Annotated in this window: 208 protein-coding genes (2 of these 208 cut by a window edge); 110 read left to right on the top strand and 98 right to left on the bottom strand. The window is 32.8% G+C overall.

The genetic code is table 11. From position 1 onward, the window contains the following. Positions 1-419, top strand: partial view of a 5'-nucleotidase C-terminal domain-containing protein gene (locus ACHRV0_RS10050; protein ID WP_129024326.1) — the 3' portion only. The gene continues 361 nt to the left of window position 1, outside the view; the window shows 419 of its 780 coding nt (coding positions 362-780); its start codon lies off the left edge, out of view; it ends in the stop codon at positions 417-419. A gap of 124 nt (positions 420-543) precedes the next feature. Then, positions 544-1,455 carry a bifunctional UDP-sugar hydrolase/5'-nucleotidase gene (locus tag ACHRV0_RS10045; protein WP_129024327.1) on the top strand — a complete coding sequence of 304 codons (912 nt, stop codon included), beginning with the start codon at positions 544-546 and terminating at the stop codon, positions 1,453-1,455. Here the strand turns inward: ACHRV0_RS10045 and ACHRV0_RS10040 are convergent. The 9 genes from ACHRV0_RS10040 to rpsF all read right to left on the bottom strand — a co-directional run bounded on the left by ACHRV0_RS10040 (position 1,441) and on the right by rpsF (position 20,719). Continuing rightward, positions 1,441-2,136 carry a hypothetical protein gene (locus tag ACHRV0_RS10040; protein ID WP_089056055.1) on the bottom strand — a complete coding sequence of 232 codons (696 nt, stop codon included), beginning with the start codon at positions 2,134-2,136 and terminating at the stop codon, positions 1,441-1,443. The genes ACHRV0_RS10045 and ACHRV0_RS10040 overlap by 15 nt on opposite strands. After that, positions 2,123-4,129, bottom strand: a complete 2,007-nt coding sequence (ligA, locus tag ACHRV0_RS10035; protein ID WP_395440755.1) for an NAD-dependent DNA ligase LigA — start codon at positions 4,127-4,129, stop codon at positions 2,123-2,125. The genes ACHRV0_RS10040 and ligA overlap by 14 nt, the downstream gene beginning before the upstream one ends. Before the next feature lie 245 nt (positions 4,130-4,374). After that, a complete protein-coding gene (locus ACHRV0_RS10030) occupies positions 4,375-6,309 on the bottom strand; it encodes an OmpA family protein (protein WP_395440754.1) in 1,935 nt (644 codons plus the stop codon). Between the two features lie 12 nt (positions 6,310-6,321). Next, positions 6,322-7,254: a type IX secretion system membrane protein PorP/SprF gene (locus ACHRV0_RS10025; RefSeq protein ID WP_395440753.1), complete on the bottom strand. Its 933-nt coding sequence runs from the start codon at positions 7,252-7,254 to the stop codon at positions 6,322-6,324. Positions 7,255-7,300: 46 nt separating this feature from the next. Further along, on the bottom strand, positions 7,301-17,752 hold the full coding sequence (locus tag ACHRV0_RS10020; protein WP_395440752.1) for a gliding motility-associated C-terminal domain-containing protein: 10,452 nt from the start codon (positions 17,750-17,752) through the stop codon (positions 7,301-7,303). A 1,203-nt stretch (positions 17,753-18,955) separates the two neighbouring features. Next, a complete protein-coding gene (locus ACHRV0_RS10015) occupies positions 18,956-19,429 on the bottom strand; it encodes a DUF6495 family protein (protein WP_089058072.1) in 474 nt (157 codons plus the stop codon). A gap of 137 nt (positions 19,430-19,566) precedes the next feature. Next, complete coding sequence (gene rplI / locus ACHRV0_RS10010) at positions 19,567-20,007, bottom strand: 50S ribosomal protein L9 (RefSeq protein ID WP_089052249.1); 441 nt, start codon at positions 20,005-20,007, stop codon at positions 19,567-19,569. Between the two features lie 68 nt (positions 20,008-20,075). After that, entirely contained in the window at positions 20,076-20,372 is a 297-nt protein-coding gene (rpsR, locus tag ACHRV0_RS10005; RefSeq protein WP_002987043.1) for a 30S ribosomal protein S18, read from the bottom strand. A gap of 5 nt (positions 20,373-20,377) precedes the next feature. Beyond that, positions 20,378-20,719 (bottom strand): 30S ribosomal protein S6, encoded by a 342-nt coding sequence (gene rpsF, locus ACHRV0_RS10000; RefSeq protein ID WP_007810575.1) that lies wholly within the window; start codon positions 20,717-20,719, stop codon positions 20,378-20,380. Between the two features lie 176 nt (positions 20,720-20,895). On the opposite strand from rpsF, the gene ACHRV0_RS09995 reads away from it, so the two are divergent. Continuing rightward, positions 20,896-21,591: a LytTR family DNA-binding domain-containing protein gene (locus ACHRV0_RS09995; protein WP_071637338.1), complete on the top strand. Its 696-nt coding sequence runs from the start codon at positions 20,896-20,898 to the stop codon at positions 21,589-21,591. 3 nt (positions 21,592-21,594) lie between these two features. On the opposite strand, the gene priA is transcribed toward ACHRV0_RS09995, so the two are convergent. The 5 genes from priA to nadC form a co-directional block, all read right to left on the bottom strand. After that, positions 21,595-24,045, bottom strand: coding sequence for a primosomal protein N' (priA, locus tag ACHRV0_RS09990; RefSeq protein WP_395440751.1), 2,451 nt, complete (start codon positions 24,043-24,045; stop codon positions 21,595-21,597). A 29-nt stretch (positions 24,046-24,074) separates the two neighbouring features. Beyond that, a complete protein-coding gene (bla-B1-FLAV, locus tag ACHRV0_RS09985) occupies positions 24,075-24,815 on the bottom strand; it encodes a subclass B1 metallo-beta-lactamase (protein WP_395440750.1) in 741 nt (246 codons plus the stop codon). A 10-nt stretch (positions 24,816-24,825) separates the two neighbouring features. Next, a complete protein-coding gene (locus tag ACHRV0_RS09980; RefSeq protein ID WP_089052252.1) occupies positions 24,826-25,257 on the bottom strand; it encodes a DUF2147 domain-containing protein in 432 nt (143 codons plus the stop codon). A 2-nt stretch (positions 25,258-25,259) separates the two neighbouring features. Continuing rightward, complete coding sequence (locus tag ACHRV0_RS09975) at positions 25,260-26,183, bottom strand: YihY/virulence factor BrkB family protein (protein WP_370431668.1); 924 nt, start codon at positions 26,181-26,183, stop codon at positions 25,260-25,262. A 72-nt stretch (positions 26,184-26,255) separates the two neighbouring features. Beyond that, positions 26,256-27,113 carry a carboxylating nicotinate-nucleotide diphosphorylase gene (gene nadC / locus ACHRV0_RS09970; RefSeq protein ID WP_129025749.1) on the bottom strand — a complete coding sequence of 286 codons (858 nt, stop codon included), beginning with the start codon at positions 27,111-27,113 and terminating at the stop codon, positions 26,256-26,258. Between the two features lie 263 nt (positions 27,114-27,376). Here nadC and ACHRV0_RS09965 point away from each other — a divergent pair, with 263 nt between their 5' ends. From ACHRV0_RS09965 to rlmH, 6 genes are all read left to right on the top strand, one after another. Next, the gene (locus tag ACHRV0_RS09965) at positions 27,377-28,477 is read left to right on the top strand and encodes a DNA alkylation repair protein (RefSeq protein ID WP_395440749.1); all 1,101 of its coding nucleotides are present in this window, start codon (positions 27,377-27,379) and stop codon (positions 28,475-28,477) included. Positions 28,478-28,757: 280 nt separating this feature from the next. Further along, positions 28,758-29,639, top strand: a complete 882-nt coding sequence (locus ACHRV0_RS09960; protein ID WP_129025745.1) for a pirin family protein — start codon at positions 28,758-28,760, stop codon at positions 29,637-29,639. Between the two features lie 3 nt (positions 29,640-29,642). Then, positions 29,643-30,038, top strand: a complete 396-nt coding sequence (locus ACHRV0_RS09955) for an OsmC family protein (RefSeq protein WP_395440748.1) — start codon at positions 29,643-29,645, stop codon at positions 30,036-30,038. 5 nt (positions 30,039-30,043) lie between these two features. Beyond that, a complete protein-coding gene (locus ACHRV0_RS09950) occupies positions 30,044-30,328 on the top strand; it encodes a GNAT family N-acetyltransferase (protein WP_395440747.1) in 285 nt (94 codons plus the stop codon). A gap of 196 nt (positions 30,329-30,524) precedes the next feature. Next, positions 30,525-31,940 carry an adenosine deaminase gene (locus ACHRV0_RS09945; RefSeq protein WP_395440746.1) on the top strand — a complete coding sequence of 472 codons (1,416 nt, stop codon included), beginning with the start codon at positions 30,525-30,527 and terminating at the stop codon, positions 31,938-31,940. Positions 31,941-32,166: 226 nt separating this feature from the next. After that, complete coding sequence (gene rlmH / locus ACHRV0_RS09940) at positions 32,167-32,640, top strand: 23S rRNA (pseudouridine(1915)-N(3))-methyltransferase RlmH (RefSeq protein ID WP_071637326.1); 474 nt, start codon at positions 32,167-32,169, stop codon at positions 32,638-32,640. 40 nt (positions 32,641-32,680) lie between these two features. Here the strand turns inward: rlmH and ACHRV0_RS09935 are convergent, their stop codons facing one another. Together ACHRV0_RS09935 and folP are read right to left on the bottom strand one after the other, a co-directional pair. Continuing rightward, a complete protein-coding gene (locus ACHRV0_RS09935) occupies positions 32,681-33,328 on the bottom strand; it encodes a hypothetical protein (protein WP_395440745.1) in 648 nt (215 codons plus the stop codon). A gap of 146 nt (positions 33,329-33,474) precedes the next feature. Beyond that, the gene (gene folP / locus ACHRV0_RS09930; protein ID WP_395440744.1) at positions 33,475-34,299 is read right to left on the bottom strand and encodes a dihydropteroate synthase; all 825 of its coding nucleotides are present in this window, start codon (positions 34,297-34,299) and stop codon (positions 33,475-33,477) included. A gap of 147 nt (positions 34,300-34,446) precedes the next feature. Here folP and ACHRV0_RS09925 point away from each other — a divergent pair, with 147 nt between their 5' ends. From ACHRV0_RS09925 to tpiA, 5 genes are all read left to right on the top strand, one after another. Beyond that, a complete protein-coding gene (locus ACHRV0_RS09925; protein ID WP_129025734.1) occupies positions 34,447-34,986 on the top strand; it encodes a DUF1599 domain-containing protein in 540 nt (179 codons plus the stop codon). Positions 34,987-35,083: 97 nt separating this feature from the next. Beyond that, positions 35,084-36,184, top strand: a complete 1,101-nt coding sequence (locus ACHRV0_RS09920) for a BT_3928 family protein (RefSeq protein WP_395440743.1) — start codon at positions 35,084-35,086, stop codon at positions 36,182-36,184. A gap of 151 nt (positions 36,185-36,335) precedes the next feature. Next, the gene (locus ACHRV0_RS09915; protein ID WP_395440742.1) at positions 36,336-36,998 is read left to right on the top strand and encodes an alpha/beta hydrolase; all 663 of its coding nucleotides are present in this window, start codon (positions 36,336-36,338) and stop codon (positions 36,996-36,998) included. A 369-nt stretch (positions 36,999-37,367) separates the two neighbouring features. Continuing rightward, entirely contained in the window at positions 37,368-37,862 is a 495-nt protein-coding gene (locus tag ACHRV0_RS09910) for a TlpA family protein disulfide reductase (protein ID WP_395440741.1), read from the top strand. A gap of 92 nt (positions 37,863-37,954) precedes the next feature. Further along, positions 37,955-38,707 (top strand): triose-phosphate isomerase, encoded by a 753-nt coding sequence (gene tpiA / locus ACHRV0_RS09905; RefSeq protein WP_089058093.1) that lies wholly within the window; start codon positions 37,955-37,957, stop codon positions 38,705-38,707. A gap of 133 nt (positions 38,708-38,840) precedes the next feature. On the opposite strand, the gene ACHRV0_RS09900 is transcribed toward tpiA, so the two are convergent. Both ACHRV0_RS09900 and ACHRV0_RS09895 read right to left on the bottom strand, forming a co-directional pair. Further along, the gene (locus ACHRV0_RS09900) at positions 38,841-41,150 is read right to left on the bottom strand and encodes a hypothetical protein (protein ID WP_395440740.1); all 2,310 of its coding nucleotides are present in this window, start codon (positions 41,148-41,150) and stop codon (positions 38,841-38,843) included. Continuing rightward, complete coding sequence (locus ACHRV0_RS09895; RefSeq protein WP_395440739.1) at positions 41,137-42,273, bottom strand: hypothetical protein; 1,137 nt, start codon at positions 42,271-42,273, stop codon at positions 41,137-41,139. The genes ACHRV0_RS09900 and ACHRV0_RS09895 overlap by 14 nt, the downstream gene beginning before the upstream one ends. Positions 42,274-42,387: 114 nt before the next feature. On the opposite strand from ACHRV0_RS09895, the gene prmA reads away from it, so the two are divergent. The 11 genes from prmA to ACHRV0_RS09840 all read left to right on the top strand — a co-directional run bounded on the left by prmA (position 42,388) and on the right by ACHRV0_RS09840 (position 50,133). After that, positions 42,388-43,221, top strand: a complete 834-nt coding sequence (gene prmA / locus ACHRV0_RS09890) for a 50S ribosomal protein L11 methyltransferase (RefSeq protein ID WP_395440738.1) — start codon at positions 42,388-42,390, stop codon at positions 43,219-43,221. A gap of 30 nt (positions 43,222-43,251) precedes the next feature. Further along, a complete protein-coding gene (locus tag ACHRV0_RS09885; protein ID WP_395440737.1) occupies positions 43,252-43,527 on the top strand; it encodes an ATP-dependent Clp protease adaptor ClpS in 276 nt (91 codons plus the stop codon). Positions 43,528-43,591: 64 nt separating this feature from the next. Then, positions 43,592-44,875 (top strand): sterol desaturase family protein, encoded by a 1,284-nt coding sequence (locus ACHRV0_RS09880; protein ID WP_395440736.1) that lies wholly within the window; start codon positions 43,592-43,594, stop codon positions 44,873-44,875. Further along, positions 44,872-45,549, top strand: coding sequence for a lysoplasmalogenase (locus tag ACHRV0_RS09875; protein WP_395440735.1), 678 nt, complete (start codon positions 44,872-44,874; stop codon positions 45,547-45,549). The genes ACHRV0_RS09880 and ACHRV0_RS09875 overlap by 4 nt, the downstream gene beginning before the upstream one ends. An 88-nt stretch (positions 45,550-45,637) precedes the next feature. Further along, positions 45,638-46,090 carry a 2-dehydro-3-deoxyphosphooctonate aldolase gene (locus ACHRV0_RS09870; protein WP_395440734.1) on the top strand — a complete coding sequence of 151 codons (453 nt, stop codon included), beginning with the start codon at positions 45,638-45,640 and terminating at the stop codon, positions 46,088-46,090. A 29-nt stretch (positions 46,091-46,119) separates the two neighbouring features. Next, the gene (locus ACHRV0_RS09865) at positions 46,120-46,467 is read left to right on the top strand and encodes a hypothetical protein (protein ID WP_395440733.1); all 348 of its coding nucleotides are present in this window, start codon (positions 46,120-46,122) and stop codon (positions 46,465-46,467) included. Between the two features lie 230 nt (positions 46,468-46,697). Then, entirely contained in the window at positions 46,698-47,516 is an 819-nt protein-coding gene (kdsA, locus tag ACHRV0_RS09860; RefSeq protein WP_129024589.1) for a 3-deoxy-8-phosphooctulonate synthase, read from the top strand. A 19-nt stretch (positions 47,517-47,535) separates the two neighbouring features. Beyond that, positions 47,536-48,441 carry a hypothetical protein gene (locus tag ACHRV0_RS09855; RefSeq protein ID WP_129024590.1) on the top strand — a complete coding sequence of 302 codons (906 nt, stop codon included), beginning with the start codon at positions 47,536-47,538 and terminating at the stop codon, positions 48,439-48,441. Between the two features lie 164 nt (positions 48,442-48,605). Next, complete coding sequence (locus ACHRV0_RS09850; RefSeq protein ID WP_395440732.1) at positions 48,606-49,283, top strand: YiiX family permuted papain-like enzyme; 678 nt, start codon at positions 48,606-48,608, stop codon at positions 49,281-49,283. Positions 49,284-49,371: 88 nt separating this feature from the next. After that, positions 49,372-49,824: a hypothetical protein gene (locus ACHRV0_RS09845; protein ID WP_395440731.1), complete on the top strand. Its 453-nt coding sequence runs from the start codon at positions 49,372-49,374 to the stop codon at positions 49,822-49,824. A 3-nt stretch (positions 49,825-49,827) separates the two neighbouring features. Beyond that, positions 49,828-50,133, top strand: a complete 306-nt coding sequence (locus tag ACHRV0_RS09840; RefSeq protein ID WP_395440730.1) for a hypothetical protein — start codon at positions 49,828-49,830, stop codon at positions 50,131-50,133. A 362-nt stretch (positions 50,134-50,495) separates the two neighbouring features. Here ACHRV0_RS09840 and ACHRV0_RS09835 read toward each other — a convergent pair whose 3' ends face one another. The 13 genes from ACHRV0_RS09835 to dnaK form a co-directional block, all read right to left on the bottom strand. Then, complete coding sequence (locus ACHRV0_RS09835) at positions 50,496-51,887, bottom strand: M20/M25/M40 family metallo-hydrolase (protein ID WP_395440729.1); 1,392 nt, start codon at positions 51,885-51,887, stop codon at positions 50,496-50,498. Positions 51,888-52,058: 171 nt separating this feature from the next. Continuing rightward, a complete protein-coding gene (locus tag ACHRV0_RS09830) occupies positions 52,059-53,987 on the bottom strand; it encodes a family 43 glycosylhydrolase (protein ID WP_395440728.1) in 1,929 nt (642 codons plus the stop codon). A 61-nt stretch (positions 53,988-54,048) separates the two neighbouring features. Then, a complete protein-coding gene (locus ACHRV0_RS09825; RefSeq protein ID WP_395440727.1) occupies positions 54,049-54,834 on the bottom strand; it encodes a glycerophosphodiester phosphodiesterase family protein in 786 nt (261 codons plus the stop codon). Between the two features lie 92 nt (positions 54,835-54,926). After that, a complete protein-coding gene (gene bglX / locus ACHRV0_RS09820; protein WP_395440726.1) occupies positions 54,927-57,227 on the bottom strand; it encodes a beta-glucosidase BglX in 2,301 nt (766 codons plus the stop codon). A gap of 10 nt (positions 57,228-57,237) precedes the next feature. Further along, a complete protein-coding gene (locus tag ACHRV0_RS09815) occupies positions 57,238-57,951 on the bottom strand; it encodes a prolyl oligopeptidase family serine peptidase (RefSeq protein WP_395440725.1) in 714 nt (237 codons plus the stop codon). 12 nt (positions 57,952-57,963) lie between these two features. Continuing rightward, positions 57,964-59,337: a glucoamylase family protein gene (locus tag ACHRV0_RS09810; protein WP_395440724.1), complete on the bottom strand. Its 1,374-nt coding sequence runs from the start codon at positions 59,335-59,337 to the stop codon at positions 57,964-57,966. A gap of 73 nt (positions 59,338-59,410) precedes the next feature. After that, positions 59,411-60,874, bottom strand: a complete 1,464-nt coding sequence (locus ACHRV0_RS09805; RefSeq protein ID WP_395440723.1) for a RagB/SusD family nutrient uptake outer membrane protein — start codon at positions 60,872-60,874, stop codon at positions 59,411-59,413. A gap of 4 nt (positions 60,875-60,878) precedes the next feature. Further along, positions 60,879-63,884 (bottom strand): SusC/RagA family TonB-linked outer membrane protein, encoded by a 3,006-nt coding sequence (locus tag ACHRV0_RS09800; RefSeq protein WP_129024600.1) that lies wholly within the window; start codon positions 63,882-63,884, stop codon positions 60,879-60,881. Between the two features lie 244 nt (positions 63,885-64,128). Further along, positions 64,129-66,873, bottom strand: a complete 2,745-nt coding sequence (locus ACHRV0_RS09795; protein ID WP_395440722.1) for a histidine kinase — start codon at positions 66,871-66,873, stop codon at positions 64,129-64,131. A 103-nt stretch (positions 66,874-66,976) separates the two neighbouring features. Beyond that, positions 66,977-68,161: an acetate/propionate family kinase gene (locus ACHRV0_RS09790; RefSeq protein WP_395440721.1), complete on the bottom strand. Its 1,185-nt coding sequence runs from the start codon at positions 68,159-68,161 to the stop codon at positions 66,977-66,979. Positions 68,162-68,327: 166 nt separating this feature from the next. Next, positions 68,328-70,421 carry a phosphate acetyltransferase gene (pta, locus tag ACHRV0_RS09785; protein ID WP_395440720.1) on the bottom strand — a complete coding sequence of 698 codons (2,094 nt, stop codon included), beginning with the start codon at positions 70,419-70,421 and terminating at the stop codon, positions 68,328-68,330. 57 nt (positions 70,422-70,478) lie between these two features. After that, a complete protein-coding gene (gene corA, locus ACHRV0_RS09780; protein WP_129024601.1) occupies positions 70,479-71,549 on the bottom strand; it encodes a magnesium/cobalt transporter CorA in 1,071 nt (356 codons plus the stop codon). A 201-nt stretch (positions 71,550-71,750) separates the two neighbouring features. Further along, the gene (gene dnaK, locus ACHRV0_RS09775; protein ID WP_099719694.1) at positions 71,751-73,634 is read right to left on the bottom strand and encodes a molecular chaperone DnaK; all 1,884 of its coding nucleotides are present in this window, start codon (positions 73,632-73,634) and stop codon (positions 71,751-71,753) included. 415 nt (positions 73,635-74,049) lie between these two features. On the opposite strand from dnaK, the gene ACHRV0_RS09770 reads away from it, so the two are divergent. Together ACHRV0_RS09770 and ACHRV0_RS09765 are read left to right on the top strand one after the other, a co-directional pair. Beyond that, positions 74,050-74,448, top strand: coding sequence for an NUDIX domain-containing protein (locus tag ACHRV0_RS09770; protein ID WP_395440719.1), 399 nt, complete (start codon positions 74,050-74,052; stop codon positions 74,446-74,448). A 141-nt stretch (positions 74,449-74,589) separates the two neighbouring features. Further along, complete coding sequence (locus ACHRV0_RS09765) at positions 74,590-75,027, top strand: thioesterase family protein (protein ID WP_089052291.1); 438 nt, start codon at positions 74,590-74,592, stop codon at positions 75,025-75,027. An 81-nt stretch (positions 75,028-75,108) separates the two neighbouring features. Here ACHRV0_RS09765 and ACHRV0_RS09760 read toward each other — a convergent pair whose 3' ends face one another. After that, positions 75,109-75,801: a hypothetical protein gene (locus ACHRV0_RS09760; RefSeq protein ID WP_089058179.1), complete on the bottom strand. Its 693-nt coding sequence runs from the start codon at positions 75,799-75,801 to the stop codon at positions 75,109-75,111. Positions 75,802-76,160: 359 nt separating this feature from the next. On the opposite strand from ACHRV0_RS09760, the gene ACHRV0_RS09755 reads away from it, so the two are divergent. The 4 genes from ACHRV0_RS09755 to ACHRV0_RS09740 all read left to right on the top strand — a co-directional run bounded on the left by ACHRV0_RS09755 (position 76,161) and on the right by ACHRV0_RS09740 (position 79,556). Beyond that, positions 76,161-76,550: a DUF1398 domain-containing protein gene (locus ACHRV0_RS09755; protein ID WP_395440718.1), complete on the top strand. Its 390-nt coding sequence runs from the start codon at positions 76,161-76,163 to the stop codon at positions 76,548-76,550. A gap of 205 nt (positions 76,551-76,755) precedes the next feature. Further along, positions 76,756-77,610, top strand: a complete 855-nt coding sequence (locus tag ACHRV0_RS09750; RefSeq protein WP_395440717.1) for a sulfurtransferase — start codon at positions 76,756-76,758, stop codon at positions 77,608-77,610. An 84-nt stretch (positions 77,611-77,694) separates the two neighbouring features. Continuing rightward, positions 77,695-78,936 (top strand): ATP-binding cassette domain-containing protein, encoded by a 1,242-nt coding sequence (locus tag ACHRV0_RS09745; protein WP_395440716.1) that lies wholly within the window; start codon positions 77,695-77,697, stop codon positions 78,934-78,936. A gap of 8 nt (positions 78,937-78,944) precedes the next feature. Continuing rightward, on the top strand, positions 78,945-79,556 hold the full coding sequence (locus ACHRV0_RS09740) for a hypothetical protein (protein ID WP_395440715.1): 612 nt from the start codon (positions 78,945-78,947) through the stop codon (positions 79,554-79,556). 93 nt (positions 79,557-79,649) lie between these two features. On the opposite strand, the gene ACHRV0_RS09735 is transcribed toward ACHRV0_RS09740, so the two are convergent. Next, positions 79,650-80,693, bottom strand: a complete 1,044-nt coding sequence (locus tag ACHRV0_RS09735) for an RluA family pseudouridine synthase (RefSeq protein WP_395440714.1) — start codon at positions 80,691-80,693, stop codon at positions 79,650-79,652. Continuing rightward, complete coding sequence (locus ACHRV0_RS09730) at positions 80,683-81,306, bottom strand: PASTA domain-containing protein (RefSeq protein ID WP_089052298.1); 624 nt, start codon at positions 81,304-81,306, stop codon at positions 80,683-80,685. The genes ACHRV0_RS09735 and ACHRV0_RS09730 overlap by 11 nt, the downstream gene beginning before the upstream one ends. 419 nt (positions 81,307-81,725) lie before the next feature. Here ACHRV0_RS09730 and ACHRV0_RS09725 point away from each other — a divergent pair, with 419 nt between their 5' ends. From ACHRV0_RS09725 to ACHRV0_RS09710, 4 genes are all read left to right on the top strand, one after another. Next, on the top strand, positions 81,726-82,697 hold the full coding sequence (locus tag ACHRV0_RS09725; protein WP_089058125.1) for a D-alanine--D-alanine ligase: 972 nt from the start codon (positions 81,726-81,728) through the stop codon (positions 82,695-82,697). 150 nt (positions 82,698-82,847) lie between these two features. After that, entirely contained in the window at positions 82,848-83,306 is a 459-nt protein-coding gene (coaD, locus tag ACHRV0_RS09720; RefSeq protein WP_089052301.1) for a pantetheine-phosphate adenylyltransferase, read from the top strand. A 45-nt stretch (positions 83,307-83,351) separates the two neighbouring features. Beyond that, entirely contained in the window at positions 83,352-84,695 is a 1,344-nt protein-coding gene (locus tag ACHRV0_RS09715; protein WP_395440713.1) for a WG repeat-containing protein, read from the top strand. Between the two features lie 87 nt (positions 84,696-84,782). After that, positions 84,783-85,361 carry a PhnA domain-containing protein gene (locus tag ACHRV0_RS09710; protein WP_395440712.1) on the top strand — a complete coding sequence of 193 codons (579 nt, stop codon included), beginning with the start codon at positions 84,783-84,785 and terminating at the stop codon, positions 85,359-85,361. Between the two features lie 175 nt (positions 85,362-85,536). Here the strand turns inward: ACHRV0_RS09710 and ACHRV0_RS09705 are convergent, their stop codons facing one another. Together ACHRV0_RS09705 and ACHRV0_RS09700 are read right to left on the bottom strand one after the other, a co-directional pair. After that, complete coding sequence (locus ACHRV0_RS09705; protein ID WP_089052446.1) at positions 85,537-85,986, bottom strand: hypothetical protein; 450 nt, start codon at positions 85,984-85,986, stop codon at positions 85,537-85,539. A gap of 180 nt (positions 85,987-86,166) precedes the next feature. Continuing rightward, the gene (locus ACHRV0_RS09700; RefSeq protein ID WP_395440711.1) at positions 86,167-87,528 is read right to left on the bottom strand and encodes a DEAD/DEAH box helicase; all 1,362 of its coding nucleotides are present in this window, start codon (positions 87,526-87,528) and stop codon (positions 86,167-86,169) included. Between the two features lie 246 nt (positions 87,529-87,774). On the opposite strand from ACHRV0_RS09700, the gene ACHRV0_RS09695 reads away from it, so the two are divergent. Then, entirely contained in the window at positions 87,775-89,502 is a 1,728-nt protein-coding gene (locus tag ACHRV0_RS09695; RefSeq protein WP_395440710.1) for a M14 family metallopeptidase, read from the top strand. Positions 89,503-89,937: 435 nt separating this feature from the next. On the opposite strand, the gene ACHRV0_RS09690 is transcribed toward ACHRV0_RS09695, so the two are convergent. Then, on the bottom strand, positions 89,938-90,168 hold the full coding sequence (locus ACHRV0_RS09690; RefSeq protein ID WP_395440709.1) for a DUF4287 domain-containing protein: 231 nt from the start codon (positions 90,166-90,168) through the stop codon (positions 89,938-89,940). A 121-nt stretch (positions 90,169-90,289) separates the two neighbouring features. Then, positions 90,290-90,898 carry an NUDIX hydrolase gene (locus tag ACHRV0_RS09685; protein ID WP_395440708.1) on the bottom strand — a complete coding sequence of 203 codons (609 nt, stop codon included), beginning with the start codon at positions 90,896-90,898 and terminating at the stop codon, positions 90,290-90,292. Between the two features lie 7 nt (positions 90,899-90,905). Between ACHRV0_RS09685 and pyrE the strand changes: the two genes are divergently transcribed. The 3 genes from pyrE to ACHRV0_RS09670 all read left to right on the top strand — a co-directional run bounded on the left by pyrE (position 90,906) and on the right by ACHRV0_RS09670 (position 93,057). Next, on the top strand, positions 90,906-91,553 hold the full coding sequence (gene pyrE, locus ACHRV0_RS09680; RefSeq protein WP_089052308.1) for an orotate phosphoribosyltransferase: 648 nt from the start codon (positions 90,906-90,908) through the stop codon (positions 91,551-91,553). 217 nt (positions 91,554-91,770) lie between these two features. Continuing rightward, positions 91,771-92,163: an orotate phosphoribosyltransferase gene (locus ACHRV0_RS09675; RefSeq protein WP_089052309.1), complete on the top strand. Its 393-nt coding sequence runs from the start codon at positions 91,771-91,773 to the stop codon at positions 92,161-92,163. Positions 92,164-92,400: 237 nt separating this feature from the next. Beyond that, positions 92,401-93,057, top strand: a complete 657-nt coding sequence (locus ACHRV0_RS09670; RefSeq protein ID WP_395440707.1) for a hypothetical protein — start codon at positions 92,401-92,403, stop codon at positions 93,055-93,057. A 68-nt stretch (positions 93,058-93,125) separates the two neighbouring features. Here the strand turns inward: ACHRV0_RS09670 and ACHRV0_RS09665 are convergent, their stop codons facing one another. Then, positions 93,126-93,866 (bottom strand): biotin--[acetyl-CoA-carboxylase] ligase, encoded by a 741-nt coding sequence (locus tag ACHRV0_RS09665; RefSeq protein ID WP_395440706.1) that lies wholly within the window; start codon positions 93,864-93,866, stop codon positions 93,126-93,128. Between the two features lie 93 nt (positions 93,867-93,959). On the opposite strand from ACHRV0_RS09665, the gene rsfS reads away from it, so the two are divergent. From rsfS to ACHRV0_RS09625, 8 genes are all read left to right on the top strand, one after another. Further along, complete coding sequence (rsfS, locus tag ACHRV0_RS09660) at positions 93,960-94,331, top strand: ribosome silencing factor (RefSeq protein WP_026729351.1); 372 nt, start codon at positions 93,960-93,962, stop codon at positions 94,329-94,331. 15 nt (positions 94,332-94,346) lie between these two features. After that, positions 94,347-96,272: an ATP-dependent zinc metalloprotease FtsH gene (ftsH, locus tag ACHRV0_RS09655; RefSeq protein WP_089052312.1), complete on the top strand. Its 1,926-nt coding sequence runs from the start codon at positions 94,347-94,349 to the stop codon at positions 96,270-96,272. A gap of 115 nt (positions 96,273-96,387) precedes the next feature. After that, positions 96,388-96,993: a lactate utilization protein B/C gene (locus tag ACHRV0_RS09650; protein WP_395440705.1), complete on the top strand. Its 606-nt coding sequence runs from the start codon at positions 96,388-96,390 to the stop codon at positions 96,991-96,993. A gap of 1 nt (position 96,994) precedes the next feature. After that, entirely contained in the window at positions 96,995-97,885 is an 891-nt protein-coding gene (locus ACHRV0_RS09645) for a phosphatidate cytidylyltransferase (protein WP_129024446.1), read from the top strand. Then, on the top strand, positions 97,875-98,528 hold the full coding sequence (locus ACHRV0_RS09640) for a phosphatidylserine decarboxylase family protein (protein WP_089052315.1): 654 nt from the start codon (positions 97,875-97,877) through the stop codon (positions 98,526-98,528). Before ACHRV0_RS09645 ends, ACHRV0_RS09640 begins: the two co-directional genes overlap by 11 nt. Then, positions 98,529-98,798, top strand: a complete 270-nt coding sequence (locus ACHRV0_RS09635) for an acyl-CoA-binding protein (protein WP_089052316.1) — start codon at positions 98,529-98,531, stop codon at positions 98,796-98,798. It abuts the gene before it with no gap. 9 nt (positions 98,799-98,807) lie between these two features. Further along, entirely contained in the window at positions 98,808-99,587 is a 780-nt protein-coding gene (locus ACHRV0_RS09630) for a superoxide dismutase (protein ID WP_089058143.1), read from the top strand. A gap of 65 nt (positions 99,588-99,652) precedes the next feature. Further along, positions 99,653-100,711 (top strand): glycoside hydrolase family 130 protein, encoded by a 1,059-nt coding sequence (locus tag ACHRV0_RS09625; protein WP_395440704.1) that lies wholly within the window; start codon positions 99,653-99,655, stop codon positions 100,709-100,711. Between the two features lie 52 nt (positions 100,712-100,763). On the opposite strand, the gene ACHRV0_RS09620 is transcribed toward ACHRV0_RS09625, so the two are convergent. Further along, entirely contained in the window at positions 100,764-102,635 is a 1,872-nt protein-coding gene (locus tag ACHRV0_RS09620; protein ID WP_395440703.1) for an alpha-amylase family glycosyl hydrolase, read from the bottom strand. A 375-nt stretch (positions 102,636-103,010) separates the two neighbouring features. Here ACHRV0_RS09620 and ACHRV0_RS09615 point away from each other — a divergent pair, with 375 nt between their 5' ends. The 7 genes from ACHRV0_RS09615 (at position 103,011) to ACHRV0_RS09585 (ending at position 112,386) form a co-directional block, all read left to right on the top strand. Continuing rightward, positions 103,011-104,696 (top strand): OstA-like protein, encoded by a 1,686-nt coding sequence (locus ACHRV0_RS09615; protein ID WP_395440702.1) that lies wholly within the window; start codon positions 103,011-103,013, stop codon positions 104,694-104,696. 232 nt (positions 104,697-104,928) lie between these two features. Beyond that, a complete protein-coding gene (locus tag ACHRV0_RS09610; protein WP_395440701.1) occupies positions 104,929-106,122 on the top strand; it encodes an aspartate aminotransferase family protein in 1,194 nt (397 codons plus the stop codon). A 226-nt stretch (positions 106,123-106,348) separates the two neighbouring features. Then, entirely contained in the window at positions 106,349-107,746 is a 1,398-nt protein-coding gene (locus ACHRV0_RS09605; RefSeq protein WP_395440700.1) for a tetratricopeptide repeat protein, read from the top strand. Further along, a complete protein-coding gene (locus tag ACHRV0_RS09600; protein ID WP_395440699.1) occupies positions 107,746-108,495 on the top strand; it encodes a shikimate dehydrogenase family protein in 750 nt (249 codons plus the stop codon). Before ACHRV0_RS09605 ends, ACHRV0_RS09600 begins: the two co-directional genes overlap by 1 nt. Before the next feature lie 65 nt (positions 108,496-108,560). After that, positions 108,561-109,322, top strand: coding sequence for a lipid A phosphoethanolamine transferase (locus ACHRV0_RS09595; protein WP_395440698.1), 762 nt, complete (start codon positions 108,561-108,563; stop codon positions 109,320-109,322). A 292-nt stretch (positions 109,323-109,614) separates the two neighbouring features. Continuing rightward, the gene (locus ACHRV0_RS09590) at positions 109,615-111,606 is read left to right on the top strand and encodes a DUF349 domain-containing protein (RefSeq protein ID WP_129024438.1); all 1,992 of its coding nucleotides are present in this window, start codon (positions 109,615-109,617) and stop codon (positions 111,604-111,606) included. Positions 111,607-111,966: 360 nt separating this feature from the next. Then, a complete protein-coding gene (locus tag ACHRV0_RS09585) occupies positions 111,967-112,386 on the top strand; it encodes an OsmC family protein (protein ID WP_129024437.1) in 420 nt (139 codons plus the stop codon). Between the two features lie 71 nt (positions 112,387-112,457). Here ACHRV0_RS09585 and ACHRV0_RS09580 read toward each other — a convergent pair whose 3' ends face one another. Next, a complete protein-coding gene (locus tag ACHRV0_RS09580) occupies positions 112,458-113,729 on the bottom strand; it encodes a tetratricopeptide repeat protein (RefSeq protein ID WP_395440697.1) in 1,272 nt (423 codons plus the stop codon). Between the two features lie 43 nt (positions 113,730-113,772). Beyond that, positions 113,773-116,415 carry a DNA gyrase subunit A gene (gene gyrA / locus ACHRV0_RS09575; RefSeq protein ID WP_129056063.1) on the bottom strand — a complete coding sequence of 881 codons (2,643 nt, stop codon included), beginning with the start codon at positions 116,413-116,415 and terminating at the stop codon, positions 113,773-113,775. Between the two features lie 258 nt (positions 116,416-116,673). Between gyrA and ACHRV0_RS09570 the strand changes: the two genes are divergently transcribed. From ACHRV0_RS09570 to ACHRV0_RS09560, 3 genes are all read left to right on the top strand, one after another. Next, on the top strand, positions 116,674-119,220 hold the full coding sequence (locus ACHRV0_RS09570) for an ATP-dependent Clp protease ATP-binding subunit (RefSeq protein WP_395440696.1): 2,547 nt from the start codon (positions 116,674-116,676) through the stop codon (positions 119,218-119,220). A 140-nt stretch (positions 119,221-119,360) separates the two neighbouring features. Further along, a complete protein-coding gene (rimK, locus tag ACHRV0_RS09565; protein WP_089052330.1) occupies positions 119,361-120,728 on the top strand; it encodes a 30S ribosomal protein S6--L-glutamate ligase in 1,368 nt (455 codons plus the stop codon). A 110-nt stretch (positions 120,729-120,838) separates the two neighbouring features. After that, positions 120,839-121,360 carry a DUF421 domain-containing protein gene (locus tag ACHRV0_RS09560; protein WP_395440695.1) on the top strand — a complete coding sequence of 174 codons (522 nt, stop codon included), beginning with the start codon at positions 120,839-120,841 and terminating at the stop codon, positions 121,358-121,360. 39 nt (positions 121,361-121,399) lie between these two features. Here the strand turns inward: ACHRV0_RS09560 and ACHRV0_RS09555 are convergent, their stop codons facing one another. The 4 genes from ACHRV0_RS09555 to hutH form a co-directional block, all read right to left on the bottom strand. Continuing rightward, entirely contained in the window at positions 121,400-122,767 is a 1,368-nt protein-coding gene (locus ACHRV0_RS09555) for an SMI1/KNR4 family protein (RefSeq protein WP_395440694.1), read from the bottom strand. 303 nt (positions 122,768-123,070) lie between these two features. Continuing rightward, the gene (locus ACHRV0_RS09550) at positions 123,071-124,402 is read right to left on the bottom strand and encodes an anion permease (protein ID WP_395440693.1); all 1,332 of its coding nucleotides are present in this window, start codon (positions 124,400-124,402) and stop codon (positions 123,071-123,073) included. A 30-nt stretch (positions 124,403-124,432) separates the two neighbouring features. Then, a complete protein-coding gene (locus ACHRV0_RS09545) occupies positions 124,433-125,077 on the bottom strand; it encodes a DUF47 domain-containing protein (protein ID WP_089052333.1) in 645 nt (214 codons plus the stop codon). A gap of 48 nt (positions 125,078-125,125) precedes the next feature. Then, entirely contained in the window at positions 125,126-126,640 is a 1,515-nt protein-coding gene (gene hutH, locus ACHRV0_RS09540; protein WP_395440692.1) for a histidine ammonia-lyase, read from the bottom strand. A 559-nt stretch (positions 126,641-127,199) separates the two neighbouring features. On the opposite strand from hutH, the gene thrA reads away from it, so the two are divergent. The 6 genes from thrA to ACHRV0_RS09510 all read left to right on the top strand — a co-directional run bounded on the left by thrA (position 127,200) and on the right by ACHRV0_RS09510 (position 135,618). Then, positions 127,200-129,647, top strand: a complete 2,448-nt coding sequence (gene thrA / locus ACHRV0_RS09535; protein ID WP_395440691.1) for a bifunctional aspartate kinase/homoserine dehydrogenase I — start codon at positions 127,200-127,202, stop codon at positions 129,645-129,647. A gap of 152 nt (positions 129,648-129,799) precedes the next feature. Beyond that, positions 129,800-130,720, top strand: coding sequence for a homoserine kinase (locus ACHRV0_RS09530; protein ID WP_395440690.1), 921 nt, complete (start codon positions 129,800-129,802; stop codon positions 130,718-130,720). Between the two features lie 149 nt (positions 130,721-130,869). Beyond that, on the top strand, positions 130,870-132,159 hold the full coding sequence (gene thrC / locus ACHRV0_RS09525; RefSeq protein WP_395440689.1) for a threonine synthase: 1,290 nt from the start codon (positions 130,870-130,872) through the stop codon (positions 132,157-132,159). 171 nt (positions 132,160-132,330) lie between these two features. After that, positions 132,331-134,139, top strand: a complete 1,809-nt coding sequence (locus ACHRV0_RS09520; RefSeq protein WP_395440688.1) for an ATP-dependent nuclease — start codon at positions 132,331-132,333, stop codon at positions 134,137-134,139. Positions 134,140-134,339: 200 nt separating this feature from the next. Beyond that, positions 134,340-134,843 carry a hypothetical protein gene (locus ACHRV0_RS09515; protein WP_395440687.1) on the top strand — a complete coding sequence of 168 codons (504 nt, stop codon included), beginning with the start codon at positions 134,340-134,342 and terminating at the stop codon, positions 134,841-134,843. Positions 134,844-135,057: 214 nt separating this feature from the next. Beyond that, a complete protein-coding gene (locus ACHRV0_RS09510) occupies positions 135,058-135,618 on the top strand; it encodes a hypothetical protein (RefSeq protein ID WP_395440686.1) in 561 nt (186 codons plus the stop codon). 360 nt (positions 135,619-135,978) lie between these two features. On the opposite strand, the gene ACHRV0_RS09505 is transcribed toward ACHRV0_RS09510, so the two are convergent. After that, positions 135,979-137,043: an endonuclease/exonuclease/phosphatase family protein gene (locus tag ACHRV0_RS09505; protein ID WP_395440685.1), complete on the bottom strand. Its 1,065-nt coding sequence runs from the start codon at positions 137,041-137,043 to the stop codon at positions 135,979-135,981. Positions 137,044-137,284: 241 nt separating this feature from the next. On the opposite strand from ACHRV0_RS09505, the gene ACHRV0_RS09500 reads away from it, so the two are divergent. Both ACHRV0_RS09500 and ACHRV0_RS09495 read left to right on the top strand, forming a co-directional pair. Continuing rightward, on the top strand, positions 137,285-137,872 hold the full coding sequence (locus tag ACHRV0_RS09500; RefSeq protein WP_395440684.1) for a hypothetical protein: 588 nt from the start codon (positions 137,285-137,287) through the stop codon (positions 137,870-137,872). A gap of 22 nt (positions 137,873-137,894) precedes the next feature. Further along, on the top strand, positions 137,895-138,401 hold the full coding sequence (locus tag ACHRV0_RS09495) for a GNAT family N-acetyltransferase (protein WP_395440683.1): 507 nt from the start codon (positions 137,895-137,897) through the stop codon (positions 138,399-138,401). Between the two features lie 130 nt (positions 138,402-138,531). On the opposite strand, the gene ACHRV0_RS09490 is transcribed toward ACHRV0_RS09495, so the two are convergent. After that, on the bottom strand, positions 138,532-139,428 hold the full coding sequence (locus tag ACHRV0_RS09490) for a hypothetical protein (protein ID WP_395440682.1): 897 nt from the start codon (positions 139,426-139,428) through the stop codon (positions 138,532-138,534). 368 nt (positions 139,429-139,796) lie between these two features. On the opposite strand from ACHRV0_RS09490, the gene ACHRV0_RS09485 reads away from it, so the two are divergent. Continuing rightward, a complete protein-coding gene (locus tag ACHRV0_RS09485; RefSeq protein ID WP_395440681.1) occupies positions 139,797-140,345 on the top strand; it encodes a HutD family protein in 549 nt (182 codons plus the stop codon). A gap of 599 nt (positions 140,346-140,944) precedes the next feature. Here the strand turns inward: ACHRV0_RS09485 and ACHRV0_RS09480 are convergent. The 3 genes from ACHRV0_RS09480 to ACHRV0_RS09470 form a co-directional block, all read right to left on the bottom strand. Then, a complete protein-coding gene (locus tag ACHRV0_RS09480; RefSeq protein WP_395440680.1) occupies positions 140,945-141,328 on the bottom strand; it encodes a DUF3037 domain-containing protein in 384 nt (127 codons plus the stop codon). Further along, complete coding sequence (locus ACHRV0_RS09475) at positions 141,318-142,100, bottom strand: HipA family kinase (protein WP_089052344.1); 783 nt, start codon at positions 142,098-142,100, stop codon at positions 141,318-141,320. Before ACHRV0_RS09475 ends, ACHRV0_RS09480 begins: the two co-directional genes overlap by 11 nt. Before the next feature lie 279 nt (positions 142,101-142,379). Then, entirely contained in the window at positions 142,380-143,237 is an 858-nt protein-coding gene (locus tag ACHRV0_RS09470; protein WP_395440679.1) for an NAD(P)H-hydrate dehydratase, read from the bottom strand. A gap of 344 nt (positions 143,238-143,581) precedes the next feature. Here ACHRV0_RS09470 and gcvT point away from each other — a divergent pair, with 344 nt between their 5' ends. The 6 genes from gcvT (at position 143,582) to ACHRV0_RS09440 (ending at position 149,573) form a co-directional block, all read left to right on the top strand. Next, positions 143,582-144,664, top strand: coding sequence for a glycine cleavage system aminomethyltransferase GcvT (gene gcvT, locus ACHRV0_RS09465; protein WP_089058171.1), 1,083 nt, complete (start codon positions 143,582-143,584; stop codon positions 144,662-144,664). A 219-nt stretch (positions 144,665-144,883) separates the two neighbouring features. Then, complete coding sequence (locus ACHRV0_RS09460; RefSeq protein ID WP_129026184.1) at positions 144,884-146,914, top strand: S41 family peptidase; 2,031 nt, start codon at positions 144,884-144,886, stop codon at positions 146,912-146,914. 194 nt (positions 146,915-147,108) lie between these two features. Then, complete coding sequence (locus ACHRV0_RS09455; RefSeq protein WP_026729302.1) at positions 147,109-147,822, top strand: YebC/PmpR family DNA-binding transcriptional regulator; 714 nt, start codon at positions 147,109-147,111, stop codon at positions 147,820-147,822. A 172-nt stretch (positions 147,823-147,994) separates the two neighbouring features. Next, complete coding sequence (locus tag ACHRV0_RS09450; protein WP_129026186.1) at positions 147,995-148,441, top strand: hypothetical protein; 447 nt, start codon at positions 147,995-147,997, stop codon at positions 148,439-148,441. Positions 148,442-148,541: 100 nt separating this feature from the next. Continuing rightward, positions 148,542-149,018: a hypothetical protein gene (locus ACHRV0_RS09445; protein WP_395440678.1), complete on the top strand. Its 477-nt coding sequence runs from the start codon at positions 148,542-148,544 to the stop codon at positions 149,016-149,018. Positions 149,019-149,369: 351 nt separating this feature from the next. Next, a complete protein-coding gene (locus ACHRV0_RS09440) occupies positions 149,370-149,573 on the top strand; it encodes a hypothetical protein (protein WP_395440677.1) in 204 nt (67 codons plus the stop codon). Between the two features lie 115 nt (positions 149,574-149,688). On the opposite strand, the gene ACHRV0_RS09435 is transcribed toward ACHRV0_RS09440, so the two are convergent. The 3 genes from ACHRV0_RS09435 to ACHRV0_RS09425 all read right to left on the bottom strand — a co-directional run bounded on the left by ACHRV0_RS09435 (position 149,689) and on the right by ACHRV0_RS09425 (position 154,143). After that, positions 149,689-150,597: a LamG-like jellyroll fold domain-containing protein gene (locus tag ACHRV0_RS09435; RefSeq protein WP_395440676.1), complete on the bottom strand. Its 909-nt coding sequence runs from the start codon at positions 150,595-150,597 to the stop codon at positions 149,689-149,691. Positions 150,598-150,969: 372 nt separating this feature from the next. After that, a complete protein-coding gene (locus ACHRV0_RS09430; protein WP_089052352.1) occupies positions 150,970-152,010 on the bottom strand; it encodes a PLP-dependent cysteine synthase family protein in 1,041 nt (346 codons plus the stop codon). Positions 152,011-152,082: 72 nt separating this feature from the next. Beyond that, positions 152,083-154,143 (bottom strand): S9 family peptidase, encoded by a 2,061-nt coding sequence (locus ACHRV0_RS09425; protein WP_395440675.1) that lies wholly within the window; start codon positions 154,141-154,143, stop codon positions 152,083-152,085. 149 nt (positions 154,144-154,292) lie between these two features. On the opposite strand from ACHRV0_RS09425, the gene ACHRV0_RS09420 reads away from it, so the two are divergent. Continuing rightward, positions 154,293-154,613: a YbaB/EbfC family nucleoid-associated protein gene (locus tag ACHRV0_RS09420; protein ID WP_395440674.1), complete on the top strand. Its 321-nt coding sequence runs from the start codon at positions 154,293-154,295 to the stop codon at positions 154,611-154,613. 176 nt (positions 154,614-154,789) lie between these two features. Here the strand turns inward: ACHRV0_RS09420 and ACHRV0_RS09415 are convergent, their stop codons facing one another. Next, complete coding sequence (locus ACHRV0_RS09415; protein WP_395440673.1) at positions 154,790-155,809, bottom strand: threonine aldolase family protein; 1,020 nt, start codon at positions 155,807-155,809, stop codon at positions 154,790-154,792. 381 nt (positions 155,810-156,190) lie between these two features. On the opposite strand from ACHRV0_RS09415, the gene prfB reads away from it, so the two are divergent. The 8 genes from prfB to hemN all read left to right on the top strand — a co-directional run bounded on the left by prfB (position 156,191) and on the right by hemN (position 164,025). After that, positions 156,191-157,289, top strand: a protein-coding gene (gene prfB, locus ACHRV0_RS09410) for a peptide chain release factor 2 (protein ID WP_395440672.1) whose coding sequence is annotated in 2 segments (ribosomal slippage) — positions 156,191-156,253 and positions 156,255-157,289 — 1,098 coding nt in all. Because the reading frame shifts where the segments join, the coding sequence is not laid out codon by codon here. A 70-nt stretch (positions 157,290-157,359) separates the two neighbouring features. Next, a complete protein-coding gene (gene msrB, locus ACHRV0_RS09405) occupies positions 157,360-157,806 on the top strand; it encodes a peptide-methionine (R)-S-oxide reductase MsrB (RefSeq protein WP_089052357.1) in 447 nt (148 codons plus the stop codon). 346 nt (positions 157,807-158,152) lie between these two features. Then, the gene (lpxD, locus tag ACHRV0_RS09400; protein ID WP_395440671.1) at positions 158,153-159,151 is read left to right on the top strand and encodes a UDP-3-O-(3-hydroxymyristoyl)glucosamine N-acyltransferase; all 999 of its coding nucleotides are present in this window, start codon (positions 158,153-158,155) and stop codon (positions 159,149-159,151) included. Positions 159,152-159,317: 166 nt separating this feature from the next. Then, the gene (locus tag ACHRV0_RS09395; protein ID WP_395440670.1) at positions 159,318-160,946 is read left to right on the top strand and encodes an acyl-CoA carboxylase subunit beta; all 1,629 of its coding nucleotides are present in this window, start codon (positions 159,318-159,320) and stop codon (positions 160,944-160,946) included. 120 nt (positions 160,947-161,066) lie between these two features. Then, positions 161,067-161,489, top strand: coding sequence for a DoxX family protein (locus tag ACHRV0_RS09390; RefSeq protein WP_089058980.1), 423 nt, complete (start codon positions 161,067-161,069; stop codon positions 161,487-161,489). 119 nt (positions 161,490-161,608) lie between these two features. Next, a complete protein-coding gene (locus tag ACHRV0_RS09385) occupies positions 161,609-161,956 on the top strand; it encodes a hypothetical protein (RefSeq protein WP_395440669.1) in 348 nt (115 codons plus the stop codon). Positions 161,957-162,063: 107 nt separating this feature from the next. Beyond that, on the top strand, positions 162,064-162,534 hold the full coding sequence (locus ACHRV0_RS09380; protein ID WP_129025272.1) for a hypothetical protein: 471 nt from the start codon (positions 162,064-162,066) through the stop codon (positions 162,532-162,534). Positions 162,535-162,660: 126 nt separating this feature from the next. Further along, complete coding sequence (gene hemN, locus ACHRV0_RS09375) at positions 162,661-164,025, top strand: oxygen-independent coproporphyrinogen III oxidase (RefSeq protein ID WP_395440668.1); 1,365 nt, start codon at positions 162,661-162,663, stop codon at positions 164,023-164,025. 38 nt (positions 164,026-164,063) lie between these two features. Here hemN and ACHRV0_RS09370 read toward each other — a convergent pair whose 3' ends face one another. From ACHRV0_RS09370 to ACHRV0_RS09335, 8 genes are all read right to left on the bottom strand, one after another. After that, complete coding sequence (locus tag ACHRV0_RS09370) at positions 164,064-164,765, bottom strand: sulfite exporter TauE/SafE family protein (protein ID WP_395440667.1); 702 nt, start codon at positions 164,763-164,765, stop codon at positions 164,064-164,066. A gap of 7 nt (positions 164,766-164,772) precedes the next feature. Continuing rightward, positions 164,773-165,222 (bottom strand): FixH family protein, encoded by a 450-nt coding sequence (locus ACHRV0_RS09365; protein WP_395440666.1) that lies wholly within the window; start codon positions 165,220-165,222, stop codon positions 164,773-164,775. Between the two features lie 15 nt (positions 165,223-165,237). Then, positions 165,238-166,656, bottom strand: coding sequence for a cytochrome c oxidase accessory protein CcoG (gene ccoG / locus ACHRV0_RS09360; RefSeq protein ID WP_129025280.1), 1,419 nt, complete (start codon positions 166,654-166,656; stop codon positions 165,238-165,240). A gap of 11 nt (positions 166,657-166,667) precedes the next feature. Beyond that, positions 166,668-167,606, bottom strand: a complete 939-nt coding sequence (locus tag ACHRV0_RS09355; RefSeq protein WP_129025282.1) for a cbb3-type cytochrome c oxidase N-terminal domain-containing protein — start codon at positions 167,604-167,606, stop codon at positions 166,668-166,670. Position 167,607: 1 nt separating this feature from the next. Next, positions 167,608-167,796, bottom strand: a complete 189-nt coding sequence (locus ACHRV0_RS09350) for a CcoQ/FixQ family Cbb3-type cytochrome c oxidase assembly chaperone (RefSeq protein ID WP_089052368.1) — start codon at positions 167,794-167,796, stop codon at positions 167,608-167,610. Positions 167,797-167,803: 7 nt separating this feature from the next. Further along, positions 167,804-169,990 carry a cytochrome-c oxidase, cbb3-type subunit I gene (gene ccoN / locus ACHRV0_RS09345; RefSeq protein WP_395440665.1) on the bottom strand — a complete coding sequence of 729 codons (2,187 nt, stop codon included), beginning with the start codon at positions 169,988-169,990 and terminating at the stop codon, positions 167,804-167,806. 2 nt (positions 169,991-169,992) lie between these two features. Further along, entirely contained in the window at positions 169,993-170,184 is a 192-nt protein-coding gene (gene ccoS / locus ACHRV0_RS09340) for a cbb3-type cytochrome oxidase assembly protein CcoS (protein ID WP_089052370.1), read from the bottom strand. Between the two features lie 114 nt (positions 170,185-170,298). Further along, positions 170,299-172,686, bottom strand: coding sequence for a heavy metal translocating P-type ATPase (locus ACHRV0_RS09335; protein ID WP_395440663.1), 2,388 nt, complete (start codon positions 172,684-172,686; stop codon positions 170,299-170,301). Between the two features lie 203 nt (positions 172,687-172,889). Here ACHRV0_RS09335 and ACHRV0_RS09330 point away from each other — a divergent pair, with 203 nt between their 5' ends. Beyond that, positions 172,890-173,570 (top strand): Crp/Fnr family transcriptional regulator, encoded by a 681-nt coding sequence (locus tag ACHRV0_RS09330; RefSeq protein ID WP_089052372.1) that lies wholly within the window; start codon positions 172,890-172,892, stop codon positions 173,568-173,570. A gap of 1 nt (position 173,571) precedes the next feature. On the opposite strand, the gene mazG is transcribed toward ACHRV0_RS09330, so the two are convergent. The 3 genes from mazG to def all read right to left on the bottom strand — a co-directional run bounded on the left by mazG (position 173,572) and on the right by def (position 175,585). Continuing rightward, positions 173,572-174,342, bottom strand: a complete 771-nt coding sequence (gene mazG, locus ACHRV0_RS09325) for a nucleoside triphosphate pyrophosphohydrolase (protein WP_129025286.1) — start codon at positions 174,340-174,342, stop codon at positions 173,572-173,574. A 102-nt stretch (positions 174,343-174,444) separates the two neighbouring features. Continuing rightward, the gene (locus ACHRV0_RS09320; RefSeq protein ID WP_089052374.1) at positions 174,445-174,930 is read right to left on the bottom strand and encodes a DUF5606 domain-containing protein; all 486 of its coding nucleotides are present in this window, start codon (positions 174,928-174,930) and stop codon (positions 174,445-174,447) included. 64 nt (positions 174,931-174,994) lie between these two features. Next, complete coding sequence (def, locus tag ACHRV0_RS09315; RefSeq protein ID WP_089052375.1) at positions 174,995-175,585, bottom strand: peptide deformylase; 591 nt, start codon at positions 175,583-175,585, stop codon at positions 174,995-174,997. A gap of 198 nt (positions 175,586-175,783) precedes the next feature. Here def and ACHRV0_RS09310 point away from each other — a divergent pair, with 198 nt between their 5' ends. After that, complete coding sequence (locus tag ACHRV0_RS09310) at positions 175,784-178,006, top strand: FUSC family membrane protein (RefSeq protein WP_395440660.1); 2,223 nt, start codon at positions 175,784-175,786, stop codon at positions 178,004-178,006. Between the two features lie 38 nt (positions 178,007-178,044). On the opposite strand, the gene ACHRV0_RS09305 is transcribed toward ACHRV0_RS09310, so the two are convergent. The 3 genes from ACHRV0_RS09305 to ACHRV0_RS09295 form a co-directional block, all read right to left on the bottom strand. Continuing rightward, a complete protein-coding gene (locus ACHRV0_RS09305; protein ID WP_395440658.1) occupies positions 178,045-179,541 on the bottom strand; it encodes a malate:quinone oxidoreductase in 1,497 nt (498 codons plus the stop codon). A gap of 125 nt (positions 179,542-179,666) precedes the next feature. Further along, on the bottom strand, positions 179,667-180,083 hold the full coding sequence (gene ruvX, locus ACHRV0_RS09300; protein WP_089052378.1) for a Holliday junction resolvase RuvX: 417 nt from the start codon (positions 180,081-180,083) through the stop codon (positions 179,667-179,669). A gap of 176 nt (positions 180,084-180,259) precedes the next feature. Further along, entirely contained in the window at positions 180,260-180,898 is a 639-nt protein-coding gene (locus ACHRV0_RS09295; protein WP_089052449.1) for a PAS domain-containing protein, read from the bottom strand. 287 nt (positions 180,899-181,185) lie between these two features. On the opposite strand from ACHRV0_RS09295, the gene ACHRV0_RS09290 reads away from it, so the two are divergent. Next, positions 181,186-182,001 (top strand): 2,3,4,5-tetrahydropyridine-2,6-dicarboxylate N-succinyltransferase, encoded by an 816-nt coding sequence (locus tag ACHRV0_RS09290; RefSeq protein WP_099719754.1) that lies wholly within the window; start codon positions 181,186-181,188, stop codon positions 181,999-182,001. Positions 182,002-182,062: 61 nt separating this feature from the next. Here the strand turns inward: ACHRV0_RS09290 and ACHRV0_RS09285 are convergent, their stop codons facing one another. From ACHRV0_RS09285 to ACHRV0_RS09275, 3 genes are all read right to left on the bottom strand, one after another. Further along, positions 182,063-182,821, bottom strand: coding sequence for a glycosyltransferase family 2 protein (locus tag ACHRV0_RS09285; RefSeq protein WP_129025296.1), 759 nt, complete (start codon positions 182,819-182,821; stop codon positions 182,063-182,065). A gap of 5 nt (positions 182,822-182,826) precedes the next feature. After that, complete coding sequence (locus ACHRV0_RS09280) at positions 182,827-183,540, bottom strand: polysaccharide deacetylase family protein (protein WP_395440657.1); 714 nt, start codon at positions 183,538-183,540, stop codon at positions 182,827-182,829. A gap of 276 nt (positions 183,541-183,816) precedes the next feature. Beyond that, positions 183,817-184,563 carry a glycosyltransferase family 2 protein gene (locus ACHRV0_RS09275; RefSeq protein ID WP_129025812.1) on the bottom strand — a complete coding sequence of 249 codons (747 nt, stop codon included), beginning with the start codon at positions 184,561-184,563 and terminating at the stop codon, positions 183,817-183,819. Between the two features lie 126 nt (positions 184,564-184,689). Between ACHRV0_RS09275 and ACHRV0_RS09270 the strand changes: the two genes are divergently transcribed. Together ACHRV0_RS09270 and ACHRV0_RS09265 are read left to right on the top strand one after the other, a co-directional pair. Beyond that, a complete protein-coding gene (locus ACHRV0_RS09270; protein ID WP_395440656.1) occupies positions 184,690-185,754 on the top strand; it encodes a glycosyltransferase family 9 protein in 1,065 nt (354 codons plus the stop codon). A gap of 20 nt (positions 185,755-185,774) precedes the next feature. Then, on the top strand, positions 185,775-186,548 hold the full coding sequence (locus ACHRV0_RS09265; RefSeq protein ID WP_395440655.1) for a glycosyltransferase family 2 protein: 774 nt from the start codon (positions 185,775-185,777) through the stop codon (positions 186,546-186,548). Here ACHRV0_RS09265 and ACHRV0_RS09260 read toward each other — a convergent pair. Next, on the bottom strand, positions 186,529-187,266 hold the full coding sequence (locus tag ACHRV0_RS09260; RefSeq protein ID WP_395440779.1) for a lipopolysaccharide kinase InaA family protein: 738 nt from the start codon (positions 187,264-187,266) through the stop codon (positions 186,529-186,531). The two genes, ACHRV0_RS09265 and ACHRV0_RS09260, sit on opposite strands and share 20 nt — an antisense overlap. A gap of 68 nt (positions 187,267-187,334) precedes the next feature. Then, on the bottom strand, positions 187,335-188,201 hold the full coding sequence (locus tag ACHRV0_RS09255; protein WP_395440653.1) for a hypothetical protein: 867 nt from the start codon (positions 188,199-188,201) through the stop codon (positions 187,335-187,337). 54 nt (positions 188,202-188,255) lie between these two features. On the opposite strand from ACHRV0_RS09255, the gene glf reads away from it, so the two are divergent. From glf to ACHRV0_RS09240, 3 genes are read left to right on the top strand one after another with little or no spacing between them, the layout of a single operon-like run. Further along, positions 188,256-189,368, top strand: coding sequence for a UDP-galactopyranose mutase (glf, locus tag ACHRV0_RS09250; protein ID WP_395440651.1), 1,113 nt, complete (start codon positions 188,256-188,258; stop codon positions 189,366-189,368). Further along, positions 189,361-190,125, top strand: coding sequence for a DUF4422 domain-containing protein (locus ACHRV0_RS09245; protein WP_395440649.1), 765 nt, complete (start codon positions 189,361-189,363; stop codon positions 190,123-190,125). The genes glf and ACHRV0_RS09245 overlap by 8 nt, the downstream gene beginning before the upstream one ends. A 1-nt stretch (position 190,126) precedes the next feature. Beyond that, positions 190,127-190,687, top strand: coding sequence for an L-threonylcarbamoyladenylate synthase (locus ACHRV0_RS09240; RefSeq protein WP_129055373.1), 561 nt, complete (start codon positions 190,127-190,129; stop codon positions 190,685-190,687). A gap of 90 nt (positions 190,688-190,777) precedes the next feature. On the opposite strand, the gene ACHRV0_RS09235 is transcribed toward ACHRV0_RS09240, so the two are convergent. After that, positions 190,778-191,902 (bottom strand): cysteine desulfurase family protein, encoded by a 1,125-nt coding sequence (locus tag ACHRV0_RS09235; protein ID WP_395440647.1) that lies wholly within the window; start codon positions 191,900-191,902, stop codon positions 190,778-190,780. Between the two features lie 87 nt (positions 191,903-191,989). Between ACHRV0_RS09235 and ACHRV0_RS09230 the strand changes: the two genes are divergently transcribed. Continuing rightward, the gene (locus tag ACHRV0_RS09230; protein WP_395440646.1) at positions 191,990-192,964 is read left to right on the top strand and encodes a hypothetical protein; all 975 of its coding nucleotides are present in this window, start codon (positions 191,990-191,992) and stop codon (positions 192,962-192,964) included. Between the two features lie 107 nt (positions 192,965-193,071). On the opposite strand, the gene ACHRV0_RS09225 is transcribed toward ACHRV0_RS09230, so the two are convergent. Both ACHRV0_RS09225 and ACHRV0_RS09220 read right to left on the bottom strand, forming a co-directional pair. Then, positions 193,072-193,623, bottom strand: coding sequence for a Smr/MutS family protein (locus ACHRV0_RS09225; RefSeq protein ID WP_395440644.1), 552 nt, complete (start codon positions 193,621-193,623; stop codon positions 193,072-193,074). Next, positions 193,613-193,798, bottom strand: coding sequence for a hypothetical protein (locus ACHRV0_RS09220; protein WP_129025795.1), 186 nt, complete (start codon positions 193,796-193,798; stop codon positions 193,613-193,615). The genes ACHRV0_RS09225 and ACHRV0_RS09220 overlap by 11 nt, the downstream gene beginning before the upstream one ends. Positions 193,799-193,922: 124 nt before the next feature. Here ACHRV0_RS09220 and ACHRV0_RS09215 point away from each other — a divergent pair, with 124 nt between their 5' ends. Then, positions 193,923-194,189, top strand: coding sequence for a DUF2752 domain-containing protein (locus ACHRV0_RS09215; protein ID WP_395412179.1), 267 nt, complete (start codon positions 193,923-193,925; stop codon positions 194,187-194,189). Between the two features lie 16 nt (positions 194,190-194,205). Here the strand turns inward: ACHRV0_RS09215 and ACHRV0_RS09210 are convergent, their stop codons facing one another. Further along, positions 194,206-194,907 (bottom strand): DUF1003 domain-containing protein, encoded by a 702-nt coding sequence (locus tag ACHRV0_RS09210; protein ID WP_129025791.1) that lies wholly within the window; start codon positions 194,905-194,907, stop codon positions 194,206-194,208. 190 nt (positions 194,908-195,097) lie between these two features. Between ACHRV0_RS09210 and epsC the strand changes: the two genes are divergently transcribed. From epsC to ACHRV0_RS09195, 3 genes are all read left to right on the top strand, one after another. Beyond that, on the top strand, positions 195,098-195,889 hold the full coding sequence (gene epsC / locus ACHRV0_RS09205; RefSeq protein WP_129025789.1) for a serine O-acetyltransferase EpsC: 792 nt from the start codon (positions 195,098-195,100) through the stop codon (positions 195,887-195,889). 1 nt (position 195,890) lies between these two features. Continuing rightward, positions 195,891-196,778, top strand: coding sequence for a cysteine synthase CysM (gene cysM, locus ACHRV0_RS09200; protein ID WP_395440641.1), 888 nt, complete (start codon positions 195,891-195,893; stop codon positions 196,776-196,778). Between the two features lie 111 nt (positions 196,779-196,889). After that, a complete protein-coding gene (locus ACHRV0_RS09195; RefSeq protein ID WP_395440639.1) occupies positions 196,890-197,876 on the top strand; it encodes an aldo/keto reductase in 987 nt (328 codons plus the stop codon). A gap of 103 nt (positions 197,877-197,979) precedes the next feature. Here the strand turns inward: ACHRV0_RS09195 and ACHRV0_RS09190 are convergent, their stop codons facing one another. Next, the gene (locus ACHRV0_RS09190; RefSeq protein ID WP_241686613.1) at positions 197,980-198,993 is read right to left on the bottom strand and encodes a sensor histidine kinase KdpD; all 1,014 of its coding nucleotides are present in this window, start codon (positions 198,991-198,993) and stop codon (positions 197,980-197,982) included. A 193-nt stretch (positions 198,994-199,186) separates the two neighbouring features. Between ACHRV0_RS09190 and rlmD the strand changes: the two genes are divergently transcribed. Genes rlmD through ACHRV0_RS09175 form a run of 3 tightly spaced genes read left to right on the top strand, consistent with a single transcriptional unit; the run spans position 199,187 to position 201,952 of the window. Further along, positions 199,187-200,599: a 23S rRNA (uracil(1939)-C(5))-methyltransferase RlmD gene (rlmD, locus tag ACHRV0_RS09185; RefSeq protein ID WP_089052398.1), complete on the top strand. Its 1,413-nt coding sequence runs from the start codon at positions 199,187-199,189 to the stop codon at positions 200,597-200,599. A gap of 14 nt (positions 200,600-200,613) precedes the next feature. After that, on the top strand, positions 200,614-201,171 hold the full coding sequence (locus ACHRV0_RS09180; protein WP_129025779.1) for a DUF6452 family protein: 558 nt from the start codon (positions 200,614-200,616) through the stop codon (positions 201,169-201,171). Beyond that, complete coding sequence (locus ACHRV0_RS09175) at positions 201,143-201,952, top strand: DUF6048 family protein (protein ID WP_129025777.1); 810 nt, start codon at positions 201,143-201,145, stop codon at positions 201,950-201,952. Before ACHRV0_RS09180 ends, ACHRV0_RS09175 begins: the two co-directional genes overlap by 29 nt. 120 nt (positions 201,953-202,072) lie before the next feature. On the opposite strand, the gene ACHRV0_RS09170 is transcribed toward ACHRV0_RS09175, so the two are convergent. Then, positions 202,073-202,309, bottom strand: a complete 237-nt coding sequence (locus ACHRV0_RS09170; protein WP_129025098.1) for a hypothetical protein — start codon at positions 202,307-202,309, stop codon at positions 202,073-202,075. A 143-nt stretch (positions 202,310-202,452) separates the two neighbouring features. Further along, positions 202,453-203,610 (bottom strand): class I SAM-dependent RNA methyltransferase, encoded by a 1,158-nt coding sequence (locus tag ACHRV0_RS09165; RefSeq protein ID WP_129025100.1) that lies wholly within the window; start codon positions 203,608-203,610, stop codon positions 202,453-202,455. 154 nt (positions 203,611-203,764) lie between these two features. On the opposite strand from ACHRV0_RS09165, the gene ACHRV0_RS09160 reads away from it, so the two are divergent. From ACHRV0_RS09160 to ACHRV0_RS09140, 5 genes are all read left to right on the top strand, one after another. Further along, complete coding sequence (locus tag ACHRV0_RS09160) at positions 203,765-204,529, top strand: bifunctional 2-polyprenyl-6-hydroxyphenol methylase/3-demethylubiquinol 3-O-methyltransferase UbiG (RefSeq protein WP_129025102.1); 765 nt, start codon at positions 203,765-203,767, stop codon at positions 204,527-204,529. 95 nt (positions 204,530-204,624) lie between these two features. After that, positions 204,625-205,293, top strand: a complete 669-nt coding sequence (locus ACHRV0_RS09155; RefSeq protein ID WP_089052451.1) for a ZIP family metal transporter — start codon at positions 204,625-204,627, stop codon at positions 205,291-205,293. Positions 205,294-205,721: 428 nt separating this feature from the next. Continuing rightward, the gene (murQ, locus tag ACHRV0_RS09150; protein WP_395440635.1) at positions 205,722-206,534 is read left to right on the top strand and encodes an N-acetylmuramic acid 6-phosphate etherase; all 813 of its coding nucleotides are present in this window, start codon (positions 205,722-205,724) and stop codon (positions 206,532-206,534) included. A 72-nt stretch (positions 206,535-206,606) separates the two neighbouring features. Next, positions 206,607-206,828: a DUF6095 family protein gene (locus tag ACHRV0_RS09145; protein WP_089052405.1), complete on the top strand. Its 222-nt coding sequence runs from the start codon at positions 206,607-206,609 to the stop codon at positions 206,826-206,828. A gap of 79 nt (positions 206,829-206,907) precedes the next feature. Next, positions 206,908-207,480, top strand: a complete 573-nt coding sequence (locus ACHRV0_RS09140; RefSeq protein WP_395440633.1) for a pentapeptide repeat-containing protein — start codon at positions 206,908-206,910, stop codon at positions 207,478-207,480. Positions 207,481-207,495: 15 nt separating this feature from the next. On the opposite strand, the gene ACHRV0_RS09135 is transcribed toward ACHRV0_RS09140, so the two are convergent. After that, a complete protein-coding gene (locus ACHRV0_RS09135) occupies positions 207,496-208,332 on the bottom strand; it encodes a DNA alkylation repair protein (protein ID WP_395440631.1) in 837 nt (278 codons plus the stop codon). Between the two features lie 99 nt (positions 208,333-208,431). On the opposite strand from ACHRV0_RS09135, the gene ACHRV0_RS09130 reads away from it, so the two are divergent. The 8 genes from ACHRV0_RS09130 (at position 208,432) to ACHRV0_RS09095 (ending at position 216,852) form a co-directional block, all read left to right on the top strand. Next, positions 208,432-208,782, top strand: a complete 351-nt coding sequence (locus ACHRV0_RS09130) for a helix-turn-helix domain-containing protein (protein ID WP_089052407.1) — start codon at positions 208,432-208,434, stop codon at positions 208,780-208,782. Positions 208,783-208,794: 12 nt separating this feature from the next. Then, positions 208,795-209,373: a DUF1572 family protein gene (locus ACHRV0_RS09125; RefSeq protein ID WP_395440629.1), complete on the top strand. Its 579-nt coding sequence runs from the start codon at positions 208,795-208,797 to the stop codon at positions 209,371-209,373. 85 nt (positions 209,374-209,458) lie between these two features. Further along, entirely contained in the window at positions 209,459-209,830 is a 372-nt protein-coding gene (locus ACHRV0_RS09120; protein ID WP_099719771.1) for a DNA topoisomerase IV, read from the top strand. Between the two features lie 24 nt (positions 209,831-209,854). Beyond that, positions 209,855-210,628, top strand: a complete 774-nt coding sequence (locus ACHRV0_RS09115) for a TerC family protein (protein ID WP_395440627.1) — start codon at positions 209,855-209,857, stop codon at positions 210,626-210,628. 174 nt (positions 210,629-210,802) lie between these two features. Beyond that, positions 210,803-212,725 (top strand): DUF294 nucleotidyltransferase-like domain-containing protein, encoded by a 1,923-nt coding sequence (locus tag ACHRV0_RS09110; protein WP_395440625.1) that lies wholly within the window; start codon positions 210,803-210,805, stop codon positions 212,723-212,725. A 2-nt stretch (positions 212,726-212,727) separates the two neighbouring features. Then, positions 212,728-213,354, top strand: coding sequence for a PolC-type DNA polymerase III (locus tag ACHRV0_RS09105; RefSeq protein ID WP_395440623.1), 627 nt, complete (start codon positions 212,728-212,730; stop codon positions 213,352-213,354). 162 nt (positions 213,355-213,516) lie between these two features. Further along, positions 213,517-214,998: a hypothetical protein gene (locus ACHRV0_RS09100; RefSeq protein ID WP_129025120.1), complete on the top strand. Its 1,482-nt coding sequence runs from the start codon at positions 213,517-213,519 to the stop codon at positions 214,996-214,998. Between the two features lie 69 nt (positions 214,999-215,067). Then, entirely contained in the window at positions 215,068-216,852 is a 1,785-nt protein-coding gene (locus tag ACHRV0_RS09095) for a cytochrome-c peroxidase (RefSeq protein WP_395440621.1), read from the top strand. 59 nt (positions 216,853-216,911) lie between these two features. Here the strand turns inward: ACHRV0_RS09095 and ACHRV0_RS09090 are convergent, their stop codons facing one another. The 16 genes from ACHRV0_RS09090 to ACHRV0_RS09015 form a co-directional block, all read right to left on the bottom strand. Further along, the gene (locus ACHRV0_RS09090; protein WP_395440619.1) at positions 216,912-218,747 is read right to left on the bottom strand and encodes a type VI secretion system baseplate subunit TssF; all 1,836 of its coding nucleotides are present in this window, start codon (positions 218,745-218,747) and stop codon (positions 216,912-216,914) included. 587 nt (positions 218,748-219,334) lie between these two features. Next, a complete protein-coding gene (locus ACHRV0_RS09085) occupies positions 219,335-219,778 on the bottom strand; it encodes a hypothetical protein (protein ID WP_395440617.1) in 444 nt (147 codons plus the stop codon). Positions 219,779-220,130: 352 nt separating this feature from the next. After that, on the bottom strand, positions 220,131-220,592 hold the full coding sequence (locus ACHRV0_RS09080) for a hypothetical protein (protein WP_395440615.1): 462 nt from the start codon (positions 220,590-220,592) through the stop codon (positions 220,131-220,133). A 112-nt stretch (positions 220,593-220,704) separates the two neighbouring features. Further along, positions 220,705-221,289: a hypothetical protein gene (locus ACHRV0_RS09075; RefSeq protein WP_395440613.1), complete on the bottom strand. Its 585-nt coding sequence runs from the start codon at positions 221,287-221,289 to the stop codon at positions 220,705-220,707. An 81-nt stretch (positions 221,290-221,370) separates the two neighbouring features. Further along, the gene (locus tag ACHRV0_RS09070; protein ID WP_395440612.1) at positions 221,371-221,958 is read right to left on the bottom strand and encodes a hypothetical protein; all 588 of its coding nucleotides are present in this window, start codon (positions 221,956-221,958) and stop codon (positions 221,371-221,373) included. A 5-nt stretch (positions 221,959-221,963) separates the two neighbouring features. Then, positions 221,964-223,481, bottom strand: a complete 1,518-nt coding sequence (locus ACHRV0_RS09065; RefSeq protein ID WP_395440610.1) for a hypothetical protein — start codon at positions 223,479-223,481, stop codon at positions 221,964-221,966. 2 nt (positions 223,482-223,483) lie between these two features. Next, positions 223,484-225,292, bottom strand: coding sequence for a type VI secretion system Vgr family protein (locus ACHRV0_RS09060; RefSeq protein WP_395440608.1), 1,809 nt, complete (start codon positions 225,290-225,292; stop codon positions 223,484-223,486). A 31-nt stretch (positions 225,293-225,323) separates the two neighbouring features. Then, positions 225,324-225,719, bottom strand: a complete 396-nt coding sequence (tssD, locus tag ACHRV0_RS09055) for a type VI secretion system tube protein TssD (protein ID WP_395440606.1) — start codon at positions 225,717-225,719, stop codon at positions 225,324-225,326. Between the two features lie 113 nt (positions 225,720-225,832). Beyond that, on the bottom strand, positions 225,833-226,219 hold the full coding sequence (tssD, locus tag ACHRV0_RS09050) for a type VI secretion system tube protein TssD (RefSeq protein WP_012025247.1): 387 nt from the start codon (positions 226,217-226,219) through the stop codon (positions 225,833-225,835). Positions 226,220-226,366: 147 nt separating this feature from the next. Continuing rightward, positions 226,367-226,798, bottom strand: coding sequence for a GPW/gp25 family protein (locus ACHRV0_RS09045; protein ID WP_395411737.1), 432 nt, complete (start codon positions 226,796-226,798; stop codon positions 226,367-226,369). A gap of 13 nt (positions 226,799-226,811) precedes the next feature. Beyond that, the gene (locus ACHRV0_RS09040; protein WP_395440605.1) at positions 226,812-227,525 is read right to left on the bottom strand and encodes a hypothetical protein; all 714 of its coding nucleotides are present in this window, start codon (positions 227,523-227,525) and stop codon (positions 226,812-226,814) included. Positions 227,526-227,562: 37 nt separating this feature from the next. Beyond that, positions 227,563-228,087 (bottom strand): hypothetical protein, encoded by a 525-nt coding sequence (locus ACHRV0_RS09035; protein ID WP_395440603.1) that lies wholly within the window; start codon positions 228,085-228,087, stop codon positions 227,563-227,565. A gap of 85 nt (positions 228,088-228,172) precedes the next feature. Beyond that, positions 228,173-229,540 (bottom strand): DUF5458 family protein, encoded by a 1,368-nt coding sequence (locus ACHRV0_RS09030; RefSeq protein ID WP_395440601.1) that lies wholly within the window; start codon positions 229,538-229,540, stop codon positions 228,173-228,175. A 17-nt stretch (positions 229,541-229,557) separates the two neighbouring features. Continuing rightward, complete coding sequence (locus tag ACHRV0_RS09025; protein ID WP_395440600.1) at positions 229,558-230,007, bottom strand: hypothetical protein; 450 nt, start codon at positions 230,005-230,007, stop codon at positions 229,558-229,560. A 42-nt stretch (positions 230,008-230,049) separates the two neighbouring features. After that, positions 230,050-230,562, bottom strand: a complete 513-nt coding sequence (gene tssO / locus ACHRV0_RS09020) for a type VI secretion system TssO (protein WP_395440598.1) — start codon at positions 230,560-230,562, stop codon at positions 230,050-230,052. Positions 230,563-230,582: 20 nt separating this feature from the next. Beyond that, positions 230,583-230,686, bottom strand: the end of a protein-coding gene (locus tag ACHRV0_RS09015) for a hypothetical protein (protein WP_395440596.1). The gene runs 1,066 nt beyond the window's last position; 104 of the gene's 1,170 nt are visible here — the last part of the coding sequence; its start codon lies beyond the right edge, outside the window; its stop codon occupies positions 230,583-230,585.

The following is a 230,686-nucleotide window of genomic DNA, read 5'->3' as shown; positions in this document are numbered from 1 at the left end:
ATGGCGGTATTCGCGCTATTTTACCAAAGGGTAATGTCACTACAAGATCGGCTTTTGAAATTATGCCTTTTGAAAATAATCTTGTTGTTCTGGCTTTAAAAGGACAGCAGGTTTTAGAAATGACTGCTTATATTATTAAGGAGAAAAAACCTCATCCTTTATCTGGAATGACGTTTACGATTGCAAAGGATCAAACTGCTAAAAATATACTTATTCAGGGTAAACCTCTTGATCTCGATAAGGTTTATTATGTTGCTACTAATGATTATTTGGCTAATGGCGGAGACAGTATGAATTTTTTTCTAAAAAATGTTCAGAAATTTGATTTGAATTATAAGCTTCGAAATGTACTTATTGATTATTTCAAACAAGTTGACACTATTCCAGTACCTAAAAACATTAGAATTACTGAAGAGTAAAAAGTTCGCCACGAATTTTAAAATGCTAAAAAAGCAATTTGTATTAATTCGTGAAATCAGCGGTCAAAAAAATAGAATTACTAAAAAATAAAAATACGAGCGTTCCCGCAAAAATATATATACAATGAAAAGAAGAGAATTTATCGAAAAAACCGCTGCAAGTACTGCTTTATTAAGCTTAGGGTTATCATTAAGCAGTTTTGGAAGTAACGATGTTAAACATTTAACGATTCTTCACACGAACGATGTTCATAGTCATATAGATCCTTTCCCAGCTGATGATCCTCGTAATCCAAACAAGGGCGGTGTATCTCGCAGGGCGGCGCTTATTGAATCTATTCGTCAGGAAAATCCAAATGTTCTTTTATTAGATGCGGGCGATATTTTTCAAGGAACTCCTTATTTTAATTATTATGGGGGCGAACTTGAATTTAAGTTAATGAGTATGATGAAATATGATGCTTCGACTATAGGTAATCATGATTTTGATAATGGTTTGGATGGTTTGTATGCGCAAATGCCTCACGCTTCTTTTGATTTTATTTGTTCTAATTATGACTTTAAAAATACGGTCATGAACGGGCTTGTAAAACCTTATAAGATTTTTAATAAAAATGGTATTAAGGTTGGTGTTTTTGGTCTTGGTATAGAAATGGCAGGATTAGTTGACAAACAACTTTATAAGGAAACTGTTTATAATGATCCTGTTGAAATTGCTCAGGATATGACTCAATTATTGAAGAAAGAGAAAAAATGTGATTTAGTTGTTTGTCTTTCGCATTTAGGCTATAAGTATAGAGATGATTCTGCTAAAATCTGCGATTTAAAATTGGCTGAACTTACTCAGGATATTGATTTAATAATTGGTGGTCATACGCATACTTTTCTTGACAAACCTACTATTGTTAAAAATAAGGCGGGAGAAAATGTATTGGTAAATCAAGTTGGCTGCTATGGAATAAATTTAGGCCGAATTGATTTTTACTTTGATAAAGATAAAGCACACAGCAATCAGGCTAGATCAATTGTTGTATAACGCTTTTCTATTATTTTTCTCTTTTTCAAGGAAATATTCAACCATAAAATAGTAAGCCAGAATTTGTGTTACGTCTCGAATTAAGACTAATACAATTGAGTACGAAAAGTATTCATTGAAAATATAGAATATATCCGAAAAAATATAACTTATTGCCATCAGGGACATTAATAAAGCCAAAAATGTTCCTTTTGTGATGTAACTTACAAATGAAAAATAACTTACTACACTAAGTACTATACCGTAAATGGTATAGACTGCATTAAATCTTTTCATTTTATCAAATTGCAGACTAAGGACTGAGATTAAAAGGTATACAATAAATATTACTACGATAGATATTGGCAGAATGTCCTTTTTTTTCAGTATTATTTTTTCGTGCTCGAAAATGAAAAGTTTCATGATTAACAGATATACAATCAAGAAACTTATCACTCCTCCTATTTCAGAAATTTCGATGTCCATAAGATCGAAAACCTGTCCTATAAAACAAAATAGAAAAATAAATCCTTCGGTTTTTCTAATCTTGAAATCGTTGCTTATCAAAAAATAAATAAAAATTGCAGGAAGCACGATTGCTTTAGCATAGATTGCTAAAAAATCCTGCCCTGTCCAATCAAAAATGACTGTAAACAGCAGTGCTGAAAAAAATAAAATCAACGATGGTTTATTCGCTTTCATTCAATTTGTTTATAAAATCTTCCTCTGACAATATTGGAATATTCAGCTTGTTTGCTTTTTCTAATTTAGCTGGTCCCATATTATCTCCTGCTACTACAAAATCGGTTTTTGCAGAAATAGAACTTCCTACTTTCCCGCCGTTATCTTCTATTGTTTTCTTTAATTCATCTCTAGAAAATGTGGTAAAGACTCCAGAAACAACAAAAGTTTTTCCTATAAATTTCTCAGTAGCATTTGGGTTGATTTTCTCAATTATTTCAAATTGAACTCCATAACTTTTTAAACGTTCTATGATGCGTTTGTTTTCTTCATTCTCAAAAAACTCTATAACACTTTTGGCAATTCTTTCTCCAATTTCATCTACTAAAATTAGATCCATTAGTGAGGCTTGACTAAGTGCTTCAATGTTTTTATAATGTTTGGCTAATTTTTTTGCAACGGTTTCTCCAACAAAACGAATTCCAAGAGCAAACAAAACACTCTCAAATGGAATTTCTTTTGATTTTTGAACTCCTTTAACTAAGTTTTCAGCAGATTTTTGCGCCATTCTTTCTAATGGAAGAATGTCTTCTACTTTCAATTCATAAAGGTCTGCATAATTATGTACTAAACCATTATTGAATAGCAGTGCAACTGTTTCGCCTCCCAATCCTTCAATATCCATCGCTTTTCTTGAGATAAAATGCTGAATTCGTCCAATAATCTGCGGCGGACAGCCGTAAAAATTAGGACAGTAATGATTGGCTTCGCCTTCATTTCTTACCAATTCGGTTTGACATTCAGGGCAATGCGTAATATAATTTGTTTTTTCTGAGTTTTCTGGGCGTTTATCTAAATCTACTGCTATAATTTTAGGGATAATTTCGCCTCCTTTCTCAACAAAAACGGTGTCGTTTATTCTAATATCAAGTTTCTCAATCTGATCTGCATTATGCAATGAGGCTCTTTTTACGATGGTTCCTGCTAATTGCACTGGTTCTAAATTTGCAACTGGTGTAATAGCGCCGGTACGCCCCACTTGATAAGATATTGATTTTAATTTTGTTGAAACTTGTTCTGATTTGAATTTATATGCTATTGCCCAACGCGGCGACTTAGCGGTATATCCTAATTCTTCCTGCGAATGAATACTATTTACTTTGATTACTACACCATCTGTTTCATAAGGTAATTCGTGACGGTGCACATCCCAATAATCAATAAATTCAAACACTTCTTGCATGTTATTGACTAATTTGGCTTCTTTTGGCACTTTAAATCCCCAATTTCTTGCCGCTTCTAATCCTTCGTATTGGGTTGTAAACGGAAGATCGTTTCCAGTTACAAAATACAGCAAACATTCTAACGGGCGTTTTGCCACTTCGGCACTGTCTTGCAATTTTAAACTTCCTGAAGCTGTATTTCTTGGGTTTGAATACGGTGTTTCGCCAATCTCTATTAATTCTTGATTCATTTTTTCGAAACCTGCAAACGGGAGAATGATTTCTCCACGAATATCAAATTTTTCAGGATAGTTTCCTTTTAACTGCAAAGGAACTGACTTGATTGTTTTAATATTATTGGTTACCTCATCTCCTTGAAAACCATCTCCACGGGTTAATGCTTGCACTAGTTTTCCGTTTTCATAAGTTATACTGATTGAAGCTCCGTCGTATTTTAATTCACAGGTATACTGTAAATCTACATTACCCAAAACACGTTGAATACGGTTTTCCCAATCAATTAAATCTTCTTTTGAATAGGAATTATCAAGCGAGTACATTCTGTACTGATGTGCAATAGTTTTAAAATTCTTTGTTATGGTTCCTCCAACACGTTGTGTAGGTGAATTTTCGTCAAAATACTCAGGATATTTACTTTCTAAATCTTGTAATTCTTTTAATTTAAGATCAAAATCATAATCTGAAATTGTGGCATTATCCAGCACATAATAGTTGTAATTGTGCTGATTTAGTTCGTTTCTTAAAGATTGAATGTTTTCTTGGATACTCATAAATAATAAAATGATGCTGATTTTGATCGAGAATAATTGAATATCAAAATTAGGATTATTTTTTGTTCAAAAAGCATAAGAATTGAAAGTTTTTAAAATCAAAAATCAAGCTACAAAATCATGCAGCCTGATTTTCTTCTTGTCCATTATTCTTAAAAAAGAATTAAACAAAACCAACTTCCAAATGGTTTCTACTTTTATATTTTCAATGCTGACTATCAAGTAATTAGATTGCAAATATAACGCTATTTTTGGATAATAATAAAGTCTGAACGTCTATTTAATAAATGCTCTTCTTCGGTACATTTTACACCGTTTTTACATTTATTAATTAATCTGCTTTCGCCGTAACCAATGGCGCTTTCGATTCTTGAAGGATCTACGTCCTGCGAAATGATGTAATCGCGTGTCGATTTGGCTCTGTTATCGGATAGTTTCATGTTGTAAGCGTCTTTTCCTCGCGAATCTGTATGTGACTCAATTTTGATACGGATATTTGGGAATTTCTTCATAACAAATACTACTTTCGAGAGTTCTTCGATGGCTAGAGGTGTAATGTCGTATTTGTCATAATCAAAATAAATTGGTTTTACATCTACTTTTTCAACTCCTTGCTTTTTCACTACTAAATCATCATAATTGCTTAGTTCGAAGTTGACATCTTTAATTTCACCTTCGTTTTCATTTGTGGTTTCTACGGTTTTTTCATCACTGCTGTAGTTTGGTTTTGCTGCAATCATTTTTACTACTTTTCCACAGGGAACTGTTATAGCGTATTTACCTTCGAAATTTGTTTTTGTTTCGCCAAGTACTTCGCTAAATGAGTTATATGCCATTACGGTAACATCTGTTAAGGGAAGTCTGGATTTTCTATCAATCGCAATGCCTGATATGCTTTGATTGCAAATAGGTTTTCCTTTTGTAAACGAATAAATATCATCGTCTCCTTTTCCTCCAGCTCTATTTGATGAAACGTATCCGAAGCTTTCGGTTTTATCAATAATAAATGCAAAGTCATCTTTATTACTATTAATAGGTGCTCCGAGGTTTCGCGGTATTGAAAAACTTCCGTCGTCTAATAATGTGCTTTCATAAACATCTAAATCTCCCCATCCGTAATGTCCATCGGAAGAAAAATACAATGTTCCGTTTCTGAAAAATGGAAAAAGATCATTACCAAGAGTGTTAATATTCGGCCCTAGATTTTTAGGTGAATTCATTGTGCCATCGGTTGCAATTTTTACCACATATAAATCTGTTCCGCCAAATCCGCCCGGCATATCTGATGCAAAGAAAAGTAATTGACCGTCTTCGCTTAAAGAAGGATGTCCTACGGAGTAATCGTCACTGTCAAAGAAGACTTTTTCAGAATTTTCTAGTTTATTATTGACTATTGAACCTTTAATAATCTGAAAGTTATTCGTTTTACTTTCGTCAATTACTAATTTCTTTTTCTTTACAATATTTGTCGAATAATAAATGGTTTTTCCGCTGCTGTCAAATGTTGCTGTAGCTTCATGATACTTAGTCATTACGTTTGGAAGGAATAATTCTGCATTGAGCAAATTTCCATCAGCAGCGTTTCTTTCAGCAATATATAAGTTTAGAAATGGCTGATTGTTCCAGTTGTATAATTTTTGACTAAATTTTGTTGTATCTCTTGCAGATGTAAATACGATTTTATCTTGAAAAAAAGTAGCTCCAAAATCAGATTTATTGGTGTTTATATCCAAGTTTTTAATCTGATACAGCGATTTTGTTTTCGCTAAACTGTCCATTTGTTTTTTCTGAGTCACATAGCGATTAATCTCTTTTTGATCTCCTTTTTTATTAAGATACTCTTTCGTAATTCTATCAGCATCATCATAATCCATAACTGCTTTCATTGTTTGGATGTATCGTAGATAATAAACGTCTGTCATATTATTATCCTGAGCTTCATATAGTTTTTTATACCATTTAAGCGCATTTCGAGCATCGGATATAAAATAATAGGAATCGGCGGCGTTCTTTAGCGTTTGCGTCGATGGTTTTTTAATGTTTTGCAAACATTCTTCATAGGCTTTTGAAGCATCGAGATAAGAATAATTTCTAAACAAGGCATCGGCTTTTTTTAAATTAGTTTGAGCAAAACCAAATGTCAAACTCAATACTAAACTAAGGATATATAGTTTTTTCATAGGTTTTTAATTTTAGAAGAATCGAGGAGATTTAATTTTACTTTGACCTTTGTTGAACTGGTAACGCAAAATGATTTCATGTGTTCCATCGTTATATTTATTTAACTGGCTCACTGTGTAATCGAAAGCATATCCTAAATAAAAACTCTTAGATATTTGAAAACCCGCTAAAATACTTACAGAATCATCTGTTCTATACGATGCACCGATGACAAATTTCTCGGCAATCATAAAATTTGCCGAAATATCAGCAGTAAGTGGTGCTCCACTCACTGCTTTTACTAAAAATGCGGGCTTGAATTTTAAGTTTGGATTTAAGTCAAAAACATAACCTCCCATTAAATAATAATGTAAACGGTCATAATCAACGGATTCCTGAACATCATCGTAATAAGTGCTTTGAATAAAACTAGGAACTGATAAACCTACATACCATTTATCTGTATAGTAATACACTCCTGCTCCAACAGCCAATTTTGCCTGATTGTTAATGTTTTGATTGAGTAAAACATCGTTTGAATCATAATATCTCCCTTTTGACCAGTCTATATTTAACATTCGCATACCCGCTTTTAATCCGAATGCTAATCTTTGTTCGTAACCTAAAGGAATCGAATAAGAGAAGTTTCCATCTAGATACAATTCATCTGACGGGCCGATTTTATCATTTACAATACTTAATCCTAAACCAATCTTTTCGTTGCGAAGTGGTGTCTGAAGAGAAAATGACTGTGTTTCTGGTGCTCCAGGAATTCCAATCCATTGCGAACGATATAAAAGAGCTGCTTCTAAACTGCTGGTAGACCCAGCATAAGCTGGATTTACCGCCATTGTGTTGTACATATATTGTGTGTACTCTGGATCTTGCTGCGCAGTTGCACAAAATGTGATTAAAGAACATATTATTACAAAATACGTTTCTAATGATTTTATATATAGTTTCATAACGATACTTATTTAGTTTAATTAATTAGATGATTAATCAAAACGCTTATCTCATAATAGATAACCATCCTTTTTTAACCGTTCCATCTCCAATGGTAATCACATAAAAATAAGTACCTGTTGGCAGCATATCTCCTCTATTAATTACTCCCGACACATTGGCCGTTCCGTTCCAATCATTTTCGTAATGCTGTTTACTGTATACCAATGCTCCATATCTGTTATAAACTTTCAGCTCATTATTTGGATATGATTCGATACAATCGATTCTGAAAAGATCGTTTGCTCCATCGTTATTTGGCGTGAATTCATTGTAAACTGTTAAACAAATTGGAGTAACCGAAACTGAAGCTGAATTATTTGAAGCATCAACATCTAGTGGCGTTGAAATTTCTATTGTAGCCACATTCAAATAATTTCCGCTTGGCAATACCTCAGCCACAATTGTAAGTATAGCACTTTGACCAGAATTCAACGTTGGAATCGTCCAAAGCTGTGTCTTTGGGTCATAAACTCCTATTGTTGTACTTGAACTTACCAAATCATAACCGCTAGGCAGTAATTCGCTGACGATGGTATTTATAAAACTACCTTGTCCTACATTATTTACAGTCACTGTAAAGGTTACATGATCGCCAAAATTAGGTGTTGGATTATCGACTGTGTTTGTAATTGTTATATCTGAACAAGTCGCAACTGTTACACCCAAAGTCTTGGTGGTAGTTTCATTACAAGTATTGGTATAGGTAACTTGAACTTTACCCGGCCCAATATCTGACCATGAAATTGTAACATCATCATCTGATGTTCCGCCGCCATTAATAATGGTTCCGTTAGTTACAGACCAAACGTAATTTGATTTTCCATTTGCTATTGAATAAGTCACACCTTGAAAAACACATGGTGTATCATCATTGGTTGTAATTGGAACTAAAGCATCATTTTCAAAACTAACTGTTACACCTAATCTTGAAGCTCCTCCACAACCATTTGTAAGATTGACAAGCGCATCTGCATAATATGTAGTTGCGGTTAGCAATGTACTTGCAGTCAACGGAACTCCTCCTGTTGGTGTTGAATACCAAACCACATTTGCTTCATTAACCTGAATATTAGCTAATGTTGGTGACGCTGCTAAACAGAATATTTGCGCTGTTCTTGGTGTTGTAATTCTTCCAGGCGTATTTACTGTTACTGCAACTGCTAATCTATTAGGATTCTCGCAGTTTGTACTGCTTGCTACTACTCCATAATAAGTTCCAGTCGCTAAAGCTGTAGAAGCAGGAATAGCGGTACCTCCGGTTTGGGTATTATACCAAATTACATTTGCTTCATTTACTTGTATACTTGCAACAGTAGACGAAGCAGTTGAACAGAAATCTTGTGTTGTATCTGTTGTAGTTGGCGTTGGACTCGGATTTGTTACTGTAATTGTAACTTTTAATCGAGCTGAGCTTTTACATCCTGTTGTAGTCTCTGTGATTTCTCCGTAATATATACCAGAAGTTAATGCAGTGGCTGCAGAAATTGCAGTTCCTCCAGAAGGAACATTAAACCATGACACATTGCTTTCATTTACGTTAATACTAGCAATGGTTGGCGCTGTTGTTGAACAAAACTCCTGTACTGCATTATTAGTTGTAGGTGTTGTTGAATTACCAACAGTAACGGTCACTTTTAATCTATTACTACTCTCACAACCTGTTACAGCATCTTTTAATGCTGCAAAATAATCTCCATTTGTTAATGGTGCAGTTGAAGCAACCATTGTTCCTCCAGTCGCTGCATTATACCAAATCACATTACTTTCATTTACTTGGATGCTGGCTACTGTTGGATTATTTCCTGAACAGAAAACCTGAGTTCCAGAAGTTGTTGTTGGTGTAACTGGGTCTGTAACACTTACAGCGACAGCTTGTCGTACTTTGCTTTCGCAAGTTGTTGCAGCATCTTTTAAGGCCGCATAATACGTTCTTGTAGTTAATGCTGTTGCTGCTGTTACTACATTTCCTCCTGTTAAGGCATCATACCAAACTACATTTCCTGTTACCGGGCTTACATTAATACTTGCAATTGTCGGTGCATTTACCAAACAGAAATCTTGATCAGTATCCGCAATGTTTGGTGTGCCTGGATCTGTAACATTTACCACTACTGCCAACCTTACATTACTTTCGCAAGTTGTTACGGCATCTTTTAGAGCAGCATAGTACGTTCTTGTAGTCAACGCTGTTGTTGCTGTTACTACATTTCCTCCTATTGAGGCATCATACCAAACAATATTACCTGTTTCCGGACTTTTATTAATACTTGCAATTGTTGGTGTATTTATTAAACAGAAGTCTTGATCTTTATCTGCAATATTTGGCGTACCCGGATCTGATACATTTATCGCAACTGCTAATCTTACATTACTTTCGCAAGTTGTTGTAGCATCTTTAAGAGCAGCATAGTAAGTTTTTGTAGTTAATGCTGTTGCTGATGTTACTACATTTCCTCCTGTTGAGGCATCATACCAAACTATATTTCCTGTTTCTGGACTTATATTTATGCTTGCAATTGTTGGTGCATTTATCAAACAGAAGTCTTGATATTTATCTGTTATGTTTGGCGTACCTGGATCTGTAACATTTACAACTACAGCTTGTCGTACTTTGCTTTCACAAGTTGTTGTCCCATCTTTTAAGGCTGCATAGTATGTTCTTGTAGTTAATGCTGTTGCTGCTTTTACTACATTTCCTCCTGTTAAGGCATCGTACCAAACTATATTTCCTGTTACTGGACTTATATTAATACTTGCAATTGTTGGTGCATTTACCAAACAGAAGTCTTGATCTGTATCTGCAATATTTGGTGTGCCCGGATCTGTAACATTTACCGCTACTGCCAACCTTACATTACTTTCACAAGTTGTTACAGCATCTTTTAGAGCAGCATAGTACGTTCTTGTCGTTAATGCTGTTGTTGATGGTACTACATTTCCTCCTGTTGAGGCATCATACCAAACAATATTTCCTGTTTCTGGACTTACATTTATACTTGCAATTGTTGGAGCATCAATCAAACAGAAGTCTTGATCTTTATCTGTTATATTTGGCGTACCTGGATCTGATACATTTACTGCAACAGCTAATCTTACATTGCTTTCACAAGTTGTTGTGGCATCTTTTAAAGCCGCATAATACGTTCTTGTTGTCAATGCTGTTGCTACAGTTACTACATTTCCTCCTGTTGAGGCATCATACCAAACTATATTTCCTGTTTCTGGACTTATATTTATGCTTGCAATTGTTGGTGCATTTATTAAACAGAAGTCTTGATCTTTATCTGTTATGTTTGGCGTACCCGGATCTGTAACATTTACAACTACAGCTTGTCTTACTTTGCTTTCACAAGTTGTTGTCCCATCTTTTAAGGCTGCATAGTACGTTCTTGTAGTTAATGCTGTTGCTGCTGTTACTACATTTCCTCCTGTTAAAGCATCATACCAAACTATATCTCCTGTTACTGGACTTACATTTATACTTGCAATTGTAGGTGCATTTACCAAACAGAAGTCTTGATCGGTATCTGCAATATTTGGTGTACCTGGATCTGATACATTTATTGCAACTGCTAATCTTACATTGCTTTCACAAGTTGTTGTGGCATCTTTTAAAGCTGCGTAGTAAGTTCTTGTGGTCAACGCTGTTGTTGATGTTACTACATTTCCGCCTGTTGAGGCGTCATACCAAACAATATTACCCGTTTCTGGACTTACATTTATACTTGCAATTGTTGGAGCATCAATCAAACAGAAGTCTTGATCTTTATCTGTGATGTTTGGTGTACCTGGATCTGATACATTTACTACAACAGCTAATCTTACATTGCTTTCACAAGTTGTGCTGACATCTTTTAAAGCCGCATAATACGTTCTTGTTGTCAATGCTGTTGTAGCTGTTACTAGATTTCCTCCTGTTGAGGCATCATACCAAACAATATTACCTGTCTCTGGACTTACATTTATACTTGCAATTGTTGGTGCATTTATCAAACAGAAGTCTTGATCTTTATCTGTTATATTTGGCGTACCCGGATCTGTAACACTTACAACTACCGCTTGTCTTACATTACTTTCGCAAGTTGTTGTAGCATTTTTCAAAGCTGCATAGTAAGTTTTTGTAGTTAATGCTGTTGTTGGTGTTACTACATTTCCTCCTGTTAAGGCATCATACCAAACTATATTTCCTGTCTCTGGGCTTACATTAATGCTTGCAATAGTCGGCGCATTTACTAAACAGAAGTCTTGATCTTTATCTGCAATATTTGGTGTGCCTGGATCTGTAACGGTAACTGTAATTGCTAATCTATTTTTACTTTCGCAATAAACCGTTGGGTTCAATTTTATAGGAACAGAAAGTACTCCATAATAAATTTTACTAGTCAATGGATCACTTGCTAATAGTGGAGTTGTACTTGTCGGTGAATCGTACCAAACAACATCAGCTTCATTAGTTTTAAGATCTGAAACTTTTGGACTGTTTATTACACAAAAATCTTGAGTATTATCATCAGTTGTTGGTGTTGCTGGATCAGTAACTGTTACCGTTACTTCTTTAAGCTCGCCAGCTTTATTTGGACAAGTATTATCACTTTTAACTGCTGCATAATAGGTCATAGGACTCATTGCTGCTGTTAAACCAGAGGCTGTTAAAACTCCTGTTGCATTATCTACTGTGTAAGTTACACCATCAATTACACCAGTTAAAATTGGCTTCGTTTTATTAGCATCCAAATACCAAAAGAATACAGGATTTACTAAAGAACTTGAAGGCGTTAAAGTCGCTGTTGTATTGTGACAAACTGAATCATTATCAACTGAAATATCCGTTGGAAGAGAAGTTGGTAAAATAGTAAATGTTACTTGTTTTCTATCGCCTGGAGCAGTTTCGCAATATTCATCAGAACTAAGTCCTACATAATAAGTATAAGTTCCAGGAGCTAATCCTGTTACGTTTAATATTGAAGCTGTTTCTCCGGCGATTAAATTACTTGTTGTTCCATCAAAACTATACCAATGATAAACGGGATTTGTAAGTGTTGGTACAGGTGTAACTAAAACTGCTTCTAAGCTTACATCTCCATTTTCAGAACAAATCACGGTACTAGATCCATTATTTATTTTTACACTAGCTATAGTTGCAGCTGGCGTGGTTGCTCTAACCACAACTGTTACGACACCTCTTGTTAAAGCGGGACAACCATAACGAATAGGTTGAATATAATATTTATAAGTACCCGCTGTCATTGCAGCTGGAAGTGTATAAGATTGACCATTAGCCAATACATTACCGCCAGTTGGAGAATCATACCAAGCGTAAGTTGAACAATTCTTAGGAGCAACCTCCAATTTTAGTTCAGAACCTGGACAGACCGTGAGCGTATTATTAATATCACTGCCTATAACCTTCGTATTGGTTACTCGATCTATACTATGAACTCTAAGCTGATCAAATACAGTTGCTACACCGCCTAAACTAATTTTAACTCTATCGTAAGGCTGGGTTTGAGGTGCAAGAATTGTCATAGCCATAGTATCGCCTGAAAGTAATTTTAAACTCAATAAATTACTGTCGTTCTTAATAGGTGCTCCAACCTCAATATTTCCTGAATAAAGTTGGATAACAAACCCTGTAAGCAAGTTAAGATTTAAAATTGTACCAGGTTTAGAAATCACTATTCTAAGACTATCACCAACCATTGATGGTGTTCTAAAAGCCGCTGTAAGTTCGGCTGCAGCCAAAACTCCTGCTCCGCTAAACATTGTAGCATAGGTACCCACATCACCATCAGCAGCATTCCATGGTTGAGAAACCCCTACTGTAGTAGTCAAAGCTCCTACTCCTAAATCTCTTACACCAGAAAAAATATCTTCGATATCGCCCTGACCACATGTAATTTGTGTTACTTGTTTTTTGTAATGAGCATCATAAACATTAATACTTTGTCCCACACTTAAAACTGATCCTAATTGTACTCTGATACCATCATAATCTTTAGTACCAGAAACATCAGAAGGAACAAAGGTGTATTCGAATGAATTTTGACCTGATAATAAATTCACTAATGATCCCGATACAGATTGCAGAGTTCCAATATCAATTGGATTTCCAAGTCCATCACGTTTCGTACCTACTACTGTAATACTTTGTCCTACCGCAATTAAACTGTTTTCTAAACCAAGTTTCACAGTTACAGGAGTTCCTTTAGAAATAGTTGTTGGCCATTGCAAATTTTGCCATGTCGTTCCGATACCCAAAAGTCCTAAACCTGTAGTTATTGTCGAATATGTACTTGGATTACCATCTACTGCTAAAGCCTCATTTGAAACACCTCCGGTAAGAATTGATCCGGAAGATTGTGCATTAGCATAAACTCTTTCTAATAAAGTATCACAATCCAAAGGATCAATAACACTAATTGTTACCGTTTGACTATTGGTACACGTTCCGTTATTAGCAATTGCAGTATAGGTATAAACACCAACAGTGTTAAGTGCTCCTGTACTATTTGATGGTAATGCATTTCCTTGCGGATCATACCAAGTTATTGGTGCGTTTGACGTTGCAGTTAATGTCACAATTTCTCCTTTGTTAACGACTCTATTAGTGATTACATTTGTTAAAGTTGGAACAGGATTAATTGTAACGGTTACTTTCTGTTTCGCAGACAAACAACTATTACCTGTTGTTTGAGCTTGAATCCAGTAATCTCCTCCTGTAGTAATATTTGCAGCTACTTCGTCTGTAATTTGAGTATTTATTGGACTGTAGAAAGTGTAAGTTGTATTTCCTGTGTTGTCAAAATTTGTAATCGCATCTTTTAAATTTACTTTCGCACAACCTGATAAAGCTGCTAAAACTGTCAAAGTTGGAGTAGCTGAATAATTTACTACCACTTCTTTTCGGTCTCCAGCTGCATTTTCGCAAGAACCTTGATTAAACACTGAAATATAATAGTTTTTAGAAGCTGTTAATCCAGTAATCGTTAAAGCACCTGTTACACCATCTTTTGAATATGTTATACCTCCTATTGTCCCATTTGCAATTGGTGTAATGTCACTCTGATTTTCATAATAGTTAAATATCACTCCTGTTAAAGAAGATGTCGGAGATAGTACAATTCCTCCTGCACAAGAAGCTGTCAAAGGACTACTTATTAAAATATCCGCAGCTGTTGGAACTGGTACAACATTTACTGTCACTGCCTGACGAGTAGAATTTACACAAGTTCCACGCGTTTCTTCTAAATAATAAGTAGTACTTGTACTTAATGCTGGTGTAGTATAAGTTGAAAGTGCAGAAAGCTCAGTCCCTCCTGTAGGCAGATTATACCATTTATATGTTTTTCCTGTAGTATCAGAAGTAACTGCCAAATTTGTTGATTTCCCAACACAAACAGTAGTTCCTGAAACAGTTGCTTCTTTATATCTATATGAAGCGCCATAAATATCTAAACTAGTTGCTACAGTTGCTAATCCTCCTAATGCAACTTGAATGGCTGAAAATGATCCTCCCGCAACAAAACTTGCTTTAAATCTATTTCCTCCCAACAACTGAACATTTACGAGAGCTCCAATAGTGGTCAAATCATTATTTGGAGTTACACCGTTAAAACTTCTTAATGTAACATTAGAAACAAGTCCAAGATCAACAATTCCTCCTGGCAATCCTAACTCTACATCTATAATATCTCCCGCTTGACCCGTTGTTGTAAAAATTAACTTTTGTTCTAAGGTTGATAAAATACCAAGTCCTAAAAAAAGTTTTGCTGCAGTAGTATTATCTCCATCTACTGAAAAATCTGGATCTGTTACACCACAAAAAAGAGTACACACAGCACCATTCAAACTCGTTTGTTGCGTAGTTGGTCTCAAACAAACATCAACACTGTTAATTACAGATACATTGATTGCGGCTCTTGAACTGCTTACACAATCTGAGGCTGTAGCACGGGCTTCAACATAAAATGTTTTACTCGCGGTTAAAGCAGGGACAGGTGTATAAGTGCTAGCTCCATCACTTAGATTTAAAGGAGTTCCTCCTGTTGGTGTATCAAACCATTTATAAGAAACACCAGCGACAGGATTTAAAACCTCTAAAGTAATACTTTGTCCAGACTGAATAACCACGTTCGAATTTGCAGGAACAGGTACTGAAGGTCGGGGACTTACATTAAGAGTTACCGATGAACGCGGACTTACACAATCTCCAATCACAGCTTCAACATGATAAGAAGTAGTAGTCGATAGATTTTGAGTTGTATAAGACGTTCCTGTAAAAACTAAATTTCCTCCAGTTAATGCATCATACCATTTATAAGTTGTACCCACAACCGGCGAATCGACTGTTATCGTACTTGATTGTCCTGCACAAAGATTTGACGGAGATGCCGTGATAGTAGATGTAACAGGATTATTTACAGTAACAAGAACAGCCGACCTTTCACTATTAACACATCCATTGCGAGTTACCTCGACATAATAAGTTGTATTTGCTGTTAAAGTAGGAGTTGTAAAAGCAGCTGTACTTGTTAATAAATTTCCTGCTGTTGCAGCATCATACCATTTGATCAATTCACCTAAAGCGACATCGGCTGTTAATGTTGTTGTTTGTCCACTGCAAATCGTTTTATTTCCAGTTATAGTTCTTTCCTTAAACTTATAAGAGGCTCCATAAATGTCAAGACTAGTTAATAATAAAGCCAATCCTCCCAATCTAACCTCTACTCGATCAAAAGCTGATTTTGCAGTTAAAGTAACTCTAAAGCGTTCTCCTCCTAATAACTGGACATTCAAAAGAGAGTTTACAGCCGTGCGATCGTTATTAAATGTAGCGCCATTGTAAGTTGCAAGAGAGATATAACTTAATAAACCAACATCTGCTAAGCCGCCTGGGATTCCTAATTCAACTGTAATAACATCTCCCGCCTGACCTGCATTATTAAATTGCAAAATCTGCTGCACCCAATCATTAATGAGTCCAACAGGTACAGACAGCCTTGCTGCAGAATTATTATCGCCATCAACCGACTTATTCTGATCTGATGAACCACAAAGTAAACAAAGCCCGCTCTGAGAAGTCTGCTGGCTATTTGCCTGCAAGCAGCTGCCTTGCGCAGCTGCAACCGTAACTGTTATAGGAACTCTTAAAGCACTAACACAACCACCAGCACTATTACGAGCCTCGACATAAAAAGTTTTTGTCGCAATTAAAATAGGTGTAGTAAAAGTATCTGAGTCTCCTAATAATTTAGTTCCTCCAGTATTTACATCGTACCAATCAAAAGTAACCCCTGATTCATTTGTAAAAGCACTTAAAGTTGCATTTTGTCCTGATAGTATCGACACACTCTGAGTCAATACCGTTGGATTTGCAGGAACTGCCGTTGATGTAACAGTTACCGTAGTTCTTGTTGTTTTACAGCTTCCAATTGCCGCCTCAACATAAAATTTTGTAACACCTATTGGAACTGTAGGAGCGTAAGTATTTCCTGTTGTCAAAAGAGTTCCTCCTGTTTCTGCATCATACCATCTGTAATCAGTACCAAGTACAGGATTAATTACAGATAATGTAGTTGACTTTGTTGCACCAGAGGAGCAAATTGCCGTACCTGCAGTACTAATTGTTGGTAAAACCGGCTCAATTACATTGACCGTTACAGGAGTACGTTGATCACTTTCACATCCTCCAACTCTTGAAGTGCTGACATAATAAGTTTTAGATGCTGTTAAAGCAGGAGTCGTAAAACTACTGACATTTGAAAGAACAGTTGTTGATGTTGGAGAATCATACCAAGCAATAGTCGTACCAGCAGCAGCAGTTGCAGAAAGAGCAATTGATTGACCTGTACACACAGATTGGGTCTCCCCGCCAACAATTGTTGGTTTAGCAAATTGTAAGCGTGCATCATAAATACGCAGAGTATTTAGAACACCAAGTAAACCACCTCCAAGCTTAATTACAACTTTGTTGGCATCTTGAGTCAAAGTGTATCGCACTACCCCAATTTTATCACCCGAAAGCAAGGATAAATTCAAAATAGAACTGCCTAAAGCAACTCTATTACCAGCACTTGTTGTGCCCAAAAAGGGCTCAATTGTTGCAGTTGAAAATAACCCCAAGTCAAGTATATCATCACCGCTGCCAATGTATAAGACAATTTGATCTCCGGCTTTTGCAGATTGACTAAAATTTAAGGTATACTCAAGAGTGCAGGCGACTCCTACAACAGTACTTAACGTTGCTCCTGTCTGTGGTATTGCACTTGACTCTGCATCGTAAGCAAATGTAGGATTGGTTACACCAGAACCAACGCAGATTCCAACATTATTAACACTATGCGAAGTGGGTCTACAAAAAGTTTGCGCGAAATTTATATTACTGAGCAGCAGTAAAAACACCAAACCAAATAATCTCTCCTTTAAGATGAGATCATAAAAAGTAATTTTTTTCATAATTTGGAAGATTAGAAAATGGACAATAAAATACCTGTTGCGGTAAGCACGTATGCTTAGGCAATTTTAAAACTGTTAATAATCAAACACTTATAATGAAATTTTAATTTTTAGTGATCAAAAATTAAAACTGCACTTTAATAAAAATTATGTTGTATTGTGTATACCAAAGTATACTAAAGAGCACTTTTTGCTCACTTTGAACAAAAACTGTCTTAAAACTTTTTGGAAATACTGATCTAAACCAGACTTCCTCGAGGAGTGATTTGTTAGAGGGATAATTTTCATAAAAGAAAATTTAAGTTTAAGTAGAACTGGGGGTAATTCTATTAAAAATACTATCATTCAATATTTATAGAAAGTTGATTACTCTTTCTGTAAACTTTGTTTCATTAGAATAAATTCTAAAATTGAATGCCAATACCCTTAATAAATAATAATACTGTTTTTAAAAAACAGAAAAACACCTTTCATCAACAAAACCGCCGATTGGATTTTGAAAACGAAAAAATAATATAATTGTAAAATTTGAATAATAAGTTTGAAGTGGAACTAAAATTAAATTTGAAAATCAATTTAATTTTATACAAACTCATAAAATATAAAGCTAAAATAATACCTAATGAAAAAATGATAAAGAAAGTAATGATTAATTCCATATGCAGCTTAATTAAGTTATTATAAAAAACTTCAACTCTCAATATTATAGAAGTAAACAATTAAGTATTAAAAAACACTTTATTAGGATGTCATTTCCAAAAACAGAAAAAACAACTTTGTTTAACTTTTCTAAACTAAAATTAGAAAAAAGAAAAACATTAAACAAACGTAAAATTCTTATTTTTTGATTCAGAAAAACCTAAAAACATCAGAACATCAGAAAAACCTATAGTTAAACTGCATCTTTTTGTCGTCAAACATCAATCAAAATTCTTTGTTATTTTGTGTTAAACTTTTTATTGTAGTACATATACTACAATAAAAAGAGAAAATCAATCAAAAAAAACACCAAAATCAATCAAACAAGGAACAAATCTTACATTTACACCTGAAACTTTCAATTTATTGCAGTATTAAGAAAAAAAGCGTAGAAATACGGGGTAAAAAAAACAACAAAGCTTAAACAAAAGTTAAAAAATTAAAAAAAGGTAAACAATTGCAATAAGCAACCATTTACCTTTTACTTCCTTTTTAATTTAAAAACTAAGATTCAATTATTGAATTAATCTGAGAGAATAATTGTCCATCACTTAAAAAAGCACCTTGCTGAATCAACTCAAATATAGATGCATTTCTATCTTCAGTAAATACTTTCTTTCCAACCTTCATTTCAATGTTTTCAGTAAACATATTATCAGATAACCATTGTAAACCTTCTGTAGTTAAAAAATCAGTTTCTTCAACTAGTGATTTCAAAACTATTGATTGTACATGCGTTTCAAAACACTGAAACAAGAAAATATGATTTCGAGAGAAATGTTCTAAAAATTCAGCTCTTGACAATACCCCTTCCCAAATTAAATCCGAGAAAACATCTAATTCCTGCTCAGCAACTTCAGGTTTGTTTACTTTTAGAGCATCCCACTCTGCTTTATCAATAGCTTGCGTCGCTAAAAAACTAGCAAATTCTGCATGCAGTTCATCAAATTGCTCTTTTGTTAATCTTGCGTATTTCATTTTATTTTAGGCTTTATGCTTTACGCTGTAAGCTAAATACTCTAGCCACCAACATTAAGTCTAATTAATATTAATTAATTTCATTAAACAAAAAAATCCCGATTCGCATCGGGATTTTTATATAATCTTTAAAACTATTACTTTTCAGCAACAATTTCGTAAGCTAACTCAACGATTACATCTCTGTGTAGACGAACTGAAGCATTGTATTTTCCAGTACGTTTAACGATACCACTAGTGATGAATTTTCTATCGATAGCATTTCCAGATTTCTCTAAAGCTTCAGCAATATCGATGTTAGTGATAGAACCAAAAAGTTTCTCTCCACCAGCTTTTGCAGTAAGTTTAATTTCAAGAGCTTTTAAAGTTTCAGCTAATGCTTTAGCATCAGCAACAACTTTAGCTTCTTTATGTGCTCTTTGTTTTAGGTTTTCAGCTAAAACTTTTTTAGCAGAAGGAGTTGCTAAAGTAGCAAAACCTTGAGGAATTAAAAAGTTACGACCGTAACCAGGTTTTACAGATACTACATCATCTTTAAATCCTAAGTTTTGTACGTCTTGTTTTAAAATAATTTCCATGTTGTTGTCCTTATTTTTAGAAGTTAGGTTCTGATCTAACAGAAACCAGCGACTAGATTTTTTTTATACTATTTTAATAAATCGGCCACGTATGGCATTAAAGCTAAGTGACGAGCTCTTTTTACAGCTACAGAAACTTTTCTTTGGTATTTTAATGAAGTTCCAGTTAAACGACGAGGAAGAATTTTTCCTTGCTCATTTACGAATTTCAATAAGAAATCAGCATCTTTATAATCGATGTATTTGATTCCTGATTTTTTGAAACGACAATACTTTTTAGTTTTGTTAGTTTCAATGTTTAAAGGCGTTAAATATCTGATATCTCCGTCTTTTTTTCCTTTTGCAGATTGCTCGATTGTAGACATAATAATTACGCTTTAGTAGATTTTAATTTTGCTCTTCTTCTTTCCGCCCATGAAATAGCATGTTTGTCTAAACTTACAGTTAAGAAACGCATAACTCTTTCGTCACGTCTGAATTCAGTTTCAAAAGCAATTAGAACTTCTCCAGCTACTTTGAATTCGAATAAATGGTAAAAACCACTTTTTTTGTTTTGGATTTCGTAAGCCATTTTTTTAAGACCCCAATCCTCTTTCGATACCATTTCAGCTCCTCTACTAGTAAGAAATTCTTCAAATTTCGTTACTGTTTCCTTCACCTGAACCTCAGATAAAACGGGATTTAAAATGAAAACAGTTTCATAATGATTCATAAATACAATATTTATTTGTTAAAATTGGGTGCAAAAGTAACCATAATTTTTAAATATACAACACTTTTTTACTTTTATTCGTTGTAATGTAAAAAACAGAGCTTAACTTTAGTTTTTTTTACAAAAAAATAATACATTTACTATTGCTATCCTGAATTTATTCTAAATTTATTGTTATGAAACTAAACTGTGTTGTTGTAGATGATAGTTCTATACAAAGGACAATTATTGCAAAATTAGTCAATAATCACCCAGGTTTGCATTTAATCGGTGATTTTTCTAATGCAATTGAAGCGAAGAGTTGTATCTCTTTAAATAATATCGACCTAATATTTCTTGATATAGAAATGCCTGTTATAAACGGCTTTGACTTCCTTGATGGGCTAAAGTCTAAACCGCAGATTATATTCATTACTTCTAAAGCTGAATACGCTTTAAAAGCTTTTGATTATGATGCAACTGATTATTTGCAAAAACCTATTGCCGTTGACCGTTTTAATGCTTCTGTAAAAAGAGCTATCGATATGCATTTGCTTAAAAAAGAAGTTAAAGAAGAAGAAGGCGAACATATCTTTATCAAAAGCAACCTTAAAAAACTTAAAATCTTCACAGCAAAAATCAAATGGATTGAAGCTTTTGGAGATTATGTAAGAGTGGTTACTGAGGACGACAGTAATTTGGTACTTTCAACTATGAAGTCTTTTGAAAATGACTTATCAAAAGATAAATTTATTCGTGTACACAAATCGTACATCATTAATATAGATAAAGTAGAACGTTTTAACAGCAAGTTTGCTGAAATCGGGATTACTAAAATTCCGCTTAGCCGCAACAAAAAAGAAGACTTAGTAAAAGCATTGTCAACGTCGTAATTTTTAATAAAAATCGACATTAACAACAACCTTTACTGCTCTATACTGAGCAACAGCCTCAAAACTATTCAATATTTTTTGAATAGTTTTTTTTGTACTCCCTAATGGAATTTCCTGTGGAATTTTAATCAAAATAGTTCGAATATACTCGTTTCGGATTCTATTTATTGCAGGCTCTTCAGGACCCAGAACCGGCATTTTTAAGTTCTGACTTAAAACCTGATACAACCACATAGAACCTTCTTTTAGCTTTTCAAACTCGCGATGTTTTAAAGTAAGTTTTATAATTCTGAAATAAGGCGGATATTTATAAATCATCCTATCATACAATTGCTCCTTATACATACCTATATAATTATGGTTTGTAACTTGTTGAATTGTATTGTGATTTGGATTATAGGTCTGAATCACCACTTTGCCCTGTTTTTCAGATCTCCCTGCTCTTCCTGCAACCTGTGTCATCATTTGAAAACTTCGTTCAAAAGCTCTAAAATCTGGATGATGCAGCATATTATCAGCATTCATAATTCCAACCAAACTCACATTATCAAAATCAAGACCTTTAGCCAGCATTTGTGTTCCAACCAAAATATCTACTTCTCTATTTTTGAAAGTATCGATAATTTTTTCGAAACCAAATTTACCTCTCGTTGTATCCTGATCCATTCTTGCTGTTTTTGCTTTTGGAAAAAGAGAAATCAATTCCTGTTCAATTTGCTCCGTCCCAAAACCTTTAGTCGTCAAATCTATGCTCGAACAGCTATGACAATGTGTTGGCTTCGCAATTGAATAACCACAATAATGACAACGCAATTGATTTTTAAATTTATGAAATGTCAAACTTACATCACATTGCTGGCAATGCGGTACATGACCACAAGTCATACATTCTATTACAGGAGAATAACCTCTTCTGTTTTGAAACAAAATTACCTGTTCACCTAAAGACAAAGCTTCGGCAATTTCTTCAATTAAAAGATCACTAAAATGCCCTGTCATTCTTTTCCTAAAATGTTTGTCTTTTAAATCAACCAAAACCACTTCAGGCATTCGAACATTTTTGTAGCGCTCAGTTAAAGTTACCAAGCCATATTTATCTGTTTGAGTATTAAAATAAGTTTCAATACTCGGGGTCGCAGATCCTAATAGTACTTTGGCATTATGAAAATTTGCCAAAACAATTGCAGAATCGCGCGCATGATATCTTGGTGCAGGATCCGTTTGCTTAAAAGTCTGTTCGTGTTCTTCATCAACAATAAGTAACCCCAAACTATTAAAAGGCAAAAATAAAGCAGACCTCGCTCCTATTACAATCTGTGCTTTTTCAGAGTTCTCAAGTGTTTGTTTCCAAACCTCAACTCTTTCATTGTTACTATATTTTGAATGAAATACGGCAACTTTATCTCCAAAATGAAGCCTCAATCGAGAAACTAACTGTGTTGTAAGTGCAATTTCCGGCAGTAAATACAAGATTTGTTTGCCCGTTTCTAAATATTCTTCAATCAACTTAATATAAATCTCTGTCTTTCCACTTGATGTAACACCATGCAGAAGACAAACTTCTTTTTCTAAAAAACTATTTTTAATTGCAGTAAAAGCATTTTCCTGAGCTTCGCTTAATTGAAGTTCTTTTTCTGTTTTTTCTCCATTAAATGAAACACGATCGTGCTGTAAATAATACTCCTTAAAAATTTCTTTTTCGATTAAAGCCTTTACAACAGCCGAAGTAGAATTTGAAACCTCAATCAATTTCTTTACCGTAATTGGTTTCTTCTCTGAAGCGCTTATCTGAAAATAAGCCAGCACAATTTCTTTTTGCTTATTAGCGCTTTTCAATACCTCAAGCAGTTCTCCTAAACCATTATCCGATTCATATTGCGAATGTAATTTTACATAACGAATCAGCTTTGGCTTGTAGCTTTCTTTTATTTCTTCCTCTAAAACAATAATATCCTTTGCAATTAATTTTTGAAGAATTGGCAGAATATTTTTCCTGTTTAAAATCGAGACAATCTCCTGAACTTTAAGTGAACTTTGATGCTGCAATGCTTCATAAACTAAAAACTCATCATCTGAAAGTTCTGAATCATTTACAACAACTTCTGGTTTGTGCGAAACAATAGTTTCACTTTCTAATAATAATCCAGTTGGAAAAGCACCACGATAAACATCGCCAATACCGCACATATAATAATTGGCGACCCAAAGCCAATGTTTAATCTGCGTTTCGGTCGCAATAGGTTTTTCATCTAAAATCTGATGAATTTCTTTAGCCTCATATAATGTTGGTGCGTTTTCGTGTATGTCGATCACCAGCGCCGTATAAATTTTACTTTTACCAAATGGCACTGCCACCCTCATACCCTTTTTTATAAAATGATATTCAGCTTCAGAAACGCGATAGGTAAAAGTTTTAGCTAAAGAAAGCGGTAAAACAACTTCGATAAAAAACATGTACTAATTTTATATGATTTGGAAATTTATTATTTTCCTGAAGGTTTAGCTAAATAATCATTAACCAATTTCAAAGTATGATTTAGAGATTTTGCAGTAGTTCCATCGTCATGACCCGGAATAACATATACTGGCATCTTGAATTTGGTTTGCACTTTATGCATCGATTTCTGCCATTCTTTTACATCCGCATCTCCTAAATAACCAAGATCAACAGCAGATATACTTTTTACGAAACATCCTCCGTAAAGTACTTTCTCTTTATTAAACCACACCACAACATTATCAGAAGCATGGCCTTTTCCTGGATAATAAACCTCAAAAGTATGCTGACCGACTGTAAATGTGGTATCATTCGGAATTATAAATTCTGCCCTGCCTTCGTTATTCTTTTTAAGAATATCATCTGTTAATTTGATTGTATAGGTTTTAATTCCCTTCTTTCTATAAAAATCCAATCCTCCAGCACGATCTTCGTGAGAATGCGTTGCAAAATGCATTATAACCTTTTTATTATGTCTCGCTTTTATCGTATCCAATAAAGGCTGAAACTGCGTTTTATCCCAAGGGGCATCAAACAAAACCACACCTTTACTTGTAACCAAATACAAAGCATTGGCAGAAATCTTTGTTCCTTTATAATCATGAAATGTTTTATAAACATAAAAGTCACCCGTAAGATGACTTATTTGTAATGGCGAGTTCTTAGATTGTCCAAAACTATTTGAAGCTAAGACTAAGAATAAAACTATCGAAGCTAATTTTCGCATATTTTAAAAGTTAATTTTTCACTCTTGTCCAGTATTGTGTTCTTCCCATTAAAGAAATTCCAACATAACCGCGAAGTTTCAATTTATCTGCAGATTCTAATGAAATATAACATTTGTATTTTTTACCATTTGTAGGATCTAAAATAGTTCCTCCGTTATATTCAGAACCATCTTTTTTAAGACCATTCATAATAACCATTCCTAAAATAGGTTTATTCTTCTCAGCACCATCACATTTAGTACAAACATCCTTTTTATGATCAGCACGAAGAATTTCAACTATTTTACCGTAAATTTTTCCAGATTTTTCATAAACCTCTACTACAGATTTTGCCTCACCCGTTTCATCGTCAATAGTTTTCCATTTTCCGATAACACTTTGAGATTGCATTGTACTTAATGCGAAGAAAAAAACACCAATTGTTAAGATCCAATTTTTCATACCTATTTATTTTTTTTTTGTTTTAATTTTCTGATTGAGGCATTCAGTTCAAAACCCAAAAGCAGAATCATACAGTTTATCCAAATGTAAAACATTAGAATTAATAATGTTCCAATTGAACCATAAAGTTCGTTATATTTTGAGAATTTTATAACCCAAATCCCAAAAAAGAACGAAGATATAACAATTAAGATTGTTGTAAAAACCGATCCTATACTTATAAAAGGCACTTTATTATACTGCTTTGTACCATAACGCAATAATATTGAAGATGTTATCAAAATCATCAGCATAATAAATAAATATCTACTTAAAATGATCAACGGAATACGATCACTCAAAACATCCTGAATAATTGTTTTTTGAATAAAAACCTCAAAAACAACAATAGTAGCCACCGTTACAAACAGTATAATAGTCATAACAAGCGAAATGGCCAATGCAACCAAATATTGTTTTAAAAAACCACGCTTATCAAAAACATGTTTAGAAGACTCGAAGCCGCTTAAAATTCCGTTAATACCATTTGCCATTAAAAAAATCGAAAGTAAAAATCCCGATGATAACAATCCAGAGTGACTATTATTTAAAATATCACTAATAATTTTACTAATAGCATCGTAAGTATTTGGAGGAACTCCCTGCTGTACAAACTGTAAAAAATCGGCCTGAAAACCTTCTATCGGAATAAAAGGAATTAAGTTTAAAATAAATAACGCAAAAGGAAATAAAGCCATAAAAAAGCTAAAAGAAACAGCACTGGCATGATACGAAAATGCACCTTCAATAATTCCTAAGGTATACATTTCAAGCAAATCATACAGCGAAAAACCTTCCAGCCAAGGCAATTTTATCTTCTTAAAAAATCGGGCTATAGAACGTATTACAGGTACTTTTTCAATCCGATCTTCTATTTCTTGAGACATACTATTTTAGATTTTAGATTGTTGAGTTGGATTTTAGATTACAAAAGTTACAATTTAAAACACTTTACTCAATTAAAAAGCTTTTAAACTCAAATCCATATTATAAACAGAATGAGTTAATGCTCCAGACGAAATATAATCTACACCGCAAAGTCCGTATTCACGAATCGTTTTTTCACTGATATTTCCAGAAGATTCTGTCTGACATTTTGAACCAATCAAAGCTACGGCAGTTTTAGTATCTTCATAATTAAAATTATCAATTAAGATTCTGTGAACACCGTCGCTCAACAAAATTTCACGAATTTCATCAAGATTTCTAGCCTCAACAATAATTTTTAAGTCCAGATTATTCTCTTTCAAATACTCTTTCGTTTTTTTTATAGCAAGCGTAATCCCGCCGGCAAAATCAATATGATTATCTTTCAGCATTACCATATCATATAAAGCGTAGCGATGATTTTCTCCACCTCCAATTTTTACTGCCCATTTTTCTGCCGCTCTAAAATTTGGAGTCGTTTTGCGAGTATCTAATATTTTAGCTCCCGTTCCTTCTAAAAGCTGTACACAATGATTTGTTTTTGTTGCAATTGCAGACATTCTTTGCATCGTATTTAAAACTACTCTTTCTGCCTTCAAAATAGATTGAGAACTTCCAGAAACTTCAAAAACAATCTCACCATATTCTACATGCGTTCCATCTTCAATAAAAGTTTTCACCTTTAATTTAGGATCAACATAATCAAATATCATTTTCGCAAGCGCAACACCAGCAATAATTCCTTGATCTTTTACCAATAATCTTGCTTGACCATGAGCAGTGTCAGGAATACAAGCAAGAGAACTATAATCGCCTGATCCTACATCTTCTCTAATCGCATTACGAATCAAAAGTTCTAATTCTGATTGAAATTGAGCTTCACTTATCATTTTTCTATTTTTTATAATAGGCTAAATTATGACTTATTTTATGGAATTAAAAGTTTCCATTGTACGAAAAGTTACTTATTAACTTTTTTTTATCAGCCGCAGATTATTAAAATTAAAATGATTTCAAAAAATCCGGGCTAATCTTTTTAATCTGCCACATAAATCTTTAATGGAAATATTTAAAGTTTATATTTTTTTCAACTAAAATCGGCATCCACAATTAAAAACATTAAATATCTTTGAGGTTCAAGCAAACAAAATTTATGGGATTAATTAAAGATATTTACTCGGTTTCTTTCTACGAAAAATTTAGTCAGGCGGTTGCCGAAGTACATCCAACATTCAACAAACAAAAATTTATTGAAGCAATTTATGAAGGTGATTTTGCTCAAAAAGAATGGAAAGAAAGAATGAAACACACCACAGTTGTTTTTCATGAATTTATGCCCGAAAATTTCCCGGAAGCGGTTACTTTAATTGACAAAATCATTGAAAACTTAAAGAAAAATAACTTCGCAGACAGCAATCTGGCTTTTATCTTCTTTGCTGATTATATCGAAATATATGGTTTAGACGATTTTAAAACTTCAGCGAAAGCCTTTGTTTCTATAACACAATTTATAAGCTGTGAATTTGCTGTTCGTCCTTTTATTTTAAAGTATAAAGAACAGATGATTGCCGAAATGGTAAAATGGTCTCTGCACGAAAATCATCACGTACGTCGTTTAGCCAGCGAAGGTTCGCGCCCTAGATTACCGTGGGCAATGGCAATTCCGTTCTTAAAAAAAGATCCTTCTTCTATCCTTCCAATTTTAGAAAATCTAAAAAACGATCCTTCAGAATACGTCCGAAGAAGCGTTGCTAATAACTTAAATGATATTGCAAAAGACAATCCGCAAATTGTATTAGAAATCGCTTCAAGATGGAAAAATCAAAACAAAGAAACTGATGGAATCATCAAACACGGCTGTAGAACATTATTAAAACAAGGACATCCTGAAATTTTAAGTCATTATGGTTTAGAAAACACGAATATCGAACTTTCGTCATTTGAAGTTAAAACACCAGTTGTAAAAATTGGCGATTATCTGCAATTTCATTTTCACTTAAACAATAAAAACGAAGACCCAAAAACGATTCGTTTAGAATATGCCGTTCATTACAAAAAAGCAAAAGGACATTTGGCTAAAAAAGTATTTAAAATCAGTGAGAAAGTTTACCATCCGAATCAATTAACCAAAATTGAAAGAAACCAATCTTTCAAATTAATTACAACAAGAGTTTTTCATACAGGAACGCATCAATTGTCGATTATTATTAATGGAACGGAAAGTGAAGTTTTAGAATTTGAATTGATTGAATAATTATAACGTATTCTCGCATTTTTGTCATTCCGAGGAACGAGGAATCACACTAGAGATTCGACAAAGATTGGCTCATTATTTTGCGGAGTTTTTTGTGTGATTCCTCGTTCCTCGGAATGACAAACAGAACTGAATAAAAAGAAGCATTTGAATTATTCTACATTTTCCTTACTTTTATAATTCGCAAAAAAAACCAAAACAAACTTTTCTTAATCTAAATTAAGTTACAGACAAGCGTCGTTACTTTAATTTTGTTTTCAAATCAAATAAAAAATACCACATGTCAAATATCAGTTTAATTATCGAAGAACGTGCTGCCAATATTGGCAACTTTATGGTAGGTCGTTTGTTGCCTTTCCGTGAAAAAAGAGCTGTTGGCCCATTTGTATTTATCGATCATATGGGACCTGCGCATTTAAGTGATCATGAAAATATGGATGTTCCTCCACACCCACATATTGGACTTTCGACTTTGACATTCTTGTTTGAAGGAAGCATTATGCATCGTGACAGCTTAGGAACCGAATTAGAAATAAAACCTGGCGCCGTAAACTGGATGACAGCCGGAAAAGGAATTGTTCACTCTGAAAGAACTCCAGAATATTTAAGACATTCAGACAAAATGCTTCACGGATTGCAGATTTGGGTAGCGCTTCCAAAAGAATTGGAACAAATGGATCCTAATTTCACGCATGTTGAAGCAGATGACATTCCAGCTTGGGAAGAAGACGGCGTTTCATACAAATTAATTGCCGGTGAAGCTTTTGGAAAAAAATCTCCAGTTCCTGTTTATAGCCCGCTTTATTTTATTGAGATCAAAAGTAAAGAAGCTAAAAAAATCAATATTGGAAGTCATCTATTTGGCGAAAGTGGTTTGTACATTCTTGAAGGAAGCATCAAAAGCGGAGAACATATTTACGACCCAAAACAAATTTTAATTACAAACGACAGTACACTTTGTGAGTTTGAAATTGCCGAAAATTCAACTGTTTATATCTTTGGCGGACAGCCGTTTCCTGAAGAACATTTTATCTTTTGGAACTTCGTTTCATCAGACAAAAACCTCATCGAAAAAGCCAAACAAGACTGGACAGCACAGACTTTTCCAAAAGTTCCAGGCGAAACAGAATTCGTTCCGTTACCAGAACCAAGAATCAAGTAAATTATGAAAACAATATCAGCACAAATAGATACTCGTTTGTATCGCACCGAAATAACATCATCCAGCGGAAATATTGTAATCGCCGATGAACCTCAAGAAGTTGGAGGAAAAAATCTTGGTTTTAGCCCATCAGAGCTTTTAGCATCTGCATTAGCGTCTTGTACTTTGATTACTTTGCGAATGTATATTAATCGCAAACAATGGGATGTTTCTGAAATCAATGTAAAAGTAGATTTTGAAAGAGACAGTCATCAAAACATTTCTGTATTTACAAGAAAAATTGAAGTTATAGGCGAAGTCGATGAAAAACAACGACAACGATTAGAAACAATTGCAAACAGCTGTCCGATACATAAAACATTAACAAACTCAATCGAAATTAAAACCATTTTAATATAATCATCATGGAAATTCAACAAATAAACGATACAAGAAGAGGCTACTTTGAAGCTGTAGAAGACGGACAAGAAGCTGGAAAAATGACTTATACTTGGGCAGGAGACACAAAATTTATTATCGATCATACCGAAGTAAATCCAGATTTTAACGGAAAAGGTGTTGGCAAAAAACTAGTTATGGCTGCAGTAGAATATGCCAGAACTAATAATTTAAAAATTATTCCGCTTTGTCCTTTTGCAAAAAGTGTTTTCGATAAAGTCGAAGAAATTCGTGATGTACTTTTTTCTTAAAGTGACAAAGAAACATAGGAACATAGTTTCAAAGATTTTATAGAGACGTACTTTTGTACGTCTTTTTTGTTAATACTTAAAAGACATTTTAAAAAAAAACTTTGTCACTTTGTCACTCTGAACCTTTGTCACTTCAAAAGAAATTTTCAAATCTCCGCAGAAACTCGTATATTTGCGCGTAATTTAAACTTAGAGTATGACAAGGATAATTACGCTTTTCTGTATTTTTATAGCACAAATCGGCTTTTCTCAAACAGCTGAAAGTTATTTAGAAAAAATCAGAAATAATGAAGCTCTCTTAACAGCTTTCTTTCAACAAATGCCAAAAGGAGGCGATTTACACCACCATTTTTCAGGATCAATTTATGCAGAACCTCTTTTAGAAAGAGCGATTGCAGAAAACTTTTATTTGAATTTAGAAACTATGGAAGTTTCTAAAACCAAACCTGCAAAAGGAAACTGGGAAAGCTTCTCTTCTCTTAAAGAAAAAGGAAAACTAGACTATTACGAACAGCAAATTATACAGACTTGGTCTATTAAGGATTATAATGGTTCTGTACCGTCTGACGATCAGTTTTTTGATTCTTTTATGAAATTCGAACCAACTATCGCGGGTCATTTTGCAGAAGGAATGCTTGAATTAAAAAAACGTGCTATTGCAGAAAATGTAAGTTATATTGAAACGCAATTATCAACGATTCCGTGCGATATGAATATTTCTGATCTAAACGATTTCAATACAAAACTTCGCCTTGCCGCAAATGCAAAAGATGAAAAAGCGGTTTTAAAACTTTTAGATGAATTGTATAAATCGCTTCAGCAAAAAGATGCCAAAAAATATGCTTTAGATTTCAACAACAATTTTATCGCAAAACTGCATAAAGACTTAAAAATGGATGACGAAAAATTCACAATGCGTTATCAAAACTTTGTGCTGCGTTTTATGGATCCGGTAGACTTGTTTAAAAACTTAGTTATTGCTTTTATTTCTTCTAATGAAAGCAAACTGACTGCGGGTGTAAACATCGTTTCTCCAGAACACGGACAAAATTCTATGAAAGATTACTGGCTTCACATGGTGATGTTTAAATATTGTCATTCAAAATTTCCAGAAGTAAAATATACACTTCACGCAGGCGAATTGACTTTAGGTTTGGTTCAGCCAGAAGATTTAACTTGGCATATAAACGATGCCATTTATATCGCTGGTGCTAACAGAATTGGTCACGGAGTTGATATTGCTTACGAAGCAAATTCATACGACTTATTGAAATATATGTCTAAAAACAATATTCCTATTGAGATCAATTTAGCCAGCAATGAGTTTATTTTGAAAGTAAAAGAAAACAGACATCCATTTACTCTTTATAAAGAATTTAATGTCCCTATCGTAATCAGTACAGATGATGCAGGGATCTTAAGAACTAATATGACAGAACAATATGTTTTATTAGCCAAAAGATATTCTGACGTGAATTACGAAACGATTAAAAAATACGTTTACAACAGCATCAATTACAGTTTTATTCAAGATGCAGCAGTAAAAAAACAATTAATAAAAGATTTAGATACTCGTTTTAAAACTTTTGAAGCTAAGTTTTCTAAAAACTAATCTGTGGAAAATTTCACGCAGATTTAAGCTGATAAACGCAGATTTTTTCAAACCAAAATATTAAAAATTAAATCAGCCAAATCTGTTAAATCTGCGAGAGGATATTTTTTTTTCTCGCAGATCAAGCAGATTAAAATTTAATAAAAAATCCTTTTAATCTGTGAAATCTGTGACTAAAAAATAAATTCGCGACAATTACTGTAATTCATGGCAAAAAAAAGAACTAATGAACATCAAACTAATCGCAATAGGCAAAACAGACAATAAATCGCTTCAAACTTTGATTGACGATTACACCAAACGTTTGTCATTTTACATCAAATTTGATTTGGAGATTATTCCAGACATCAAAAACGTAAAAAACTTATCTGAAAGTCAGCAAAAAGAAAAAGAAGGCGAATTGATTTTGTCGAAACTTTCCCCAACAGATCAATTAATTTTATTGGATGAAAACGGAAAAAACTTCTCCAGTGTTGGTTTTTCTGAAGAATTGCAAAAGAAAATGAATTCTGGCGTAAAAACACTAGTTTTCGTAATTGGAGGTCCTTACGGATTCTCGGAAACGGTTTATAAAAAAGCACAAGGAAAAGTTTCACTTTCGCTAATGACGTTTTCACACCAAATGGTTCGGTTGTTTTTTATCGAGCAATTGTACCGCGGATTTACGATTTTACGTAACGAACCTTATCATCATCAATAACGGTTAATCGTTGATTTGTTTAATGGTTTAATCGCAGTTTCTAGAAAACAAACTCTTCATCTTCGTTTATAAAAACAAACGGAATCTTTTTATCAATAATTGTTTTTACAAGAATTTTAGATTGAATATAATCTCCATAACTCATGTTTTTATCATATGAAAATGTAATTTGAGCTTTTGGATTTATAACCAAACTATCCAAAAATGGCTTTAAATTACTTTTAGGAAAATCATACGTTTTTCTTCCGCTGTATTGTATCATTCCGTTCTTTTTAAAATACAGCTGACTTCTATTATTCGCAATTTCCATTTTATAATACACTTTCGTGAAAGGCAGAAAAGCTAAATTCTTTCCGATTGAATCTGCGTATGAATAGTAGTTTTCAGCATTTTCATTTTTGTGAGCGCTGTCCGCTCTTTTCTTTTCCTGCATTTTCATAACCTGCGGAATTACCATTTTCAAAGGCAAACGCTTATCGATATTGAAAATCCAATTGGTCGAAATAATAGCACTTTTTCTATTTAAATCAGCAATCGTATCCTTTCCTTCAGTTTTAAAAAAAATATAAATCGGCGAATGATCTTGTACATCTTTTACAATTGAAACATTTGATTTTGGAAGTAAAACGTTTTCTTTTTTTCCGCAGGAGAAAAGCAACAGAGCTATAATTATAGTAAAGTATTTCATATTTGTTTGTTTTTAAACTCAAAGTATGTCATTTCGATGAAGGAGAAATCACACTAGTATTTCCTGAGAGAAATTCACCAATCTTTGTTGATCTAGCAACGAAGATTTCTCCTTCGTCGAAATGACAAACTCGGTGATTATTTCAATTATAAATCAAATTTATTAAACAAAGTAACACATTCCACTGCCTCTTTAACATCATGCACACGCAAAATTTTTGCTCCTTTTGTTAAAGCAATCGTATTTAAAAACGTGGTTCCGTTTAAAGCTTCTTGCGGTGTAATATCAAGTGTTTTATAAATCATTGACTTTCTTGAAATTCCTGCTAAAACAGGTAATTCTAAAAGATTAAAAAGTTCCATTTTTTGCATCACCTCATAATTCTGATCGGTTGTTTTGGCAAAACCAAATCCTGGATCTAGAATCAAATCATTAATTCCTAAACTTCTTGCTTTTTGTACTTTTTCTGAAAAATAAAAAAGCATTTCTTTTACAATGTCTTCATATTGCGTCAAACTCTGCATCGTCTGCGGATTGCCGCGCATATGCATCATAATGTATGGAACGTTATATTTTGCAATTACATCAAACATTTTATCATCTAGTTCTCCAGCGGCAATATCATTTATAATTGCAGCACCGCTTTCTATACTTGCTTTTGCCACTTCGGCTCTAAAAGTATCTATTGATAATAATGCCTTTGGAAAATGTTTTAAAATTAATTCTATAGCTGGAACGATTCTATCGATTTCTTCTTGTTCCGAAACAAATTCGGCACTAGGTTTACTTGAATAAGCGCCAATATCAATAAACGCAGCACCATCAGAAAGCATTTTGTCAACCTGCGAAATAATATCGTCTTCATTTTTATATTTTCCGCCATCAAAGAAAGAATTCGGCGTAACATTCAAAATTCCCATTACTTTAGTAATCATTAAATCTATAAGTTCGCCTTTGCAGTTAATCGTCATTGTTTGTTTTGTTTCAAGTTTCAGGTTTCAAGTTATCACCGTTAACACTTTGTTTAGAAAAAACTTGAAACAAAGAAAACACTAAACTTGAAACTCTTTAATTTAATCCTTATTTTTGGAAAAATTTTAGCAAATATACAGCAATAAATGAAGAATACTTCTCAAGAATTTGATAATGTAATCACGGTTTGCCGAACCTTGTTTATCAATAAAATGAAAGATTACGGCAGTGCGTGGCGAATTTTAAGATTGCCTTCGCTAACGGATCAAATTTTCATAAAAGCGCAAAGAATCAGAAGCTTACAAGAAAACGATGTTCGCAAAGTTGATGAAGATGAAAAAGGAGAATTTATCGGAATCATCAATTATTCTATTATGGCTTTAATTCAGTTAGAATTAGGAGTTGTTGACCAGCCTGATCTTGATGTTGAAAAAGCAACTGAATTGTATGATGCTAAAGTAAAACTTACGAAAGATTTAATGGAAGCCAAAAATCATGATTATGGAGAAGCATGGCGCGATATGCGTGTAAGCTCTTTAACTGATTTAATTCTTCAGAAACTGCTTCGCGTAAAACAAATTGAAGATAACAAAGGTGCAACTTTAGTTTCTGAAGGCATTGACGCTAATTATCAGGATATGATTAATTATGCCGTTTTTGCTTTAATCTTAAACCCAATCAAGTAAATCAAATTACAAAAAAATAAAATCCCAAATTCCAATCTTTGACTTGGTATTTGGTCCCGATAATCATCGGGAGGAATTTAAATTTTAAATATTTGCCATGAAAAACATTATTACTCAGTTCTCCCGCATATTTGTAGGTGTATTATTTATCATTTCGGGATTAATAAAACTAAATGACCCAGTTGGCTTCTCATACAAACTGGCCGAATATTTTAGCGAACCTGTTTTCAACATGCCATTCTTAGAGCCTTTTGCTTTAGGTTTAGCTATTTTTCTAGTGATTTTAGAAGTAGTTTTAGGTGTAATGTTATTAGTTGGCTATAGAGCAACATTGACGATTTGGGCATTACTGCTTCTAATTGTATTCTTTACATTCCTTACCTTCTACTCTGCCTATTTTGATGTAGTAAAAGATTGCGGTTGTTTTGGTGATGCTTTGCATTTAACGCCTTGGCAATCCTTTACAAAAGACGTTGTTTTATTATTCTTTATTTTGATTTTATTCATCAATCAAAAATTAATAAAACCATTATTTTCAACTCCAAAAACCAATTTTGCAGTTTACGTAAGTGTGCTTTTATGTTCGTTAATGGCTGTTTGGGTTTTAAACCACAATCCTATAAAAGATTTCCGTCCGTACAAAGTGGGAACTAACATCGAAAAAGGAATGGAAATTCCAGAAGGAGCTCCAAAATCTGTAGTTGAAATGATTTTTATCTACAAAGTAAACGGAGTTGACAAAGAATTTACAGAGAAAGATTTAATGAATATTCCCGAAGGTGCAACATTTGTTGACCGTAAAGACAAAGTAATTTCTGAAGGTTATGTACCGCCAATTCACGATTTTACAATGACAAAAGACGATTCTGATTATAAAGATGAATTCTTAAAAGAACCGAAATTAGTAATTTTTGTAACTTATGATTTGACTTTATCTGAACCGTCTGGGATGAAAAAATTAGCAAAAGTAACCGCAGATGCTAAAGCAAAAGGTTACAAAGTAATTGCCATGACAGCCTCTGGAGCTGATGAAATTGCAAAAGCCAAAAAGCAATACAACTTAGATGTTGATTTCTATTTCTGTGATGCTACTGCTTTAAAAACGGTTGAAAGAGCAAATCCAAGTATTGTAATTTTACAAAACGGTACAATTATTCAAAAAGTACATTATAATGATGTTGATGATTTGAAATTGTAATACTTTCAATCAAAATAAATCTTAAAACGCCAATTTTCTATTAAGTCAATTGGCGTTTTTCTTTATTAAGATAGTACATACTAAAAAGAATAAATCTGCCGTTTTGTTTTCTATATTTGTTCAAAGACTCATCAAAAAAACAAACCAATCTATGAAACCATTACCAAAGTTCCTACTTACTTTTTTATTAACTTTTCTTTCCAGCATTACAAGTTTCAGCCAAACTGAGACATCAAAAAAAGACCAACGGTACATTTTCTTCTTACACAATAAATTTGTTGAAGAAAATGATTTAACTACAGCCCATCCTGAATATGGAAAAGCGGAATACAATGAAATTTTAGCATCTTTTAGAAAAGATAACTTTATTGTTTTCAGTGAAAAAAGAAAGAAAAACACAAATGCTGCCGATTATGCAGAAAAAATCGTAAAACAAATTAAAGCACTTATAAAAAAAGGAATTTCTCCAAGTAAAATAACAGTTATTGGGACTTCAAAAGGCGGTTATATTGCACAATACGTTTCAACTTATCTCGCAAATCCTAATGTGAATTTTGTTTTTATTGGGTGTTTTAAAGATTCTGACATAGAACAAATTCCAGATATTAATTTCTGCGGCAACATTTTAACGATTTATGAAAAATCAGATATTTATGGCGTTTCAGCAATTAAACGAAAAGAAACTTCTAAGCTTAAAATAAATCACTTTAAGGAAATCGAACTGAATACTAATTTAAAACATGGCTTTTTATACAAAGCTTCAGATAACTGGATTGCTCCAAGTAAAAAATGGGCAACCGGAGATTATAATTAACCAATCAAAAAAACAGTATTAAAGCCTTCAATAATTCATTTTTATTGAAGGCTTTTTGATTGAAATCTGACGTTTTTTTACTTCAAAAATTATTCTACAAAATAAAGTTTTAACAATTCTATGATCTTTTGAAAAGGCTTTTCAAAAAAATAGTGAATTTTGGAGCCAACTATTACGATTTCATTCGCATTTTTTTAACCTAAAATTGTCGTTTTGTTACAAAATAAGCGAGTATTCAAAATTTGTTAATCTGCATTTGGCTTTCAAATTGTTTGTTTAACTTTGTTCGGAAACATTAATTTATGAAATTATCGAAATTCAAAGTTTGAACAACGATATGTCAATTACATTAAAAAATATAAATCTTATATGAAACAATTAGCTCTTGTCGTTATTGCATTTATTACGTTCTCTTGCTCGCAAGCACAAAAAACAAGTTTTTCTAAAGAAGCTTTATCTGAAAAATTATTAACTACTGATGGAGGTCAAGCTGCTTTTAAAAGCATTTTAAAAAAATATAAAGGAAAAACTTTAGTTATCGAAGTTTGGGCTTCATGGTGCGGTGACTGTGTAAAAGCGATGCCAAAAGTAAAAGAGCTGCAAACTAATAATCCAGATGTTTCTTATTTATTCCTTTCTGCTGACAAAACTGCTGAGAAATGGAAAGCTGGAATCGAAAAACACGAAATAAAAGGAGATCATTATATGATGAATGACGGTATGAAAGGTGTTTTTGGAAAAGCTATCGATCTAGATTGGATTCCGAGATACATTATCGTTGACAAAACAGGAAAAATTGTTTTATACCGCGCAATTGAAACTGATTTTGATAAAATTAACGAAACTTTAAAAGGTTTAAAATAACCTACTTTAAAATATCAATTTCAAAAATCGAAATTGATTTAATAAAACTTCAATAAAAACAAAAAATTAAAAGAATAATAAAAACTACCACAATGAGAAAAAAAATTGTTGCAGGAAACTGGAAAATGCATAAAAATGCAGAGCAAACTGAAGAATTATTGAATGAATTAATTGCAAAAATACCAGCACAAACAACTGCACAAGTAATTGTTGCACCAACATTTGTAAACTTACAAGCTGCTGCTGCAAAATTAAAAAATACAACTATTGGCGTTTCTGCTCAAAATGTTCACCAAGCTGAAGGCGGTGCTTTTACAGGAGAAATTTCTGCAGATATGCTAACAAGCGTTGGAGTTAACACTGTGATTTTAGGTCACTCTGAGCGTAGAGCTATTTTTCACGAAACTGACGCTTTAATTGCAAATAAAGTTGATACAGCACTAAAACACGACATGACAGTAATTTTCTGTTTTGGAGAAGAATTAAAAGATCGTCAAACTGGAAATCACTTTAATATTGTTGAAAATCAATTGCGTGACGGATTATTCCACATTGCAAAAGAATCTTGGGCAAAAGTTGTTTTAGCTTATGAGCCAGTTTGGGCTATCGGAACTGGAGAAACTGCTTCGCCAGAACAAGCTCAAGAAATGCACGAATTTATTAGAGAAACTATCCGTAAAGCTTTTGGAGCTGAAATAGCTGATGAAGTTTCTATTTTATACGGTGGTTCTGTAAAACCAGACAACGCAAAAGAAATCTTCTCTAAACCAGACGTAGATGGTGGTTTAATTGGAGGTGCAGCTTTAAAAGCTGATGATTTCTTAGCTATCGTTACAGCAATCTAATTTTAGATTTTAGATTTCGAAATCTGCTATATAAAAAAAGCGTTCGCACAGCGAACGCTTTTTTTTATTCTCTCACTCTCGTCTTTTGACTTTTGACTTTCGCCTTTTTGACTTTTTGACTTTTTGACTAAATCTAATTAATAAACGATTTCAAAAGCGGGCAATTGTATTTTTTAAATATCGGCGTAGTTTTATAAATAGAATAAAAATTAACCAGCTCCTTCCCTGCCTTAAATGGATTTTTCTCCTCGTCTTCTGCAGAAACTAAATCAGCGTAATGATTGTAATAATTACATTCAAAAATCATTAGACTTGCCATTGCTTTTTCGTTAGTATTTTTAGACATCTTTAAGGCTTTTTCATAATACATTTTGGCCATTTTTAAATTATGATAATTGCCATTTTGGTATTTCTTCTCATTCTCAGTATTATCGCCATAAACATAGTCTACGTACGATTCTCCTGAAGTCCAATCATAAGCTGTCATCATCCAGGAATTACCTAAATACGATACATTAAAATAAGCGTGCGCGAGTTGTAAATTACTGCTTGCCGTATTTTGCTTTTTTAACTGAATCAGTTTTGCAATAAAGTCCGTTTTATTAAAACGATAATCAAACTTGCGTTCTTGCTGCTTTTGCAAGATTTTAGGCGTAAAAGGGTTTTCATTTAAATAGTTTTTAAAATCATAATTCTTCTCCCAAAAATCCTGAGGCATACTTGAAAAAGTTTTATAAGCCAATTCCAAGTTATTATTTCTAAAAGCAATGGTTCCTTTTAAATCTTTATAATAATTAATATTTGGAGCGATTGTTCCTGAGCAAATATATTTTTCAAAAGGTGTTTTGTCTCTTTTCTGCTGTAGCGCCATCAAACGATCAACATCTTCAATAGTTGCTTTTCGATCAAAATAACCAATATAACTATAAAAATAGGGATTGTTGTAGGACACATATTCGCCTTCATTTTTAATATCAGCTTTCATAGATAGCAAACCTGCCATAGCTCCATCGCCTTTTTTATAAAACTCATCGCCAGCAATTCTATACAAACTGTATAAATTTTTAAACAATCCATGATCCGTTTCTACCAAATTTTCAACTGAACTAAAATAATTATAAAGCTGATTTTGAACTTTCTCATTCTTTAAATCATCTTGCTTTAAAGAAACCAAAGCGAGCTGAATATTCTTTTGCATTTGTATAGAAGCATTCGCTTTATTAGAAATCATATTGGTGTACTTTTTCCCTTCGTCAATTTGATCATCAATAAAACAAAGCTGAGCAATTGCTGCCGTAACATAATCTTTTTGTTCTCCTGAAGTTTGTTCGCGAATTGAAATCAAGAAATATTCTAATTCTCGCAAGTATAAAATATCTTTATTAAAATTCTCAGCTTTTGCTTTAGCGTAATCTTCATACCAATTTGTATCGCTAAAAGTTACAGATGGACTTCCACCATTAGTATATTGCGGTGTAAAAATCCAATCTTCGAGTTTGTTCACTTCTCTACCAATTAAAAAACTCAAAAACAAGCTGTTCGGACTTAGTTCATAAATTTCTTTAATCGATTTTAAATCAGGAGCTGGAGTTCTAAGACTTTCAATTGCTAGAATTATGCTTCGTTCCTCATCATTTTGTGCCAAAGCCAAAGTTTCGGCAGTAAGTTTCCAATTATAATGTTGTAAAACCGCAAATGCCTTTTCTTCGCAAGTATTAAAAACTTGACTTAATAAATAATTCTGCAAAGCTTTATTCTCTACACACAAAGCCTTATAGTACAAAGCCCACGGCTCTAAAATCGTTTTTTTATTCTGAGCAAAATAAGTATCATACAAACGGATCACTTCTTGTGGATCTGCATTATAAAAGCTATACCTCAAAATCAAAAAAGCATATCGTTGTTTTAAAAAAGGATCTTTAGCCGAATTGATTTTTTTTTCAAAATCAGTTACTTCAGCCAATTTATGGTTTTTACTTTCATAACCAATTTGTCCCCATGATTCCCATTTAACATCAGTATTGCTATTGTATTCCAGTTTTTTAGCAAATAAAATATAGCTTAAAAATTGTTTGTTTTTTGGCTGTAATAAGGCCTTAACAAAAGTATTCTTTTCAAAAACTTTATTCAAAGTTTTATTTTCATAAGCTGTTTCAAATTGTTCCGAATCTGTTTCATAGAGAATCACATAAACATCATTAGGATTAATATTGTTTCCTAATTTATTCTTCCATTCTAAACAATTTAATTGCTGATCAGCGTCAGAAATCGTATTTGTAGCATAATAATTATCTGCTGAATAATAAAACGGTGTGAGCTTAAAGAAACCTTCTCGCTGTGCTTTAAACAAAACCAAACGACTGGTTTCCGGCGATACGCTCCATCCGCAGGCAAAAGAAACCTGAAAGCTTAAAACCAAAAGTAAAGTGCTAAAAACTCTCATAATATTTAGATATATTTTGGGTTCCATAATCGGTTATGTATTTTTTATCAAATGAGAAAAAGGTCACTTTTGTTTGACTATCGATTTGAATTTTACTTTTTACAATCGAAATCATTTTTTCGAGTTCGTTGTCTGAAATTTTTTCGATTCTTATTTCGTCACCGTTTCGCAAATACGTCTGTCCTACCAGCACATCATCTTGCAAAACATATTTGGAATCAGAAACTTTCTTTAATTTGATACTGTCTTTTATTAATTGATCGTAATCTGATAAGATTCCTTTAAACTGATTTCCTCTAAAAGCAACTGCCCAACTGTACAATGGCAATGCAATATCTAATTTGAGTTTGTAATCGCTGTGGGTAATATATTGTGCTAATTCTTCGCTTGTACCAATAGAATTTTTAGTCTGCTGATCATCTGGTTTTGAAATATTGTAACACATCAATAAGCCTTTATCTACTGGTGGAACTCCAGCTTTTGTTGCGTATTTATACTGCCAAAGCCTAATTGTTGCTGCTATTTTTGCTGACGGAAACTGAGTTTTAATTTGTTTCAATAGGTAGAAATAACTTTTCTGTGATTTTTCAGTCCAATCACAATCAATCAGGATTTCTTTAAAATCAACTTTTAGTTTTGCTGCTTCGATTGATTTTACCGAATCATAATTTAAACGTTTGTAATTCTCCTGTTTATAATAGTCTTTTGGATAAACAATATTTGAAGCAAGAGTTTCTGCTTTCCTATCATTCATTTTTTGACCAATTTGTTCTATTCGTTTAGCTATTCTTACCGCCAGACTATCCAACTGTTTTTTATCTGATTTTAAAACAACTTCATTGGTAATAAAAATACTTGGCGTAATTTCAATATTATTTTTTTGAAGTGATATATCTCCAATTGTTGCAACAGGCAGCGGTTCTTTTGAATACGGATTATAATCAACATCAAAAAAACGAACGTACATATGTTTTACATCCAATTTTTTAATTAGAGAATCATCCTCTTCCCAAAAATACATATCTGTTTTCCAATAACAAAAGGAACGAATTACTTCATGCTCTTTTTTGCAGCTGCCAGAGCATAAAACGACAAAAAGTAAGATTAAAACAATATTTTTCATGGTACTAAAAAACTTACAGAATAAAGCTCAAAATTAACATTAATAATTCAAAGAATATGATTTATTTATGAACAAATTCTGCTTTGTATTCTTACCTTTGCAAAAAATTTATTTATGTCAAATATATATTTAGGATATCATTTTACGATTGAACCAAAAGAGCTTGGATCAGAAATTTTAGTAGCTGAATTAGGTGAAAAAGCATTTGAAAGTTTTACAGAAACAGACAACGGAATCTCGGCTTTTGTGAAGAAAGATTTATGGGATTCAACTATTCTGGATGATATTTATATTTTACAATCTGACGAGTTTAAAATTGAATATACTGTTGAGGAAATCGATCAGGTAAACTGGAATGAAGAATGGGAAAAGAATTTTGAAGCGATAGATGTTGACGGAAAATGCCATGTTCGTGCGCCTTTTCACGAAAAAACGGATGCTGAATTTGATATTGTAATTGAACCAAAAATGAGTTTTGGAACTGGTCATCATGAAACTACGCACATGATGATTCAGCATTTACTTGAAATGGATGTAAAAGGATTAAAAACTCTAGACATGGGTTGCGGAACTGCAATTTTAGCTATCCTTGCAGAAATGAAAGGCGCAGAACCTATTGATGCTATTGATATTGACAACTGGTGTTATTTGAATTCAATCGAAAATGCTGAACGCAATAATTGTAAACATATTACCGTTTACGAAGGCGATGCCGCTTTATTAGCAGGTAAAAAATATGATTTGATTATCGCTAATATCAACAGAAATATTCTTCTAAACGATATGCAGACTTATGTAGATAGTTTGAACCCAAAAGGAATTATATTATTCAGCGGTTTTTATGAAGAAGATGTTCCGTTTATCGATGCTTCATGCACTGAAAAAGGGCTGACATATGTTAAAAAATTTCAAAGAAACAACTGGGTTTCATTAAAATACGTAAATTAGTAATTACAACAGTACAAAAACCTAAAAACAATGAGTACTAAAGAAAAAGTAAGAGAAAGAGTCCGTGAGAAGGAAGCAATACATTTTAATAACGAAATTATTGTCTATAATGACGACGTAAACACTTTTGATCATGTAATTGATACTTTAATGCGAGTTTGCAGTCACACGGCAGAGCAGGCCGAACAATGTTCTTTAATTGTACATTATAACGGAAAATGCACAGTAAAAACAGGGCCTATTGACAAATTAAAACCGCAATGCACACAACTTTTAGAAGCAGGATTGAGCGCTGAAATTGTTTAATTGCAAATAATTAAAAAAACATTCTATTTTATTTTATATTTGAAATAAAATAGAATGTTTTTTTATGGAAGAATATGGAAAGATATTGATTATCGCAATGCCTGTTTTTTTAGTTTTAATTGTAATTGAAAAAATATACGGCATTTACAAAAAGGACGATACTGCACCTTTGATAGACAGCGTGTCTAGTATTAGTTCTGGCATTACAAATTCTGTAAAAGACGTTTTAGGCTTAAGCCTGACTTTCATATCCTATGAATGGATGGTTTCTAAAATTGCTCTTTTTCATCAAGAAGCCAATGTTCTCTCTTATATCATCGCCTTTTTTGTTATCGATTTCTATGGTTATTGGAGTCATCGCTGGGCGCATCAAATTAATCTTTTCTGGAACAAACACGCTATTCACCACAGCAGCGAAGAATTCAATCTTGCTTGTGCGCTGCGTCAGCCTATTGCAAGTTTAGCTAACTTGTTTACTTTTTTATTAATTCCCGCTGCGTTATTAGGTGTTCCAGCTTCGGTAATTGCAATTACACTCCCACTTCATTTATTCCTGCAGTTTTGGTACCATACTAAGCACATTAAAAAAATGGGGATTCTTGAACATATTCTCGTTACGCCATCACATCATAGAGTGCATCATGCTATAAATCCAGAATATTTAGATAAAAATCATTCACAAATTTTTATTTTTTGGGATAAACTTTTTGGTACTTTTCAAGCAGAATTAGATGATGTTCCGCCAGTTTTCGGAATCACTAGACCTGCTAATACTTGGAATCCAATAAAAATAAATTTTCAGCATCTTACCTTATTAATTAAAGATGCATGGCGTTCTGAGAGCTGGAAAGATAAATTTACCATTTGGTTTAAACCAACTGGATGGCGTCCAGAAAATTTTGAGCAAAAATATCCTGTAAATAAAATCGAAAATGTTTTTAATTTTGAGAAATACGGCACACAAAACTCTCAAAAACTAATTTATTGGTCTGTTACACAACTTTTAATAACGCTTTTATTTGTGAGTTATTTGTTTGATAATATTGCTAAAATCGGACTTCCAAACATTTTTATCTACGGTTTTTTCATCTTAATAACTATTTATAGTTACTGTGAACTAATGGACAAAAATAGGTACGCTGTTTTTTGGGAAGGTTTGCGTTTGGCCGTCGCAACAGCAATTATTACCTATTATGGCGATTGGTTTGGTTTAAATCAAGTTTTTTATCTAAGTAATTATATTATTCTTGGTTATTTGAGTTTATCGTTTTTAATATCGGTATACTTTATAACAATTGATTTTAAAACGATCCAAAACCAACCCATAAATACAGTACCCACAAAATGAGAAACGCTACTTTATTCAAAATCTATATTGCTTTCAGCGCAGTTTATCTTCTTATTCTATTTTTAGGACACGAAAATTTAAACTTTTTTTTGAAGCCGATATTAATACCAATTTTAATTTTTGGAGTTTATTTCTATAAAAATTTCCCAACTAAAAATATTCTTTTAACTGCCTTGGTGTTCTCATGGATTGGCGATGTAATATTGCTTTTTTCAGATATATCCGAAATCTATTTTATTCTAGGCTTAGTTTCTTTCTTAATTTCTCACATCGTTTACTGCATCCTTTTTAATCGTCAGACTAAAAGAAATTTAAAAAAGAACAGTATTGCAATAGGAATTGGCACCATATTAATTGCTTGTTATTTAATTGGAATGTTATCTGTGTTATTACCTTCACTAGGCGATTTAAAAATACCTGTAATTGTTTATGCCAGCGTAATTTCGATTATGCTTTTGTTTGCTTACAACGGACTTTTAAATTGGAATGAACCAGGCAACAAACTAGTTTTTTCTGGTGCGCTTGTTTTTGTTATTTCTGACAGTATTCTGGCGATTAACAAATTTTATAACCCAATTGAGAAAAGTTCCTTTTTTATCATGCTCACTTATCTTGTGGCACAATATCTGATTGTAATTGGTATATTAAAACTGAATCCAAAGAAGATTGAATAGTATTTGATGCAAATAGTCATTTCTTCTTTAAATGCATTTATACCGCAAAAAAACCTTTTACATTTGTACGACCAAAATAGATCAAACCATGAAAAAAACAGCTCTTTTCATTATTTTACTAATTACTGTATCATCTTGCATCAGTACAAAATCAACATTAAAAAATGTAGATGATAATGCGCCTGATTTGGTATTAGGCAAAAACAATACTTTTGTTATTTCGCTATTCAGCAAAGACAAAAAGTACGGTTATGATCCTGATTATCCTGTAAATATTTTTTTTAGAAATACAAAAGATGAAGCCACAAACGAAGTTCGTTTTTTAAACGCTTTAGCTGGCCCAAACGGTGAAAAAATTACTTATAAACGTTTAGAGACCTGCTGCCCGTTTCCTACCAAAAGAAGCGATATGGGTGCTGGATTTTTAAATGTCTACGAATTGACTTGGGAAGGACAAAAAAAACCGATAACACTGTATTTGAATATTTATGAAAAAGGAATTTTGATGGTTCCGATGGGATTGACTTTGAAAAAAGAGTAAATCTATAATTGATAAATGCATAAGTAACAATGTTTGGATCGATTCCTTTTATTTTAATTATTCTTCCTTTATTATCTCAGCTGCTATTTGGCACATTTGCAATTATTAAACCTGGTTCGTTTAAATTCAAAAAGGTATTCATCCTTAATGTTCTTCTGCAGATTGTTTGTTCTGTTATTTCTTTATATACTGCCACCACAAACTTTTCAAGGTTTCATGATGAGCATCCCGATATAACAAGATGCGGAATGCCTCTTTTAGCAATTGCCGCACTAATTTTGTTGACTTTCTTAATTCTTCTTGTCGTTATTATTATTCAATTTTTGGTAAAAAGATGGAGAGAAAATAAATCGAAAAGAGGTATTAGTCAAAACTAAAAAACAACATTAAACTGTAAAACTTCAGGACATGATAAATGTCATTTATCATGTCCTTTTCATGCTTTAATATTGTCTTGAAAAAAGCATTTAATCATTCTAAAGAAAATTTAAAAATTCCTTAATTCTACTAAGCTTCTAGTCAGTTATTCGAGTTCTTAAAATAATCTTAAATCTTCATCTGCTATTCATAAATCATGACTACCTTTGCAGTGCAAAAAAATAATTTTATGAACTTACAACATATTCCACAAATTAAGCATACTGACAGCGGAAATTTCTTTTTATTGGCGGGACCTTGCGCTATTGAAGGAGAAGAAATGGCTCTTAGAATTGCTGAAAAATTAGTTGGTATTACCGACAATCTTCAAATTCCTTATGTATTTAAAGGATCTTTTAAAAAAGCAAACCGTTCTAGAATTGACAGTTTCTCAGGAATTGGAGACGAAAAAGCTTTAAAAATTTTAAGAAAAGTTTCTGAAACTTTTCACGTTCCAACAGTTACAGACATTCATACTAATGAAGATGCTGACATGGCTGCGCAATACGTAGATGTTTTACAAATTCCAGCTTTCTTAGTTCGTCAAACTGATCTAGTTGTGGCAGCTGCAAATACAGGAAGAACAGTAAACTTGAAAAAAGGACAATTTATGAGTCCGGAAAGCATGAAACACGCTGTACAAAAAGTATTAGATTGTAACAACGAAAATGTTATGGTTACAGATCGCGGTACTATGTTTGGCTACCAAGACATGATTGTTGATTATAGAGGAATCCCTACTATGCAGCAATATGCAACTACTGTTCTAGATGTTACTCACTCATTACAACAGCCAAATCAAACAGCAGGAGTTACAGGCGGAAGACCAGATATGATCGAAACGGTTGCCAAAGCTGGTATTGCCGTAGGTGTTGATGGTATTTTTATCGAAACTCATTTTGATCCTGCTAATGCAAAAAGTGATGGTGCTAATATGCTTCACTTAGACTATTTTGAAGGTTTAATGACAAAATTAGTTGCTATTAGAAAAACAGTTAACTCATTCTAAATTTATAATACTAAGTTCTTTGAAAACAAAATTTTTATTTTTCTTCTTGATTTGTGTTTCTTTAAGCACATTTGCCCAAGAGGAAATTCCGGTACAAAAATACGCTGCTCATAATAAAGGAAAATTCTTTGTGATGTGGGGTGGAAACAGAGAAAGTTATTCTAACTCTGATGTAAATTTCAGAGGTAAAGATTACAACTTTACAGTTGAAAATATGAAGGCTCATGACAAACCAAAAGGCTGGCATGTTGATTATGTCAATCCTGTAAACATGACGATTCCGCAAACCAATTTGAGGTTAGGTTATTTTTTTAGTGATCATTACAGCGTAACAATTGGTGTAGACCACATGAAATATGTGATGGCACAGAACCAAATTGCAAATGTTAACGGATACATCAATTTGCCTTCGGATGATCCTGCATCAATTTACAATGGTAATTACAACAATACTCCTGTCGATATGTCTCAGGGAGGAGCTAAAGAAGGTGGTTATGGCAATGGTGAAATAAATGTAAACGGTCCAGCTTTTTTAATGTACGAACATACAGATGGTTTGAATTACATTAATACTGAGGTTTCAAGATTTGATGATATTTCAAAATGGTTTGGTCTGCCAAATATAGATAAGGTACAAATTAACTTAACTGAAGGTTTAGGTGCTGGACTTTTGTATCCTAAAACAAATACAACTTTACTAGGAAAAGATCGTCACGATGATTTTCACGTTTCTGGTTACGGTGTTTCGGCAAAAGCGGGTATCAATGTTACTTTTTTCAAACACTTCTATATTCAGGGTGAATTAAAAGGCGGTTACATCAATATGCAGGATATTAGAACTACAGTAAGTAGTGAAGATAAGGCTTCGCAAGACTTTTTCTTTTTTCAAAGAATTATTGCTGTTGGCGGTATTTTCAGAATCTAATATTTCGTAAGAAAAGAATTAAAAATAGTTATCATTTATTTGGTAACTATTTTTTTTATTACTTACTTTGTAATTCAAAGTTCTTTTTGATTGTGTTAATTTTTTATCAAAACAAATTTGATATAACATCTAAAAAAGTAATTTTAGCTTTCAAATATAAAAACATGAAAAAACAAAAATATCTATTTCTCGGCATTACATTTCTACTGAGCTTTGGTCTTGCTTTATTTGTAGCAATGTCTGTTTTTCCTAATAATCCCTTTTCTTCTAAAACAAAAACAGAAAATAAGGTTGTGAGTAAAATTCAGGATGGTGATATTATTTTTCAAACGTCGCAATCGCCTCAATGCGAAGCGGTGCGAATTGCCACAAACTCAAAGTTCTCTCATTGTGGAATTATTTATGATATAAACGGAAAATGGTTCGTTTTTGAAGCAGTTCAACCTGTAAAACTAACTCCGTTTGAGGATTGGATTAAGCACGGAAAAGACAATAAATATGTGGTAAAAAGATTAAAAGATACTTCGGTTTTAACTCCTGCTGTTCTTCAAAAAATGAAAGACTACAGCCAGCAGTTTGACGGTAAAGAGTATGATTCTTACTTTGAATGGACAGATAACCGAATCTATTGTTCTGAACTGGTTTGGAAAATTTATAAAAATGCCGCGGACATTGAGCTTTCGAAATTAAGAGAACTAAAAGATTTTAATTTAACTGATGTCAGAGTTCAAAAAATATTAAAAGAACGATATGGTAATGAAATTCCGCTTCAAGAGAAAGTAGTTGCTCCTTCTGATCTTTCAGATTCGAGTTTACTAAAAACTGTAGTTGATAATTATTAAAAAACAGCAAAAAGCTAATTCGAAAATCAATTGGCTTTTTTATTTATTATTTTACTTTGAATTTCAAAGAACTTTTAAATACATATTTATGCGAGATTATCTGATTGAAAAACTTTATGAATGCAGTAAAAAGCCGTATCAAAAATACTTTAAAAAAAATGAACCTTGGGAAATTGATAAAACGCAATTAATGGATTATCCTGAAGGAAGTCTAGGCCGTGAATTAGGAAATTTTCTGTATAAGAATCATTTCGACATACAAGAAAAACTTGAAGATCATGACATTATTCATGTCTTGACAAATACGGGTATTTCTGTATATGAAGAAATTGGAATGCAATATTATCTTTTTGGAAATGGGAAACGAAGTCTGTATTTGTTTATGGTTGTACTCTCTGGAACGGTGTTTTACCCAAACAAACTGCTGTATTTTATCAAGCAGTACAAAAAAGGAAAACGAGCACTGCCATTCCATTATCTTGATTTTTCAAAAATGCTTTTAAAACCAATTCATACTATTCAGCAATCCTTTAAAATTTAATTTATGAAAACAACTCATCACAAACCTTTTGAAGAAAAGCAATCGACTGAATTGGCTGTTGGCACTTTTATTATTAGTACGATCTTGTTTGTGCTTTATATTATTTCGAATGAGAGCCCGAATGTATTAGTTATTGCATGGCCTTTTGCGTCTTCTGCGATAATAGTAAATATTATAATGTTAGTGAATCTAACGGATCGATTTATTCATTTACCGGAATATCGAAAAGAGATTGCATTTAAGATTTTAATACTGCTTTCTAATATTCCAATAACCTTTTTGTATTATTTGATTGTGATGAGGCTTTAAATACAAATTATGAATCATTCGCTTAATTATCCCAAAACATATGTCGCTCCTCTGGAGCTTTCTTAAAAACACGATTCTTCTATTCTATAAATATTTCATCCCTCTGGGATTTTCACTTGGTATTTAAAATTATTTTTGCTTCAGAGAAGCATAATATTTATAGAAAAACAATTACACAAAGTCAAAAAGCTCCAGCGGAGCGACATAATTATTTTCTGTTTATATCCCGATCCACTGGAGGTTTACCATAAAATGACTATTCTTTCTATAAATACATCATCCCTCTGGGATTACTTTTATCAAAAAAAAAAATAGACTGTCAAAAATGACAGTCTATTTTATGTATTATCGACTTTTAAATCTTAATTCGCTTTCGGTAATTCAATTCCGTTTTGATCTAATAAATACATCAACGAAGTCATTGTAGCCGCTCCAAGTTCTAATTCTCTTTTATTGATAGCATCAAATTTATCATTTGCAGCGTGGTGATAATCAAAGTAGCGTTGTGAATCTGGTTTTAAACCTGCTTTAACGATGGCTTTAGACGTTAAATGACCAATATCTGAACCTGCATGCCCAATTGTAAAACTGTGTACTAAATAAGGCTCAAATAAGTCTTTAAATCCTTGTATTTTCTTAAAATTAGCATCATCAGCTTCTATAGAAAATCCTCTTGGAGAAAATCCGCCTGAATCGCTTTCTAATGCAAAAATGTGGTTTTCTTTTTTCTGTTTTGAAACTTCTTCGTATTTCGCTCCGCCTCTTCCGCCGTTTTCTTCATTCATAAAAAGTACAACACGAATTGTATTTTTTGGCTTGTAATTTAAGTTTTTAAGTATACGAACTACTTCCATACTTTGTACTACTCCTGCTCCATCATCATGAGAACCGTCTGCTAAATCCCAAGAATCTAAATGTCCGCCCACAACCATGATATTTTCGGGAGTTACTGTTCCTGTTAATTCTCCAATAACATTATAAGATAATGCATCTGGTAAAGTTTCGCATGATTGTTTAAAATAGAATTTTAAAGCTGGATTTCTTTTTAAAGATTTACTCAACAATTCGGCACCATTTGTACTAATTGCTGCTGTTGGAATATATTCTTCTTTTTTTAAATCGCCATAGCTTTGTGCTCCTGTGTGTGGGAAATCATCTAAACGCAAATTCATCGAACGAACAATTGTTCCTACAGCTCCTAATTTAGCAGCTTCTTTTGCACCAGCATATCTTTGATCTACGCAAGCTCCGTATGAAGTAAATGTTTCGATATTTTCAGGATTCATTGGTCTGTTATAAAAAACAATTTTTCCTTTTACTTTATCAGCCCCCAATTCACTCAATTCTTTAATACCCTGCACTTCTATAATTTCTGCAGTAAGTCCTGTTTTTGCAGTTGCAACAGATCCGCCTAAAGCACAAATTGGAACGGCTGTTTTTATTTTTCCGTCAAGGATATACGCCGTTTCTTTTTCGCCGCGCACCCAATGAGGAACCATAACTTCCTGTAAGTATACTTTATCAAGCCCAATACTTTCTAATTGTCTTTTGGTATATTGAACTGCTTCTTCTGCGGTTGCCGAGCCTGATAAACGTGCTCCAATATCATTAGACAGATATTCTAACCAAGAATAACATTTTGCTTCGGTTAAGGCTTTCTTATAGAATAATTTGATGTTTTTCTCGTCATTTGATTGGGCAAATAATGTCAATCCGTTTAAAACTAAAGCAGTTAAAAGAATCGTTTTTTTCATAGTTTTTATAGCGTTTTGGTCTTTTGTTTGAGTTTTTTTTAGCTTAGATCACAAAGGAACAAAAATCTTTTAAAACTGTACGAGTTTTTCCCTAAACCTTTCTCAAAAAAAACTCCAATTGCAAACTTATTTTGTTTGCAATTGGAGTTCATTTATTTTATTAGAATAAGATTACTTCACTTCTATAAGCTTAGCTTTATCTCCTATTCCATTTTCATTAAAAGCTTCAATTGTAAAATAGTACTTTGTACCTTTATCTAAGCCTCTAAAGTCATATGAATTTTCACCATAAACCATGATACTGTTGTACAATTTATCTGGAGTAATTCCGTAGTAAATATTATATCCTATTGCATCTGTTTGTTTTTTCCACGAAATCATTGCATTACGTGAATCAGCTGCTTTTCTATCTACTTTAAAAGATGAAACAGCTTTAGGTTTTGCCTGTAATCCGTTTCCAAATACTCTGAAATCTGAAACTGCAAATAATCCTGATGCATTATGAATATTAACCATCTTAATATATCTCGCTTTTATTGACTTTGTAAGTTCAACATAATCATGCGGAACGTCTTTTGCATTTTTAGATTTATCGACAACTAATGTCCAGTTTTGAGCATCATCAGACATGAAGATTTTATATTGATAATAAATATCCATTGCCTTATTGTATTGTGTTGCTTTATGATCTGCATAATTAATCTGCAATGCCTTTATCTCCATTGATCTGCCCAAATCCATTTGAAGCCATTCGCCAGAATCACTTGTTTTGGCTGACCAATAGGTTTGGATATTTTCATCGGTTAAATTTTCAGGGCCATAACAGAACTTTTCATATACTTTTTTACCTCCGTTATCCATTCTGTGTGTTTCGACTTCCATACATTCTTCAGATGAAGAAACGGTTACTGGCTTTTTGTACGAAAGCAGCATCCATCCTGATGAAGCTCCTTTTGTTTGATCACGCTGACTTGTTGGAAGTACAATTGGGAAATCTCCATAAGAAGTTATCGAATACATTACATCATCTTTATCAAATCCTGCTGGAAACATATCGATACGACGCTCAAAACGGTCTTTAATAGATATTTTACATGTTCCTGTGTTCCAATAATTCCCATAATTATCTGCAAATGTATTTCCGTGACCTGCACCAATTACAAATCCGCCTGGTTTGTATGACATCGGATTGTGTTTTTGATAGGTAAAAGGTCCTAGCGGATTATCGCCTACATGAACTCCGTTTGCATAACCTTTAAATTCTGTTGCTGGTGCACCATATTGCATATAGTATTTTCCGTTGTGTTTTGTCATCCAAGCGCCTTCAATAAAATTTCCCCAAGGTGCTGGTTCCATATCATTGTTTGGTCCAAAACGCTCCCATCCGTGATTTGCAGGATCTAATATTGCAACTTCTTTTACTTGACCGTACACTTTTTGAATATCTTCTACTTCAGTAGCTTTGTACAATTCTGCATAATCAGCCTGATTTCCTTTTGGAAGCCACGTATCGTAATCTACCTCTACACCTACAAGCGGCAATTTTCCGCTTGAACCATAGTACATATATACTTTTTTGTCATCGTCTTGAAAAATGGCAGGATCCCATGTTGGCAGCATTGCTTTATCAACATGTCGCAGCCATTGACCTGATTTTGGGTCATCGGTTTTCCAGATTGGATGATCTCTTTTCCAAGTAGAACCAACATAAAATAAGGTGTCGTTTACAACCCAAGCTGCTGGTGCACATTGATCATCATCTGCAGGCTTTCTTTGAAAACTTCCGTAGACAAATTTCCAATCAGACATATCTTTACTCCAAAAAAAGCCTGCTTGATTTGTGGCAAACAAATAATATTCGCCTTTAAAAGTAATAATAACAGGATCTGCGCTTGAACGTCGAGATACTGGAATTCCATTATGATTTTCGGTTGTATAGTTGTATCCAATGTTTATAGGATTACAATAAGTTGTTGCGGGTTTATTTGGATCAAACCATTCTGTTTTACCAGGAATATTAGTATTTTGCGCCCAACCGATTGAACTAACTATTAAAAGCAGCGAAAGCACTTTTAAGTGTAGTGTATATCTATTTTTCATTTTTTGATTTTTAAAGTTTAAAAACAAGATGATTTGCTTTGAATTAAGCTTTTCTTGAAAACTACTTTTTCTCTTTTATTCTTTGTGCCAAAAGTTCTGGCTCATTTGTCGTTATATAATTAAACTTACTCTCAATAATCCAATCCATATCTGAAGCTTCGTTAACGGTCCAAGCATTTAGAATAATATTATTTTCTTTTGCTTCTTTAATCCATTCAGGATGTTTTTTGAAAACAGAGTAATGATAATCAATGCCATTAATATTGTCCGCTTTTACTTCTTTCGGCGATTTATTTCCTTCTAAATATTGTAAAACGGTTTTGTGATCAACTGCTCTAATTTGTTTTAATATTTCATAATCAAAACTAATGTAGCAGGTGATTTTATCAGCCTTTAGTTCTTTGATGGTTTCAACGACTTTCAAAGCGGTCTTTTTTCCTCGTTCTTTACTTATTTCTGAAGGTTTTATTTCGCAGACTAAAAGTGTTTGCTTATTGTTTCTTTTGCCTTCTGTAATATATTCATGCAGAGTTGGCAATTTCTCTCCGTTTGAAAGTTTGAACTTTATCAGATCTGCGTAATTTGTTTCTTCAATAAGTAATTTGTTATAATGTGCATCGTGATTGATTACAAGAGAATCATCAGCAGTTCTCCAAACATCAAATTCAGAACCAGCATTTTTCAAATCGATAGCGTGTCTTAAAGCCGCTATAGAATTCTCTGGAAGATTATTCTTTTTCCATGCGCCGCGATGTGCTACAATTCCATTATTTTGTACACTGCAAGAATGGAAAGCTATTATTACTGCGAAAAAAAGAAGGGCTCTAAATATTTTACTAGTATTCATTTTTTTGAAATTATAATTGAATAAAAATGTCCTTTTAGAAAAAAAGCCCTCCGTCAACCAAACGAAGGGCTTTTAACTAACCAATAAACCAACTATTTAGTTAACTCAAAACTAACTTTCTTGTCGGCAGTTGAATTTCCTCCAACGAAAATATCAAACTGTCCAGGTTCTGCTACAAATTGTAAATCAGAATTATAAAATTTTAAATCTTCAACTGTGATATCAAAAGTCACGGTTTGTTTTTCACCTTTTTTAAGTGCTATTTTTTGGAAACCTTTCAATTCTCTAACTGGTCTTGTTACTGAACCAACTAAATCTCTAATGTATAATTGAACTGTTTCTTTTCCGTCATAATTTCCAGTATTTGCTACATCAACTGTAACTTTTAATTTTCCATTGAAATTCATTTTATCTGATGAAATTTTCAAGTTTGAATAATCAAAAGTGGTATAGCTTAGACCAAAACCAAATGGGAATAATGGTTCGTTTCTTTCATCGATATAGTTAGATCTGAATTTTTCAAATTTTCCTTCTGTGTTAGAAAGTGGTCTTCCTGTATTTTTGTGTGCATAGTAAATTGGTAATTGTCCAACGCTTCTTGGGAAAGTTGAAGTCAATTTTCCTGAAGGGTTTACATCTCCAAATAAAACATCAGCAATTGCATAACCTGCTTCTGAACCTGCAAACCAAACATTTAAAATAGCTGGTACAGTTTCGTTTTCTTCTTTAATAACTAACGGACGACCGTCGAATAAAACTAAAACTACTGGTTTTCCAGTTTTTAATAATGCGTTTAATAAATCTTTTTGTGCTTGTGGAACTTCTAAATTCGTACGGCTGCTAGATTCTCCACTCATTTCTGCAGATTCTCCAAGAGCTGCAACAATTACATCTGACTGGTTTGCTACTTTTAAAGCTTCTGCCAATAATTCTTCTTTTGAACGAGAATCACGGTGCAATGTTTTTCCAAACATTGTTGCATTGGTTTCAAAAGTTTCATCGTAATCTAAGTTGCTTCCTTTTGCATATAATACTTTAGTAGATTTTCCTGCTACTTCTTTGATTCCTGCTAATAATGAGATAGCATTTTCCATTTTTGTCGCTACACTCCAAGTTCCCGGCATATTTTCTTTAGCATCTGCCAATGGCCCGATTAAAGCAATTGTTCCCGATTTTTTAAGAGGCAATACTTGGTTTTGATTTTTTAATAAAACCAATGATTGTGCAGAGATTGATCTTGCTTCTTTTCTGCTGCTTGAAGTAAAGATTTCTGTTTTTGCTCTTTTTTCGTCACAATACTTATATGGATCATTAAATAATCCTAAATCGTATTTTGCTTCAAGAATAAGTTTAACAGCATTGTCGATTGTCGCCATTGTAACTTTTTTCTCGTCTAAAGATTTTTTCAAAGTTGTTAAAAAACCTTCTCCAACCATATCCATTTCAACACCAGCATTTAGAGACTGAGCAGAAACTGCTTGTAAATCTCCCATTCCGTGCTCGATCATTTCAGGAATTCCTGTAAAATCTGTTACTACGAAACCTTTAAAACCCCATTGTTTTCTTAAAACATCTGTCATTAACCATTTGTTTCCAGTTGCAGGAATTCCGTCAACTTCATTAAAAGAAGCCATAACTGAACCTACACCAGCGTCAATAGCAGCTTTGTAAGGAGGAAAATAATCGTTGAACATTCTGATATGACTCATATCTACAGTATTGTAATCACGACCACCTTCTGGCGCGCCATATAAAGCGAAGTGCTTTACACATGCCATAATTGAATTGTTTTTAGAAAGATCGTGTTGTTGGTATCCATTAACCATTGCTTTTGCAATTTCGCTTCCTAAATATGGATCTTCACCTGAACCTTCAGAAACTCTTCCCCAACGCGGATCGCGAGAAACATCAACCATTGGTGAGAATGTCCAGTTGATACCGTCTGCACTAGCTTCTTGCGCTGCAATTTGTGCACTTCTTTCGATTAAGCCCATATCCCAAGTACAAGATAATCCTAACGGAATTGGAAATGTTGTTTCATAACCGTGAATAACATCCATACCAAAAATCAATGGAATTTTCAATCGGCTTTCTTCAACTGCAATTCTTTGTACTTCTTTAATTTTTTGAACAGATTTAATATTGAATAAACCTCCAACTTTACCTTCAGCAATTTTTTTAGCCACATCAGAACTGTTTGCTTGTCCTGTTGTAATATCTCCAGAAGTTGGTAAATTAAGCTGACCTAATTTTTCGTCTAATGTCATTTTTGACAATAGCTCAGCTACAAACTCTGACTTTGGTTTAATTTTTACTGTATTTTTAGTATTCTTTTTTTGGGCATAACCCAAAACAGCACATCCTAAAAATAGTAAGACTAATTTGTTTTTCATTCTATTATATTTATTTGTTCGTATTCGTTCTTTTCTGTTTAAACATCCAGTTATAAATTTCAGGATTGTCATAAACTCTTGTCCAGCTGTCATGACCTGCATCATCAAAAATGGTCAATTGAACATCTTTTGCATTGCATTTTTTTAATTCTTTGTAAATCGTAATCGCATAATTTACATTGACCACATCATCTAATAAACCGTGATAAATTCTGGTTGGAATATTGGCTATTTCACAGGCTTTTTCTAACTGAATTAAATCTACAAAACCAGCGACAGGTACGTTTGCGGCAAATAGATCAGCATGTGCAAAAGCCAAATTCCATGAAACCCAGCCTCCTGAGCTTAAACCAGTAACATATATTCTTTCTGAATCAATTTTATTTTCTTTCTGAATTTTCAAAATCAGTTGATAAATTGATTCTGTATCCCAATTTTCGTCTTCTTTACATTGCGGCGCTAAAACATAAGCATCTAGCTGATGGCTTTTTAGATATTTTAAAGGGCCGTTAATTTTGACTTTTTCGAGGTCTGTACCTTTTTCTCCATCTCCTGAAATAAAAACGATTAATGGCTTTTTCTCTTTTGTGTTTAACGGTTTGTGTAAAACATATCCCAATTCATAATTGGTTACAACAACCGTTTTAATTTTTCCTGTAGTTTCACTTTGTGCAAAACCAACTAGAGAAAAAAGGATAAACAATAAGCCTGCTTTATATTTCATAAATACTAAACCTTAAATTCCGTATTTTCCGGATTTAAATCCAAGTTTTGTTAAACCTTGTTTTACTTCTGGAGCATTCATAAATAATTTCCATAATAGTCCTGTGCGATAATTTTCGAGCATTACTACTTCTGGACCTTGATCGATTGCCAAATATCTTTTTGCAACCCAATTATTTCCTAAGCTTAACGCGTCATAAAAACCTGCTTCGCCCCACGTTTCTTTTTTATGGTTTTGATAAAGGTTTCTCATTAAAGCAATAGACTCTTTTGGTGTGTATGCGATTGAACTTATAGCTGCAGTTGGAGAAATTACGCCTTGATCATTACTTGGCATATGTGCATTATAACCAATTGATCCATCAGAATTTCTAGAATATGATGCTGTTAATCCCCAATAATCAGAACCATAACCTTTTATTTTTGCTGGATTTTCAACGCAATATTCATAATTGATTTTTGTTTGATTAACATTTAAATCCCAATAATTAGCGTATTTATCTGTTAATTGATTTGGATCTAAGCCAACGTATGAATAATGTGCCCAAAATAATGGTCCGCCAAACTCCTCAGCTCCATTATGTTTTAGAATTAAAGGAATGTTATACTTTGTTTTTGAAGTAACAATTCCGCCGCTTCTAGCCCAGCCTTCATGATATGCTTTTGCATCGATTGTGTGTGTTGGTGAAGATGCTGCCAAGACATAAGTAATTAAACATTCATTATATCCTTCAAGCGGAAAATTCATCTGCCAGTCGTAATTAGGCGACCAGTGCCAGTATAGAACATTTTTGTTATTGGTATACCATTGCCAGTCAACGCCTTTCCAAAGTGCATCATATTTTGCAGCAACAGCCTTCTCTTTTTCTGAACCTGTTTTAAGATATTCACGAACGGTAATCATTCCTGCAACCAAAAATGAAGTTTCGACTAAATCGCCGCCATTATCCTTGGTTCCAAAAGGTTTTACTTTTCCTGTATTTCCGTCAATCCAATGTGACCATGCCCCGTGAAAACGATCTGCTTTGCCTAAAAAATCAGCAATTTTGTTAAGTCTTTCTACTCCTTGTTCTTTGGTAATATAGCCTTGAGACATTCCTGATACAAGTGCCATTAAACCAAAACCAGAACCTCCTGTTGTAACAATGTTTGAATCATTCTCTGGGTAATTTCCGTCAGGATGATAACGCTCTCGTGCTAATCCAGAATTTGGTTCTGCATAATCCCAGAAATATTTGAAGGTTTGTTTTTGAACCATTTCAATAAGCTGCTCATCTGTCAGGGCAACACTAGAAGTTTTTTCTTCTGTATTTCCTTTAGATTTAACAGCAGAGGATCCACATCCAAAAAAAGTAAAAGCTAAAAATAAAACTGAAATTCTAATCATTATAAAAATTTAAAATATTGAATAAATAATCACTTCCTCTAAACGTTTAGAGGAAGTGATTTTAAGATGTTAATTAATAACCACCTGGATTTTGTTGAGAAAGCCCATTTGCTTCTCTTAAGAATGACGTTGGTATAGGCCATAATTCATGTTTTCCAACAATAAAAGTCTTACCATCTGCTGCCATAGCTGCTTCGGCTTGTCCTGTTCTAACTATATCAAACCATCTGTCATGCTCAAAAGCAAATTCTAATCTTCTTTCTTTATAGATTGCTTTTCTAATATCTGATTGAGAAGTAAAAGGAGTGTTTCCTAAACCTGCTCTTTTACGAATTTGATTTACTAAAGGAATAGCTTCCGAAGTTTGTCCTAATTCGTTTAATGCTTCAGCTTTCATTAATATAACTTCCGCATATCTTAAGTATCTAAGATTTGTATCAGTAAATTCTTGATTGTAAAAAGATGATGAATATGCTTTATAATTATATCTTGGGTTTGCTACAGTTGATGGTACTTCTCTACCATCGTATAAAACTGAACCTCTAAAAATAATTGTAGCATCTCTTCTAACATCTCCAGGCTCATAAGCATCTGCTAAACCTTTAGTTGGCGTATTGAATCCCCAACCCCAGCCTCCAGCTCCACGAGGCGCTTGAGAAACAGTATAATTTCCAATTCCAAATCCTGGGCTAGAAGTAGAACCTACTCCATTGATTTCGAAAATAGATTCTGGACCAAATTCTCCTTCTTTTTTATATTGTAAAGCATAATCAGAAACTAAAGAATAACCTGTTACTTTATCACAATTGTCAATTACTTTTTGCCACTTTTTTTGATACAGATTTACTTTTGCTAATAAAGCATATGCTGCTCCTTTAGAAGCTCTAACAACATCTGCTCCTGTGTAAGCTGATTTTAAAGGCAAAGCTTCGATAGCATCATTTAAATCTTGCTCGATAAAAGCATAAACTTCTGCTACTGACTTACGTGTCAATTGCATTTTTCTGTCTTCTTCAGATATTGGCACTGTAGCTAAATGATCTATAATTGGAACTCCTCCATATCCTTTTACTAAAGTAAAATACATAAATGCTCTCATGAATTTTGTTTCCCCAACTAATCTAGCTTTTAAATCAGGCGATGCTTTATCTAATTTAGGGAACATTTCTAATGCTTGATTACATCTGTTAATTCCAGCATAATTGGCATTCCAAGTTGATTGAAATGAAGCAGTTGAAGCATTATAAGTTAAAGCATCAACAATGTCTTTATCTCCACCTGCATCTCCTGGATCAGAACCTTTATCGGCGTCATCAGTGATGATACTTGAAACTGCATTCCATCCAAAAGATGACATTTCCCATCCTAAAAACTGATTGTAAATAGCTGTTACAAAACCTTTAGCTCCATCATCGCTATTTACCAAATTAGGATCAGCCGGAATAGCTTCTGTTGGTTCAACATCCAAAAAGTCATTTGAACATCCGGATAATAATAATCCAGAAAGAACAAACATTGATATATATAATCTTTTCATAATATTAAAATTTTAAATTAGCACCAATTACAAATGATCTCAATGATGGGTAAGCATCTAACTCAACCCCTTGAGTACCTTCAACTAGTTTACCATCTGATACAACATCTGGTGAGAATCCAGAGAATTTTTGCGTAATAAATGGGTTAATTGCGTTTACATAAATTCGGCAAAAACTAATAAAACTATCTTCTCTAAGTGGTAATTTATATCCTAGAGTAATGTTATTGATTCTAAAAAAGTCTGCAGACTCCAAGTAGTAAGTTGAAGCGTAAGGAGTTAAATTAGAAGGTGCAGGAATTGATGATGTAGTATTTGTAGGTGTCCAAAAACCGTTTGCCATTGATGCTTCTACATTTTCTCCTCCAAATCTTTGCGCTTTCTTTCCGTTATATACTTTTGCTCCTCCTGTTCCGTAACCATCAACAGAAAAATCAAAGTTTTTGTAGTTTAATCCTAAAGTAACACCATAGTTAGAAGTCGGTAAAAGAGATCCAACGTATTTTTTGTCTTTTAGTTCATCTAATCCTGCTTGAGCAACTTTAGAACCATCTGCTTTATAGTACAACATTTGACCATTTGCTGGGTCAACCCCTGCATATTCATACATGTAAAAACTACCTAATGGCTGTCCTACTGAAGTGTTATCAAGGATTTTAGTATTTTGACCATTTCCTAAACTTCCTCCAATAATTGGATTTAACTGAACATTTTTAAGACTTGTAAGTTCATTTTTATTATGAGAAAAATTTCCTCCAACCCAGTAACTTAAATTGTCATTGATTTTATCATCCCAACGTAAAGAGATTTCGTAACCTTTGTTTGATACCTCTCCAACATGTGCAGGCGTAGCAACTGTAATTCCAGAAGTTGAGTATGGTTTAACATTCAAAATTGTATTTGTTGTGTTTTTATCATACACATCAAATGACCCTTTTAATCTGCTGTTCAATACTTCAAAATCGAAACCTCCTGAAAGTTCTTCAACAATCTCCCAAGATAAATTAGGATCTACTTGAGAATTAATTGTAGTACCTCCTAAACCAGAATAATCTAATCCTGAAGTCAATAATTGAGTATTAAGAGGCACATTTTGATTTCCTAATCTACCCCAAGAACCTCTAATTTTTAATAAATTAATTTGCTCAACATTACTTAAAAAGCTTTCTTTTGAAACTACCCACCCTAAACCAACTGATGGAAATGTTCCCCAACGTTTGTCTTCAGCAAATTGAGATGATCCATCACGTCTTACAGTACCTGTAAGCAAATATCTATCTAACAATTTATATTGAAAACGAGCAAAATAAGATGCCAATCTTCTTTGATTTAAAGCCTCATCTTTTAAACCTGTAACAGTACCTGCAACATTAACATCTTTTAAAGACCAATAATTTGAGTTTGCATTTACATTCTTTCTATCGATTGTTAACTTTTCTCTAGTTCCTTGCACATTCGCCTCAATACCAGCTGTAACTTCAACATCATGAATTTCTGCAAAAACTTTATTATACGTTAAATAGTTAGATAAGTTCCAATTAAAATATTGGTCTCTATTTCTTGTCAAAGTGTTCACATTCAAATCACCTGGATATTTTGATACTACACGAGTAGGATCTGCAGAAAGCCAAAGAGCCTGGTTATCAACATAGTTATACTGTTTGTAAGTATAAAACTCTCCATTAAACTGTGAAGTAAATTTTAATGATTTGATAATATCATAATCTAATTTTAATCCTCCTTGCAGCATAACAGTTTGCTGCTGTTCATTAGTATAATCCAATTGAGCTACTGGATTCCCAACATTATTAAATGATGCACCAGTTTCTGATACAACTCCATTTGACACAAATGGAACACCATATTTACCATTTGCATAACGCACAGGAACAAGTGGAGATTGTCTGTAAGCATTAGTAAATGCACTCAAAGGCATTGGTGTATTCTTTATAGTACTTACACTAAAGTTTTGAGTTAATTTAACTTTATCAGAAAGTTTAAACTCATTATTATTTCTAATAGTTGTACGTCCGTAATCTGAACCGTTTAAGATTCCTTTTTCTTCATAATTTCCAACACTAAAAAAGTATTTTACATTTTCTGAAGATCCAGAGATTGCAAGATTGTTTTGAGTATAAGATCCCGTTCTTGTAATCGCATCTAACCAGTCTGTATTGTACGGTTGATTTGCAGAGAATCTGCCTTGAGGGTAATCGTTGATGTAAGCTGCGTTGCTATAACGAACATACTCGTCAGCATTTGCCATTTTTACCGTTTTTAGAGGTGTTCTAAATCCTGTAAAACTTTCAACATCTACAACAAGTTTTCCTTTACCTGCTTTGGTTGTAATCATAATTACACCGTTTGCACCTCTAGTTCCATAAATAGCTAATGAAGAAGCATCTTTTAAGATCTCATAAGATGTAATGTCATTAGTATTAATGTTGTTGATATTATCAGTAGGCATACCGTCTACTACATATAAAGGATTTCTTCCTCCTAATGCAGTACCAGCTCCCCTGATTACAACAGATGGCGTACTTCCAGGCGCATCTGAAGTAGATACCTGAACACCAGCTGCTTTACCTTGGATAGCCTGAGAAGCATTTATTACCTTCATTTTGGTAATTTCCTCAGATTTGATTGAACTTACAGCAGATGTATTATCAATCTTTTTTCTTGTACCGTATCCAATTACAACTACTTCTTTTAATGCAGTATCCTCTGCTTCTTTTAAGGTAATTGTCATTGGTGCGGCAGTTGCCGGTACAGAAACTGAATTAAAACCCAACATAGAGACTTTTAATATATCTCCTGGTTTTGCATTAATAGTAAAGTTTCCGTCGAAATCTGCATCAGCAGTAGCACGAGCATCAGATGAAGCGATTATTGCTCCAGGAATTCCCATTCCGCTGCTGTCTACTACTTTTCCTTTAATTGCTTGCGCTTGCCCCATCATATAAGATGGTAACAATAAGAGCGCTAAAAAGCTAAAAATAAAATTTTTCATACAGTATGTAATCGTTTAAGTTAGTAGAGCCAAATTAAACAATTACAACGTTGTAGTACATCAGATACCACTACAACATAACTACATCATTGTGTTAAATTTTTAAGCTATATAAATGATTATCAAACATATAAATGTTAAATAAAATCTGTTAACATAACGTTATGATGTAGTATTGATGTATTAGAATTATATAAAAAATGAGATGGAAAAATATAAGATCTATAAATTTTAAAACCAAATCTTACAGACTTAATAAAAACTTTGACAGGTTTTCATCTTGGGTAAGACTAAGTTTCTTTCTTAAGCGGTATCTATGTAATTCGACACCTCTAAATGAAATATTCATTAAAGGTGCAATTTCTTTTGACGATAGATTCATTTTAAGATAAACACAGAGTTTTATATCTTTTGGAGTTAGATGGGGATACTTTTTAGAAAGGTTAATAATAAACTCATTGTGAATTTGATTCAAATTTGTTTCAAAAGTCTCCCATTCGTGTTTATTAACCTCATTTATCTTTATTGCCTTTTTGATTTCGCTTTTTAGTTTATTGAAATCTTTTTCAGAATCAAGAATACCTTGAATGTTTTCGATCATTTCGCTTTGTTTAGCAATCGACAAAGATTTACCCGCAACTTCAGATGATTTCGTCTGCAATTCAAGCTCTAGAATATGTTTCTCAAATTCTTGAATATTCAGCTCATTCTCTTTCTTAAGTTCCATTTCAAGAATTTCGCGCTGATGTTTTAATTCTTCTGCCTGCAATTTTAATTTTTGTGTATAACGAAGTTTGTTCCATTTGTAATAGAAAAATAAAACTGCGGCTATTACCAATAAATAAAGCAACACCATCCAAAATGAAAAATACCAAGGCTGCGAAACTTTAAACTCAAAGCTTGAAACTTTATCATAATTAGCACCATCATGTTTAAAAATCACGACAGAATGTGATCCGCTGCTTAAGTTATTTAAAACAACTGCGCCATTTGAAATTGGTACGTATTTCTTGTCATTATTTATCTGATAAAATAAATTTGGCTTACTGGCTCCATAAATTCCAGAAATCACATTTATTCTAAGTTCCGTATTGTGTTTTATTCTACTTTCATCCGGAAGAAGTTCACCATTATTATAAGCTTCAATTCTAACGCCTTTGTTCTGCTTATTTTCATATTCTAATTGAAGCGAAATAAATCCATCATCAAGATTTAATAAATAATGATTGTTACTTCTAAAAATTCTTAGATTTTCATTAATCAACTTTCCTTTATAGTATTTCTCTTGAATAATATTCCAAACAAATTTATTTTCATTTGCATAAATATGATAGAGAACACCCTCTTGTAAAACAATAAAATGATTTTTATCTATGGCAACTACATCAGAGATATTTTTAAAATTGGTATTGAATAATTCGTTCTCTTCTAATTTATTTGTGATCGAATTAAACGTATACCAAACGTTATTAATTAAAAAAAGAATTTCTCCTCTAAATTCAAAAATCTTAACTCCAAAATCATTTTTGATTTTACTTAGCTGCGTAATGTTCTCAACTTTCTTGGTCTTGAAATTATCATCTAAGAAAACTCTATATAAACCACGATAATTATCTGCCGCCCAAATTTCATTTTTTTTATTTTGAGCAACATATTTTATAGGTTTTGATAGTCCGTCAATTTTTTTGCTTTGACTAAGATCCGAAGCATTGTTATATAATAAGATTCCGCTGTAAGTCGATTGAAAATAAGTATCATTAATAATACTTTTTGATAAGTTCCAACCTCCATTTACATTATTAATCTTTGTCAAAGCACCATTTTCATAACAAAATGTACCATCATTATGACCTATAACATATTTACTTCCAATTTTGGTGATATTCCATCCCTGCCCTTGTGTATTGGGCATCATTTTGAAGTTTCCAGAATCAAACTCAAAAATACCATGATTTGAAGCAATTAAATATCCTTTATCAATAGTGGCAACGGAGTAAACAGAGCCCAAGATTCCAGAATTATCATAAAAAAACGAAATTGGAGAATTTACCTCAACATGAGCAATTCCGTTATCTAAACCAAGCCATAGATCTTCTTCTTTATCAAAACCAATGCTTAGCACCGAGTTATTCATCAAAACATTGTTTCGGTCAATATTTTTAGATGTATTGGCATTAAAATCGTAAATAAACACCCCTTTATTACCAGTACCAACAACGAGTTTATTATTCTTAATAAATTTGGCAACATTAATTCCGTTAGATTTTAATGTTTCATTCAATGGGTTATTCCAAGGTTTTAGCCCCTCTTTATCGGCAACAAAAATCCCTCGCTTTTGCGTAAAAATATAAGTTTTGCCGTTATATTTTTCGATTGCATGCACAACGGTATTTTTCAAAACTTCCCAGCCTTTTGGAATTGCGATTTTTGTTCCATTCATTCTAAAAAGACCTTTCTCGACAGAAGCAACATAAAGGTTCTTATCTACGACAAAGCAATAGGATACTAAAAAGGGAAATTTGATTCTTTGAATATGTTTTCCGTCATAAATAAAAACATCATTGAAGGATTGAAAATACAATGATCCATTAAACCTGAATATCTTCCAGATTTCTTCATTGTCTTTTTCATCAAATAAGCGAAGATTTTTGGTAATAGAAACGTAGTGCATTTTACCATCTTTTCTGTACCAATATCCAAATTCTTTATACGATCCTGAATAAATTCGATCGCCTTCAATTAAAATCGAGCGAATTATCGTTTTGTTTGGCAAAGAGTACTTTTCCCAAATGACACCATCATAACGCAGCAGATAATGATTATTTGCAAAATACATTGCCTTATCTTTACCTTGAGCAACGTTCCAGATTTGATTATCACCTTGATAATCTGATTTATTGTAATTTTCAACGAAGGGAAGTAATTCTTGTGCTTGGATTTGAAAAGCAATGAAAAAGAAGAATAGTAATTTAAAAAGTTTCGATTTCAAAATATTCGGATTTATACCTCAAAGATACTCACAAATATTTAATCTGAAGCCATAAAAAAAGCTCCCAACAAGGAGCTTTCTTATAATCTTCAATTTAAAATCTTTAATTATTCAGCAATTGATAAACCTGATTTGCAATTTCATACTCTTCGTCAGTTGGCACTACAAGTATTTTTGCTCTTGAACTTGGCTTGTTGATTTCTCTAATTTCTTTTGAACGAATTTGATTTTTATCATCATCAATTTCAATTCCAAAATAATCCATATCTGTACAAACCAGCTTACGCATATACGATGAGTTTTCGCCAATTCCAGCTGTAAAAATTATAGCATCTAATCCGTTTAAAGAAGCTGCATAAGCTCCAATAGTTTTTCTAATTCTATAAGCATTCATTAACAAAGCCAGCTGACATTCTTTGTTTCCTTTTTCTGCTTCCGATTCAATATCACGCAAATCACTGTAACCTGTAAGACCTAGCATTCCGCTTTGTTTCAATAAAATAGAATTTACTTCATCTGGTGTATATCCTAAATTTTTGATCATATAAAATATTACAGATTGATCAATATCTCCCGCTCTTGTACCCATTATTAGACCATTCGCAGGCGAAAATCCCATTGTTGTGTCAATACTTTTTCCGTCTTTTACAGCAGTCATACTGCATCCGTTTCCTAAATGTATTGTGATAATTTTAGACTTATTCTCTAAGTAGTCTATTGCCTTTTCAGATACGTATTTATGACTTGTTCCATGAAATCCATATACGCGGACTTTATTCTCTGTTAAAAGATAATTTGGAATCGCATATTTATAAGCTTGAACTGGAATTGTCTGGTGAAATGCAGTATCAAAAACAGCCACTTGTTTTGCTTCGGCAAATATTTCTTCTGCAACATTTATTCCTACCAAATGCGCTGGATTATGAAGCGGAGCTAATTCTGAAAGTTCTTTAATTTTTTCTTTTACTTCTTCTGTAATAATTGTTGTATCAGAAAAATAACTTCCTCCGTGTACGACTCTATGCCCTACGGCTGCAATTTCTGAAGTTGTTTTAATTACTCCTTTGTCAGCATCCAAAAGCATATCTGCTACTTTTTGCAATCCTACTTTATGAGTTGGAATCGGCAATATCTCTTCGCGCGAATTTGAAGCTGTTTTAAACATAATATTTGATGTTTCTAGACCAATTCTATCAATCATACCGCTGCAAATTACTTCGTTTGCCGGCATAACCATTAATTGATATTTTATTGATGAACTTCCTGAGTTTATTATTAGTATTTTCATTTTTATTTAAAGGTGCTAAGATGCTAAGTTTCTAAGGTGCTGAGTTTTATAAAAGACTCAAAACTTTTTTTATTTGCTTTGCATATTTTGAATTTACACTACAATAAAAGTAATTATCAAGACAAAGTATAAATTCACAATTTACAATTAACAATTCATAATTATATTACATTCCCTGCGCCTGAATGGCTGTAATTACAACTGTATTGATAATATCGTCTACAGTACAACCACGGCTTAAATCGTTTACTGGTTTATTTAGTCCTTGCAGCATCGGACCAATTGCCAATGCTCCTGTTTCTCTTTGTACTGCTTTATAAGTATTGTTTCCTGTGTTCAAATCTGGAAAAATTAGTACACTCGCCTGTCCTGCTACTTCAGAATCTGGCATTTTACTTTTTCCAACTGCACGGTCAACTGCAGCGTCATACTGAATTGGGCCTTCAATTTTTAAATCAGGACGTTTTTGTTTTACAATTTCGGTTGCGGCTCTCACTTTATCTACTTCATCGCCTTTTCCTGATGATCCAGAAGAATAAGAAAGCATGGCAATTTTTGGTTCAATTCCAAAAGCTGAGCTTGATTCTGCCGATGAAATGGCGATTTCTGCCAATTGTTCGGCAGTTGGGTTTGGATTAATAGCACAATCTCCAAAAACAGAAACTCGATCTTCTAAACACATAAAAAACACAGATGAAACTACAGACGAATTAGGTTTAGTTTTAATGAATTGCAAAGCTGGCAGAATAGTATGCTGTGTAGTATGTGCCGCACCCGAAACCATTCCGTCTGCATGACCTTTATAAACCATCATGGTTCCAAAATACGAAACGTCTTCCATTAAATCTCTTGCCATTGTAATACTTACATTCTTTGCTTTTCTAAGCTCATAATAAGTATTAGCATAATCTTCATACAATTCAGATTCTTTTGGATTGATGATATTCACTTTAGAAAAATCAAATGCAATTCCAAGTTCTGCAATTTTACTTTCAATTTGTTTTCTTTCACCAATAATCGAAATATCCACAACATCCATCGACAAAAGTCTTGAAGCTGCAATAATAATTCTCTCATCATTTCCTTCGGGCAGAACGATATGTTTACGATGCTGTCTGGCTCTTTTAACCATGTTGTATTGAAACATTTTTGGCGTCATGCCTTCAGCTTCAAAAGTGATTAATCTTTCGGATAAAGCTTCGTTATCAACATATTTTTCAAAAGTAGTTATCGATGTTTCAATTTTATGCGTGTTGTTAGCATATATTTCAGACTTAATGGCACCAATTCTGTTGGTAATATGATACGTTCCACCGTCAACTGCTATAATTGGAACAATTGCCGAAAGTCCTTCTATAAGCTTTAAAATGCTTTCTTCTGGAACAATATTACCTGTTAGGATAATTCCTGATATTGTTGGATAATTTGCTGATTCATTAGCTTGCAAAGCTCCTAAAATAATATCCGAACGATCTCCAGGAGTGATTACAAGCGCATTATCATGTAAATGAACTAAATAATTATGCAATTGCATGGCTCCAACGCTAAAGTGACCAATTTCATTATTTAAATAGTTGCCTCCAAACAAAACTTTAGCATCAAGTTCATTAACAATTTCCTGCATCGTTGGATTGTTTAAACTTGAAATTAACGGAATTGTATCGACTAAAACATTCTCCGGTAAACTTTTTTGAAGACTTTTAGTTACTAATTCAATATTTTCTGGCTGCACTTTATTGGCAAAAACAGATAAAACCTCAACCTCTTTTACTTTGAAAGAATCGTAAACTAAATACAAGCTGTCAACCAATTCTTCCAACGTTTTTCCAACTCCTGAACCAATAATTATTGTTGGAATTCCTAAGTTTTTGGCAATTAAAACATTCAAATCTAATTCTATTGAAGTTCCTTCGCCAGTAAAGCTTGTTCCTTCTACCAAAACAAAATCAAAACGTTCTTCGAGTTTTTTATATTTTTCGATAATTAAATCTAAAACCTCACCTATTTTTCCTTTATTCTTTTTCTTAATCAGTTTACTCTTTGTGATGGCATAAGCATCTTCAAACTTAATATCGAGGTTAAAATGCGATAAAACAGTTTCAATGTGATTATCTAATTCGCCATCGACAAAATCTTCTACAATAGGTCTAAAATACCCTACTTTGGCTGTTTTTCCAATCAAAATACTCATCAAACCGAGTGTAATAATCGATTTTCCGCTATTGTGATCGCTCGTTGCTATATATATTGCTTTACTCATAATTTATATTTTGAAACTTAACGTATCTATTTGAATTCTATTTTAATATTTATAAGGTTAAAACCAACGCCTTTTCTTGAAATAAACAATCAAGGCTATTACCAGTAAAACCATTGCCACCATCACGCTATAATAACCATAACGGTATTTTAGCTCTGGCATGTTTTCAAAGTTCATACCGTAAACTCCAACAATAAAAGTAAGGGGTATAAATATGGCCGAAATTATAGTAAGGGTTTTCATAATCTCGTTCATTTTTCGGCTTTGTTCCGAAAAATAAAAGTTAGAAGCACTTTCAAGTGAGCTCATATCTGATTCTATTTGCTCTAAAAGCTCTAAGCTTTTTTGATGCAGTCTGATAAAAAAATTAAAAGTTTCCTTTTGTATCAAACTGTTGGTGTCATCATCTTTAATCGTTTTTAAGTAATAAAGTGAATCTCGAAGAGGAACAATTGAACGCTTTAAAAAATTAAAGTTATCACGGTGATTTTCAATCTTTTCTAAAATAACAGGATCTGCCCCTTTTTTAGTCAAGTTGATCAATTCTTCAATTTTATCTTCTTCATCTTCAATTGTAATGTAGAAGTTTTCGATTACAGCATCTAATAACAAATAAAGCAGATAATCTACTTTTTTAGTTCTTACAATTCCTGAATGCGTTCGAAGGCGTTCGCGAATATGCGTAAAAAAATCACTTCGCTTTTCTTGAAAAGAAATTAAAATTCCGTCTTTTAAAATAAAGCTAAGCTGTTCAACACTTATATTATCTGAATATTCCGAAGGCAAAAGCGATTTTATGTTGAAAAACAAAATATCAGGCTGTTCTTCTAGTTTGGTTCTTTTAGTGGTGTTTAAAATATCAGCCAATAAATAATCATCAAATTTAAAATGCGCTCCTATAGTTTTAAGTAAACCAATGTCATTTAAACCATGAATATTAAGCCAATTATTTTTAGTATAATCAAAACAAGAATTTAGAGCTAGAACGGTAAACTTATCATATTCAACAACATCTGTATCGTTATATACAAAAAGTTGCATCTCGGTTTCATGCTCTTTATGCGAGCCTGTGTACTCTAAAGTAATATGCTGCAGCTTTCTTCCTTTCTTGTATTTGATCTTTCTCATTCAAAAAAATTTACAATAGTAATATTACGAAAAAGAATCCGAATGAGAAATGACAATTATCATTTTATAAAAATCCTAGCAAATAGACACATTCCAGTCGATTCTACATAAATTATAGGCATAAAAAAAACCGAGCCATTTCTGACTCGGTTTTCATATTCAATTGTAAAGATGCACCGCAGTGTGTCTCTACGTAGTAAATTATTTTACCTCTTCGAATTCAACGTCTTCAACGTTATCTCCTTGAGATTGCTCTTGTTGTGGAGCAGCTTGTTGTCCTGCATCACCTTGAGCGTACATTGCTTCTGTAGCTGTTTTCCAAGCTGCATTAACATTGTCTAATCCCTTTTGGATTGCATCAAGATCTTGAGATTGGTGAGCCATTCTCAATTCAGTTAAAGCATATTCAATAGCTGTTTTGTGCTCATCTGTAATTTTATCTCCCAATTCTTTCAATTGACTTTCAGTTTGGAAAATAGTACTATCAGCTTCGTTCAATTTCTCAGCTCTTTCTTTTGCAATTCTGTCAGCATCAGCATTAGCTTCAGCATCTTTTTTCATTTTTTCGATTTCTTCAGCTGTTAATCCAGAAGAAGCTTCGATACGGATATCGTGAGATTTTCCAGTTCCTTTGTCAGTTGCAGAAACTTTGATGATACCATTAGCATCGATATCGAAAGTTACTTCGATTTGAGGAACTCCTCTTGGTGCTGGTGGAATACCATCTAAGTGGAAACGACCGATAGTTTTGTTATCAGCAGCCATAGCTCTTTCTCCTTGCAATACGTGGATTTCAACAGATGGTTGAGAATCAGCAGCAGTAGAGAATACTTGAGATTTTTTAGTTGGAATAGTTGTGTTAGACTCGATTAATTTAGTCAATACACCACCCATAGTTTCGATACCTAAAGAAAGAGGTGTTACGTCAAGTAACAATACATCTTTTACATCTCCAGATAAAACTCCACCTTGAATAGCAGCTCCAATAGCAACAACCTCATCAGGGTTAACACCTTTAGATGCTTTTTTACCGAAGAATTTTTCAACTTCGTCAGCGATTCTTGGCATACGAGTAGAACCTCCTACAAGGATTACTTCGTCGATATCAGATGTAGATAAACCTGCATCTTTTAATGCTTTAGCAACTGGCTCCATAGAACGTTTTACTAAAGTATCAGATAATTGCTCAAATTTAGCTCTAGATAATTTTTTCACTAAGTGTTTTGGTCCAGAAGCAGTAGCAGTTACGTATGGTAAGTTGATTTCTGTTTCAGCAGAAGATGATAATTCAATCTTAGCTTTCTCAGCAGCTTCTTTCAAACGTTGTAATGACATTGGATCTAAACGTAAATCAATACCTTCTTCAGTTTTGAATTCGTCAGCTAACCAGTCAATAATAACTTGGTCAAAATCATCACCACCTAAGTGAGTATCACCATTTGTAGATAATACTTCGAATACACCATCTCCTAATTCAAGAACAGAGATATCAAAAGTACCTCCACCTAAATCGTAAACAGCAATTTTTTGATCAGTTCCTTTTTTATCTAATCCGTAAGCAAGTGCAGCAGCAGTTGGCTCATTGATGATACGCATAACTTTAAGACCAGCAATTTCACCAGCTTCTTTTGTAGCTTGACGTTGTGCATCGTTAAAGTAAGCAGGAACAGTAATAACTGCTTCAGTTACAGTTTGACCTAAATAGTCTTCAGCAGTTTTTTTCATTTTTTGAAGTGTCATTGCAGACAATTCTTGAGCAGTGTATAAACGACCGTCAATATCCACACGTGGAGTATTGTTGTCACCTTTTACAACACTGTAAGGAACTCTTTTTGCCTCTTCTTGAGTTTCAGCAAAAGTGTGTCCCATAAAACGTTTAATAGAAGCAATCGTTTTTGTAGGATTCGTTACTGCTTGTCTTTTTGCAGGATCACCTACTTTAATTTCGCCACCTTCAACAAAAGCGATGATAGATGGAGTTGTTCTTTTTCCTTCTGCGTTAGGAATAACAACTGCTTCGTTACCTTCCATTACAGAAACACAAGAGTTCGTCGTACCTAAGTCAATTCCGATTATTTTACCCATTTTTTATATATTTAATTTTTGATTTAATTTTATAACTCAGGTGGCATAAGTCAATCTTTGTGCCAATATAAAAAACTAAATAAAATTGTCAGTTTTATTATTGGCACGACAATAATCGGCTGACAACATGACATTTTTTAAACCTGACATACATGGCATACTCCAATAATTCATGTCATTATTTTAGCAGACTTCTTTTTATTTTTCCCCAGATTTGCTAAATAAAGCCCTGTCGCAAATCTATTTACATAAAACTTCTAAAACTCAGTCCTATCAAAATCAATTTAGAGAATCCATTATTAAAACGCACTAAAAAAATGATTAATGCTATAAATAATTAATACGAAAACATCTTACATTTGAAAAATAATACGCTCTATAGAAGAGCAAAAAAAATTATAGTTTAAAAACAGTGATGGTCGAAATTGATAAAATTGCATTAATAAAAATTGAAAACGGTCAAATATTAAGCACAAAATCGAAAGGAAAAAACAAATATTATATTCCAGGCGGAAAAAGAGAAAATAATGAAACCGACGAACAAACTCTAATTAGAGAAATTCAAGAAGAATTAAACGTTGACATAATCCCCGAATCTATTGAATACATAGGGACATTCAAAGCTCAATCAGATGGAGATACGAATGGAATCATTGTAAAGATGACATGCTACAAAGCGGATTATATTGGAATACCAAAAGAGAGCAACGAAATAGCCGAAATCAAATGGCTAAACTATACTGACTTAAATATAATATCTGAGGTTGATAAAATTATTTTTAAACACCTAAAAGAAAGTGGATTGCTAGTTTAAGAACAACTATCAAAGCATCTTTATATTTATTCTGCCAACTCAGTTTAAACTTAATCACAACGAAATATTTAACTATTAAGAAAAACTCCTATTTCATATTTATTCGTAATTTCGATTTCTCATTAAAATTACAATTACAAAATGGCATCATTTACAAAAGAAATATCTTTTCGCTGGTCAGATCTAGACCCAAACTTTCACGTTCGTCATAGTGCTTATTACGATTTTGGCGCACAGCATCGTATCGAAATTCTAGAAGAATTAGGTTTAACTTTAAGAGTAATGCAGACACAAGGTTTTGGTCCTGTTTTGTTTAGAGAAGAATGTGTTTTTAGAAAAGAATTAAAACTCTCAGACAAAATATTTATTCATACCAAAACGTCAAAAATGAAAGCCGATGCTTCACGCTGGTCTATCATCCACGAATTTAGACGTGAAGACGATACACTTTGTGCCGTTATTACTGTGGATGGCGCATGGATGGACACTAAACTAAGAAAACTAGCTTCTCCAACACCAGAAATTGCAATTCAGGCATTGAGTATTTTTCCTAAAAGCGATGATTTTGTTGGATTATAAAATTAAATCCAACTGTCTATAAAACACTAAAATCCGAAAAGCGATCACTTTTCGGATTTTTTATTTCCTTTTAAATCAAACCTATTCAAACTTCAATCCAAAATTTACCCTGTCAAAAGTAGTACTGCAAGAAATAGCAAATCGACCAATATTTACAGTCCCAAAAATTCCTTCAACACCATGTCCCGAATAAAATCCACCTGCCGAAAATCGGTTAACCTGATATTTCAAAGCAATATCATTAACCCTGCTGCTTAATTGCCCGAAAACTATAAAATTTGGAACAAACTCGTAACTGGCAAAAACCTTCGGAACCATTTTTTGATAATAATCAAAACTTTCATCCGTTTCATAATCCATACTTACAGAATGTACATTTTCTAAGTTCCCTCCCACATAAGTATTTTCTCCAAAATGATACGAAATACTAAATCCTGTAAATGTTCCTTGATAACCGCTTCGTGAATCAACATAACCTATGCCGATTGTTGCTCTAAACTTATCGCATATTTTACCAATATAACCAATATAAGTCCTGTCAATCTCAGATTTATCAATCCCGGCACCAAAAATAATATCTTCCTGACACATCGCAAGAGCATACTGAAAATAGGCCGAATATTGATCTTTATTTGCCGCAACAACGCTCCTTCCTTTATCAAGATCGATATTGGCAGATATCAAAGTAGAGTTTATAACAGCAAAATCAAATGTGTTGATTTCCTGAGCAAATGCAGAGACGGAAAGCAAGAGTATAAGTATTGTTTTTTTCATAATACCAATTTTAGCTGACAACATTCTTACACTAATTTAAAGACAATTTTCCTGTTAATAAAAGAAGTTCCTCCAAGTACCACATTACTCGTTTAAATACATTATTTTCATAATCAATATCATTTAATCGATAAAAACACAATAAATAATCGATAAATGGCTTCAAAAACAACAAAACAACTTAGAACACCTATTTTCTGATAACTTTATGACACTGTTTTTTGTATTTCAAAATGCATAACAGTAATTTTATATTTTACAATTCTTCAATCTTATCAAGAATACATTCCTTAAATATGATTCATTAATAAAATCAATAATCGTATTTTTGAAAAAGTAATTAATTAAAAACGAAACATATGTTTACTATAGAGCAAATCAAAGAGGCTCACGCCAAAGTACAAAGCGGTGCCGACTTTCCTAATTATATACAAGACCTGATTATTCTGGGCGTAAAAGGCTACGATACATTTGTACACGATGGTCATGTTGAATATTACGGAGTAAACAATTATACTGTTACTTCTGATGAAAAATACAGTCCAATTGCAATTGCTCCAACGGTTAATAAAGAGCTTTTTATTGAATTTTTAGTAAAACATCAACATGGCGAAACAGATTATATTACTTTTTGCAATCATTCTGGTCAATGCGGAATAGCAAAATGGAGAGTTGATATTATAGAAATGACCTGCACTTATTTTGATAGCGCAGAAAACAAAATTCTAATTGAGAAAATTCCAAGTTAAGCTGCCTTAGAAATGCTTGTTTTCAATAACACAAAATATTTTACAACTAAAAAAAGTATCCTTATGATGCTTTTTTTGGTTTGCTTTACAGGATTTTCACAGCAAAAAAAAGAAAAACCTAAATTTAAGGTTATTGCTTTTTATACGGCAAAAAATGATCAAGCACACATTAGCTTTATACATGAAGCTACTAAATTTATCCAAAATGGCTGCTAAACTCTCTCCAATTATAAATGCTGAAGAACTATTAAACCTGAGCAATTTATCTGAAATCATATTGATTGACGCCAGAGCAGGAATTAATGCCGAAGAAAATTTCAAAACCGAACATTTACAAGATGCTCGTTATGTTGATTTAAACAAAGATTTAGCAACAGTCGAAAATCCTGCAAACGGCGGCAGACATCCATTGCCTTCTTTCTCTAAATTTTCTGAAGTACTTTCTAAATTAGGAATTTCACCAACATCGCATATTGTCATTTATGATGATAAAAACGGTTCAAACGCCGCTTCTAGATTTTGGTGGATGCTAAAAGCAATTGGTCACGAACAAGTTCAAGTTTTAAACGGAGGTTTACAAGAAGCCATAAAAACAGGTTTCCCTGTGAGTTCTGAAATCGGATCTTTTGAAGTAGTAGAAAAATATCCTATTTCTGAATGGAAACTAAAAACAGCTGATATTGAAGAAGTAGAAAAAGCCCGAAACAACAGCGAAAATATTGTAATTGATGTAAGAGATAAAAATCGTTTTGACGGACTTACTGAACCTTTGGATTTAATTGCTGGACACATTCCGGGTGCCATAAATATTCCGTTTAGCGAAAACCTAGATGAAAATGGTCTCTTTAAATCTTCAAATACTTTAGCGGAAAAATATACAACAATTTTAAAAGACAAACCATCCGAAAATATAATTGTACATTGCGGATCAGGTGTTACGGCTTGTCACACATTATTAGCAATGGATTATGCCGGAATAGAAATTCCGAAACTTTATGTAGGATCATGGAGCGAATGGTCAAGAAATGATCGTGAAATGGCAGTGAAAAAATCAGAATAAATAGTTTTGCTGCTTTCAATAACTTTCGAGAACAGTAAAAAAGCTCAAAATACAACACAATCAACAATTTTTTAAAATACAGAAATGCAGCATTGGGATATACTTTTATCAAATCAAGTAAATAAAAAAGCTTTTATAGACAGCTTACTTTCAAGTGAAGCAAAAGGAGAATTAGCCGTTTTTAACAATCAAAAAGGGATTTTGTTCTCAGACATTGCAATTGAAAAATTCATTGAAAAAGAATATCAATATGATAGTGTCGAAGCATCTCCAGAATCACACAGACAGCTTCGTACATTTTCATCTGGAGAACGTAAAAAAGAATTTTTAAAATACTGTATCAATCAAAAACCAGATTTTATCATTTTTGATAATCCTTTTGATCATTTAGATCAAGCTTCTCGTGTAGTTTTAGCAGAATCTTTAAAAAGCTTAACAAATGAAATTGCTATTATTCAACTTCTAAATCGTACCGTTGATGTTCTTGATTTTGTTCCGAATAAAGCGCAGATTAACGACAACACCTTTGAACTTCATCCAATTTCAAAAACCGAAAATCATTTTAAAACCCTAAATACAGCCTCAATTCCTAAAGCGATTGAATCGCATTCTTTTCACGAAAGTGTATTAATTAAACTCGAAAATGTTTCTGTAAGTTACGATGAAAGAAAAATTCTCGATACTATTTCGTGGACAATAAAACAAGGTGAATTCTGGCAGTTAATTGGTCCAAATGGATCAGGAAAAAGTACTATTCTATCTTTAATCACAGGCGACAACCCAAAAGGATTTGGTCAGGATTTGTTTTTATTTGGAAGAAAAAAAGGAAGCGGCGAAAGCGTTTGGGACATCAAAAAGCAAATTGGAATCTTTGCAACTTCGATGACCGATTTGTTTCAAAAAAGCCATACACTGGAGGAAATGATTCTTTCTGGATTCTTTGATTCTATTGGACTTTACATTGAGCCAACAACACATCAAAAACAAATTGTTTCGCAATGGCTTGAAGTTATCGAAATGACACATTTAAGAAAAAAACGTTTTATAGATCTTTCGATCGGACAGCAGCGAGTGGCATTAATTGTTCGCGCCGTTTTAAAACATCCACCGTTATTAATTTTAGACGAACCTGTAGAAGGCTTAGACGACGAAAATGTAGATTTAGTAATTCAGCTAATCAACACCATCAAACAAGAAACTAATGTTACTGTATTATATGTTTCTCATCGAATTGAATCTGGACTTGCTCCTACTTCTGTATTTGAGCTTTTGCCAGCGCCAACAGGTTCTATTGGTAAAATAAAATACCATTCAGAATTAAATTAAACAAAAAAATGAGATTTAACTATTATGCAGCTGTACTTACAATACTTCTGCTTACCTCCTGCTCCAATTCAATTTCTACAGTTAGAAAAGAATATAAGCTCGCAGAAGTTTCAAAACTAAAACCAGATTGGAATATTGATTCAAAAGAATGGTTTCTAAAAAAAGATACTTTGATAGGAACTGGAGGCCCGATGCATTGGGGCGTTATACGATCAAAAAGACGTCTTCCAAAAAACTACGAAATTGATTTTAAAGCAAACATGACCAAAGAATCTTTATTTGAAATCATGTTAAACTCTGATAAAGAAAACTACATCAGAACATACTTGTATCAAATTGATCAAAATATAGTTATTGGAAAAGGAGTATACTACAAAGACAATGATGAATATGGCAAACGAGGCGGAAAAAGCCTATTTACCAAACCAATGAAATTAGAGAACAACAAATGGTATTCGATAAAAATCAGAGTCACGAACAATCAGTTGCTCTTTTCTGTAGACAATCAAACCTATTTAGAATGTTTCATAGAAAAAAGCAATCTCAGCCAACAAGGAAAACTAGGTTTCATAACCAACGGAGAAGTCAAAATAACCGATTTAAGTATCAAAACACTATAAGAAAAACTTACAGTTAAAACAAAAAAAGCTCCATCAGGAGCTTTTTTTTACTATAACAAATTGTCTAATTTTCTAATTGACAAATTATCTAATCTAATTCTCTTCGTCTTCCGTATTGTGCGACTTAACATAATTACGCCATTTTTCAATACAATCCTGAAAATCCTGAGGTAATTCCGTATCAAAACGCATCATTTCGCCTGTATTTGGATGCACAAAACCAAGTGTCTTTGCATGCAAAGCCTGACGCGGCAACGCTTTAAAACAATTCTCTATAAACTGTTTGTATTTTGTAAAAGTAGTTCCTTTCAAAATCAAATGTCCGCCATAACGTTCATCATTAAACAACGGATGTCCAATATGTTTCATATGCGCACGAATTTGATGTGTTCTTCCGGTTTCTAATCTACAAGAAATCAACGTAACATATCCAAAACGTTCCAAAACTTTATAATGTGTAATTGCAGGTTTTCCAATTTCTGGATCAGCAAAAACCGCCATTTGCATACGATCTTTTAAATGTCTTGCTAAGTTTCCTTCAATTGTACCCTCTTCTTCCGTAACATTTCCCCAAACAAGAGCAATATATTCACGTTCAGAAGTTTTAGCTTCAAATTGTTTCGCCAAATGAGTCATTGCTGCCTCTGTTTTAGCCACAACCAAAAGTCCTGATGTATCCTTATCAATTCTATGCACCAAACCCGGACGCTCGCTGCTGTTCATTGGCAGATTATCAAAATGATGTGCCAAAGCATTTACCAGCGTTCCCGTATAATTACCGTGACCAGGATGCACAACCATTCCCGGCTCTTTATTAATCAATAAAAGAGCGTCATCTTCATACACAATATTCAACGGAATATCTTCTGGCAGAATATGGTTTTCAAACGGCGGATGCGATAACATAACCGTTACAACATCAAAAGGTTTAACCTTATAATTTGATTTTACTGGAATATCATTTACAAAAATGTTTCCTTCAGTTGCAGCATTTTGAATTTTATTTCGCGTTGCATTCTGAATCAAATTCATTAAATATTTGTCAATACGCAAAAGCGCTTGACCTTTAGGGACTTCAAATCTAAAATGCTCGAATAATTCGTCTTCTAGATCTAAATTTTCAATATTATTGTTCATCTTGTGGGGTTTCAGTAGTTGGTGCAGCCGTACTGTCTGCAGCCTGACCTTCATCTTCATAAGTTGCTTTTCCGTCTCCTAAAACCAAGTCGATTTTTGAAGCCTTCAACACACGATCTCCTACTTTTAAATTTCTTCCTTTATAACGCATCTCCAAAACCATATCTTTTCCAAGATTCGGTATATAAGTAATTGTTCCCGGTTCAAGCCCTAAAGCTTTTAAAGTTGGAACCGCTTCACGATACGTTTTTTCAATTAAATCAGGAATTCTAACAGATGAGAATCCTGATGAATTAATTTTAATATATATTTTTCTTCCCACTTTTACTTTTGTTCCCGGCAATGGATCTTGCTCAACAACACTATATTTTGGAAATTCACTACGATAATCAACACTATCCAAAAGCACATAATCTAAATCCAGTTCATCCAGTTTTTGCTCTACCTGCTCCTCTGTCAGTTTAGCTAAATTTGGAACCGCGATTTCATGACCATGATCCGTGGTAAAAGTCAGCCAATGCATAAACAAATAACCTAAAACGGCAATAATAGCAGCCGCACTTAATACTTGAATAAAAAATACTCGGCTTGTTAAATACTTACGTAAACTCATAAATTTATTTTTATTAGAGGCAAAGATAAAGCTATTTCGTTTCAAAAAAAATGATAATTTTGTTTTAAACGAAATAGCTTTTAATACATGATTAGTATAAGGAGCTGTTTCCTGCTGTCCGCTGTATTCCCGATAAACAAAAACTACGGTTAAAAGCCTTGTTTTTCTAAATCGAGAGATACCGCTCCCATCAGGGCTAGGGCACTTGGTTTCAAAAGTTTAATAATGCAGCCACAATATTGTCAGGCAGAGCGGAGTCGAAACTTCCGCAAAGTGATTCAGCAAACGGTGCTTCAACTCCGCTCAGCCTGACAAACAAAACGAATAAAAAAACAATTCGTGAAAATTTGAGAAATTCGTGGCAGCCAAACAGTTAAACAAATAAACAGTTAAACGATTAAACAAATAAACATCATAAAATGAAAAACATAGCCATCATCATGGGCGGATATTCAAGCGAATATAAAATCTCGCTTATCAGCGGAAACGTTGTTTATCAATATCTTGACAAAACAAAATACAACGGATTCCGTATCCATATTTTTAAAGAAAAATGGGTATATGTAGACGAAAAGGACGCTGAATATGCGATCGATAAAAACGACTTTTCTGTAACTATAAACGATCAGAAAATTACTTTCGACTGTGTTTTCAATGCCATTCACGGAACTCCAGGTGAAGATGGATTAATGCAGGCTTATTTTGAATTATTAGGAATTCCGCAATCTTCTTGCGATTACTATCAATCAGCTTTAACATTCAATAAAAGAGATTTGTTATCTGTTTTAAAACCGTACGGAATCAAAACAGCAATTTCATATTACTTAAACAAAGGTGATGTTATCAATACCGAGGAAATCGTTAAAAAAGTAGGCTTGCCATGTTTTGTTAAACCAAACAAAGCTGGATCTAGTTTTGGAATTTCAAAAGTAAAAACAGAAGCTGAACTTCCAATCGCGATTGAAGTTGCTTACAAAGAAGACAACGAAATCATCATTGAAAGTTTCCTTGACGGAACGGAAGTTTCTGTTGGAGTAATCAATTACAAAGGCGAAATTAAAGTATTGCCAATTACCGAAATCGTATCTGATAATGATTTCTTCGATTATGAAGCCAAATACGAAGGAAAATCACAAGAAATCACACCTGCCAGAATCTCTGATGAGCTAACACAAAAAGTAAGTGATGTAGCCAAACGCGCTTACGAAGTGCTAAAAATGAAAGGATTCTCAAGAAGTGAATTTATCATTGTAGACAACGAACCGTATATGCTCGAAATGAATACAATTCCAGGTTTAACAACCGAAAGTTTGATTCCGCAGCAAGCAAGAGCAGCCGGAATTTCTCTAGAAGATTTGTTTACAAATGCAATTGAACTGGCTCTTTCTTAAAGACGCTAAGGTGCTAAGGTTCTAAGATCTTAGCACTTTATTTTTTAAACACAATATTACCACACTGAGTAAAGTCGAAGTCTTCCAAAGAACCTTTTAACCTAAAAACTCAGAATCTCAGAACCTTAGAACCTTAGAACCTTAAAAAAGATGCGAAAAGCCCTATTCCCAGGATCATTTGACCCAATTACCTTAGGTCACGAAGATATTATCAAAAGAGGAATTTCTTTATTTGATGAAATCGTAATTGCAATTGGTGTAAATGCCGAAAAAAAATACATGTTTTCATTAGAAGAAAGAAAACGTTTTATCGAAGAAACTTTCAAAGACGAACCAAAAGTCTCGGTTATCACTTATGAAGGTCTGACAATAGATCTCGCCAAAAAACAAAAAGCTGATTTCATATTAAGAGGTTTGCGTAACCCTGCCGATTTCGAATTCGAAAAAGCCATTGCACACACCAATAGAAAACTGTCTAAAATTGAAACTGTCTTTTTATTAACTGCTGCAAGCACATCATATATAAGTTCAAGCATTGTTCGTGATGTACTGCGTAATGGCGGCGAATATGAAATGCTCGTTCCAGAAGCGGTTAGAGTTAAAAAATAATTTTAGCTCCCAATATCTAAGTCATCATCAAATTAAATTTAAACAATGAAATTATACATTTCGGTTTTATTTACAATTTTATTTATAAATAGTTCTTATTCTCAAGTTAATTCAGAAATCTCATTAACCACATCACAAAGCCAAGTTTTAATAAGTAAAAAAGGGGAAACATTTCAATTAACAGACGAAGATGGAAAAATAGTAATTTCAGATATAGACAGTCTTTATCAGAAGAAAAAATCAGATTTAATTTTTATTAAGAAAAAAGGACTTTGGGGTGTTGTTTCTAATTATGGCAAGATAATGATTCCTATTAATTTTAATAAAACAGAAAGAATTTACAATGAATTCTGGGCAGTTACCAAAAATCAAAAAAAAGGAGTATTTAGTATCGCCAAAGGAGAGATACTTCCTGTAGAATTTGATAATATCGAATTCTCTCAGTCCTATAACCAAGAATTTATTGTAAAAAAAGACAACAAAAAAGGTGTATTCAATTATTTAGGAAAGGAAATAATTCCAATTGATTATGACGAGATAAAAAAGAAAAATGGCGTTCTGGTTCTTTCTAAAAACAACAAAACAAATTATTTTTTAAATAATAAAATAATTTCAGATTCTTTAGTTTTAGATAAAAGTTTTGAAATCTACGGAGACTATATCTCAGATAAAAAAACTTTCTATGTTTTCTATAAAAACAAAAAACAAGGCATCATAGACAGTGAAAACAATGTTCTTATTCAAGCAAAATATGACAATATCGAATACAAGCGCTTGATTGAAAACCCTAAAAAAGAAAATTTTTTAATAGTTAAAGAAGGAAATCTTTACGGTATGATTGATTTAAGTGAAAAAGAAATAATTCCAATTAAATATCAAAATATCGAGATAATAACTGCAGATTTTGCAGTTTTAACAATCAATAATTTAAAGCATTTTTATAATTTCAGAACTAAAAAATTAAATACCAATTTCGATTTTGAGAAATTTGATATGTACAGCAGACAATTCACAAGAATAAAAAAAGGTGATAAAGAGACATTAGTTTTAAATGACGATTTTTCCAATCTATTGTTTCCATTTATGTATGAAGACGTTTCTCAAAATGATAATCTATTTGTTGTCAAACTAAATTCTAAATATGGGCTTGTTGATAAAAATAATAAGGTAATAATTCCTATTCTTTATGAGCAATTATACATATCTTGTAACAAAGTGATTGCGCAATTAAATAATAAATACGGCATCTTATCATTAGAAAATAAAATAGTAATGCCATTCGACTATCCAAACATTGTTGGGTATTCTGAAAAAATAGAAGTAACCCAAAAAGATTTTAAAACCAAAACCTACGATTGCGACTTATTATGTATTGAAAATTGTAATTAGTCTGCCCCAAAAAACCTGTCCAAAATATAAACTTGCAATGAAACTAAATTATAAGTAATTTCGCATTTTTAAAATAAACAATAAGTAATGAGTATCGAAAGAGAATTAAACAAACGAAGCGGATCTAAATGCGAACTTTGCGGCGCTGAAGAAAACCTAAAAGCATATCAAGTATTACCAACTCAAAAAGGCGGTCTTGACGAAAGTATTTTAGCTTGTACTACCTGTATTGACCAAATTGAAAATCCAGATAACGTCGATTTAAATCACTGGAGATGTCTTAACGACAGCATGTGGAACGAAAATGTCGCTGTACAAGTTGTGGCTTGGAGAATGTTAAGCCGTATGCGTGCTGCAGGATGGCCGCAAGAATTACTTGATATGATGTATTTAGACGAAGATACACTGGCGTGGGCACAAGCTACAGGCGAAGGCGAAGACGACGAAAACAAATTGGTTCACCGTGACAGCAATGGCGTAGTTTTACAACACGGAGATTCAGTTGTTTTAATCAAAGATCTTAAAGTAAAAGGATCAAGTATGGTTGCCAAACAAGGAACCGCAGTAAGAAACATTCGTCTTGACCATGAAAATGCCGAATATATTGAAGGAAAAGTAGATGGTCAACAAATTGTGATTATCACGCAATATGTGAAGAAGATATAATTTTTTTTTAGGTTCATAGTTACAAAGAGGCAAAGTTGCAAAGGCTTTTTTTGCTTGACTTATGAAACTTGAAGCAATAAAAAAAGGCTATTCAAAATACGAATAGCCTTTTTTATTATTTTTCGGTTCTGGAAATAACTTGAAACAAATTAAACCTGAAACCTCAAACTAAAAATTATCGTTGAAATAATTTATTGATTTGCTCTTTGATCAACGGCTCAGAAACATTGTTTGTCGCAGCATCTTTATCTTTGCTTGAAACCATAAACTGAACTGTCGCTTTATCTGGAACAACGTTTCCTGTATAGTGTAACCAAATATAATTGTTTGGTAATTCTAATTTTATATCATACAATGGAGTTGCTGTAAAACCATTTACAATTATGTTGTAAAGATTTACATAATCGTTGTCAACATTTTTGAAGGTAAATTTTCTTAAACTTGATGCATCTTCATCATCGTTTTGAATACTAGTGTAATACACTGTGTATTCATCGCCAATTTTCTGAATGTAATTGTTATTTACTTTTCCTAATTTTTCAACAGGAACTGTTTCAAGAACCTTAATCTGTGCAAACGACACAAGACTAAAGAACAAAACGGCAATGGTAATAGTTCTTTTCATAATAAATTTGGGATTTATAATTTTTACAGCAACAAAAAAACACAGAAATAATGAAAAAACACCTATCAAATCGTTATTTTTTTAACATAAAATCACAAACCACAAACGCAAAATAATTAAAATACTGATATACAATTACATAAAATTAAAACTGGTAAATTACCAGCAATTTTCTGTTATTTAATATTTATTGTTCTTCTCCTCTTCTTTCTTCACCACATTACGAGCCACCTCAATTTTAAACTTTTTCCCTTTCATTTTTTCATCTTTAATATTCTTAAGCAGCTCTTTTACTTTTCCGAATTTTACTGCCGCAAACGAAACAAAATCTTTTACCTCGATAAGTCCTAAATCACCTTTTTCCAATTTCCCTTTTTGAGAAAAGAAACCAACAATATCAAACTTATTCAGTTTTGTTTTTTTACCGCCGCTAATGTAAATCGTTTGAAATTCAGGTGGTTTTGGCAGAGCTGTCGTATTCTTCACATCAAAGATTTCCATATCATAATCGATATAATCCAATTGTTTTTCACTTTCATGAACAATAACATATGCCGTTCCAGTTGCCTGCATACGTGCTGTACGTCCGTTACGATGTGTAAATTCGTCTGCTTTTAAAGGCAAATGATAATGAATAACGTGTTTCATCTCCGGAATATCCAATCCACGCGCGGCAAGATCAGTTGTAACAAGATAACTCACACTTCCATTTCTAAACTGAATCAATGCACGTTCACGCTCATCCTGATCCATTCCGCCATGATAATACGTAGCGTAAATGCCTTTTTCATTCAAAGTGTCGCTGATACGTTCTGCAGCATCACGGTGATTACAAAATATAATAGCCGATTGCGATTTTAAAGAACAAATCAAATTGAACAAACTTTCTAATTTGTCTTTTGAAGGAGACAAAATCATTTTCATAGAAAGATTAGTCTTTTCCTCTTCTTCAGGAATAAAATCTAAAACAGTTGGGTTAACCACTCTTGTATATTTTGGAATCTCAATATCAGATGTTGCCGAAACCAAAACTCTTTTATTCACTTTAGGTAATCTACCAATTATAAAAGACATCTGTTCATGAAACCCTAATTGAAGCGATTTGTCAAACTCATCCAAAATTAAAGTCTGAACCTTATCTGTTCGAAAAGTTTCCCTGTCAATATGATCTGCAATTCTTCCTGGAGTTCCAATTAAAACAGCCGGCGGATTGCTCAAATTTTTAATTTCAGTATCAATCGAGTGTCCTCCGTAACAAATATTTACTTTGTACTGCGTTCCCATTTTTTTCCAAACCTGTTCAATCTGAAGCCCTAATTCGCGCGAAGGCACTAAAATTAAACATTGAACTGAAAGTATCTCAGGCTGTAATAATTCTAAAATAGGAAGCAAAAAAGCCAATGTTTTTCCTGATCCTGTTGGAGAAAGCAATAAAACATTGTTTTCGTGCAAAATGGCATCTTGCGCCATTTCCTGCATTTCGTTTAAGCTTTCAATACCTAAATTCGAAAGTATATTGTTGGAATGGTGTTTTTTATTCATTTTGCAAAAGTAGGTAAAAAATTGTTTTAAGTTTTTTCTTGTTTCAAGTTTCAAGTTTAGATAGAAATCACAAAAAATGTTTCACGCAGATTTTGCAGATTTGAGCAGATTTCTATTTTTATTATTTAAAAAATCCTTTTTGATCAGCTCAAATCTGCAAAATCTGCGTGAAACCAAAACCGCAAAGTGATTAACCTGAAACTTGAAACAAAAAACTTATATTTGATTTTGATTAAAACCACAACCATGAAACTTTTTACCATTCTCTTTTCACTTTTTACAATAACCATTTCCGCTCAAAACAATAAAAAATACGATACCTTTTTCGAAAAAGGAAACGGAAATCAAACCGCTTCTTACCAAGAAACTATTGCCTATTATAAGCTATTGGCTGCTGATTTTCCAACGATTCAAATGAAAGAAATGGGTTTGACTGATTCTGGAGAACCTTTGCACATGATTGTTTATAATCCTGACAAGGAATTTGATTTTGATAAAATTCAGAAAAACAAAGCCGTTCTTTTTATCAATAACGGTATTCATGCCGGTGAACCCGACGGAATCGATGCCACAATGCAATTTTACAGAGATTTGGCAATAGGAAAAATAAAAGCACCAAAAAACACCGTTTTAGTTACCATTCCTGTTTACAATATTGGCGGTGCTTTAAACCGAAACTCGACTACAAGAGCCAATCAAGATGGTCCTGAAATTTATGGTTTTAGAGGAAACGCCAGAAACTATGATTTGAATCGCGATTTGATGAAATCCGACACTCGAAATACAAAAAGCTTTGTCGAAATTTTCCAAAAAATAAATCCTGATATTTTTATCGATAATCACGTAAGCAACGGTTCTGATTATCAATACAAACTAACTTATATTATGACGCAACATAATAAGCTAGGAACCGTTTTGGGTGATTTTATGAATGTCGAAATGATGCCCGCTTTGGTAAAAGATTTACAGAAAAAGAAAATTGAAACAACGCCGTATGTAGATTCTTTTAAAGATACTCCAGACAAAGGTTTTGGGCAATTTGTAGATAATCCAAGATATACAACAGGCTATACGTCGCTATTTAATACAATTGGTTTTGTCGTTGAAACACATATGTTGAAAAAATATGCCGAACGTGTAAAAATGACCTACGAATACACAAAATCGACTTTGGATTTTACCGATGCAAATTATCAAAAGATAAAAGATTTAAGAGTAAAAAATTTAGAGCAATATCAACCCAAAAAATCCTATACTTTAAAATGGGAATTGGATAGCACAAAAGCAACTACATTTTCATTTTTAGGATATGAAGCAGGTTACAAAAAAAGTGAAGCCACAACAGGAAACCGTTTGTATTATGACCGAAATAAGCCGTATAAAAAAGACGTTCCGTATATCAAAGAATTCAAGTCGGTGAAAGAAGTTGTGATTCCAACTGCTTATATTATTCCGCGCGGATATTGGAATATTATTGATCTTTTAAAGAATAACAATATCTCTTATTTTCAGCTTAAAAACGATACCATTATCGAGGTTGAAAGCTATAAAATTGCCGATTTTAAAACGGTTCCAAACGCTTACGAAGGGCATTATTTACACTACAATACCACAATAACTTCTAAAATTATAAAAATGGCTTTCGCCAAAGGGGATTATTTGGTTCCAACAAACCAAAAAGGCGTAAAATATCTCGTAGAAGCTTTTGAACCAGAAGGCGTTGATTCGTTCTTCAACTGGAATTTTTTCGATCCTATTTTGCAGCAAAAAGAACATTATTCAGAATATATTTTTGAAGATACGGCTTCGCAACTTTTAAAAGAAAATCCTTCTTTAAAAGCTGAATTAGAAGCTAAAAAACAAACTGATCGCGAATTTGCAAAAAATGCAGAAGCCCAATTAAACTGGATTTACAAACACTCTGTTTATTATGAAAAGGCACATTTGCAGTATCCTGTTTATCGAGTTTTGTAGAGTTATTTTGATAGCGCAGATTTTTTTACCACAAAGTGCGCTAATATTTTTTCTTTGATTGCTTTAGGCTTGCGATAAAATCGCAAAGCTTTGCGCGTAGAACTTTATCAAAGTTTTCGCATAAAGTTTGTCATTTCGACCAAGGAGAAATCGCACTCGTGAGTCTACAACGAAAATTACCAATCTTTGTCGAGCTTCTAGTGCGATTTCTCCTTCGTCGAAATGACAAGCAAACTCTTTCTCAATAATATTAGAAATATAAATATGGTTTACAAAAAACTAACTAATGCTAATTTTGTTATCGTTAGAAATTCCCAGCTGCGCAAATGTCTGTGACTTTGCGCCCGCAACGATAAGTCGTAAAGAGGGTAAAAAGAAAAAAGCAACTTAGAAATGAGTTGCTTTTTACTTTTAGATCCCAGACCTTTAAAATCGTTATTTGCTGTTTTCGTCTTTAATACCTTTTAGCAAAGCGTAAATTGCCATTGAATGTCCTTGTCCTAAATCAAAATCTTCTTTAAGCCAGTTTACAATTTCGCCGGCTTTTACTTCGGGTTTAAGTTTCCCGTTTAATGTAAAGTTTTTTTGTTCTGCCAAAACTCTAAATTCAGCTGGACCATTGCCCGTTTTTTCTTTAATTGTCTTTAAATACGCTTGAAATGACATAGAATTTACATTTAATAAGTTAATTTACATGTAAACGAAAATACAAATTAAATTTAATTTCTATACTCTAATATTCAGCTTATTACTACAAAAAAAAAGTCTTATATATGAAAAACAAATTTTAATCTGTTTTAACCTTCTTCTCTTCTTCAAATAATAATTTAATATTCTCGTAAGAGTTTTTTAAAGCTTCTTTGATTTGCTCAGGATTCAGCCACGCCACTTTTTCGATTCCTTCTTCAAGCTGACCTTGCGGAATGCCTTCAAAATCAGAATGCATTTCGAACCAATGCGTAACTTTGAGTTTATATTTTCCGTTGCGTTTAAAAATATGATACGTCTTTTGCAGTTTATTTGTTATTCGAAGTTGGTTTACGCCGGTTTCTTCTTCAACTTCGCGCATTGCGGTTGCTTCGATCTCCTCGCCTTTCTCGATACCGCCTTTTGGCAAGTCCCATTTTCCGTTTCTGAAGATAAATAAAACCTCTCCTTTTTTATTGTAAACAAAACCGCCTCCCGCTTTATTTACAGGGATTTTGGCTTTAAGAGTCTTCATAATCTCCTTTTCGTCAGGATGATACAAATAAGCCTTTTGAATTTTATTTTGAAACATTTTGACAATAAGCTGCTCAATATCAATACTCTCTAACAAGAATAATTGAAAATCGGTCTCTCTTGAGATTTCATTTGTCAAAAAAAGTGGTTTGTCGTTCACAAAAACTTTATACATTTGTACTATGATTTTTAATAAAGATACTGCCGAAAAAACAGCCGAATTGCTTTTGCAAATAAATGCAATTAAATTGAATCCCGAAAATCCTTTTACATGGGCTTCTGGTTGGAAATCTCCTATTTACTGCGATAATAGGTTAATTCTTTCATTTCCAAGCATCCGAAATTACGTTCGTGATGAGTTTGCGAAAAACATTGAAAAACAATTTGGAAAACCTGACGTAATTGCCGGTGTTGCTACTGGAGCGATTGGAGTTGGTATTCTGGTTGCTGAAAGTCTTGGACTGCCGTTTGTATATGTGCGTCCAGAAGCAAAAAAGCACGGAAGACAAAATCAAGTTGAAGGTTTTTTACAAAAAGGACAAAATGTTGTTGTTGTTGAAGATTTAATTAGTACCGGAAACAGCAGTCTAATGGCTGTTGAAGCTTTACGCAATGAAGGTGCAAACATTAAAGGTATGGCAGCGATTTTTACTTACGGCTTTAATGTTGCCGAAGAAAATTTCAAAAACGCTAATATCGATTTGTATACATTAAGCAATTATGAAAACCTGCTTGATTTAGCTGTTCAAAAACAATATATTACCGAAGATCAACAATCGACTTTGCTTGAATGGAACGAAAGTCCATCAACTTGGGGACAACCTGAATAGATTTTAGATTTTAGATTTTAGATTTTAGATTTTAGATTTTAGATTTTAGATTTTAGATTTTAGATTTTAGATTTTAGATTTTCTAAAAAATCGCTCCGCTCTTTTTTTAATTCCAGCTTTGCGAACTTAAATAAAGTCAAAGTAACATAAAAAACCTTGTGTCCTTTGCGGTAAAAAAACATTTGCAGTAAAAAACAAATAACAAAACAAAAAAAATATGAACTTAGAAAGTCCAAAAGTTACAGTTCAGAAATCAGCTCAGGATCTATTTGATTTATTGACTGATGTTAAGAATTTCGAAAAATTAATGCCTGATAATATTGCTAAATTTGAAGTAATTGGTGAAGACGCTTTTATTTTTGGATTGAAAGGTATGCCGGAAATCAAACTTAAAATGAAAGAAAAAACAGCTCCAAACAAAATTGTTTTGGGCGCTGCAAGCGATAAACTTCCGTTTACTTTAGTTTCAAATATTGACAGTGTTTCTGATTCAGAAAGCGCTGTTCAATTAGTATTTGATGGTGAATTTAACGCCATGATGGGAATGATGATCAAAGGACCTATCAGCAAGTTTATTGAAACTTTAGCAACAAATATGACGAAACTTTAATAATGGTGAATTATTAATTGTGAATTATAAATGAAAAGTCCAATCGAAATGATTGGACTTTTTTTTGTCATATCAATTTAAAACCTCAGTCCCGAAGCCTCGGGATAGTTACTCAGAGCCTCAGAACCTTCCAAAAAAAAACATTTCATCCTCAAAAAAATACAGTTCAGTACAATAAATTATTACAAAATAAATTATTGCCCGAAGTTTGATCCATCAAAACTAACAAACCACAAAATGGAATCAACTATTAAGATCTTAATTTACATTCACGCTTTTTTTGGCGGAATTGGGCTAATTACTGGAATTGGAAGTATCATCGTTAAAAAAGGCGGTGTATTACACAAAAGAATGGGGAAACTTTTCTCTATCGGAATGATTACTAGTTCGCTTATCTCTGTTCCGATCTGCTGGATGCCAAAACATCAAAACATTTTTTTATTCTTAATTGGCTTATTTACCATTTATCTGGTTATTTCTGGAAATCGAGCCTTAACTTTTAAACACAAACAAAAAGCTGATTTTACAGACAAACTAATTTCAGGAAGTATGTTATTCTTTTCTGTACTAATGATTTCTATTGGATTGTATTGCCAATTAAACGCTATTGCAAATGGTATTTTATTTACTTTCTTTGGCGCTTTTGGATTTTACATGACTGTAAAAGATTTTATTTTCTTCAAAAACGTTTCAGAAATAAAGAAAAAATGGCTGTCAAAACATATTGGCAAAATGATTGGCGCATTGATTGCCTCTATAACAGCTTTTATAGTGGCTGGAATTGGGTTAGGAAATATCATTACATGGATGGCACCCTCTATTTTAGGAACAATCTATATCATGCATTGGAATAGAAAAATAGCGCCAAAAAACACAAAAGTATTAGAGGTTTAAAAACAAAATAAAGATTCAGCAAATAAAAAAAACCTCTGCACCTTTGCCACTTTCAACCTTTGCACCTATCAGTAAAGCATCTGTATTTCCTTAATATCAAATTCTGAAACGGAATCATCTTCTAACAAAACCTGCAATTTACCAACTGAAGATACTCCTTGAATAATTCCCATGAAATTATGTCCCGATGTTTTTGGATTAAGGTCTTTAAAAGGCATTGGAACTCCTTTTCGAAACAAGAAATTAAAATAATCGTCCCAGAAAAATGAAGCTGATGACTGCCATAAATCTATTTTCTGCTTCATTTTTTCAACGATCAAAACAACTAAAGATTCTTTATCGAAAGTATTCCCAGAAATAACGGCAAGAGAAGAAGCATTTGGCAATTCATCATAATTAGTTTGATTAACATTCAACCCTAATCCGACAACTGACACGATTCTGCCATCACTTTTTAAGGTATTTTCGATAAGTATGCCACCTACTTTTTTATTATATGACATAATGTCGTTTGGCCATTTTATAGATAATTCAGGAATATTTAATTCTTTTAAGACTTCTAAAACACTTAAAGAAACGACAATGCTTAAATTAAAAACTCGTTCATAATCAAACACAAAATCCTTCACCAAGACACTCATAATTAAGTTTTTACCTATCTCAGACTCCCACTTCGCTCCCATTTGTCCTTTGCCTTTTGTTTGATTTTCAGCAGTTACGACCATAAAATTCTCCAGTTCATCTTGACTTGACAATGATTTTAAGAAATCATTTGTAGAATCTATGGCATCGAGTTTGATTAGTTTCATCTAAGTAATTTAAATAACTTAATTTAATATTTTGTTAAGCATCAAAAATAATCACAAAATTTGGTAACTTTACAAATTCATATAAAATAATTCATGGCGAAAAAGACTATTAATAATGATGTTCTATTGGCGAACATAATCAAAGGGATTGAAGAAGTAAAAGGAAATGACATCGATATTCTTGACTTAAGAGATATAGATACGGCGGTTTGCGACTATTTTGTAATTTGCAACGGAACCTCAAATACCCAAGTTAACGCCATTGTCAACTCAATTCAAAAAACAGTTTCTAAAGATTTAAAAGACAAACCTTGGCACGTAGAAGGAACCGATAATGCAGAATGGGTTCTAATGGATTATGTGCACATCGTGGTACATGTTTTCCAGAAGCACATTCGTGAATACTACAATATCGAGAGTCTTTGGGGTGATGCCAAAATAACTACAATCGAAAACAAATACTAAAGAAAATTTTTTCTAATGGCTAAAGATAATAATCCAAATCCGAGTAAATTTAAAATAAGTCCTTGGTTAATATACACCGCAATACTTCTAGTTTTTTTATTTATAAGTTTTGCAACCGGTGGATCAAGTATGAGCGAACCTGCTCAATTAACTTCATCTAAATTCAATACTTTATTAGAGAAAGGTCAAATTGAAAAAGTTATCGTTTATAACAAAGCCGAGGCCGAAGTTTACTTAACTCAAGCAGCTCTTAAAGATGCTGCAAATAAAAAAGTTTCTAAAGATATTTTTGAAAGACCAAACAAAGGTCCACACTATACTTTGGAAATTGGTAACGATCAAATCTTTCAAACAAAACTTGAAAAAGCAGTTGGCGAAGGCAAACTGAAAGATTTCAATTTCTTGCAAAAAAACAACTGGAGCGACATTTTAATCAGTCTGCTTCCAATTATCATCATTATTGGTGTATGGATTTTTATTATGCGTAAAATGTCAGGCGGTGCTGGAGGCGGCGGCGGACAAATTTTTAACATTGGAAAATCAAAAGCTAAACTTTTTGATGAGAAAACAGATATCAAAACTACATTTAAAGATGTTGCTGGTTTAGAAGGTGCAAAAGAAGAAATACAAGAAATTGTAGAATTCCTTAAAAACCCTGAAAAATACACTAATCTAGGAGGTAAAATCCCTAAAGGAGCTTTACTTGTAGGACCTCCAGGAACTGGTAAAACATTATTAGCTAAAGCTGTTGCCGGTGAAGCGCAAGTTCCATTTTTCTCATTATCAGGTTCTGATTTCGTAGAAATGTTTGTTGGAGTTGGTGCATCACGTGTACGTGACTTATTTAAACAAGCTAAAGAAAAATCTCCTGCTATTATCTTTATTGATGAAATTGACGCCGTTGGTAGAGCAAGAGGAAAAAGCAATATGTCTGGCGGAAATGACGAAAGAGAAAATACTCTGAACCAACTATTAACTGAAATGGATGGTTTTGGTACCAACTCTAACGTGATTGTTTTGGCTGCAACCAACAGAGCTGATGTACTTGACAAAGCTTTAATGCGTGCAGGTCGTTTTGACAGACAAATTTTTGTTGACTTACCAGACATTCGCGAAAGAGCAGAGATTTTTGCAGTGCATTTAGCTCCAATTAAAAAAGTTGAAGGTCTTGATTTAGATTTCTTAGCAAAACAAACTCCTGGATTCTCAGGTGCTGATATTGCAAACGTGTGTAACGAAGCCGCTTTAATTGCAGCTCGTAATAACAAAACTGCAGTTGACAGACAAGATTTCCTTGATGCTGTAGATAGAATTATTGGTGGTTTAGAAAAGAAAAACAAAATTATCACTCCAGACGAAAAGAGAGCAATTGCTATTCACGAAGCGGGTCACGCTACTGTAAGCTGGATGCTGGAACACGCAGCACCACTTATTAAGGTAACTATTGTACCTCGCGGACAAAGTTTAGGAGCGGCATGGTACTTACCAGAAGAAAGACAAATCGTAAGAACAGATCAAATGTTGGACGAAATGTGTGCTACTATGGGAGGAAGAGCTGCTGAAAAAGTAACTTTTGACAGAATTTCTACTGGCGCATTAAGCGATTTAGAAAAAGTAACACGTCAAGCTCGTGCTATGGTAACGATTTACGGTTTGAATGATAAAATCGGAAATGTTACTTATTATGATTCAAGCGGACAAAGTGAATACAATTTCTCAAAACCATATTCTGACGAAACTGCTAAAATTATTGACAAAGAAATTTCAGAATTAATTGAAGGTCAATACCAAAGAGCAATTGAGATTCTTGAAGAAAACAAAGACAAGTTAAATCAGCTTGCTGATATCTTAATAGAAAAAGAAGTTATCTTTAAAGACGACTTAGAAGCAATTTTCGGAAAACGTACTTTTGATAAAAATTTAGAAGAAGTGGTTTCGTAAATTAATCAGGAAATATGTAATATTTTTTAAAATCTTAATTCAAAATAGCCTTTTGAATTAAGATTTTTTTATCTTTGAACGTTTTCAATTAACATGTAAAGCATTTCATATAAAAATGAATTTTTTCAAAAAAATATTTGGGTCCAGTGAATCCGCTTCTGACGAAGAACATGAAAGTGAATATGGAGGAAATCCAGTCCAAAATAGTCATTTGTCTCTTGACGAACAATTCATTTTCAATTTCAAAAAAAATGGCGGAAAATTCTTGTATTGCGAAAACAACCAAGAACTTGCTGAACAGTTTGAAAATATCCTTGAAGAGAATGATTGGTTTGAGAGTGAAGTACTATGCTACGAACCAGCTCTATTTAATTTATTAGATGAAAATAAATTATTTTATACTGCACCAGCTAAACCAAAGTTTCTTTTAGCGGTATGTGAAAATCTTATAGCCGATGAGGGTTCTATTTTATTTTCATCAAAACAAATTAGACAAAACAAACCAAACGAGTTACCGGCAAACATTGTAATTATTGCCACTACAAGTCAAATTCTACCTATGAAAAGTGATGGTTTAACAGCCATTAAACGTAAATACGATAGAGATATTCCAACTAATATTACCACAATAAAATATTTCGAAAAAGCAAAAGAAGAAGATTTTACGCAATACGGAAGTGTTGCCAAGAATTTATATTTACTGCTCTTAGAAGATCTTTAAGATGAATGAAACACTCAAGAGAACCATTTCTGGTGCTGTTTATATTGCTCTGTTATTAACTTCAATCTTGTTTTCGACTGAAAGCTTTATCCTCCTTTTTGGCATTTTTCTAGTTATTACGATTTATGAGTTTTCTAACTTAGTAAATCTCAATAAAGTCTTTTCAATTTTATTTGGAACCTTGCTTTACAGCGCCATAGTACTTGTGAGCCATTACGGTAAACAAACGGCCGCTTACTTAAACAATTTATTCAAATCAAATTTAAACTTAGAACTCAATATACAGCAGTTAGACCTAGTGCTTCTTGCTGTTACAATTGTGGTTTCAATTAAATGTATTCTATTCTTATTTTACGACTCCGTTCAAAAAGTAAGCATCTCTTCTAAATACTTATATTTATTAGGTTACATTACACTTCCTTTTGTTTTTATTGTCAAAATTTCCTTTGGAACTAATGATTATAACCCAAAAATCATCCTTGGCTTATTCATCTTAATCTGGACAAATGACACTTTCGCTTATTTAGTTGGAAAATCGATGGGAAAACACAAACTTTTTGAGCGTGTTTCGCCTAAAAAAACAATTGAAGGATTTCTTGGCGGAGCTGTATTTGCCGCTTTTGCAGGTTTCTTGATTTCAAAATTATACATTCAGCCCAATCCAGCTTTTAGCGCAAAATCTATTTTAATATGGACTATAATCGCTTTAATTGTAAGTGTTTTTGGCACTATTGGTGATTTGATTGAATCAAAATTTAAAAGAATTGCAGGCGTAAAAGACAGCGGTTCTATCATGCCGGGACACGGCGGTATCTTAGATCGATTAGATAGTGTTATATTTGTAGCACCAATTATATTTTTATTTTATCAAATTTTATATTATGTTTCATAAAGAAGGAGCCCCATCTATTTTATTAGGAACAGTTTTTACTGTTGCCGTACTTGTAATTGCTGATAGATTTATAGATATCAATTGGCTGAGAATGCTTGTTCAAATAGCAGCATTATTGATTTTAATTATCATCTTACAATTTTTTAGAAACCCAAAAAGAATTGCGGTTAGAAACAGCGATCATATTCTTGCTCCTGTTGACGGAAAAGTGGTAGTTATTGAAGAAGTTTATGAAGGAGAATATTTTAAAGACAAACGTTTACAAGTTTCTATCTTTATGTCGCCAATAAACGTTCACGTTACACGTTACGCAATGGACGGAATTATTAAATTCAGCAAATACCACCCTGGTAAATTTTTGGTTGCATGGCACCCAAAAGCTAGTGAAGAAAACGAAAGAACAACTGTGGTAATCGAAAATGATACTTTTGGTCAAGTATTATACAGACAAATCGCAGGTGCTTTGGCAAGAAGAATTGTAAATTACGCTCAAGAAGGAATGCAGGTTATTCAAGGTACTGATGCCGGGTTTATAAAATTTGGTTCGAGAGTAGATTTATTTTTACCTTTAGGTACGCCAATTAATGTGGTTCTGGACCAAAAAGCAATTGGCGGAAAAACTATTATCGCTACAAAAGCTTAAATGACAAAAAAAGATTTAGATACTCGTTTTTCAGAGGCTGTTGAAACTGCTCTAAAAATGACTCAAGCCTCACTGCCGCAAGATGTGCAGCTAAGACTTTATGCCTATTACAAACAAGCAACTTTTGGAACTGCTGTGTACAATCAATCTGAAAATTTTGATTTACGAGATGCTTTCAAAACCAATGCCTGGATGCAGATTAGTCATATTTCTGTTGATGAAGCTAAAGAGTGTTATATCGAGATCATCAATTCATTAACATCAAAATAAATTAACATTATGAAGAAAAACATTGTCCTTTTCAGCATTTTGCCTTCATTTTTACTATTATTTTCTTGTAACGATAATAAACTAACTGAAGTTGTCGAGGTTCCTCTTCCTACTAAAGAGGAAAAAATAATGATTGGATCGCCAAATGATGTAAAGGCAGATCCAGGATCATTTGAAATGACAAAACTTCCTTTTGGATATGACGGATTATCTCCTGCAATAAGATCATTGACTTTAGAAACTCATTATTCTAAACACTATTTAACGTACACAAATAATTTTAACAAAGAAATTGTGTCGACTGAGTATGAAAACATGCCAATTGCAGATATTCTAAAGAAATTAGATTTAAGCAACGCAAAACTTCGCCAGAATGCCGGAGGATATTACAATCATACTCTTTATTTCAACATCTTAACTCAAAAAGAACAAACTCCAAAAGATACTCTAGCAGGATCTATTAATAAAGAGTTTGGATCTTTTAACAACTTAACCAGTCAGTTTAAAGGACAAGCTGAAAAACAATTTGGTTCTGGATGGGTTTGGCTTGTTGTTGACAGATATGGAAAATTACAAATCACCACAACTGAAGATCAGGATAATCCATTAATGAAAAATGCATTAATTCCTGGAACACCAATTTTAGGTATTGACTTATGGGAACATGCTTATTATTTGGATTATCAAAATAGAAAAGGTAGTTATATCGATGCTTTTTACGAACATATAAACTGGGAAAAAGTAAACGAAAATTATATTGAAGCTTTGAAAAAAGTAAAAAAAGTATAACACAAAAAAGCTGATACAAAATTTGTATCAGCTTTTTTTTTATTTACAACAGAAATACACAATGTATGAAAGATATAGCTGTTCGTTTTAAAGAAAATCCTCTGCTGTCACCTTCAGATTTAACACCAAGCAGAGAAGGACTGGAAATAACCTGCCTTTTAAATCCTGGAGTATTTCAATTTCAAAATAAAATTTGGCTCCTTGTAAGAGTTGCTGAACGACCAAAACAAATGGAAAACAGCATCTCTTTTCCAATATTGACAAATAAAGGGACTATTGAAATCATTGAGATTAAAAAAGACGATCCCGAATTAATCGCAACAGATGCAAGAGTAATAAACTATAAAGGTGCTGATTATTTAACCACACTTTCACATCTTCGCTTATTATGCAGTGAAGATGGTCGCACTTTTTATGAGCCAAAAAATTCCCCATCACTGGTTGGAGAAGGCATACTGGAAACGTTTGGAATCGAAGATTGCCGCGTTGTCTTGATTGATGAAGTTTATTATTTGACTTTTACTTCTGTATCAAAAAATGGTGTTGGTGTTGGTTTACGAACTACTGTAGATTGGCAAAAATTTGAAAAACACGGTATGATATTACCCCCTCACAATAAGGACTGCGCTATTTTTGAAGAAAAAATTAACGGCTTATTTTACGCATTACACCGTCCTAGCAGCGTAGACATTGGAGGCAATTATATCTGGATAGCTTCATCTCTAGATGGTATTCACTGGGGAAATCATCATTGTATTATCAAAACTAGAAAAGAGCACTGGGACAGCAAAAGAGTTGGCGCTGGTGCTGCACCAATAAAAACCGCAAAAGGCTGGTTAGAAATTTATCATGGAGCCAATGAAAACCATCAATATTGTTTAGGTGCTTTTTTAATGGATCTTGAAGTCCCAACAAAAGTTCTCGCCAGAACAGAAGACCCAATTATGTTTCCTAAAACAAATTACGAATTAAGCGGCTTTTTTGGAAATGTTGTATTTACAAATGGTCATATTTTAGATCCCGATGGAGAAACACTGACAATCTATTACGGAGCTTCAGATGAGTTTGTCTGCGGTGCTAAATTTTCGATTACCGAAATCCTTTCGCTTTTAACGAATATCTAACAAAGCTTGTTTGAAGAATCAATTAATCACTTCAAACAAGCTTTTTTTTATATTATTGCAACTCAAAAATAAATGATTCAGAAGGCAGAATTTTAATTCTAGCCTTGCCTACTCCATTTTCTACTTTTAGCAATACAGAATTTTGCTGATACAATTGATCTGTAAGTTTATACTCCCCCTCTTTTAAATTCCATTTTGCAATGACATCCGCGGGAATTTTCAATTCGAATTCACTAGTTTTTTCTGAAGAAAAATTAGCGATAATGATTAGCTTTTGCTTCTCTGACCAGCGAAGGTAAGAATAAAGCAATTCGTCATATCCAACATTATTTTGACGATTTTCAGATTGTATTTCCTGAAAGCTTCCCATTAAAGCTGGGCTCTTTATAGAGAAATTCAATAAGCGCTTGTAAAAATCTCGTAAGTTTCTCTCTGATTCTGAAAGCTGTCCGCCGTCAAACTTACCATCATTCATCCATTTTTGATGATTTGGAACTCCGATATAATCGAAAATAGAAGTTCTCGAACGAGTACCAAAACCTGCATTTTCGTTTCCAGCCTCTCCTACTTCCTGTCCAAAATAAATCATCGTAGGCGACGTGCTTAAAGTTGTTGAAACCACCATTAAAGGTTTTCCTCTTTCTGGTGTTCCAGCAAACTCAGGCGAAGCCAAACGCTGCTCATCATGATTGTCTAAAAAGTGAAGCATATGATGCTCAATATCTGACATTCCTTTTTGAATATCTGATAATCCATCTGGAGTAGATTTTCCGCGAATAACATCTTTCAATTTATCATAAGTTTCTACTTTATCATATAAATAGTCCATTTTACCTAAACGAATATAATTTCGATATTCATTTGGATTATAAACTTCTGCTAATAAAAAAGCGTTTGGATTTTTCATTTTGATCGCTGAGTTCATATAACTCCAAAATTCATACGGAACCATTTCTGCCATATCATAACGAAAACCGTCAACACCTTTTGCTGTCCAATACATAGCAATTGATTTGAATTTTTTCCACGAATCCGGAACATCTTTATCCTGCCAAAATGCAAAATGTTCTTGATATGATTTCTGATCAAATCCAGCTGGGAGTTCAGGAAAATCTTTTGAGCCGTCAGGACGAATTCCATAATTAACCTTTACCGTTTCGTACCAGTCATTTTGATCTGGTTTTACTTTACGCGAACCATTTCCCGTCCATTTTGCAGGATTTTCATCAAAAAAACCATCAACCATAGGATTTTTTTCTCCGTTTAACGGAATATCTCCATCAGGAATTTCAAAATGTGCTTTTGGAATGTAGTAAAAGTTGTTATCTCTTTTATATTCAACATTTGTATCGTCATCGGCGCCAAAATCTCTTACTCCTTCAGGATTATTTTTTCCTTCATATTTTCTGGCAATATGATTGGGAACAATATCAATAATCAATTTTAGACCCGCTTTATGCGTTCGAGTAATTAAGTTGTCAAATTCCTGTAATCTATTTGCTGGATTTACTGCCAAATCTGGATTTACATTATAATAATCCTTAACCGCATAAGGCGATCCTGCACGACCTTTTACTACCTCGGGATCATCATTTGAAATTCCGTATGCTGTATAATCTCCTACCAAAGCATGATGAGGAACGCCAGTGTACCAAATGTAAGTAACTCCCAAATCTTTAATTTCGTTAAGTGCTTTATCAGTAAAATCATTAAACTTCCCTACTCCATTCTCTTCAATTGTTCCCCAAGGTTTATTGGTTTTATTTTTATTCCCAAACAATCGGGTAAAAACCTGATACACTACAACTTTATGTTCTTTTGAATTTTCTTCTTTTACTTCACTCATTTTTAAATCTTTTGTTTTACAGCCCGAAAACAAAATTGTTACGGCTGTTCCAACAGCAAATAATTTACTTTTTATCATATTTTTAAATCTAAGACATACTTTCTTGAACCAGAACCTTAAATCCTAATCCAAAAACTAATTCCTAAATTTAGTTTATTTTCTACAACCCAAAGAACACAAATTTTGATTTACACGTTTTAACTTCAAAAATGCATCACTACAACGTGAGAGTTAAACGTTTTGTTGATAAATTACAGGAGAAGGTTCAAAGTTGCAAAGGTTCAAAGAAGCAAAGATTTAAAATAGGTAAAAAACTTGAAATATGTTTCAAATACAAACTTTGAGCCTTTGCTTCTTTGAACCTCTAATCCTAAAAATAAACATTTATAAATTAATGCTAATAACAATATAAGGTTGTAACCTTTTTCATAAATTTGACAAAAATTTAATCACTTGAAGAAATTACTCTTTTTTATATCTTGTCTGCTTCTATTAAGTATACAATTCATTTCTGCACAAGCTTCAAAAACTGCTCAGGCACCAAAAAAAATTAACATAGAGCATTCTGATTTCTTAGATGTTGATCAAGTTTTAGTACCTGATGGAATTTTACTTACAGGAAATGTAAAGGTAAATCATGATGGCGTTGTTCTTACTTGCAACAAAGCCTACTTTTTTCAAAAAGAAAATTATCTAAAAGCCTTCGGAAATGTACAGTTGGTTCAAGGTGACACTTTGTTTCTAAACAGTAAATATGCAGAATACAGCGGAAACATCAAAAAAGCATTCGCAACAGGAAACGCTGTAATGACTTCTCCAGATGCAACTTTACAAACAGATACGATCAATTTTGACCGAAATGTTCAAGAAGTTTTTTATAATACCAAAGGTACAATCATCAACAAAGACAATACGTTAGTCAGTAAATCAGGAAAATATTTTGTTGCAGAGAAAAAATTTCAGTTTTTAACTGCAGTTACTCTTACCAACCCAAAATATGTTGTAAAATCGAATCACTTAGATTATTACAGTAATTCGGGGCACACTTATTTACTTGGACCATCGACTATAACTAGTAAAGCCAACTATATTTACACAGAAAAAGGTTTTTATGATACCAAAAAAAACCTCGCGCATTTTCTGCGAAAATCGTATATAAAATATGATGATCGACTTATAGAAGGTGATAGTTTGTATTATAATCGAAATACCGAATTTGCATCGGCAACTCGAAATGTAAAAATCACTGATTCTATAAATCGAGGTATTGTAAAAGGTCATTATGCCGAAGTTTACAAACTAAAAGACTCCATGTTTGTGACCAAAAGAGCTGTTGCGGTTAACTTTGTAGAAAATGATTCTGTATATATTCACGGTCAAAAACTAATGGTTACAGGAAAAGAAGGTGAACGTATTTTAAGAGCTTTTAAAAATGTACGTTTCTACAAAACAGACATGAGCGGTAAATGTGATTCGATACATTCTAATTCTAAAACGGCTTTAACCAAACTTATTGGAAATCCAATTTTATGGAATGGCGGCAGTCAGATTACTGGTGATATTATGCATTTAATTGGCGATAATAACACTAAAAAACTAGATTCCTTAAAAGTCCTCAACAATACTTTTCTTATTTCAAAGGATACGATAGGAACAGGCTACAATCAAGTCAAGGGACTCAATTTATTTGGAAAATTCAGAGAAGGTAAACTTCACGATGTAGATGTTATTAAAAACACCGAAGTTGTTTATTTTATGCGGAATGACGCCAATGAATTAATTGGGATCAATAAAAATGTAAGCAGTAAAATTAATTTGATTCTAGAAAATAACGCGGTAGAAACTATTACATTCTTTAACAGAGTCGACGGCGATATTTATCCTGAAGAAGATTTACCTGAAAATGCGCGTAAATTACGAGGTTTCGTCTGGCGCGGCGACGAAAGAATAAAATCAAAAGATGATATTTTTACTGCCGAAGATAATGAAATGAATGACAAACTAATAAAGCAAGGAAAAGACGAAGAAGCTAAAGAGAATGTCCCAATGAAAGTCAGGAAAGAGACACGAGATTACGACAAAAAGAAACCTGTTGCTAAAGCAAATACTACGAAAGCAAACACTAATACTAAAAAATAGTTGTTAGTCGCAGTCACAGTTTTCAGTTTCATTTCTTTTCGATAAAACTATTCATAACGTAAGCCACAATTTTAATTTTAGCAACTTTGCGAACTTTGCATTTTAATAATACCAACTTGATTTAAAACTTAGCAAACTTTGCGATCTTTGCGGTTAAATTCAGTCACAGTATCAGTTTTTAGTTTTCAGCCAACTTGAAACCTGAAACCTGAAACTTTTAAAACAAACAATAGTGAATCCAGATTTTATAAAATACCAAGCACAAACATCTCCATATCCATTAGGAATGGAAGTTTCGCACGCCGTTGGTTCCTATATTTACGATACTAGTAATAAAAAATATTTAGATTTTGTTGCCGGAGTTTCGGCTTGTACGCTGGGACACCAACATCCAAGAGTTAATCAAGCTATTAAAGACCAATTAGACAAATATTCTCATGTAATGGTTTACGGAGAATACTCACAAAGTCCTGCTGTTCAATATTGCAAATTAATGGCTTCTCTGCTTCCAGAATCTTTAAATAAAACCTATTTAGTAAATTCGGGTACAGAAGCAATTGAAGGCGCCTTAAAACTAGCCAAAAGAGTAACTGGACGAAGCCAGCTTATTTCTTGTCATAACGCATATCACGGAAACACAATGGGCTCTATGAGTGTAATGGGATTTGAAGAGCGCAAACAAGCTTTTCGCCCTTTACTTCCTGATGTAGATTTTATCACTTTTAATAACGATGCCGATTTAGAAAAAATCACAACTAGAACTGCTGCAATTTTATTAGAAACTATACAAGGCGGAGCTGGTTTTATTCAGCCCGAGAATAATTTTCTGCAAAAGGTGCGCAAGCGTTGTGATGAAGTTGGTGCAATGTTTATTGTAGATGAAATTCAGCCTGGATTTGGAAGAACCGGAAAACTTTTTGGTTTTCAAAACTATGATGTTATTCCAGATATTGTGGTAATGGGAAAAGGTATGGGAGGCGGAATGCCTGTGGGAGCATTTACAGCTTCAGCTGAAAAAATGGATCTTTTAACAGAGAATCCTAAACTTGGACACATCACTACTTTTGGAGGTCATCCTGTCATTGCGTCAGCCTGTCTTGCTACTTTGCAGGAATTAACTGAAACAAATTTAATGCAGCAAACTTTAGAGAAAGAAAAACTTTTTAGATCGCTTTTGGTACATCCTTTGATAAAAGAAGTAAGAGGAAAGGGATTAATGCTTGCCGCCATGACTGAAACGGCCGAAATAACCAATCAGGTCATTTTAAATTGTCAAGACAAAGGACTAATTTTATTCTGGCTGCTCTTTGAAGGATGCGCTATAAGAATAACACCGCCATTAACTATTTCAGAAGAAGAAATAAAAGAAGGCTGTGCCATAATTTTAAATGTTATGGATGAAATATTGAAAAAGGAACAAGTCTAATAAATAGTAAGGCTTATTTCAACAGCAATTAGAACCTGTTTGACATCTCAGTTACTAAAATAATAATCAAATAATCTTTTTGTTATCAGAAGATTATGACTAAAAACAGAAACGGAATTCTGTCCATATTGTTAATTAAATTGTTCACAACAATTAATTTTCCTTTCCCACATCAATAATATGGTTGCCTAATTTTATAACAGGCTAATTTCAAATAAAACAAAGTATGCAATTAAGCAACGAAGAAGAAGATTATAACCTATCCCTATCCAAATTTGAGTCGATGTTAAAAACTAACAAAGTACTCTTTTTTGATTCTGAAGAATTTGAAGAAATCATTCTTCATTATTTAGACATAGGCAAGGCTAATTTAGCAAAAAAGGCCTTAAAACTTGCATTAGACCAACATCCAAAATCTACAGGCTTAAAATTAGTACAAGTAGAAATGCTGGTTTATGACGACAAACTTGAAATCGCTGAAAAGCTTTTAAACGAGTTATATGCGATTGAACCTAACAACGAGGAAATTTATATCCAGAAAGCCAATATTTGTTCGAAAAGAGATCAACACGAAAAAGCGGTAGAATTACTTAAAATAGCACTGCAATATACAGATGACTATGCTGACGTGTACAACTTGATTGGAATGGAATATCTTTTTATGGATAACCTTGAAATGGCAAAAGACAGCTTTATCAAATGTCTTGAAGAAGACTTAGAAGACCAATCTGCCTTATACAACGTGGTTTATTGTTTTGAATTTTTAGATCAAAACCAAGAAGCCATTCTCTATCTTAACGAATACATTAACAAAAATCCGTACAGCGAAATCGCTTGGCATCAGCTTGGGCGTTTGCATTACGGAGTAAAAGAATACGAAAATGCAATTCGCGCTTTTGATTATGCAACCCTTATAGACGATGAGTTTTTAGGTGCATTTATGGAAAAAGCCAAAGCTTACGAGCGTCTAAAAAAATACAATGAAGCGATAGAAAGCTATAATCGTACAATCGAATTAGACGACGCTACTTCTTATGCCTTACTGCGTATTGGAAAATGCTACGAAAAGCTTGGAAATTCGATAAAAGCGTTACAATATTACAATCAAACTGTACACGAAGATCCTCTTTTAGATAAAGGATGGATTGCCATTACAGATTTTTATGTTCGCCAAAAGAACTTTCAAAAAGCGTTGTTTTTTGTCAATAAAGCTTTAGCAATCGATAATCAAAATCGTTTGTACTGGAAGCGTTATGCAACCATAAACAAACAAATGAACTTTTTTGAAGAAGCTGAATTTGGTTATAGAAAAGCAGTCGAATTTGGTGATCATGCTTTAGATACCTGGTTGTTTTGGGTTGATATTCTTCAGTTTTTAGGAGAATTTGACAGCGCAATACAAACTTTATTACAAGCTTCTGAATATTTCCCAGAAGAAAATGAAATCGAATATCGTTTGGCAGGATTGTACTTTATGATTCAGGATAACACAAAAGCAAAATTTCATTTAAGCAATGGATTACGCTTAAACTTCGATAATTATATTTTAATCGAAGATTTATTTCCAGTAGTTTGGACAAAAAAAACAGTTAAAAATTATATCGAAAAACACAGAAAACAATAATGATTGGTATTTTAAAAAGACGTTTTGGCTTACTAGGTCGTAATATTAGTTACTCATTTTCAAAAGGTTATTTCACAGAGAAATTCAACGATGAAGTTTTTGCAGGTAACACCTATGAAAATTTTGATATTTCTGAAATTGAACATTTCAAAGGATTAATCAAGAATAATCCTGATTTAAAAGGACTAAATGTAACAATTCCTTACAAAGAGCAAGTCATTCCCTTTTTAGATAAACTTTCAAAAAAAGCAGCTCTAATTGGCGCTGTAAACACGATTAAATTTACTAAAAAAGGCAAACTAAAAGGATACAATACTGATTATTACGGTTTTAAAAAATCGTTAAAGCCTTTATTAGAACCACATCATAAAAAAGCACTTATTCTAGGCACAGGCGGCGCATCAAAAGGCGTTGCCTTTGCTCTAGACGAACTTGATATTCCGTATATTTTTGTTTCTAGAGAAGCAAAAGAAAATATCATTGATTATAATTTAATCAACGCTACTACTTTTGATAATTTCAAAATCATTATCAATTGTACGCCAGTAGGTACAAGTCCAAATATAGAAGCTTGTCCAGATCTTCCGTACGAGTTTTTTACAGACAAGCATATTGCTTATGACTTAATTTACAATCCAGCAGAAACTCAATTCTTAAAAAATGCAAAAGAAAGAGGAGCTGTAATAAAAAACGGATACGATATGCTTATTTTTCAGGCAGAAAAAGCTTGGAAAATATGGAACAAGTAATATGCACCTAAAATAAAATAGTAACGTATTTTTTCATAAATTAGACTACTCATTAATAAGTAGTTATGAAAAAATCGCCACTATTTTTTTTTATATGCTTTTTGATTACTCTTTCTGCAGAGGCACAGGACTCTAGTGATATCGACATAAATTCATCAAACCTTTATTCAGAAGCCCGATATCATTACTATCTAAAAACAATTTTACTTTTTAATGAATATTTAGATACAGACAATGGCTCGTTTAATACAACTGAACTTCGATTCTTACATCCAATTGGAAACAAAGCTTGGAATTTAAGAGTCGATCTTCCGTTAGTTTCTTCAAACACTTCCTCAATCAATAAAACTGGAATTGGAGATATTGGTGTTGGCGTCAGTTATATTCCTTACTTAGAACAAAAAAATGGAGGTATTGCTTTTCGTGCAAGAGTGCTTTCAAATTCAGCGGCCGATCCAGCTTTAGGATCTGGAAAATGGATATTTGCTCCTGCAGTATTTTTCGGAAAATATCTAATCCCTAATAGACTTCTATGGATTACCTCATTAGAAAATCAAAGTAGTTTTGCAGGATCCAGCAATAGAAATGACATTAATACCACTGCATTCGAAAACTACTTTATGTACATTATTGGCAAAAACTGGATTGCCGCCGACGCTGCTTTTAGATACAACGCCATAAACAAAGGTTTTCCTAATAATGCTTTTGTTGAGTTTGGTAGAAAAATCACTAAAAATGATATGGCGTATATTCATCCAAGCGTTGCTTTTGGTAGTCATAAAACCTACAACTTTGGCATTGAAGTCGGGATGTTGATTCTGTTTTAAAAAATTTCTATAAAAGATTATTTAACGATCTCTCCTATTCTCCATTCTTATAATAAAAGTAATACTCCTCAATAGAAATGCAAATTTTCAAGCTTTTTTCTTAAAAGGATATCTATTCTCAATTTAAATTTACTTCAAAAAAAAATCTAAAAAACAGATATCATATTTCCAAACATCTTCATTAAATAAGAATTTCATCGTAAAATAGCGTATAAACAAACGATTTATTTTGTATTTAGAAACACCTTTACTATCTTTCGCACTGTTAAAGTAAAAACCTTATACATTTAAAATGTTAGAAGAAAAGAATGATAACCTGCAAGAAGCAGACGGAAAATTAGAAATCGATACTACTGATTCTACACAAAACGATACTATAGAAACTCCCGTTTCTGAAACAGTATCTGAAAATTCAATTTCGAATACTGAAATTGAAGAAGAAAAAAATGTAGAAACTGAAGAGACAGATCATCAAAATGCGTTGGATGCCATCACAAATTCTAATGCTGAAGAAAGTGAAGACGAAACGCTGAAAGAGCGTCATGATATTCCTATGAAGGATTATCACACGTTTACATTAGACGCCCTTGTTGACGAGTTAAAGAAACTGGTAAGTATAGACAAAGTAATGTCTGTAAAAGACCATATTGAAGAAATAAAGAAATCATTTTTACTACAATACAATCATCTTATAGAAGAGAAAAAAGAAGAGTTTAACGCTTCAAAAGAAGATCCAAACGAAGAGTTTGAATATCATTCTCCTTTGAAATCTAAATTTGATGAATATTATAATGTTTTTAGAGAGAAAAGAAATGCTCACTTTAAACATTTGCAAAGCAACTTAAAATCAAACTTAGACAATCGTCTTGCGATTGTAGAAGAACTAAAAGAGCTGATAAATCCGCAGGAAAACATAAAAGATACTCTTAAACATTTTAATGATTTAAGAGAAAGATGGAAAAATGCTGGAGCGATTCCTAAAGACAAATACAATCACGTTTGGAACAACTACCATTTTCATGTAGAAAATTTTTATGATTATCTGCATTTAGATCGTGAAGCAAGAGACTTAGACTTTAAACACAATTTAGAGCAAAAGCAAAAAATTATTGCAAGAGTTGAAGAACTTGTAAACGAAAGCGACATAAGCAAGGCTTTCCGTGAATTACAAGATTTACACAGACTTTGGAAAGAAGACATTGGTCCTGTTTCTAAGGAACACCGTGATACTATTTGGAATAAGTTTAGTGAACTGACAAAAAAGATTCATGACAAAAGAGAACTTTTGTTTGAAAGTCAGCGTGCAAACGAACACAACAATCTCGAAGTAAAAAAAGAAATCATTGCAAAGATTGAAGTTCTAGGAACTGAAAAAGTAAATTCACATTCGCAATGGCTGGTACAAATTCAAAAAGTTGAAACGCTTAGAAATGAGTTTTTCGCAGCAGGAAAAGTACCATCAGAAGTAAATGAAGAGACTTGGGCTGCATTCAAAACTGCCGTTAGAAACTTTAATGCATTTAAAAATTCGTTTTATAAAGACATTAAAAAAGATCAAAACGACAATTTGAATAAAAAAATGGCTCTTGTCGCTAAAGCTAAAGAATTACAGGAAAGTGTTGACTTTAATGCAACTACTCCAATCATGAAACAAATTCAAGAAGAATGGAAACAGATTGGTCACGTTCCTAAAAAATATTCAGACAAAATCTGGAAAGAATTTAAAGATGCCTGCAATCATTATTTTGACAAACTAAAAGAACATAAATCAGAAGAAAACGGTGACGAAGTTGCTGCTTTTGACAACAAAAAAGCCTACTTAGATATTCTTCGTACTTATCAGTTGACAGGAGATCATAAAACTGATTTAGATGCGATTAAAAAACATATTGAAATTTGGAAAGGTTACGGAAAAGTTCCATTTTCAAGACGTCATATTGAAGGAAAATTCAACAAAATCCTTGATGCTCTTTTTGAAAAATTAAGCTTAAGCAAAAAGGAAACTGAAATGATTCGTTTTTCTAATCGAATTGATTCATTGAGCGACAGTAACGACACTCGCAAATTAGACAATGAAAAGATTTTCTTGATGCGAAAAATTGAAGAGGTACAAAATGAAATTTTCCAATTAGAAAATAATATTCAGTTTTTTGCGAATACTAAAAATGCTAAAAAAGAGAATTCGATTGTTCTTGAAGTTCGCAAAAACATAGCGATTCACAAAGAAAGTCTAGACGTTTGGAAAGATAAATTGAAACAATTAAGAAACTTAGGTCAAGAATAACGTTTTAAGTTTAAACAATAAAAAAAGGTGTAATGATTTATTCGTTACACCTTTTTTATGTTATAACGTTTTTTTTCACCGCAAAGCACGCAAAGTTTTTATATGCAAACTTGCTATAAACACACAAAATTTACAAAGCTGATTCAATACGAAACTTTGCAAATTTTGTATTTTTCTAACCGCAATGTAAAACAAAAATCTTAGCGTGCTTTGAGGTAAAATTAGCCCCAACCTTAATCTCATTTCAACCCGAAATTTAACATTCTCATCAAACTTAGTAAAACCGTTCTAAAAAATAATGTTTATATTTGATAATCAACCAAGTAACCACACTAGTATTAATTCTAATAACAACAGAAAATGAAATTTACAAGAAAAGCAAATGCCAACTGGCAAGGAACCGGTATGGAAGGAAAAGGAACCATAAGTACACAAAGCACAACTTTAGACAAAGCTCAACTCTCTTTTAAGACTAGATTTGCAGATGGTGTTGGTACAAATCCTGAAGAATTAGTCGCTGCAGCTCATTCAGGCTGTTTTACGATGCAATTAAGTTTTTTACTTAACGAGGCAGGTTTTACTGCCGATGATTTATCTACAGAAGCGACAGTGACTTTTGAAGACGGCTCTATTACTTTAATTCATTTGGACTTAAAAGGAAAAGTTCCTGAAATTTCTGCAGAAGAGTTTGAAAAAACAGCCGCAAAAGCAAAAGAAATCTGTCCGATTTCTAAACTCTTAAACACAACAATTACTCTTTCAGCGGTACTAGTAAATTAAGCTGAAAACAAAGCATAAAAAAACCATCAGCCGCGGCTGATGGTTTTTTCTTTATATAACGAATAAAGCTATTAGTTCATTGTCGCTTTTAAAGCTTTTGCTTCAGCAGTCATTTCTAACGCTTTGTAAACTCCTAATAATGTTTTAGAAACATCTTCGTTTTTAGGATCTAACTCGTTTGCTTTTTTAAGGTAAGGAATTACTCCTTTGAAAACTTGCTCTCTTTGTGCTTTTAAAACATCGTAACGTTTCATATCTTTTGCAGAAGTTCCCAATTTATTCATCTCATCAATAATTGGTCTTTCAGCTTCTAATTTTAATGCAGCAAGGTTAAGATATGCATTAGTATAACTAGGATTGATTTCGATAGCTTTTAAGTAATATTTCTCAGCATCAGCAGTATTCTTTGCATTTGCACTTAATACACCTAAATTAAAAACTAAATCAGCATTGTTTGGTTCTTTTTCTAAAGCTTCACCAACCAATTTTTTATACATATCGAAATCTTTAGTTTCTAGGTATAAGTTTGCTTCTGTCAAAATCAAAGAAGTATCTTCTGGATTTGTTTTTCTAGCGTCAGAAATCGCTTTCTTAGCATCTTCAGTACGTCCTTTTTGAACTAAAATCAACGCTAAGTTTTTATAAATTTCACCTCTTTTTGAAGGAATAGTTTCTGTTTTAGGTTTTTCGTGAGTTCCTAACTTTACAGCTAAATCTCTTTCTTTTGCATTGTTAAAACCATCTTCACTGCCGTTTGCTTTATTTACCGCAGTATACATCGTTCCTTTCCCTGAATAGTTTAATTTTTTCAACTCTTCATACATTGGAAGTGCACTATCAAAATCTTGAGCATTTACAGCTGTCGAAGCTGCATAATACAAATTGATAGTATCATTTTTATCTAACAAATACGCTTCATATAATTTTTTAGCTCCTTCAGCACTTTTGTTAGATTGAGTATCAGCAATTGCAGAATTAATCAATTTACCTTTAATTTCAGTAATCGATGCTGCTCCCTGAGTTGAATACTTTTGTTTTCCAGATGCCTTTTCAACTTCAATTAATTTCTTATAGCTGTCAGCAGCTGCAGATAAGTTTTTACTTTCTTCAACTTTTTTGTTTGCTAACTCTAAAAAAGCATTTCCTTGTACAAAATAGTACTGAGCCTGCTCAACATCTTTAGCATTAGCGATCAAGTTTTGAGCATCTTTTAATATCGTGATCGCTCCTTGAGCATCACCGCCTTTTAATGCCTTCTCAGCATTTTTAATTTGATCTTTTTGAGCAAAAGTAGCTACTGAAATCAGTAGAGCTGATGCAAGTATTACATATTTACTTTTCATAATGTTCAATTTGTATATTTAATTTTATTTTAGTGGTTTATAATTATTCTTCTGATTCTTCTTCCTCTGAATCGTCTTCGTCTTCAATTTCTTCTTCAGAATCATCATCATCGTCATCTTCTACAACACCGTCGTCTTCAAGAACTTCTAAGTCTGGTTTAACTCTTTCGATTGCATTTTCAATAACGTTGCCATCTTCATCTACAACAACTTCTTCAGCATCATCTTTCATTACTTTTGTAACCGCAGCGATAGAATCTTTTCCTTTAAGGTTAATCAATCTCACACCTTGAGTTGCACGTCCCATAACACGTAAATCCTCAATCGCCATTCTAATAGTTAATCCAGATTTATTAATAATCATTAAATCATCTGCATCTGTTACAGCACTAATTGAGATAAGTTTCCCTGTTTTCTCAGTGATATTAAGAGTTTTAACTCCTTTACCTCCACGGTTTGTAATTCTATAAACATCTTCACCATCTTCATCTACTAATTTGGTACGTTTTCCGTATCCATTTTCAGTTACAACAAGAATTTGCGAATCGTTTACATCATTTTTAGCAACAGTAACCATACCAATTACTTCATCAGTTTCATCTTTTAAAGTAATTCCACGAACTCCTGAGGCTGTTCTTCCCATCGGACGTGTTTTTGTTTCTTCAAAACGAACTAGTTTACCTGATTTTACTGCTAAAATAATTTGGCTTTCTCCATCAGTTAATTTCGCTTCAAGTAACTCATCTCCTTCTTTAATTGTAATAGCGGCAACACCATTTGCACGAGGTTTAGAATATTTCTCTAAAGAAGTTTTCTTAACCTGTCCTTGTTTAGTAACCATTACAAGATTATGAGTATTGATATAATCTTTGTCTTTTAAGTCTTGTGTACAAATGAAAGCTTTTACTTTATCATCGCTTTCGATATTCACTAAATTCTGAATTGCTCTTCCTTTAGCCGTTTTACTTCCTTCTGGAATTTCGTAAACACGCATCCAGAAACATTTTCCTTTTTGCGTAAAGAACATCATATATTGGTGGTTTGTTGCAACGAACATATGCTCAAGGAAGTCTTGATCTCTTGTTCCTGCGCTTTTTTGACCAACTCCACCTCTATTTTGAGTTTTGTATTCAGTAAGATTTGTACGTTTGATGTAACCAGCGTGAGAAATAGTAATTACTACATTTTCATCGGCAATTAAATCCTCGATACTTACGTCTCCACCTGAATATTCAATTTGAGAACGACGATCATCACCATATTTATCGCGAATTTCCTCAAGTTCTTCTTTAATCAAATTCGTTCTTAAATTAACATCTGCTAATAAAGCTTTCAAATGCTCGATTAATTTCATTAATTCTTCAAACTCAGCTCTTAATTTATCTTGCTCCAGACCTGTTAACTGACGTAAACGCATCTCAACAATAGCACGAGCTTGAATATCTGACAAACTAAATCTTTCGATTAATTTATCACGAGCTTCTTCTGTATTTTTAGAGCCTCTAATAATTGCAATTACTTCATCAATATTATCCGAAGCAATAATTAAGCCTTCTAATATATGAGCTCTTTCTTCTGCTTTACGTAATTCAAACTGTGTTCTTCTAACTACCACATCATGACGGTGCTCAATAAAGTAGTGAATCATATCTTTTAGATTCAATAATTGAGGACGTCCTTTAACCAATGCAATATTATTTACACTGAAAGAAGATTGTAATGAAGTATACTTATATAAGGTATTTAAAACTACGTTTGGTGTAGCATCACGTTTCAAAATATAAACGATACGCATACCATTTCTATCAGACTCGTCACGGATATTTGCGATACCTTCGATCTTTTTCTCGTTAACCAAATCAGCCGTACGTTTAATCATCTCGGCTTTGTTAACTTGATAAGGTATTTCAGTAACAATAATAGACTCTCTTCCATCCACTTCTTCAAAACCAACTTTGGCACGCATTACAATACGTCCTCTACCTGTTTTAAAAGCTTCACGAACTCCTTCATAACCATATATTACACCTCCAGTTGGAAAATCAGGAGCTTTAATATGCGTCATTAATTCATCTACTTCAATATCATTATTATCAAGGTATGCTAAAGTACCATTAATAACTTCTGTTAAATTGTGCGGCGGCATATTTGTCGCCATACCAACTGCAATACCTGTTGCTCCGTTTACTAATAAAGTAGGAACTCTTGTAGGCATTACTTTTGGTTCATATAATGTATCGTCAAAGTTTAATTGAAAATCAACCGTTTCTTTTTCGATATCTGCCATAATTTCTTCAGAAATCTTGCGCATTCTGGCCTCAGTATAACGCATCGCTGCCGGGCTGTCTCCATCTACAGATCCAAAGTTACCTTGACCATCCACTAATAAATAACGCATACTCCATTCTTGAGCCATACGCACCATTGCATCATATACCGAAGTATCTCCGTGCGGATGATACTTACCCAGAACCTCTCCTACAATTCTCGCAGATTTTTTGTGGGCTGATCTTGAAGTCACACCTAAATCATACATTCCGTAAAGAACTCTTCGATGCACTGGTTTCAAGCCATCTCTAACATCCGGAAGCGCTCTCGATACAATTACTGACATCGAATAATCGATGTAAGCTGATTTCATTTCATCTTCAATGTTAATAGGAATTAACTTTTCTCCTTCAGACATAAGTTGTTATGTTTAAATAATTATATTAGTTTCAAAGCGTGCCAAGATACGTTTTTTTGGAATTTTTTCAGCTATTTACTTACACTTATTTCAATGATTTATTAACAACTTTATTTTGCCTTTTAGTTAATAAATTAAGCGTTTTTTAACTGTTTTTTTATTATTTTTTTTGTCAATTAGCTGACAGGAGTTCTCGATGGGTACGGTTTTTGTTTTTCAAACAGTAATTCACTAAATTTACAATACCAATTATATATTATGGATGATAATTTTTCACCAAGAGTAAAAGATGTTATTACATACAGTAAAGAAGAAGCCCTTCGTTTAGGACACGACTTTATTGGTACTGAACATCTAATGCTGGGCATTTTAAGAGATGGTAACGGAAAAGCTATTCATATACTTAATAACCTAGCAGTCGATTTAGATCATTTACGCAGGAAAGTAGAAATACTGAGTCCAGCTAACCACAGCGTGGAAGTAAATGCCGAAAAGAAAAATCTTCATCTTACCCGACAGGCCGAAAGAGCCCTGAAGACCACTTTTCTTGAAGCTAAAGTATTCCAAAGCTCATCAATTAGTACAGCTCACTTGCTTTTATGCATCTTACGAAACGAAAACGATCCAACAACCAAGCTGTTGAATAAACTAAAAATAGATTATGACATAGCTAAAGAACAATATTTAAACATGACGCCAAACGAAGAAGAATTCTTAGAAAACTTGCCAAGAAACGAATCGTATAATGACGATTCAGGACAAGATGACAGTCTAAAAGAAAGTAGTTTCAATAATCCAGCCAATAAGTCAAACAAAAAATCTAAAACTCCTGTTTTGGATAATTTTGGGAGAGATTTAACAGAAATGGCGGAAGAAGGAAAACTAGATCCAGTTGTTGGACGCGAAAAAGAAATTGAACGCGTTTCACAAATTCTAAGCCGTAGAAAAAAGAACAATCCGCTTCTTATTGGAGAACCTGGAGTTGGTAAATCTGCTATTGCAGAAGGACTTGCTTTACGTATTATTCAAAAGAAAGTATCTCGTATCCTTTTCCACAAACGTGTTGTAACACTTGATTTAGCAAGTTTAGTTGCTGGAACAAAATACAGAGGACAATTTGAAGAAAGAATGAAAGCCGTAATGAACGAGCTTGAAAAAAACGACGATATTATTCTTTTTATTGACGAAATTCACACTATTGTTGGTGCCGGCGGAGCAACAGGTTCACTTGATGCTTCAAACATGTTCAAACCTGCATTAGCAAGAGGAGAAATTCAATGTATTGGTGCTACTACTCTAGACGAGTACAGACAATATATTGAGAAAGACGGCGCTTTAGAAAGACGTTTCCAAAAAGTAATTGTTGAACCAACTTCTGTTGAAGAAACAATTGCAATTTTAAATAACGTAAAAGATAAATATGAAGATCACCACAACGTAACTTATACTCAAGAAGCAATCGAAGCCTGTGTTAAATTAACAAACAGATATATGTCTGAGCGTTTCTTACCAGACAAAGCGATTGATGCTCTTGACGAAGCAGGATCTCGCGTTCACATTACCAATATTGATGTTCCTAAACAAATTCTTGATTTAGAACGTCAATTAGAGGAAGTTCGTGAAATGAAAAACATGGTAGTTAAAAAACAAAAATATGAAGAAGCTGCCAAACTTCGCGACGATGAAAAACGCATAGAAAAAGATCTAGCTGCTGCGCAAGAACAATGGGAAGAAGATTCTAAAAACAACAGAATTGAAGTTACAGAAAATAATGTAGCCGATGTTGTATCAATGATGACTGGAATTCCTGTAAACAGAATTGCACAAACAGAAAGCAACAAATTAGCTCAATTACCTGAATTAATTCAGAACAAAGTAATTGGTCAAAACGAAGCTGTTCTTAAAATTGCACGTTCTATTCAGCGTAACAGAGCCGGACTTAAAGATCCTAACAAACCAATTGGTTCATTTATTTTCTTAGGTCAGACTGGGGTTGGTAAAACGCAATTAGCAAAAGTTTTGGCTAAAGAACTATTCGATTCAGAAGATGCATTAGTTCGTATCGACATGAGCGAATACATGGAAAAATTTGCTATCTCTCGTTTAGTGGGAGCGCCTCCGGGATACGTAGGATACGAAGAAGGCGGACAATTGACTGAAAAAGTTCGTAGAAAACCATATTGTGTTGTTCTTTTAGATGAAATCGAAAAAGCGCATCCAGATGTATTTAATATGATGCTTCAGGTTTTAGATGATGGATATTTAACAGATAGTTTAGGTCGTAAAATTGACTTTAAAAACACTATCATTATCATGACTTCTAACGTTGGTGCTCGTCAGTTGAAAGATTTTGGACAAGGTGTAGGATTCGGAACTGCCGCAAAAGTGGCTCAAGCCGATGAAAACTCAAAAAGCATTATCGAAAATGCTTTGAAGAAAACTTTTGCTCCTGAATTCTTAAACAGAATTGACGACGTAATCGTATTCAACGCATTAGAAAAAGCTGACATTGATTTAATTATCGAAATTGAACTTAAAAAACTATATTCTCGTATTGCTGAATTAGGTTACAAACTAAGCTTAACTGACAAAGCAAAAGCATTTATTGCTGAAAAAGGCTTTGACAGACAATTTGGTGCAAGACCGCTTAAAAGAGCAATTCAGAAATACGTTGAAGATTTATTAGCCGAAGAAATCATCACTTCAAAAATACATTCAGGTGATGAGATCATGATGGATTTAAAAGACGACTCACAAGAGCTTTCAGTAGAAATTCACAAAGCTGAAGAGCCTACAAATCAATAAAATGATTTAAATTTATAACAAAAATAATATACCCGTTACGTTTTCATAACATAACGGGTATTTTTTTTGGATAATTTACTATCTTTAGTAAAAGCAAATAGCTATTTTTGGATATTAAATTCTATAATAAAAAACAACGTATGCTTCAACACAAAGTCATTTTAGGCAGCGAAGAATGGTGTTCATTTCCAGAACTAGGAATCCCGACAATCAAGGCTCGGGTTGACTCTGGTGCCAAAACTTCGGCAATGCACGCCATAAACATAGCTCCTTTTATAAAAAATGATGCCAATTGGGTGAAATTTGACATTAATCCAATTCAAAACAACATTAAAACCATCATTCATTGTGAAGCACCGCTGGTTGACAAAAGAATTGTAAAAAGCTCAAGCGGTTTTAGAGAACATCGTTACGTAATTCAAACCAGCATTAAAATTGGCGATTCAAAATGGCCGATCGAAATGACTTTGACCAATCGTGATTCTATGGGCTTTAGAATGCTTTTAGGACGCGAAGCCATGAGCGGTCGTGTATTGGTCGATCCAGAAGAAAAATACCTTCTTGGACAGCCTACTCCAGAATCTCTTAAAGAATTATATCAAAATTCAGAAAAAGCCAGTTCAGGTTTACGAATCGGACTATTAGCCAGTAATCCTGAATTATACAGTAATAAAAGAATCATGGAAGCAGGAGAAATGCGCGGTCATGAAATGCATTTTTTAAACATCAAAGAATGCTACATGAAACTGGACGCCAAAACTCCTGAAATTCATTATAGAGGCGGAAAAATTTTAAATCAATTTGACGCTATTATTCCAAGAATCCGACCAAGTATTACATTCTACGGTTGTGCATTAACACGTCAGTTTGAAGCTTTAAAAGTTTTCTGTTTAAACTCAGCAACAGCCATAACACAATCTCGCGATAAATTATATTCACTGCAATTACTTTTAAACAGCGGAATTGATATTCCAACAACTGGTTTTGCTAATTCTCCGCTTGATACAGACAACTTAATTAAAATGGTAGGCGGTTCACCTTTAATTGTCAAATTATTAGAAGGAACGCAAGGAAAAGGTGTTGTTTTGGCCGAAACCAAAAAAGCTGCAGAAAGTGTTATCAATGCTTTTAAAAGCTTAAATGCTAATATTCTAGTTCAAGAATTCATTAAAGAAGCCAACGGAAAAGATATTCGTTGTTTTGTAATTGACGGAAAAGTAGTTGCCGCCATTCAGCGTGAGGCTATGCCGGGCGAGTTTAGAGCTAATATTCATCTTGGCGGAACTGCATCTGTAATAAAAGTAACTGCCGAAGAGAAAAAGATCGCCATTAAAGCCGCAAAAGCAATGGATTTAAAAGTGGCTGGAGTTGATATTATTCGATCTTCTAAAGGACCGTTATTACTTGAAGTAAACTCTTCCCCAGGCCTTGAAGGAATCGAAGGTGCAACAAACAAAGATGTTGCCGGAGAAATGATTAAAGCCATTGAGAAAAATTTCAAACTATAATTAAGTTCATCTAAACTTAATAACGCATAAATAATTTAGCAGCTTTGTCAAAGTTTAAAACTTTGACAAAGCTTTTTTTATTTAACTTTAATAAAACTAAAGAATAAAAAATGGTACAATTCCCATATTTAGATATAATAATCAGAAGTGTCGCTGTCTACTTTTTTATGACTATTGCTCTACGAATATTCGGTAAAAAAGAACTTTCTCAATTAAATACGGCCGATATAATTTTAATTCTATTAATCAGTAATTCGGTTCAGAATGCAATGGTTGGTCCAGATACTAGTCTTGTTGGCGGTTTACTAGCCGCTTTGGTTTTATTTGTAATTAACTTCACGATAAAAAAGCTGACTCATCGGTATAAAACATTAAACAATTTACTTTTAGACAAACCCGAGATTCTTATTCATAACGGAAAACTTGATTTTAAAGCCTTAAGCAAATTAGACATATCTCACGACGAATTAAAAGAAGCAGCCCGTGAACATGGTTTAGAACATTTAACAGATATAAAGCTCGCTATGCTAGAAATTGATGGTACAATCAGCATTATTTCGCAAGACCAAAAGAAATTAAAACAAACACATTATAAACGAAAACACAATCGTAAAAATCTTCAAAAGTTTTAAAACAAAAAAAGCCGATTTCAAATTGAAATCGGCTTTTTTTTAATAGTTATTAAGATCGGTTTCTTTTATTGTTTTATTCGTTAGCCCAAAAGCTTTCAGTCTATGATTTAAATTCACTAAGATATAATCTTGCTCTTCCGGAAACCGCTCTGCAATATTTTTATAATGCTGCAGAAGTTTTTTGTCATTTACACCATCTAAAGCTTGTAAAGTAATATGAACAACCCTGTTTGCCTTATCATTTAAACCTAAAATAAAAGTATCAAGATAATTTATTTTATTCTTCAAAAGACCAAGTGAATAATAAGCACTCATTCGTATATCAACATCTTGATGTGAAGTAAACGGAATTAAAACAGCTGCATAATCAGTACCAGTTTCTTTTAACAAATAAGTACAAAAACGAAATGTTTCATCATCTTGAATTTTCGACGCATTTTCTTTAATCACATCCAGCCAGTCAGCACTTTTATCTTTTGCATACCAAAATACAGATTGAAAAACTGTCAATGAATCATTTTTAACGAAATCAATCAAATGCAAGAGTGCAAGATCATAATCGAATTTAGCAAGAAGCCGAAGAAGTTTTTTTTGAATTTCACCATTACTTACTTTAAATTCTTTTTCCAGAAAGTCTAAAGCCTCTAAATCTATTTTCTTCTTACGCAGGATTCCAGACAAACACTCCAATTTAACTTCCTCATCATCTGTCGAAGCATATACTTTTAAAATATATGCCACCGAACCGCTCAATGTATAATTAAACAAATCGTGGTCTTTAGTTTGGCTTTCAGCTGTAGTTTCATCAAGCCAGCGCTCGTACCAGTCTAAAAAATTGGATTCGAAAACAAAGTAAGGCTTTTGCCTGTCTAAATCAACACCTACCACTCTTCCTTTAAATTCTCCATTTAAAACAAGTCCATAATAATACGAACAGCCTTGGCTTCCTATAGGCAAAATTCCCGCAAACATTTTACCTAATTCCTCGTCAAATTCTTCATCAGAAATATCATCATTCTCATCTATCTTTTTCGTTAATTCCCGCCAGTACTCATCTGTCATTTTAGGATAAATCACACATTTTTTTTCTAAAAAATTTTCAAGATTATCATAAACAAATTCATCGATATGATCTCCAAATGGAAATATGCCATAACAAGGTCCCGCCGCAGAATTTTCGTATGATATGCCGCTGTTACCAATATTGAGCAGAAAAGCTTTATATGCTTCAGGAAGAGAAATATTATAATCACTTTCAAATTTTAAAATATCATGATGATTAGCAGTATTTCCAACAACATATTTATGATTGCTAGCTCCAAATACTTTTAAATCCTTATCAATTTCTTTTGCTAAAATCAGTTTCTGTTTGATTCTCTCAATTTGGCTTGTAAATTCTTCACTCATTATAATTATTTAAAAAAGTTTATGGATTTATTTCCCAATCTCAACTCCGGCAGTACTTAAACTAGATTTTACAATCAGTAATAAGACCAATAGAATTATTCCTTTTATTATTTTAAACATTAAACTATTAACAAAAATCTTAAAAACTAATTCAATAAACAGCCAATAAAAGTTTTCAAAGTATCATTTTAGGTGTTTCATGTTCATTTTTAACCAAGAAAAAAGCCGATTTCGAACTGAAATCGGCTTTAAATATTTTATAAAAAATGCAATTTATATCTCACATTTTTCAATATCATTTCACTAAATAAATACACTTAAAATAAAGTATATTAAACCTGCTAACAGAGCTGAAATTGGAATAGTTAATACCCAAGCCCAGATTAAACTTACTGTAACTCCCCATCTTACCGCAGATACACGTTTTGTTAATCCAACTCCAATGATAGATCCAGTAATAGTATGCGTTGTACTTACAGGAATTTTTAAATGCTCTGTAAAATAAAGCGTTAATGCACCCGCAGTTTCTGCAGCAACACCTTCAAACGAACTTACTTTTGTGATTTTAGAACCCATTGTTTTCACAATTTTCCATCCACCACTTAGAGTTCCCGCAGCAATTGCAGAATAACACGCTAACGGAATCCATCCTGGCATTACTCCTTTAATTCCTAAATCATCATTTGGTAAAACAACATCTAACCAAGCATCCATATGAACACCAGGATTTGTGTTAATATATACCGCAACGGCTGCAGCGATAATACCCATTACTTTTTGAGAATCGTTTCCTCCGTGACCTAAACTAAAAGCTGCAGAAGATAATAATTGCATTTTTTTCAAAGCAGCATCAGCTTGATGAAGATTCAAACTGCTGAATATTAAACAAAAAGTACTTACCGTTAAAATAATAAAGGCAACTAAAAACCATTTAATATTATGAGCTTCAAAAGCAACACTCCAAAAATGCGAATCAAATCTAGGTTTTTCGATTTCAGAATATGGTATCATTTGAGTATATACAAACCATACAGTTGCAATCATTAAAAGTCCTGTAAAAATCTTAGGACCAATACTTTTACGAGAAGCATTTAAAAGCCAGATCGAAATTAAGTACGAAGCCAAAGCTCCTAATAAAGGCGCCAAAACAATAAATGCAATGATAATAAGAACTCCCGAAGGCATTGCACCATCTTTTCCTGCTTTGTACCAGCTTACAATTTCATACCAATAATGTGTTGTTCCGTCTTCACCAATATAACCAGAGAAACCATGAACTGCAATTGCGTGTGCAACAGCCGCTCCCGCAAAACCTCCAATTAAAGTATGCGAAGAACTTGAAGGAATTCCTAACCACCAAGTTAGTAAGTTCCAACAGATTGCCGCAATAACACCGGCAAGAATTACCACTAGGTTAATTTCCATTGTGTGCGCTGTTTTAGCAACAGTATCCGCAACACCAAATCCGAAAACCCAATAAGCCAGAAAGTTAAAAAATGCTGCCCAAAGAACGGCCTGAAAAGGCGTTAAAACCTTTGTAGCAACAACAGTCGCTATAGCATTTGCCGCATCATGAAAACCATTGATGTAATCAAATATTAAAGCTAATACTATAATTAATATAAGTAGCGTCATAAAATTATAACTTCAGAATGAAAAATTGAATTAAGAATGTTTTACAGAAATAGATTCTAGTATGTTCGCAACACTCTTACACTTGTCTGTTGCTGATTCTAAAACAGATAACACTTCTTTATATTTAATAATATTTTTAGCATCTGTTTCGTTTTCAAAAATTTCAAAAACTGCTTTGTTATATACATTATCAGACTTGTTTTCCAGCTTGTTAATTCTAGCACAAGAATCTTTGATAACTTTAAAATTCTTTAAGTTTCTCAACTCTTTTACTGCACTGTCAATATTTTGACAAGCTTCAAGGTTGATTTCTGTCATTTTTCTGATCGATTTTGTAATCTTATCAACTTGATACAATTTCATACGGCTTGCAGCACCATGAAGGTAATCAGCAACGTTATCAATAGAAGTAATCAGGGTATGAATATCCTCTCTATCAAATGGAGTAATAAAATTTCTACTCAATTCAAGATTGGTTTGACGCGTAATATCTTCACCTTTTTGCTCTAATTCATCAATTTTTTGAAAAAGAACTTCTCTTTCTTTCAATGGAAGGTTTACAGCTTCGTGTAAATTAGAAGCTAATTCAATTAAATTGCTTGAAGCCTCTTCAAAAAGTGGAAAGAATTTCTTGTCTTTCGGCACTAAAAATTGGAAAATACTGTTTATTGACATTTTTATATTTTTGATAGTGCAAAATTACTTCAATAATATTTTACAATGTTAAGCCATTGTTAACAAATCGTTTTCAATTTGGAAACTATCAAGGAACGAAATAGTCTTTTCAATGTCATAATGTAAGATTCTATCCTCTTTTACCAAAGGCACTACTTCTCTATAGCTATTCAAGAACATTTCAATAAAATCGCTTGACTTCAAAGGCTCTCTGTAAGCAATTGCCTGCGAAGCATTTAACAATTCGATTGCCAAAATGCGCTCTAAATTATCCATAACACGCAAAGCTTTTGTAGCTCCGTTTGCTCCCATACTTACATGATCTTCCTGTCCATTACTCGATACAATACTGTCTATACTTGACGGAGTTGCCAATTGCTTGTTTTGACTTGCAATACTTGCCGCCGTGTATTGCGGAATCATGAAACCAGAGTTCAATCCTGGATTATCAACTAAAAAAGCAGGAAGATTACGCAATCCTGAAATTAATTGATACGTTCTTCTTTCAGAAATACTCCCTAATTCAGCCAAAGCAATTGCCATAAAATCTAAAGCTAAAGCTAAAGGCTGTCCGTGGAAATTTCCACCAGAAATAATCTGATCTGCTTCAATAAATATGTTTGGATTATCTGTTACAGAGTTAATCTCTGTCTTGAATACTTTTCTAACATAATCAATAGCATCTTTTGATGCTCCATGAACCTGAGGCATACAACGGAAAGAATACGGATCTTGAACGTGTTTTTTCTCTTGAGCAATAATTTCGCTTCCGTCCAAAAATTCAGTAATACGTTTTGCCGTTACAATTTGTCCTTTATGCGGACGTATATAATGTATCAATTCATTAAATGGCTCGATTCTTCCATCAAAACCTTCCAATGAAATTGTTCCAATTAAATCTGCCAAATACGAATATTTATAGGCTTTTAATAAAATATGAGCTCCATAAGCACTCATAAACTGCGTTCCGTTTAGCAAAGCCAAACCTTCTTTTGACTGAAGTACAATTGGTTCCCAGTTAAAATGTTTTAAAACTTCGGCAGAAGCCATTCTTTTACCTTCAAAAAACACTTCACCTTCGCCTAATAACGGTAAAGATAAATGTGCCAATGGTGCCAAATCTCCAGAAGCTCCTAATGAACCTTGTGTATAAATAACCGGCAGAATATCATTATTATAAAAATCAACCAAACGCTCTAATGTAACAAGCTGTACGCCAGAATGTCCGTAACTTAAAGATTGAATCTTAAGTAAAAGCATCATTTTTACAATTGCAGCAGGAACTTCCTCGCCAGTTCCGCAAGCGTGTGACTTAACAAGATTCTCCTGTAGCTGTGATAAATTTTCATTAGAGATTTTCACATTACAAAGCGATCCAAAACCGGTATTGATTCCGTAAATAGGTTCTGAATGCGAAGCCATCTTTTTATCTAAATAATCACGGCATTTTTGCACGTTTACTTTTGCCTCTTCAGACAATTCTAGTTTTTTATCTAGAACGATGATTTCTTGTAAAGCTTCTAAACTTAATGTTTCTGTACTTATATAATGGATTTCTCTCATGATGTTTTTCAATTTAAGATGTCAAAATTCAACAAATCAATATTAAAAAGCAACATTTTATCACAATAATTAAAATTTCAACACAAGACATTCTTCGCTTTTATTTTTTTCTCAATGCTAAAAATGGAGTCTTTTACTGCTTTTTGATTATTTTTTCATTAAAAATCAACTCATTGCAATAGGTTTTTATTGTAAAATGCGTTCTTAATTATATCAAAACCTCAATTTAGGTTGTCTAATTTTAACAAATACTCAATATTGAATTTTTGAGATTTGAATTATTAAAATATTCGTAAAAAGGCTCAAGGAGTTTTAATTACATCTAAAAAACAGTACTTTTGAAAAATCAAAATGAAAAGTAACAGCACAAAATATCATTCTACAATAACAACTCAAACTAGAGTTGCAATTGCTGCTACCATTACTTCTACTACAACAACTACTACCCCTTAGGGGTATACATTTTTACATATAATCCTAGGTTACCTATACTTTTTTCTTGAAAGAAGAGAGTTATTGGATAGATAAAATATTTGCATAAAAGAAAAAAAATATCAAAATGAAAGTATTAAAATTTGGCGGAACTTCGGTAGCCAATGCTCAAAATATAAAACTCGTTCTCGAAATTGTTAATCAAAAATCAAAAACAGATAAATTAGTTGTTGTAGTTTCTGCGCTTAGCAAAGTGACCGATTTATTGCAATTAGCAGCGGCTAAAGCGGCAGCAAGTGACGAGAGTTTTAGAGATATTGTTGCCGAAATAGAGAAAAAACATCTTGACACGCTCAAAGAACTTATACCTGTAAGCGAGCAAAGCAGTTTGTTGAGCCATGTAAAAAGAATCATAAATCACTTAGAAACTTTACTAGACGGTTGTTTTTTATTAGGAGAATTATCTCCAAGAACTGCTGATACTATTTTGAGTTTTGGAGAATTGCTTTCGTCTTTTATCATCGCACAGGCATATCAGCAAATTGACAAAAATGCGGTTTATAAAGACAGCCGCGAATTGATAAAAACAAATAACAACTTTGGTAAAGCGGTTGTAAATTTTGAAGCATCAAACAATTTGATTCAAGAATATTTTGCACAAAATCAAGCTCAAATCAATATTTTACCAGGTTTTATTGCACAAACTCTTGACGGAATTACAACTACTTTAGGCCGCGGCGGTTCTGATTATACAGCTGCAATTGTTGCAGGCGCTCTTGAAGCGGAACAATTAGAAATTTGGACTGATGTAAACGGAATGTTTACTGCAAACCCAAAAATTGTAAAGCAAGCAAGACCTATTGCCGACATTTCGTATCAGGAAGCGATGGAATTATCGCATTTTGGTGCCAAAGTTTTATATCCGCCTACAATTCAACCGGTTTTAAGAAAAAACATTCCCATTTTAATCAAAAATACTTTTGAACCAGAAGCCGAAGGAACTTTAATTTCCAACCATGTTTCCTCAAAAGATACTGTTGTAAAAGGAATCAGTCATATCGATAATATTTCACTTGTAACACTTGAAGGTCCGGGAATGATTGGCGTTTCAGGTTCATCAAAACGTTTGTTTGAAGTCTTGTCTCAGGAAAAAATCAATGTTATATTTATTACTCAGGCTTCTTCTGAACATTCAATTTGTATCGGAATTTTAAATTCGGATGCTGATAATGCCGAAGCTGCGATTAATAGAGCTTTTGAAATTGAAATACTTCAAAACAAAATTGATCCGTGTATCGTCGAAAAAGACCTTTGCATTATTGCTTTGGTTGGTGAAAACATGAAAAACCACCAAGGTTTAAGCGGAAGAATGTTCAGTACTTTAGGAAAAAACAACGTAAATATTCGTGCCATTGCTCAAGGTGCTTCCGAAAGAAATATCTCGACTGTAATTAACGAAAGAGACGTCAAAAAAGCATTGAATACTTTACACGAAAATTTCTTTGAAGAAAACACAAAACAGCTCAATTTATTTGTAATGGGAGTTGGAAATGTGGGCGAAAAATTCATCGAGCAGATTCACAATCAAAGAAAATTTTTAAAAGACAATTTAAAAATTAATGTTCGTGTAATCGCTTTGTCAAACTCTAGAAAAATGCTTTTTGATGAAGACGGAATCTCATTAAAAGATTGGAAATCGGCTTTAGACAAAGGCGAACCAGTTAATGCTGCAGAATTTATCCTGCGTGCAAAAGAAATGAATTTACGTAATAGCATTTTTGTTGACATTACAGCAAATGCAAGCGTTTCTGAACTATATGAGCAATTCCTAAAACAAAGTATTGCGGTTGTAACTTGCAACAAAATTGCCTGTTCATCTGCTTATGATAATTATAAAAAACTAAAAAGTTTATCTCGCCAATACAATGCTCCGTTTTTATTTGAAACAAATGTTGGTGCGGGATTACCAATTATAGACACGGTAAAAAACTTAATTGCTTCTGGCGATAAAGTGCATAAAATTCAGGCGGTTTTATCTGGAAGTTTGAACTTCATTTTCAATAATTTCGACAAAAACAATTCTTTCCACGATGTGGTAAAAGAAGCCGGAGTTCAAGGTTTCACTGAACCAGATCCAAAAATTGACTTAAGCGGAATCGATGTGGCTCGTAAAATCCTGATTCTTATTCGCGAAAGCGGTTACGAAATGGATATTGACGCCATTGCAAACGAATCGTTCTTGCCTGCAGATTGTTTAGCAACAACAAACAACGAAGACTTTTTTGCATCGTTAATCAAACACGCTTCTCATTTTGAAGGTATTTACAACAAAGCTTTAGCCAAAGATTCAAGATTGAAATACGTGGCACAATTCGAAAACGGAAAAGCAAGCGTAGGTCTGCAATTCATTCCAAAAGATCACCCTTTTTACAACTTAGAAGGAAAAGACAATATTGTATTGTTCTACACAGATCGCTACGTAGATCAGCCTTTATTGATCAAAGGAGCCGGAGCTGGAGCAGCAGTTACAGCATCGGGAATTTTTGCGGATGTAATTAGAATAGGGAATATTTAAAGGTGCTAAGGTTCTAAGATGCTAAGGTTCTGAGTTTTTTTTTCAAAACTGATCTTAGCCTCTTAGAATCTCAAAACCTTAGAAACTAAAAAATAAAAAGTTGCTACAGAAACCTTAGAATCTTAGCATCTTAGAACCTCAGAACCTTAAAAATGGAAATTAAACTATTTTGTCCTGCTACAATTGCAAACCTCTCGTGCGGATTTGACGTACTTGGACTTTGCTTAGACAATGCGGGCGATGAAATGATTGTTCGAAAAGTCGATCAAAAAGGAGTTCGAATCACTAAAATTGTAGGTGCCGATCTGCCTATGGAAACTGAGAAAAACGTTTCTGGAGTTGCAGCTTTGGCTATGCTTGAAACTTTAAGCGATTTGGATTTTGGATTCGAAATCGAAATTTACAAACACATAAAAGCGGGAAGCGGAATTGGAAGCAGTGCTGCAAGTTCTGCCGGAGCGGTTTTCGGAATTAATGAATTATTAGGAAGACCATATTCTCGTAAAGATTTGGTTCAGTTTGCAATGCAGGGCGAGAAATTAGCCAGCGGAAATGCGCATGCAGATAACGTTGCTCCTGCCCTTTTAGGCGGATTTACTTTGGTAAGAAGTTATGCTCCGCTTGATATTATCAGAATTGACAGTCCAGAAGAATTGTACGCAACGGTGGTTCACCCGCAAATTGAATTAAAAACGTCTGATGCACGTTCGGTTTTAAAACAAAACGTTTCGCTGAAAAGTGCTATTATGCAATGGGGAAATGTGGGCGGACTTGTAGCGGGTCTTTATACCAAAGATTACGATTTGATTGGAAGATCGCTTCATGATGAAATCGTTGAACCTTTAAGAAGTGTTTTAATTCCGGGATTTGATCAAATCAAACAAACGGCTTATGAAAACGGTGCTTTAGGTTCTGGAATTTCAGGTTCCGGCCCATCGATTTTTGCTTTAAGCAGAGGAAAAAATACCGCTGACCAAATCGCAAAAGCCATGAGCGAAGTGTACGAAAAAATGAGTTTACCGTATGAAATTCACGTTTCGAAGATAAATCCCGATGGTGTCCGCATCCTTTAGGATGGGACGCTGTAAGCAATAGGCTTTAGGCATTAAGCTTAAAATCTTTGCGTATAATATAAAAACCAAGAAAAAAATGAAAAGCTAAAAGCTAAACGCATTCAGAAAAAGCCTAATGCCTAATGCTTAAAGCTTAAAGCCATAAAAAAATGAAATACTATAGTTTAAACCACAATGCCCCAAAAGTTTCTTTTCAGGAAGCTGTTATACAAGGATTAGCGAGTGATAAAGGATTATATTTCCCAGAAAATATCACTGCTTTAGATTCTTCCTTTTTTGATAAAATCGAAAGTTTAAGCCACGAAGAAATTGCCTTTGAAGCGATTAAACAATTTGTTGGCGACGAAATACCTGCGGACAAATTAAAAGAAATCATTGCTGACACTTTAGTTTTTGATTTTCCAGTTGTAAAAGTCGAAGATGGAATTTATTCGTTAGAATTATTTCACGGACCAACAATGGCTTTTAAAGACGTTGGAGCGCGATTTATGTCGCGTTGTTTGGGTTATTTCAATAAAGACAAAAAAGACGCTAAAAACACCGTTTTAGTAGCCACTTCTGGAGATACAGGCGGAGCGGTTGCGAGCGGATTTTTAGGCGTTGACGGCGTTGATGTTGTCATTTTATATCCGTCAGGAAAAGTGAGCGATATTCAGGAAAAACAATTGACTACTTTAGGGCAAAACATTAAAGCGCTTGAAGTTGACGGTGTTTTTGATGATTGCCAGGACATGGTAAAAAAAGCGTTTTTAGATGAAACTTTAGCACATAAAAACCTGACTTCGGCCAACTCGATTAATATTGCGCGCTGGTTACCGCAAATGTTTTATTTCTTCTTTGCTTACAAAGCCTTGAAAAGCCAAAACAAACCTTTAGTTTTCTCTTGCCCAAGCGGGAACTTCGGGAATATCTGCGCCGGAATTATGGCAAAGAAATTAGGTTTACCAATTGAACATTTCGTGGCTTCTACAAACGTAAACGACACGGTGCCAAGATTCTTAGAAAACGGAAAATACGACCCAAAACCTTCTAAAGCGACTATCTCTAACGCCATGGACGTTGGAAACCCAAGTAACTTTATTAGAATTCAGGAATTGTATAATAATGATTTAAAAGCTTTCGAAAAAGACTTCTCTTCTTATAGTTATACTGACGAGGAAACGCTTGAAGCTCTAAAGAAAATTTATAACACAGATGGTTATATCGCAGAACCGCACGGCGCTGTTGGTTATTTAGGTTTGAAAAAAGAGCTTAAAAAACACTCTAACGCAATTGGTATTTTCTTAGAAACCGCACATCCTATTAAATTCTTAGATGTTGTTGAGCCCGCTTTAGGAATTACACTTCCTATTCCTGCTCAGATTGAGAGTGTTATTAATGAGGAGAAAGTGAGTGTGAAGATTTCTAGTTATGAGGAGTTGAAAAAATTCTTGAAATAAAAAATTTACTACAAATAATATTGAGCGAGTGAAAAATATTTTTCACTCGCTTTTTTTTTTAACTATCATAAATATTATTTCAAAACTTCTCTTTTAAACATTATGGAAATCCGTAAAATTATTTTAATAATAAACTGGACTTTTACACATTATTAACTCATAAAAAATAATATGAAATTACATTCTTTAAACATTTCAGGGTATAAAAGATTAAAAAACGTGAATGTCATGTTTGGCGATGCAACTTTCCTAATCGGGCAAAATAATTGTGGAAAAACCTCAATAATAAAAGCTATTGAAGTTTTATTATCAGCTAAAAAACAGTTATCAAGCAGTGAATATTATTCAATTATTGATGAAGAAACAAAAGAAACGAAAGTAGACGTTACAACTATAGTTTTGGAAGCTGAATTTAGAAATTTACCTACAGATGCGAAAACTTGGCGAGGATTTAAAGGTAGAATTTTTAATTATGAAATTCCTGAAGATTCTGAAGAAACGGGGCTATCTGTTATTTATAAAAAAACGTACGAACTAGGAAAAGATGTTATTATTGAATTTAAATCAAAGACAAGAGTCATTAAAGAAGAATTTTTAGATTGTAAAAAACCTCAAGATTATATTGATAAAGGGCTCGATGAGCAAATAATTTTATCTTATTTTACTGAATTAGACAAGAATATTGGAATAAGTAAAGCTGCTAAAGATAAACTAGAAGAAATTGATGAAATTTGGGATATCCTTGATAGTGAAGAATGGTTTCAAAATCCTGGAGGTATTCCTGGAAATGTTTTAAAAATGTTACCTAGATTTTTATTAATACCTGTGGATGCTTCTGCAAATGAAATACAAGGAAGTGGAAATGGTGTTTTAAATAAAACTCTAAGTGAATTATTTGAAACCGTTAGAGAAAGTTCTGATCATTTTAAAGAAGCGCAAATTCATCTAAATAATTTAGCAAAAGAGCTAGATCCTTCAGATGATGAATCTGAATTTGGTAAAATGATGCTAGATTTGAATAATGTTTTATCAAGTGTTTTTCCCGAATCTAAACTTCATGCAAATACAAGTCTTAGTGATCCTTCTAGTTTAAAACCAAGTTTTAATGTTGAAATGTCAAGTAATATTAGAACTACTGTTGACAATCAAGGAACTGGTATGATTAGAGCAGCAGTTTTTGGAATGTTAAGATATAGACAAATGTGGTTATCGAAGAAAGAGGATGAGCATATTAGATCTTTAATAATTTGTTTTGAAGAACCAGAAACTTACTTACATCCAAGCGCCGCAAATCAAATGAGAGATGCAATTTATGATTTGAGCACTCAAAGTTCTCAAATTATTGCATCAACTCATTCCCCTTACATAATTGACATTTCAAGAAAACCGAGACAGGTCCTTAATCGATTATATAATTGTGGTAATCATGTAGAATGTGATACTTTTAGTGTAAGTGAAAAATTTAAAGCCCTTCAAGAAGATGATAAACAATATGTAAAAATGATCCTTAAAATAGATAACTATATTTCGAGAATTTTCTTTACTAAAAATATTGTTATTGTTGAAGGGGACACAGAAGATATCCTAATAAAAGAGACATTAAAAAGACTAGAAAAAGCCAAATATTTAAAAATTATATCTGATTTTGAAATTATAAAAGCACGAGGTAAAGCTGCAATAATTGGATTAGTTAAATATCTTATTTCGATGGGAATACAACCTATAGTAGTTCATGATCTTGATGCTAATGAACCTAATGCTGAGAAGTTTAATCAACCAATCGAAAATGCATTAGGCGATGGTGGTAAAATTATACTAATGAATAATAATGTTGAAGATGAAATTGGATATACAGCAACTTACGAAAAACCTTTTAAAGCGTATAAGGAAACAGAAAAATGGGGACAGGATTGGAATGATATACCTCAAAATTGGCAAAAAAAAATAATCGAAATATTTGGAGAATATATTACTAAATAAAAAAACTTTTTCATAGCTCACTTTCCTGAGCTAGCGCGAGCGTTCCGCTCGTGAACACAAAGAAATTCAAAAGCCAATTGAAACATGCACGAGCGGGACGCTCGCTCTAGCAGAGGATATAGGTGCAAGGGTTTTCTTTATCATAAACTAATAAGATTATATAAAAACTAAATAAATTTTCCATTTAAAAAAATAACAAAATGAAAATAAAATCATTCATTATTTTATCATTCCTATTTTTAATATCATGTAAAAAAGAAATTGCTGAAAAAGAAATTTCTAAAAAAGAAACGGTTAAAAAAGAAACGGTTAAAAAAGAAATAACTAAAGATGAAATTATAAAATTAAATATTGAGAATAAATTAAAGCAAAGATTGAAAAATCCTGATAGTTATGAATTTGTAAGTTTGAATTTAGCGAAATCCTTTACAGTAAAAGAAAGAAAAGAAACTATTACTAAGAAAGATTTAGAACAATTACGCGAACTTAATAAAACAATTCCTTCTCCAGATCTTTTAAATAGAATGGAAGTCGAATACTCATTTTTGGAAAAACAAAGGGATATAAATAAAATTGCTTTATATCGTTATGATTTCATTGCAAAAGGCACAAATAGTTTAGGAGGAATAATTCAGTCTAAATATTCTGCTGATGTTTTAAATGACAATAATTACACTGCATTAAGCATTAGTAAAAACGATTAAATTAAATTAAATTTAATTCCCATCGCTGTGCGAAGTCTCCGACTTCGTACCCGTTCCAATTAATCACAAAGCAAATTATAAAAAATTGGAACGGAATATAGGAGCCGGTACGAAGTCGGAGACTTCGCACAGCTCTGGGTTCGCAGTAATTGTCACACGCCCGAAAAAAATGACACCTAACAATTTAAAATCAGAAATAACTAAACCAAATAAAATGAAAAATTTATCAAAACTATTGACTTTAATTTTCGCAATAACATTATTAAGTTGCGGGAATAACAAAAAAACTGAAAATGTTGTTGAGGAAGTTGTCGAAACGCCGAAAAGCAATATGAAAATTAAACTATTTAATGAAACCGAAAATCTTTTAAATAAACTATCTGAAAATGGTATTGGAGAACTTAAAGAATGGAAAAACCCAGAAGATATGGGTTGGGGTTCATTAACTGATTATTATCAATTCGGAGAGCAAAAAGATGGAGTTGGAATGCAAAATAATCTAGCTTACTATTTAGAAGGAGAAGAAAACTATGCGAAAAATTTATTACTGAACTTAAACGTAAATAATCCAAAAAGTAAAAAAGAAGCAGTAAAATTATTTTCAGAAACAACTGAAACAACTTTTAAAACTTTAGAAATAGAAATTCCACAAGGACTTTTAGAAGCAATAAAAAATGGTAAAGATTTCAAAAGTGAAAATGATAATTTCACTACAGATTTTAAAATTGAAAATTCGAACATAGATACATACAAAATGGAAATCGTTTCTAAATAAAAAAACTACTGCCAACAACTACTACAACGAATTTAGGCAATTGGCTTAATAGAAGGTCGGTTTCGTATTTGGGATGATTTGGCAAATAATACGCTGGCACGAGCGTGACGCTCGCTTTAGTAATTAAACATAAAAAAAGAAACCTCATCAAAGGTCTCTTTTTTTTTAATATATCTTCAAAACGATTATTTCCCGTTCAATAATTTCTCTAAATACCCCCGCTCTACGAAGTGTTCTTTCTCACGAATCGTAGTCGCTGTGCGAAGTCTCCCGACTTCGTACCCGTTCCAATGAGCAATGCAAACGGAATATAGCAATGAGTACGAAGTCGGGAGACTTCGCACACCTCAAAACTTCAAGTTAATCAGCAATCAAAAAAGCAGCCAAAACCCCTTTATGATCTGACGGCCAAATACCATTTGGTTTCAAAAATGTATCCCCGTCTTGAGTCTCCACTCCTTTTCCTTTTACAATACTTGCTGTAGGCCCAACAATTACGGTATTTGTCAGCGACAGTTTTTTATTTGGATAAAAATAGATAAAATCAATACGATCTCTTTCATCGGCATCTTTTGCCCATAATAGTTTTGATAATTCTACATCAGTATTATAAGCCGGCCAAGTAAATCCTGGATTTTTAACCGGATCAGGATATTTTACTCGGTAAGCATCTAGAAAACCATTATTTTTAAGCGTTACACTGTTATGCCACGGTATAATAACGCCGTTATGATCGTATAAATCTTTTGTTGCTGCTGTCCAATCTAAATGCGAAGGTTCGTTAAAATCGCCACCTAAAAGCACTAGATTTCCTTTTTGACGTTCGATTTGAGCATCTTTTACAAAAAGTGCAATTTCTTCGTCACGCTGCGAATCAATATTTTGTTTCAGAATTTTTTCGGTATCTAAAATGGGTTCTGGTAATTTTTTCCAATCAACTCCATCGTAACCTCTTGGCAGATAACAAGCATAATGTGTGTAATCTAAATGTGCGGCATATACGGCAACACTAGTTTTCTTGCTTAACCTAATCATACATTTTATCAAGGATTCTGAACTTATCGATGTCGTAGATTCGATAGGAAATTTAGACAAAATAACAGCATCTGTTTTGAGGCTCGAACCATAAAAAATCTTGCCTTTAGCTTTTAAAGCTTCTAAAATATGCGGTGTAAACAATACTTCTTTATAATTGCGTATTTCACTCAGCAAAACAATATCCGCATCAGATTGAAGAATTACGTCTACAATCGCATCAAATCCTCCTTTTACTGTAGTTCCTTCGTGCCAAGTATTTAATGACAGCACTTTTAACTCTTTCTTAAAATTATCTTCCGCCGAAGACTTCACACCAAAAGCTGACACAGAACTAATTGCTGCTCCAAAAAACAGCAAAGAAACAAGGAATAGTATTTTATTTTTCATTGAATATCTTAAAAAAACAGACTAAGTTTTTCTCTCGTCTGCATTATTGATTTGCTAAATTCAAATATACATTATAATACAAATCAAGAGAAATAGTTATTAAAAATTAATACAAAAATGGCTTCAATCAAAAAACGTTTGTATTTTGGCTAAAGCCAATCTTCAATATTGTAATTTTGTTTCTCGAGCTAAAGCAAAAAGCAAATTTCATTATGATTATTAAAATTTTAAAAATAAAACTATGCTAAAAAAACTTGCTTTCTTTTCATTAATTCTCTTGGTCTCTTGCCGAGAAAATGAAACCAACCGCACAAGTAATGAAGAACCAAAAGCATTTCAGGAAAAAAGTATCGATATAGGAAGATTTAGAAAAGGCCATGATTTAGTCGAAGACTTGTATCAGGAACTTGTAGATAAATCTCCTGAATTGAAATCTTTAGAAAAAGAGTTAAGTGAGTTGAATCCTAGAGATACAACAAATATTTTTTATAATTATAATCAAAAATCCGATGATTATTACAATTCTGCAGAAAGCCATATAACTGGCATAAGGGATAGTATAATGAAACTGAAAATTATAAACTTAATTAAGAAAAGTAACGATAAATATATCTCACAAAAAGCTGATCTGGAAAATTTAATAGATACTATCAATAAAAAACAAACTGAAATAAATAATTATCATAGAGCCTTGAAAATTATTTTAACGATTCCGCTTATTGAACAATATCAAAAGCAACATTTGCCAGACAAATCTCCGTTTAAAAAATTGATTGAAAAAGAAGATCAACTACTTCAAAAAACAAAAAAGAATACTCCAAAATATTAATTGGAGAGAAATATTATATACCATGATTACCAAAGCAGCACTACAAGATATTCCCGCATTAGTAACTTTAATTAACTCAGCCTACAGAGGCGAATCTTCTAAAAAAGGCTGGACAACCGAAGCGAATTTACTAGAAGGAAAAAGAACTGATGAAGAAGAAATGACCGAAATTTTGCAGGATTCTAAAAACACGATTCTGAAATTTACGGAGAATGATAAAATTATTGGTTCGGTTTTATTGGTCGAAAAAGGACATCAATTGTATTTAGGAATGTTGACGGTTTCGCCTGAACTTCAAAATAGCGGCATCGGGAAAAAGCTTTTGGCTGAAGCCGAAATTCATGCTAAAACTCTTGGTTTATCCAGCATTATTATGACCGTTATTTCAGTTCGTGAAGAACTGATCACTTGGTACAAACGCCACGGTTATGTTGATACTGGCGAAAAAGAAGCTTTTCCTGAAAGCGGTATTCATGTTACGGTTTCTGCAGTGCCTTTGGAGTTTATTTTCTTAGAGAAACAGCTTTAAGAAAGTTTTATCAGAGATTCATTGAATTTTTTATATCTCGCAAAGAAGCCAAGCCGCAAAGTTTTTTTATTACTTTGTGACTTGGCTTCTTTACTAGTTTATATGTAACTTTCCCTAAATAAGCTGAAATTTATTTGTACTCGAAAATAACTTTCTCGTCGACAAAATTTGTTGCTGAATTTAGTGGATTACTTGTAACACAACTTCCAGAAATTATAATTTCGCTAATTCTTCCTGATTTATCTAAATTTCTTTTAAAATTAACAGTTTTATATGATTTTTGAAATGGAGTTTCAGTAAAGACATTTTCCATTGAAATTACATTATTTTTATTTCTCTTTCCAAGTTTATTGTGAGTTAAAATTTCATATCCATCAACTTTAAACAATGGTGTTTCATAAGCTATATCTCCCAAAAGGATATTTGGTTCAGAATCGTATTTATAATTACTGACTACAACATCTCCGTACTCAAGGGTTTTAACTTGTGTAATATTACCATCAGTAACTATAAAATCAAGTTGTTTATCAAGACGATATTTTCCGTCACCATCAACAGACATTTTATGATATTTAACAATTTTAGCTATATATTCATTATCATAAGTATACACCGTTGAATCTCTTTCGATACTATAAACTTCTCCAGTTGTTCTCTTAAAAACAGTATTACTAATAACCAATGAAATGTTTTTATTTTTTAATATAATAGATGTCTTATTTTCAATGTTAGCATTAGACACATTATCTCCTAAATTTTTGGTTTCAATCAAGTCATCATTGACATACGTTATAGCATAATAATTTCCTATTAAGTTAATACGCCTTTTATCATCATATTTGAATTCTTGCTTGTCAGTCATATACGCCATATTACTACTAGTAGGAAACGTAATAGAAACCAAATTTTGTGCTGCCGGATCAATTGTTTCCGGTTGATCTGATTTTGGAGAATCTTCTGATGAGCACGCAGATAAATTAAGTAAAATGATAGTTAATGATAACAATGAAAAAAAATTTAATTTCATATTTTGGTAGGTTTTAAAAGTGAAATGTTTTAATTAATTGGGCTATTATAATTTATGGCAAACTTAAAAAAATATTAAACCAATAATAAGCATTTTCCTAAAAAAAAGCAGAAATTATAAAACAACTGATTAAACAACTATTTAAAGATTAAAAAAAAAATAGCGGGAAATAAAGAGACAAAATCTCTAAGTTTTCTTTACTAATATATCTTCTGGACTTGGCATCTTGTGAGATTTTTAAATTATATCTTAAACGAACTGCTGTCTACCTATACAAAAATCATTGCCTCTTTGTAACTTTGTAACTTTGTAACTTTGAACCTTTTTTTTAAGTCAAGAACTTAAACTAATCCCGTGAAATAATAAAAATGAATATAAGCCTTTTGTCTAAAAAAGATAGTAAAGCCTCTATTTGGAGAGGTGGATTGACATACGAATATATGATATATCCGAAAACAGCAAACTATGCCGATAGAGATTTTATATTCAGAATAAGCAGTGCTACAATAGAGCAAGCGCCTTCAGAATTCACCAAATTTAAGGGTTATCACCGATACTTGGTTATGCTTGATAACAATCTAGATATTGAGATAAACAAAGAAAAAAAAACGTATGAGAAATATAAAATCATGGAATTCAATTCGGATGACGAAGTAACTTCTTATACAAAAGGTATTGATTTTAATTGGATGATTTCTGAAAAGATACCTCATCATAAACTGGCAATAACAAATCGTAGTCAGAATTGTGATGCTCAAATACTGCTTTTGTTTTCTTTACAGACAACCGTTATTACGATTAATAAGAAGCGTTACTCTTTAGAACCTTATGATTTATTGGTGATTGAAAATCAAGAAAAAGAAAATGTAATACTTGATTTTTCTACTGAATGTCTTTTTGGATTATTAGATTTTTAATTTTTTTGCCGCGAAGGAACAAAGGCACTATTTTTTTTGTTAAAGTTCTCTCACAGTTTGTCATTTCGACGAAGGAGAAATCACACTCGTAAATCGATAAAGTTTGACAACCTTCTTTGCGGAATTTCTAGTGCGATTTCTCGTACCTCGAAATGACAAGATTGGGGATAATATTTTACTGCTATTATCTCGATAGCCAACGGGAGTAAACTTACAAAGGCTTTTGATAAAGTTTCCATACAGTTTGTCATTTCGAGGCACGAGAAATCTTCGCAAGTAACTCCGCAACAGAAATCCAATCTTTGTCGAGCTTCTCACGAAGATTTCTCGTACCTCGAAATGACAAGATTGAGGATAATACTTTTCAACTACAATCTCGATAGCCAACGGGAGTAAATTTACAAAGGCTTTTTGACAAAATTTCGACACAGTTTGTCATTTCGACGAAGGAGAAATCACACTTGTAAATCGATAAGTTTGACAACCTTCTTTGCGGAATTTCTAGTGCGATTTCTCGTACCTCGAAATGACAAGATTGGGGAATAAATGCATTAAATAAAACCTTTGTAACTCTGAACCTCTGCCCCTTTGAGCCTTCCTTAAAGAACTAACTCTTCAAACAAACGCTGAATAGTTTTCTCCAAATCCTGACACAAACCTGGATGTGGTCTTGACGTTTGGATCGCCGAACTTCTAATTGCGGTTAACCATCGAAAACGCTCCGGAATATCAAATTCTGCAATTGGTCCGCCATCTTTGGCTCCGTTTGTGATTTTTTCTAATGAGGTTAAATTGCATTCTAATTGTTCGATATCGAAATCATCAGAAAGTGCTTGTATTTTTTCTTTATTGAGATGAAAAAGAACTTTTATAAATTTGGATTTTTTACAAAACAAAATAATTCCGATATTCAGAAATTCTTCGCGTTCTACCCTTGGTACAACTCGAATCACGGCATACTCATATAAGTGATTATCTTGCATTTTGAGCCTGATTTACAAAGGTTTCTGAATTTTCTAATCTGGTTTTTAAAAACTGTAAATACACATTTCTTAAACCTTCGGGCGTTTCATCGGTATCTTCCCATTGCAGCCATTCTAGCGGAATTGTATTTACAATATCTTCTAAAATTTCTGTTGTTAAAAGCGCTTTAAACTCGGCATCAACTTCTTTTAAAAGTGAAGCCTGCGGCAGTAAAACGTGATCTTTTATCAATGCAAACGGACTTTTGGCATGTTGTTCCCAATTATTCCAAGAATGATGAAAATACAAACACGCACCATGATCTATGAGCCATAGTTCTTTATGCCAAATCAGCATATTGGTGTTTTTAAAAGTTCTGTCGACGTTTGTAATATAAGCATCCAGCCACACAATTTGCGAAGCCAATTTGGCATCGACAGTGGTTACAACAGGATCAAAAGTAATAGCACCTGATAAAAAATGAAGTGCAAGGTTTAATCCCTGACTTCCTTGCAGTAAATCTTGAATTTCCTCATCGCCTTCGGTTCTTCCAAAAGCTTCATCAAGGTTAGCAAAAACCAATTCTGGCAGCTGCAATTTTAAAGCTTTTGCAATTTGTCCGCCTACTAATTCGGCTATAAGTGCTTTTACACCGTGTCCGGCTCCTTTAAATTTTAAGACGTATTTAAAATCGTCATCGGCTTCTGCCAAAGCGGGTAAAGATCCGCCTTCACGCAAAGGTGTAATATAACGAGTAACATTTACCGTTCTAAGATCGAAGTTGTTTTTCATTTTTTAAAGATTCAAAGATGCTAAGGTACTGAGTTGCTAAATTTCTAATCTTTGACATTACAAACTTACGATTTTTGATTTTAGATTGCGGAAACCAGATTTTAGATTTTTTCTCTTTTCACGCAGATTTTGCAGATTTATTCTCATTTTGTGTCATCCTGAACGAAGCCGAAGGACTTCACATTACGATTAGTCTTCGACTACGCTCAGACTGACATTCGTAATTATATCCATTTCAAAACAATACTGTGCACAAAAAAGTACAACATTATCTAATTATCAAATTGACACATTTTCTAATTCAAGAAAAGCTTTTCCAAGATATTTAATAATTGTAGAAGCTGTAAAAGACTCATAGCCTGTTTTTGGCAAAGCTAAATCGGCTGTTAATCCGTGTAGGTAAACGCCAAGTTTTGCCGCATATTTGGGTTCGTAGCCTTGTGCAAGAAGACTTGTTAGAATTCCTGTTAAGACGTCACCGCTTCCTGCAGTTGCCAGCGCCGCGTTTCCGCTCGTGTTTTCGTAGACCGAAGTTCTGTTGATGATGTAGGTTGGCGCTCCTTTCATAACCACAATAACTTTGTATTTTTCTGAAAAAGCAATTGTTTTTTGAAATTTCTCGGCTTCTGAATTCCACTTTCCAATCAAACGTTCTAATTCTTTTGGATGAGGTGTTAGAATGGTATCTTCTGGAACTAATTCCAGCCAAGACAGGTTTTCGGCTAAAATATTCAATGCGTCCGCATCAATAACTAAAGGCGCTTTGTTTACTCTTAAAAATTCAAATAAGGCTTTTTGCATTCCCAGCTCCTTTCCTATTCCTGGTCCAATGCCAACTGCCTGCGGAATTAACGGTAAATGAATGTTAGTAATGAAATTTGTGTTTTCATCTGTAACGGTCATTACCTCGGGAATTGAGATTTGAAGAATCTGATAACCGCATTTTGGGATAAAAGTCGTTACGAGTCCGCATCCTGATTTTAAACAGGATTTTGAGGCCAAAACGGCGGCTCCCATTTTTCCGTAACTTCCTGCAATAATAACTGCATGGCCTTGAAGTCCTTTGTGTGTATGAGGATTTACGGGTTTGTAGACTCTTAAAACTTCTTCTTTTGTGATTAAATACGGAGATTTCATTTGATGCTTTTTTATTTTAAACACACAGAATCATAGCTTTTCTTTGCGAATAAAGGCGTTTCACTTGTTTGGACAAACATAGCTGATTATGAAAACTTTGCATAAAGGATTCTTTTATGTTTCTCGATTAAAGTTACATAAAAAATCGAATGCACGAATGTTTCTTTTAAACGGTCAGCCCTAGCCCTGATAGCAGCGGTATCCTTTTACTTTTTTCTTTAAAAAGTAAAAGATATAGCGGATAGCAGGAAATAGCTCCTAATCATTGCGAAATTTATAATTTATACCGTTCAAATTTGATATTTTTTAAATAAATTTGCGATTCAATTTTATAAAACAACACAATGAAAAATACTGCGCTTACGCACATACATGAGAGTTTGGGAGCAAAAATGCTGCCTTTTGCGGGTTACAATATGCCTATTACATACGAAGGTGTAAATGCTGAACATGAAACTGTTCGAAACAGTGTAGGTGTTTTTGACGTTTCGCATATGGGTGAATTTTTACTTACTGGTCCAAATGCTTTGGCTTTGATTCAGAAAGTAACTTCAAACGATGCTTCGACTTTGACAATTGGAAGAGCGCAATATTCTTGCCTGCCAAATAATGAAGGCGGAATTGTAGATGATTTGATTGTATATAAAATGAAAGAAGAAGAGTATTTACTTGTTGTAAATGCTTCGAATATTGAAAAAGACTGGAACTGGATTTCATCTCACAATGATTTAGGTGTTGAAATGAAAAATCTTTCTGATGATTATTCTTTATTAGCTATTCAAGGACCTAAAGCGGTTGAGGCAATGCAGCCTTTATCGTCATTAGATTTAGCTGCAATTCCTTATTACCACTTTGAAGTGGGTGATTTTGCAGGTTTTAACGATGTAATTATTTCTGCTACTGGATATACTGGTTCTGGCGGATTTGAAATTTATTGCAAAAATGCTGATGCTGAAGCAATCTGGAACAAGGTTTTTGAAGCTGGTGCAGCTTACGGAATCAAACCAATTGGTCTTGCTGCTCGTGATACTTTACGTCTAGAAATGGGATTCTGTTTGTACGGAAACGATATTAACGATACAACTTCTCCTCTTGAAGCTGGTTTAGGATGGATTACTAAGTTTACTAAAGATTTTACCAATTCTGAAAGTTTAAAAAAACAAAAAGAAGCTGGCGTTACAAAAAAATTAGTAGCTTTTGAAATGCAGGAACGTGCGGTACCAAGACACGATTACGAAATTGTTGATGCTCAAGGCGAAGTAATTGGTATTGTAACTTCTGGAACAATGTCTCCGTCTATGAACAAAGGTATTGGTTTAGGATATGTTACTGTTGCAAACAGCGCTGTTGACAGTGATGTTTTTATTAGAATTAGAAAAAATGATGTTCCTGCAAAAGTGGTAAAACTGCCTTTTTACAAGAAATAATATTTTCCTATAATATTTAGAAAATGCATTACAAATTGTAATGCATTTTTTTTGGCCAAAAATTAAAGTATTTACAAGAAAAAGTGATTTAATCTGCGTTATTTTCAAATGCATTTACGGCTGTTAAAAACATTTATCCGAATGTAAGATTTTTTAGAAAAAACGTAATTTTTATGAAAAAATAAACGTAATTTTAGTCTAAACGAAGATTTTCGATTTATGAAAAAAATAGTATTAGTATTGATGTTAACTGCCAACGTTCTATTTAGTCAAAATAGTGACAACACCTGCGAAATACTAAACAAAATAAATGCAACAATCCAAGCAGAACATCTACGTCCAAAACCAGTCGATGACAGTTTATCGGTTTTTGTTTTTGATAATCTAATTAATGAATTAGACCCTTCTCGAAACATTTTCTTCAAAAGTGAATACGATGAAATGGCAGCAAAATATCGTTTAAACTTAGATAATTTAATTCTAGAAAACGACTGCAACTTTTTGGCTGACATTACATCAAAATACATTTCCGGATTAGAAAGAACAAAAAATATTCTTGAAAAAATTCAAGCCGCACCTTTTGATTACAGTAAAAAAGATACGATTAGATTTTACAAAAAATCATTTCCTTTTTATTTGAAAAATGAAGACTTAGAAAAGGTATGGCGAAAAAAAATACGCTACCAAATTCTTGATGATATGGCAGAGACAAGTGATAATTTAGATTCTATTAAAACCAATTTTAAATCTATAGAAGCAAAATCTAGAAAATTGATTTTATCAAATGAAATCTGCCGTATTAATACGCTGCTGGAAACCAAAACAAATCAAAACGAGAATCTTTATAATTTTTTCTGCACTTATTTTGATCCGCATACAGCCTATTTTAGTGATGACTCTAAATCGAGCTTTGTTGCGTCGTTATCAAAAGAGCATTTATCATTAGGAATGACGGTAAATCTTAATGAAAAAAATGAAATTATTGTACAAGAACTTGATCCTAATGGCCCTGCCTATCAAACTGGTCAGATAAAAAAAGGCGATCAAATCGTTTCGGTTTCTAATCAAAAAGAAACACTTCAGGTTTCTTGCGCTTCACTAGAATCTATTTCGACTATGATTTTATCTGAGGCGAATAAAAGCTTAACCATAACTCTTAAAAGAAACTCAGGTAAAAGTTTTGAAGTTTACATCGAAAAGCAAGTAATGAAAGACGAAGAAAATTCGGTTTTCAGTTTTATAATTGGTAAAGACAGTAAAATTGGATACATCAAAATTCCAAGTTTCTATGCTGATCTAGATGGAAACAGTCGCAAAGGCTGTGCCGATGATGTAGCCAGAGAAATTATAAAATTAGAAAGAGACAATATCAAAGGTCTAGTTATAGATTTAATAGATAATGGCGGCGGTTCTATGGAAGAAGCCATAAAACTGGCAGGAATGTTTGTTGATTATGGTCCGCTTTCGATTGTTATCGATCATACTAAAGAAAAATCTATTATAAATGATCCATTTAAAGGTGTAATTTATAAAGGTCCAATTGTAATACTTGTTAATAGTAATACAGCATCGGCAAGTGAATTTTTCTCGTCTATTATGCAAGATTATAATCGCGCTCTTTTATTAGGCAGCAGTACTCTTGGTAAAGCAACTATGCAGACAATCCTTTCGCTTGACGAAACAAAGAATACTGATTTTCTAAAAATTACGATTAATAAATTCTACCGAGTAACAGGAAAAAGCCATCAATATATAGGTGTAACTCCAGATGTGGTTCTTCCTGAGTTTTATGAAGATGTTTATCAAAAAGAAAGCGATTTTCCAACTGCTATTAAAAATGACAGCATTACCTCTACTCTAAAATACCGCCCGTATGTAAAACGAGCTTTAATCGATAAACTAGCCAAAAACAGCAAGACAAGGCTGGCAGATAATTTTTATTTTAATGATATTAAAAAGATCAATCTAAAAATAGATCAATTAGTAAACACTCCAAAAGCCGAAGTGCCAATGACGATTGACGCTGTCTTTAATCAGAAAAAAATAGTAAATTCTTTGTGGAAAGAAATCAATACTTTTAATGATGAAAATAATCCGCTGGACGTTTACAACTCCACAGTAAACCAGTATTTATTGAGTGCATATCCTAATGACAAAACGATAAATCAGTACCAAATAGATCATTTAAAAATAAACCCATACTTAAATGAAGCGGTTAATATTATAAATGACTTTAATTCGTCAAAATAATTTTTCTTTGTTTCAGGTTTCAGTTTTTACCGTAGTAAAGTGCACTAAGTTTTACACAATGTTGTGTCAACTTGAAACTTGAAACCTTAAACTTTAGGCTTAACCTCAAAACAAATCGAAAAAAACTTAAATTTTGATTTTGGAAAAATTAAGGAATAACCGTATTTTTGCATCACAAAAACTAAAAATTAGAAATGGGAAGAGCGTTCGAATTTAGAAAAGGAAGAAAAATGAAACGTTGGTCAGCAATGGCTAAAACATTTACCAGAATTGGTAAAGATATCGTTATGGCAGTTAAAGAAGGTGGTCCAAACCCTGATGCCAATTCTAGATTAAGAGCTGTTATACAAAATGCAAAAGCCGCAAACATGCCGAAAGACAATGTGGAGCGCGCGATAAAAAATGCAAGTAATAAAGATACTGCCAACTATAAGGAAATTTTATTTGAAGGATATGCGCCTCACGGAATTGCAATCTTGATTGAAACTGCATCTGATAACAATAACAGAACGGTTGCTAATATTCGCAGTTATTTTAACAAATGCAACGGAACTATGGGAACTCAAGGTTCTGTTGAGTTTATGTTTGACCATACTTGTAACTTTAGAATTGCAAACAACGGTCTTGATGCTGAAGAATTAGAGCTTGAATTAATTGATTTCGGTGCCGAAGAAGTTTTTGAAGATGAAGATGGAATCTTAATCTATGCTCCTTTTGGAAGTTTTGGTGCTTTGCAAAAAGAATTAGAAAACAGAGGACTTGAAATTTTATCATCAGGCTTTGAACGTATTCCGCAAATCACTAAAGAATTAACAGAAGCTCAAATCGCTGACGTTGAAAAATTAATCGAAAAAATCGAAGAAGATGATGACGTTATGAACGTTTATCATACGATGAAAGAGGAATAATCTTTTCTTTTTTTACAATACAAAACTTGAACTCCAGAGAAATCTGGAGTTTTTTTTTTATTAATACGAAAACACGTAAACCAAAAACAAAATTAATGCATACGTTTGAAAAAAAAACAAAACAAGACGATAGACAGCTATACTAACAAATCATTTATTCATTAATAATACGATGAAAAAAGCTCTTGCCTATATAATAATAGTATTTGCATCACTAATGTTGATTGAAGAAATAATTCATAATTTTTCAGTTCTCAAAACTGGATATACGATCGCATTTTGCAAAGATGGCTTTGTAAAAGATACATTAATAATCACAGAATCTGGTCCGGCTACTGGTGTAGGTCGAAATACATCTTCTAATTTTGTCTATCATGGTTTTTTAGTCTCTAATAATAAAAAGGCCTCATTAACAATGAACATCAACATTTCTACATTTTCATATCGTTTTAAAGATCATCGACTAATGGTCTATCACTCTAAATACACATCTACCAATTTGTTTTATCAGAAACCTACCAGTTTTTTAGGTTTAGACTTCAAATATTTTCTAGAACCCTTTTTCTTTTTATTTGCTTTATTTTCAATAATTTATTTAATTTTTAAAAGAAATCAATAATCGAACAAAACCATTATATTTTGAATTCTGATAACTAAATAAATTATTAAATAAACACTAACAAACCGATAAAACAACACCAATAAAATATTATTAACTCATGAAAACACTATGTTTGATTCTTATATTTTTGGGATTATCAATAATTGGAATAGAAGCAATAAATGATTTCTCAAAAACTAAAGTATTCTATGCATCATTGAATCCCGAGAAAAATTACTCTAAAGATATACTGGTAGTAAATGAAAAAATACCTCCTTCAAATAGCGGCAGCAATAAAACTTCTTGGGTATTTTATGGGTATTGCAAATCTGATAAACTAAAAAGCGGAATCTCAATACCAATAAATATTATTGAAAGTGGAAGTTTAAACACAAGCCAGATTCCGATTTGGAGAATTAAAACGGTAAAGGATAAAATAATTTATAGAAGAGAGAATAATATAATCAATAGTCCATTTTCATATGAAATGCGTCAATATTGGGCAACTCCATTATTTATGATTGCAATACTCCCAGCACTATTTTGTTATTTAAAAATAAGACGAAGAGAAAACACACACAAGCCCTCATTCTAGATTTAAATACAATGATAAAGACATAAGAAATTATTAAGTGTTTATTGATTACATCATTCCCATTGCGATAATATTGATAATTCTACGTTATACAGGTATCCAAAAACATCTAAAAGAAACTCATAATCAAAAAAACTATTATATTTGTTTTTCTCAACACGAAATTAATTTAAAAATAAAGAACAATGCAAAACTCAAAATACACAAAATTTGCTGTAATAATTTTAGTTATATTATTTATAGTAATTAGCGTTATAAGCTAAAAAAAACTTTCACTATTCTACTTTTGTTATAACGATAATGAAATAAAGTAGAATTTATATTTATTCCCCATTCTCAGATAGACAAAAAATGCAAACATCAAAATACACTAAATATATTATAATCGTAATGGTTATTTTATTTGTAATCATCAGCGCTATAAGCTGCTCAACTCATACTCACACGTATACACCTGTACCATCAGGTAAAAAAATACCACCAGGACAAGCAAAGAAAATGAATGGAGATAAAAGTGCAAAAGCTTATGCTCCAGGACAGCAAAAAAAGCATTAATACTATACAAAGCAAAAAGCCTTCTGAAATTCAGAAGGCTTTTTTACTATTCCAAAACCTGAGTGCTACTAAAAATATAAAAAACTAACTAACTATTATAAAATAACGTAATGCTTTATTTTGAAGTAATTTTCTTGGCTGGTGAATTTGTAATTTTCAGCAGATAAGTTCCTTCAGGAAGATCATTAACATTCAGTGAACTGGTATTACCCAACACCTTCTGTCCTTGCGAAAACACTTCAATATTTTTTGTTCCTGCATTTACATCACTGTTCGTTATTATAGAACCTGATGCTGCAGATTTTGTATTTACTTTAGACTTTAAAACTGCTGGCTTTGTTACCGCCGCTGCTGCTATAGTAACGACTGCCTTAGAGCTGTTATAAAGCTCTGTAACCTGTTGATCTGTCAAAGCTGTATCATAGATCTTTAAATCGTCGATATCAGCGTTAATTCCAACTGTCGTATTTACTTCTCCTAATCTAAAAATATTTCCTTTTGTTGAACGTGTTATACCGCTTAACGATTTCAACAATTCTCCGTTTCTATAAATTTTAGAAACTGTACCATCATACGTTATAGTATATTGATACCATGTGTCTTTGCTTAAAGTGGTTGAAACAATAACATCGTTAGTAGCACCCCAGCCTGCTAAACTTAAATCTGAATTTGACGATGAGGTACCTTGCTGTAATAATCCGCAATACTGCGCATTGTAAGCTGTACCGTAACCCCAAATATAATTAGCCGTAGTAATATCATTAAACTTAACCCAAATACTTACTGTTCTTGCATTATTTGCCATTGGCAGATTATCAATAACAGCTTCCATAGCCCTGCCATTTAGTCTTTGTGCACTTGCAGTAACTCCTGCTCTATCAGCAACAAAATTATTTGTTCCGATAAAAGAAGTCGTATTTGCTGTATTATTTAAAGTCCCATTGAAACTAAACTCCTGAATTGGGTTCTGAGCAGTCGCATTCAAATAACTTACAAACAAAAATGAGAGTAGTAATTTTTTCATGATATGTAGATTTAGGGATTAAAAAAAACATTGTGTCATTTTAACACTGCTAAACTAGATTATTATGTTTTTGAGCTGAAATTTATCCGACAACTAACCTAAATAATCGTTCAAATAACCAAAATTGATGATTTTTAGCCAACAATTAGAATTATTTATACCACATACTATTATATTAAAATTTTAAACATCTCATAATTAAACTAAAATTTTCTTACGTATAAATACGGTATTCTCACTTAAAACAAACACATTCGTAATTTTAAAAACCAAAAATTACACGCAATCATACTATCAACTAAAAATAGTTCCATAAAAAAACTCCATTCGCAAATACGAATGGAGTTCTAGTATCTAAAAAAGCAGTCTAACCTACTTTACAAATTCAATTTTTTGAGCTTCTTCTTCATTAACACTATCAAAGAAACCTTGTTCATTCATCCAGTCATCGCTAAATACTTTACTCATATAGCGTGAACCATGATCTGGGAAAATTGCTATAATATTACTGTCTTTTGTAAACTCTCCTTCTTCTGCATATTGTTTAATAGCCTGCATTACTGCTCCAGAAGTATAACCTACAAACAATCCTTCTTTTCGAGTGATTTCTCTAGCTGAGTGCGCACTCTCCTCATCGGTCACTTTCATGAACTTATCGATGATATCAAAATCTGTAGCTGATGGGATTAAATTTTTTCCTAAACCTTCAATTCGGTATGGATAAATCTCTTTATTATCAAATTCTTTTGTTTCGTGGTATTTCTTCAATACTGATCCAAAAGCATCAACACCTAAAATTCTAATATTCGGATTTTGCTCTTTTAAGAATTTTGCTGTTCCAGAAATTGTCCCTCCAGTTCCGCTGCAAGCAATAAGGTGTGTAATTTTTCCTTTAGTTTGTTCCCAAATTTCAGGGCCAGTAGTGTTGTAGTGGGCATCAATATTTAATTGATTAAAATACTGATTGATATAAACCGATCCTTTTGTTTCCTCGTGAAGTCGTTTAGCTACATTGTAATACGATCTTTCATCGTCTGCAGAAACGTGAGCAGGGCAAACATATACTTTGGCACCTAAACTCCTCAACATGTCAATTTTATCTTTGGATGATTTTGAACTTACGGCCAAAATACAATTGTAACCTTTTATAATGCTTACCATTGCCAAACTAAAACCTGTGTTACCTGATGTAGTTTCGATAATAGTATCACCTGGTGATAAAATTCCCTTTTTCTCGGCTTCTTCGATAATATATAACGCTATTCTATCTTTTGAGGAATGACCTGGATTAAAAGCTTCTACCTTTGCGTAGAAATTTCCTTCTAACTCTTCGGTGACTTTATTTAGTTTAATAAGCGGGGTATTACCTATTAATTCTAAAACATTATTATAAGCGTTTATTTCTTCTTTCATAAAAAAATAGTTAATCGAGATGGTATTTTAAAATAACCTCGATAGGTTGCAAATTTAACAAAAAATTTTTAATTAGCTTTTAATTTTTTCTAAATCTAATAAAAAACTAAATTCCTTTGCTAAGTCTCTCAAAGCCTCAAAACGTCCTGAAGCCCCACCATGTCCAGCATCCATATTGGTATCTAAAAACAAAAAATTATTATTTGTTTTTAAATCTCTCAATTTAGCCACCCATTTCGCTGGCTCCCAATATTGTACTTGAGAATCGTGCAATCCTGTTGATACATACATATTAGGATAGTTTTGCGCTTTTACATTATCATACGGTGAGTACGATAACATATAATCGTAATACTTTTTATTATTTGGGTTTCCCCATTCATCATATTCTCCGGTTGTAAGCGGAATACTGTCGTCCAGCATTGTTGTAATGACATCTACAAAAGGCACCTGAGCAATAACTCCGTTGTATAATTCTGGAGCTTCATTAACTACAACTCCCATTAAAAGCCCTCCTGCAGATCCTCCTTCAGCATATAAATGTTCTGGAGATGTATAATTCTCGTTAATTACAAATTTAGAGCAATCGATGAAATCTGTAAAGGTATTTTTCTTTTTTAACAGTTTTCCATCTTCATACCATTGTCTTCCTAAGTCTTCTCCTCCTCTAATATGTGCGATCGCATAAACAAAACCGCGATCTAACAAAGAAAGCCTTGTCGAAGAAAAATAAGTATCCATAGTAATCCCATAAGAACCGTAAGAGTATAACAACAACGGATTTTTCCCGTTTTTCTTCAACCCTTTTCTATAAATCATCGAAATTGGCACTTTTACACCATCTCTTGCTGTTGCCCAAACACGTTCTTCGGTATAATTTTCTTTGTCAAATTTACCCCCTAAAACCTGTTGTTCTTTTAAGATTTCTTTGGTTTTGGTTTTCATATTAAAATCAATAACAGATGATGGCGTAGCAAGCGATTGATAGCTGTATCGCAACACATCTGTATCAAAATCAATATTTGTTGTAGTATAGGCATTATATGTTTCACTGCCAAATGGCAGATAATAATCTTTATCTTCACCCCAAGGCATAATTCGGATATGATTTAAACCGTTTGAGCGTTCTTCTACAACTAAAAAATTTTTAAAAATCTCAATATCTTCTAATAAAACATCTTCACGATGCGGAATAAGATCTACCCAATTTTTCTTTCCTGTTTTATTTTCAGGCGTTTTCATTAATTTAAAATTAGTCGCCTTATCTTTATTCGTCAAGATATAAAAAGAATCTTCGTAGTGTGAAATACTATACTCTAAACCACGAACACGAGGCTGAAAAACCTCAAATTCACCATCAGGATTATCTGAATTTAAAATTCTATATTCAGTTGTTAAAGTACTTCCTGAACTTATTACAATATATTTTCTTGACTTTTCTTTACTTACCGAAACATTAAAAGTATCATCAACTTCATCATAAACCAAAACATCTTTTTTTGAATCTGTATTTAGTTTATGTCTAAAAATCTTATCGGCTCTTAAAGTAACTTCATCTTGTCTGGTGTAAAAAATAGTCTTATTATCATTTGCCCAAACAGATCCTCCAGTTGCATTCTCGATTTTATCTGATAATATTTCTCCTGTTTCAAGATTTTTAATCTGAATCGTGTAAATTCTTCTTCCAACAATGTCAACTCCAAAAGTGACAAATTTATTATCTGGACTTATACTTAAACCTCCTAATTTGAAATAAGCATGCCCTTTTGCTAATTCATTACAGTTGAATAAAATTTCTTCATCTGCAGAAAGACTGCTCTTTTTTCTAGCAAATATTGGATAATCCTGACCTGTTTCAAATCGTGTAATATAAAAATATCCGTTGTAAAAATAAGGAACCGATGAATCATCTTCTTTAATTCTCGCTTTCATTTCCTCATACAAAGACTCTTGTAAATCCTTTGTATGAGCGGTCATTTTTTGATAAAACTCATTCTCTTTATTCAAATAATCAATGACTTCTGGGTTCTCTCGATCGTTCAGCCAAAAATAATTATCTATCCTAGATTCTTTATGTTTCTTTAATGTTTTTGGAATTTCTTTAGCCTTTGGAGCCAATATATCGTTTTGCATTATTTAATTAAGCTTTTGTTTTTAAATACGGAAAGGCAAAAATACTACAATCAGAATAGAACGGGAATTAATTTTTTCATAAAATATTCTATTGTAATCATAAAGCAATATACTAATTTTGTATGAAATAATTTAAAAATCAACAAAAAATGGATTTAATGGGAATGATGGGAAAACTTAAAGAAACCCAACAAAAAATTGAAGATACAAAGAAACGCCTAGATACTGTTTTAATTGACGAACAAAGCGCTGACGGATTATTGAAAGTAACATTAACTGCCAATAGAAAAATAAAAACAATCTCTATAGACGACTCTCTATTAGAAGACAAAGAACAGCTTGAAGATTACTTAATTGTAACTTTAAATAAGGCAATTGAAAAAGCAACAAGTGTTAACGAAAGAGAACTTGACACTGTTGCAAAAATGGATATGCCAATGATTCCTGGAATGGATAATTTGTTTAAATAGTTTTTTTTTAAGATTCAAAGTGGCAAAGATTCATAGGAACAGAGGTTTTCTTTGCTTAATGTATAAAAACTTCAATTCTTTAAACAAAAAAAAGACGCGTTGCGTCTTTTTTTTTGTTTAACGTTATTCTCTATGCCTTTGTCACTTTGAGCCTTTGCCACTTTGAACCTTTAAAATTAAATCTTCGAAAGCATTTCCACTACATAACTATGCATAACCTCTTTATAATCTAAATGCGTTACAATTCGGAGTTTGTTATGCCCAAGCGAACTTATTATAATATTTTTCTGCTTTAATTTTTCAATCAAAAGCTGATCGCTGTACCCTTCTGCTAAAGAAAAAATCAAAATATTAGTTTCTACTGGTTCTACTGAGGCAACCCATGATTTTGTACTTAAAATAGCTCCAATTTCTTTAGCTCTTCTATGATCTTCTGCCAAGCGTTCAATATTATTTGCCAAAGCATATAATCCTGCAGCGGCCAAATAACCAACTTGACGCATTCCACCACCCAATATCTTTCTGATTCTCAACGCTCTATGAATATCAGCTTTACTTCCAAGCAAAACAGAACCAATTGGCGCTCCTAATCCTTTTGACAAACAAACTGATATAGTGTCGAAAATCGCTCCAAATTCTTTCGGATTTTGCCTTTTTGCCACTAATGCATTCCAGATTCTGGCTCCGTCTAAGTGGAATTTTAAATTATTTGCATCACAAACTCTTTTTATTTCTCTTAAATCTTCTAATTCATAACAAGCACCACCACCCTTGTTAGTCGTATTTTCTACACAAACCAAACTTGTTAAAGGACTGTGATAAAATTCAGGATCATTTATAGCTGCCGCAACTTGTTTTGCATTTATCATACCGCGATGACCGTCTAATAAACAGCAGGAAACACCGCTGTTAAAAGAAACTCCTCCTCCTTCATAATGATAAACGTGTGCATATTTATCAGCAATTAACTGCTCACCCGGCTGTGTATGCAGTTTTATAGCTGCTTGGTTTGCCATAGTTCCTGACGGAAAAAAAAGTCCAGCTTCCATACCAAAAAACTCAGCTACTCTTGTTTCTAATTCTATAACCGTAGGATCTTGTTTGTATACATCATCGCCAACATGAGCGTTAAACATATACTGCAGCATCTCCTGTGTAGGTTTAGTTATGGTATCGCTAATTAAATTTATTTCCATATAAAACTATATCTTTTTTTTGGACAGCAAAATTACATATTACTGTTAGTTTTTGATCGCAAGTTTTAATAAATTTTAACTTGCCACATAACTATAGAACCAAATTAACGTAATATTTATAAAAAACATATAAATCATGCCTTAATAATTCAAAAAATAAGTTGTTATTTTTAAAACTTTTTCAACTAAACCAAAAATATATATTCCTAATTAGTATTAATCAATCTTTTTTAGACAAATAGTATTTCCTTATATTATCCCTGATGATTTAGTGTAAATTCTAAAAACTATATCTTATTTTTGTACAACGAAATTACGTTGTATTTTTTTCTATAGAAATGTAATAGCGGTAAAAAACAAACAAAAAACACTTATTAATTTATGACAACAGCCGAACAAGTAAAAGGTATTGTGGAGCGCCTTGGTGCGTTGAGGAGGTATCTTTGACGTCGATGCCAAGCTAATCGAAATTGCAAACGAAGAGGAAAAAACTTTCGCGCCTGATTTCTGGAATAATCCCAAGGAAGCCGAAAACATTGTAAAAAATCTTCGAAACAAGAAAAAATGGATTGAAGATTATGACAAAGCTGTCTCACTTACAGAAGAATTGCAGCTGGCGTATGATTTTTATAAAGAAGGAGAACTTTCTGCAGACGAACTTGACGAACAATACAACATTACACAATCTCATATAGAAAACATCGAATTCAAAAACATGCTTTCTGATGAAGGTGACAGTTTAAGTGCTGTTCTTCAAATTACTGCTGGAGCTGGCGGAACCGAAAGCTGTGATTGGGCAGGAATGTTAATGCGTATGTACATGATGTGGGGAGAAAGTTATGGCTATAAAATAAAAGAGCTGAACTTTCAAGCTGGTGATGTTGCTGGAATTAAAACGGTTACTTTAGAATTTGAAGGCGATTATTCATTTGGGTATTTAAAAGGAGAAAACGGTGTACATCGTTTAGTTAGAATTTCACCTTTTGACAGTAATGCAAAACGCCATACCTCATTTGCTTCTGTGTATGTTTATCCGTTGGTTGACGACAGTATCGAAATTGACATTAATCCTGCTGATATCGAAATTACTACTTCTCGTTCAAGTGGAGCTGGAGGACAAAACGTAAATAAGGTAGAAACAAAAGTTCAATTGGTACACAAACCAACCGGAATCCAAATTCAGTGTTCTGAAACAAGATCTCAGCAAGACAACAGACAACGTGCAATGCAAATGCTTCGTTCTCAGTTATACGAAATTGAATTAAAAAAACAACAGGCACAACGTGCTGATATTGAAGCCGGAAAAATGAAAATTGAATGGGGTTCGCAAATACGTAATTATGTAATGCAGCCTTATAAATTAGTAAAAGATGTTCGTACCGGTTATGAAACAAGCGACGTCGATGGCGTAATGAACGGAAATATTGACCCATTCTTGAAAGCATTTTTAATGATGATGGGACAAAAAGAAGAGGAATAGTCAAAAGTGGTCTTTGCTCGGTCTTTAGTAGTTAGTTTTAGTTTACAATAAACTTTAAAGAAAAAAAATTATGATAAAATGGGCAGATGTAATTCATTTTACAAATAAAGGAAATCCAGCTCCTGAAAAAAGAGTTGAAAAAACTGAAGATGAATGGAAGCAGCTTTTAACTCCCGAAGAGTTTCAAGTAACACGTTTAAAAGGAACAGAGAGATCTTTTAGTTCTGAACTTTGCAGTTTATTTGATCCTGGAATTTATGAGTGTAAATGCTGTGGCACTTTGCTTTTTGATGCTTCAGAAAAATTCGAATCAGGAACAGGCTGGCCCTCTTTTACACAACCAATAAAAGAAAATGCAATTGCTTATCATGCTGACAAGTCATACGGAATGATTCGCGTTGAAGTAGTATGCAATGTATGTGATGCACATTTAGGACATGTTTTTCCAGACGGACCACAACCAAGCGGCTTGAGATATTGCATTAATGCGATTTCACTCTCTAAAATTAAAGACTAATAAAAAGCGATTCCTTAACTCAAAATAAGGAATCGCTTTTTTTTTTACACAAATATCAAAATATTAATTAACATTAAAAATGTAAGTCACTACCTATCAATAAAATGATTCCCTTTTATCGCTGTATGTTTTACAATATTTAATTACTTAAACATCGATAATACAAGAAAAGGCAGCACGTAAAATTAGAATACATTCATTAAATTAATAGGTAAAATGTTAATTTTGTAATATTTAAACTATTATTATAAACTTTTATCAAAAAACTTGAAAATTTTATTAGGTAATTAAAATCTATTTCATTTTATTTGGCAAAAAATAAACCCTTAGTCAATTAAACTTATCAATGAAATCCTATTCTATTCAAGAAATTAACGAAGTAATTAATGGTGTAATATACGGCACAACTTCACAAAGCGTAACCGCAACCGAGCAATTAGAAAAAGCCACCACTTCTGAAATTTCGTTTATAGGAAACAAAAAATATGAAAAATATTGGTCAGCATCAAATGCTTCAATTGCAGTTGTTAATGAAGACATTTCGATCGAACCAGGAGAAAATCGTGCTTTTATCAAAGTAAAAAACGCAGATTTAGCGATGTCACAAATTCTAAATCTTTTTGCCCCTCCTACTCCAATATTTCGCACAAACATTCACAAAACTGCAACTGTAGATGAGACTGCAGTAATTGGCGAAGGCGCTAAGATTGGTGCTGGATGTTATATTGGTCCAAAAGTTGAAATTGGAGCAAATGCAACTCTATATCCAAATGTGACAATTTTAGACGAATGCACTATCGGGAAAAACACTGTTGTTTGGTCAGGATCAGTAGTTCGTGAGCGCTGCCACATTGGTAACGATTGCATCATTCACCCAAATGCCACGATTGGAGCCGACGGTTTTGGATTTCGCCCATGTTCTGAAAACGGTTTAGTCAAAATTCCACAAATTGGAAATGTAATTATAGGAAACGGCGTTGAAATTGGAGCAAACTCTTGCGTTGACCGCGGGAAATTCAGTTCGACAATTTTAGGCGATGGCTGTAAAATTGATAATTTAGTTCAAATTGGACATAACAGTAAATTAGGAAAATTTTGTATTATGGCTGGAAACAGTGGTTTGGCTGGATCAGTAACTTTAGGAAACGGAGTTATTATTGGCGGAAGCGCTTCTATAAAAGATCACACTACAATTGGCGACGGCGCTGTTATTGGTGCTGGATCTGGTGTTATAGGTGATGTTTCAGCAGGAAAAACAATGTTAGGTTATCCAGCTGTTGAAGCACGTGATGCTTTAAAACAATGGGCAACATTAAAAAGAATGGCTTGCAATCCGAAAAAATAATACAACTTATATAGCTATAGAAAAAGCAGAAGCCAACCGCTTCTGCTTTTTTATTTAAGAAAATAAAATCCTCTAAAATAAAGTTCAGACAAATTTGAAATACTCTGTTTATTTCAATTGATTTTGTAAATTAGCCAACACTATTTTACAAAATCAATACTATATCATGGATTTAAACTTCAATAAAAACGAAGATCATAATAAACTACTCCTTTCTGAATTAAAACAAAAGTTTGCCAAAGTAAAATTGGGCGGCGGTGAAAAACGCATTGAGAAATTACATGCGGAAGGAAAAATGACGGCTCGTGAACGAATCGCTTATTTATTGGATGAAAATTCAAATAGTATTGAAGTTGGCGGTTTTGCAGGCGAAGGAATGTACAAAGAACATGGCGGATGCCCTTCTGCTGGCGTGGTTGTTAAAATTGGTTATGTAAAAGGCAAACAATGTATTGTTGTTGCAAATGATGCTACTGTAAAAGCAGGGGCATGGTTTCCTATAACTGCCAAAAAAAATCTGCGAGCACAGGAAATTGCAATCGAAAACAAACTTCCCATTATTTATTTAGTTGACAGTGCAGGTGTTTATCTGCCTCTTCAAGATGAAATTTTTCCTGACAAAGAACATTTTGGACGAATTTTTAGAAACAACGCTCAAATGAGCAGTATGGGTATTACCCAAATAGCGGCTGTAATGGGCAGTTGTGTTGCTGGCGGAGCTTATCTTCCAATTATGAGCGACGAAGCCTTAATTGTAGATAAAACCGGCAGTATTTTCCTTGCTGGAAGTTATTTAGTAAAAGCAGCTATTGGCGAAACAATAGATAATGAAACTTTGGGCGGAGCAACAACGCATTGCGAGATTTCGGGCGTTACCGATTATAAGGCTAAAGATGATAAAGATGCTCTAGACAAAATTAAAAATATAGTTGATAAAATTGGTGATTTTGATAAAGCAGGTTACAGTCGAATTAAAGCCGAAAAACCAGCATTAGAACCAACTGATATCTACGGAATTCTGCCAAAAGCTAGAAATGAACAGTATGATATGATGGAAATAATCAATCGCTTGGTTGACAATTCAGAATTTGAAGCTTATAAAGATGGTTACGGTCAATCCTTAATTACTGGATACGCAAGAATTGACGGCTGGGCCGTAGGAATAGTTGCTAATCAACGTAAAGTAGTTAAAACAAAAAAAGGCGAAATGCAGTTTGGCGGTGTTATCTATTCTGACAGTGCCGACAAAGCAACCCGATTTATTGCTAATTGTAATCAAAAGAAAATTCCTTTAGTATTTCTGCAAGATGTTACTGGTTTTATGGTTGGATCAAAATCTGAACATAGCGGAATTATTAAAGATGGTGCCAAAATGGTCAATGCCGTAAGTAATTCGGTTGTCCCAAAGTTCACTGTAATTGTAGGAAACTCTTATGGAGCAGGAAACTATGCCATGTGCGGTAAAGCTTATGACCCAAGATTAATTTTTGCATGGCCGAGCGCTGAGCTTGCTGTTATGGGCGGGACTCAAGCAGCAAAAGTTTTGGCACAAATTGAAGCTTCTTCACTTAAAGCAAAAGGAGAAATTATCGACGAAGAAAAAGAAACTGAACTTTTTAACAAAATAAAAGCACGTTACGACGAACAGACTTCTCCTTATTATGCTGCGTCTAGATTATGGACAGATGCTATAATTGATCCGTTGGATACACGTAAATGGGTTTCTATGGGAATTGAAGCGGCAAATCATGCACCGATTCAAAAACCATTTAATTTAGGAGTAATTCAGGTTTAAATTGCGCACCTCTTTTTAAACTTGTTAAAATAATATCAAAAAACTTATTTCCAGATACTTAAATTAAATATATCACTAAAAATTAGTAACTTAGTATATAATTTTTAATCTCGTTGTATCATGGAAAATGTAAAAAGCTTGAATAAGTGGGCAAATTCGCATACTTATTTACCAGTAGATTTAGTACGCATAATATTGGGGGTTTTCTTATTTATGAAAGGGGTTTCTTTTGTAACCAACGTTCAATATTTGCATGATTTGATTTCTCCAATAGATCGATTCGGAGGCGGAATGTTTCTTCTGCATTATATCGCGCCGGCTCACATGATTGGAGGCATAATGATCTTTTTTGGGCTGCTTACCCGCTGGGCAATCGCCGCTCAATTGCCAATACTATTTGGAGCTGTTCTTATCAATTTCATGGGACACATGCATTCTGAAAGCTTAGCTTTAGCAATCATTGTATTGTTACTCTGCATATTTTTCTTGTTTTATGGCGGTGGAAAACACTCTGCTGACTATTATTTTAAAATGCAGCAATAATGTTTTATTATCCTCAATTTAATCAAAATAAATTGAGGATAATTTAATAAACCATTTTTTAAGAAGTAATTAGCACTCTAAATTTCTTTTATTGTATTTTATGAACTAATTTCGCCCGCATGAATTGGATTCGTAAAATTGTATTTTTTATATCACTCTTAATTATTGGAGTTTTTGCTGCTCAAGCAGAAGGCTCTGTGGTACAAAAAATCGAAACTCAAAAAACGGATACCAATTTCGGTAAAGAAACACCAGATTCATCTGCATTTATTCAACCGCAGGCAGGTTATCAATTAGCCGCAAATATTAAACACACCAATTCTGGTGTAATAAAGTGGTTTGATTCTTTACTACTGGCTATTCCAAACTATAGAATTGAAAAGCCATCTTCAAACTTTGTCAATCAATTTTCTACTCAGAGCAAGAAAATCTTAATAATGCTCTACCCTTTCCACTTTTTTTGGTAGTATAACTATGAAACTTTAAGGAAGATTATTTTCTTCTCACACTAGTAAACCGTTTTCTTTCAGGAAAACTGTTTATAATTTCATGTATTTATCAAATTTAAAAAGAAATGGACACAAGTATTACAATAATAGGCATTGTGATTGCGATCATAGTTGCCGTACCAGTATATTTTTCTGCACGATCGAGCGCAGCGAACAAATCAAAAATTCTAGACATAAAAAAGAAGTTCAATCCAACTCATCCCGAAGATTTTGATTTAACGGAATCACAAAACAATAAAACACTTACAATAGATCAAAAAAACCGAAAGTTTATTTTAATGAACTTCAATCCTAATCAACAGGAATCGATTTATGTTGACTTAAAAAGTGTATCATCATGCAAGTTAGTTTTAACCACCGAAGGCAATTCAGAAACCATTGTTAAAATTGATTTTGAATTTCAGGATAAAGAAACTTCTAAAAAAATTACAATTCCATTCTATGATTTTGACGATGACCGCATCAAACAGATTAGCGTATACCAAGATCATATGTTTGCAAAAAAATGGCTTAAAATCATTCAGGATTCTATTTAATGTTAGTTATTTAATTCAGTAAAGGGAGGTTCATTATGAGCCTCTTTTTTTTTGATCGATACATGACATTTGTCATTTTACATCTTCTTATCAATAACTAACTTTGGGGGAAAATAAATTTGTCTTATGAAAATTTCACTAACCCAGAAGTACAATGTACCAGGCCCAAGATATACAAGTTACCCAACTGTTCCTTATTGGAACGAATCTGCCTTTACTGTAGAACAATGGAAGTCTTCTTTTCAAAAATCCTTCTCAGAGAGTAATTCACAAAACGGAATTAGTTTATACCTGCATCTGCCATTCTGCGAAAGCATGTGTACTTTTTGCGGCTGCAATAAAAGAATTACAAAAAATCATTCTGTAGAGGAGATATACATAAGTGCAATTTTAAAAGAATGGAGATTATACTGTGAGTTGCTTCCTGAAAAACCTTTCATTAAAGAAATTCATCTAGGCGGCGGTACTCCAACCTTTTTTTCTACCGAAAATTTAGAACATTTAATTAATGGTATTTTTAAATTAGCCGACAAAACTGATAATTATGAATTTAGCTTTGAAGGACATCCTAATAATACTACCTACGAACAGTTAAAAAAACTATATGATCTAGGCTTCCGCCGAGTTAGTTTTGGTGTTCAGGATTATGCCGAAAAAGTACAAAAAGCAATACATCGTATACAACCTTTTCATAATGTCGCAAAAGTAACTTTTTGGGCAAAAGAAATTGGTTATAAATCTATAGGACACGATATTATCTTTGGTCTGCCATTTCAAACCGTTGAAGACGTTATTGATACGGTTGAAAAAACAAATTCATTAAAACCAGACCGTTTAGCGTTTTACAGCTATGCTCATGTGCCTTGGATAAAAGGAAACGGACAACGCGGCTTTAATGAAGAAAACCTGCCTAAAGATGCAGAGAAAAGACAACTATACGAAACTGGAAAACAATTGCTTTCTGCCAATGGTTATCATGAAATTGGTATGGATCATTTTGCTTTGTCTTCTGACAGTTTATTTGACGCCGCGCATAATAAAAAAATGCATCGAAACTTTATGGGATACAGTGCATCTAAAACGCAGCTTATGATAGGCTTAGGTGTTTCATCTATCAGCGACAGCTGGTATAGTTTTGCTCAAAACACAAAAAGTCTTGAAGAATATTACCGAATTTTAAGAGAAGATCAACTGCCAATCGTAAAAGGACATATTTTAAATGATGAAGATTTAATTATTAGAAAACACATCTTAAACCTTACTTGCGATCTTGAAACTTCTTGGAGCAGCGAATCTTTATATTTTAAAGAATTACCATCTGTATTATTAGATCTTGAAGAAATTGAGAAAGACAAGTTAATTGTAATTGAGGAAAATAAACTAAAAATTACTGAAGCAGGAAGACCATTTGTTCGTAATATTTGTATGGCTTTTGATTTGCATTTAAAAAGAAAATCTCCTGAGACTAATTTATTCTCAATGACAGTTTAAAAACATCAAAATTTAAAGAGAATTTGAAATAGAAAGGTTTAATGACAATTTGGAGTTGCTTGAACAAACAAATTCATATTAGACGGAGATAAATAAGGAATTCCTAACCCTAAACCTCTCAAAATAAACAACGCTCCAATTATTACTGCAACATAAGGAATTGCTTTTTGAATTTTGTTTCTAAAAGGTAATTTTAGTAATGAATTAATATAAACTACAACTGTCATTAAAGGAATAGTTCCTAATCCATACAACAGCATATACAACACACCAAGTCCTGCGCTCTGCATGGCAATTGCACCAAACAAGGCAACATAAACCATTCCGCATGGTAAAAAGCCATTTAATAAACCAATAGTAAAAAGAGACTTGTAACTTTTCTTTTTAAACTGACTTCCCAGACTAGATTTTATATTTGAAATAATTTTATATACTGGTTTTGAGAAATTGTATTTAGCAAATACTTTTTCTGGAATTAGAACGATTAAAATCATTGCAACACCAATAAAAATCGACATATTTTGCTGCATTCCGGCAAGAAAAAAGCCTCTCCCTAACAGTCCAAAAACCAGTCCGATTATGGCGTAAGCAGATAATCGTCCTAAGTGATAAGTAATAATCTGCGCTGCCTTTTTAGTTTCATTGTTATGATCTACTGGAAGCATCATAGCTATAGGTCCGCACATTCCAACACAATGCAGACTGCTTATAAGACCAAATATTAGAGCAGAAAATAACATTTTATGATTAATTTACGTAGATAACTTCTTTTGTCAGGTATTTTTTCCCTTTATACTGCCACTCCATATTAACATCCCAACGCCCTTTTATTAATTTTTTCTGCGGAATTAACAATGAAGAATTTGTTAAAGCAATCTGAGTATCAAAATCAAATTTCTTATTTGAAGGTCTATATAATAAAACATTCCCTTTTACTTTACTTCCTTCAAAGTCTGCTGGAAAAGTAACCTGCACACCATCTTCACTATATTTAATAGACGGCTTATGCTGCAAATCATGCGCATTTTGAATTCTTGCCATTTCTTCCTGAAAATGAGTATCATGCTTGTAATACTCTTCTACAACCAAGTCATTATCATATTTGCTATTTGATTGTACTTCGAAAACAAAGTATAATATAAATGTCATAAACAATGCAAATGCAATGACAATTCCAGTTCCCCAATTAATTTTCATGATACTTGTGTTTATTTAATTAAAACTTCTTGGTCCTAAGAAATTTGTATTTGTTGTTTCAAGCAATTCGTTACCATTATAGACACCAATTTTTACTTTGGTTTTGTCACTTTCTAACAATACTTCATTTATTTCAATAAATAATGTTCCTTGCGAAATTCCTTCTTTTGGAACTTTAAAATGTTGTTTTCCTACGTTTCTAATTTCTCCTTTTTGATCGATTAACTCAAAATGAATATCATTGTAATCTTTCATTGTTTTGTTAACAATCTTGTAGGTATAAACATTACTGATTTTATCTCCTTTATGCTGAAAAAGCTGTCCAGGTAAACGTAAAACAACTGCTTGAACATTTGTTCTTAAAAACAGCATTCCAACAAAAATACTCAATAAAATAAACAGTACAGCGGTATAACCTTTCATTCTTGCTGTGAACTTAAAAGGCTCTTTTTTAGCAATCTCATCTTCAGAAGCGTAACGAATAAGTCCTTTAGGCAATCCTACGCTTTCCATAATATGATCACACTCGTCTATACAAGCTGTACAGTTTGTGCATTCAAGCTGTGTTCCGTTCCTAATATCAATACCCATTGGGCATACATGAACACATTGAAGACAATCAATGCAATCACCTTTTCCTGTTAGTGCTCTATCTTCTTTTTTATTAAACTTGGCTCTTCCATTCTCTTTTTCGCCTCGTACGAAATCATACGCAACATTTATTGATTTATTATCTAATAAAACACCTTGTAATCTTCCGTAAGGACAGGCAATAATACAAACCTGTTCACGAAACCATACAAAAACGAAATAAAAAACTCCAGTAAAAATAAGAAGTGCTATAAAATTACTTGCCTGTTTAACAGGTCCTTGCTCAACCATTAAAAATAAAGCGTCGGAGCCAACTAAATAAGCGAGAAATACATTTGCTATACCAAAAGAGATTAAAAAGAAAATGGTCCATTTAACAACTCTTTTTCTAATTTTTTCTGCATTCCACTCTTGCCTTGCTAAACGAGACTGTGCTCCACGATCTCCGTCAATCCAATACTCGATTCGGCGAAATACCATTTCTAAAAAAATGGTTTGAGGGCAAATCCATCCACAAAAGATTCTTCCAAAAACAACCGTAAATAATATAATGAATACAACACCGACAAGTATTGAAATAACGAAAAGGTAGAAGTCCTGGGGCCAAAAAGGAAATCCGAAAATATTAAAACGACGTTCAAGTATATTGAACATCATAAATTGGTTTCCGTTTACTTTAATAAACGGGTTAACAATTAAAATAGTCAGTAAAACATAACTGACTATTTTTCTGTAATTATAAAATTTACCAGACGGTTTCTTAGGGAATATAAATTTCCTGTTACCGCCTTCATCTATAGTTCCAATGGTATCTCTAAAAGCTTCGTCTGGTAAATTTGACATGATATTCTAAATTATTTTTTAACTTCTGTGGTATCTTTTGGTGTATTTGCTGCAGTATCTGCTTGAGGAGCACCTTCTCCTGCCCATACTTCACCTTCGGCTTCTTTTGGGTCTTTTGGATTACTTCCTTGCAATGACAAAATGTAGCTGGCAACCTTTTGAATTTCTTTTGGTTTAAGAGTTCCTTTCCAAGCGATCATTCCTTTACCGTCACGACCTCCGTTTGTAATGGTGTGGAATATCTCTTTTATTCCTCCTCCTAAAATCCAATGATTATCTGTTAAGTTTGGACCAATTTGTCCTCCTCCATCTGCTCTATGACAAGCTGCACAGTTTGTTGTAAATATTTCCTTTCCGGCATCTAAACTTGGTGCATCAGTAAGTAAAACAACTGTTTTTTCATCCATCAAATCTGGAGCAGTTTTCATATACTCTTCTACATCAATTTTTGCCTGAGCCATTTCTTTTTTAAGCTCCATTTCCTGATCATCAGCTCCTAAAACATCATAACGAACTACATAAAGTACTCCAAAAATGATACAGATGTAGAATAAATAAACCCACCATGGCGGTAAATTATTATCAAGCTCTTTAATGCCGTCATAATCATGATCTAGTAATAAATCTGCTTCTTTAGACATTGGTACTGTCTTAGTAAGTTTATGCATTAAGTCTTTGTACCAAGTACTCTCCTTAAGACTCAAACTGTTTTCATACTCCGCTTTTGCTTTTTCTTCAGGAGACATTAATTGATACATAATTCGATTTACTGCACTAAGCGTAATTTCGATTGCAATCAAAATAAATAGAAATACAAACAAAAAGACAGATACCATTGGGTATTTAATAAATGCCGGTTTATCACCTGAATCTATAAAATACTCCATCAAAGCAAAAACGATGAAAAAAATCAACGGTACTCTAACATATACTGGGAAAAACTTTTTCATTTTATCTATCTTTTGAAATTAAATTATCCTCTAAAGGTATTTGGCTCATTTCTTGAATTTTATCTTTTTTATAAGAGAATACCCAAAAGCCTAATCCTACGAAAAAGAAAAAGAAAATCAAGAGAGAAAGAATCGGGTAAATTTCTATACCCGATATCGTTTCCATATTGTGTTTTATTTGTTCAAACATAATGCTGTTATTTAGAAGTTTCTTTTACTTTAATATCAGTACCAAGTCTTTGAATGTAAGCAATCAAAGCAACGATTTCTCTTTCATTCATCGGAATAAATTTCTCACCTTTAGCTTCTGCTTTTTTCCTGCTGTCTTCATAACTTTTTACAAAATCAGGATCGCTTTCTAAACTTTTTTCAATTTTAACTGCCTGTTCTCTTAAAGTTCTTTGCGCATTTGCAACTTCTTCTTCAGTATAAGGTACACCAAGCGAAATCATTGCTTTCATTTTCTTCTGAGTTAATGAAATGTCCATTGGCTCATTGTCAAACAACCATTTATAACCTGGCATTATCGATCCTGCAGATGTACTTTGCGGATTCCACATATGATTAAAGTGCCAGTTATCATTATACTTACCACCAACTCTTAATAAATCTGGACCTGTACGTTTTGATCCCCATAAGAATGGATGATCATAAACAAACTCTCCTGCTTTTGATTGTACTCCATAACGCTCAACTTCACTTCTAAATGGTCGAACTGATTGTGAGTGACAACCTACACAACCTTCTCTGATATACAAATCACGTCCTTCAAGTTCTAATGGTGTATAAGGTTTTACACTTGAAATTGTTGGTATATTGGATTTTACCATAATGGTTGGTACAATTTGAATAATACCTCCAATTAAAATTGCTATTGTAGCCAAAATCGTTAACTGAATTGGTTTTCTTTCTAACCAAGAATGGAATTTCTCTCCATTAAGTCTTCCACTGCTGATTTTTTGCAGTGCTGGAGCTTGAGCCAATTCATCTTCAATTGTCTGACCAGCTTTTACAGTCATAATGATATTGTAAACCAAAGTCAACATACCTATTAGGTATAAACTTCCTCCAATTGCTCTCATCCAATACATTGGCATAATTGCAGTTACTGTTTCAAGAAAGTTTCCATACGTTAATGTACCATCTGGATTAAATTGTTTCCACATTGAAGCTTGTTGAAAACCTGCTACGTATAATGGAATTGTATATACTATAATACCTAATGTACCTATCCAAAAATGGAAGTTTGCTAATTTCTTAGAAAATAAATCTGATTTTGTCATTCGAGGAATCAACCAATAAATGATACCAAAAGACATAAATCCGTTCCAAGCTAATGCACCAACGTGTACGTGAGCAACGATCCAGTCCGTATAATGCGCAATAGCATTCACATTTTTAAGAGATAACATCGGCCCTTCAAAAGTCGCCATACCATAACCTGTAATAGCTACTACAAAGAATTTTAAAACTGGTTCTTCACGAACTTTGTCCCAAGCACCTCTCAATGTTAATAATCCGTTGATCATACCTCCCCATGATGGAGCAATTAACATTACTGAAAATGCAACTCCTAAATTTTGAGCCCAGTTAGGTAATGCTGAGTATAACAAGTGGTGAGGTCCTGCCCAGATATAAATAAAGATTAAAGACCAAAAGTGAATAATTGATAATCTATAAGAGTATACTGGACGATTTGCTACTTTAGGCACGAAATAATACATTAATCCTAAAAATGGAGTCGTCAAGAAAAATGCAACCGCATTATGACCATACCACCATTGTACTAAAGCATCTTGTACACCAGCATAAACGGAATAACTTTTTAATGCTGAAACTGGAATTTCAATATTATTAAAAATATGAAGAACTGCAACAGTTACAAACGTAGCAAGATAGAACCAAATAGCTACATATAAGTGACGTTCCCTGCGTCGCAGCATTGTACCTATCATATTGATCCCCATTACTACCCAAATAAGCGCTATGGCAATATCTATAGGCCATTCAAGCTCAGCATACTCTTTTGAAGAAGTATACCCTAATGGCAATGTAATTGCAGCGGCTACGATAATTAACTGCCAGCCCCAAAAATGCAAATTACTTAAAAAGTCACTAAACATTCTGGCTTTAAGCAATCTCTGCATGGAATAATACATTCCGGCAAAAAAGGCATTTCCAACAAATGCAAAAATAACCGCATTGGTGTGCAACGGTCTCAAACGACCATAACTTAACCACGATATCCCATCTGTCAAATTGGGAAAAAGGTACATGACCGCTAAGGTCAGCCCCACTAACATACCCACTACTCCAAAAAGGATGGTGGCGTAAATGAATTTTTTTACAATTTTGTTGTCGTAATAAAACTGTTCCATTTCCATAATTATACTTGTTTTTCTTCTATTGGTGAATTATTATTTTGGGAAGTAATTTTGGTTTCGTCGTCAAAAAGTATTCTGACCGAAGGCGTATAATCGTCATCGTACTGCCCTGATTTGACCGCTGCGATGAAAGCAATAAAGAAGCATATTGCTACGAAAATACTCACTGAAATTAATAGATAAATAACACTCATACCGTAAATTTATGTTAACAAAATTAATAGGTTACCTGCGTGTAAAATATGATAATTATCATAATCAAAGAATAATGTTAAATTTATAAAATTTACTCTTTGAATTATTTAAAATCATTCTAAACTACTCTTGCTGAAATAGTTAGACATGATCGTTACAAAGCTGACAATTGTAATTGTACTCAATGGCATAATAATAGCCGCTACTAAAGGTAGTAAATTTCCTGTTACAGCAAACGAGAGTCCGACTACGTTGTACAACAATGACAATCCAAAACTCATTTTGATTATTAATATCGATTTATGCGACAGTTTTAAAAAATAATCTAATCGATAAAACTCTCCTGCATCCAAAATAGCATCACAAGCTGGAGAAAAAACATTGACATTTTCAGAAACTGACACTCCTACATTACTTTGTGCTAATGCTCCAGCATCATTCAGTCCATCGCCAACCATCATAACGTTCTTTCCTGAATCTTGCAGTTTTTTAATAAAATCAAGCTTTTGTTCGGGTTTTTGATTAAAAACCAATTCTGTGTTTTTAGGCAATATAGCTTCGAGATTAGCTCTCTCTCCATCATTATCTCCTGAAAGGACTTTAATATTATAATCTCTGCTTAATGTTCCAAAAAGTTTTTCCAAACCTTCCCTATACTTATTTTGAAACACAAACTGTCCGTAATATAAATCATCAATCTTAATATGCAGTGCGGTTCGTTCGATTTCTGATGTATTTAAACCTGGATTTCCCACAAAAGAAGCTGACCCGATTTTTATTGTTCGATTATTAACTACAGCCAAAATTCCCTTTCCTGTTATCTCCGTAAATTCATCAATTTTAACTCGATCCTGATCAGGTAAAAAATCATACAGCATACGGCTTAACGGATGGTTTGAACCGCGAAGAACATTTTTTATCAGGATATAATTTTCTTTCGAAATTTCTTTTCCTTCATACAAAATATTTGACTTTTTATTGGTGGTAATAGTTCCTGTTTTATCAAAAACTATAGTGTCAACTTTTGCTAACTGCTCAATAACCAATGCATTTTTTAAGTACATTTTTTGTTTCCCCATTATACGCAGTATATTACCAAAAGTAAATGGTGCCGTTAAAGCAAGCGCACAAGGACAAGCAACAATTAAAACCGCTGTAAAAACATTAAATGCTGTAGTTGCATCGATAAAAATCCAATACCCGAAACCTGCAAAGGCTATCAATAATAAAATAGGAGTAAAATAACGGCTTATGGCATCGGTAATCGTTTTATGCTTTTGAAGTACTTTTTTCTGAAATATCTCATTACTCCATAATTGCGTTAAATAACTTTGCGAAACAGATTGCAGTACTTCCATTTCAATAACTTTTCCAATCTGTTTTCCGCCGGCAAATACTTTATCTCCAGACTTCTTAATAATAGGATCTGCTTCTCCAGTCACAAAACTATAGTCAATCTCAGCCTTTTCGCTTATTAAAATTCCATCAACAGGAATTAATTCTTGATTTCGTATCAACAAACGATTTCCTTTTAAAACATCATAAATAGGAACGCTTTCTTCTGATAAATCGGAATTTATACGAGTAACTGCAATAGGAAAATAAGATTTAAAATCACGTTCAAAACTTAAAAAGCTATACGTCTTAATTTGAAACATTTTTCCAAGCAGCATAAAGAATACTAACCCTGTTAGACTATCAAAAAAGCCAGGACCATAATTCATCACCATATCAAAAGTACTGCGAATAAACATTACGATGATTCCTAAAGCAATTGGAATATCTATATTAAGCATTTTTGATTTTATACTTTTATAAGCTGAAACGTAATAACCACTTGCAGAATATAAGAAACTTGGCAATGCCAAAACAAAAATCAAAATCCTAAAAAAGGGTTTATAATTATCCAGCCAAAACTCTTTTATTTCAAAATACTCAGGAAACGAAAGAAGCATAATATTTCCGAAACAAAAAAAGGCAACACCCAGTTTGTATGTCAAACTTCTGTCAACATTGTTTTTTCCTGTTTCGTAATTTTCTAAACTTATATAAGGTTCATAACCAATTGAGCTTAATAAATAAGCTATTGATTTTAGTGAAACTACGTCTGAATTGAAAGTAATTCGAACTTTTTTCTCAGGAAAATTAACCTGAGAAGTACTTATTCCCTTTTCAAGACGGTTAAGGTTTTCTAGAATCCAGATACATGAACTGCAATGAATGTGCGGAATACTTAATGAAACTATAGCGGTATTTCCTTCCTGAAATTCTAAAACTTTTGAAAGGATTGCTTCATTATCTAAAAAATCATATTTTCCCTGAATATCTTGCGGTGTGGCTCCCGGTGATTTTTGAAAATCGTAATAACAGGTCAAATCATGAAAACTGAAAATTTCGTAAACCGTTTTACAACCGGTGCAACAAAACTTTTTTTCATCAAAATTGATTTCTTCATTTTTAGGAATAGTTAATCCGCAATGAAAACAACTCTGCTCAATCATAATTTGTTTTTTTTAATGCAACAAATATTCAAAATAAGTCCCTCTTTTTACTATGACAATTATCATATTAAAATGAAATAGAATTCTAATTTAATGAAAATAAAACTGCCAAATTGCGTCATCCTCTTTTTTATAGATATTTTAAACGATATTACTAGTATTAAACGTCAATATTGGTTAATTTTGCACTAAATTTTTTTGCCATGAGTAAATGTGATCAATGTATCGTAAGACAGCTTTCTTCTCTAAAAGCCCTCAGTAAAGATGAAGTTGTAAAATTGGCTAGCAGCAAAACTACCTATACAATTAAAAAAGGCGAAGCTATTTTTGAAGAAGGCGAAGTTACCAATGGTGTATTTTGTGTCAAAGATGGTGTTGGAAAACTTTCTAAATTAAGCGCTAACGGAAAAGATCAGATTGTAAAACTGGTAAAATCTGGTGAATTATTAGGACAACGCTCAATGATCAGCAACGAACCTGCAAACTTAACCGCAAAAGCGGTTGCAGATATGGAGGTTTGTTTTATTCCTAAAAACGAAATCATACATTTCTTTAATACAAACAATCAATTCTCTTTGAATTTAATGCAGTCTGTCTGCGAAGATTTAAAAGAATCTGAAAATGATAAAATTGCTTTAGTTCAAAAAACAGTAAAACAGCGTTTAGCAGAAACTTTATTACAGTTGCATGAAGGTTTTGGCGAAAATACAGACAAAACCTTAAAAGTACAACTTACAAGAGAGGAACTGGCAGGAATAATTGGTACGGCAACTGAAAGCTGTATCCGTTTATTATCTGACTTTAATAAACTGGACTTAATTGAATTAGTTGGGAAAAAAATTATGCTTAAAAATATTAAAGCCTTAAAGAAAATGGCTGAATAATTTATTGTTTTTTTGCTTCATTCCAAAAAACATCCATTTCTGCTAAAGTCATATCCATTAAAGGTTTCCCTAATTCACTTGCTTTACTTTCTAAATATTGAAAGCGTTTGATGAATTTTTTATTAGTGCGCTCTAAAGCATCTTCTGGATTAACATTTAAAAAACGGGCATAATTTATCATTGAGAATAGGACATCTCCAAATTCGGCTTCGATTTTATCTTGATCACCTGATTTAACTTCTACTTGAAGTTCTTCTAATTCTTCTTGAACTTTATCCCAAACTTGATGTGGTTCTTCCCAATCGAAGCCAACACCTTTTACTTTATCTTGAATACGGCTTGCTTTTACTAACGCAGGAAGACTTCTTGGCACGCCTTCCAAAACTGATTTTTTACCTTCTTTCAATTTAAGCTTTTCCCAATTTTGTTTTACTTCTTCTTCATCTTTCACAACTGTGTCGCTGTATATATGAGGATGGCGATGAATTAATTTATCACAAATTTCATTGCACACATCAGCAATATCAAAATCATTTGTTTCTGAACCTATTTTTGCATAAAAAACAATGTGAAGCAATAAATCACCCAGTTCTTTTTTTACTTCATTCAAATCATTATCTAAAATAGCATCACCCAATTCGTAAGTTTCTTCAATCGTTAAATGTCTCAGCGTTTGCAATGTCTGTTTTTTATCCCACGGACATTGCTCACGAAGTTCATCCATTATAATTAATAATCTTTCAAAAGCTTTTAATTGAAGTTCTTTGCTCATTTTTTCTTGTTTTTATGTTTCCAGGCAAGTGATTGTAAAAGTAAAAAATCCTGTCAAGAAAACATCTCAACAGGATTAATATATTTAAATTCAGAAAAACTATTATTCTTCTTTCTGAGCTTTTGCTTTTTTAGCAGCTGGAGCTTTTTTTACTTTCTCTTCCACTGCTGGAGTTTCTTCTGGAGCTTCTGCAGCAGCTGGTGCTAAATCAGTAACCAAACCTTTAGCTTGAAGTGTATTGTACCAGTTTAATACTTTTTTAATATCAGAAGGATAAACTCTTTCTTCATCATATTCTGGCAAAATTTCTTTAAAATAAGCGCTTAATGTTGCGTTATCTTCTTTGTGCGAAATAGCTTGACCTTTGTTTTCTTTAGCAGCAATTTTTTGCATTACTTCAGTCAATGGTTTTTCTCCTTCGTATGTATAAATTGAAATTTCTGATAATAAACTTACATTACTTTTTAAGTTTACAGTAATTTTTTTTCCGTCTAATAATGATTCTGCCACAAAACCTGTACGAGTCTGTACTTTCAATACATATAAACCTGGTTTCCCAGAAATGGCTAAAATTTTGTCTAAATTCATGTTTATTAAAATTAGTATTAAGAATTTTATTATATTTTTTTATGTTCTAAATTATTCAGAACATTTATCTTCCTTTTTTAGCAGCAGCAAATTTCATTCTATATTCTTGAAATGTTTTACCTTCAGTGATGTTTTTCAATTTTTTCTGAATCAAACGTTTTTTCAAAGATGATATTTTATCTGTAAATAAAACCCCTTCGATATGATCGTATTCATGCTGAATAACTCTGGCGATTAAACCATCAAAAACTTCTGTTTTCATTACAAAATCCTCTTCACAATATTCGATTGTAACGGTTGGTTTTCTATAAACGTCCTCGCGAACATCCGGAATACTTAAACATCCTTCATTAAAACTCCATTCTTCACCTTCTTCTTTAATGATTTTTGCATTGATAAAAGTCTTTTTAAAACCTTTCAAATCTTTCTGCTCATTTGATGATAAATCCTCATCGTCACTAAAAGGAGTTGTATCAATAACAAACACACGAATTGGCAGGCCAACTTGCGGTGCAGCAAGCCCAACTCCATATGCATTATACATGGTTTCATACATGTTTGCTAATGTCTCTTTTAAGTTTGGATAATCTGGCGTAATTGCTGTTCCCACTTTTCTTAAAACTGGGTCGCCATATCCTACAATTGGTAAAATCATTTGTTTTTGTTTAATGTTTTATCTAACAAAAACCCTATATTGGGTTCTTATATTTCAGCTGGCAAAAATAGTAAAAAATAGTCAATGAATAATTTTAAACCTATATTTATGATATATTTTGCATGCTTCTAAAAACTCAGCTATAATTATGCCAAAATAGTTCGTACAATTCTTACCTTTGCTAGTAAACCTCACTTTATGTTTGAACGTATCTCGAAATTCACAAATAGTACTTCTTTTTTAAATGCGTCAAAAGTAACCATCGCCTCAGTTGTACCCGTTTTAATTTTAAATTTTTTAGGACATTTCGAAATAGGTTTCACAATTGCATTAGGTGCATTTTATACGTATCCCAGTGATATTCCGAGTTCTTTAAGCCATAAAATAAAAGGTCTTATTGTTGCTTCCTTTATTGTTTCGGGCGTTAATTTATTAGTAAATCTTGCTTATCCGCATCCTTATTTGTTTTATCCCTTTTTAGGATTTTTATTGTTTATATGCTCCATGATTTCAGTATACGGTCAGAGAGCAACATTAGTTTCGTTTTCTGCTTTATTATCGATTTCATTATCCTTTGGTCATTTACATGAGGGCTGGGAAGCTTTTCAATACTCTGGTTTTATTTTTGTCGGGGGAATTTTATACTTAATTGTTTCACTAGTTTTTCACTTTGTACAACCTTATAAATATATCGAACTGCAAATTGCAGAAGGCATAAAGCTAACCTCTAAATACTTAAAACTTAGAGGTGATTTATGGAATCCCGAAGCAAATCGTGAAAAGATAATCGAAAAACAGCTGGCGATACAGGTTGATCTTAATTTGATTCATGAGGATTTACGAAAAATGCTGATTGGAAATCAAAATGCGTCAGGAACAACAAGCCAAAATCGAAAAATGCTGCTGGTTTTTATAACCTTAGTAGAAATTCAAGAGCTTGCTTTGTATACTTCTTTTGACCATAATAAGATTCATGAAAAGTTCAATAAACATCCTGAAGTTTTACGCACTTATCAAAATGTAGCGTATAAGCTGGCATCAACTTTAAAGAAGCTTTCTAAAAACGTACAGCATATTGCTGTTTATGTTGACAAAAATGATTTAAAAAATGAACTTGATGCTCTTGAGTTTGCGATTTTTGATTATGAAAAGAGCTTAGGTAAAGAAGAAGCGGCAGAAGGCGTATTAATGCTTACTAATATGCTGAAATATGCCAAAAATCAGGTTGGAAAAATTAAAACTATTCAACGTGCTTTATCGCTGGCAATGCAGTCTTATAAATTAAAAGATAAAGACAAAGAATTAGAAAAATTCTTAACGCCGCAATATTATCCGCTGCGAACTTTAATTGAAAACTTAAGTTATTCGTCGTCAATATTCAGACACTCTATTCGCTTAACGGTAACTATTTTGTGTGGTTTTATCCTTGGTCAATTATTACATCTTCAAAATAATTACTGGATTCTGCTAACTATAGTTGTAATTATGCGCCCCGGATATGGTTTAACTAAAGAACGATCTTATAATAGAATTTTCGGAACTATTTTAGGAGGACTTTTAGCATTTGGAATCGTATCGCTTATTCAAAATCATGTTGTTTTGAGTATTTTTTCGATTGTTTGTATGCTTCTCGGAATTTCGTTTACTCAAATTAACTATAAAGTAAGCGCCACATTTGTAACGATGTATGTTGTGTTTATTTACGGAATTTTGACACCAAATGTTGTTGAAGTAATTCAATTTAGAATACTTGATTCGCTTGCTGGTGCCACTTTGGCCTTTATAGCTAATCAATTTTTATGGCCGGCTTGGGAATTTTTAAATACACCTATTCATATTGAGAATTCGATTAGAGCAAATAGAAATTATCTTAAAGAAATTGCTGATTTCTATAATAAAAAAGGTGAAGTTCCGACTTCTTATAAATTAGCGAGAAAGAATGCATTTGTTGAGACTGGTAATTTAATGACTTCTTTTCAAAGGATGATGCAAGAGCCAAAATCGAAGCAAAAAACAATGCCTTTGGTAAACAAACTAGTGGTTTTAAATCATTCTTTTTTATCGGCTTTAGCCTCTTTATCTACGTACATACAATCACATCAAACAACATCGGCTTCAGAATCTTTCAATTACATCATAAAAACTATTCTTTCAAACTTAGAACATTCTATTTCAATTTTAAGAAATGAAGCTGTAATTACGGATACTTTTTTTGACAAAGAAGATGTTACACTGCAGTTTGAAGAGCTTAAACGTAAAAACTTTTCTCGTCTTGCTGCTGATGATGAACTAGACAAGGAAACGCGTCAAGCAAAAATGCAGGAAGCCCAAATGGTTATTGAGCAATTAATATGGATGAGCAATCTTGCAGAAAAAATCCTGAAAATTACAAAGGAACTAAAAACAACAAATCCAGATTAATTCATCTGGATTTGTTGTTTTTTATATAAAATTTGACCTTAATTATTCAATTTCAAAACTTCGGCAGTTTCTTTTCTAAGTTCTGCTAAAAGTTCTGGTTTGTCATTAAGCGTTTTTCCATAAGAAGGAATCATTTCTTTCATTTTTGCTTCCCATTCTGGCGTTTTAATTTGATTTGTAAAGCATCTTCCAATCAAATCAATCATAATGGCAACTGCAGTAGATGCTCCAGGAGAAGCTCCTAATAGAACAGCTAAGCTTCCGTCGTGCGTGCTGATCACTTCTGTACCAAACTCTAGAACTCCTCCTCCATCTTCGCCTTTTTTAATAACCTGAACACGTTGCCCTGCTTTTTCTAATTTCCAATCTTTAGAACGAGCGCTTGGCAAATATTCACGAAGGGCTTTCATTCTGTCTTTTGGAGATTGACGAACCTGCTCTATTAAATATTTTGTCAAAGGAATATTATGGTACCCTGCAGAAAGCATAGGAATTAAGTTGTTTGCTTTTATCGATAATGGAAGATCTAAATACGAACCATTTTTCAAGAATCGTGTTGAGAATCCTGCAAAAGGACCAAACAACAATGCTTTTTCACCATCGATTACACGTGTATCAATATGCGGAACTGACATTGGCGGTGCTCCCACGCTTGCTTTTCCATAAACTTTAGCCTGATGTTTTGCAATAACGTCTGGATTTGTACATTTCAACCATTGTCCGCTTACTGGAAATCCACCGTAACCTGCTCCTTCTGGAACATTTGCTTTTTCCAATAAAGGCAATGAACCTCCACCAGCTCCAATAAATACAAATTTAGTATATGCTTTTCGCTTTTGACCAGTAGACAAATCTGTGATTTTAATTCTCCAAGATTTATCCTCACGTTGTTTTAATTTTTTAACCTCATGGTTAAAGTATAAAGTAACACCGTCTAATTTTTCAAGATAATTAAACATGCTTCTTGTCAGCGCACCAAAATTAACATCGGTACCAATTTCCATGTGAGTAGCTGCTAATTTTTCATCAGCCGCTCTGCCTTCCATTACTAAAGGCATCCATTCTTTTAACTGATTAAAATCAGTACTGAATGTCATTTCAGAAAAAATAGGATTACTTTGAAGTGCTTTAAATCTCTTTTTAAGGTATTCTACATTTTTATCTCCCCAAACAAAACTCATATGAGGAACACTTTTTATAAAATTTTCTGGAGAAGGTACTTTATTTTGTTGTACCAAATAAGACCAAAACTGGCGGGAAATTTCAAAAGATTCAGCAATACTAATTGCTTTTTTTGGATCAATACTTCCGTCAGCCTTTTCTGGGGTATAATTTAATTCACAAAAGGCAGAGTGTCCGGTTCCTGCATTGTTCCAAGCATCGGAACTTTCGGCAGCAGCCACATCTAATCTTTCATAAATTTCAATTTTAATATCTGGTTGCAGCTCTTTTAAAATTAATCCAAGAGTTGCACTCATAATTCCAGCTCCAATAAGCACTACTTCACTATTGGAACGTATTGTATTGTCAGGCATAACAGTAATTTGTTTTTAAAGTGCAAAGGTACCTTTTTCAATCGCAAAAAAAAACTAATTTTTACATGATAAAAGTTAGAAAATTATAAATTTTTCCAAAAAAGTGAAATTAATCAGAAATAAACTTAAAAACGCTTCGAAGAAAGATAATCCTGAAGCATAATTGTTGCCGAAATCTCATCAATTAAACCTTTATTCTGCCTTTGTTTTTTGCTCAAACCACTGTCGATCATGGTCTGGAATGCCATTTTTGAAGTAAATCGTTCGTCAACACGAATTACCTTCATCTCGGGAAAAATATTTGAAAAGTGAGTCACAAAACCTTTAATTATTGATGCGCTTTGAGATGGCTCGCCGTTCATTTGTTTTGGCTCGCCTATCAAAACTGCTTCTACTTTTTCTTTAGCAAAATAATCTTTTAGAAAATCAATTAAAGTATGAGTTGGAATCGTAGTTAATCCTGATGCAATAATCTGCATTTCGTCAGTAACAGCAATTCCTGTACGTTTTTGTCCGTAATCTAATGAGAGGATTCTAGGCATATTATCTAAATTTTATAAACGATAATTTAAAAAGAAACTTAAAAAAAATGCAAATATAACCTTTTACAAGCCTTTTAACTTTAACCCTCCTCTCAAAATTATTTACCAATAAAAAATCCGTTCTGAAAAACTCAGAACGGACCTCACCAAAAATATTTAAAACTAAAAAAATATATCTATCTATTAAACAGTCTTCTAAAAAAGCCTCTTTCTTCCTCTTCCTCCTCGTCTTCTTTTTCTTTCTCTTCGTAATTCGCAAACTTAGACTGTGTTTTTTCATGTTCGTATATCAACTCTTTTATATACTCTACATAAGTTCTCTTTTTCTCCTCTAGAAATCCAATTAAATATTTCTCGCTGTATTCAACACCGCTTGCAGCTTCTATTTGCAGCAGTTTTTTGTACAATGGTTCAATATGCAGTGAAATAACTTCTTGCGGAACGGCTTGTCTTCTTCCAAAATAGTTCATAATGACTCCGTTTTCATCTTTTGCAATCTCAAAATCGGTAATAACCCAGTAATAACGCCCAGATCTTGCTAAATTCTTTACAATTGCATGAAAGTTTTTTCCAGCTTTAAGATTTTCCCATAAAACTTTAAAAATGACTTTTGGCATATCTGGGTGACGAATGATATTATGCGGCTGTCCCATTAATTCGTAATCTTCATAACCAGAAACATCAACAAAAACTTCATTGGCATATTCGATAATACCAAACGCATTTGTTTTACTCATAATTACTTGTGTCTTGTCCCACGTAACCTCTTTATCTATAACTGGAATTCGATTTTGAAGTTGATTTTCTTGATTCATCATTTTTCTGCTTATATTATTTGTTTTGGATTGTACGCTTAATTTCCTTACAAAACTGCTCTGGAATTATGTCGCGAAATTAGACAGAAGAAAAAAAGCAAAATCTGATTTTTGTCATATTTTGATATTAAAAAAACTTTTAGCGGCTCTTAATTTCAATTTTTATATTATTGCTTCTTTATTATTTATCAAAATACAAACAAAAAGTTAAATATATAACATCTTCAAAAGACTTTCTCTTTTTTGCATTTACTCAAATACCTTATCTTTGCCAAAAATTAAACACTATGAATTCTTTACAGACTATAATTGAACAAGCTTGGGAAAACAGAGCTTTATTACAAGAAACTACAACAACTGATGCTATTAGAGAAGTTATCGAATTAATTGATGCTGGAAAGTTACGTTGTGCTGAACCAGTTGGTGACAAATGGCAGGTAAACGAATGGGTAAAAAAGGCTGTTGTAATGTATTTCCCAATTCAAAAAATGGAAACATGGGAGTCTGGTATTTTTGAATACCACGACAAAATGTTACTAAAAAGAAATTATGCTGAAAAAGGAATTCGTGTAGTACCAAATGCTGTTGCACGTTACGGAGCTTACATTTCGAGCGGTGTAATCTTAATGCCAAGTTATGTAAATATTGGTGCTTATGTAGATGAAGGAACTATGGTAGATACTTGGGCAACTGTTGGAAGCTGTGCTCAAATTGGTAAAAACGTTCACTTAAGCGGTGGTGTTGGTATTGGCGGTGTTCTTGAGCCATTACAAGCTGCTCCGGTTATTATTGAAGACGGTGCTTTTATTGGTTCTCGTTGTATTGTTGTAGAAGGAGTTCACGTAGGTAAAGAAGCTGTTCTTGGTGCTAATGTGTGTTTAACTGCTTCAACAAAAATTATCGACGTTACTGGTGATGAGCCTGTTGAAATGAAAGGTTTTGTTCCTGCTCGCTCAGTAGTAATTCCTGGAAGTTATACTAAAAAGTTTGCTGCCGGAGAGTTTCAAGTTCCATGTGCCTTAATCATTGGTACTCGTAAACCTTCTACAGATTTAAAAACTTCCCTAAACAATGCACTTCGTGAATACGATGTTGCTGTTTAATTTATAGTTTTACAAATAAAAAAAAGGAATGATTTTCAAAAACTCATTCCTTTTTTTATACTTATTTCTGTTTTTTAGCTGCTTCCTGAAGCTTCAAAAGCTTAGCATATTTCATATAGGAAAAAAAGCTCTGAATCATTGCGAATGTAAGACCATCCAATCCATTCAAAAAGCCTTTTTTAAAAAAGTAGCATCTTACAAAAGCTACCAAACCGTTTAATATTGGTTTAAAACTATTAACTTTTTTATTCTGCTCAAAAAGCTGCTGTGCATGCCAAGTCGAATATAAATTTTTCTTCCTGATAAGCTGATCAAAATCCTCCCATGCATAATGGTGAACATGAACTTTTAAATGGGTTTTGTTGTTTCCTGAAACCTTTTGATGAACACTGTCTTTTGATGGAGATGCTGTTTTTTTATTAAAAAAACGCGACGTTTTATCAGGATACCAGCCAGAAAAATTTATTAACTTATTTCCCAAATAGTTATAAAGACTAAAGGCATAAACATCAAAATGCTGATCTTCATATTTTCTAGATAGTATAAATTTCTCTGCATCTTCTGCCAAAATCTCATCAGCATCCAGATTTAAAATCCAGTCGTTTTTACAATAAGGCAGTCCGTGAATTCTCTGAGGTCCGTCGCCTAAAAAAGCTTGCGAGATAACTTTAGCTCCTTTTTCTTCTGCAATTTTAACCGTATTATCAACACTTAATGAATCTATAACAATTACTTCATCACAAATTCTAAACAAAGCATCAATACATTTACCTATATACTTTTCTTCATTATAGGTAATTACTAACCCACTAATTTCCATATTTCCTAAAAAATCTTAAGCTTTCCTATTTTCAGTTTTAATTTAAATTTCAATAAACTATCTTCTCCTTTTATATCTATTCTTTTTACCAGATAGTTGTTCTTAAAAGGAAATTTATTCACCCTGTTCCCTATTCGTAAACCATATTTGATACCATTATCGCGCATTATTTTTTCAAAAACAGCAAATTCGGTATCTTTCTTAGCATAATTCCCAAAAGGATATGCCAAAACAGGTTTTATATCTAATTGATTTTCAAGTATAAAATTATTCGATTTAATAAAATCAGCTTCCAGTTCTTCTTTAGATAATGAACTGTATTTTCTATGTTCAAAAGAATGATATCCCAACTCAATAAGATTGCGGTCTAATCCTCTTAATTGTTCGGCACTCATTATCTTTTCTCTTCCTTCTATCCAATAATCAAAATTTCCAACGTAAGTAAAAGGTATAAAAAAAGAAGCTTTTAATTGGTATTTTTCAAGCAAAGGCACAGCATATAAGAGCTGACATTCGGTAACATCATCAAAAGTAATAATAATGCTTTTTGAAGGCAGTTCTTTTAAATTGTCTAAATCTTTAAAATGAAATGTTGTGTAATTATTATCGCAAAGAAACTTAAACTGCTCCTCCAACTTTGACACAGAAATACATAAATACAAAGATTTTGCATCATCTTGGTCAACATTATGGTACATTAAAATGGGCAGCTTTGACATTTACTTTTGATTTTTTTCGCAAAGCTAACATTAATAGTATTATTATTCACAAAAAAATTACTTCTTAACCAAAAAATAAGAAACCAACTAGTAAACCAATATATAATCAGATAATAAATGAAGTTGATTTACAGAAGATTCTATACATTTATTATAACTGCAAACCTGACTTATATAAACAAAAAAAAGCAGACATTGAGATTGTCTGCAATAAATTATAGTTAAAAATAATTATGGTGTATCTTTCTTAATAATTTTAATCTTGATGCCCCATAATTATTGCTTTTTTTGAAGTTTTAAAAGCTTCGCATATTTTATGTAAGAAAAAAAGCTTTGAATCATTGCGATTGTAAGTCCGTCGATACCATTAAAAATACCTTTTTTAAAGAAGTAGCATCGAATAAACGCTACAGCACCATTTAGAACTGGCTTAAATGCATTTATTCTTTTTCCTTGATCGAATAATTGCTGCGCATGCCACCCAGAATATTGATTCTTTTTGGCAATTATCTGATCTAAAGAATCCCAGCCGTAATGCAAAATATGCACCGCAACTTTTTTCTCGTTTTGAGTAATTATTTTTTGATGCACTTTTGAATCAGAAGGATGTGCTGTTTGTTTATTGAAAAAACGCACTTTATGATCTGGATACCATCCCGAAAAATCAATCAATTTATCGGCTAAGAAATTTTTTACTCGAAAACTAAATGCATCATAATTTCCTTCAAGATATTTTTTATTCAGAATAAACTCTTCAGCGTCTTTATCTAAAAATTCATCTGCATCAAGATTTAAAATCCAGTCATTTTTGCAGTATGGCAAACCATGAGTACGTTGTGGTCCGTCGCCCAAAAAAGCCTGCTCAATAACTATTGCGCCTTTTTCTTTGGCAATTTCTACTGTACGATCTTTACTAAAAGAATCTACAATAATTACTTCATTACAAACTTTTAATAAAGCATCAATGCATTTTCCTATGTTCTTCTCTTCATTAAAAGTAATAACTAAACCACTTATTTCCATTCTAAGATTAAATTTGTTTAAATGCAAAGATAACTTTTACATTAGTTTTATCCTATTCTTAACGATCAGCTTGCACACATTATAAAATAGTTTGTAATTTAGCCTCAAATTGAATTAAAGAAATAAATGAAAATATTAGTCATTCAGCAAAAAAGAATTGGAGACGTATTAACGAGTACAATAATTTGTAATAATCTAAAAACAAAATATCCAGACTCCACAATAGATTATATGTGCTACCCTAATTCTGTTGATGTTCTAAAAGAAAATCCCAATATTGACAATGTTATTGTATTAACAAATAAGGTCAGAAAGTCAATTCCTTCCTTATTTAAATTTATTTTTCAAATTCGAAGAAAAAAATACAACGCTGTAATTGATGTTTACAGCAAATTAGAAACAAATTTAATTACGCTGTTCTCTGGAGCAAAATATAAAGTTTCTTATCATAAATGGTATTCAAGCGTTTTTTACAATCACAGTTATGAGCGTTTTGATGCTGTAAAATCAGAACACGGTCTTGCAATCGAGAATAGATTATTACTTCTTAAACCTTTTATTTCTGAAAAAATCACAGACGTAAAGCCTAAAATCTTTTTAAAAGAATCTGAAATTAATGATGCCAAAAGTCTTTTAAAAAGTCATAACATTGACACCAGCAAACCTTTAATCATGTTTGGAATTCTAGGAAGTGAAGTTTACAAAACTTATCCGCTGGAAGGAATGGCAAAAATTATTGATTTTACGGTTGTCAAAACCAATGCTTCGATCATCTTTAATTATGTTCCAGATCAAAAAGATCTTGCTCAGGAAGTCTATAATTATTGCAGCGAGGAAACAAAAAAACACATTGCTTTTGATTTATATTGTACTGAACTACGTTCTTTTTTAGCACTTCTATCTCAATGCGAAATGCTTATAGGAAATGAAGGCGGCGCGGTAAACATGGCTAAAGCACTTGAAATTCCAACATTTTCTATATTCACACCTTCTGTTAGAAAAGAAACTTGGCAGATATTTGAAAATGAAGCCAAAAATGCTTCTATTCACTTAAAAGATTTAAAACCTGAAATTTACGAGCAGCATACCGAGCAATACATAAAAGAACGTACTTTTGAGTATTATGCAGAGTATCCTTTGCCTTTAATGCTTGAAAAATTAGAAACTTATTTTCAAGAGTACAAAAACTGAGAATACTCAGGATAATCATTATGCAAATTAATAACGAGCAAAAATTATCGGTTCTAATAATTACACTCAACGAGGAACGATATATAAAATCTCTGCTTGAAGATATTGATTTTGCTGATGAAATTATCGTAGTTGACTCATACAGTACCGATAAAACGGTTGATATAGCCAAATCTTTTCCGAATGTAAAATTGATTCAAAACGATTTTACAAACTATACTGCTCAACGTAATTTTGCTTTAGATCAAGCTAGAAATTCTTGGGTTTTATTTATCGATGCCGATGAACGATTGACTTCAGCGCTAAAAACTGAAATTATCTCGACAATAAACAGTAATAACACCGCAAGTGCTTATTTAATATATCGAACTTTTATGTTCAAGAATAAGCCGTTAAACTTCAGCGGCTGGCAGACTGATAAGATTTTCAGGCTTTTTAAAAAATCTGATTGCAGATACAATTCTGAAAGAATGGTTCATGAAAAGTTAATCGTAAATGGTAAAACTTCGATTTTAAAGAACAAAATCATTCACTTTTCTTATACTTCATATCAAGATTATAAACTGAAAATGTATAATTATGGCATTTTTAAGGCGAATGAAAAGCTAAAAAAAGGGCAAAAATCATCTTATATTTTAATGATTCTTCACCCTTTATATACTTTTTTATACCAATTTTTAATTCGTCTTGGTTTTCTCGACGGCATCAATGGCATTACCATTTGTTACCTAAACGCTTATAGTGTTTTTGTTCGTTACAAAAAGCTGCAAGAACTTACTTCTTCCAAAATTTAAGTTTCTTCTTTAAGCGTTTTTTTCTGTAAAACTTCTCCTGAAAATCAGAAGTATATTTCCACAACAACTCAAAAATTCTTTCTTCAGATTCTGAATATAATTTAGCATATTCATTACTCATTACCGCAACCATTTCTTTAAGAGGAGTTAATCGGCATAAATTTTTCATACGCATTTCAAAAGTCATTGTCTTATGAAATTCCATTCTATTTAAATCAACCAAAAAGAAATCATAATTCCCTTCAGCATTCTTTTTAATCAAAGTATTTCCAGGCGAATGATCTAAAAACTCAATTCCTTTTTCATGCAGATCAAAACTAAATCTAGTAAATTGTCTTAGAATATTCTCGCGATCCGGAAAATCTGGAATTTCAACCAGTTCTCTATAAGTCAGATCGCATTCTAAATGCTCGCTTGCATAAAAACTTTTATTAAGACCTAATATTGTCGAATACTCCGCAAAAGCAATAGGTTTTGGAGTTCCAATTTCCATTTCCAACAATTGCGTTGCAAACTCATATGATCGTCTTGCTTTTGACTTTCTAAAATATTTGTATGCAATTTTATTAATAAAGTGCGGAACTTTAAAAGACTTAATATTTATCACTTTATGATCGATCTCAAAAAGTTTAATTTTGTTACGGTCACCTATTCCAAAAAGCATTCCCGTTGAATCGAAATTTTCGATTGCATCCTGCAAACTTTTCTGATCAGATATATGAGAAGTATTAAAGATTATGTTCTTTTTCAATTTTTCAATTTTAGTAATCATTTTTTACAACGATCTTATTTAAACAAAAATTTAAACCATTGCCCAAAATTCCTGAAAAACAATTTTGTTTTTGGAATATTCAAATTCTTAGATTTTTCGACAATTTCCTTAATAGCTTTCATGTCTTTCGCTGGAAAATAATCCAACTTTTTCCATCTTTCTGGCTCTATGTAATAGAAATCGCTGTATTCCTTATAATTATTTTCATTGACTTTAATCCATTTATCAAGGAAGCCATTGTTTATATCTGTATTGTGTCCCCAGTTTTGACATTTAAAACGTAATTCTTCTTCACTTCTCGACAATGATTCATGTAAAACAATGTTATTAGTATAAATAACTTGTCCTTTTATTCTGCGCCCCACAACATATTGAGGATTATTTGTGGCAAAAATGGCTTTTGCAGGTTTGTCAACATATAAAATTCCTTCAGGAGTATATTTGTATAAAACAACCCAAAATGCAGCAACTTGAATTGATTTTTTTAATGGATTATCCAAATAAGAATCATACTTTCTTAAATCTGAAATAAACTTCTTAAAATCAACAAAATACTCGTCGCAATCAATTTGAATCAACCAATTTCCAATACCCATTTTTTCAGAAAGCATTTTACGCTCTCTAATTTCGCATTGCATTGTTGTTAGTTCAGGAACATAAAAATCGTCTTCAAAAATGACTACTTTTTTATCCACATCAAAAGCCTCAAGCCAATCAAAAAAAGAATTCTCAATAATGAAAGTCCCTCCATTCCAAGTGTTTCTGTTTTTGTCAATAGCTAAAAAAATCGTATCAGCATCCTTATACGTGGTCGGTAATGAGTTTTTTAATAATTCATAGTCATACGAAACCAAATAGCCAACTTGTATTTTTCCTATCATTGATACTTTTGTAAAATTTGTTGCAATTTACTAATTAATATCTATTTTTATGCCATGAAAAAGCAATATGACTATTTAATAATTGGATCGGGACTCTTTGGAAGTGTTTTCGCACATGAAGCAACAAAAGCAGGTAAAAAATGTCTGGTTATTGACAAAAGAAAACATACTGGAGGAAATGTATATTGTGAAAATATTGAAGGTATTAATGTTCATAAATATGGTGCACATATATTTCACACCAATGATAAAGGATTGTGGGATTATGTAAATCAATTTGTAAAATTTAATAATTTCACAAATTCTCCAATTGCATTAGCAAAAGGTAAATTATATAATTTACCTTTTAACATGAATACTTTTTATCAGCTTTGGGGCACAAAAACTCCGCAAGAAGCCAAAGCAAAAATTAAAGAACAAATAGCTACTTATGGCGTTGAAAATCCAAAAAACCTCGAAGAACAAGCTTTAAGCCTTGTTGGAAAAGACATTTATGATAATTTTATTAAAGAATATACTGAAAAACAATGGGGTCGAAAAGCTACTGAATTACCAGCTTTTATTATAAAAAGGCTTCCAGTTCGATTTACTTTTGATAATAATTATTTTAACGATCAATATCAGGGAATTCCAATAGGCGGATACAATAAACTAATCGAAGGTTTATTAGAAGACATTGAAGTAGTTACAAATACAGATTATTTTTTATACAGAGAAAAATTCAATGCCCTTGCAGATAAAATCGTTTATTCAGGAAAAATTGATGAATACTTTGATTATAAATTAGGAGTTCTTGAATACAGATCTCTTCATTTTGAAAATGAAGTTCTGAATACAGATAATTTTCAAGGAAATGCTGTTGTCAATTATAATGATGCTGGTTATGATTTTACAAGAATAATTGAGCACAAACATTTTGAATTTGGTAATCAGAGCAAAACAGTTATCACAAAGGAATATCCACAAGAATGGAATCCTTCTAACGAAGCTTTTTACCCTATAAATGATATTAAAAACCAAGCCTTATTTGAAAAATACAAAGAACTATCTCTAAAAGAAGAAAATGTAATATTTGGAGGAAGATTATCTGAATATAAATATTACGACATGCATCAGGTAATTGCCATGGCTTTAACAAGATCTAAAAAAGAATTAAACAATGATTAAAATTTTTGTAGTTACCCATAAAGAAAATCCAATATTGACTAATGACATTCTTGTACCTATTCAGGTTGGAACCAATGAGCCTATTACTGCAACTGTTTTAAGAGACAATACTCTTGATAATATAGCGGCCAAAAATGGTAATTACTGCGAATTAACTGCGGCTTACTGGATCTGGAAAAATGTAAAAGATGCTGATTATGTTGGTATTTGTCATTATAGAAGATATTTGAACTTTTATAATGATTGGTATAATTTAAAACCATCTGCTCAAAAAAAAATCAATCTGAATGATTTTAGGAATACTAAATTATTCAATACTTCTTCTTCAAAATTAGAAAAAAAAATAGCTTCGATTCTTTCAGAATATGATGTAATTTTGTGCAGACCTTATAAATTTAAAAAAGGCAGCTTAACTCAAAATTATTGTGACGATCACAGAAAAGAAGATTGGGATTTGACTAAAGCCATAATTCTGGAAAAATACCCGGAATACAAAGACAACATTGTGAAATTTCTAGATGAAGGAACTACTTTTCATATGGGAAATATGATGATTTCTTCAAAAGAAAAATTCGACACCTATTACAGTTGGTTATTCTCAATTCTTTTTGAACTTGAATCACGAATTACGATTCCGGAAGACACATATCAAGCCCGAATTTTTGGTTTTATTTCAGAAAGACTAATTAACCTTTATATGTACCACAACAAATTCAAAATCAAAGGAATTCCGTCATATAAAATAATAGATTTATAAAATGAACGAAGAAATACTAAAAGCATACGAAGTAATCAAAGAAGGCGGCATTATACTTTACCCAACTGATACTGTTTGGGGAATTGGCTGCGATGCTACAAATCCTGAAGCTGTTGCTAAAATATACAAGCTGAAACAACGTGCAGAAACACAAAGCATGATTGTTTTAATGAATGGCGAAAAAATGATGTACAATGTTTTTAAAAACATTCCAGAAGTAGCTTGGCAAATTTTAGATTTATCTGAAAAACCAACAACATTAATTTTAGATGAACCTAGAAATGTTGCTGCTAATATTATCGCCGCAGATAATTCGCTTGGAGTAAGATTAGTAAAAGAACCTTTTTGTTTTAAATTACTAGAGCGAATGAAAAAACCGCTGGTTTCAACATCAGCAAATATTTCAGGACAGCCTACTCCAATTGCTTTTAAAGATATTAACCCTGAAATCATCAACGGAGTTGATTATGTGGTTAATTTATATCACGATAAAGTTGCAGGAAAACCTTCGACAATTATAAAACTGACAAACGATTCTCAGGTAAAAGTGATTAGAAAATAAAAGGCTTCGACTTCGCTCAGTCAGACAAATCTTTTATGTCATCCTGAGCGAAGTCGAAGAACTTTTCACACTAAAAAAACCTTTGAATCTCTAAACAACTTTCAAAGACTCAATCAGCCAATCAATATCTTCTTTTGTGTTATAATGGCTGAATGAAATTCGAAGATTTGGCAACTGCAAATCATCTTCTGAAAGCATTTCTTTTAAAACATGCGACGGTTTTATACTCCCAGATTGGCAGGCGCTTCCTCTAGAAACTGCAATTCCTTTCATATCTAAACTAAACAAAAGCATCGACGTTTTATCTGAAGAAAACGGAAGTGTAATATTGATGATATTATAAAAATCATCTTTTCTCCCATTAATTCTAAAACCTGAAAAATAAGTTTCTAACTGCTCAATAAGATATTTCTTAAGCTCAGAAATATATTCGCGTTCTTCAGTTAAATTCTCATAAGAAACAGACAAAGCTTTTGCCATTCCAGCAATTTGATGTACTGCTTCGGTACCTGCGCGAAGTCCTTTTTCTTGCTCACCACCAAAAAACAAAGGCTGTAGTCCAGAATTTTTTCGAACAAAAGCAAAACCAACGCCTTTAGGCCCGTGAAATTTGTGCGCACTGGCTAAAATAAAATCAACTGGAGTTTTTTGCAGATCAATCTCGGTTTTCCCAATTGATTGAACCGTATCTGAATGAAATAAGGCGTTATATTGCTTACAAATAACCCCAACTCTATCCAAGTCTAAAATAGTGCCTGTTTCGTTGTTTACATGCATCAAACTAACGATTGTTTTTTTCTCGTCGCTTAGTAAATTAGATAAATGCGTCAAATCAAGACTTCCATCAGCATTTATCTTTACATAATTGACCTGAACACCATATTCTTCTTCCAATGCCATAACGGTATGCAAAACGGCATGATGTTCTATTTTTGAAGTAATAATTCGTTCGATCTTAAGATCTTCTACTGCCGATCTTAAAATCCAATTATCTGCTTCAGTTCCTCCCGAAGTAAAAATGATTTCCTGAGCAGAGCAGTTTAAGTGTTTAGCAATGCTTTTTCTAGAAAGTTCTAAAACTGTTTTGGCATTACGTCCAAAACTATGTGTCGATGATGGATTGCCAAAATCTTCAGTCATAACTTTAGTCATTTCCTGAATAACTTCAGGACGCATCGCAGTTGTTGAGGCGTTATCGAGGTATACTTTTTTCATTGCTGCAAAGTTATGAAATATCAATTGTCTAATCTTAAATATCATTTGCCAAATTTTTCACTATTTTTGACCCAAATAAAATTTACGATGAAAAAATATGCAAGCCTTGTATTATTGGCGTTTTTGCTAAACGGCTGTGATGATGGCGACCTTACAGTAGATACAATCGATTTTGACAGTGTTACAGCTGCAAGTTGCGATCCCACAACTAACACTTTAATTTACAAACTTAAAACGCAAGAATCATTACTGCTTCAATTACCGCAGGCAAACGGAATTGTAAACGATCCTAAAGTTTACACTTACGACATAGACAATAATCTATATCGTGTTGTATACAGAGCGTATGACGGTAAAGTAGAAACTACAAATATTTGCGGCGCTATACCACCAAGAACTCCAAATGTTACCGAAGAATGGTTAGGGAAAAGCGGGAAAATTGTAATTACAACTACACAAATAGCTAATGACCCAGACGTAAACGGAGCAACAAGAATTACGGGTTATAACCACAATATTGTATTTCAAAACATCACTTTTGCAAAACCTGCGGGAGATCAAGTTGAAGCCGAATTTCCGTTTGGAGATTATAAAACTACAGTTACTCCAGCTAATTTAACGTTTCAAAATGCCGCCAGCGGCGAAGCATTTATTTGCCCTGACAATTTAACGGTTTACAATTACAATACGTCCTTTACTTTAACAATCGAAAACTTTGATAAAAGCTTACTTGATAATGTAGAGACCCCTCCAGGAAAGCCAAGAACAGGAGCAATTGGAGCAACCACAAACAAGCTTTTTTATAGAACTTTTTTAAGCGGGACTGGAAGTATTTCTGCTGGTTATTTTTGTCAAACAACAACTCCTGCATTACCTGCTGTAAATGAAACTTGGGTGGGTGAAAATACAAACGCAGATCTAAAAGCAGAAATACAAGTTACAACAGAAAAAGTAGGCACAAACTATATTCACACCATTGTTCTTGCAAACGTTTCGCTAGTAAAAGGAAACAGTAAATTTAGACTTGGAACTAGTTTTCTTCTAGGAAAAATCACCAAGTAAAAAAGCAAAAAACAAAACAAAAAAAGAAGCAAAGACAACGTTCAAAAACGATCTTTGCTTCTTTTTTTATGCTTTTAAAAGAGCTTATTTAAGACTTCAAAACGTATTTATTTATTGTTTTGTCTAAAATAAACTTCGGTCGCCCCCAGTCCATATTTTTGATAATTAGCGTCTTGAAAATCGATACTATCATAACGACCCAATAAAAAATCTAATTCCGCTTTTAAAATTCCTTCGCCGACACCGTGAATAAAAACAATTTTTGGAATGCGATTTTTGATCGCAAATTCAATGTGTCTTTTCGCCGTTTCCGTCTGCAAAGTTAAGATGTCATAATTCGACATTCCACGTTTATTTGGAACCAGCTTTTCAATATGCAAATCAAATTCTGGAGCCGAAATTTCGCGTTTATCTTTGCGTTCTTTGACAAAACTACGTGGTTTTGGCTCTGTTTTTTCTTTTGAAATCTCATTTAAATCTATTCTTTTAATAGAATTCATTAAATTACTGGTTTCTTGAATTTTAAGTAACTCATTGACAAAAAATGTCATCATAAATCCGTCCTCTGTTTCAATCAAAACCTCATTGTTTTTCACTGAAACTACTGTTCCATTTATGGCCTCGTCTAAGACAGAAACCTTATCTCCTTTAGTCAACATCCTTCTCTTCTTTATCTTGGTTTTTACTTGGTGTTTTTGCGCTCAGCTGCATCATTCCATACATGAAAACTGCAATTGCAATTACCGTTATATAGATATTTTTTTCTTCCGAAACCTGCTCATATAACGCAACCGAAATGGCAAGAATCATAATTAAAATTTTAAACGTTTTCATATTTTAAAGTTTAAGAATTCAAAAGTAGCAAACTTTAAAATAACAGTTCCCTCCTCTTGAAATGTTATCTTATATTTTTTTCGTAAAATTGTAAAAAAAAATCACCGTGTCTTTAGAAAAATATATGATCCCCTGCATGTTCAAAACGCTCTTTGGAATTGAGTGTTTAGGCTGCGGTTTTCAGCGATCATTATTCTTACTTTTTCAAGGTGAATTTTTAGCGGCTTTTAATATGTATCCGGCAGTTTATACTACCCTTTTATTTTTGCTTTTAGTCGTTTTATATTTTGTAGATAAATCGAGAAATTATAAAAATATAATTTGGAAAGCAGCAAGCTTGAATATCATTTTTATGCTGGCCGGTTACTTTTACAAACACTTTTATCTTTGATGATTTTGGTCTTTTTTTACTTCTTAATTTTGTTCAAAATATCATTCATCATCTCAATTTGCACTTTCTGAATTTCGATTAATTCTTGCTGCTGATGCATAATTAAATGATCAATTTTATCGTGAATCATTCTAATTTCTAATTCCGATTTTAAGTTAATCATGTAGTCTTTTTTGGCACGATTTCGATCCTTCTCTTCTTGACGATTTTGACTCATCATAATTACCGGCGCTTGCAAAGCTGCAATACAAGATAAGATCAAATTCAGTAAAATAAACGGATATGGATCAAACCCTTTATTGACCAAAATATAAACATTCGAGCCAATCCAAATAATAATAAAAGCCAGAAACGAAATTATAAAAGTCCAGCTTCCGCCAAAATCTGCCACCTGATCTGCAATCTTTTGCCCAAAGTTTCTTGTCTCAGCTTCATCCTCAACAATACTCACTATTGATTTATCTTCTTTCAAAGAAGAAATAACGTTCTTTTCAAGATCTGAAAGCGCTCCAATTTCAGTAGACAAATAATTCGAAATGTATCTCTGACGATATTCATTCAGCTCCTCGACAGCTATACAATCGTCATCGCAAAAAGAAGGATGATCTTTGACAATTAACCCCAGTATTGGGTCGTGAATTGATTTTCCGTAAACTTTATCACTTTCGGGAAATTCTATATTTGAAATTGCACTCTTAAACGTTGAATTGTTTTTCATTTTTGTAAATTTTATAGGCTAATTTACACAATTAACTTCTTAAGAATCACATTATACTTTAGATTTCAGCAAACTTTCATTTATCACAAATACAACCCGAAGCACAAAATTTCTTTAGTTAATTCGTGCCTGTATTTACAAAAAACACCTTACTTTTAACGTTTTAAAATATCCATTCAATTTTATAATTGTGACAAAAGATACTATCATACAAAACATTAAAGCTTTAAAAAGCCATTCTACAATAAACTACGGTATCAAAACCAAAACCGAAGATTTTACTGAAAAGCTGTTCTATACTCTTTTTGATTCGAATGCCGCATTAGACGAAAGCATAAATGAACTCGAAATACGCTTTAAAGAAATTGCTGTTTTAGCTTGTCAAAAACCTGAAAACTTATGCGAGTCTATTTGGGATAGATTTCTTGAAAAACTGCCTGGGGTTCTTGAAAAACTGAATCAAGACGCAGCATATATTTTAGAAAATGATCCGGCATCAAACAGTATAGACGAAGTTTACTTGGGCTATCCTGGTTTTTATGCTATTGCCATTTATAGATTAAGTCACGAATTATACCATCTAGACTTATTGCTGTTCTCACGATTAATGAGCGAATATGCGCATCGAATTACAGGAACTGACATACACGCGGGAGCAAGTATTGCATCACCGTTTTTTATCGATCACGCAACTGGAATTGTTATAGGGGAAACCTCTGTTATTAAAAAACACGTTAAAATTTACCAAGGGGTTACTTTAGGAGCTTTGAGTGTGAGTAAGGAAATGAAAAATGCAAAAAGACATCCAACCGTTGAAGCAAATGTGTGCATTTATGCCAATGCCACAATATTAGGAGGAGGAACTATCATAGGCGAAAATAGTGTTATTGGAGGAAATGCATGGGTAACTAAATCTATTCCTGCAGATTCTATTGTTTTAAATACTACTACAACCGACGTTAAAATAAAAGAAAAAAGATAAAATGGGTCCACAGAAATTGTTAAACCTTATTGGAAATACTCCATTAATGGAAACTGTCAATTTGGTTAAAAATAAAAACGTAAAACTTTTACTAAAACTTGAAGGAAACAATCCGGGCGGAAGTGTAAAAGACAGAGCTGCTTACAACATGATTGCTTCGGCACTTGAAAGAGGCGAAATTAAAAAAGGCGACAAACTAATTGAAGCAACAAGCGGCAATACCGGAATTGCATTGGCAATGATTGCGCAATTGTTTCAAATAGAAATCGAATTGGTTTTACCAGAGGATTCTACAAAAGAAAGAACACAAACTATGCGCGCTTATGGCGCTACGGTTATTCTAACACCAGCAAGCGAAGGAATTATCGGCTCAAGAGATTATGCCGACAAAAAAGTCGCTCAAGGCGGATATTTAATGCTAAATCAGTTTGCGAATGACGATAACTGGAAAGCGCATTATAAAACTACTGGTCCAGAAATCTGGAATGATACTGACGGAACTGTAACGCATTTTGTTTCGGCAATGGGAACAACTGGCACAATCATAGGAACATCTACTTATTTAAAAGAAAAAAATCCTGCTATTCAAATTGTAGGCGCACAGCCAAGCGACGGATCGCAAATTCCGGGAATTCGTAAATGGCCGCAAGAATATCTGCCTAAAATTTTTGATGCTTCAAAAGTCGATACTGTTATTGATGTAAGCGAAGAAGAAGCCAGAGCAATGACAAAGAGATTGGCTCTGGAAGAAGGCGTTTTTGCAGGAATGAGCAGCGGAGGATCTGTTGCAGTTGCTTTAAAAATTGCAGAACAGTTAGAATCTGGTGTTATAGTTGCCGTTATCTGTGATCGCGGCGATCGTTATCTGTCATCTGATTTATTTGATTAATTTATAATGAAGGCTCTAAGCTTCTGAGACGCTAAGGTTCTAAGTTTTTTTTTAGATTCTACACACAAAACCTTAGCCCCTCAGAATCTTAGACTCTTAGAACCTAAAAAAATGAACTACAGAAAACTAGGCAAAACAAACTTCAACATATCCGAAATCTCACTGGGAACTTGGCAGGTTGGGGGAAAATGGGGATCAGGATTTAATGATAAAACTGCCGACGAACTTATAAATACTGCCATAGACAATGGCGTAAATTTTATTGATACTGCCGATGTTTATGAAAACGGATTAAGCGAAACTGCCGTTGGCCGTGTTGTTCGTTCGCGTTCTGAACGTATTTATGTGGCTACAAAATGCGGACGCAATATTAATCCGCATGTCAATGAAGGCTACCAGCCAAAAGTACTTCAGAAATTTGTTGAAGACAGTTTAAGAAGAACCGGATTAGAAACCTTAGATTTAATACAACTTCATTGTCCGCCTACCGAAGTTTATTATCGCCCTGAAATCTTTGAACTTTTTGACCGATTAAAAGAACAAGGCAAAATTTTGAATCTTGGCGTAAGCGTCGAAAAAGTCGAAGAAGCCTTAAAAGCAATAGAATATTCAAATGTAACTACAGTTCAAATCATCTTTAATTTATTCCGCCAGCGCCCGTCGCAGCTATTTTTCTCTGAAGCAAAAAAGAAAGATATCGGTATCATTGCACGTGTTCCGCTCGCAAGTGGTCTTTTAACGGGTAAATTTGATTCAAAAACAACTTTTGACACTCAGGATCATCGCAATTTTAATCGCAACGGAGATGCCTTTGATAAGGGCGAAACTTTTTCTGGTATTGATTATGAATTAGGTTTAAAAGCGGTCGAAAAACTAAAAGCCTTATTTCCTGAAACAACAAACCTTGCTCCTATTGCCTTGCAATGGATTTTGAGTTTCAATGAAGTAAGTTGCATTATTCCTGGAGCTTCAAAAAAAGATCACGTTCTTTCGAATTTATCAATTTATGATCTGCCTAATTTAAGCAGCGAAAAAATCGCAGCTATGAATAAAATTTATGAAGAGTACATAAAACCATCTGTACATCAGCTGTGGTAATTTTTAGAAGACACTAAGGTTCTAAGATGCTAAGGTGCTAAGTTTTAAACTTTGCGAAAAAAACTTAGATTCTTAGAACCTTAGTATCTTAGCATCTCCAAATTTACAATTCAAATTCAATTTTAAATTCAGCGCCTTTATTCCTGCCTTCGCTTAAAGCAGTTAGTTTTCCTTTATTTTTCTCAACAATTTTTTTGCATAAATACAATCCAATTCCCGTTGACGATTCATTTGCAGTCCCTAAACGGCTCATTTTTGTGAATTTCTTAAACAATTCATCAATCTGATTTTTATCGAACCCAATTCCTTCATCAGTAACCGTAATAATTACATTTGAATTCTCTTTAAAAACCCTAAGTTTTATTTCGCTGTCGAAATAAGAAAACTTAACGGCATTACTGATTAAATTAACTAAAACTTGAACTAATAAGCCTTCGTCTATTTTAAGTTTCACCTCGTCAACTTCGACATTTACTTTTAAGTTTACTTTTTTATCAATCAAACGTTGTTCAACCTGCTCGTTAATAAAAGGCAGAATGCTCGAGATTAAAATAGTCTTAAATTCAGGATTTATTTTTACAACTTGATCTTGTTCTTTTAATAATTTTATAAAATTCTCGATGTATCGAAATTGCAAATTAGTCGATTCGCAAATTAAACCTGCTAAATGTTTAACGGACTCAGATGGATTTTCACTTAAAATAAGCTCGGCTAAACCTTGCGGATTTCCTGCAAAATTTTTTAAATCGTGCGAAAGCATATAAATCAAATCCTGTTTTTCGTTTATAAAACTTTCGGCCTCATAAATTGATTCTTGAATATTACACATCAAAAGCCCTGCTTCATCAGTATATTCTGTTGGTAACACTGAAAGCTGCCTGTTATTTCTATAATCATCCAAAGATCTCGAAGCAATAGAAATTGGCTTGATTAATTGTTTTAATATCAAAAGCGTAACTACCGTTGCCAGCAGAGTCATAATTAAAGAAAAAAGTAAAATTGAAGTTGGTGAGACGGTATGTTCAAAAAAAAGTACAAAAAATAAAATTCCTATAAGCGGAATATGTATTCCTATAAATGCGACAAACAAAAATTTAAATGCATAACTTTTTTTCAAAAAGCTGATTTGTGAAAGATTGTGATACAACTTCATAAAACACGACAAACAATAGGTTATACTTGATACATTTGAGACTAATGCTAAAAACAAAGTTAACTTTTAAACTCAATTAAACTAATAAATTCAACAATTTGATAATTTTTTTTGAAATTTAAATTTATAAAAGTTTTCAAACGCTTATTTTTGCGCTATGGGAAGAAAAAATACAGACAAAGTTGTCTTTCATCAAATCCAGGTTCTTGATGCTGGAGCAAAAGGAGTGTCAGTAGCAAAAGCACCTGACGGAAAAGTAATCTTTATTCCGAATGTAGTTCCGGGTGATGTAGTTGATGTACAGACATTCAAAAAAAGAAAAGCCTATTACGAAGGTAAAGCCGTAAAATTTCACGAATTATCAGAGCATCGTATTGAGCCTATCTGCGATCATTTTGGTGTTTGCGGTGGTTGTAAATGGCAAAATATGAAATACAGCCAACAGTTGTATTACAAACAAAACGAAGTAAAAAATCATTTACAGCGTATTGGAAAAGTTGAACTTCCTGAATTTGAAACTATTTTAGGTTCTGAAAAGCAGTTTTTCTATAGAAATAAAATGGAATTTTCATTTTCTAACAGCCGTTGGTTAACAGAAAAAGAAATTGAAAGCAAGGAAGATCTAGGAAACAGAAATGCTTTAGGATTTCACATTCCGAAAATGTGGGATAAAATTCTTGACATTCAAAAATGTCACTTACAAGAAGATCCTTCTAATGCTATTAGAAATGAAATCAGAGCTTTTGCGAATGAACATAATTTAGCATTCTTTAACCCAAGAGAACATTCTGGCTTATTAAGAACAGTAATGATTCGTACTGCTTCAACAGGCGAAATTATGGTTTTGATTCAGTTTTTCGAAAATGACAAAGCTAATCGTGAACTTATTTTAGATCATTTATACGAGAAATTCCCGCAAATTACTTCTTTGCAATATGTGGTAAATGCTAAGCAAAACGACACTATCTACGATCAAGATATTAAACTTTATAAAGGAAGAGATTATATCTTGGAAGAAATGGAAGGTTTGAAATTCAGCATCAACGCTAAATCATTCTATCAAACAAATTCTGATCAAGCATATGAATTGTACAAAATTACACGTGACTTTGCTGGATTATCAGGAAACGAAACAGTTTACGATTTATATACTGGAACAGGAACTATTGCGCAATTTGTTTCTAAAAAAGCAAAAAAAGTAATTGGTGTAGAAAGTGTTCCTGAAGCAATTTTAGATGCAAAAGCAAATGCAGAGCGCAATAATATTACAAATTGCGAGTTTTTTGTTGGAGACATGAAAGTGGTATTCAATGAAGAATTCATTGCTCAGCATGGCAAACCGGATGTTATTATTACAGATCCGCCAAGAGATGGTATGCATGCAGCCGTAATCGATCAGATTTTAAAAATTGCTCCTAAAAAAGTAGTTTATGTAAGCTGCAACTCGGCAACACAAGCTCGTGATTTAGCATTGATGGACGAAAAATACAAAGTTACCCGCGTTCGACCTGTTGATATGTTCCCACAAACACATCATGTTGAAAATGTTGTACTTTTAGAACTTCGATAATTATAAAATTATAAATGAAAAAAATAGTCTCACTTTTACTTCTTTTTACGTTTGGACTGTCCAGCTGTGAAAAAGATGACATTTGCGATGGAAATACACCTACAACTCCACGACTTGTTATTACTTTTTATAATATTTCAGATCCGTCTGTTGTAAAAAATGTAACAAACCTAAAAGTTGTTGGTATTGGCGGCGGTGATCCAAATGGGATTATTTTTAACAGCAAAGGTACTGACACAGGTAAATATCTAGCAAATGGAAGTACTATTTCAATTCCATTAAAAACAGATGGTACAACCACTGCTTACAGTTTTATATTTAATGCCATAAACACTAATCCTGCAGCAGTAAATACAGATGTATTGACATTTAATTATACAACACAAAACATTTATGTATCGAGAGCTTGTGGTTTTAAAACTAATTTTACATTGAACCCAAGCGATAATTCAAGCACTGCCGGAATCATACGAACTGATCCTGCTAACGACGGTCAATGGATGCAGAGTATTGATATACTAACTCCTAACATTCAAACAGAAAATGAAACACATGTTAAAATATATTTTTAGTTTTTGCTTAGTGTTTTCAATGTTTTTAGGACATTCTCAAGAAACACCAGCTGCAACAAAAGAAATCGTTCAGGAAAAAACCAAAAAAACAGCAAAACCTGCTGTTCAGGAAACAAAAACAGATAGTATCCCAACAAAAACAGATCGTTATGGTTTGCGTGTAGGAGTAGATTTATACAAACTTACAAGAGGTCTTTATGATAAAGATTATAAAGGAATTGAGTTTGTGGGAGATTATCGTTTAACCAAAACGTATTATTTAGCCGCTGAATTGGGTTTTGAAAACAAAACAACTGATGATGACCGACTAAATTCCACTGCAAAAGGAACTTATATTAAAGCAGGATTTGATTACAATATGTACCAAAACTGGTTAGATATGGAAAACCTTATAACAATTGGTATGCGTGCTGGTTTCAGCTCTTTTAGTCAAGACTTAAACAGCTACAAAATTTATAATCCAAATCCGTATTGGGGAGAACAGCCCTACATTACGGCAAATCAAAAATACAACGGATTAAGCGCCGGCTGGATAGAAGTTGCGGGCGGTATTAAAGCTAAAGTTTTTAATAATGTATTTGTTGGTTTTGGTGTTCAACTTAAACTTTTAGTTATGAACAACAAACCTTCTGGATTTGACAATCTTTATATCCCAGGTTTTAACAGAACTTACGACGGAAGTTTTGGAGTAGGATTCAACTATACTGTTTCTTATTTTATTCCAATTTACAAGAAGAAAGTAGTTCTTCCAGAAATCAAAAAAGAAACTCCTAAAAAATAGAAAATCTTAATATAAAAAAGCCCCGAATTCAATAATTCGGGGCTTTTTTATATATGTGTAGTCGAAATCCAGCTTATTGCTTCAATACGTTTAATTCCTACTTACTAAAACTTTAAAGAATTATCCAATTTCTTTAATTCCTTTTATAAAAATCCATTTCATAAAAAGCTTCTCACCATCCTTTGTTCTTGCAGCCTGAAATTTTGGTGAAATTAAAGTAGCCACAATAAATGCCGTCATCGGAATCCACAAGCCTGTTAATCCTGTATAGCTTGCAATTAAAAATCTGCCTAAAATAAACAGAATTGCAAAACATCCTAATTGATATAAAAAAGCTCTTACTTGTAGTTTTGTCATTTTTTTTTGAGTTGCTTAGGTTCTGAGATACTAAGGTTCTAAGTTTTTTATTTAGAACTTTAGTTTTGAACCTAAAATTAATATATAACTAAATTTCACAAGCCAAATCTCTTAGTACCTTAGAAACTTAGCTCCTTAGAATCTTATATCTGAAATTTCGTTCTCTTACTGCCTTCGTACATTTCATATTTTACCAAACGAGCTTCAAGACTTCCGTTAAAAAGTTTGATTTTTCTTGACGGTTTTAATCCAACAAATTTTAAAGCTTCTAGGTTTGCAGTGATAAACCAAGCGTTTGTTCCTGGATAATTTTTCTTTAGAGTGTCACCAATACTAGCATAGAATTTCTCCATATGAATATCTAAACGCTCATCATACGGCGGATTAAATACAATATGTAATTTTCCTTCTACTTCTTTTTCAGAATCAAAAAAGTTGTCCTCAGAAATGGTTACATAATCTTCAAGATTAGCATTTCTAATGTTGTCTTTTGCTTTACTTACCGCACTTGGCGCTTTATCAAAACCTTTTATAGTATAATGAAATTCTTTTGTTTTTTTCATTAAACTGTTTACAATCTGATCAAACAAATCGTTGTCCCAGTCTTTCCATTTTTCAAAAGCAAATTCTTTACGATTGATATTAGCTGGAATATTGCAGGCGATCATTGCCGCTTCTGCTAAAAAAGTTCCTGATCCGCACATTGGATCTAAAAAGTGACTTTGTCCTTCCCAACCCGAAAGCAAAAGAACTCCAGCTGCTAAAACTTCGTTTATAGGTGCAATATTTGTAGCTGTTCTATACCCACGCTGATGCAATGAGTTTCCAGAAGTATCTAAAGCTACCGAAACCTGATCTTTGTCGATATGCACATTGATTCGTAAATCAGGATATTGCTTATCAATACTTGGTCTCTGCCCTGTTCTCTCTCTAAACTGATCCACAATAGCATCCTTACATTTTTGAGAAACAAACTCAGAATGATTAAAATAAGTAGAATGCACAGTTGCATCAATTACAAAAGTTTGATTTGCATTTAACAATTTCGACCAATTTATACCCGAAATTCCTTTGTACAATGCCTGCTCATTGTTAGCTCTAAAAGAGTAAATTGGTTTAAGTACTTTTAACGCCGTTCTAAGCGACAAATTGGCTTTATACATAAAACCTTTGTCCCCTTTAAAACTTACCATTCGCACTCCTTTTTCAACATCCTGAGCACCAAGCGTACGTAATTCTTGTTCTAATATTTCTTCAAAGCCAAAAAAACATTTGGCAATCATTCTAAAATTTTCTTCCATTTCTCTATAAATTAAAAAAACTAAAACTCAAAAGATGCACAGCAGTGCATCTCTACATTATGCAATGATAAAATTTAGTATCACCGCGAAATAGTTATTTTTCGGCAAAAATACACTAAATTTGCGGTACTTTAAATTAAATGAAATAGAATAAATGTCTGAAGCACCAAACTCATCAACACCAAATCAGGATCGTAATACAGAAAACTGGTTCTCTTCATGGTTTGATACTCCGTATTATCACATTCTTTATAAAGATCGAAATTACCGAGAAGCTCAGGTTTTCATGGATAATCTTACACATTACCTTAATCTTCCTGAAAAAGCAAAGGTGCTCGATTTAGCCTGTGGAAAAGGAAGACATTCTATATACTTAAACCAACTTGGTTATAACGTATTAGGTGCTGATTTATCTGAAAACAGCATTGCAGAAGCCAATAAAAACAGCAACGAATCACTGCACTTTAAAGTGCACGATATGCGTGAGCCTTTTGAAGAAAAATTTGATGCCATTTTTAATCTTTTTACCAGTTTTGGTTATTTTGAAAGTGACGATGATAATTTGACTACCCTAAAAGCTATCAAAGAAAGCTTATCTGAATATGGTTTTGCTGTAATTGATTTTATGAACGTAAATCAAGTTATTGAAACTCTAGTTCCAGAAGAAGTAAAAACGGTTGACGAAATTGATTTTCATATAAAAAGATATGTTGAAGACGGTCACATTTTCAAAGAAATTGACTTTGAAGATCAAGGCAGAAAATATCATTTTACAGAAAAAGTAAAAGCATTAACTTTGAAAGACTTTCAAGATTTAATGGATGAAGCAGGAATTTTTCTGTTAGACATTTTTGGAGATTATAAACTCAAAAAATTCCATAAAACCGAAAGCGAACGATTAATCATGATTTTTAAGTAAGTTTATTCGTTTAACTGTTAATTTGTTTAATCGCTTGAGCAAATTGACAAAAAGACCGATTAAACGATTAAACAAAAAACCGATTAAACAAAAAAATGAACTATTTACTACCCTTATTCTCTGTACTTTTAGGATATATAGTGGCTTTGTTTTTAAAACCTAAAAACAAAACCAATTTAAAGTTACTGCTGGCATTCAGCGGTTCATTTTTGTTATCTTTAACGGTAATGCATCTTTTGCCCGAAGTGTATGAATCCCACAATCATAATATTGGGATTTTTATTATGCTTGGGATTTTGTTTCAAATTGTACTTGAATTTTTCTCAAAAGGTGCAGAACATGGGCATGTTCATGGTCATGCAAAAATGTCTCAAATTCCGTGGCTCCTTTTTATAAGTCTTTGCATTCATGCTTTCTTAGAGGGTTTTCCTGTAAGCCATCATCATGACTTAGCTTTAGGAATTGCGATTCATCATTTGCCAATTGCAGTAATTTTAACCACATTTTTTATCAATGCGGATTTAGACAAAAAAGCCATTTTTGCCTTCATGCTTACTTTTGCCGTAATGACGCCTTTAGGAACTGTTGCTTCTGAATATCTGCCAATTTTAAATGAGTATTATACTGAAATTACCGCAGTAGTAATAGGTATTCTATTCCACATTTCATCAACCATTATTTTTGAAAGCAGTGAAGGACATAAATTTAATATCGCAAAAGTTTCAATGATTGTACTTGGAATTTTACTGGCATTTTTCTTGTAATTTCATGAAATTTTGTTTCCTTTTTAGCGGCTGAATATCATTTTTCATTATTTAAAATGATGCTTTTTCTTACTTGCTTTTTAATATTAGATTTCAAAAATAATACGGCTGAGCGTTTTTAGTATTTATGAAATTTTAAATAACTGACAAAAAATTAAAGCCTTTCCCTTTTTAGTTTTTCACTAAAAAAGAAACTGATTACGAGCTAAAATTCTAGATATTCCAGCTAATAAGTCTAGTTTCTTCATTAATCTTAACTATTCAGCAATATTGCTTTTCTTATTCGCGTAACAAAACTTCTGACAAACAGTCTTTATTGATAAAAAATAGAGCACAAAAAAAGATTACATTTCTTTGTGACTTTGTGTTGTAATTTTCTTTATTAAAATAAAAAAATATTAATTTTGACTGGTCTAAATAACACTCAAATGACATTTACAAAAACAACTGAACTCTCATCACAATATGAACATTTAGAAAAAATGTCTGTTCATGAATTGTTATCAAATATCAACCAAGAAGATAAAACTGTTCCTTATGCAGTAGAAAAAGCTTTACCTCAAATAGAAGCTTTGATTCCACAAATAGTTGCAAAATTGAAACTAGGCGGCAGATTGTTTTATATTGGAGCAGGAACTTCAGGTCGTTTAGGTGTTGTTGATGCATCAGAATGTCCGCCTACTTTTGGTGTTCCTTTTGATTTAGTAAATGGTATAATTGCCGGCGGTGATACCGCGATAAGAAGGGCAGTTGAAAATGCCGAAGATAACCCAACACAAGCTTGGATTGATTTAAAGGCTTATAATATCAATCAAAATGATGTCGTGATTGGAATTGCTGCTTCAGGAACAACTCCTTATGTTATTGGAGGATTAGAAACCTGCAACCAAAACAATATTGTAACGGGCTGTATTACCAACAATGCTGGAAGTCCGCTTGCATTAACAGCAAAGTTCCCAATTGAAGTTGTGGTTGGTCCTGAATTTATTACAGGAAGTTCGCGAATGAAAGCAGGAACAGCACAGAAACTGGTTTTAAACATGATTTCGACAGCAGCGATGATTCAGCTTGGAAAAGTAAGAGGCAACAAAATGGTCGATATGCAGTTAAGTAATGTTAAACTTGTAGATCGAGGTGTTAAAATGATTATGGGTGAAATTCCCGTTTCATATGATGAAGCATCTGAATTACTCAAAAAATATGGCAGCGTTAGAAATGCTGTTGATAATTATCATAAGTAAACCGTTTTCTTTGTGGTACCTTTAACCGCAAACTTTATCAAGTTTTCAAACTTGAAACAAAAACACACTCAAATGGCAACAAATAAGCAACTATTAGGAAAAGGAATTAAATATTTAACTGGCGCTCTGCCGTTAATGTTTCTTGGACCTTCATTGATTTACAATGCTTTTATGAATCAACATACCAATTGGCATTATTTAGTTTTAGGAATTGGAATTGCGGCTTGCTTAGCTTCTATGTTTTTAATTTTCTACGGATTGAAAACAATTATGAAAGGTATATTTAATGACTAATTTTAGTCAAGTAAACAATTCTTAACAGCTCCGAACCTATTAAGTATTCCTCTGCTATTTAATATTTATCCAACACAAAATGGAAAGTCTAATTCACATTCAAAAAACATTCGAAAAAGTTGTTTACATCGATAAAAAAATAAACAATCGTGAGTTTGAAGATTGTGTGTTTAAAAATTGTGATTTCTCGAATAGTAATTTTAATTCTAATACTTTTTTAGACTGCGAATTTATTGACTGCAACTTATCTATGACAAGTTTAGCAGGAACGAGTTTAAAAAATGTGACTTTTAGAAACTGCAAACTTTTAGGAATCGCTTTTAATGAATGTGACGATTTTTTGTTTCAAGTCCATTTTGAAGAGTGCACTTTAGATTATGCTTCATTTGCTAATAAAAAAATGCCAAAAACAAAATTTATTAATTCATCACTTAGAGAAGTAACTTTTATAAGTGTTAATTTAACCAGTTCTGTTTTTGACAATTGTAACTTAGACAGCGCTATATTTAATGAAACCCAATTGGCAGCAGTTGATTTTAGAACGGCTTACAATTACAAAATCGATCCTGAATTTAATGCTATGCGAAAAGCACAATTTTCGACTCAGGGAATTGTTGGGCTTTTAGATAAATACGATATTAAGATTGTATAAATAGCGGCTTGACTTTCATTTTTCAATTGTTCTCAATCCCTTCTTTATAATATAAGCTGTTTCTTTTGCAGTACTTTCTGTTTGCCACTTTTTGCATAAATCTTTAACAAAATCTGGTCGCGATTTGCTGGCATCATTAAGCCAGTTCCCTACACTATCCTGAACATATTTAGATGGATCTGATTTTAGGGAATCTAAAATTTTTAAAGCCAATTCTGGTTTTTGCTTAAGCTCTTCGATATGTTCGCACCAAACTCCTCTAGGCCGTATTGCTTCGGTTGCAAAGCGTCTAATATTTTCATCTTCGTTTAAAGTCCATTTTAATAAAATTTCAAGGCTTCTATCCAAATTCTTTGCTATATATGAACGAACAGCCAACCATGAAATTTCTCGAACTCCAAAATGTTTATCGGCTGCCAAAAACTGAATTTGTTCTAACATTTCCTCAATTGTATATTCTGTATTTTTACCTATTGTATATGCTGACCAGCATCTAACTAAATCTGATTTATGCTTAGAAATATCTGACAGGATGCTTAAATCATTATTTAAAGCAGACAATTTTAATATTCCAGTTCCAATTGCTTCGTTTATAGTATTAACAGTTTGCTTTTTCAATCTTCCAACATCTATTAAAATAGGTTCCAAATATTCAGTTCTATTTAATTCTTTCAAGAGGTTTTCGAGAAGTACAATTTGATTAACAGCAAGCCATTCGACTAAATTTGCCGATTCAATTTTGCCTTTATTAAGCTGTTCTAAAATAGAGCTCGGAATGTCTTTTGCAGATCGTGCTCCTTTACGTTTTATGGCTGTATTCGATGTTTCTATTTGATTCATTAATTCACTCATTCTGCTTAAAATTTTGACTATTTTTGTAAAGATCGGTAAGTTGGATCAACTTGACAATACCGCATATTTTTATCCCATAGGGGCACAAAAGTCAATTTTATGCAAACAAAGGAACGAAACACAGAAAATAAAATTTGTCCATTAGAAATTGCTGTAAACTGTATCAGCGGAAAATGGAAAATTCCCATTGTCTGGCAGATTAATGACGGAAAAAAAAGACCAAGTGAATTTTTACGCGGCATTGCTAAAGTAGACAGACGCGTTTTAAATCAGCAGCTAAATGAAATGGTAGAAGACGGCATATTGATAAAACATTCTTTTAATGAACTTCCTCCGCGTGTTGAATATACTTTGACCGAAACTGGAGAACAATTAGTCGAAATACTATGGAAACTTAATGATTGGGGGAAATTACTGATTTCCGAAAACAAAATTGAGCTTCAATCTTAAAACGCACAAATCATGAAAACAAATGAATCTTATTTAGAAAGTGTTAAAAAACAATTTTTGTATTACAAAATACTTGGCGAAAAAGCGATCAACCAACTAGAACCTGAGCAGCTTTTTCTTGAAACAAACGAAGACACTAACAGTATTGCTACGATTGTAAAACATATTTCTGGAAATATGCTTTCACGATGGACAGACTTTTTAACTTCTGATGGCGAAAAGGAATGGCGAAATCGTGATTCTGAATTTGAAAATGATTTAAAGTCAAAACAAGAGGTTTTAGAAGTTTGGAATAAAGGCTGGAAATGTCTAGAAAATGCTTTGGACGTCCTAAAACCTGAACAGCTTTCGGATATTATTTATATTCGAAATGAAGGTCATACCGTTATTGAAGCCATAAATAGACAACTTGCACATTATCCTTATCATGTTGGGCAGATTATTTTTTATGCTAAACAACTAAAAAACAGTTCTTGGGACAGCTTATCGATTGCTAAGAATAAATCAGGAAATTACAATGCCGAAAAGTTTGCCAAAGAAAAAGAAATTAAGAACTTTACCGATGATGAATTAAAGAGATTGAAATTATAAAAGCTATAGGCTTTAAGCTGTAAGCGATAAGCAAAGCTGCTTACTGCTTAAAGCTTAAAGCCTATAGCTTAAAGCTTAAAAAAAAATGAAAAAAATACTATTCTTACTTCCAGTATTAGCACTGGTATCCTGTTATAATGCCGAGCACAATTGTAAAGATTTTAAAACCGGAAAATTCAAATTTGAGTTTGAAGTAAACGGCGTAAAAAAAACTACGGTTTTTGAACGTAAAGACAATATTGAAATCGAAACTTTTGAAGGAAAAACTGATACTTCGACTATCCGCTGGGTGAGCGACTGCGAATATGTACTGCAAAAAAAGCATCCAAAAAATATGGCCGAAGAAAAAGCAATCAGTATGAAAATCCTAACCACCACAAAAGATTCTTATACCTTTGAATTTGGTATGGTTGGTTCTGAGGAAAAACAACGCGGTACCGTTTTTAAAATTGACTAAATAATATAAATAAACTCGTTTGATATGGAAGTATTCTTGAATCCTGATGCTTGGATTGCTTTATTGACTCTAACTTTTCTTGAAATTGTTTTAGGAATCGATAACATCATTTTTATATCGATTGTTACGGGCAAACTGCCTGAAGAAGATCGCAAAAAAGCAACTCGAATAGGTTTATTTCTGGCTATGTTCATGCGAATTGCTTTATTAATGGGAATCTCTTATTTAATCGCCATGAAAGCAACAATTTTCAGCATTCATTGGGGTTGGTTTGAGGGTGATTTTACTGGACAAGCCGTTATTTTATTCCTTGGAGGTTTATTTTTAATTTATAAAAGCACCAAAGAAATCAGTGAAAAAGTGGACCATAAAGGCGAGGAAGAAAAAACAATTAAAACTGCTGCAAAAAAATCATTTTCAAATGTTATCGTTCAGATTTTATTGATCGATTTAATATTTTCTGTTGATTCTATTTTGACTGCGGTTGGAATGACAAATGGTGTACACGGCGCATTGACAATTATGATAACCGCGGTTATTATTTCTGTTGCCGTTATGATGTTATTTGCCGTTCCTGTTGGAAACTTCGTAAACCAAAACCCATCCATTCAAATATTAGGACTTTCATTTTTAATCTTAATTGGATTCATGCTAATTACAGAAAGTATGCACTTATCAAATGCAGCTCTTGCTGGTGAACATATTGGTGCTGTGCCAAAAGGTTATCTATATTTTGCCATCTCCTTTTCACTGGCTGTGGAATTTATTAATATGAGAATCCGAAAAAGACAAGCATAAACATAAAATTAAAGTCCCATTCGGGGCTTTTTTTTTGATCTCTTAACAAAATTTCTCACCTCTTCACCTTTGCCCCTCTGTACCTCTGCCCCTTTACAACCAAACCAAAATAATAATCACGTGTTTCTTTTACATTTCTATTTTATATAGTACATTAGATTTCAAATCTGATGTATGAAAAATACCATTTCACAAAGAGTTGCCGACTTTTTAAAGAACTTCCCTCCCTTTAATTTTTTGCATCCAATGGATCTCGAAAAGCTTTCGGAACAAATCTCTATTGTTTATAAAGATAAAGATGCTGTTATTTTTGCCGAAAATGAAAAAACTCATGATTCCTTCTATGTAGTTCACAAAGGAGCAGTTGCACTTAAAAAGAGTCAAAAAAGCACTGTTTTAGATATGTGTGACGAAGGTGATATTTTTGGATTACGTCCGCTTTTAGCACAGGAAAATTATATTATGGAAGCCGTGGCACACGAAGAAACCATTCTATATGCAATTCCTATAGCCGTATTTAAGCCTTATGCGCTCGAAAATAGAAACATAGGCAATTTCCTGATTGAAAGTTATGCTTCAAATACTAAAAATCCTTATTCAGATATTCACAAAGACAAACTCTATGGCGATGATGATTTATTAAATGAAAACCGTCATTCAAATAATGATTCATTTGACTTAGCACCCATAAAATATTCAAAAAAAATTGTCACTTGCAGTCCTTCTACAACAGTAAAAGAAATTGCAAAAATCATGAACACTAAAAAAGTAGGCGCCATACTGATTGTTGACGAAATGCTGCCAATTGGTATTTTAACCGATAAAGATCTGCGAAACAAAATTGTTACTGGAGATTATTCGATCATGACTACTGCCGAAACAATCATGACAAAACCAGTAATTACGTATCCAAAAAAAATGACGGTTACTGAGGCTCAAATGGCGATGATGAAAAGTAATATCAGTCATTTATGTCTTACCAAAGATGGAACTGTAAATACAAAAGCGGTAGGAATTTTATCGAAACACGATGTAATGGTTGCGCTTGGAAATAATCCAGCCGTTTTGATTAAAGCTTTGAAAAGAGCTAAAAAAACCAAAGAAATAAAACCTATTAGAAATCGTATTATGCAACTTCTTCAAGGATATTTAGATCAAAATATTCCGATGACATTGATTTCTAAAATCATAACAGAACTCAATGAAGCCTGCACAACACGCGTAATCGAAATTTGTATCGAAAAAATGAGCAGTCCGCCGCCTGTAAAATTTGCATGGCTGGCTCTAGGAAGTCAAGGACGAGGAGAACAAATGCTGCATACAGATCAAGACAATGCAATTGTATACGAAAATGTTTCAGATGTTTTTAAAGATGAAACTAAAATTTACTTTTTAAAGTTTGCTGCATTGGTCAATAAAGGTTTATTTGATATTGGTTACGATTATTGTCCTGCCGAAATGATGGCTTCAAACCCTAAATGGTGTATGAGTCTAGATGAATGGAAAGCCCACGTACATCATTGGATTACAAATCCAGGGAAAAATGAGGTTTTACTGTCCTTTATTTTCTTTGATTATAGTTTGACGTATGGCGATGCCGAAATTGCAAATCAACTCTCCGATTTTATTTTTGAAGACATAAAAGCCAATCCAATATTTTATGTTCATTTAGTAAGCGGAGCATTGCAAAACCCGTCTCCAACAGGTTTCTTCCGACAGTTTCTTGTAGAGCAAGACGGTGCAAACAAAGATAATTTCGATATTAAAAGACGAGCTTTAATGCCTTTAACAGATGCTGCGCGAGTATTAATTTTATCACATTCTGTTAAATCAATCAGCAATACTGCCGAGCGTTTTGAAAAACTGGCAGAATTAGAACATAATAATAGAGAACTTTATTTATCCTGTTCCTACTCCTTTAAAGCTTTATTAAAATTTAGAACTAAACAAGGGCTTTTGCACCATGATTCAGGGCAGTTTATTGCTTTAGAATCTTTATCTAAAATGGAAAAAATTAAACTGAAACGTACTTTTAAAACTATAAAAGAACTTCAAGAACTGATCTCGATACGATTTAATATTTCAAATTTAGTATAGGGATGGGTTTATTTAATTTTTGGAAAAAAGACGACGAACTCTTCGATGAAAGCATCACTATCGAAGAAACGCGATTTGTAGTTCTGGATACCGAAACAACGGGATTCGACTACGAAAATGATCGAATTTTATGCATTGGTGCGTTAGTGCTGCAAAACAATGTAATTTCTATTCAGGAAACACTTGAAATTTATCTTCAGCAAGATCATTACGACAAATCGACTGCCCAGATTCACGGAATATTAAGAGATTTTGTTTTACAACGTCCAAGTGAACTAGAGGCTTTACAGCAGTTTTTAACTTTTTTAGGAGACTCTATTATTGTTGCACATCATACTATTTTTGATATAACAATGATAAACAAAGCATTAGAAAGAAATAATCTGCCGCAGTTAACTAATAAAACTTTAGATACGGCGTATTTGTACAAAAAAACGCTAATTAAATCTCATTTGTTTGAACGCAAAGATCATTACACTTTAGACGATCTTGCAGATAAATTTGATATTTCAAAAAAAGACAGACATACAGCTTTGGGCGATGCTTACATCACTGCAATCGCTTTTTTGAAAATTGTAAAAAAATTAAAAGAGAAAAAAGAAATTTCTTTAAATCAGCTTTTTAAATAATTTTAAGATTTTATTAATACTCTAAAATTTACATTAGACTTAAAAATTTACCATTTAGTAATCTTTGACTTATTATTTATTAGCAATAAGAAAAAACTAGCGTAACATATATTTTGTTTTTCGAGGATAGCTTTGCCTCAATCAAAAAAAACAAAAACACATATGAAAACTACTTTTTTAAAATCAGTTGCATTGCTTGGAATTACAGGTCTTTCTGTAATTAGCTGCCAAAATGACGACAAAGATTCATCAAAAGATGTAAACGCTGCTATCGACTTTACTTCACACTCAAAAGTTCCTGCTTTTGTATTTCCGATGGCAGGTTTTGAAAACCTTAAAATAAGCACTTTAATTGCAAGTTCTGACGTTCTTCCAGATTCTCCTAAATTTGTTTATGGTGCGCAGCCTGATGGTGCTGGATTAATGAAAAATCCAACTGGAGAAGGTTATATTATGATTACAAATCATGAAATCCTGCAATCAGTTTCTAGAGTTTATTTAGACAAAACTTTTAAACCTGTAAAAGGAGATTATCTTGTTGACGGAGTTGGAGGTTTAACACGTTTATGCTCTGCAACTTTAGCAACACCAGAAATTCACGGATTTGGTCCTATCTTTTTAACTGCTGGAGAAAGCGGACAAGAAAGTATGGTTCACGGAATTAATCCGTTAGGACAATCATCAGACAAAAGCAGAACAGATAGAGTTTTACCAGCTTTAGGAAAAGCAAGTATGGAAAATGCAGTTCCGCTTCCTAAAGAAGCTTATCCAGGAAAAACTGTTATCCTTATTGGAGAAGATCAATCGTATGCAACTTCACACGTAAGTGCAGGACAATTGATTATGTATATGAGTTCTACTGTTGGAGATTTAAGTAATGGTAAATTATATGCTTTAAAAAGAACAGACGGGAATCAAGTAGAAACTACAATGAAACTGAACAATTCTTATCCTGTTCAGTTTGTTGAAATCCCGAATGCTAAAAACTTAACTGGAGCTGTAATTAATACAACTGTTAATGACTTAAAAGCAATTCGTTTTTCAAGAGTTGAAGATGTAGATTACAGAAAAGGAAGTGCAAGCAACAACAGAGAAGTTTATTTTACAGCAACTGGTCAAGCAACAAACAATGCACCTGTTGACGGATATACAATGTGGGGAAGAGTTTATAAATTAAAAATGGACGCTGCAGATCCTTTAAAAGGAACTTTAGAATTGGCTGTTGAAGGTGATAGTACTCCAGGAACTGGAATCATCAACCCAGATAACTTATGTGTAACTGAAAACTTCGTTTACATTCAGGAAGATGGTGATAGTTATTATGCTGATGCTAAACACGATTCGTACATCTGGCAGTACAATATCGCTACAAAACAAAACAAACCTTGGTTGAACATGAACCACAAAAGAACAGATACGGCTTGGAACGCTCTTTACAACCAAACTGGTGAAATGAGATTTGGAAGCTGGGAATTTGGAGCAATGGAAGATATATCTGATATCATTGGTGTTCCTGATACTTTTACGGTAAATATTCACCCTCATACTTGGCAGAGTGATGCGTTTAAAAACGCTGATGGTTCTGGAACTCAAACAAACAAAGAGGGCGGACAAACTGTAATTATTAGAAACGTACAACGATAATAAATACAGCCAAAATCTATCAACAACCCTTATTTTCTAGATAAGGGTTGTTTCTATTACAATACTATTATGAAATTAAAGCACTTTACTTTTCTACTTCTGACACTTTGTTTTTTCTTTTCATGTCAAAAAAATGAAGTTTCAAAAACGACCATAAAACAAGATTTATTAGTTGACTTAACCAAGTTAAACAATGAAATTGTAAAATTTCAGAAGCTGATAACAAATACCTCATCGCAAAAAGAAATTGTTGAACAGTTTAAAAAATCACGTCTGGCTTATAAAAAAGTCGAATGGGCAATTGAATACTTTGCGCCTGAAACGGCAAGATTTATGAATGGTCCTGCTTTAGACGAAATGGAGCTTGAAGAAAACAGATCATTTGAACCTCATGGCTTTCAGGTTATCGAAGAAATGATTTATCCAGAATATGATGCTGAAAACAATCCCGATATAATTAAAGAATTGAATATTTTTCAATCTAATATTAAACAGCTCAAAAGTACTTTTGAAGTTATTACAATTAGTAACGATTATGCACTAGACGCTATTCAACAAAATGTTTTTAGGGTTATTACACTTGGAATTACAGGTTTTGACAGTCCAATTTTACAATCTTCAATTCCAGAAGCGGCCGAAAGTTTGATTGTAATTTCAAAATCGCTTGAAAAAATTAATGCCGGCAATACATCATTATCAGAACTAAAGAAATTAACTGCAAAAGCGCAAAAGTACTGCACTGAAAACAATAATTTCAATGCTTTTAATCGTGCCTTTTTTATAACGGAATATCTAAATCCGATTTCAAAAAATATTAAAGCTTTTCAGAAAGAAGAAAATATTAAAAATGTAAAAAAGAGCAGTCCATTAAATCCAGCTATTGAAACTTTATTTGATAAAAATGCGTTTGATGTTAATGCTTTTGTACTATCTGACGAGTATAATTTTACAAAAGAAAAAGCTGTTTTAGGAGAAAAATTATTTTATGATAAAGGTCTTTCTAAAAGCAATGATCGAAGCTGCGCCTCCTGTCATCATCCTGAAAAAGCATTTACAGACGGCTTAAAAACAAACGTTTCTTTGACTGGTTCCAATTTAGCCCGAAACACTCCTACTCTAACCTATGCTTCTTTACAAAATGCTCAATTTTGGGATATGCGCCAATTAGATTTAGAAAAACAAAGTGTAGATGTTATTCAAAATAAAGATGAGATGCATGGTTCTATGGAAAATATTCATGCGAAGATTCAATTGGATAATGACTATGTAAAACTATTTAAAAAGGCATATCCAAAAACTTCAAAACCAGAAGCTTGGCAGATTCAAAATGCTATTGCTAGTTATGTTCGTTCTTTAAATGCATTCGATTCTCAATTTGATGAATATATGCGAGGGAATAAAAATAGTCTTAACAATGAAGAAATAGAAGGAATGAACCTTTTTATGGGAAAAGCAAAATGCGCAACTTGTCATTTTACGCCATTATTTAACGGAACAGTTCCGCCTAGTTATTCTAAAACGGAACACGAAGTTATTGGAACTCCAAATGAAGCTTCAGGAAAAACATTAAGTCCGGATAAAGGTCGTTATCTATATAACAAAATGCCGCAATTAGTTGGTGCCTTTAAAACTCCAACTGTACGAAATGCAGCAGTTACAGCTCCATATATGCACAACGGCGTTTTTAAAACCCTCGAAGAAGTAGTTTCTTTTTACAATAAAGGCGGCGGGCAAGGTCTAGGTTATGAAGTCGAAAATCAAACGCTTCCTTTTGATAAATTGAACCTAACTGTAAAAGAAGAAAAAGCGCTCGTTGCTTTTATGAAAACACTTACGGACAAGAAATACCAGTAAAACCAAAATAATTTTCACAACAAAAACGGCCAAAAATTATCTTTTTGGCCGTTTTACATTTAATCAACAAACATTCGATACGGAAACACATTTGAAGATCTGTTTTTTAGATTCTTCATGAAGCTTTCGCATAAATAGCTCCACTCAGAATCCGACAAATACTGTTTCTCCTCAGGATTTGTTTTAATATAAATATCAACTGTTCGGCTAAAACCTGCTTTTACAGAAATTTCTTTTCGTGTGCCTTTTTCGATTTTAATATCTTCAACTGAACTTTTAAAATGACTAAATCCAAAGGCTTTAATATCGGCAAATGTTACGATTCTGCCGCGAGTCAGTAAGGCATTCCTGTAAGCTAGAATTCTGTCTTTGTTACTTTGTTTATTTAAACCACCAGCTGTATTAGTCATTAGAGTTGTTGTCTCACTTACAAAAAATAAATCATCTTTACATTCCAAAACAGTTCCTGCCTTAATATCATTTCCTTCTTCTGCACATGTAGACCAATAACTAATCTTGAATCCTTTCCCTATTGATTCATCTGCTTTGGGTTTAATCATTAAATAAGGATCATTATTCTTAGAAAAATCACGTTCCTTCGCCTGCTGTTCTACCGAAGCCAGTAACTGATTGATTTCAATCAACGAACTGTTCATAAAATCTTTTCCTAAACCTGCAAAAGAAGAGCTTTCGTCTTTTAATAAATCTAAAACATTTTGAAGCAATTCAGAAGCTGTTCTAGAATCAAATCTAGAAACTCCTCCAGTTCTTAATACTGCATTTCCCTCTTCTAAAATACCTTCTTTAAACTCCTTTATCTCATAATGTCTGTTAAGTCCATCTACAACAGTGTCTATATCCAGAAAAATATCATTCTTTGTGTCTAAAGCAATATAAGATAAAAAAGTTCCCAGTGGCTTACTAAGTGTATGCCTCTTTTTATTAATTACGGGAATACAGTTTGCTGTAAAAGAAACATTATCAATAATTTGAGGAACTAATGATTCTGGAAATATCATTTTTAACCAAATCACTGGTTTTTCACTTTTATCTATTACTACTTCAAATGGCTTATAATCAGCCGCATACTCTTTTATGTTTTTATGTTTTAAAACTCCTTTTAAAGTATAAAAATTATCAAAGTAAAATGCATTTACTTCCTGCATTACTTCAGTAAGATTCGAATAATTGTTATTGATAATACCTTCAACATCAAGATTATTAAGAGGTACATTATACCCCTCTTTTACTTCTATTTCTTTATCGTCAAGAAAACATTTCATTTGTTTTAAATAATAATGAAACATTTCTTTCTGGTGGGTATTTTTAATATCAATATACAGCATTAAATCTTCAAGCTCTGATACCTTTTGGTCGCCTAATTCAATTCCTAAAACAATCTCTCCCGATGGCAGAGTATGATTATAATCTCTAACAATGTCTTTGTAAAAAAGATTGGAAATTTGATACAGATTCCTTTCGTAAGCAATATATTTTATTTCGCAGGCAGATAGCTTTACTTCGAGAGTTGGAGCAAGCACAATATCTTTTGTAATTGGCGCCAATGGATTATAAATATTATGAATCCTTCTGCTTGCTGTCATTTGATTCTGCAGAGAAACTTTAATATTATTTTCTATTGGCAATGCATGAACAATCGCTCTTGAGGGTTTTGCTCCAGATGTTACTTCTGGAAACATAATTTCTAAAACCCTTTCAACAATACGGGTTTTAGAATCTTCGAGTTCATGAGCTACTTTTTCGAGTTCATACGATAACGCATTCAGCATCATCGCTACTACAGGATCAAATGAAGTTTCCATTTCAACATCTGAAAATCCCCATGATCTTGCTGCTCTTTTTAATACTCTGTCTTTTATTCGTTCTTGTCTCATTGCTTAACTTCTTTAAACTTGTTTAGAATTACTGAATGATTTTATTTAGAGGTCACTATCGCTCTTAAACATATAAATGGGGCTTCTTTTCGGCTTACTATTTTTACCTTTCTCCCGAAAATCTGGTTTTCGAAACACACTCTTAATAACATAACCCTGCCGTTTTAAATTTATAATACAATTAGAATTTGAGTTTACTTCTATCACAAAATAACCAATGCTGTCAGTCTTTGTACTTTTATCATTGATGTTTACAGTAACATTTTGAATAGGTTTTCCAGTATCAAAATCATAGATATAACCTGAGAATTTATTATGTGTACAACTGCATAAAAGAAATGCAATTATGATAAGTTTTATTTTCATTTATAAATTTTGATAATATTTTGCATGTTTTATTTGCAGTTAAAAAAAATATAAGAAAAAATATGTTTTTTTGTTTAGAAATTAAATAAGTCTTTTAATCATTCCTCTTTTATTAAAAACTAGACTTTATCAACATACCGCCGCATGAAAGGATTCTCGCGGGAGCGGGATACCGGTTTTTTTCTTTGTACATAAACAAAACAAAATATACTTTTTTATCGTTATTTTAAACGCAACTTTTCCATATATGGATTTTCTACGACCTCTAGGATATAGTTATTGACTTCTATTATTGTCAACACTTTGAATTTAATTTGCTTGCCAGTAATTTTTCCTGTTTTTAAAAATCTTTCAAAAAGTAAGTAATATAAACCAATGAAGATGCCAAACAGAAATACTAACAAAAAATTTAATAGGCTAACCTCGTTTTTCTGAATCTTAATATATTCATCTATTTGTGAAGCGGTTATGTCTGGATATTCATCTAATCTTGCAACTAAATATTCTGATTTACGATCTGTGGCTATCTTTTCAATTGTTTCTATATTACGATTATGAATAAAAATGAATTCTTTTCCTGAATTTATATTATTCACATTGTCTTTAAAACTATTAATAAGTAGGATAGATCTTTTCAGTATGTCAAGTTCTCTCTCTGTAATCATTGTTTTTTTATTAATATTATTTGCTCGTACGAACTTCCCGTTCGTGAACACTTCATTATTTTAATTAAAAGGAATGTTATACGAGCGGGGACATAATAATTATCTATAATTATTGATGAAAGAAAATTGAAAACTTCTGTCTTTATTTTTCTTTTCTTTTAAAAAGGCACTCGCTCTCAAACGAATCCCTTCGTGTGTGGCACGTTGCGCTTAAAATAGCAAATACAATAAACTTTTTTTCTACTTTCTTTTTGTGTTACTATATATTTCTAATCTATAAGGCGACTTTCAGCATATCGCCACACGAAAGGATTCGTGCGGTAGCAGGGCTATCGGGGCGTGGCACTATTCTCTAATTATCAAAAAGAAATTCAAAATCTAAAAAATTATCTTTAACATTATTTGGATCATAATAAAAACTTAATTCTTTTTGTATTGCTAGTTTCATTCGAAGTATCTCAGGTTCCATATCTATTCTATACTCTTCTCTAAAATGAACATTATCAAATACCTTTGTAAGAGTTAACACATTAAGATTCACATCTACATATTCATTATGCGAATTTCTACCATTCCCCACCTCAACCTCCTCTACCCAACAGTTTGTTTTTATCTCAAGCTCATTGTAACTAACATGTATTCTTTTCCCAATTTTTCTAAGTCTAGTTCGAGCTTCTTCACCCTCATTTATTAATTTATTCTCCTCATCTTTAGCAATTCCCCTCAAAATAAGAGCTATAAAAAGTGAAACAATTATACCAACCCAACCTATACTATGATTGCTATGGTATAAAAAAATAATTATTTTTAACACAATACTTCTTTTTTTAAATTATAGAATTTCATCGTTATTTAATTTTTGTTGCTTTACTTTTCATTTAAATAAGGTTTTACCTTTAAACTTACTTATAAAGAATTAATTGAAACTACATGTTTACATCGTACCATTCTATTCTCTGACGAAGTCGAAAGTTTTCCTGACCACGAATTCTCGCAAGAAAATAAATTTTGTCTCCCGATTTTTCGTAATCATTAATTGGCTCATTATTATCTTCTCTAAATTTATCACATGATACTAATTTTATAATATCACCTGATTTTAAATTATCTATGGACTTGAAAATATGATACTTTTTCAATAATTCCTTTGTTTCTTGTTCAGACAATAGATGTCTTTTATTTTTGATTAATAAATTTATTTTTTGATTTATCGGAAATATAGTATCAGTAGAATCTTTTGGTACAATTTTAAAAATTTGTTTTGTTTTATCTATTTTATTATAAACCTCAAAATCAAAATAATCTTTATCTAAAACTCTTCTATCTATATAATAAATCCAAGAAATAGAATTAATGCTTGAATTTATTGTAATTTCAAATTCAACAGGAATACTTAATAAAAAACACCTTTTCAAAGTTTTTTCCTCAATGTAACTACCTTCAATAGTTACTTTTTCATTAGTACTAATCTGTTTTACTTCGATAGGATCTTTTTTCTTACATGATAACATCAAAAAACATGTAAAAAAATACAAATAGATGTGCTTCATAGCTTAATATATAATCAAAAGCTCTTTATTTTTTAATTTTTATTACCAATGTATTTTAAAATCATGCGAATTAAAAAACTCTTCTCCTTTACAACTTGTAGTAATTCTAATTTTATCATCAACTCTTCTTAATTCCTTTAAAATTTTAATATTATCTTTTCTAAATTTATCATAGGAAATTAAGTATATAGTATCTCCATTTTTTAAATTGCTCAAAGATTTTCTTTTATTATACTTTGTTAATAATTCTTGAGCATCATTTTTTGAAATTAAATGATTTCTCTCTCTAATAACAATCGAAAAGGTGTTCTTAGACATTAAGTATGGTTTAAAATCAAATATTGGCTTATTACTAGCTTTATCATATACAACATATTCAGATACCATACTTAAATACTTCTTATTTATAAAATAATCAATATCTAAATATTTTAAATTCAAATTATTAATTGTTATTTGGTATTCATTTGGCAAGCTTATCAGCAAACTATCTTTTAATGGTGACCTTTTAGAATCTAATGCCAATAAGACTTGTTCGTTTGAAACAACTTCCCTTAAAAAATATGATTCCTTTTTTTTGCAAGAACTTATAAGGAGCGTTACAACACACATATATATAAAATATTTCATCATAATTAATTTATAAAAATACAATCGATTATTATTTTAGTCGTTTTATCAACTTCATCATTTTTTTTATAATAAAAAACATCATATAGTTGAGACTCTGATTGATTTTTGGAATAAAAAGCTATCATATCTTCTAAATTTTTAAAATCACCTCGAAATAATTTATTCAAAGTCGTTTGATTTATTTTAAACATTTTAAATGCATAACGTTTTTCTTTTCCTCCACTACTTTGCAAAAATTCATTAACCCCTTTAATCCCTTTATCCTTAGCTTTTTCGGCTAAATCATGAACTGGAATATCCCAAGATTCTTTTATTGACTCTAACAGTTCTGGTGCCACTACTGCCATTAAAAAATCTGCAGGCGCAAAACCTATCATTATTGTTTCCGGATGTTCATCCATAGCATATTTAAGTACATCAGAAAAACCAAAAATACTTACCAAATCTCTCGAGGCATTGGCAACTTTGTTAAAAAGACCAACGTCTTTAAAATAATCCAACTGACTTATTCCTTTTGTAGTAACTAGTTTGCCTTCTTTTCTGTAACCAAAATTAGCAGCTTTAGTAATGGTGTAGAGCTCTCCGCTGTTATCAAAAACTGGTTTTGTATATATCCTTCGACTAAATTCTATTTTACCTAAATTATTTGCTAGATAACCTTTTTCAAGCTGTTGAACTGCAATAGTATGCTGTACTTTGTCTCTGTATTTTTGCACTACTTCACCAACAGTTCCATAAAACTCACTTTTTAGTTTGTTTTTTATCTCTTGAAGCTCACTTTCTAAAAGTTTATTTGATTCATTAATTAATCCAATTCCTGCCGAGAAAACTACAATATTGCCATCTGCAGTTCGTATTTCAGGGAAACCATAATCTCTGTAAGCCGGTTTTATTATTAGTGTTTTTTCAGAAAAATAAACTCTTAACAAAAATCTTTCAGAATTCCATTCGATACCATTATAATTCCACTTCCAATAAAAATCTAAACAGCCATCGGTCAGCATTCCTTTTTCTGCTGCAATATCATCACTCCATGCAGGATCAAGAAGCAATTCAATCGTTATTCTTTTTTTTCCATTTACTTCCCTAACTTTTCCTTTTACAAAAACTTTTTTTCCATTAAATTCATCATCATCAGGATTAAAACAATCATGAAAGAGGAACATATCAAAATCCCACAGTTGGAAAACAATTTCGGTACCTGTTGGTACTTTATTACTAACATTTAAATGAAAATAAATTATCTCATCTAAATGAGCTTTCGGTCCTCTGGAATCTCTCTTTAAATATTTCTCGCCTTCATAATCATAAGTATACCATCCTGTTGCAAAAAACTTATCATTTTCTTCTTGCCATTCATAATCACCAACGTGAACACCTTCTTCAACACCATGAAAATTAACTTTTTTTGCTGCTGAAAAAGTAACATCACCTTTTGTGGCAATTATGTTCATATCGCCTTTAGAAGTCCAATTAGATTCGCCTAAAATAATACGGGTTATTTTTCCTCCTTCACTCATATTTAAAAGAAATTAGAATTTTCACCCGAATTGGTACTTATTTTTTTTTGTCCCTGTACATTAATATTATCATCAGTTGCATGTTTTTGAATGGCACCTGCCTGTTCTTGTATAATCTCAGCATGGGAATTTCTTTTTCCTACGGCAGATTCATTTATATCAAATGCAGTAAGATTATAATCTCCAACAGCACTTTGGGTCATAATTCCGCCTGCTTTACTTGTATGATTTACTCCTGCAGTCTCTGAAATATCCTGTCCCGCATTAGATGTTATATCTCTTCCCGCCGTCATAATAATATCCTCACCAGCATCAAACTCGATATTTTTAGGCGCTTTAAATCTTATATTACCATCACCATGAACAACTGCAATGGTTTCTCCCATTTTACTTTCTATTGTAATATCTCCTGTAGCATCATCAGAAATAATTCTGTTTCCGCTTCGGGTTTGTATTACTTTTAAATCATTTTTTTCAGTAGCATAACCGCTTTTTGCCTGGCCATTATAATGTGCCCCCATAACATAAGGATTCTGTGCATTGCCATCTTCAAAACCAACCAGCACTTCCTCGCCAATTTCTGGTATCAAATAGGAACCTTTTCCTGCTCCTGTGTGCGGCTGAATCATTCTGATCCACTGACTTGTTTTGGTCCCTGATGCCCAATAAAATTCTACTTTTACTCGACCAAGTCCTTCGGGATCGTTATTGTCTCTTATCTTTGCTGGCTGTGTTTCTGCTTTAGCAAAAACTTTTGTATTGGTATAATGCGGTGCCGAAACATCGTCTGGAATGGCTTTGAACTCGCAGGTATAATTTCCATGCACTTCTGAGTGGTGTATGGCTTCTATACAAACTAAATGGTGTTCGATGGTTTGGTTTACAATGGTAAAAGTCTGCCCTAATCCTAAAGGGAAATAAGAGATTCCGCTGTAGTACACACTGTTTGCATCACTTCCTGCTGTCTGCAGTGTGATCATTTCTTGTATTTCTTCTTTATTTTGTGCATTGTTGGTGTACGCTCCAACACTCAATTCGCCTTGTGTTATGGTGCTTTGGTTAAATCCTACAATAGAAGCAAAACTGTCTTTACTGCCTGTGGCGGTTCTTTCTGATGCGTCACGAATGCCTGCTGCATTTTTATAATCATAACCCGCTAATGAAATGTTATGTGCAGTCATATTGGCTTGTATCTTAAAACTATGCATGGAAGCTCCGTTGATGAGTTTAACCTTGGAGTTTTTAAGCTGTCCGAACTGCATGCGCATTCCGTCAAAATAAAACCATTGTCCGTATCGAGCTGCCAGTCTTTTAAGAAACTCAAAATTGGTCTCATTGTACTGCGCCATATAATTGAATTCTTTCAAATAAGTTGATCTGATAGCATCTCTCTGATAAAACTCTGTTGGCCCTTCTGACAATAGATCTATAACAATATCATCCATCCCTCTTTCTAGATAAGTTCTGGATTTTGGCATATCGTCAATTACTTTGCTGTGGCTTATTCCTGTAATATGTAGACCAGCGGCACTGCCGTGCCTGTCTATTGAAGCGACCTCAGTAATGATTCCTTTACTCATCAGCCTGATTCCGGTCAGACTTTTGAAAGTAAAAATGACTTCATCGCCAATGTATTTTCGCATGGCTTGCGCCTGATCAACGGGATTTATAACTGCTTTACCTGTATATTGCCAGACAAATGAAAAATGGTGATGATCTGCCATTTTTTGCGACAGCATTAAATCGTAATAAATAATGTTCTGTGTAAAATCACCAATAGTAATATGTACTTGATCTGAGAAATGTGCCATAATGAAATAGTATTTTTATTATATTAAAAACTTAATCTAAAGCAATCCAGTTATTGGAGAATTTTGCATCTCCAAAAGTCAAATCTTTAGTTACTAATTCCATCGTGATTTTCATAGGTACTTCGGTCGTACTGGTAAATTGTTCATGATAACTGATACAAAATGCCTTTTCAAATGTTAGTTCTTTCATCTTACTTAAGGCATCTCTTCTATAAAAAATAATTTTTCCGTCTTTGGTTAAATCACTATTTAACATCCATGACAGAAAAAGACTGTTTTGTGTTGCCTCAATTATTACTTTTATAATGCCTCCTTTGGCATTTCCTGTTGGTTTACTAGAGGTGTCAATATCTTGTTTAAAATCTATATTAAATTCAAGTACATTATATTCTTCTCCGTCGATATGTAATTTTGATAAAAAGCTCATTTTTATATATTTTTAAGTTAATTGATTAGTCATTTAGCAAAAAAGGAAGTCCTTTAAAAAGACTTCCTTTAATAGTTTTCAAGCTTAATCAAGTTTGATAAAGTCTTTAAGTGTTATACCCAAGCATTATCAAACTCGCCTCCGCCCATCGAAATCTTACGTGCAGAAATCATAAAAGTCTCCGTTAATGGATTCTCACTGTTATGATCAAAGTTTTCTTTGTACTTAACCATGTAAGCCTCTGTAAATTTCAACTCTTTTAGAGTAGCATTTGAATCGCGTTTAATGAATTTTACTGACCCATCTTTTCTTTCGAAATTGTTAGTCATCCATTCAAACAATTCAGTGCTTCCTGTTGATTCTACTTCGATCATGATTCTTCCTCCACGTGTTACTGTAGAAGGACGCCCAGAAGCATCTGTTTCTTGAGCTAAATCATAACTTACGTTAAGCACTTTGTAATCTTTTCCTGCAACTGTTAATGATGTTAAAAACGACATAATAAAAATTTTTAGTTATTAATTTATTTATTCATAATGTAAATATATAATTTATTTCTTACTTTTTAATAAAAATACTTAAAATTTATATTACAAATTATAAAATCCAGTTCAAAAAGCCTACAATGAGGTTTTCTTACAAAAAAATTATTGATATGACAATGGACCAACAAAAAAATAACCTCGAAAATCAAAATTTCTATTGGTACTTTTGATAGTTGCTGTAATAATTATATCAACTTTTTTTTTCGTTCTTCGCACATTATCAACAAAAAAGAATTTTTCTGTCAATTCTACTACAAGTTCCACCACCTTAATTCTATTTTCATGTAAGAGCAATGATTGTTTCATTGTTTTCGAAATGATTTCTTTCAATTCATTTTCATTCATCAATAAATCAAAATCAATTTCCCAGATTCGCGACCCAAAAGTTTCGTCAAATTTGCATTCTCCAAAAGTGGTTGTTGCTAGTAATATTATCTGCTGTGCTATCGAATGCTCGATTGATGTTTTTTCAAGTTCCTTTTTTTGAACAATTGCATTAAAATCAATAGGCAGTTTGTAAAAAGCTCCTTTCATCGTTGTGTTCTTTTTAAATGTAAATCAGCTTTTCTGTTTGTCCTTGTTTGTTAGTTTCTACAGCTTTAGAAACGGTTTTTCGTTTTATAATATAAAGTTTTACTTTGGGTGTAAGCTTCAAAAACTTTTCACGATACAAAATATCTCCAATAAAACGCTGTCCTTTGTTTTCATCAACGATTACAAAATAACTTGTTCCTTTTTGCATTTTAAGATGGTTAACATCACCAGCAAAAATCTGAATATGCTGCTCTTCGTTTTGAAAGGTATATGTTAACTCGTCGTGGCTCAATTTTCTGAATTTTGAAATATCGTAAGTTTCAACAGCCTCTTTTAGAGGTTCAAAAGCTATATTTTCGAACAGAAAATTCTTTGTTTCTAAAAATTTGAGTCCTAAGAAACTCCACAGGCCTTTTTTTGTTTTTTGTTCCTTAAAAAAATAGGTATCTCGAGTTACCTGATACATTTCCTTTTCTTCTGTTTTATCATCTGTAACTATCATTTGATAGGTGGGAATTTCGATTTCAGCAGGAACTTTTGACTCTCCTAAATTGGTTTTTAAATGTATAGTTCCAATTTGTTTTTCAGAAATTACGATACTGATAATATGCTGTTTTAAAGCTGAATCTGTTCTTACTACAACTTCTCCTTCCCCATCTCCAGCGTAAAAAACGGAACCTTTATTATCGGTTAACCCTAATGAAAGATTTAATTCAGGAATTGACATATTTTTTAATTTTTCGAGGATTATTAATTAAAACCGTTTAACGTTTTTTTATTTTATACAATTTCAAACAATTCAAATACTCTTTAATGTTTTGATTGTCTTTACTGTTTGGACTAAACTCGTAATCTTTTTTTAGCGTAAAAAATTTGATCGAATTAATGCTGTTGTTCATTAATTTCTTAAAATCTCTTCTTCTTAATTGTATTATTGCTGTACCATCACAATTAACAGAATAGGAATTTTTCAGCACATACATTTCTCCCGTTTTAAAATACAGTTCCAAAGGCTGTTTCTGTTTTACACAAACATTATCTGTGAAAATTTTAAAATAGAGATAAATTTTATTCTCTCGTTTTCCAAATTGTAAAACCGAATATTCGAAATTTTCATTAAAAACACGCAGTAAAATTGGAGGTGCACTTGCAAAGTTTTTCCCTTTAAGCAATAACTCATTTTGCGAAATAGGACAATTTAAGGTGTCTATAGTATTTATTTTTTGCGCCGAAACTAAATATGGAATAGAAAGTAAGACAGTCAAAAATAAAATTTGAAGTGCTCTCATATATTTGATTTTATAATTCAAAAGATCAATGTTTTGATTAAAAAGGAAACACAAATTGTGTTTCCTTTTTTCTTTATTTAGGGATTTACTTTTGTTCGTAATCTGTATCCCATTCTGTTCCATCATCTCCCTTATGACCATCCATTTTTATAAGGAAATTTTTAGCTGGGAAATAAGGTTTCATATGGATATCCATATAAATTCTGTCTTTCTGAATCGGGTCCTGTTCAAATCTTCTGATCTCAAAGTTTTCAATTAATTTGTCTGGTCCGGTAATTCCATCAAGGAAAGCGACGATTTGATTCATAATCTCTTTACGCGTTTTGGCTGTAAAGTTTTCAAACGCACGACGATTAAGGAAATCCATCAATACTTTTGTTACATAATCAAATACACGCACTACAGAATAGGTTTGAAGACCTAAATTATCTCCGCTAAATAATGTTTTTGCAGAGAAAGCCATTACTTTTCCATACTCGTTTACCATTGGTACCAAGCCAAGATTTTCAAGATTGGCAATTTCGCTTTTCTTAAGATCAAACTTAACTCCGTCTACCTCATTAATTCCACCAAACTTTTTACCTGCAGTAACCTGAGACATTAGTGTTTTGTAGATTTTTCCAGCCAACGCTGCCGATGGGGCAATATGCAAATCTTCATTTTCACCAATTTGGTCAAATCTGCCACGGCCTACAAGCCAGTTACAAGTCATGATAACGTTAGAACGATAAACATCTCCACCTGTTAATGAAGCAGCATCAAACATTTTCATTACATCATCCGGTTCGTCAAGATGTTCAAAATCTGTAACCAGCATTACTTTATTTTCATGCGCTATTTTTGCCCATTTTTCTATTACTTTATTTGATCCTAAGTAACCTGGAATAACCAGAATCCCGTAGTTATTTTTAAGATCTAAACGATCGTAATTATCTACTAATTCTGAATGAATGGCATCAATAAAACGGGTATTATCTAAATCTTTTAACTGCTCAATATCAGCATTTACTATTGTTACGTTTTTAACTTTGTCGGTTTCTGTATTTTTGAAAAACAAGGCAACAGTTCTGTAAGCCGCTTCGATTTCTCTGGTATCTTCAACTGCTTTTGCTAAGTTCTTTTTTAACAACGCCTCAGATTCTTTACATTTATCCTCACATTGCGCCACCATATCCGTCAAAGCTTCATTATTGCTTAAAACTGATGACCATAGCTCTAAAGTCTTTTTTAGAGTTTCTCTTTCTTTGGTTTTATTTACTTCTCCAAGAAAAATTTTTCTTCTTGCTTTTCTGTCAGGATTTAGGTTTTGCACGCCTTCAATGGCCATTTCCAATAAATCAAATCCGCCGTATTTGGCTAACTTTTCTACATTTTTTTCTATAGAACTCCCTGAAACTTTGCGTTCTAAAACCGCTGTATCTTCACTATTCTGATGTGTTTGTTTACTTGACATATTTCTTTATCTTTTAATTATTTATTTTCTTTTAATTCATTAATCAATGAGCCAAGACTTTCTAATAAAGCTTTTTTAGCCTCACCATCTTCGAGAGCGGCTTTTAAAATCTTGTTTGATTTTAACTGACGAATGATTTTTTGATATTGATCTTTTTCTGTTTCAAGATCCGACAGAAAATTACTTTGTGCTGTAATCCCTTTTACGCCAAAATCTCCTAAATTTTTAAATTTTAAAGCTTCCACTTTTGTAGCGCCATCAGCATTTTCAAAGTTTACTTTTACTTCTGGTTTAAAGTGTTCAAAAGCTTTTTCAACGTTCGTAATTCCTTCTACCAGTTCTGGTTTTATAGGAGCGTCTACTGTTAGTTTTTGAGCTACAAGTGTTCTGTTTTGAGGGATTGCAATGATCGCTTCATCTGCATCCAGTTTTACTTCATTTCCTCCAATTCCGTAATTTGATAACATAATTCCTAATTTTAAATGGTTACTATTTTTTTACTTTACTAATTATTGATTCTGATAAATCTGGCGGCAGACATCTAAATCTCTGCTTACTTTTTCCAGTTCTTCTTTATATGTTTTGGCAGACTGATTTAAACTGTCTATCAAATGTGCATTGTGCGTAAGGCTCCTTATTTGTTTTTTGTAATCAATAATATTTTTGTAAGCCAAAATGATATTATTGTACAGTTTCTTATTATCTGTTGAATCTTTTGGGATTTTTTGATAGATATTGGCTACCATAACATTTGCCAAACGCTGCTGAAAATCATTATCTACTTTAGGCGAATTGATCGAATCAATTGTCATTCGAACGCTGTCGATTTTGACTGAAAAGTTGGACTGATAATCATATTCTCTCTTCATCATTTCGTTTTCTGCTTTCAACAATTTATTTTCTGCTGTGGGCAGATACAGATTAAAGGCTAGTGCCGAAAACATTATGATAAAAGTGATTGTAAACGCAATTAAAAATGCGTAGAAAGCTTTCTGACGTTCTTTTTTATTTAGTACTTCCATAATTTATATTTACTTTTTAATTAGTCTTTCATGAAAAAACCATGTCTTTTCGGATTGTGAACAATGTCTTTTTTCTCTGTTTCGGCAACAAACAATTCGATGCTTTCTTTTTTCTTCCCGATGT

Origin of the sequence: Flavobacterium sp. FlaQc-30 (assembly GCF_044005885.1) — a bacterium.
Taxonomy (GTDB): domain Bacteria; phylum Bacteroidota; class Bacteroidia; order Flavobacteriales; family Flavobacteriaceae; genus Flavobacterium.
The sequence above is the reverse complement of the archived record's forward strand: the minus strand, read 5'-3'. Positions and strand labels throughout refer to the sequence as shown.

Excerpts from the sequence above, each read along its gene's own strand:
- ACHRV0_RS10045 (WP_129024327.1), top strand. The coding sequence starts at position 544 with ATGAAAAGAAGAGAATTTATCGAAAAAACCGCTGCAAGTACTGCTTTA.
- ACHRV0_RS10040 (WP_089056055.1), bottom strand. The coding sequence starts at position 2,136 with ATGAAAGCGAATAAACCATCGTTGATTTTATTTTTTTCAGCACTGCTG.
- ligA (WP_395440755.1), bottom strand. The coding sequence starts at position 4,129 with ATGAGTATCCAAGAAAACATTCAATCTTTAAGAAACGAACTAAATCAG.
- ACHRV0_RS10030 (WP_395440754.1), bottom strand. The coding sequence starts at position 6,309 with ATGAAAAAACTATATATCCTTAGTTTAGTATTGAGTTTGACATTTGGT.
- ACHRV0_RS10025 (WP_395440753.1), bottom strand. The coding sequence starts at position 7,254 with ATGAAACTATATATAAAATCATTAGAAACGTATTTTGTAATAATATGT.
- ACHRV0_RS10020 (WP_395440752.1), bottom strand. The coding sequence starts at position 17,752 with ATGAAAAAAATTACTTTTTATGATCTCATCTTAAAGGAGAGATTATTT.
- ACHRV0_RS10015 (WP_089058072.1), bottom strand. The coding sequence starts at position 19,429 with ATGAAATACGCAAGATTAACAAAAGAGCAATTTGATGAACTGCATGCA.
- rplI (WP_089052249.1), bottom strand. The coding sequence starts at position 20,007 with ATGGAAATTATTTTAAAACAAGACGTACAAAACTTAGGATTTAAAGAT.
- rpsR (WP_002987043.1), bottom strand. The coding sequence starts at position 20,372 with ATGTCTACAATCGAGCAATCTGCAAAAGGAAAAAAAGACGGAGATATC.
- rpsF (WP_007810575.1), bottom strand. The coding sequence starts at position 20,719 with ATGAATCATTATGAAACTGTTTTCATTTTAAATCCCGTTTTATCTGAG.
- ACHRV0_RS09995 (WP_071637338.1), top strand. The coding sequence starts at position 20,896 with ATGAAACTAAACTGTGTTGTTGTAGATGATAGTTCTATACAAAGGACA.
- priA (WP_395440751.1), bottom strand. The coding sequence starts at position 24,045 with ATGTTTTTTATCGAAGTTGTTTTACCGCTTTCTTTAGCTAAAACTTTT.
- bla-B1-FLAV (WP_395440750.1), bottom strand. The coding sequence starts at position 24,815 with ATGCGAAAATTAGCTTCGATAGTTTTATTCTTAGTCTTAGCTTCAAAT.
- ACHRV0_RS09980 (WP_089052252.1), bottom strand. The coding sequence starts at position 25,257 with ATGAAAAATTGGATCTTAACAATTGGTGTTTTTTTCTTCGCATTAAGT.
- ACHRV0_RS09975 (WP_370431668.1), bottom strand. The coding sequence starts at position 26,183 with ATGTCTCAAGAAATAGAAGATCGGATTGAAAAAGTACCTGTAATACGT.
- nadC (WP_129025749.1), bottom strand. The coding sequence starts at position 27,113 with ATGATAAGTGAAGCTCAATTTCAATCAGAATTAGAACTTTTGATTCGT.
- ACHRV0_RS09965 (WP_395440749.1), top strand. The coding sequence starts at position 27,377 with ATGGGATTAATTAAAGATATTTACTCGGTTTCTTTCTACGAAAAATTT.
- ACHRV0_RS09960 (WP_129025745.1), top strand. The coding sequence starts at position 28,758 with ATGTCAAATATCAGTTTAATTATCGAAGAACGTGCTGCCAATATTGGC.
- ACHRV0_RS09955 (WP_395440748.1), top strand. The coding sequence starts at position 29,643 with ATGAAAACAATATCAGCACAAATAGATACTCGTTTGTATCGCACCGAA.
- ACHRV0_RS09950 (WP_395440747.1), top strand. The coding sequence starts at position 30,044 with ATGGAAATTCAACAAATAAACGATACAAGAAGAGGCTACTTTGAAGCT.
- ACHRV0_RS09945 (WP_395440746.1), top strand. The coding sequence starts at position 30,525 with ATGACAAGGATAATTACGCTTTTCTGTATTTTTATAGCACAAATCGGC.
- rlmH (WP_071637326.1), top strand. The coding sequence starts at position 32,167 with ATGAACATCAAACTAATCGCAATAGGCAAAACAGACAATAAATCGCTT.
- ACHRV0_RS09935 (WP_395440745.1), bottom strand. The coding sequence starts at position 33,328 with ATGAAATACTTTACTATAATTATAGCTCTGTTGCTTTTCTCCTGCGGA.
- folP (WP_395440744.1), bottom strand. The coding sequence starts at position 34,299 with ATGACGATTAACTGCAAAGGCGAACTTATAGATTTAATGATTACTAAA.
- ACHRV0_RS09925 (WP_129025734.1), top strand. The coding sequence starts at position 34,447 with ATGAAGAATACTTCTCAAGAATTTGATAATGTAATCACGGTTTGCCGA.
- ACHRV0_RS09920 (WP_395440743.1), top strand. The coding sequence starts at position 35,084 with ATGAAAAACATTATTACTCAGTTCTCCCGCATATTTGTAGGTGTATTA.
- ACHRV0_RS09915 (WP_395440742.1), top strand. The coding sequence starts at position 36,336 with ATGAAACCATTACCAAAGTTCCTACTTACTTTTTTATTAACTTTTCTT.
- ACHRV0_RS09910 (WP_395440741.1), top strand. The coding sequence starts at position 37,368 with ATGAAACAATTAGCTCTTGTCGTTATTGCATTTATTACGTTCTCTTGC.
- tpiA (WP_089058093.1), top strand. The coding sequence starts at position 37,955 with ATGAGAAAAAAAATTGTTGCAGGAAACTGGAAAATGCATAAAAATGCA.
- ACHRV0_RS09900 (WP_395440740.1), bottom strand. The coding sequence starts at position 41,150 with ATGAGAGTTTTTAGCACTTTACTTTTGGTTTTAAGCTTTCAGGTTTCT.
- ACHRV0_RS09895 (WP_395440739.1), bottom strand. The coding sequence starts at position 42,273 with ATGAAAAATATTGTTTTAATCTTACTTTTTGTCGTTTTATGCTCTGGC.
- prmA (WP_395440738.1), top strand. The coding sequence starts at position 42,388 with ATGTCAAATATATATTTAGGATATCATTTTACGATTGAACCAAAAGAG.
- ACHRV0_RS09885 (WP_395440737.1), top strand. The coding sequence starts at position 43,252 with ATGAGTACTAAAGAAAAAGTAAGAGAAAGAGTCCGTGAGAAGGAAGCA.
- ACHRV0_RS09880 (WP_395440736.1), top strand. The coding sequence starts at position 43,592 with ATGGAAGAATATGGAAAGATATTGATTATCGCAATGCCTGTTTTTTTA.
- ACHRV0_RS09875 (WP_395440735.1), top strand. The coding sequence starts at position 44,872 with ATGAGAAACGCTACTTTATTCAAAATCTATATTGCTTTCAGCGCAGTT.
- ACHRV0_RS09870 (WP_395440734.1), top strand. The coding sequence starts at position 45,638 with ATGAAAAAAACAGCTCTTTTCATTATTTTACTAATTACTGTATCATCT.
- ACHRV0_RS09865 (WP_395440733.1), top strand. The coding sequence starts at position 46,120 with ATGTTTGGATCGATTCCTTTTATTTTAATTATTCTTCCTTTATTATCT.
- kdsA (WP_129024589.1), top strand. The coding sequence starts at position 46,698 with ATGAACTTACAACATATTCCACAAATTAAGCATACTGACAGCGGAAAT.
- ACHRV0_RS09850 (WP_395440732.1), top strand. The coding sequence starts at position 48,606 with ATGAAAAAACAAAAATATCTATTTCTCGGCATTACATTTCTACTGAGC.
- ACHRV0_RS09845 (WP_395440731.1), top strand. The coding sequence starts at position 49,372 with ATGCGAGATTATCTGATTGAAAAACTTTATGAATGCAGTAAAAAGCCG.
- ACHRV0_RS09840 (WP_395440730.1), top strand. The coding sequence starts at position 49,828 with ATGAAAACAACTCATCACAAACCTTTTGAAGAAAAGCAATCGACTGAA.
- ACHRV0_RS09835 (WP_395440729.1), bottom strand. The coding sequence starts at position 51,887 with ATGAAAAAAACGATTCTTTTAACTGCTTTAGTTTTAAACGGATTGACA.
- ACHRV0_RS09830 (WP_395440728.1), bottom strand. The coding sequence starts at position 53,987 with ATGAAAAATAGATATACACTACACTTAAAAGTGCTTTCGCTGCTTTTA.
- ACHRV0_RS09825 (WP_395440727.1), bottom strand. The coding sequence starts at position 54,834 with ATGAATACTAGTAAAATATTTAGAGCCCTTCTTTTTTTCGCAGTAATA.
- bglX (WP_395440726.1), bottom strand. The coding sequence starts at position 57,227 with ATGAAAAACAAATTAGTCTTACTATTTTTAGGATGTGCTGTTTTGGGT.
- ACHRV0_RS09815 (WP_395440725.1), bottom strand. The coding sequence starts at position 57,951 with ATGAAATATAAAGCAGGCTTATTGTTTATCCTTTTTTCTCTAGTTGGT.
- ACHRV0_RS09810 (WP_395440724.1), bottom strand. The coding sequence starts at position 59,337 with ATGATTAGAATTTCAGTTTTATTTTTAGCTTTTACTTTTTTTGGATGT.
- ACHRV0_RS09805 (WP_395440723.1), bottom strand. The coding sequence starts at position 60,874 with ATGAAAAGATTATATATATCAATGTTTGTTCTTTCTGGATTATTATTA.
- ACHRV0_RS09800 (WP_129024600.1), bottom strand. The coding sequence starts at position 63,884 with ATGAAAAATTTTATTTTTAGCTTTTTAGCGCTCTTATTGTTACCATCT.
- ACHRV0_RS09790 (WP_395440721.1), bottom strand. The coding sequence starts at position 68,161 with ATGAAAATACTAATAATAAACTCAGGAAGTTCATCAATAAAATATCAA.
- pta (WP_395440720.1), bottom strand. The coding sequence starts at position 70,421 with ATGAGTAAAGCAATATATATAGCAACGAGCGATCACAATAGCGGAAAA.
- corA (WP_129024601.1), bottom strand. The coding sequence starts at position 71,549 with ATGAGAAAGATCAAATACAAGAAAGGAAGAAAGCTGCAGCATATTACT.
- dnaK (WP_099719694.1), bottom strand. The coding sequence starts at position 73,634 with ATGGGTAAAATAATCGGAATTGACTTAGGTACGACGAACTCTTGTGTT.
- ACHRV0_RS09770 (WP_395440719.1), top strand. The coding sequence starts at position 74,050 with ATGGTCGAAATTGATAAAATTGCATTAATAAAAATTGAAAACGGTCAA.
- ACHRV0_RS09765 (WP_089052291.1), top strand. The coding sequence starts at position 74,590 with ATGGCATCATTTACAAAAGAAATATCTTTTCGCTGGTCAGATCTAGAC.
- ACHRV0_RS09760 (WP_089058179.1), bottom strand. The coding sequence starts at position 75,801 with ATGAAAAAAACAATACTTATACTCTTGCTTTCCGTCTCTGCATTTGCT.
- ACHRV0_RS09755 (WP_395440718.1), top strand. The coding sequence starts at position 76,161 with ATGTTTACTATAGAGCAAATCAAAGAGGCTCACGCCAAAGTACAAAGC.
- ACHRV0_RS09750 (WP_395440717.1), top strand. The coding sequence starts at position 76,756 with ATGGCTGCTAAACTCTCTCCAATTATAAATGCTGAAGAACTATTAAAC.
- ACHRV0_RS09745 (WP_395440716.1), top strand. The coding sequence starts at position 77,695 with ATGCAGCATTGGGATATACTTTTATCAAATCAAGTAAATAAAAAAGCT.
- ACHRV0_RS09740 (WP_395440715.1), top strand. The coding sequence starts at position 78,945 with ATGAGATTTAACTATTATGCAGCTGTACTTACAATACTTCTGCTTACC.
- ACHRV0_RS09735 (WP_395440714.1), bottom strand. The coding sequence starts at position 80,693 with ATGAACAATAATATTGAAAATTTAGATCTAGAAGACGAATTATTCGAG.
- ACHRV0_RS09730 (WP_089052298.1), bottom strand. The coding sequence starts at position 81,306 with ATGAGTTTACGTAAGTATTTAACAAGCCGAGTATTTTTTATTCAAGTA.
- ACHRV0_RS09725 (WP_089058125.1), top strand. The coding sequence starts at position 81,726 with ATGAAAAACATAGCCATCATCATGGGCGGATATTCAAGCGAATATAAA.
- coaD (WP_089052301.1), top strand. The coding sequence starts at position 82,848 with ATGCGAAAAGCCCTATTCCCAGGATCATTTGACCCAATTACCTTAGGT.
- ACHRV0_RS09715 (WP_395440713.1), top strand. The coding sequence starts at position 83,352 with ATGAAATTATACATTTCGGTTTTATTTACAATTTTATTTATAAATAGT.
- ACHRV0_RS09710 (WP_395440712.1), top strand. The coding sequence starts at position 84,783 with ATGAGTATCGAAAGAGAATTAAACAAACGAAGCGGATCTAAATGCGAA.
- ACHRV0_RS09705 (WP_089052446.1), bottom strand. The coding sequence starts at position 85,986 with ATGAAAAGAACTATTACCATTGCCGTTTTGTTCTTTAGTCTTGTGTCG.
- ACHRV0_RS09700 (WP_395440711.1), bottom strand. The coding sequence starts at position 87,528 with ATGAATAAAAAACACCATTCCAACAATATACTTTCGAATTTAGGTATT.
- ACHRV0_RS09695 (WP_395440710.1), top strand. The coding sequence starts at position 87,775 with ATGAAACTTTTTACCATTCTCTTTTCACTTTTTACAATAACCATTTCC.
- ACHRV0_RS09690 (WP_395440709.1), bottom strand. The coding sequence starts at position 90,168 with ATGTCATTTCAAGCGTATTTAAAGACAATTAAAGAAAAAACGGGCAAT.
- ACHRV0_RS09685 (WP_395440708.1), bottom strand. The coding sequence starts at position 90,898 with ATGTATAAAGTTTTTGTGAACGACAAACCACTTTTTTTGACAAATGAA.
- pyrE (WP_089052308.1), top strand. The coding sequence starts at position 90,906 with ATGATTTTTAATAAAGATACTGCCGAAAAAACAGCCGAATTGCTTTTG.
- ACHRV0_RS09675 (WP_089052309.1), top strand. The coding sequence starts at position 91,771 with ATGAACTTAGAAAGTCCAAAAGTTACAGTTCAGAAATCAGCTCAGGAT.
- ACHRV0_RS09670 (WP_395440707.1), top strand. The coding sequence starts at position 92,401 with ATGGAATCAACTATTAAGATCTTAATTTACATTCACGCTTTTTTTGGC.
- ACHRV0_RS09665 (WP_395440706.1), bottom strand. The coding sequence starts at position 93,866 with ATGAAACTAATCAAACTCGATGCCATAGATTCTACAAATGATTTCTTA.
- rsfS (WP_026729351.1), top strand. The coding sequence starts at position 93,960 with ATGGCGAAAAAGACTATTAATAATGATGTTCTATTGGCGAACATAATC.
- ftsH (WP_089052312.1), top strand. The coding sequence starts at position 94,347 with ATGGCTAAAGATAATAATCCAAATCCGAGTAAATTTAAAATAAGTCCT.
- ACHRV0_RS09650 (WP_395440705.1), top strand. The coding sequence starts at position 96,388 with ATGAATTTTTTCAAAAAAATATTTGGGTCCAGTGAATCCGCTTCTGAC.
- ACHRV0_RS09645 (WP_129024446.1), top strand. The coding sequence starts at position 96,995 with ATGAATGAAACACTCAAGAGAACCATTTCTGGTGCTGTTTATATTGCT.
- ACHRV0_RS09640 (WP_089052315.1), top strand. The coding sequence starts at position 97,875 with ATGTTTCATAAAGAAGGAGCCCCATCTATTTTATTAGGAACAGTTTTT.
- ACHRV0_RS09635 (WP_089052316.1), top strand. The coding sequence starts at position 98,529 with ATGACAAAAAAAGATTTAGATACTCGTTTTTCAGAGGCTGTTGAAACT.
- ACHRV0_RS09630 (WP_089058143.1), top strand. The coding sequence starts at position 98,808 with ATGAAGAAAAACATTGTCCTTTTCAGCATTTTGCCTTCATTTTTACTA.
- ACHRV0_RS09625 (WP_395440704.1), top strand. The coding sequence starts at position 99,653 with ATGAAAGATATAGCTGTTCGTTTTAAAGAAAATCCTCTGCTGTCACCT.
- ACHRV0_RS09620 (WP_395440703.1), bottom strand. The coding sequence starts at position 102,635 with ATGATAAAAAGTAAATTATTTGCTGTTGGAACAGCCGTAACAATTTTG.
- ACHRV0_RS09605 (WP_395440700.1), top strand. The coding sequence starts at position 106,349 with ATGCAATTAAGCAACGAAGAAGAAGATTATAACCTATCCCTATCCAAA.
- ACHRV0_RS09600 (WP_395440699.1), top strand. The coding sequence starts at position 107,746 with ATGATTGGTATTTTAAAAAGACGTTTTGGCTTACTAGGTCGTAATATT.
- ACHRV0_RS09595 (WP_395440698.1), top strand. The coding sequence starts at position 108,561 with ATGAAAAAATCGCCACTATTTTTTTTTATATGCTTTTTGATTACTCTT.
- ACHRV0_RS09590 (WP_129024438.1), top strand. The coding sequence starts at position 109,615 with ATGTTAGAAGAAAAGAATGATAACCTGCAAGAAGCAGACGGAAAATTA.
- ACHRV0_RS09585 (WP_129024437.1), top strand. The coding sequence starts at position 111,967 with ATGAAATTTACAAGAAAAGCAAATGCCAACTGGCAAGGAACCGGTATG.
- ACHRV0_RS09580 (WP_395440697.1), bottom strand. The coding sequence starts at position 113,729 with ATGAAAAGTAAATATGTAATACTTGCATCAGCTCTACTGATTTCAGTA.
- gyrA (WP_129056063.1), bottom strand. The coding sequence starts at position 116,415 with ATGTCTGAAGGAGAAAAGTTAATTCCTATTAACATTGAAGATGAAATG.
- ACHRV0_RS09570 (WP_395440696.1), top strand. The coding sequence starts at position 116,674 with ATGGATGATAATTTTTCACCAAGAGTAAAAGATGTTATTACATACAGT.
- rimK (WP_089052330.1), top strand. The coding sequence starts at position 119,361 with ATGCTTCAACACAAAGTCATTTTAGGCAGCGAAGAATGGTGTTCATTT.
- ACHRV0_RS09560 (WP_395440695.1), top strand. The coding sequence starts at position 120,839 with ATGGTACAATTCCCATATTTAGATATAATAATCAGAAGTGTCGCTGTC.
- ACHRV0_RS09555 (WP_395440694.1), bottom strand. The coding sequence starts at position 122,767 with ATGAGTGAAGAATTTACAAGCCAAATTGAGAGAATCAAACAGAAACTG.
- ACHRV0_RS09550 (WP_395440693.1), bottom strand. The coding sequence starts at position 124,402 with ATGACGCTACTTATATTAATTATAGTATTAGCTTTAATATTTGATTAC.
- ACHRV0_RS09545 (WP_089052333.1), bottom strand. The coding sequence starts at position 125,077 with ATGTCAATAAACAGTATTTTCCAATTTTTAGTGCCGAAAGACAAGAAA.
- hutH (WP_395440692.1), bottom strand. The coding sequence starts at position 126,640 with ATGAGAGAAATCCATTATATAAGTACAGAAACATTAAGTTTAGAAGCT.
- thrA (WP_395440691.1), top strand. The coding sequence starts at position 127,200 with ATGAAAGTATTAAAATTTGGCGGAACTTCGGTAGCCAATGCTCAAAAT.
- ACHRV0_RS09530 (WP_395440690.1), top strand. The coding sequence starts at position 129,800 with ATGGAAATTAAACTATTTTGTCCTGCTACAATTGCAAACCTCTCGTGC.
- thrC (WP_395440689.1), top strand. The coding sequence starts at position 130,870 with ATGAAATACTATAGTTTAAACCACAATGCCCCAAAAGTTTCTTTTCAG.
- ACHRV0_RS09520 (WP_395440688.1), top strand. The coding sequence starts at position 132,331 with ATGAAATTACATTCTTTAAACATTTCAGGGTATAAAAGATTAAAAAAC.
- ACHRV0_RS09515 (WP_395440687.1), top strand. The coding sequence starts at position 134,340 with ATGAAAATAAAATCATTCATTATTTTATCATTCCTATTTTTAATATCA.
- ACHRV0_RS09510 (WP_395440686.1), top strand. The coding sequence starts at position 135,058 with ATGAAAAATTTATCAAAACTATTGACTTTAATTTTCGCAATAACATTA.
- ACHRV0_RS09505 (WP_395440685.1), bottom strand. The coding sequence starts at position 137,043 with ATGAAAAATAAAATACTATTCCTTGTTTCTTTGCTGTTTTTTGGAGCA.
- ACHRV0_RS09500 (WP_395440684.1), top strand. The coding sequence starts at position 137,285 with ATGCTAAAAAAACTTGCTTTCTTTTCATTAATTCTCTTGGTCTCTTGC.
- ACHRV0_RS09495 (WP_395440683.1), top strand. The coding sequence starts at position 137,895 with ATGATTACCAAAGCAGCACTACAAGATATTCCCGCATTAGTAACTTTA.
- ACHRV0_RS09490 (WP_395440682.1), bottom strand. The coding sequence starts at position 139,428 with ATGAAATTAAATTTTTTTTCATTGTTATCATTAACTATCATTTTACTT.
- ACHRV0_RS09485 (WP_395440681.1), top strand. The coding sequence starts at position 139,797 with ATGAATATAAGCCTTTTGTCTAAAAAAGATAGTAAAGCCTCTATTTGG.
- ACHRV0_RS09480 (WP_395440680.1), bottom strand. The coding sequence starts at position 141,328 with ATGCAAGATAATCACTTATATGAGTATGCCGTGATTCGAGTTGTACCA.
- ACHRV0_RS09475 (WP_089052344.1), bottom strand. The coding sequence starts at position 142,100 with ATGAAAAACAACTTCGATCTTAGAACGGTAAATGTTACTCGTTATATT.
- ACHRV0_RS09470 (WP_395440679.1), bottom strand. The coding sequence starts at position 143,237 with ATGAAATCTCCGTATTTAATCACAAAAGAAGAAGTTTTAAGAGTCTAC.
- gcvT (WP_089058171.1), top strand. The coding sequence starts at position 143,582 with ATGAAAAATACTGCGCTTACGCACATACATGAGAGTTTGGGAGCAAAA.
- ACHRV0_RS09460 (WP_129026184.1), top strand. The coding sequence starts at position 144,884 with ATGAAAAAAATAGTATTAGTATTGATGTTAACTGCCAACGTTCTATTT.
- ACHRV0_RS09455 (WP_026729302.1), top strand. The coding sequence starts at position 147,109 with ATGGGAAGAGCGTTCGAATTTAGAAAAGGAAGAAAAATGAAACGTTGG.
- ACHRV0_RS09450 (WP_129026186.1), top strand. The coding sequence starts at position 147,995 with ATGAAAAAAGCTCTTGCCTATATAATAATAGTATTTGCATCACTAATG.
- ACHRV0_RS09445 (WP_395440678.1), top strand. The coding sequence starts at position 148,542 with ATGAAAACACTATGTTTGATTCTTATATTTTTGGGATTATCAATAATT.
- ACHRV0_RS09440 (WP_395440677.1), top strand. The coding sequence starts at position 149,370 with ATGCAAACATCAAAATACACTAAATATATTATAATCGTAATGGTTATT.
- ACHRV0_RS09435 (WP_395440676.1), bottom strand. The coding sequence starts at position 150,597 with ATGAAAAAATTACTACTCTCATTTTTGTTTGTAAGTTATTTGAATGCG.
- ACHRV0_RS09430 (WP_089052352.1), bottom strand. The coding sequence starts at position 152,010 with ATGAAAGAAGAAATAAACGCTTATAATAATGTTTTAGAATTAATAGGT.
- ACHRV0_RS09425 (WP_395440675.1), bottom strand. The coding sequence starts at position 154,143 with ATGCAAAACGATATATTGGCTCCAAAGGCTAAAGAAATTCCAAAAACA.
- ACHRV0_RS09420 (WP_395440674.1), top strand. The coding sequence starts at position 154,293 with ATGGATTTAATGGGAATGATGGGAAAACTTAAAGAAACCCAACAAAAA.
- ACHRV0_RS09415 (WP_395440673.1), bottom strand. The coding sequence starts at position 155,809 with ATGGAAATAAATTTAATTAGCGATACCATAACTAAACCTACACAGGAG.
- msrB (WP_089052357.1), top strand. The coding sequence starts at position 157,360 with ATGATAAAATGGGCAGATGTAATTCATTTTACAAATAAAGGAAATCCA.
- lpxD (WP_395440671.1), top strand. The coding sequence starts at position 158,153 with ATGAAATCCTATTCTATTCAAGAAATTAACGAAGTAATTAATGGTGTA.
- ACHRV0_RS09395 (WP_395440670.1), top strand. The coding sequence starts at position 159,318 with ATGGATTTAAACTTCAATAAAAACGAAGATCATAATAAACTACTCCTT.
- ACHRV0_RS09390 (WP_089058980.1), top strand. The coding sequence starts at position 161,067 with ATGGAAAATGTAAAAAGCTTGAATAAGTGGGCAAATTCGCATACTTAT.
- ACHRV0_RS09385 (WP_395440669.1), top strand. The coding sequence starts at position 161,609 with ATGAATTGGATTCGTAAAATTGTATTTTTTATATCACTCTTAATTATT.
- ACHRV0_RS09380 (WP_129025272.1), top strand. The coding sequence starts at position 162,064 with ATGGACACAAGTATTACAATAATAGGCATTGTGATTGCGATCATAGTT.
- hemN (WP_395440668.1), top strand. The coding sequence starts at position 162,661 with ATGAAAATTTCACTAACCCAGAAGTACAATGTACCAGGCCCAAGATAT.
- ACHRV0_RS09370 (WP_395440667.1), bottom strand. The coding sequence starts at position 164,765 with ATGTTATTTTCTGCTCTAATATTTGGTCTTATAAGCAGTCTGCATTGT.
- ACHRV0_RS09365 (WP_395440666.1), bottom strand. The coding sequence starts at position 165,222 with ATGAAAATTAATTGGGGAACTGGAATTGTCATTGCATTTGCATTGTTT.
- ccoG (WP_129025280.1), bottom strand. The coding sequence starts at position 166,656 with ATGTCAAATTTACCAGACGAAGCTTTTAGAGATACCATTGGAACTATA.
- ACHRV0_RS09355 (WP_129025282.1), bottom strand. The coding sequence starts at position 167,606 with ATGAAAAAGTTTTTCCCAGTATATGTTAGAGTACCGTTGATTTTTTTC.
- ACHRV0_RS09350 (WP_089052368.1), bottom strand. The coding sequence starts at position 167,796 with ATGTTTGAACAAATAAAACACAATATGGAAACGATATCGGGTATAGAA.
- ccoN (WP_395440665.1), bottom strand. The coding sequence starts at position 169,990 with ATGGAAATGGAACAGTTTTATTACGACAACAAAATTGTAAAAAAATTC.
- ccoS (WP_089052370.1), bottom strand. The coding sequence starts at position 170,184 with ATGAGTGTTATTTATCTATTAATTTCAGTGAGTATTTTCGTAGCAATA.
- ACHRV0_RS09335 (WP_395440663.1), bottom strand. The coding sequence starts at position 172,686 with ATGATTGAGCAGAGTTGTTTTCATTGCGGATTAACTATTCCTAAAAAT.
- ACHRV0_RS09330 (WP_089052372.1), top strand. The coding sequence starts at position 172,890 with ATGAGTAAATGTGATCAATGTATCGTAAGACAGCTTTCTTCTCTAAAA.
- mazG (WP_129025286.1), bottom strand. The coding sequence starts at position 174,342 with ATGAGCAAAGAACTTCAATTAAAAGCTTTTGAAAGATTATTAATTATA.
- ACHRV0_RS09320 (WP_089052374.1), bottom strand. The coding sequence starts at position 174,930 with ATGAATTTAGACAAAATTTTAGCCATTTCTGGGAAACCAGGTTTATAT.
- def (WP_089052375.1), bottom strand. The coding sequence starts at position 175,585 with ATGATTTTACCAATTGTAGGATATGGCGACCCAGTTTTAAGAAAAGTG.
- ACHRV0_RS09310 (WP_395440660.1), top strand. The coding sequence starts at position 175,784 with ATGTTTGAACGTATCTCGAAATTCACAAATAGTACTTCTTTTTTAAAT.
- ACHRV0_RS09305 (WP_395440658.1), bottom strand. The coding sequence starts at position 179,541 with ATGCCTGACAATACAATACGTTCCAATAGTGAAGTAGTGCTTATTGGA.
- ruvX (WP_089052378.1), bottom strand. The coding sequence starts at position 180,083 with ATGCCTAGAATCCTCTCATTAGATTACGGACAAAAACGTACAGGAATT.
- ACHRV0_RS09295 (WP_089052449.1), bottom strand. The coding sequence starts at position 180,898 with ATGAATCAAGAAAATCAACTTCAAAATCGAATTCCAGTTATAGATAAA.
- ACHRV0_RS09290 (WP_099719754.1), top strand. The coding sequence starts at position 181,186 with ATGAATTCTTTACAGACTATAATTGAACAAGCTTGGGAAAACAGAGCT.
- ACHRV0_RS09285 (WP_129025296.1), bottom strand. The coding sequence starts at position 182,821 with ATGGAAATTAGTGGGTTAGTAATTACCTATAATGAAGAAAAGTATATA.
- ACHRV0_RS09280 (WP_395440657.1), bottom strand. The coding sequence starts at position 183,540 with ATGTCAAAGCTGCCCATTTTAATGTACCATAATGTTGACCAAGATGAT.
- ACHRV0_RS09275 (WP_129025812.1), bottom strand. The coding sequence starts at position 184,563 with ATGGAAATAAGTGGTTTAGTTATTACTTTTAATGAAGAGAAGAACATA.
- ACHRV0_RS09270 (WP_395440656.1), top strand. The coding sequence starts at position 184,690 with ATGAAAATATTAGTCATTCAGCAAAAAAGAATTGGAGACGTATTAACG.
- ACHRV0_RS09265 (WP_395440655.1), top strand. The coding sequence starts at position 185,775 with ATGCAAATTAATAACGAGCAAAAATTATCGGTTCTAATAATTACACTC.
- ACHRV0_RS09255 (WP_395440653.1), bottom strand. The coding sequence starts at position 188,201 with ATGATAGGAAAAATACAAGTTGGCTATTTGGTTTCGTATGACTATGAA.
- glf (WP_395440651.1), top strand. The coding sequence starts at position 188,256 with ATGAAAAAGCAATATGACTATTTAATAATTGGATCGGGACTCTTTGGA.
- ACHRV0_RS09245 (WP_395440649.1), top strand. The coding sequence starts at position 189,361 with ATGATTAAAATTTTTGTAGTTACCCATAAAGAAAATCCAATATTGACT.
- ACHRV0_RS09240 (WP_129055373.1), top strand. The coding sequence starts at position 190,127 with ATGAACGAAGAAATACTAAAAGCATACGAAGTAATCAAAGAAGGCGGC.
- ACHRV0_RS09235 (WP_395440647.1), bottom strand. The coding sequence starts at position 191,902 with ATGAAAAAAGTATACCTCGATAACGCCTCAACAACTGCGATGCGTCCT.
- ACHRV0_RS09230 (WP_395440646.1), top strand. The coding sequence starts at position 191,990 with ATGAAAAAATATGCAAGCCTTGTATTATTGGCGTTTTTGCTAAACGGC.
- ACHRV0_RS09225 (WP_395440644.1), bottom strand. The coding sequence starts at position 193,623 with ATGTTGACTAAAGGAGATAAGGTTTCTGTCTTAGACGAGGCCATAAAT.
- ACHRV0_RS09220 (WP_129025795.1), bottom strand. The coding sequence starts at position 193,798 with ATGAAAACGTTTAAAATTTTAATTATGATTCTTGCCATTTCGGTTGCG.
- ACHRV0_RS09215 (WP_395412179.1), top strand. The coding sequence starts at position 193,923 with ATGATCCCCTGCATGTTCAAAACGCTCTTTGGAATTGAGTGTTTAGGC.
- ACHRV0_RS09210 (WP_129025791.1), bottom strand. The coding sequence starts at position 194,907 with ATGAAAAACAATTCAACGTTTAAGAGTGCAATTTCAAATATAGAATTT.
- cysM (WP_395440641.1), top strand. The coding sequence starts at position 195,891 with ATGGGTCCACAGAAATTGTTAAACCTTATTGGAAATACTCCATTAATG.
- ACHRV0_RS09195 (WP_395440639.1), top strand. The coding sequence starts at position 196,890 with ATGAACTACAGAAAACTAGGCAAAACAAACTTCAACATATCCGAAATC.
- rlmD (WP_089052398.1), top strand. The coding sequence starts at position 199,187 with ATGGGAAGAAAAAATACAGACAAAGTTGTCTTTCATCAAATCCAGGTT.
- ACHRV0_RS09180 (WP_129025779.1), top strand. The coding sequence starts at position 200,614 with ATGAAAAAAATAGTCTCACTTTTACTTCTTTTTACGTTTGGACTGTCC.
- ACHRV0_RS09175 (WP_129025777.1), top strand. The coding sequence starts at position 201,143 with ATGAAACACATGTTAAAATATATTTTTAGTTTTTGCTTAGTGTTTTCA.
- ACHRV0_RS09170 (WP_129025098.1), bottom strand. The coding sequence starts at position 202,309 with ATGACAAAACTACAAGTAAGAGCTTTTTTATATCAATTAGGATGTTTT.
- ACHRV0_RS09165 (WP_129025100.1), bottom strand. The coding sequence starts at position 203,610 with ATGGAAGAAAATTTTAGAATGATTGCCAAATGTTTTTTTGGCTTTGAA.
- ACHRV0_RS09160 (WP_129025102.1), top strand. The coding sequence starts at position 203,765 with ATGTCTGAAGCACCAAACTCATCAACACCAAATCAGGATCGTAATACA.
- ACHRV0_RS09155 (WP_089052451.1), top strand. The coding sequence starts at position 204,625 with ATGAACTATTTACTACCCTTATTCTCTGTACTTTTAGGATATATAGTG.
- murQ (WP_395440635.1), top strand. The coding sequence starts at position 205,722 with ATGACATTTACAAAAACAACTGAACTCTCATCACAATATGAACATTTA.
- ACHRV0_RS09145 (WP_089052405.1), top strand. The coding sequence starts at position 206,607 with ATGGCAACAAATAAGCAACTATTAGGAAAAGGAATTAAATATTTAACT.
- ACHRV0_RS09140 (WP_395440633.1), top strand. The coding sequence starts at position 206,908 with ATGGAAAGTCTAATTCACATTCAAAAAACATTCGAAAAAGTTGTTTAC.
- ACHRV0_RS09135 (WP_395440631.1), bottom strand. The coding sequence starts at position 208,332 with ATGAGTGAATTAATGAATCAAATAGAAACATCGAATACAGCCATAAAA.
- ACHRV0_RS09130 (WP_089052407.1), top strand. The coding sequence starts at position 208,432 with ATGCAAACAAAGGAACGAAACACAGAAAATAAAATTTGTCCATTAGAA.
- ACHRV0_RS09125 (WP_395440629.1), top strand. The coding sequence starts at position 208,795 with ATGAAAACAAATGAATCTTATTTAGAAAGTGTTAAAAAACAATTTTTG.
- ACHRV0_RS09120 (WP_099719771.1), top strand. The coding sequence starts at position 209,459 with ATGAAAAAAATACTATTCTTACTTCCAGTATTAGCACTGGTATCCTGT.
- ACHRV0_RS09115 (WP_395440627.1), top strand. The coding sequence starts at position 209,855 with ATGGAAGTATTCTTGAATCCTGATGCTTGGATTGCTTTATTGACTCTA.
- ACHRV0_RS09110 (WP_395440625.1), top strand. The coding sequence starts at position 210,803 with ATGAAAAATACCATTTCACAAAGAGTTGCCGACTTTTTAAAGAACTTC.
- ACHRV0_RS09105 (WP_395440623.1), top strand. The coding sequence starts at position 212,728 with ATGGGTTTATTTAATTTTTGGAAAAAAGACGACGAACTCTTCGATGAA.
- ACHRV0_RS09100 (WP_129025120.1), top strand. The coding sequence starts at position 213,517 with ATGAAAACTACTTTTTTAAAATCAGTTGCATTGCTTGGAATTACAGGT.
- ACHRV0_RS09095 (WP_395440621.1), top strand. The coding sequence starts at position 215,068 with ATGAAATTAAAGCACTTTACTTTTCTACTTCTGACACTTTGTTTTTTC.
- ACHRV0_RS09090 (WP_395440619.1), bottom strand. The coding sequence starts at position 218,747 with ATGAGACAAGAACGAATAAAAGACAGAGTATTAAAAAGAGCAGCAAGA.
- ACHRV0_RS09085 (WP_395440617.1), bottom strand. The coding sequence starts at position 219,778 with ATGATTACAGAGAGAGAACTTGACATACTGAAAAGATCTATCCTACTT.
- ACHRV0_RS09075 (WP_395440613.1), bottom strand. The coding sequence starts at position 221,289 with ATGTTATCATGTAAGAAAAAAGATCCTATCGAAGTAAAACAGATTAGT.
- ACHRV0_RS09070 (WP_395440612.1), bottom strand. The coding sequence starts at position 221,958 with ATGAAATATTTTATATATATGTGTGTTGTAACGCTCCTTATAAGTTCT.
- ACHRV0_RS09065 (WP_395440610.1), bottom strand. The coding sequence starts at position 223,481 with ATGAGTGAAGGAGGAAAAATAACCCGTATTATTTTAGGCGAATCTAAT.
- ACHRV0_RS09060 (WP_395440608.1), bottom strand. The coding sequence starts at position 225,292 with ATGGCACATTTCTCAGATCAAGTACATATTACTATTGGTGATTTTACA.
- tssD (WP_395440606.1), bottom strand. The coding sequence starts at position 225,719 with ATGAGCTTTTTATCAAAATTACATATCGACGGAGAAGAATATAATGTA.
- tssD (WP_012025247.1), bottom strand. The coding sequence starts at position 226,219 with ATGTCGTTTTTAACATCATTAACAGTTGCAGGAAAAGATTACAAAGTG.
- ACHRV0_RS09045 (WP_395411737.1), bottom strand. The coding sequence starts at position 226,798 with ATGAAAGGAGCTTTTTACAAACTGCCTATTGATTTTAATGCAATTGTT.
- ACHRV0_RS09040 (WP_395440605.1), bottom strand. The coding sequence starts at position 227,525 with ATGTCAATTCCTGAATTAAATCTTTCATTAGGGTTAACCGATAATAAA.
- ACHRV0_RS09035 (WP_395440603.1), bottom strand. The coding sequence starts at position 228,087 with ATGAGAGCACTTCAAATTTTATTTTTGACTGTCTTACTTTCTATTCCA.
- ACHRV0_RS09030 (WP_395440601.1), bottom strand. The coding sequence starts at position 229,540 with ATGTCAAGTAAACAAACACATCAGAATAGTGAAGATACAGCGGTTTTA.
- ACHRV0_RS09025 (WP_395440600.1), bottom strand. The coding sequence starts at position 230,007 with ATGTTATCAAATTACGGAATTGGAGGAAATGAAGTAAAACTGGATGCA.
- tssO (WP_395440598.1), bottom strand. The coding sequence starts at position 230,562 with ATGGAAGTACTAAATAAAAAAGAACGTCAGAAAGCTTTCTACGCATTT.